The sequence below is a fragment of the Ekhidna sp. genome (assembly GCF_964218185.1).
Classification (GTDB): domain Bacteria; phylum Bacteroidota; class Bacteroidia; order Cytophagales; family Cyclobacteriaceae; genus Ekhidna.
In genome coordinates, this window is record NZ_CAXPLV010000001.1 from 1 (window position 1) to 230,686 (window position 230,686).

Sequence of the window (230,686 nt, forward strand, 5' to 3'; positions counted from 1 at the left end):
CTACTGCTGCTGATCCTGGAACACAAATCGATGATGACAATATCCTTGATGATGATGCGGGTGGAAACACTGGCGTGGAAGATGGAAACTACATCCTAATCGTTACCGACCTGGTAACTGGGTGTACTTCTGCTACAGCTAATATTACGATAGGAATTAACCTTCCATCAATAACACCTAGCATGCAAGTGCTTCAGGATAACTTCACTTGTGATCTTAGCAATCCAATTGGTAGTGCAACTCTAACCATTGCAGAAGGACCAAATACAAATTACTCCTTTGCATGGTATAAAGGAGTTACAACTGCCGGAACTCCTATCGATAATGACGATCAAATCGATAACAGAGTACATGGAACATATACAGTTCTAATAACAGACAATGCAACACTATGTACACAGACTGCTCAGGTTAATATTGGGGAGTTTACTCCTTCGCTTACTGTGAGTTCATCTTCAAGTGTTGATCATTCAGACTGTTATCCATCCAATGGACAGGTATCAGTGACTCCAAGTTTGACCTTCAACCCTGCGGGTCCTCCATTAGGAGTTAGCTCTAATTTCACCTATCAATGGTATTTCGGAACGAGCGCTACCGCAGGAAATGAACTTGTTGAGGGTGTTGATCCAGGTAATCTTTCAACACCAACAAATGTTAACACAAACACAGTCTCAGGACTATCGGCTGGAGATTATACTGTTGTGATAACTGAAACTCAGACTGGCTGTGTATCTGGAATAGAAACAGTAACGGTAGCTGATGAAGTTTCTCCTTATAAGCCAACAATAGCCTTTACCAAAGACATTATTCCAAGTAGTTGTACTGGAGACAATGGTAGAATAACAGCAGAAATTACAGCATTAGGTGCCGGAGCTCCAAGTGCTTCGGGAGGTGGTCTCAACTTCACGTTTGAGTGGTATGAGGGAGCTCAGGATTATGCTACGCTAGAAACAACAGGATCTGCAGCTGCTCTTACTACTGGAGACTTCTTGGTAGCCAACCCTTCACCTGGCAATTCAGTGATTGTTTCTGACAATGGAGATACTAATGTTGGTGGCACTACAACATTAGATCAAATAGTATCAGGTCTTTATACAGTTGTAATGATTGATCAGAATACTGGTTGTAGATATTTTGAGACGATTGATCTAGGTTTCTCAGGACAGCAGGTTACAACCACTCTTACGATTGATAACGTAACCGAATGCCCTGATAATGGAACTGCAAGAGTTGGGCTGTCAGATAATATTATTTTGGATGTAAGTGCTCAATCTGCTCAATTCACTGTAGGTGAAGCATTCACGGCAGCACCAAGTGGCGCATTCGGGGTGATTGGAGCAGATCAATTGACAGGGGAAGTACAGGTAACTCTAGATGATGGTTCTCCAGCACTAGCTGTTTCTGATGTGATCACTGAAACTTCTACAGGAGAAACAGCGACTATTGATGTTATAGATAAAGTTGGATTTGCGACCGGACCTGATGAGTTCGATGATATTTCGCAATACATTGTTTACCTATATTCAGGATCCGGTGTTCCGGCAGATAGGTTTGCTCCTTATACCTATGAGGGAAGAGTGTTCCCTTACACGTACAACCCTGCAACGGGAGTAATTCTTGATGGAAATGGAGATCCATTGGCAAGTAGTCCTGGCCCAGTACTAAATGCTGGTGATGAAGCTGAGTTCCCTGAACTACCCGCAGGTGATTATGTTGCAATTGCACAGGAAATTAATAATCCTGCTTTCAACCCAGGATCGACCTCCAACTGTTGGACAGCTGCTTCCATTGATGAGGAAATTCTTGATCTTGCATACGAGCCTATAATTCAAAGCTCAACCTCTTCTGCGAATACAAATTGTGATAACACCAATGGCAATGGTCAGCTTTCAATTACGATAATTGAAGATCCAAACGAAAATTTGAATCCAGCGCTCGATCAACAGCCTAACGGTTATCGGTTCACATGGGTTAAGGATGCGGATCTTTCAGTTGTTCATTCAGAAGATATTCTAACTGAGACTGCTACTTCCACAACCTTAGCTGACTTAGAGCCTGGCACTTATACAGTTACTATCGGAAGATTAGGAGGGCCTGCAAATACACCAAATAATTGTGAGGTATCTACAACACTAACAGTAGGTGATAATCCTGAGCAGCATGAAATCATAAGTGCTACTGTTAATCCAAATCAGGATTGTAATCCACTTGATGGCTCTATTGTGATCAATGATGGAGATATTACTGATAATGCTGCGGATTATAACTTCACTTGGTACACAACTTATATTGATCCAGGAAATGTGGGTAACGTATTGTTAGCTGATGCCTTTGTGGATGGTGGTCTTAACAATGGTGATTTGGGAGCAAATAGTGTATCAGGTCTGGCTGCCGGAACCTACTATGTTGAAGCTACTCATGCAGTAAAAACATGTGAAACGCCTGCATTCTCAGTCGAAATAGAAGACCAGAGGGTAATCCCTACCTTCAATGTCGCACAAACAGCACAGGATATCGTATGTGATGACGCTACCTTCACTCCCACGGGACAAGCTACGCTCACCATCACCAATGGTTCTGCCGTGCCGGCTGACTATACCATCAGCTGGTTCGAAGATGCCGCTGAAACTCAACCTCTCGATGGTACAGGTGTCGTTGCTGCGCCGCTGTTCTCCGCTAACAACAGCGTCGTGGATCAGCTGCCTGCTGGTACCTACTTCGTGAGAATCGAAGACAACACCACACCGGGTGACGGATGTGTGAGTGTGCAGCGATCTGTAACCATACAGCAGTTCAACACAACCATCTCTGTGGGAGCTACCGCTGGCGTAGACTTCAACATCACGCCTTCCGATGATTGTAGCCCGGATAATGGTGGATTTGAAATACTAGACATTACCGAAACCAGACCTGGTGGTGCTACAACCTCCATCTCAGGTGGCGATTACGCCATCGGTGACTACTCTTTCGACTGGTTCGAAAGTGATGGAGTCACTCCGCTGGCAGATGCTCTGGTCGTGACTCTCAACAACGGTGACCCGGGCGCTAACGAAGTGGCTGGGCTTGCTCCGGGTACTTACTACGTGCAGATTACAAACACTGCTGCCGCTGGTGGTACCGGATGTTCACAGGGAGCTAGTGATTTCGTGGAGTTCATCATCGAAGATGAAACCGTAAATCCAACTATCAACCTTGTTGGAAGTATTACCCAAGACACCTATTGTGACAATACTGGCAATGTTGGGGATGGCGCTTTAACCATATCAATTGAGGACGAAGGAGCTGCCGGAACACCTGCTGACTATACAATTACATGGTATAGAGGAACAATTTCTGCAGCAAATGAAATCTTCCCTGGTGATGGAGGATTAAGAGGATCAGCAAATGCAAATGGAAGCTTGACAGCACTTTCAGATTTGGCAACTGGCAACTATACGGTTGTTATCAATAAAAATCTTGGTGATACACCAGGTACTGGAAATCAAGGCTGTACAGCAACAGCAGTGTATAATGTTGGATCAATGGATAATATTCCAACATTGAATGCTGCAGCGATTCAAGCTAGTACTGAGCCAGACACTTTGTGTACTGGAAATAGTGGCACATTAATCATCGATGATGCCGATGTATCAACCGGTGATCTGACTGATTTCGAAATTCGAATCTATACGGGCGCTGTTGGTGTTGGTGAACTTGCTGGTTCCCCATATACGAACATCGCGGCAACCTCAATTTCTTACACGAATCTTGCAGCTAATAATTACTATATAACAGCAGAAAATACAACCACAGGTTGTTTAGCTGCAACAGCTATCATCAATGTGAAGGACTCTGTTAGAAACCCTCAGATTACGCTGGTAAGTATGACTCCAGACGAAGATTGTAGTGGTGGAGTAAATGCCGGAGCATTAGAAGTAATTATTGATGGTCAATTCGATCATACCGATCATTTTGATGTGCAGTGGTTTAATGGATTTGGAGCTGTGGGTGGAAGTGAAATTGGGGGTGCTACTACAGTATCTTTAACCAATGCTGCTTCTGGACAATATTCTGTAAGTGTCAGAAATCAAAATACTGATTGTTCATTCTTCAGAAACTATACGATTACAAATGTTCCAATATATCCGAGTATATCTGACTTTGCTGTTGGCAACAACAACATTTGTGATGACGATAATGATAATAATCCAGCTGATGTGGGAACATTCGAGCTCCTTGAGACCACTTTTGATGGAAATACATTCGATCAAACGACTATGGCTGGAAACTATCTACTAGAAGTATTTACTCTTCCGGCTCTTACGCCAGTGGTTGATAACAATGGTGCAACTCCTTTCTTATTTGAGGAATTGAGTGCGGGTGATTACCGAGCTATTGTTACAAAAATTGATTCTGATTGCTCATCGAATGGAGTAGACTTTGAGATCATAGATGTAGTTCAAAGACCAGTAGTCAACATCGCACTACAAGTTGCAGATTCAACCTGTTCTGCTGGTGGTACTCCTAATGGTTCTTTGAGGGCAACTGCAAGAGTTGGTGCAGTCAGCGGAATTGATGACACAGACCCTGATTATACATTCCAGTGGTATATTGGAAGTGGAACAGGTACTCCTCTGACTAACGGAGTTGATCCCGGAAATGGATCTACCCCTGCTGGCGTAGCTACGTCCAATGTTTCTGGATTGGCAGCAGACACGTATACGGTTGAGGTGACCAGAATATCAACAGGCTGTGTTACTTTGGAAGAATTTGAACTTCCTAATATTCCAACCAATGTGGAAATAATGTCAGTTGATATCGTTGATGCAACGAATTGTACTCCAGGTAATGGAACTATAACAGTAACCTCGGTAAACAGAAATAATGTTGCAGATTATGACTTTGATTATTATGACACTGATCCTACAGTTGGAAGTCCCGCACCAGTATTTACCGGAGTTGCAGGAGCAGCCTATACTACTGCGGCGGCTGGTACATACTACATTATTGGAACCAATACAGTAGTGAACTGTACTACTCCTGTGTTTGAAATCGAGGTTGGTGAAGATCTTACCTACCCAGACATAGTACTTGATGATTTTGATTTCCAAACCAACTGTGATCCAAACAATCCGAACGGAAGGTTACTTGTCCTGTCTGATGGTCAACCGGAAAATGCAACATATGATTTCGAGTGGTTCTACGGAACTGACGATTCGGATCCACTGACAAGTGATGACTATACAGGAGGTGGAAACTTAACCGGAGAAACTACAAATGAAGTTTCAGGAATTGCAGCTGGCTTCTACACAGTTCGAGTTACTAATACTATTACAGGATGTATCTCATTTGAGACCTATCAGATGGCTGACGATATCCCGAATCCGATAGCAATCTCTACCTCTACCTCGGCTAATACAAACTGTATCAGTCCAAATGGTAAGGCAGCTGTTTCGGTGATATCTCCGGCACCCGGAAGATCAATTAGCGATTACAACTACTACTGGTTTATCGGAGATCTGGCAACTGTAGGAACGAATCCTAATCCTGCTTCTGCTGACTTCACGGGAACTCTAATAGAGAACATACCAGATGGTGATTATGTAGTGCTCGTGATTGATCAAATAGACCCAGTATGTCAATCGCAAGCAAAACAGGTAACTGTTCAAGATGGTACGAAGAGACCTACATACGCGCTGACTACAAGGGACGTCACAGTATGCTTTGATGATAAGGATGGATTCGCACAGGTTTCTGTAACAGATCTATCAACTGTGAATATTGCATGGTATGATGATGCAAGTAACCTGATTGGAACTACATTCTACATTGATTCACTAGATGCCGGTATGTATAGCATTGAATTGACGCATGTTATCACCGGATGTGTTTCATCTGAAGTATTTGAGATTCTTAACAATGCAGTTACGCCGAGTGCGCCTACTGTCATAGTAAACAATGGTAGAACTAACTGTTCATTTGCTAATGGTAGTGCAATCGCTAACGTAGATGGAGTTACCAATAACTTCCTATTCGAGTGGTTTGATCCAACAGACATGAGTACTCCTTATGCAACAGGCTCACAGGTATTCAACCTCGATACAACTACTTATCTGGTGAGAGCTACCAACCTTGCAACAGGCTGTGAATCTCCAATGACATCCGTTGAAATTGGATATGAGGTTGAAGATCCCGTATTTGAAGTTTCATTTAATAACTCAGTTTGTCTGAGAACTGAAGACGGATCAACCAATCAGTTCACAGGGTCCGCTATCATAAGTTTTGCAGAATTTAATCTGGCGACCAATTATGAATGGAGAGACGCTAACGGAACATTGGTGGGTACAAATTCAAGATTGATAGACGCCTACCCTGGTGATTACACCGTGACGTTTACTGCAGAAAATGGATGTACGTATGATGCAGCGTTTACGATAGAGACTTCATTGACCATCTATAACGGAGTATCCGCAAATGCTGACGGTAAGAATGACTTCTTCTTAATTGATTGTATAGATTATTTCCCTAATAACAACGTTAAGATCTATAACCGAGCAGGTCAAAGACTTTACGAAGTAGATGGGTATAACAATACTACGATACGTTTCGAAGGATTCAGCAATGTTGGAGGCGGTGGTCTTCAATTGCCTCCGGGAACCTACTTCTACGTAGTAGATTTGGGCAATGGACAGGATCCAGTACAAGGATATTTAGAATTAGTTAGGTAATTTTAGCCAGAATGAAAAAATCGGTTATCTCTTTTTTTCTAATCGTTGCTGCCTTCTGCGCAGTTGCACAGCAGCGTCCGGTCATGTCTACATACATGTTTAACGGGCTGGCTATTAATCCTGCATATGCTGGTAGTTTAAATATTTTGAGTGCGAGCTTCATCCACAGAAAGCAATGGATAAATGTGGAAGGAGCTCCTACTTCAAATATTCTTTCAGTCCACAGTTCCTTTTATGGCAATCAGATTGGGTTGGGTTTGCAGGCAACTCGTGATGTAATTGGAGTTCATGAAGAGTCTGCTGTTTATGTAAGTGGTGCTTACAAAATCAAGACTGGAGTGGGAATCTTGGCCATGGGCTTGTCCGGAGGATTTGATAATCGTAGATCAGACTTCACCAAGCTCAATGTGTTAAATGAAGACGATGAATTGCTAAGTGGAACCCCAACCCGCTTCACTCCTAACTTTGGAACGGGCATTTATTTTGCCAATCCAAAGATGTACGCAGGAATTTCAGTTCCATACATTCTGGAAAATAGCCTCTATCAGGTTCAGGCTGATGGTACAACCTCCGAGGGACGTGAAAGTAGATACTACTATGCCACCGCAGGCGTTGTTCTGGACATCAATCCTAATGTTAAATTCAGTCCCTCTGCCCTTTTTAGATATCAAGAGCAAAGCAGAGTTGGTTGGGATTTGAATGCAACTGTCATTTTTGACGGGATCGCATATGCAGGCGTTTCTTATCGAAGTGGTGATGCTTTGGTGTTCCTTACCCAGCTAATACTTAATGAGAACTTCCGGTTGGGTTATGCGTATGATGCCACTGTAAATGCGCTAAGCAATCATTCACGAGGGACACACGAAATCTTACTTAACTACCGCATTAAGCTGAGGAATTATAAGAAAGATCCCCAGTGTCCAGTTTACTTCTGACCCTCTCTACTAAGATCTGTTAGCAAAGCATTTATTACTGAAAGCACTAAGCTGAATATAAGTGCCCACCAAAAACTATGAACCTCAAATCCTGGAACAATAGCATCTGCCATAAGGATTATTAGTGCATTTATTACCAATAAGAAAAGGCCCAGTGTGAAGATAGTCAATGGGATAGTCAATAATATCAATAAAGGTTTCACAGAAGAATTAAGAAGGGCTAATAACACGGCCACAATCACAGCGGTGATAAATCCATCAACTGCTACCCCGGGTAATAAGTAAGAAGCTATTATCACAGCAATCGAGGAGAGAAGTATTTTTACTAAAATGTTCATATCATCTTTTATTTAAACCAGCTTGCGTACATTTTATAGTTTCCTGCAATTCTAGCAAGCATTTCTTTATTCTCTTCATCCATACTCTTCAGTTTCTTTCCAGGTACTCCACCATAAACAGAGTTTTCTTCGACAACAGTTCCGGCTAAAACCACCGTCCCCGCACCTATTATGGAGCCTGATTTAATGACCGCATTATCCAACACAATGGCACCAATTCCTATCAACACATTATCCTCAATGGTACATCCATGCACGACTGCATTATGCCCAATAGATACATTATTTCCAATGGTTGTCCCTGCTTTCTCATAAGTCCCGTGTATGGTTACATTATCCTGAATATTCGTATTGTTTCCTATTCGAATATAATTCACATCACCTCTTACCACGGCTCCAAACCAAACCGTACAGCTATCCCCCATTTCTACCTCCCCAACGATCGTGCTATTTGGTGCAAACCAGCATCCTTCACCAAACTTTGGAGTAAATCCTCTCACCTCTTGAATATGCGCCATTTTTTTCTCTTAAATCTATGATAAAATCTATACTAAAAATGCTGACAAAATGTCACTACACTTTCTATCTTTGTGGCATGCAAGGATTGATAGCTGATATAGATTTATTAGAAGAGGAGAAAAATCAACCCGAGTCTTGTGATTACAAGGTTACTGAGGAAGATCATAACAAAACACAGCGAAGACTCTACATTGAAAGTTATGGATGTCAGATGAATTTCTCTGACAGTGAAATTGTAACCTCTATTCTAAAAAAGGAAGGATTTGGGACGACATCTTCACCAGAGCATGCAGATGTAATACTTATCAACACCTGCTCGATTAGAGAAAAAGCAGAGCAAACAGTTCGAAATAGGCTCAACTACTTTAGAGGAATAAAGAAAAAAAATAGAGAGGTGACTGTAGGTGTACTTGGCTGTATGGCTGAGCGCTTGAAGTCAAAACTTCTGGAAGAAGAAAAGATTGTAGACCTGGTTCTCGGACCTGATGCTTATCGGGATTTGCCAAAGTTGGTCAAGCAAGCTGAAGAAGGTACAAAAGGTATAAACACGTTTCTTTCCAGGGAAGAAACTTATGCGGACATCTCCCCTGTTCGTCTCAACTCTAATGGAGTGACGGCTTTTATTTCAATCATGCGAGGATGTGATAATATGTGTTCCTTCTGCGTGGTACCTTTCACTCGAGGACGAGAAAGGAGTCGCGACCCTCATTCAATTGTAAAGGAAGCTCAAGAACTATTCGATAAAGGATACAGGGAAGTTACATTGCTTGGACAAAATGTGGATTCGTACAAGTGGTCTGCTGAAGAAAACAATAAAGCGCGACTCAATAAAAAAGACGATGTTAATGAGATTGTCAACTTTGCCAACCTCATTGAGATGGTGGCCAAAGTTCATCCAGACTTACGGGTTAGGTTCTCTACATCACACCCCAAGGACATCACCGATGAAGTACTTCACACCATGAAGAAGTACGAAAACATTTGCAACTACATCCATCTTCCAGCACAAAGTGGTAACTCGCGGGTATTGGAGATGATGAACAGAACCTATGATCGTGAATGGTACATGAACCGTGTAGATGCAATCAGAGAAATACTGGGTGAAGAGTGTGGTATCAGTTCTGATATGATTGCAGGTTTTTGCACAGAAACTGAGGAAGAACATAAAGATACGCTCTCATTAATGGATTATGTGAAGTATGATTTCTCGTACATGTTTTTTTACTCTGAGCGACCGGGTACACTGGCTGCTAAGAAATACGAAGACGACATTCCTTTAGATGTCAAAAAACGCAGACTTCAGGAAATCATTGATAAACAAAGAGATCTCTCGCTGGAAAGGAACCAATTAGATGTTGGTAAGGTATTTAAGGTACTTGTTGAAGGAAAGAGCAAGCGATCCGAGGAGCAGATTCAGGGAAGAAACTCAGCCAATAAGGTTATAATTTTCAAATCCGATGCACCTAAAGGATCTTATGTGAATGTACGGGTGACTGATTGCAATCCAGCCACCCTATTTGGAGAAATAGTATGAGTTTGAAGATAGATTCAGAAGTTCAGGCGATAAAACAGCGCTTTGAGATTATTGGTAACTCTACCAAACTCAACAATGCAATTCGAGTGGCCATGCAAGTGGCTCCCACAGACATGAGTGTGCTGATCACCGGAGAAAGCGGTGCGGGAAAGGAATCATTTTCAAAGATCATTCATAGCCTCTCACACAGAAAGCATGGTCAATTCATTGCCATAAACTGTGGAGCAATTCCTGAAGGAACCATCGATTCTGAGCTATTTGGACATGAGAAAGGTGCTTTTACGGGTGCTACTGGTGACAGAAAAGGGTACTTTGAAGTCACCAATAGTGGAACCATATTTCTGGACGAAATTGGTGAGATGCCACAGAGCACACAGGCGCGGCTACTTCGGGTTCTTGAAAACGGCGAGTTTATCAAAGTAGGATCTTCTAAGGTTCAAAAAACGGATGTCCGGGTAATAGCTGCCACAAATGTAGATCTGTTGGATGCTGTCGGGAAAGGTAAGTTTAGAGAAGACCTGTACTATAGACTCAGCACAGTTCCGATCTACGTGCCGGCATTGCGCGAGCGTGGAGATGATGTGGTGCTACTTTTCAAAAAGTTTGCTTATGACTTTTCTGAAAACTATAAGACAGAGCCTATTAAGCTGACAAATGATGCCATAGATTACCTAAAATCACACCGATTTCCAGGCAACATTAGACAACTAAAAAACCTGGTAGAACAAATCAGTGTACTCAGCATTGAAAGAGAAGTTACTCTTGAACAACTTCAGACTTATTTGCCAAGAACAGGCAGCAGCCTTCCGGCACTGGTCAACAAAAACAAATCTGATGACAATTTTACTGAAAGAGACATCCTTTACAAGGTACTCTTCGATATGAAATCAGACATGGCAGAGCTGAAAAAGCTGGTCTTCAAAATGCTCGATGGCGATAACAATGACCGGGAAATTCTCGAAGATCATAAATCATTATTTAAGAACATTGACTCCTCCCATGCCCGCCTTGATGAGTATAAAGAAGAAGCTGAAGTTGAGCACGTGGAAAAAGATGAACCTACTCTGGTGATCTCGTCAAATCAGGATGACTATGAATCTGAGGTAGAAGACATCACTCATGAAATGGAGTACGAGGACTCTCTTTCACTTGAAAAAAAGGAGAAAGAGCTCATCATCAAAGCACTAAGAAAAAACAACAACAAGCGTAAGTATGCCGCTGAAGATCTCGGCATTTCGGAACGAACTTTGTATAGAAAGATTAAGCAATATGAACTTGAAGACCTTTAGCCTGATTTTTCTAATTGGAGGACTTGTACTGGCAAGTGGATGTGGTGTTTACAATTTCACTGGAGGCACACTTTCGCCGGATACCAAGACAATAACCATCGCCACTTTTTACAACAATGCTCCACTCGGTCCATCCAATATGAGCGCCATTTTCACTGAAACCATCAAGGATTATTTCCAGCAAAACACCAGCCTGGAGTTGGTGGATACAAATGGAGACCTGCAATTAGACGGGTTCATTTCAAACTATACGATTACCCCTGTAGCCGCAACTTCCGGTAGTCAGGGACAGGGTGATTTTTCTGCATTATCACGGATTACCATCACCGTTTCAGCTACCTATACCAATGTAAATGACCCAACATTTGATTTTGATCGGTCATTTTCCTTCTTCAAAGACTTTGACAACTCGGGGAATTTAGCCGCTAACGAAGAGGCATACGTAGAAGAGATATTCGACCAAATTGTACTAGATATATTCAATGCTTCGGTTGCAAATTGGTGATTTTGCTTAATTTTAGCTTGAACACCGTTTGCTAATCTTGTGAATAAAACCGAGTTAATCACCTTTCTGCGAGACCCGAGTAAGCTTTCTTCGAGCCAATTGGAGGAATTGGAGGAAATCGTGGATGATAATCCATACTTTCTCAGCGCCAGACTTCTTCTTGCAAAAGCCGGAAAGGAACACAAGCACCCGAAAACAAAAAAGTTTGTTGCTTCTGCAGCTATTTATTCAACTGACAGAATCCTGCTGAAGAAGTATTTGAACGGAAATCTATTCTTCCTTAGTGAACCTCCAAAAGCTAAGGCAGAAGAGCAAGTACAACCTAAAACTCAGGAGTTGAGCAAAGTTGATATTAAGGATAAGTCCGTATCTACCGCCCCCATACAGCCTACTCCTGAGCCAAAACCAGCAGAAAAGGAAGATAAACCGGTACAGCAGGAAGAAATAAAACCTGCGCAGAAAAAAGCTGCTCCCGAAGAGGTGGCAGAAGAAAAGCCAGCTCGAAGAGAGGACAAGCGACCAAGTGCGATCAAGGAGAAAGAAACCAAGCCACAGCCGGAAGTTCCAGATCTACCGAGCGGGGATTTAGATTCCATCCTTGAAGAACTTGAGCGTGACATGGAAAACCTCAAAGCTTCGAGGGAGAAGTTTGCAAAAGTTCAGGAAAAAATTGAGGAAGATGATGCTGTATCAGCAGCACTTCAAAAAGCATCTGACAAAACAACAGAGGCCCTTAATGAGACTATAGCGGAAGTGAGACCAACTTCTGAGCCCCCCCCCCTACCTACTATAAAGGAAGAAGAAACGAAGACTGATGGAATAGATGAAGAAGTAAAAAAATCATCTGAGGAGATAACCAGACAAGTACTGGAAGCCGCCAAGAAAGCTAAAGAGGAAGTCGCAAAAGAAGACTCTGAAGCCAAAGCGAAAGCAGAACCTGAAGAGAAGAAGGAAGAAAAACCAGAAAAGTCTCAGGAGAAACCAGACGACAATGAGCGTGCTGAGCGTGTGATCCGAGAACCTCGTTTCTCAAGATTCTCAACTCGTAGCTACATCAAACCTCCCGAAGATATTGATACGTCCAAGTTTTTGGATGATGAGAAAAAAGAAGAAAAGCCATCCAAATCAGAAGCATCTGCCAAAGAAGGTAATGAAGAAGATGATAAAGGAAAAATTAAGCTTCCTGATTTATCTAAGGCCAAGCCGGTAGAAAGGCGATCGAAGAAAAAAACTTCTGCTAAGAAGGAAGAAGATTCTGAAGATAAAACGACAGAAAGAAAAGCCGATTCTACAAAAGCGAAGGAGAAGAGCACAACTAAAAAAAAGGCAACAAAGACAGCCGAAAAGAAGCCGGTAGAGAAAAAAGCCACACCCAAAAAGAAAGCAACCGCAAAAAAGGAGACGGCTAAAAAAACAAGCAAGGAAAAGACAACAGCAAAGTCAAAGACTAAGAAAAGCGAAGAGAAAAAAGACGATGATTCATCCGGTAGGAAATCCCAGCAGGAAATCATTGACAAATTCATAAAGGAAGCTCCATCAATCAAATACCAGCGCAAAGAAGATATGAGTGCTGAGGATCTAGCCGAAAAGAGTGCGGTTTGGGATCCAAACCTGGCTTCAGAATACTTAGCAGAAATCTATCTTCATCAGGGAAATAAAAAGCGTGCTATTGAAATCTATGAGGCGCTAAGCTTGAAATATCCAGAAAAAAAATCTTACTTTGCGGACTTAATTTCAAAAATTGAATAGATGTACGGAATAATTGTAACCCTGATTGTCATTGTAGCAGTGCTGTTGATTCTTGTAGTATTGGCACAGAACCCTAAAGGTGGGGGTCTATCCAGCCAATTTGGTGGATCAGGAACAACTCAGCTTATGGGTGTGAAAAAGACCGGTGACTTACTAGAGAAACTTACCTGGGGATTTGCAATAGCACTTCTTATTCTTTCAGTTTCTACAAATTTCATCCAGCCTGAGGTAAACGAAGATGTAATGTCAAGTCCAAACATTGATAACGCCCAAACTGCTCAGCCAGCTATTCCGCAAGGCATCCAGCCTGCAGACGCTGATAATTCCGGTCTCGAGGATTTAACTCAAGGATCTGATTCAGACAGCACAGCTAACTAATCCTGATAAAAAGATATATAGAAAGGCAACTCGATGAGTTGCCTTTTTTTATGATTAAAAACCTAAAGAGTTATCTTTTATGAAACTGATATCTCCCTTACCAGCATTCTTTTGGCAACAGGAAGTACTGTTTCATTAAGAGGAAATTTAAGCTTGCTCACAGCCAGATAAGTAGCCGGATTGGGTAGCTCAGTAAACTTACGTGTCAATTCTACTTTAATGTTCTCATACGTCTTACTCAGCCCTCTGATCTCATTCATCAAAAACTCAGTAGACATGCTTCGGTATTTTTCCTCTGCATGTTCGAAAAAGGTCATCTGATACCGAAAAATCGAAACATCATTAGAAGTATCCAGATTGATGAACAGGTAGCCCTCATCAGAATAGATGGGCGAAACGCCCACCGGCTGCAGCTCAATATTCTCTTCCACAAACTCAAAGAGCTCCTTCCCTTCTTCCAGCATGCCCTTCATTTTGGGAATAGCAAAAGCGATGATCTCTTCAATCTGCTGCATCACCTCATCGTCATTGATGATTTTATCATACGTGAGCTTAAGCTTATTAAAATCTGCCTTGGTAAGTGTTTCCGGAAAAGAATCATACATCAGCTTTTTGCTCTCCCTCACCTTGATCAGATTGCGATAGTGAAAAATAAGGTCAGTCATAAAAGGATAAAGCTCCGACTGATTAAATCGCTTCCCCACATCTTTTAAGTACGCAAGCAGCACATACTTCTTGTACTCATAATCAATCAATCCCTCGGTTAGCCAATCATGTTTCAAATTATTCATACCGTCATTTTTTATTACAAAATTTAGATATGAAATGCCAGTTTGTCAAGAGCTGAAAGCACATTTAGAAGAAACTGTCAGGGCATCCTGCAAAATTGTCATATCTATCTATCAATATACCTGACATATACGACTTGGCACACAAAATGATAATAGATGATCCAAATTGAATTCAACTAAACATAAACGTTTACACACATGTCTAAAGTAAATTTCAAACCACTTGCTGACAGAGTTCTGGTAGAACCTGCTGCGGCTGAAGAAAAAACAGCTTCAGGAATCATCATTCCTGACACTGCAAAAGAAAAACCTCAGAGAGGACAGATTGTCGCTATCGGTACTGGTAAGAAAGACGAACCTATCAATGTAAAAGTCGGAGACCAGGTGCTTTATGGTAAGTATTCAGGAACTGAGATCACCATAGATGGTAAGGAGTTCTTGATCATGAAAGAAGCTGACATTTACGGCATAGTATAATTAATCTCAAAACTGAAAAATCAATAAAATCATGGCAAAAGATATATTCTTTAATACCGACGCAAGAGACAGCATCAAAAAAGGTGTGGACGTACTTGCTGACGCAGTTAAAGTAACACTAGGACCTAAAGGAAGAAACGTAATCCTAGACAAGAAATTTGGCGCACCTACTGTAACAAAAGATGGTGTTTCTGTAGCGAAAGAAATTGAGCTTAAGGAGCCAATCGAAAACATGGGCGCTCAGCTTGTGAAAGAAGTAGCTTCTAAAACTGCTGATGACGCTGGTGATGGAACTACTACTGCGACTGTTTTGACTCAGGCGATCTTTAGCCACGGTATCAAAAACGTAGCTGCTGGTGCTAACCCAATGGATCTGAAAAGAGGTATCGACAAGGCGGTAGCTGCTGTTGTTGAGAACCTTAGAAAACAATCTAAAGGAATCAAAACTTCTGAGGAAATCGCTCAGGTGGCTTCTGTATCTGCAAACAACGATCAGGAGATCGGTAAAATGATTGCCGATGCGATGGACAAAGTAGGAAAAGATGGTGTGATCACTGTAGAAGAAGCAAAAGGTACTGAGACTGAAGTGAAAACTGTAGAAGGTATGCAGTTTGACAGAGGATACCTTTCCCCTTACTTCGTGACCAACACTGACAAGATGGAAGCTGAGTTGGAAAACCCTTACATCCTGATCTACGACAAGAAGGTATCTAACATGAAGGAGCTTCTTCCTATCCTGGAAGCTGCTGCTCAGACTGGTAAGCCATTGTTGATCATCGCTGAGGATGTGGAAGGTGAAGCACTTGCTACCCTTGTAGTAAACAAAATCAGAGGTTCGCTGAAAATTGCAGCTGTAAAAGCTCCTGGCTTTGGTGACAGAAGAAAAGCAATGCTTGAGGATATCGCTATCCTGACTGGCGGTACTGTGATCTCTGAGGAAAGAGGTTACAAGCTTGAGAATGCTACCCTTGATTACTTAGGTACAGCTGAGAAGATCAACATCGATAAAGACAACACTACGATTGTAAACGGTGCTGGTAAGAAAGCTGACATTCAGGCTAGAGTAAACCAAATCAAGCAGCAAATCGAGAACACTACTTCAGATTACGACAAAGAAAAGCTACAAGAAAGACTTGCTAAGCTTTCCGGCGGAGTTGCTATCCTTTACATAGGTGCAGCTACTGAGGTAGAGATGAAAGAGAAGAAAGACAGAGTGGATGATGCACTTCACGCAACAAGAGCTGCCGTACAGGAAGGTATCGTAGCTGGTGGTGGTGTAGCACTCATCAGAGCGATGAAAGCTTTGGATGGTCTTACTCTTGAAAATGAAGACCAAAACACTGGTGTAACCATCGTGAGAAACGCTATCCAGGCTCCACTGAGAACCATCGTAGAAAACGCTGGTGGCGAAGCTTCAGTAGTGGTGAACGAAGTATTGGCTGGAAAAGCCGATTACGGATTCAACGCTGCAAATGGCGAGTACGTGAACATGTTCAAGGCTGGAATCATCGATCCTACAAAGGTGACAAGACTAGCGCTTGAGAACGCTTCATCTATCGCTTCTCTCCTACTCACTACCGAGTGTGTGGTAGCTGAGGAGCCTGAGAAAGAAGGAGCAGCAATGCCTCCAATGCCAGGCGGTGGCATGGGCGGAATGATGTAATCAGACGTTCAGATTAGATATAGAAAGCCTACTCCATTGGAGTGGGCTTTTTTTTGTTAGCAGTAAATGGTTTTGCTTATATTTAGAATATTGAAAATCATGATAGTTTTCAACTAAGTAGAAAATGAAATTAAGCTGGAATCAATTAAGTGGCTTGCCTTCCAAAAGTTCTAGGAAATGCAGTTAAACACATTCCTGATCCAGATGTAGAAGGGCTTTTTAAAGAAGCAAAATCATGTTTCTCTATAAATGCTTTTACTTCTTCAGTAATGTGCTGTCGAAAACTACTCATGAATATTTCAGTGGCTGAAGGTGCAAAGGAAGGAAAGGGATTTGTTGACTATGTCAACTTCTTAAACGATAACAATTACATTCCTCCCAATGGTAAAAAATGGGTTGATAGTATACGACAACTTGGTAATGAAGCCAATCATAAAATTGATTTTAAATCCAAAGAAGATGCTGAAAGAATTTTAATCTTTACTGAGATGCTTCTTAGGTTTATCTATGAGCTTCCAGGAATTATGGAAGTTCCTCAACAAATGGAATAACCGATCTCATCCTCGTTTGCAACGAGGATGCCTAAACCAAATTTCGAAGATTCCGGCACAGGGGCCGGAATGACGCTCCGAGCTAAAAGAGCACTTTCCAGGTCATTCATAACTCTGTCATGTCATTCCGAGGAACGAGGAGCCTCCACCCATCTCGTCCTCGTTTGCAACGAGGATGACTAAACCAAATTTTCCTCTCTCATCCTCGTTTGCAACGAGGATGCCTAAAACAAATCCCGAAGATTCCGGCACAGGGGCCGGAATGACGCTTCGAGCTAAGAAGGCATTTTCTCTTTCTCGTCCTCGTTTGTAACGAGGATGCTTAAAACAAATCCCCACCTCATCCTCGTTTGTAACCGGGTCGCGTAGACGAGGATGCCTAAACCAAAACCATTAAGATTCCGGCACAAGGCCGGAATGACGCTTCGAGCTAAAGGAGCATCCTCCTTGATCATTCATATCTCCGTCATTTCATTTCGAGTGACGAGGAATCTCCCCGCTCTTTGTACTCCCCAACTAGCGCTAGCGTCCGCTTGTGCTAAACCAACCGAAGATTCCGGCACAGACCTGCCTGCCGTTCAAGGCAGGGAACGAGGAATCTCTTCTCCGCCCCAAATCCCATCACATCCTAGTTTGCAGACAAGAATGCACGCCAGCAGTTTAAAACTTCCGCTTAAACATTCCAACGTTTCAACCCCACCCACAGTCTTAGCAAAAAATAAAACCTTGAAAAGAATTACACTGATTGCATTATTGGCTCTTGGCTTATCATGTCAGGAATCTCTCAATCTTGAGGGAACCGTTTTGGAAGTATCACTCGTGGAAGAGTTCTGTGGACAGGCCATCCTTAAAATTGAAGATCCGGCCTACCATCACCTGGGTGAATCGGCGAATGGTGAGGAGAATGTGTTTTATACCATGCTCATCTGTGATGACATGGGCATCCAAACTGAGGGTTCTTTTCTAGTGAAGCTGGTGGCTGAGTATGAGCCGGGGGATTGCGCCGTGTGCCTGGGATTATTAGCCTACGACGGAGATAATCGGTACAATGTAGTCCGCATATATGAAGAAGAAAAATAGGTTAACCAACCTCAAGATAAAACCCCTCTCTCACCCTCGTTTGCAACCGGGTCGCGTAGACGAGGATGCCTAAATCTTAAGCATCTCCAATGCCTGAAAGTCTTGCTAATAACTAGGAATAGATAGACTTAAAAAGTAACAGGTTATTTCAGGTAAAGTAACAGGTTACTCCAAGCAAAGTATCAGGTTACTTCAGGTAAAGTGACAGGTTACTTTGAGTGAACGAACCAAGCTAGCGTCTTTTACATCTATAATCCTATCACATTCTCAAAAATAGACGCCCATGTCCTTCTCAAACCCATCTCGTCCTCGTTTGCAACGAGGATGACTAAACCAAATTTCGAAGATTCCGGCACAGGGGCCGGAATGACGCTTCGAGCTAAAAGAGCATTTTTCTAAAAGACAAATCTCCGTCATGTCATTCCGAGGAACGAGGAACCTCCCCGCTCTTTGTACTCCCCCTTCATAATCATTCTCAAATCCGCCATCCGTTTTACAATTTTGAGAAAAGGAAGAATTTCAAAAAAGCTGTCCAGTAGATTTTACGCACTTTTTTGTTTATTGGCATGCCTGTTGCACCCTTAGCATCGAATCAAAAACATAAATCAACATGAAAAAGATATTAGCAATACTATTAATCCCAATGACATTATTATGGTCATGTTCTGATGATGACGGGTCGGCACAAGACCCGCAACCAAACATGCCGCCAGAGTCCAGCATGGCTCCCAACTTTGAAAACTTCGAAGACGATGGAGGCCGAATGGCAGCAGTGAACAACTGGGCATATGCTGCTACGAGTGTAGGTGTATATTCAGCCATCCTCTATTCAAATCTGGTTGTGCCGGTAACGGCATTCAGAGTGGGCTTAAATCAGAATGCAACCTATAATACAGAGACAGAGCTTTGGATTTGGGAGTATGATGTCAATGTGGCCGGCAAAGGTTCGTACAATGTAAGACTTACGGCAGATGTTGACGGATCGGATGTAGACTGGACAGGGTACATATCTCTGAGTGGCGTTTTTGAAGATTTTGTGTGGTTTGAAGGTGAATCCAACCTGGAAGCAACCGCCGGATCTTGGACGCTCTATGAAAGTCCTCAAAGCCCATCGGCATGGTTGACCGTAAACTGGACAGACAATGAAAGCACCGAGGTTTCCACCTCTACATTCACTATTCAAAAAGCAGGTGACTTCTTTGGAAGCAGCATTTCATATGAAGCAAATGCCAATGCTGATTACAATCGTGGCGTGACCATCGTGGACACCAATGCATCCAACACTATTGACGTGGATTGGAACCATCCTTCAGGGGAAGGTAGAGTAAAAAGTGAAGCCCACTTTCAAAACACAGCCTACCACTGCTGGGACGACACATTAAATGACACTGACTGCCCTTCATAATAAGATCAGTTAGCTATGGTAGAGAACCCTCCTATTCGGAGGGTTTTTCTATTTTAGTTGAATGAAAAAGAAAGCGCTCACTCAAATTGGTTTTGAGTTTATATCAATCGTTTTCGCCGTATTGCTTGCATTGGGGCTAAACTCCTACAAGCAAAACATCGATCTCGAAAAAGAGGCCAGGACCTTGAAAAAGTCGATCCTGTTGGAATGCAGAAACAACTATGCTCGGATAGACAGCACCAGAAATATGAACAGAGATTTCTATAACTACATTGATTCTCTAGTGCGACTGGACCCTGAAGACATCAACAATGTATCGTTCAACTATGGTTTTGAACTACTCAGCAATTCTGCCTGGAATATCGCACAAAACAATTCAGCGATAAACTCACTGGATCAGCAGTTTCTGTTGGATGCAGCAGACGTCTACCATACGCAGGAATTTTATACCGAATTCACCTCGTCCTTTTATCAAAACATGGCGCAACATATCCAAAAGATGGATGAAATCCCTCCGTTCAATACTGCGCTTTCTTTTTACTACAGTCTCAATGTGATGAATAGTGCTGCCGACGACCTGCAGACCCAATTGCAGAAGCTATTTGACACCCATGATAATGGTGAGGACTAATTCAGGTTCTATAGCTGATAATGACTAAATTGGCGGCTTATTTTAAATAAGCGACATGACCTATTTAGTAGTAACCATTGGGTATATTTTAATCCTCGCAGGAATTATCATCTACAAAAGTCGGGGAGTAAAGAATGAAGAGGATTTTGTAGTAGCGGGAAGGAATGTGCCAGTGTATCTTCTGGTAGGCACATTGGTTACGACATGGATTGGATCAGGTAGTCTCTTCGGCACAGCCGGACTTACCTTTCAGGTAGGATTTTCTGAGCTTTGGTTTTCGCTAGGTGCATGGATAGGCATACTGGCTGTATACTTTATCGCCGCACGGGTTCGAAGGATTTCTCAATACACACTGACCGATATCCTGGAAAAGCGCTACTCCCCCATTGCACGTCTTTTGGGTACAATCACCATTATCGTAGCATACCTGATCATTGCGGGCTATCAGTTTAAAGGAGGGGGAAGGTTCTTATCTATCCTTACTGAAGGTGCGATCTCCGTTGAGCAGGGAACATTTATCACATTCCTAATCATCATTGCCTTCACGGCTCTTGCCGGAATGGTTTCCATTGTCTCGATCGATATCTTTAATGGCATCATCATGATCACGGCTATCATTTTGGCCGTTCCGTTTGCTATCTCTGGTTTTGGTGGTTGGGACAATGTGGTGAACACCATCAATGAAGTAAGCCCAAACCACCTTTCTGTGACAGAAGGACACGAACCGATGTGGTACATTGGAATCATGCTTCCTACACTGATTCTCCTTTTGAGTGAGAGTAGTGTGTACCAAAAATTCTCTTCTGCTAAGGATGCAAAATCTGCAAAGAAAGCTGTGATGGGGATGTTTATTGGAGTGGTGGGAATTGAGTTCCTGATGTGTCTACTGGCTGTGGTAGGTTTTGCTATTTACGCTCACGATCCAAGATTCTTTATGCCTGATGGGACCGTAAACGCACCCATGTCCGAAGAAATCATCTTGCGTATTGGGTTTGAGCAACTACCGGCATTTGTAGGCTCATTGTTGTTTGCCGGAGGTGCCGCGATCATCCTATCCACAGGCAATACATTCCTGATGGTGACATCTACCAACCTCTCCAGGGATATCCTTGAGAAGTATTTCATCAAAGGTGCGACTGATAAAACAAAGCTTTTGATTCAAAGAACCTCGATCGTAATACTTGGTTTCATTGCCTACCTGATCATGACCCAGTTTGAAGAGATTCTCTCCATGGCATTTATCTCGTATACAATGATCGGAGCGGCTTTAGCTCCACCCCTTCTTGCCACTTTCTTCTGGAAGCGTGTAACCAAACAGGGAGGTGTCGCTTCTATTCTTGCCGGAATGCTTTCTGTAATCATCATCGAAGTACTAAACAGATCAGGTGTGGTTTTAGATCTTGGCTTTATTTCGTTTCCATATGATTCCAAGATGGTAGCCATCCCTGCATTGATTGCCTCGATTGTTGCTCTGGTTGTTGTCAGCTTACTCACTAAGCCTACCCCAAAAGAAATAGTCGATCCTTTTTTCGAGAAAGACTGACATCCAGTAACTTCGCGCAAACGTTTGAGTCCCGTGCATTCGGGATTTTATCAATTATCAATACCCCATAAAAAAATGCAAGAATACGGCGTAAAATCCACGAAAAGTGATCTTTCCGATTTAGGTATTAAAGTAAAAGAAGCTCATTGGAACCTGAGTCAATCAGAGCTCATTGAGGAAACACTGAAAAGAGGCGAAGGTGTACTTACCTCTACCGGTGCTTTGATGTGTGACACAGGGAAATTTACCGGAAGGTCTCCAAAAGACCGATTTGTGGTAGAGGACGCAAAAACAAAAGACTCAGTATGGTGGGGAAACATCAACATCCCATTCTCTGAGGAAAACTTTGACAAGCTGTACGCCAAAATGGTAAAGTTTGTAGAAGACAAAAAAGTTTACGTGCGAGAAGCATACGCCGGAGCAGATAAAACTCACCGGTTGCGTGTAAGGGTGATCAACACTATGGCATGGCACAACTTATTCGCGTACAACATGTTTTTGCGACCGGATGCGTACAAGGTCAAAGAATTTGAGCCAAACTTCACCATTCTTTGTGTGCCTGAGTTTGAGGCAGATCCTGCAGTAGATGGAACACGTCAGTCAAATTTTGCTATCATCAACTTCACTAAGCGAATGATCCTTATCGGGGGTACCGCTTATTCAGGTGAAATGAAAAAAGGAATTTTCTCTGTGCTCAACTACATGCTTCCTCACGAGCAAAATGTATTGAGTATGCACTGCTCTGCTAACATGGGCATTGAAGAAAGAGACACAGCAATTTTCTTTGGACTGTCAGGAACAGGAAAAACTACACTTTCCGCCGATCCAAATAGATTACTAATTGGAGACGATGAGCACGGTTGGACAGCTAAGAACGTCTTTAATTTTGAAGGTGGTTGTTACGCCAAGGTGATTGACCTAACTGAGGAGAAAGAGCCGGACATCTATAATGCTATCCAGTATGGTGCAATCCTTGAAAACACGAGATTCAAAGAAGGCACCAGAGAGGTTGACTATGAAAACTCTTCTGTGACTGAGAACACCCGTGCTTCATACCCGCTTCACCATATCAGAAATGCGATGGATCCTTCGATCGGTGGTATTCCTAAAAATATTTTCTTCCTGACATGTGATGCATTCGGGGTTATTCCCCCTATCCAGAGACTAAACAAAGGACAGGCGATGTATCACTTCATTTCAGGCTATACTTCTAAAGTGGCTGGAACTGAAGCTGGTGTAACTGAGCCAGAGCCGGTATTTTCGGCTTGTTTTGGTGCACCATTCCTTCCGCTACACCCTACCAAGTACGCAGAGATGCTTGGAGAGAAGATGGACAAGCATGAAGTAAACGTATGGTTGGTAAACACTGGATGGACCGGAGGTCCTTACGGAGTTGGAAACCGAATTAGCTTGAAGTATACAAGAGCAATGATCACAGCAGCGCTTGACGGCAAGCTGGATAATGTTGGGTATAGAACTCATTCCATCTTTGGCGCTGAGATACCAACTACCTGCCCTGGAGTACCTAGCGAGATTCTAAGTCCACGCGAGACCTGGAAAAACGACAAAGGATTCTACGAAAAGGCAAATGATCTAGCTGCACGTTTCAATAAGAACTTTGAGAAGTTTGAAGAGTTTGCCAATGACGAGATCATGGCAGGAGCTCCAAAACAGAACGAGCGATATAAATAAACCTGGAAAGTCACAGTGACTTAAACCCTGATCCGCAGATAAGCAGATCAGGGTTTTTTTATGTCTAAATATTTAACTTTCATACAACCTTTCTTAAACCACTCCCATCCTACCCATAGAAAACGCCGACAGCCTGTGACCAAAACTCAAATAGTCTGGATAAATCAACTGAAGAAAGGGAACGAACTGGCGGCCTTCAACTTGTATAATAGCTATTCAAAAGCCATGTATAGTACACTTACGCGAATAACGAATGATACAGAAGCAGCCAAGGATTTGCTACAAGAGGCATTTGTTAAGGCTTTTAATCGGATTGGGGATTTGGATGAACCAAAAGCCTTCGCCGGATGGCTAAAACGTATTGTTGTGAACACAGGCCTTGAGTACGCGAGAAAGAAAAAATACTTTTTCGAAAACATTGAAGAGCAGGCAGAATTGGAAAGTGAAGAATTGGATGAAAAGCTGATAGACAACACCACCCTTCACAACGCAATCAAAGACTTACCTGATGGGTGCAGAACAGTGCTTTGCCTTCATTTGATTGAAGGGTATAAACACAAGGAAATAGCAGATCAGCTTGGTATAACTGAGTCTACCTCAAAAACACAGTACAGGCATGCAAAGCAATTGTTAAAAACAAAACTTCAACATCATTATGAATATTGAAGAAATTATAAAAATCAGAAGAGAGCAACTAGATGTTGACTCACCTCCTCCTGAGCTTTGGGATGGCATTAGGAAGGAATGGAAGCAGGAGAAGAGATACGGATGGTGGAAAGTTGCAGCAGTAGTTTTTATCACAACTTCCATTGGCTTACTGATTCACAACATCAAACTACAAAACCAGGTGGAGGAACTTGCTTCTCTTGGCGACATTTCTGAAGAGTATCGCGGGATCGAAAACGACTATATATCACAAATCAATGTGCTTGAAGCAACTATTCCAATAAAAGAAGCAAAGAGCCAAAACGATTTTCAGTGGATTTTTGATGAGCTCGAAACGTTAGATCAAATCAACACGCTTTATCGAAAGGACATTGGTAAAATCAATGAAGCACAGCTGGTAGGTGTGCTGGTAGATTACTACGAAAAGAAAATAAGGCTTCTAAGGAAGCTTGAACTCGAACTAAAAAGGACCAATAAACTCAACAACAATGAAGAAACTAATACTAATAGCACTAACCTGTAGCATTACATTTTTTGTCTTTGGCAATGGTGATGGTGAAACCAGATCTACAACGGTCAAACTAGATATTTCTACATCAGATCGGATAAGCATTCAGGCGAAAAACACTGAATTAATTGTGGAAACGTGGGATAAGAATTCAATGGAAATAGAAGCATCAATCAGATACGATGGAAAAATGACAGATAAGATGATTGAGTTTCTGAATCAGTTTGAACAAAGAGTAAAAGATAAAATAAGCAAAGGAGCAGGTGACGTTAGAGTAGACACGGATCTGGATCTTCCTAATAAGATTCAAATTGGTGGCAAACATGTAGGAATCAATGTTTCGTATGGAGATGAGAACCTTAAAGTGCTTTATAGAATAAAAGCTCCTGGAACCAATTCATACACGATTACTAACTCGTATGAAGACGTTAGACTGATTGGAAATTTTGATAAAGTTGAGTTTACTCAATACTCAGGAGAACTTGAAGCTGGAAACATCAAATCAGCAAAGTTGAATATGAAGTATGGCTCAGCAACAATTGAAAGCATCGGAAATGCATCGATGGAAATATACGAACAGAAGCTTAACTCAAGGAACATCGGAGAGTTGGAAATCAACACGAAGTATTCAGATCTGGAATTAAGAAAAGTTGGTACAATGAAAGCCACGTCCTATGAATCGGACATCCAAATAGGCTCCATCAGGAATCTAAGTGGTGATTTTAAGTATGGTGAAATCAAGGTGAACGAGAAGTTGGAAACTGCAGAACTGACCTTGTACGAAATGGATATTGAGGCTGAGGAGATCGAAGCTATTAAACTTCTTAACAGTAAATACAGTGAGATTGAAGCCGAAAAAGTTGGATCGATTGTATTTGAACAATCATACGAAGATCAAACTTCCATTGGCACATTGGGATCATTTAAAAGCACCAATTCGAAATATGGTAACCACTCGATTGAATTATTGCTAGGAAGTCTAATTCTAAACGCCTATGAAGATGAGGTAGAGATTGACCGTCTGGGTCCTTCAGCAACTGAGATATCCATTGATGGTAAATACATTGATTTCTCAATTGGAACTGGCAGTGTGCCTTTCGTTCTAATCACAAAAGTGAAGTACGGTAAGGTGGACTATAATGAATCACAGGTGGATGTCAAGCGATACATTAAAGACAATGACCAACTTGAGGTTGAGGCTCATTCCAAAGCAAAAGGAACCAGCCCTGTAAAGATTTCAGTGAAGGGTTATGAAGTAGATGTAAAGGTTGAATATTAATCCACTGAAATCAATTCAACCTTATAAATCAAGTTCGTGTTTGGAGGTACAGGTCCTGAACCAGTATTTCCATAACAAAGACCTGATGGAGCATAAAAAATAATCTCCCCATCTTCTTTTATCAATGGTAACATGTTTTTCCATGAAGTAATCAGCTCACTCAACCTGAACCGAGAAAGATTTCCTTCATCAAACACATCACCAGAAAAAAATTCGCCAATATAATTAACCGTTATATTATCGGATATTATGGGACTTTTTCCTGTTCCATCGGTTATTATTTGATACCTAATCCCTGAACTATGTTTAATCGCTACAATATCATTGTCATTTAAGTATTGATCTATTTTTTCCAAATCAATAACGAGCTGATCTTCTGCTGGAAGCACTATAGAAACAAGTTCAACCTCAAATACTAAAATCGTATTTGGTGGAATAAATGTATTACCTCTCTTACCATAACCGTAAATTGAAGGGACATACATCTTTATCTTTCCACCCTCCTTCATTTCAGGAAGCATTATTTTCCATGCCTCGATTAAATCTTTAATTAGAAAGTTTAACCCTAACTGGTTTTGATCAAAAACTCTACCATCTAAAAAGGACCCAATATATTTCACAATAACATTGTCGTCTATTGTGGGAGTCTCTCCAGAACCTTCCTCAAAAATTTGATACCTAATTTCTGATTCATGAGTGAGAGCTACAATCTCATTTTCACTCAAATAGTTATCAATTGCTGCAATATCAACTTCAAGTTGTTGTTGGTCTGTGAGTTCATCTTCCTCTTTACATCCCATAAAAAGAACTAAGGTTGCCAATGTAAAAACTAATATTATTCTTTTCATAATCATCCAAATAATGTTCCTGCTATAGTGGCTGTCATCATGGTGGCCAAGGTGGCTGCTACGAGAGCTCTTAACCCCAGTTTCGAAAGGTCTGCCTGTCTTCCGGGAGCCATTCCACCAATTCCGCCTATTTGTATTGCAATTGAGCTAAAATTAGCGAAACCGCATAGTGCATAGGTAGAAATAATTATAGATTTTTCTGATAGTAAACCGGCTGCTTTCATATCAGCCAAGCTTAGATATGCCACAAACTCATTGATTACCGTTTTCTGCCCTAACAAACTTCCTACCTTGATCGTCTCCGCCCAATCTACTCCCATGATGAATGCAAACACTCTGAATATTTGCCCCAAAATATACTGTAGTGAAAATCCTTCAAAAGCACCGTCGGTAGTTCTAACTACAAACTCATTTAATCCGGTCAATTCACCAATCCCGTCTACAAGAATCCAGTTTAAAGCAAAGATTACTGCGATAAATGCCAGAAGCATTCCTGCAATGTTCAGTGCGAGTTTCACACCATCTGAAGCACCCCGTGCTAAAGCATCTACCAGATTAACTCCTATATTCTCTTTATTGACCTTCAGACTACTATCAATCTTCTCAGGTTCATTTTCGGGTAGAAATATTTTAGCCATCACTATTGCAGCAGGTGCATTCATGATGGAAGCACTCAATAGGTAAGTAGCAAATACCTGCTGTTGAGCAGGATCTCCCCCACCTAAAAACGAAACATAAGCTCCTAGTACACTTCCTGCTATAGTTGCCATCCCGCCTGTCATCAGACAGTTGAGTTCCGAGTTGGTCATCTTACCAATGAAAGGCCTTACCAGCAATGGAGCTTCCGTCTGACCTAAGAAAATGTTACCAGCAGCCGACAAACTCTCCGCACCGGAAAGTCGCATCGTCTTTGCCATCAACCAGGCAAATCCATATACAATTTTTTGAAGTAGACCTAAATAATAAAGTCCTGCTGTAACTGCAGAGAAAAAGATGACTGTAGGAAGAGCTTGAAAAACAAAGAGAAATCCAAGGCTATGATTCGCCTCCGGTACCGCATTACTATTTTTCGCAAGGTCCCCATACAAAAATTCGGCACCTTTCAGACCAAAATTGAGGAACTTAACGAAACCAGCACTCATCCAAGTAAATAGTTGATTGATAAAATCAACATTAGCGATCATCAAGCCGATGATTACCTGAATGGCAATACCTATCCCAACAAGTCTGAAATCCACTTGTTTTCTATTACCGGAAAGTGCCCATGCGATGGCAACAAGGCCTATTAATCCAGCTATTCCTCTTATGTAATCCATGATTTAGTTTCTCTTATTCAGCACATCCCTGATGCGGGCGGCTTTCTCATAGTCCTCTTTATCCAATGCCTCCGTCAGCATTTTTTCTAACTCACTCGAGGATAAATCTTCAAGACTGGTTTTCTCAGGTTTCTTTTCTTCCTGCTGCACTATTTCCTCCTCGTATTCATCCGTAAGCAAAATACCTGCCTCTGTAAGAATACTTTCGTTGGTGTAGAAGTCAACATTAAAGCGTAAACCGATGGCAATAGCATCTGAAGGCCTGGAGTCTATTTCGAAGATTTTTCCTTCATGCTCACAGATGATACGAGCAAAGAAAACACCCTCTTTTAAGTCTGAGATGTAAACTTCCTTTATAGAAATATCAAAATTGTGGGAGAAGGCCTTAAAAAGATCATGAGTCATTGGCCTGTTGGGCACTATTTTCTCAATCTCAATGGCAATAGCCTGAGCCTCAAACATCCCGATGATGATAGGGAGTCTTCTATTCCCTCCTGACTCACCAAGTACCAGAGCAAAAGAGCCTGATTGGGACTGACTAGAAGACAGTCCCAATATCTCTAATTTTATTTTGTCATCGGCCATTAACCCTGTGCCTTCTTAATTGCTTCTGTAAGTTTTGGAACTACGTCAAAGGCATCTCCTACAACGCCATAATCAGCAGCTTTAAAAAATGGAGCTTCTGGATCTTTATTAATTACCAAAATATATTTGGATGAATTCACTCCAGCTAAATGCTGGATAGCTCCAGAAATTCCAATTGCAATATAAAGGGATGGACTCACTTTTATCCCTGTTTGGCCTACGTGCTCATGATGAGGCCTCCAATCCATATCGGATACAGGCTTGCTACAGCCAGTTGCCGCTCCAAGTGTTTTAGCCAACTCCTCAATCATTCCCCAATTTTCAGGGCCTTTCAGTCCTCTACCACCGGAAACGACCAAGTCAGCCTCAGGCAGAAGTATATCTCCTTCTGCTTTTTCAGTTTTAGTTGTTTTTACTGTGAAATCTGAATCGTTTGTGGTAGGTGAGAAAGCAACCACTTCTGGTGCTCCTCCATCTTCCTTAATTGCGATCGCATTTTTCTTGATGATGATGATCTTCTTATCTCCCTCCAGGCTTGTATTTGCGAATGCCTTACCTGTATAAATGCTCTTTTTAACAGAGTAACCGCCAGATGTATCCGGAAGGTCTGCCACGTTAGAAGCGAGTGCTGCATCTACCTTGATAGATACTCTCGCTGAAACAGGATCACCCAATGAGCTTTTGGCCATCACCAACAAATCAGAGCTTTCCTGATTCATAGCCTCTGCAATGGCTGATGCATAAGCCATGATATTGGGTGTGCTTAGCTTGTCATCAGTGACATGCAACACCTTGGTTGCTCCGGCTTTTCCTATCTCTTCAATATCAGATACTTCACCAAAAACAATGGCAGTAACTTCTCCTGAAACAGCATGGGCATAGCTTACAGCTTCCAGGGATGATTTTTTAACTTTTCCTTCGTCAGTTTCTACAAATGCTAATGCTGCCATGTTATATAACTTTTGCTTCGTTCTTTAATAAATTAACTAGTTCGTCCATATTATCCGGATCGATCAACTTTACGGCTCCTTTTGCCGGAGGTAATTCAAACTTACTCACCTTAGTTTTAGGTGCATCTCCAGTTGGCTCTTTTACTTCAAGAGGCTTAGTACGCGCACTCATGATTCCCCTCATGTTAGGGATCTTCCATTCTGCGATTGGCTCCTGACACCCTGCAACGAAAGGAAGTGGCAATTCCATGTATTCTTTACCTCCTTCAATTTCCCTGGAAATCTTAGCTGTGTTACCATCAATATCCAAGGTCATCACCGGCGAAACTGAAGGAATTCCCAAAAGCTCGCCTACCATTCCGTGAACCTGACCGCCATTAAAATCAATGGATTCACGTCCCATAAGTATCAGATCATATCCACCATCTTTTGCTATAGCGGCAATTTGCTTTGCAACAAACAGTCCGTCTTCAGGAAATGCATTAATTCTTATTGCATCATCCGCTCCTATAGCCAGTGCTTTTCTAATGGTGGGTTCGGTTTCAGCCTCACCTACGTTGAGCACCGTAATGCTGCCACCCGTCTGCTCTTTTAGCTCAACAGCTCTGGCAAGGGCATAATCATCGTATGGACCTATGATAAACTGAACACCATTCTTATCAAACTTGGTGTCTCCATCGGTGAATGCAATGCGCGAAGTGGTGTCCGGCACATGCGTAATACAAACTAATATTTTCATTTATCTAATCGAGTGTTTTTATAAGAAACAAGTGAGAAGTCAAACGGTTCAACACCTCATTTTTCGAACCTCGAAGTTAGCAATAATGAGGAATTTGGGAAGCTTAGAATTGCGCTTTTGTCAAAATTGAAAATGACATGTTCGAATTAGCAATAAATTAAGATGTTTGAGATATTTTCTTTTACAATGGTTTTATATTTCAAAACAGTTTCCTATCTTCATCCTCAAGAACCAAATTTTTAATGTATTATGAGAAGATTAAACAAGTTGGGCTTCCTAGCCCTATCACTGGTAATGCTATGGTCTTGCCAGGAAAATGAAACACAAAACCCACAACTTGAAGAAGTTCCGGCAGACGTACTTGCCAAAGTAGCTGCTCTCGGCTTCAATGCTGATGAGGTGAAAATGTATGACGGTCATCTGTTCATTGAAGGTGATATTAAAGTGTCACTAGATCAATTGGACAGAATGTCTCCAAGCGAAGGATTACCAGTTGAAGAACATTATCACACAGATAATTTAGTGACTGGAACTCCACGAACCATTAATGTATATGTGAATATGCCGCAGAAGTACAAAGATGCTACTGACATAGCTATTGCGCGATACAATGCTGAAAATCTAAACCTGACATTCAACAGAGTTTCTAGTTCTGGACAAGCTGATATTACCATTAAAGCTTCACCATGGTATTATTACTGGTTTGGCATTTTGGGCTCAGCCGGTTTCCCTGAAAATGGAAATCCTTACGGAACCATTCTGATGACCAGAGGATACTACGACAATGTATCCAACATCAATGGGTTAGCAACCACGATTGCTCATGAAATGGGGCACTGCATTGGTTTCCGCCATACAGACTATATGGATCGAAGCTATAGTTGCGGAGGCACTCCTGACAATGAGGGAGATGGTGGTGTAGGTGCAAACCACATCCCTGGTACTCCTACAGGACCAAGTGCCAACTCCTGGATGCTGGCTTGCGGAAGCCCTGAAGGAGACAGACCATTTACCAACGACGATAAAACAGCCCTGGGCTATGTGTACTAGTTGTAAATAAGGTTAGTTAATGTAAGGTGTGGGGAAACTCACACCTTTTTTTATTCCCGAATAGGAATTGACATTCTCAAATTGAGAACATTTCCGTTACCCAAACCTTGAAATAAGAGCTAAAAAGGCTGTTGGCACAGAGGTGGCATAATGATCCATAAAAAGATTATGAAATCTCTACTTACAATCCTTTCGCTAATAACTCTACCCCTTTTCACCATGGGGCAATCACAAGTCGTGAATGAAGACATTGAAATTATAGAAGACTTTCATTCGATCAATCTCAACTCCAGATATACCGTGTACCTCAAACAATCCAATGAGACAAAAATCGAGGTGAAAGCATTGAAGGAAATTCTGGATATATCGGAATTTAAGGTTGACAATGGAGTGCTGAACATCAACATTATTAGAGAGGAAAAAAACAAAAGTGTGTGGGAGCAAATCGATGATATCAAGATCGCACCTAAACTAGATGTATATATTTCCATGAAGGAGGTAAAGAGCCTCAATGTATTTGGAAACGGGAAGATCATCACTGAAAATTCGATTTCCTCTAATAACTTAGATATAAATCTTTCAGGATCAGGAACTTTAGCTGCAGATATTAAAGGAGAAAATCTATCAATAAGTAATTCCGGAAGTGGTTTAATAAAACTTCAGGGATATGCCACCAATGCAGATTTGAACCAGTCGGGCTATGGAAAAATTGAAGCGTTCAAGCTTGATCTCAAGGAAATGAATGCTCAGCTAACCGGTTCAGGAGACGCTGAAGTAAACGTTACAAATAATCTGATCGCCTCTGTATATGGAAGTGGTTCTATCAAGTTTAAAGGCAACACGAAAGAAGTTACTAAAAAGGAATATGGATTAGGTAAGGTGGAGCGTACGTATTAAGTGAATCCTCTTCACAATTAATACGTGTCATAGTAGAGACCACCCCGAGGGTTAGCGGGGTGGTTTTCTTGTTTTTATGAGTTGTTATAAAATGACGGGCAAATGACGGGTATATTACAGGATTTATTTTTGGTGATGGCTGTATGTTCGAGATAGAATTGCTGAAAAATCAATCTCAAAATGAAACAACCCGAATTAGGAAAACGACTGGCAGATCTTCGTCAGCAGAAAAACTTGACGCAAGAAGAGCTGGTAGAAGCGTGTAATGTAAGCGTGCGAACTATTCAGCGAATTGAGTCTGGAGAGGTGACACCACGTGTGTCTACAGTAAAAATTCTATTATCAGCTCTGGATGCGGACTTTGACTCATTTAAAGAAACCATCAGTCCTTCGAAATCAGATAAATACCTCCAATCCACAGAATCATGGTTACAAGCCGCATGGATTTCTGGCATTGTTTATTTCGTATTAGGGTTTTTAGATGCTGTTCTCGAATATGAAAGATTTGAAAACCTGTATGAAGTAGATTCAATCGGTTTTTTTGTATCAGTTAAATTGGCCTACTTCCTCTCCTATGCCATTTTCATCGTCGGTCTAATCAAGCTTGGTGATTATTTTTCCAACTATTTGCTTAAAATAACAGGATTTTTAATGATTGGTCTGTTTGCCATCATTACCTTTTTTGACATTTTTAGCATTTTCTATCCTATCAGTGACACGAATCTATTGTCATTGGGAGCAGGTGAATCTATTTGTGTTGGCGCAGCAGGTATTGTATTTGGAGTAGCTCTCATGAGACTTCAGGACGGAATGGGTCAGCTCGCTAAAATTGCCGGAATCACAGAGATTATAGCTGGATTTTTCTTTGTGGTAGTCATCCTGTTTTTGCTGGGATACCTCATGCTTATTCCGGCCACTATCATCGAGATTATCCTCCTTTTCAAAGGATTGGAATTCATCAAATCAGAACGCCTAAAAGCCTAGAACATGAGAAAGTTAAGTTGTTTGCTTGGTCTCTTCGGACTAGGGTGGTTACTCTATTGCCTTTTTCAACCCATTGTAGATTGGCACTTTGGATGGAATAAGCTTCCAGAATCAGTTTTCAATCAACATTTTGAAGGTGCCTACGACAATACCTATGCAGAGCCAATCGCGAAATCAAAAGCAGTTCTATTAGAAGCTCATCACAAAAGCCAGGCCCCTTCCTTATCTATTGCAGTTGCTATAGGCGGAAATACAGTATGGTCTTATTCCTCAGGTTTCGAAAATATTGAAGAATTAGTACCAGCCGATACTAGCACAAGGTATCGAATTGGAAGTGTATCAAAAGCAATTACTTCACTGGGGCTTGCTAGGCTATTGCAAACAAACACCATTAGCCTGGACTCATCAATTCAATATTATACAGGCATGTTTTCTGAAAAGCCCAAAATAACAGTAAAACAACTTGCATCACATCAATCCGGAATTCGAAACTACCGAGCAAGACTTAGCTTCCCTATCTGGGAATACTATCGCAACGAGGAATTTGCAAGTGTTGAAGAAAGCATTTCTGATTTTGAAAATGATGATTTACTCTTTGAACCGGGCGAAGATTTTGCATACAGTACCTATAACTACACGGCATTGAGCTACGCAATGGAGAGCGTTTCCGGAGTTGATTACCTGACAATTATGAATCAGGAAGTTTTCATACCTCTGAAAATGCAAAGCACTCAGGCTGATAAAAAGAACAGTTCTATATCCAATCGCGCAGTTCCCTACTTTTCAAATGAAAAACTCTATAAGCCAGCTCTAGATGTAAACCTCAGTAATAAATGGGCGGGCGGAGGCTTACTATCCACCCCCTCTGATTTGGTAAGAGCAGGCAATGCCTTGCTTGATTCTGCATTTATATCTTCTAAAGTGATTCAAATCATAACAACCCCACAAAGACTGAATAATGGGGATATCAATAATCAAAACTATGCCTTGGGATGGCGACATGATTATTCAGACCGATACCTCGATGGGGCAAAGAAGGTAGAAATCATTCATCATGGAGGTATGGCTGTGGGAGGCTTGGCATTGCTGGCTATCTACCCTGAATACAATATGACAGTAGCCCTCACAGTGAACAAATCAGGACAGGAAGGAAGGTTTGAGCTTTTTGATTATGCTGTACCAATCGCAAACTTATTTATCACAGAGTTGAAAGAAATTAATAGATCAACAATACTTTTACACTAAAGTATCATTATGAAAAACCAGCTTAAATATCTATTGTCAGGGTTTATTATAGCATCTGTTATTTTACTTTCATCATGTGGTGGAGATGACGCTGGACCCGCATACAATTTCATCGATCAAAACCTGCAGGGAACAATCGATGGTCAAAATTTTGTCTATGGAGAAGGAATCGTAGAAGCCTCCTCTTTTAATGAAGGTAAATTTTCACTTGACCTTTATGATGAGCAGGAAGAAATAACAGACATCTGTGACTTCTTTGGATTTGGCGATCATGTAAGTATTTTCTTTGAAATTCCAGACGAAATCGGTCTATATGAACTATTTCTCAATCTGGAATCCTTTGAGGGACAAACCGTAACCCTCTTTAATCCCGATGGTTCACAAAATAATATTGCTACAATGGGAGCCGTAGAGATATTAAGTATTTCAGCCACACAAGTAAAAGGGCGGATGGATGCAAGAATGGATGAGGCAAATTCAGTAAACGGAAACTTTACAGTCCAATTTTGCCCTGAGAATTAATCTGCTTTTACCTTCGCAGCATGCATGAAGAAGTTGATGTATTAATTGTGGGAGCAGGTCCTATAGGACTGGCATGTGGAATTGAATGCGAGAAATCTGAACTCTCCTACGTGATTGTTGACAAAGGATGTCTGGTTAACTCTCTTTACAACTACCCACGAAACATGACCTTCTTTTCCACCTCTGATCGCTTGGAGATTGGAGGTGTACCGTTCATTTCGCATAACCCAAAGCCAACACGTCCCGAAGCGCTGGAATATTATCGTAGGGTGGCCAAATCGTGGGGTTTGAAAACTCGCCTGTATGAGCGAATAGAAAAAGTAAAAAAAGCGGAAGATCAATTTCAAATCACCTCTTCGAAACAATCATATACAGCCAATAAGATTATCATAGCCACAGGCTTCTATGACCTCCCCTACCTCCTTCATGTTCCCGGTGAGAATCTACCCAAGGTGAAACACTACTACGATGAGCCACATCCTTATTATGATATGGATGTAGCGGTTGTTGGGGCGGCCAACTCCTCCGTGGATGTGGCTCTGGAGGTATATCGAAAAGGCGCCAAAAGTGTGACAATGGTGATCCGTGAAGAAGAAATCAATCCCAGAGTGAAGTATTGGGTGAGACCTGATATTGATAATCGGATAAAAGAAGGATCGATTAAGGCTTATTTTCAAAGCAACATCACAAAAATCGAAGAGCGATCGATCGATATAGAAACTCCTAACGGTGACCTTTCTATTCCCAATGACTTTGTACTGGCCATGACCGGCTATCAGCCGGACTTTTCATTTCTGAAGCATATAGGTATAGAGATTGGAACGGATGAATTCAAAACACCAACGTATAGTGAGAAGACGATGGAAACAAATATTTCAGGCGTTTACCTCGCAGGTGTCATCTGTGGTGGACTCAAAACCAATGCATGGTTTATTGAAAATTCACGTGAGCATGCAGAACTTATCATCAATCACATATCCAAACTGAAATAATGGAGCAAACTATAGGTTTCATCGCTGCATTTCTCACCACGGCTTCTTTTGCTCCTCAGGCTATCAAAACAATCCGCACACGAAATACTGAAAGTATATCATTGGTGATGTACGTGATCTTCAACATCGGCATCATTTGCTGGCTTATCTACGGAATCTTCCACGATGATCTCCCAATCATTCTGGCCAATTCAATCACCTTGCTACTTACAAGCACCATATTGGCGATGAAGCTGAAATACGGTTAGGATCAGTCTTTCACCTTGCCCTGAAGCACACTTAAATTCTGATTATACGGATTGTCATTCGTTCTTCGAAAGGAAATGATTTGTCCAACATGGTTGATTGCATCAGCAATTGGACCATTCAGTAGGTTCCAAAACGGATATTGAGTACCATTGGCAAAGATGATATCATACTTCTCCATATCCTCTGCACTTGACGATTTCAGCTTGATACTTGCCTGCTTGATGTTTTCAAGAGTACGATTACGCTTTTCCTCAAATGACAACCCTTCCAGATCCAGCCCACTAAACGTCTCTTCTTTCACAGCCAGATAGAGAATCTCCGTCAGCACCACAATATGGTCTACCGTTTCTTCAATGCTTCTGGCTCCCTCACTTGGGCGGTAGCTTAGGTCGCTTTCTGTCAGTCCTTCCGTACCCCAATAGTATCGAAAACCAAGCCCATCCACTATGCGTGCTGAGGTAGCTCCCGCAGTATAGCGTTCCGGATAGTCGGGAATCTGATAATAATAGTCTTCTGGATTTCCGTTTTGCCCGATTGCTGTTTTTGATGCGGAGAATAGAACGAATGTGGTGAGAATGATGATTTTTAAATTTCGCATGGTATTAAGTTTTTACTGACCTTTCTCAAATGTAGCTTAGCAGAATGAATTCTGAACGCATCTCACTTCTCAAACAATTCATTGCAGACGAACCCTCAAACCCCTTCAATAAGTATGCGCTCGCTATGGAATATTACGAGGAATCGCCTGATGAAGCATTGAATTTGTTACGATCGGTTCTTTCGGATCATCCGGACTACCTCCCATCCTATTTTAAAGCTGCTCATTTGCTTTGGGAAAATGAAGATTGGGATGAAGCTGAAGAAATTTTCAAAAAAGGAATCGAGTTGGCAGAGAGGCAGCAAGATGAAAAAGCGACACTCGAATTGAAGTCTGCTTATCAGAATTTTCAATTTGATCGAGATTAATTTTGAAGTATGAAAATGGCTAAAACCCCTGAAGAATATTTCAAATCAGTACCTGAGCATCTGGATATCCTGAAGAAGCTCCGATCCATTTTACTTTCCACCGAGCTGGAGGAAAAGATGAAATGGGGCATCCCGACTTATTGCCTGAAGAATAAGAATGTAGCCGGTATCGGAGCTTTTAAGTCTTACGCAGGGCTTTGGTTTTTCAACGGTGCTTTTCTGAAAGATGGAAAAAATAAACTGATCAACGCTCAGGAAGGAAAGACTAAGGGAATGCGTCAGTGGCGTTTTGAATCATTAAATGAAGTTGACGAAAAGCTGGTGAAAGCTTACATCGAGGAAGCCATCCAAAATCAAAAAGATGGGAAAGAGATCAAACCAGAGAAGAAGCCGCTGGTTATACCAGATGAGTTAAAAGAGGCATTGGCGTCCAATAGCCAATTATCCGAAGCATTTGGGGCGCTTTCGCTTTCGTGCAAACGTGAATATGCTGAGCACATCGCTGAAGCGAAACGTGAGGAAACCAAGCAAAAGAGACTTAATAAGATCATCCCGATGATTTTGGATAAGATGGGGCTAAACGATAAATACAAATAAGCTACCCACTCGTGCCCAAGTGTATTTCCATTTTATCCCTAATCTTCCCCTCTTCTACCAGTACCATTGAGTTCACAGCCACCTTTTCCCAGCCTGGATCTTTACTAAGCGGCTCTGAAGAAATTACTACGGACTTTTCATGGTAGCCGGGATCCATCATAAAGCATACCCCATTTTCGCAGACATACTTTTTCCCCAGGTTCAAATACAATGAATCCGCATAGTCAGGATCCGTGGTAAACCGCACAGCAACAGCAAGATGACCATCTGTTAGTACCATATTCATATACGAGTGCTCATCACCTCCATGCTCGTGAATCAACGCTATCACCTTTTTTATAGCAGACATCATAGCGGTAGGCAATCGATCCCAATGCTCCAAATGCTGTAGCCTGATAAGCTCATCAATGAGGATCGCAAAGAAATGCTCTGAATCAGTTGATCCTTTAATGTGCTGAAAAGCTTCTTCTGACAATTGATGAATCAGCGGACGCTTGATTTTTCGAAATCCACCAATATCCCCATTATGCATAAAAGCAAATTGTTTCCACTTAAAGGGGTGACAGTTTGATTCGCTCACATTGAAGCCCTGGGTGGCGGCCCTGACGTGTGCCATCACACAAGTAGTTTCAATAACCCGACTAAGCTCATGTAAATTTTGATTGCTCCAGGCGGGAGATACTGACTTGAACAAGGCCGGTTCCTCTTCCAAATCTTTACTATACCATGCCAGCCCAAAACCGTCTCCATTCAGAGGCTCCTCGCGCTCTTTGGCCATCATGCTCTGATGAATGAGCGAGTGCTTTGGTTCTGTAATCAGAGAGCCAATTCTGATTGGCTTTCCCTGATAAAATGTGAAGCGACACATAGGTAAAATTTACACCTTTCCTGTGTCAAATGTGTTATGATGCAATTAAAATGTTACAACGATTTTTCCGAAGGAGTCTGGTTCCTTAAATCGATCAAATGCCTGAAGGTAATCGCCAACATCAAAGACTTTGTCTACCGTTGGTTTTATTTGATGCTTATTCACCCAATCCAGCATTTCACCAAACTCCTCATCGCTTCCCATGGTGGAACCCATGATCTGAACCTGAGACCAAAATAACCTGAACACATCCACTTTTTCCGGGTACCCGGTTGTACTTCCATACATCACAATCCGACCCGCAGGCTTTACAATTTTCAGGTAGTTATTCAGCTGATTGCCACCCGCACTATCGATGATTACATCAAACCCTCCAAGCTGTCCGGCTTCTTTAAACCACTTCTCATCTTTGTAGTTAAAGCCTCCCTTCACTCCAAACTCCTTCACTCGATCGATCTTGTCATTACTGCCACTTGTCACGTAAACATCAGCTCCGGATGAAACAGCAAATGCAATGGCAAATTGGCTTACACCACCTCCAGCACCCGTAACAAGTACCCTTTTTCCAGCTTTTGCATCCCCTTTTTTAATGGTTGCCCTAAAAGCTGTGAGTCCCGCAAGTGGTAAAGCTGCCGCCTCTTCATCACTCAGATGCGCTGGTTTTTCATGCAATCGATGTGCTGGCACATTAATATATTCAGCCAGTGTGCCATTAGTCGGCATACCCAAAACAGAATATTTCGAAGATTGAACTTCTGGATTATCACCCCACTCTACATTAGGGTTGATGATTACTTCTTTTCCTTTCCATTCAGCTGGCCCTTCTCCCACTACACCACAGCCATCTGATCCTAGCACCGTTCCAAACTGAATGCCGGGATACATCCCCTCTCTGATCCATTGGTCACGTCTGTTAAGCGCTGCTGCTGAAATCTTAACCAGGCATTCATCACTTACCACTTCAGGCCTATCAATATCTACCAATTGAATCGGTTCCGATTCTTGTGTGATCGTAATTGCTTTCATCAAATAGTCGATTAATTAAAACGGCGCATCATCTTCCTCTGCATCTCCACCATTCGCCTTACTAGGCAGGGTAATGGTGAAATCATCATTGGATGGGCCTGAAGTTGGGAATGAACCAAAGCCACCGCCTTGATCTCCATCCCAGTCGGTAAACTTGGTGAACTTGCCAATGAACTTGAGGTTGACCGTATCGAGTGATCCGTTTCTGTGCTTAGCAATGATCACCTCACCCAGTCCTTGTAGTGGCATACCAGATTCATCCGTATCCAACCCATAGTATTCCGGACGATAAAGGAACATTACCATATCCGCATCCTGCTCGATCGACCCTGACTCCCTCAAATCTGAGAGTTGAGGACGCTTGTCACCACCCCGGGTTTCCACAGCTCTACTCAACTGAGACAGTGCCAGTACAGGTACATTCAGTTCTTTGGCAATTCCCTTCAATGCTCGTGAAATGGAAGCAATCTCCTGCTCTCGGTTACCTCCGCCCTTACTACTGTCACCACTCATCAACTGTAAGTAGTCAATGATGATCAGCTTCACCCCATGCTGAGCCGCTAATCTTCGACACTTAGCTCTAAGCTCCAGAATACTCAAAGCAGGCGTATCATCAATGAAGATGGGTGCTTCAGAAAGTTTTCTTGTTTTGTGGATCATCTGCTCCCACTCATAGTCGGCCAGATCTCCTTTCTTTATTTTTTCACTTGGTAGCTCGGCCTCTGCAGAAATCAAACGATTAACTAGCTGGACGGATGACATCTCCAGCGAGAAGATTGCTACCGGTGTATTGAAATCGATGGCTGCATTTCGAAGAGCCGAAACTACAAATGCCGTTTTACCCATACCAGGGCGAGCCGCAATGATCACCAAGTCTGATGGCTGCCATCCGGAAGTCACTCTATCCAAAGCAGAGAAACCACTTGGTACGCCAGTCAGTCCATCTTTTCTGTCTTTTCTGATCTGAATCTCGTCGATAGCCTGGTGCATCAGCGAGCTCATCTTGTCATAGTTCTTTCGGATGTGGGACTCTGACACATCGAACAATGACTGTTCCGCACGATCCAGCAATTTAAATACATCAATAGTATCCTCATAGGCATCTTTTTGAATCTCTGATGAAATTCTGATCAACTCGCGCTTGATCGACTGCTCGGCAATGATTCGAGCGTGGTATTCAATGTTGGCTGCCGAGTTTACCTTGGTGGTTAGCTCCGCCACAAAGTGTGCCCCGCCTACAATTTCCAACTTTCCGACTTTTCTCAGCTGATGCGTTACCGTCTTAATATCTATCGGCTGGCTGTCATTAAAAAGGTCTACTATTGCTGCATAGATTTCTTGATGAGCGTCCTTATAGAAGCTTTGCGCATGCAAAATGTCAATGACGTTGGAGAGAGCGTCCCGCTCTAACATCAAGGCACCAAGTACAGCTTCTTCAATTTCTACCGCCTGGGGTGGTAGTTTTCCCAAATGTTCTGAAAGTGTGGAAAGACCAATGCGGCGGCTTTTTGTTGATGCTGTAGATGATTGTTTAGCTCCTTCCATTAAGAGATCTTTAATAAGTTGTAAGTTGGTACTACAAACTTAATTTTTCGCAAATGATAATGGTGGCATTTCGTCCACCACTTTCCCCCCACTTATCCACAACGATTATTCAGTTCCTTTGGTGCATTATACTATCTTTGATCGCTTACCTTTTAAACACACAATTTTGTTCAAACTCAATCTCAAAAACCCTTTGGTAGTCTTCGACCTTGAAACTACCGGCACCAATATTTCGCAGGATCGAATTGTAGAAATGGCCATGGTAAAAGTGATGCCAGATGGTACGGTGGAAGAAAAATGTCGGAAGATTAATCCAACAATTCCTATACCTCACGAAACCAGCCTTATCCATGGTATATATGATGAGGATGTGAAAAACGAGCCTACGTTTTCTCAGATTGCTAAGTCGCTGGCTCAATACCTGGAGGGATGTGACCTTGCTGGATTCAATGTACTCGGTTTTGATGTGCCCATGCTGGTTGAGGAGTTTTTAAGAGCCAATGTGGACTTTGATACTGAACAACGAAAGATTGTTGATGCCCAGAAGATCTTTCACCTGATGGAAAAGCGAAACCTTTCTGCGGCTTTAAAATTCTATTGTGGCAAGGAGTTGGAAAATGCGCATAGTGCATTGGCTGATACAAAAGCTACCTATGAGGTTTTGTTAGGGCAAATTGAAAAATACGAAGGACAGGAAGCGTTTGACACTTTGGGCAAAAAATTAGCCACCATAGAAAATGACATGGGTGTTCTCCATGAGTTGACCACATCATCCAGGGTTGATTTTGCAGGCCGAATGATTTACAAGGAGGGTATTGAGGTTTTCAATTTCGGTAAACATCGTGGCAAACCAGTCACTGAGATCCTTCAGAATGAGCCTAGCTTCTATGATTGGATGATGAAAGGAGATTTTCCTCTGGACACAAAGCGTAAGCTTACAAAAATTAAATTGAGAGGCTTTAATCAATAAACAAGCATATAATTAGCTAACAATATCTGACTATCTTAGGGAGTAAATCATCCCAAAAACTACTGAGTCAGATTACGCCTTTATTATGTTATATTTGATTTTTACCTAGCCTATGTCTACTACCTTTAAAAAGAACGCTAGTCTTCGTCTTTTCTTACTCGTTGCGCTCGTTATTGTAGTATACCTGTTTTTGGTATGGTTGCTGGTATATGTTGAGAAGGATAGCGATCAGACGGCACTAAACAATTATTCAAATGCTTTTTGGTATTCGCTGGTGACACTCACTACCGTAGGGTATGGTGATATTTTCCCAGCGACCATTTGGGGACGATATATTTCACTCGTTTTTATTCTTACCAGTATTGGTATTTTCGGTATTTTAATTGGACAACTTACTACGCTTATGACAACTATTAAGGAAAACAAAAAACTGGGCTACACCGGAACCAATTTCACAAATCATGCAGTAATTATTGGTTGGAATGAATTCGGCTGGCATGTGGTAGACCAACTGGTAGGTGTAGGCAGACAAGTAGCTGTAGTGACTAACAAAAAGGATGATGTAGATCTAATCAAGGAGAAGTACAGCTCAAAAAATGTATTCGTCCTCTTTTCTGATTTCAATAATCATGAGCTCATTAAAAAGTCCAACATCGAAGAAGCAACCATTGTGTTTGTGAATATGGAGGATGACACTGATAAGCTCGTATATGTACTTAATCTGAAGAAAGTATTCCCTGAGACCGAATTTGTAGTAACGCTGGAAAACGGTGACCTGAAGCATACATTTTTATCTGCCGGAGTTAGCAACACCATCTCCACGCAAGAGATATCTTCCAAGCTTTTGGCTTCCTACATGTTTGAGCCGGATGTGGCCACCTATAGTGAGTCGATCCTTTCATACGCTAAATCAGATAGTGATTATGACATCAAGCAGTTGCTTATTACTCCAAATAATCCCTACAACGGGAAAGCGTATCAGGATGTATTTTTTGATTTGAAGAAACGTTATAATTCAGTTCTGATCGGTATTACCAAGCGAGATAAATTCGGACAAAAGAAGCTGATAAAGAATCCTCTTGGGGATTTGAAAATCACTTCTGGAGATTACCTCATAATCATTTTGAATGGTAAGGCGTACAAGCTGCTCAAACGTGTGTTTGGTGTTGAAGAAGGTACGGTAAAGGATAGAAAATGATGAAGAAGATTTTGACATTGGGATTGCTGGCAATGCTGGCTGGGTGCGAAAATCGCGACATCAACGAAGGAGAGGAATTTCGCCCACGAGCGGTAAAAGATAGCTTTGAAGACACTCACTTCACAAAAATTACGGTTGATGGAGTAGAATACATCATGACCGAACGTGACAATAACAACCCTCATGAGGGCTTTGGATTTATGGCTTTTAGAGCCAATAAGCTGATGGAGAAGCAGGATACTATTCTATCCTATTTACGAGCACTCCAGTTTTTCCAAAATAAGATTTATACCCGAATGTATTCGATCCCTCAAGATTCTGGACAAGCTGAATTTATGAGAAAGCTGGATGAGTTTCTGCTACTTGAAGGTGGCGAGCTGCAGCAGCTACAGAAAGAGGATCTAAGAAATACTGATTCTGTAACAGGATCAGGGACAGAAGAAGAGTGATCTCTCCTTCTGCTCCACTCATTTTTTTATCCGAAGAAAGACTTTAATTGTCTGAGTGCATTTGCCAAATCGGCATCCACTCCTGAATTATCAATAAGATCCTTCCCTACTTTTTCCGCATCGATTAGTTCGTCCTTATCTCTAAACACTTCGCTTAGGATATTGCAATCATCAATCAATGAGTAAAGAATTGTGAAAGCCGGAGAAGGCTTGGCGCTTTTGAAAACAATTGCCTTCAGGTTATTTCTGATCTCCTGCTCAAATGCATAGTTTGCATTGTCCATACGATCAGAAAGAGGAATCCAGAGAAGCTTGGTCTCTTCTTTTTTCAGAATACCTCTTTGAACTAACAAGCTGTTTAGGTCTTCCTGAATATCCTTGAACTTACCACTCATTGATTTCACCTGATCAATAAACGAAGGTCCTGTTTGAAGCTTTTTAAGAACGTTATCAAGAATACCATTTCCAGTACCAATGGTATCCACTACAGTAACATTACCGCCATCAAGTTTGATTTTCTTCAGAAGATACAGTTCCAGAATGCAAGCCGCAATAACTCCCGGAACAACATTCTTCTCGGCAGCAGCTAAAATTCTTCCCTCTTCGTCATCTAAAGCAATTAAATAAAATCCTTCAGCGATACTTAGTTTCATAGTTGGTTAATTTTCTAAAATGTAGTTTCTCAAAAAGCGAATTTCATAAATTTTAACTAAAGAACACCCGCACTCCGGCTATTTTTTCAGGAGCTTACCAATCGTTAGGCCTTGAACCAAGATAGAGAACACCACAACACAATATGTAGTGAAAAGGATGATGTCTTTCACAGCATCCGGAAAGCCAAGATCTGTCAATGAAAGTGCCAATGCCACAGAAATCCCTCCTCGCAATCCTCCCCATGTTAGGATAGCTATTGTTTTAGGTTCAAAGCTTCTAAACGGCCTCATAGCAGTAATCGGTATGCTTACACCCAGGAATCTGGCCGACAAAACAATCAAGATTCCAATGCCTCCGATAGCCAGGTTGTTCATCGTAAATGATTCTGCGATAACCAGCATCTCCAGACCAATGAGTATGAACAGGATGGCATTTAGTGCTTCGTCAAGCAAATGCCAGAATTTGAATACGTACTCTCCGGTAGCGTTGGCCAGATGTTCATCCCTGCCCTGATTTCCAATAAACAGTCCCATAACCACCATTGCCAAAGGAGCAGACACGTGGATCATTTCTGAAATACGGCCACCTACCATGACCAGTGTGAGTGTAACAAGCACTTCAAGCTCTACATGGTCATTATCAATGAAATTAAGCAGTTTGAAGCCAGCAAAACCAAAAACGGCTCCCAGTAAAAGACCCCCAAACACCTCTACAGTAAATAGCATGGCCACACTTGCAGCAGTTATCTCACCCGTGTGTCCACCTGGATCATGTATACCAGCCTGTGCTTTTGCAATACCAAGAATGGTAAGGAATATCACCACCCCTACTCCGTCATTAAACAGAGATTCACCAGCAATCTTAATTTCTAATTTTTTTGAAAGACCGAACTGCTTAGTAAGAGCTAACACCGCAATAGGATCTGTAGGTGAAATCAGAGCTCCAAATAGCAAGCAATAGATAAGTTCAATTTCATAGCCAAGTATCATTGGGAAGATCTTATAGACCAGAAATCCGACAATGAAGGTTGACATCAACGTTCCCAAAGTTGCAAGGATAATAACCGGCACCCGTTCCTCAATCAGCTTATTGAGGTTGGTTGATAGAGCTCCTGCAAACAACAGAAAGTTTAGCATTACATTCATGAGCACCTCTTCAAAATCAAACTCAGCGATGATGTGCTCAGCTCCCTCCGTTATAGAGGGGAAAAACTGTCCCAGCACCAGGATGGAAATGGACATGACTAGCGCGATAAACATCAATCCAATGGTGGATGGGAGTTTTAGCACTGTAATGTTGATTAGCGTAAAGGCGGCCGCCATGAAAATCAGAAGGGTGATTAGTTCTAATATACTCATTGGTTAAGTAGTAGAAGTTTTCTTTTGGTTTTAGATTAGTGAAAGCAAAATAAATAAATAAAGGATACCAAAAAAATCCTAGGTCATGGACGGAATATGGCCAAACCACGTAAATCACCTCAAAATAATACATGAATCAGTATTTATACCTACCTACAATCATTAGAAATCCTGACATTAAAATCATTGTTTTCTCATTGATAATTTTATCGATTTCAGCATGTTCTTCAGTTAAGCAAATTGCTGTTGAGAGAGACGCATCAAGACTATTAAATCAGTCTGAAATTTTCTCAAGTCAATTCACCGGATTCAGCCTTTTCGACATTGAATCAAACCAGTTTATCGCAAGTCATAATTCCATCCTACGATTCACCCCAGCATCCAACACAAAGCTCCTAACGATGTATGCAGTGTTGAAAACCTTTGATGGCCAGATGCCTTCACTGATCTATGAGCAAACCGATACCTCGTTGATCGTTTCACCCATGGGTGACCCAACCTTTTTGTATAGGCCATTTAAGGAGCAACTCGCTTTTGAGTACTTGAAAGAGGCCAAGAAGATTGAAATTAATTGGCCCACATATGATCCCAAAGTCTTTGGATCTGGCTGGGCCTGGGATGATTACGTTTATGATTATCAGCCTCAGGTAAGCTGGTGGCCCATTTACGGAAACACCGTAAGCATCAGAAAGGTTAATGACTCATTGACCGTCACACCGTCATTTTTTAGAGATTATGTAGAAGTACTGGAGCAGACACGGTCAGGTGAGTTGGTAGACCGTGATTTGAAGTTCAATTCTTTTACGGCATACTTGGAGAGCGACACTTCCGATTTCGAGCGAATCATCCCTTTTGAGTATTCAAAGGAATTGCTGACACAACTACTATCCGATACACTAAAAGTTCCGGTGACTCTTTCCTCATCTCCAATAAACAATCCAGATACACTAAAAGGATATCATGTTGATTCTCTCTTGGTTAAAATGCTCAAACCAAGCGATAACTTCCTTGCAGAACAGCTGCTCCTGATGGCAGCTAAAAGCAATGGGTACCCTGAGATTAAATCATTTATAAAACAGGTGAAGAACGTCTGGCTGGCTGAGCTAACTGAAATGGTGTGGGTGGATGGATCAGGGCTTTCCAGATACAACCTCATTGCACCTGTAGATCAGGTGCGATTACTGAAGAAATGCCATGACGAATTTGGGTGGGACAGGATAACCAGCCTCTTACCTACCGGTGGAGAGGGTACTCTGGAAGAACTTTACCTTCCCGGAGAAGATGAGAACCCATACATCTTTGCGAAGACAGGTACACTTAGTAACAACCACAATCTAAGTGGTTACCTGATTACCAAATCAGGCAAGCGCATGATTTTTTCATTCATGAATAACCACTACACCCGCCCTTCTGCAGAAGTGAAAAAAGCCATGCAGCAGTTTTTACTGGATATAAGGAATGCTTATTGAGTGTAGCTGATTTCAAGATCTTTCAGTTCATCCAATATCCCGTCCAGTATTGCAATCATTTGTGACCTGTCCCCGCTGTAATTGGAGATCACTTCATGAATATCCGAAAAAACGGCTATTTCATATTCTTTCTTATTGCCTTTAGAAAATCCCAGAGCACTCCTAAGGTGCTCTACAGCAATCTCCAGAGCTTTGATTCCTTCAGTCACCTTGTCCTCCATGATGAACGTCCTAGCCGATTCTATTTCATAGTAAATCAGCGCATTTAAAGCTATTACACTACTTTCATTGAGCTTATCAGAATAAAAGTAATCCTCTGCCATGTAGTCTTCCACTTGCTGTAAGGCCTCAAGGCCTGTAGTCAAATGCTTTAAGCTAGTACCGCTTGAATTATCCCTCAAATACTCCATAGAGCGAACAGCCTCACTGAGATATAAGGCGCTTCTATAATAGTTTCCATCGTCAAGGTATATGCGTGCATTTTGCAATGCATAACGTGGAATGGAAGCGTGTGATCCGATGGCTATTGGGGATCGTTCGGCTTTAATAAAACCTACGATGTGGAATAGAACGATGATTCCAACAAGTACTGAAAGATAGAAGGGTAAAGATCTATGCGACATACCCGACTAACTTAGCAAAAATCAGCCATTAAACACCTCTCAGAGCATAAAATGCGTGTTTTTACGGATTATACTCTCGTACTAAACCCCCAGTCAAACGCATAAGTGTAACCTTCGAGTCTATCAAGTTATAGATAGCCTGAAGCTCTTGGATTGCAGCTGATAGGTAGTTGTTCTGAACATCTCGAAAATCAAATGAGTTAATTGATCCATTCTTGAACTTCTCCTCAGAATTTTGAAGATTGGTTTCAGCAGCTTCTCTTCTTCTCTGATTGATCGCAAGTAGTTGTTTCCTTACCAAATACTGATCGTAAGCTGTCGCCAAATCACGCTCTACGCTCTTTTTGAGTTGATCTACTCTGATATTGCCAATATCTTCCTGAACCATCGCATTACGTATTGCACGGTTAATTCGGTTGCCATCAAACAACGTGAAGCTAAGTGTGAAATTTGCAAAATAAGTACCCGTTTTTGACACAAGTGGCTCTGGTGGATTTTGATAGTTCGTGTTAGGGCCTTCATATTTCGCGTTAGTCAGATCATTCACATTTCGATTCCAGTTATACCCTCCATTTAGAGATAGCGTAGGATACCTGGAAGCTTCCTGTAAGGAAGTATTTGTTTCGAGGATTGTCTGAGAAAGATAAATCTGCTTTAAATCAACATTCTCGTTAAATGCTGCAGCAATCAAATCACCATATTCATACGTGAAGTCTTCAATCATTAAGGAATCTGTAAGAACATATTTGCGATTGATATCTTCTTCAGCAAGTAGTAAATTCAAATTGCGAAAGGCATTATTTAATGCTAATTGCTGATTAAGGACAGAGGCAGAATCTGTCAGATAATTGTTCTCTTCTAAAAGCTTATCTGAAGTCACAGCTCCTCCAAGATCATATTTCGCCTGGATGTAATCAAACTTATCTGAAGAGAGATTCAATTGTTTTTGAAATTCATCCAATCGTTGCTGCTCAAGTACTGCAATGTAGTACCCTAGAATTATTGACTGGATAGTATTCGACACAACAACCTCAGCGTTTTGCTCTGATTCAGCTTGTAATTGCTCCAATCGGCGCTTACTGATGATTGCTCGATTACCCTGAAAGATATTCCACGTGACAGCCACACCTGGAGTCAAGCCAAAATTCTGTTGATTATTCAATTCAAATCCGGGAAACAATTGTCCACCGAAAAACTGGTTATCTGATTGCTGATTCCGAATTGAATTCTGGCTTTGAACATTCAGGTTGACAGTCGGAAGTCTACCCGCTTCTCCCCACGAGTTATTATTTTCTGCCACTTGCACGTTTCTAGTCTCTATCCGAATACCGTAATTCCTGTTCAATCCTATCTGGATGGCATCTGAAAGAGAAAGAGTTTCCTGTGCATTGGACACGAATGCACAAAATATGCTTATTGAAAGTATGAAATACTTCATGAATTTAATTTGGTTAGGATTAAGCTGATTCTTTGTATTCTTCCATTCTGCGCTCATCAATCAGCACACGCTCCACTTCTTCACGACTAGGCTTTTCACCTGTCCAGAGCCATTTAGCATACCTCCTCAGGTCATTGGCAATAAGGATAAATACCGGGAAGAAAAGTAAAATGATGATCGTACCGAAAAGCACCCCGTATGCCACCGAAATGGCCATAGGGATTAGAAACTGAGCCTGAAAGCTGGTTTCCTTTATCAATGGATATAGTCCGAGAACGGTCGTGAGTGAGGTCAGCATGATTGGTCTAAACCTGGCTAACCCAGCATTGTAAGCAGCCTGATAGACGGTCTGTCCTTCATCCTTTACAAGTGAGTTAAACTTGGAGAGGAAAACCACAGCATCATTGATGATCACACCCATCAAGGCGATCATCCCCCAAAGACTGAGCATAGATACAGGCTTGGGTGTCGCGCTGATCCATGTTTCTATTCCATGACCTAATATACCTGAAAACCAACCTAGTGGAACCATCAGAATGATAAGTACCGCCTGGTAAACAGATCGGAAGTTGATCATTAGAATAAACAGGATGACAATGAATGCTCCAAGGAAATAAGTACCCATCTCCCCTGCTGATCTTGCTCGCTCTTCCGCCTGTCCGCCGTAATCCACCTTTACGGTAGGGAATTTTACAAGCATCTTAGGCACGATATCCTTCTCTACTTTTTCCAGGATCACGTTCGCATCACCAAATGGATCAACCATATCAGCCTCCACCGTCACTGATCGGGACGCCTCATAGTGCTTGATTCCTGATACCCCTCTATTGATTTGATAGTCAGCCAACTGTGTGAGTGGATACTCACGATCTCCATCCTTTATTTTTACAGACTCCAACTGATCAATACTCTTGCGATCTTCTTTTGGATAGCGAACCCATACACGTATCTCGTCATTTCCCTTCATGAATCGCTGCACTTCTTCACCAAAGAATCCCTGACGAAGCTGCTGGGTGATATCGCTATTTGTCAATCCTAAAAAGAATGCCTGCGACAAAAGGTCTAATTGTACCTCCCTGTTTCCAATCGGAATGTCATCAGTCACATCTTTCAACGCAGGTAGCTGGTCAAGCTCGGAGATCAAATATTCCTTAGCTTCTGCCAGCTCCTCATAATTTTTCCCTAAGATTCGAACTGAAACAGGCTTACCCCATCTACTTCTACCTCCAATGGCAAACTTTTCAGCCTCGGGCACTGGCCCGATTTCCTCTCTAAGTTTATTGATGATGTCGTACTGATTAAGATCAAACTCGTCCAGTTCTTCGTGGAAAATATTTACAAATCCTGTATGAGAGCCAGACTCAAAAGATGAACTTCCAATACTTGTGAAGGTGTTTTTTACGATTTCTTTATCCGTATCTGCCTGCTCTTTGAGTTGGTCATTCACTCGCCACACTGCCTCATCAAATCGTTTAAGATAGGCCTCTACTTTATCTTCTCGTTCACCGGGTTTGAATGCAATCTCTACGTTCACACTATTGAAAGCAATTGGAGGAAATAAGGTGGATGGGATAATCCCTCCTCTCATCATCCCAACAATGATCATGACAAACCCGATTACTATCGCAACAGAAACTGCCCGGTATTGCATGGTGAATTTCAATGCATTGCCATATACTTTCACACGCAGGTAGTCAATGATTCCGTTGAGGAAAGATCTGATTTTGTAGCTTCTGGTGTCTTCCTTTTTCACAGAAAGCACATGCTTGCTGGAAAGGTGAGCCGGTAGCACAAAAAATGCTTCTATCAGTGAAAATCCTAAACTGAAGATCACCACAATGGCCATATCCTTTAGCATCTCAAACCCACCTGTAAGGAGCAAAAGCGGTGTAAACGCAACCATAGTGGTGAGAATGGAAGTAAATACCGCTGGCACTACTTCCATGGTACCCTGCACAGCAGCCTTGATCGGATTGCCATGTTTCTCAAAGTGTGAGTAGATATTCTCAGCTATCACGATTCCATCGTCCACCAAAATTCCGATGACAAGAATCATCCCGAAAAGCGAAATCATATTAATGGTGAGACCTACGAATGTCCCCAGGATAAACATCCCTAAAAATGATGAAGGAATACCCCAGGCTACCCAAAACGATAGTCGCAGACTTAGAAATAAACCAAGGGAGACCAGAACCAGAATCAACCCAATGACCCCATTTCCTGTGAGCATGTCTAGCCGTTGATTTAACAAGGACATGAAGTCCCAGGTCATGGTCAGTTGTACCGCCTCATTCTTTTCATTAAACTCCTTTACGTAGTTATTTACGATGAGTGATATCTGTTCCAAATCTTCACGCTCCAATCTCCTCACTTCTACAAAAACTGCTCTTTTACCACTTAAGAATGATTTGTTTGGCTGATCAGCAAACTTCTCCTCGATGGTGGCAATATCTCTCAGAAGTAAATTTTGACCATCAGTGCTGCTACGGATCACTATGTCGCCAATCTTGTCAGCATCCGTATCTTTCGCACGTGCTCTAATCAGAATTTCTTCCGTGCTTGTCTTCACAGAACCAGCGGATACATCTCGGTTATTGACCCGAACAGCATTTGCGACCTCTGTGAAGGTAAGGTTGTATCTTCTTAGTACATCTTCCGAAACCTCAATGGAAATTTCAAGTGGTGGGAAACCTGAAATACCAACCTGCGAAATCACACCGGTAGCTAACAACTCATCCTCAACATCTTCGGCAAACTGTTTTAAAGTTGTGAGATCAACATCCCCCGTCAGTGCGAGCCATTGTGCAGTGGTTCGCGATTTTTGCTTAACGATTATTGGTTTCTCTGCTCCGGCTGGAAACGAACTAATTCCATCTACCGAATTTTTGACATCTGTATAAAGCTCGTCAATGTCGTATCCATCTATTTTTTGAATATTGATACTGGCGAAATTTTCTGATGAGGTAGAGGTGATTTGATAAATGCCTACTACACCTTTAAGTGCTTCTTCTATTTTCAGCGTTACCCCTTCCTCCATTTCATCAGGCGAAGCTCCCGGATACGAAACAGAGACTGTGATATTCTTGTCCTCAAGGGTAGGAAAGAATGACTTTTTGGTATTTATCATACTGACTACACCACCCACCAGGGTGAGCGCAATCAGGATATTCGCCAGTATTGGATACTTTACGAAATACTCAATTAGACTTTTGATAGATCCCATGATCAAATGTTTTTAGTTGGTGGAAGCTTGCTTTGCCTCAGTACTTAGCTGAACGTCTTTACTCTCACCTGTTTCCAGGTCAATATCGACTTCCTTGCGCTTAAATGCTTTCATGTTGTTATATGCTCCCAGGAGAGGTTCTACAACCAATTCCTCTCCTTGCTTCAGACCATTGAAAATGGCGTCTTCTTCAGATAGTCGTACAATGTTGATGCTCTTCTTCTTCAATAAACTATCTTCCAAAACGAATACCTCATTGCCATTATAAATGGCATTTCTTGGCATAATCATTCCATCCTTCACCGTCCTTGCTGGAATGGATGCCTGAAAAAACTGTCCATCGTATATTTTCTGTCCGTTAGGATAAATAGATATGAAGACATCCACCGATTGGGTGTTTTGATTGACATAATCACTGATACGTGTTACCTCACCTTTCCAGTATTGCTGAGACTCCTTTGAATAAATCTCTACAGGTGAGCCTACCTGAATCCACGGAATATCTCTGGTTTCCACTGCTGCCTTCATCTCATAAACACCTGACCGAAGGATTTTACCAATTCTGGTTCCACCATTCACATATGATCCTGATTGCATGGCTACTTCCATGATGCTCCCTGAGAATGGAGCGTAATATCGATGCTTTTGCAAACGTACCTCTGCACTTTTGATGGAATAGTAAGCGGAATAAATGCCTTTCGTAGCAAGAAAGGTCTTTTCCTTGGAAGACTTGGTTTCCGGTAACTCTGGAAACGATTTGTTGATGTTTAGTCCATCAAAATAGCTTTGCCAGTTATCATAGTTGTCACTAAAATCGATTTTAAGGTCCGGAAGTATTCCGGCCAGATCTCTAAGGAAGTTACTCTTTTGCGACTTCAGATTTAGTGAAGCTTCTTCGTCATCTACCTTATAAATAAGATCTCCTGCCTTAAAACTCTGACCTTCTTTGAGTCTCACATTACCGCCAGTCATTCTTCCTGATACTTCAGAAATTAGGTCCAGTACCTGAGCATTCTCTACACGCCCATAAGTAATTACGTCCGTTTTTAAGTCCTTGTATTTTACCGGAATTGTGGATACAAACTTTTTGGCCTGTGGTGGTTTTCTAATCTGTGGTTCTTCTTTCAGTGTTGCCAGGTATTCATTCACTCCAAATGATGCTGCTATGATACCAATAGCAATAATGATTATTACTTGTCTCTTCTTCATTGGTTTTTTGTCCTTGTGGAAAGGTTTCAGAACTTTCTAATGCAAAATTGACTTACTTAGTTGCGTTTAATTACAAAAATGTGATGAATGGGATTTTACAGGCATGAGTAGCAGTATTAATCAATAGAAGTGACATGGAAAAAATCAACAAAACCGAAGAGGAATGGAGAAAGGAATTGAGTGATGAGCAGTATCACGTTTTAAGAGAAAAAGGAACGGAAAGACCATGGACTGGAGCGTTACTTGAAAATAAGGAAAAAGGAGTGTACGAGTGTGCTGCATGTGGCAATGAGCTCTATTCATCAGATACCAAATACGACTCGGGATCAGGGTGGCCGAGTTTTTATGATCCGATCTCAGCAAATGCAGTAGATTTTGAAAAAGATAAATCCTTTGGTATGACCCGGACTGAAGTCAAATGCGCTAAATGCGGCGGACATCTTGGTCATATTTTTCCGGACGGCCCAGAGCCCAGTGGTCAGCGATATTGCATGAATTCAGCTGCCTTGAATTTTAAGAAAAAGGATTAAGCGACTGTATTGAGCTTGGTTATCCGCACGAAATTTTCATCAATCATCCAGAGGAAATGAGGAGAAATATTGACAACAGCTCCGTTTAAGGTTGATTTCACAAAAAATCCGGTCTTGTTCTGCTCATTCTCATTTTCAAGATAAGAGTTCACCAACTCGCCCTTCATGTTTCTTACAATGGGTACCTGTCCAATAACTTCCACTCCTAGAAATTCAGAAAGCGCGGCAATAGACATATTAGCTATCAAGTTCTCGATTTCAGACATGAAATCATTTCGCATCATTTTATGGTGAGAAGCTCTGGAATGGGTGATGTCCTCTGGCAAGCACACCTGATTTATCAGATCCATCTCGTGGCTATTGATCACGAAGTAAAACGCCCCATTGATTTCACCTTTGAAAGCCACCTTCATCAGATTCACTTTGAATCTTCCCAAGTCATCAAATTCATGTAGTGGCTTTAAAATCCCTTCCCCAAACTGAATTAGTTTAGGGTTTACCCGAATTCTGAGCATTTGCTCCATGGATTTGGCCGCTTTTGCCAACGACTCAAGGATCATTTCCTCAATGATTTCCAAATGTATGCCAGACAAATTCCCTCTACTCACAATTAAAATACGGCGGTTTTAACACAAAATTATCAAATGCTAAAATTAATACAGACAACTGGGCTTTAATGTTCCATCCAAATGATTAAATGACCTCTAGTGTAGCTTCACCTGACATTTCACCACTTGAATTATTTAACTTGAAATCAAACTAAAACCTAGACGTATGAAGAAGATACTTTTAGCCTGCCTGATGGTTGCACTTGTAGCTATTGATGGCGAGGCACAGCGTAGAAAGGGGAAATCCTCAACCCCCTCACCTACCTACGACAGCAAACTATACGATGGAATGCAATGGCGAAACATTGGGCCATTTAGAGGCGGAAGATCAGCAGCTGTAACCGGAGTACCCGGCAAGCCCACCTTATTCTATATGGGATCTACAGGTGGTGGCGTATGGCGAACCAATGACGGTGGCAGCACCTGGGAAAATATCTCAGACGGATACTTTGGAGGATCAATTGGAGCAGTAGCTGTGAGTGAATGGGACAACAACGTGATGTATGTAGGCGGAGGAGAAAAGACCGTAAGAGGAAATGTATCCTCTGGTTGGGGAATGTGGAAATCTGTGGACGCAGGAACTACCTGGCAGGAAATAGGAATGAAGAGTGCAAGACATATCTCGCGAATCAGAATTCATCCAAAAAATCCTGATCTGGTATATGCCGCCGTAATGGGCGACCTCTATAAGTCCTCCACTGAGCGAGGCGTTTATCGAAGTAAGGATGGTGGCCAGACCTGGCAAAGAGTACTTTTTGCAAATGCTGATGCAGGAGCAGTAGACCTGACTTTTGATCCAAATAATCCACGAATACTCTATGCTTCCACCTGGCGAATCAGAAGAACCCCATACAGCCTGGAAAGTGGCGGTGAGGGTTCAGGGCTTTGGAAAAGTACAGATGGTGGAGATACCTGGACGAATATTTCTAAAAACGATGGATTGCCAAAAGGTATCTGGGGTATCTCGGGAGTGACTGTATCTCCTGTCAATTCAAATCGAGTTTGGGCGATCATTGAAAATAATGACGGAGGAGTGTACCGATCGGATGATGCTGGGAAAACATGGCGCCTTGTGAATAAGGATCGAAACCTGCGGCAAAGAGCCTGGTATTATACGCGAATCTATGCTGACACACAGGATGAAGATGGAGTGTATGTTTTGAACGTGAGATATCACAAATCAACAGATGGTGGTAAAACATACGAAACATACAATGCTCCTCATGGAGACCATCATGATCTTTGGATCGCTCCTGAAGACAATCAGCGTATGATTATAGGTGATGATGGTGGTGCTCAGGTATCTTATGATGCGGGGGAAAACTGGTCTACCTATTATAACCAGCCCACTTCGCAGTTTTATCGGGTTACTACAGACAACTCATTCCCCTATCGAATTTACGGAGCTCAGCAAGACAACTCTACCGTGCGAATAAGACACAGGTCTGGCGGACGATTCATTGATGAGGACGATTGGGAATCCACAGCCGGAGGTGAGAGTGCACACATTGCTCCTGATCCTGATAATAATGAAATCGTCTATGGTGGCAGCTACGATGGCTTCCTGACCCGTGTAGATCATGAAAACGAGCAGGTAAGAGCGGTGAATGTATGGCCGGATAACCCGATGGGTCACGGTGCGGAAGGGTTTAAGTATCGGTTTCAGTGGAACTTCCCAATCTTCTTCTCCCCTCACAATTCTGACCGATTATATACCGCATCTAACCAGCTGCATGTTACTACCAATGAGGGACAGACCTGGGAAGTAATCAGCCCAGATCTGACAAGAAATGATCCAAGCAAATTAGGTCCGTCCGGAGGTCCAATTACTAAGGACAACACAAGTGTAGAGTACTATTGCACCATTTTCGCTGCAACAGAATCGTACCATGAAGAAGGGGTAATATGGACCGGCTCAGACGATGGACTTGTACACGTGACCAGAGATGGAGGCAAAAACTGGACAAATGTTACTCCTGCGGGCATGCCTGAGTGGATGATGATCAACAGCGTTGAAATTGATCCATTCAACAAAGGTGGATTGTATATTGCTGGCACTAAGTACAAATCGGGTGACTATGCGCCGTACCTGTATAAAACAGAAGATTATGGCCAAACATGGAAAAAAATCACCAATGGAATTGCTTCGGAACACTTTACACGAGTATTAAGAGCAGACCCGAACCAAAAAGGTCTCTTGTATGCAGGAACGGAAGCAGGAATGTATGTTTCATTCAATGATGGTGCTAGCTGGCAACCATTTCAAATGAACCTGCCGATTGTTCCTATTACAGATCTGGCAATTAAAAACAACAACCTGATTGCCGCAACTCAAGGGAGAAGCTTCTGGATCATCGATGACCTTACCCCTCTCTACCAGCTAAATGAAGTCAATGGTAAGTCTCACTACTTATACAAACCCATGGATAGCTACAGAATGGGTGGTGGCAATGGCAGAACTTCCAAAACAGCAGGCACCAATCATCCGGGTGGAGTATTGGTCAACTTTTTTGTGAAGGACACTGCCAGTACTGATACGATCTCTGTTACTTTCCATGAAGCTGATGGAGATCTGATCAAAGCTTATTCCACTCACCCTGACATAGGAGCGAAAGAAGGAAAATTGGAGGTTAAGCCCGGATTCAATACCATGAACTGGGACATGGAGTACCCAGGAGCAAAAACATTTGATGGAATGATCCTGTGGTGGGCAAGCACAGATGGGCCTACTGCAACTCCGGGAGATTACAAAGTGAAGATGACGGTGAATGGAAATGAAGTAGAACAAAACTTCAAATTGCTTGCAGACCCGAGAAGCGAGTCAACTCAGGCAGATTATCAGGCGCAGTTTGATTTCCTTATGAAAGTGAGAGATAAGCTCACTGAAACGCATGAAGCTATCATCAATATCAGAAAAGCGAAAGCGCAGATCAACGATGTGATGAAGAAAGCTGAGAACGATGAAATCTCTGAGCTTGGTAAAGCCATCGTAAAGGATATGTCTGAAATAGAAAAAGCCCTGTATCAAACTAAGAATGAGAGTGGTCAGGATCCACTTAACTTCCCTATCCGACTAAACAATAAGCTTGGTCATTTGGGATCATTATCCGGGATGGGCAACTATCGTCCTACCGACTCAGCGCTTGCTTTTTACGATGAGGTAAATGCACAAATTGATGAGCAATTGAAGATGCTTAATGAGATTTTCGAGACGAGAATTGATGAATTCAATAAAGCAGTGAAAGCGGCTGAAGTAGATGCCGTGAAGCTGGAAGAGTAGGGTTTGGTTGTTTTACATTGAATGTCATTCTGAATTTGTTTCAGAATCTACCTTAACCTTAGGAAGATCCTGAAACAAGTTCAGGATGACTATAAAAAAAGGGATGTTTTTCATCCCTTTTTTATTTCATCTCTTCAATCCACTCCCTGATCAACTCCACTCCCTCCCTGTGAGTTAGTTTCCTCCCCAGCTCAGGCATCATTTCGCCTGGCTCCAACGATTCAATTCGATGCACTAAAATTGATTGGTCTGGATTGCCAGGAACAATGCTGTACTTCAAACCTCCCGACCCCTTCCCTGCGGCGATCGGTGGCTTATTTACACCTAGTCGATAAAGATCGGTTTGTGACGCTAGCAAGTAAAGTCCTGAGTTTTTGGCCGGCCCTTCTCTTCGGTGACAGTGCGCACAATTTACCTCCAGCCAGGCTCTGGCTCTCAAGTCAAGTGGCTCATTTACATTTTCATAGTCTGTCAACTTAGGGAGTTGAATGTTTTCTTTTAAATCAATCCATCCTTCTTCATTCCAATTTATTAATTGGTTATCTCGATTCAGCTGCCTGGCAGATGGACCAATTGGGGTCAACTTTCCTCCTAGATCATGGCAACTTTTGCATTGTGGTTGTGATGGAATAGAATAGTTTATCCGCTGAAGGACATCTTCTTTATCCTTCCACTCCACGGGCACTTGCTCACCTAATATCAGACGCTCAGCTTGCGTCTGCTCATCATTCCACCTATAAACGATGGCTTTCCACTCTTCTGCTTCGTGAATAAGCAATCTGGTTTCCAGAATTCTTCTTGCATCATCCGGTTTTTGAAAATCAGATGGATAGTAGAAGTTCTTTATAAGAATAGTACCGATCGGAAAATCAAGCACTTCATTTACTCTGTAGCTGATTTTCTCACCATCAGGGAGCTTGATAAACCGGGCCTTGAATGCATAATCAGAGAAGAGCGCTGCATTAATTGTATAAGGGAACATTCGATCATGGGCAGGCTCCAACTCCCTCATTGGCTGCTGATATAGCTTCCATTCACTCAGGTATTTTGGATAGTCATCCATTTCCTTTGCCCCGAGACTTACTTCTTCCAAAACCATTGGCTGCTTTTTCTCAGGTGCTGAACACCCCATAGCAAGGATGAAGATCAGAAAGCCAACTCTCATTGAAATATGGGAGCTATAGTTCCTGAATTGCACGCATAGGCACTCCAATCTGTGGTTCTTCCTTCAAAATCATTGGCTGCATCAATGTTCGCGAAGTTGAACTCCCCATTATTCTCCAGACACATCACAAACTCCTCGCCTTCAGGCATGATTCCATCCATGGCGAAATCAGGAAGGTTGAAAGGGAAATACCTCATAAACAGCAGACCGAAATCATTCTTGAAAGTAGGAAACCAATGCTTGTTTTTGAATTCATTGTCATGGAAATAGATTTGGTTCGGGTATGGGTCATATTCCTCATTGACCATGTTGTTCGCAGCATCCAGTTGCGATCCTTCTTCTGCACCTAGAGCTTCTACCAGTACATAACTTGCCAATGCTGTTCCGATTGTTTTGTTGTGATGAATACGGTTGTTAAACACCTCGATGTTTCTGGTCGCCATCATCATAATTCCCGTGCCCGGAGGCACCACCGCAACCACATTGCCTTCTGGCGCAAAATTGTTGTGGTTATTGCTTATCACGTCATTGTCATACACACGCGTGGTGTGTCCACTCTGTGTTAACCCCGGCATATCAAAAATCAAAATACCGCCTGTGTTGTCATGCGCATTGTTTCCATAAATCTCCACCCATCGGCTGTTCTCACTTTCGATCCCGGCCACATTGAAATAAACTTCATTATTCCGAATAATTACGCTATCAGACTGACCTACATAGATGCCGGCATCCGATGAACCTATCGCAATACTATTTTCCACGATTACATTTTTACAAAGCACCGGATAAAATGCATACGCCCCATTCTCCTCGCTCGGCTCTCCCGTCCATTGCGATTTCACATTTGTAAACCGGATGCCATTGGTATCGGTCACTTTAATGTTATCACCCGGCGCATCTTGTACGGTGAAATCCCGAAACGTCAGGTTGGTACAATTGGCTGCACGGATGCCCTCTGCCCCGCTTTCCTGGATTTCGAAAGACAGCACGGTCTTGTCCATGCCTGCTCCCTGAAAGATCACATTGGAAAGTCCATCCAGAATCAATGGATTCTTAAACATGAAATTTCCTTCTGGAATAGCGATCGTATCTCCGTCCTGCGCCTGGATCAATAGGGTTTGCAGGTCTCCTTCAATGGATTTCCAGGTGACGGGAGTTTCTTCTTTCTGGCTACATGAAAAAACCAGGATAAGAATAAGAATAGGTATGTATTTCATAGCTGAATTGGTTCTAATCAAATTTAATTCGTTTATAGGTTGGAATGAAATGAATCCAATTTCAAAAACATCCCCCTCCTTCCCTCTTCCCATCACTCCCTCCTTCAAAGGGGGAATTATCCTAACTGAGTTTGGTTTACAAACCCTACACTTCCTTTTCAATAAATTACATTTGCTCTCATGGAAAAAGTTCAGGTAGAGATCATCCCCGGTGTTGGGTTGGGTAAGCTCAAATTCGGCATGCGCCGTGAAGAAGTAAAAGCCATCCTGGGAGAGCCGGATCATCAGGAAGTAACACACTACGGAGATGATGCCAGCGACCAAAGCGATGCATGGGAGTATCATCCCTTGAGGCTCGACCTGAGCTTCGAAGAAGCAGAAGATTGGCGGCTCACCATCCTCTCCGTGTCGTCAGAAGATTACCTGTTTAAAGGAAGCTCACTCATTGGATTGAATCAGGAGGAGCTTATGGAGGAGTTGGATGTGCTGGGCGTGAAAGACCTGGAAATCGAAGATTTATCTTCAGAAGATCATCCTGAGCAATTTTTAGTTTCTTCAGAAGAATTGGGAATGAATTTCTGGCTTCATCAGGATATCCTTGAAGAAATCCAGTGGGGACCATTGTTTGAAGATGAGCACACGATTAAGTGGCCTGAATAATTTTGTCTGTAAAAACAAACCTAGACATCTTTGCATCACTTAGTCATTCAGGTATATGTATAATGTTGTTGTGATTGGTGGTGGTATCGTTGGGCTTGCCTCCGCCCTCAAAATCAAAGAAAAGAATCCTAACTATAAGGTAGCTGTCATTGAAAAAGAGCGCACCATCGCTCAGCACCAGACAGGTCACAACAGTGGCGTAATCCATTCGGGACTCTACTACAAACCCGGTAGCTATAAAGCCAAAAACTGTGTGGATGGCTACAACATGCTCCTTGACTTCTGCAACGAAGAAGAAATACCCTATGAGCTCTGTGGCAAGGTAGTGGTGGCTACCAGAGATTCTCAGCTGGATGCCTTGAAGACTTTGTATGAACGAGGTGTGGCTAACGGCCTTAAAAACATCAGAAAACTGAGAGCTGAGGAACTAAAGGAATACGAACCTCACGTGGCTGGAGTAAGCGGACTATATGTTCCCCAAACCGGAATAATAGATTACAAGGTGGTTGCAGATAAGTATGCAGAAAAATTCAAACACTTTGGTGGTGAGATTTTCTCTTCCAACAAGCTCATGAAATTTAAAGAAGAGCGTGGGTTTATTCACGTTCATACTGAAAACGAGCGACTTACCACGCGCGTAGTTGTGAATTGCTCCGGGCTGTATACTGATAAAATTGCGAAGCTAACCGGAGCAAAAATTGACTTTAAGATCGTTCCATTCCGAGGGGAATATTATAAAATCAAACCCGAGAAAGAACATCTTGTAAAGAACCTGATTTATCCAGTGCCTGATCCTAATTTCCCCTTTCTCGGTGTTCATTTCACCCGCCACATTGATGGTGGCATTGAGGCTGGACCAAATGCGGTGCTGGCCTTTGCGAGAGAAGGATATAAGAAAAGCCAGATTAATATGAAGGAGCTGCTTGGCACCCTTTTTTACCCGGGATTTATGCGTGTGGCTGCCAAGTACTGGAAAACCGGAATGGGTGAAATGTACCGTTCTTACTCAAAAGGAGCTTTTACCAAGGCTCTTCAGGAGCTGATCCCCGAGATTCAGAAAAAAGATTTGGTGAAAGGTGGCGCTGGTGTTCGTGCCCAAGCTTGCGACCGTAAAGGCGGACTGATTGATGACTTCCTGGTAGTGGAGCATGACAAGTTTATCAATGTAGGGAATGCCCCCTCACCTGCTGCTACATCCTCATTGGCTATAGGAGAACGAGTAGCGCAGATGGCAATAGAGCGGCTGAAATAATTCTAATTTGGGCTTACCATTCTATATTTGAAAGGATCAACAAAAACACACTTTAACTCGATTTGCATGGGAAGGTGTGTTTTACATTAAGCTATGCTCAACACCCAATACTTATGAATAAGACTAAGATTATTGAAATTGTAATACTAACTGCAATAGCAGTATTACAATTTTTACCAACCAACAACCCCTCTTTAGCAATTGCTGCAAACTCTGGAACACTAGTATTGTCATTTATTGTAATCGCATTTATTGGTGGTGTTTTCTATGTTTTCATCTTAGGTAAGATTAAGAACCCTAAATCAACAATTGAAAAACCAGAACTAGGAAACAATCCATTTAATTTAAATTCTCCTCTTGAAGGGATCTTTCTACTATCTCTATTTTTCATCTCAAATGGGTTAGCAATGAACTTTGGTTCATTATTCCATCTAACCCAACTTTCTCACATTGGAACTCTAGCAATAGCTTATGGCCTTGGTCTAATTCTGACTATATATCTAGCCCTGCGAAAAAGACAGATGATAGAAAAAAGAGAATAAAACGTGCCCTAAACTCGTCCTCGTTTAAGCGTTAGCGGTAACGAGGCTGAACAAAAAGAGCATTTGCAATGCGATAATGTGCTTAGATAATCGACGTTATGGTTTTATCTTTAATCCATGCAATTCGACCTCCAAAAATCCATCCTTATTCTGGAACGCACTCCTACTGTGCTAAGGGAGTTGCTTGAAGACCTGCCCGAAGACTGGACCACTCCCAATGAAGGGTCGGACACCTGGAGTCCGTATGATGTGATCGGGCATCTGGTACACGGAGAACAAACCGACTGGATAACCAGAACCAAAATCATTCTCGAGCATGGTGAGTCCAGAACTTTTGACCCCTTTGATCGGTTTGCCCAGTTTGAAAAAAGTAAAGGCAAAAGCATCAATGAACTGTTGGATGAGTTTGCCAGACTTAGAAAGTCCAACCTGGAAAAGCTGAAGTCACTAAACATCAAAGAAAGTGACCTGGACAAACCCGGAATGCATCCGGGATTAGGCAAAGTGACGCTCAGAAATCTGCTTTCCAGCTGGGTGGTGCATGATCTGGGACACATTGCTCAGATATCAAGAGTGATGGCCAAGCAATACACTGCTGAGGTAGGTCCATGGTATGAGTACCTGGGCATACTCAAATAGTCTTAATCAAGACCTTTATCGCTGGTAATGAAACTGATCACTAGCTAAAAAGCGTTTGTAGGATATGAAAAATCTAATCGTACTCTTCGCCATACTGCTATCTATTTCTTCCTGTGCTCAGCAAAAAGGAGATAAACCTAAATCAGCGTTTCCTGTAAAAGAGAAGATTGAGAAATCGGAATCGGAATGGAAGAGCCAGCTGACGGAAATGGAATATTATGTTCTCCGGGAAAAAGGAACGGAACGTGCATTTACAAGCGAACTCTTAAATGTAAAAGACGAAGGCACATTTGTTTGTGCAGCCTGCGCCCTCCCCCTATTCTCATCAGAGACCAAGTTTAAATCCGGAACGGGATGGCCCTCCTTTTATGAACCAATCAATGCGGTGAATGTGGCAGAAGAAGAGGATCGAGCATACGGCATGGTTCGAACGGAAGTACTCTGCGCTCGATGCGATGGACATTTAGGTCATGTGTTCCCTGACGGTCCCAAACCAACAGGACTGAGATACTGCATCAATGGAGCTGCTTTGAAGTTTGAGAAGAAATAACTTCACTGATAAACCAGTCAGCAGCCACTTCCATATAGCTCCACTGGCTTCCCGGAATTGTGAATCCCACATGGCCTCCTTTTTCGGGCATTTCCAAAAATATGTTCTCGCTTTGTTCTGCCAGGTCTATTGGATAACAGGGAGGTCCCAGCATGGGGTCATTGAGGGCATTGACGATGAGTAGTGGTATTTTAATGTTAGGTAAAAACTGATCGCTCGTGATCCTCGTGTAAAAATCATTTGCATCCCGATATTCCGGATGAACCTTGAGGGTAAAGGCTTCATCCAGCTCTTTGAAGTTTCTGACCTTCCTGATTTTTTTCAAGTCCACAGGCATCTCCAGCACTTCAGATTTCTCTAATACCTTCTTTTTTAGCTTTGAAATGAACTTGTATTCATAAATCCTGTTCGCTCCAGACTTCAGCATCTCTGCACTATTTTGCACATTGCATGGTACCGAAAAGGATATCGCACCTTTGATTCGCGGATCCGGGTCTCGTTCACCCAGATACTTCTGCTGCATGCCGCCACCCATCGAGTAGCCAATCAGCACCACCTCATTATACCCCTCATTTAGCCCACGATCAATCACAGCTGCAATATCTTCTGTTGCCCCATGATGGTAAAACCTTGGAAGCCTATTCATTTCACCACTACAGCTTCTGTTATTCCACGCCAGAATGTCCCAGCCTTTCTTTGAAAAAAACTGAGCGGGTCGTTTGATGTAATGTCTGTCCGAGCTTCCCTCCAGGCCATGGCTTAGCACAATGAGGCGTTTATTTCCATTCTTCACCCAATCCAAATCCAGGAAATCCCCATCCTCCAATTCAAGCCTTTCTCGCTCATACTCAACCCCTTCCACCTCATAAAGAAGTGAGGGGATGATGGTCTCGAAATGACCGTTAAAAAAATACCATGGCCTTCTATGATATTTTGATTTTACAATAGGCATGAACGGCTCAATTTTTGCTTTGGAAAAGAATTATAAAATACCAATCGAAATTAACAACTGAATGAGACTTAAACTCAAATTCACTGCACTACTTTTTCTAGCCACATTCATTTCCTTCTCACAAAACGCTTTAATTGTAGATGATGCGACAGGCAAACCCATTGCCGATGTTTTCATTTACCATGAAAACAAAAACGATGTAGCATATACCAATGAAAAAGGACTTGCAGATATTTCTATCTTCCCAAAAGGTCTGGTATTTTTCCAGCATCCCTCGTTTCATCAGCAATCAGTAGCTTATCTCGGAAATGATCTTAAACTAGCCTTGAAGGAAAAGATCATGTCTTTCAATGAGGTGATCATCTCTGCCAATAAGTGGGAGCAGGAAGAAGAAAGCGTATCTCAGGAAATCATGACCGTAAACAAACGCACCATTCAATTTCAGAACCCGCAAACTTCTGCAGACTTGCTGGCTGGAACAGGTCAGGTGTTTGTTCAGAAAAGTCAGCTTGGAGGCGGCTCGCCAAAGATCAGGGGCTTTGCTGCCAACTCCGTATTGATGGTGGTAGATGGTGTGCGAATGAACAACGCCATCTTCAGAAGTGGGAATCTGCAAAACATCATCAACATAGATGCCAATGCGCTGGAAAGCTCTGAGGTGATTTTTGGTCCGGGCTCTGTAATCTACGGTAGTGATGCACTAGGCGGAGTGATGGATTTTCATACCATCGAGCCCAAGTGGTCTTCTGACAACATTGTGGATGTTTCTGGGAATGCCCTGGCACGATATAGCACAGCTGCAAACGAACGAACCGGGCATGTCGATGTTTCTGTTGGGCAAAAACGATTCACTTTCTTTCATTCTACAACCTACACCGCTCTGGATGACTTGAGAGCCGGTGCAAAAAGAAGTGGTGGGTATGAAGGAGAGTTTGAGCGCAAGTTTTATGTAGAGCGAATTAACGGAGAAGATCAGTTGGTGAGTAACTCCGATGTAAACATTCAGAAATTCTCCGGATACAATCTTTTCAATACAATCTCAAAAGCAAAGTATCGCCTCACCTCCGACATAGACCTGAGCTATGGCTTTTACTACAGCACCACCTCTGATATCCCTCGCTATGATAACCTTACCGAAACCATCACGCCAGATTCTGACTCGCTTGCTTCAGCTGAGTGGTACTATGGTCCGCAAGATTGGCAGATGCACAATTTGAAATTGAATTTTTACCAACCCAACGCCTTGTTTGATCAGGCAAGACTGACGCTGGCTTATCAGGATTTTGAGGAGAGCAGGAATGATAGAAACTTCGGAGATGACCGATTGAGGGTGAGAACGGAAAAGGTAGGAATGTATTCTGCTGCATTGGATTTGGATAAATCATTTGCAAAATCTAACCTCTATTATGGGCTTGATTTTTATTACAATGACATTGAGTCGGAAGGATACCGAAGAAACATAGAAACCGGAGAAATTACACCTACAAGCAGCAGATATCCTGATGGGGGAAGTGACTTCACATCATTGGCAGCATATGCCAGCTATGTAAATGAATTGACAGAACAAGTCACGTTTAACAGTGGGTTGAGATACAATACCATCAGTCTTAAGGCTACCACCACGGATGAAGCTGCCATAACAAATAATTCATCTGAGCTGGATCTTCGTAATTCCGCTCTGAATGGCTCGCTTGGTCTGGCAATAAACCTCAATGATATCAACAAAATCAGCTACAACATCTCCACCGGATTTCGATCTCCTAATGTGGATGATGTGGGAAAGGTATTTGACGTAGGTAGCAGTTTGGTGGTGCCTAACCCCGATCTTGATCCTGAATATTCCTTGAGCTATGAGGTGGCGTACCAAAGGAAGTCGGATCACTCACTTTTCAAAATTGTAGCGTTTCACAGCAGATTATATGACGCAATTGTAGACGGACCCTTCACTCTGAATGGCAACAGCACGGCTACCATTGACGGTGAGACATTGGATGTGTTTGCGAAGGTGAACACAGGTGACGCGGAGATTTATGGCGGTAGTTTAATTTATACCGCAGAGGTTGCTCCAAACTGGGCGGTATCAAAAACGATTAGCTACACAGGAGGCAAAGACATTACCAATAATGAACCTCTCCGACATACCACACCAATTTTCGGCAAGGCTTCCATCACTTTCCAGGACAAAAAACTACGATCTGAATTCTATGTTGAATACAATGGAGATCGTGACCCTGATGACATACCATCAGCGGAGTTTGATCGAAAGTCCTATCTCTACACAGCTGAAGGAAGTCCCGGATGGTACACCCTGAACATCAAGTCAAGCTACCAATTCACGGAACATATCAATGTGAATGCTGGAGTTGAAAATCTTCTCGACAAGCACTACAGACCTTATTCATCGGGAATCAGCGCTCCAGGAAGGAATTTTATCGTGGCGGTGAGAGCTAATATTTAAGGAGGTTATTTAAGAAATCTCATACCAAGTGTGAGATCAACCCTGGTGAGCGAAAAGTCAGTAGGTATTGTTCTGCCATCCTTTTCAATTTCGGAAAGCCGGGCAATATTAACCTCTGCCCCTACTCCGATTCCAAAGTTTTCAGTAAGCAGGAAATCATAGACAATTCCGAGCACCACACCAAAGGTGTCTCCCGATTCATAAAATTGATCTCCATCGATCAATCCATCTGTTTTGTATTGAATCAGGCCGCCTGAAATAAAATAATGCATGATCTGGTCATCATATAAAAAATCCCGGTACATCAGGGATATTGCGGCATAGCTAAAGCGTATTTCCTCATCCCGAATACTAGATATTCCATAGATATTAGGATCTAAATCAGCATCTGCTTTGGTAAATGTGTAATTGTATTTAGCACCTACGCCTACATTTTCAGACAGAAAAAAATGGAACTCACCTCCTACATTCCATAAGGACTGAAGTTGCTTTCGATATGAACTAGGCCACCCTCTATAGCCTCCAAATTGATACGTATAACCTGTACTGAGTGCCAACCTTACCATTGAAGGTTCAAATTCTTCCAAAACAAATCGATCTTCCTTTTTAATCGTTGGGGTGCTTGGTTGCTGGTTTTCGGTTTGTGACTGGCCATACTCGAAATGTTTGACTCGAGAGGTTTGAATTCGGTCGCTAACCAGTAGAATCCCGCTCTTATCGAAAATAGAAAAATCAATATAACTATTGGTGACTTTGGTGATTTTACAATTGATGGTATCACTCGCATTAGTCACAATTATATCCTGCGAACTAGCAGAATAGAACCCTAGTATAAGCAAAAGGAAAAAGTAGCGCTTCATTAACAACGAATTTCTCCTTGAAATTAGGGAATAAGTAGAATTTTACAGCTATCAGGACTTATTTGGTCGCAAATCAAATACCCGGGTGATATTAAAACCATAGTGTATGTCACCATCCCAAAAATCATCTGTTGTTTCCCCAATAAATCCACGCTCGTTCATCTGTACCGCATTGGTGAAATGAAGCTGGAAGACATGACCACCCGTCTCTATATCTACACCTACGGCAAATGAATTTTGAAACTGATCCGACTTGTCGGAAAGTTGAGGATAATATTCTGAAACTATCGCAATTCTATTTGTGACCTTATACCGAGCTCCTATCCCAATCGCCATCAAAAGATTGTCATCCTGTGCGGTAGCAACCAGGTTTCGTTGAATTAGAGTTGGAGCAACTTGAAGACTGAAATTAGAACTAAACTTCCTGGCAATTAAAAGCTGGGCAGTATAGGCGTTTCTATCGGTACCTTCCAAGCCCAACTCGTCTATGGTTTTGCGAACCATGCTTGTGAAAGCAGTTGCCGTAATAGGGCTACTTTTTGATTGACGTATAAACCTGTATTTTGCGAAAAAATCTACTGATTTATCAAAAGAACTTCTGCCTATTCCAATATTCAAATTGTCAGTCAGACCGTACTCCAGCCCCAATCGGATTGTTGAAAAATCAAGTCCATAAAACTCATCATAACCAGAGTTGATTGTACCAAACCTATGACTGATGATAAACTCCAGTACACCATTTGTTCGGGTTTCGATTGAATGACCATTGATTACCCTTGTCCCTTTAAATGTAGCTGACACGTATCCCTTCTCATCTGCCTGTTCAGATTCCAATATCTCAAGCAGCTCATCCTGTGCTAACAATCCAGTTGTACAAAGCAGAAGAATCAGACTAATTGTTTTTCTCATATGGCTTGTATTCAAATTTAGCAGTCACCTCTACCTCCTCAGCAATATTATAAAATAATGCCTTTGGAATCTTGATGTCGTAATCTTCCAAACGGATCGTAAAAGTGGTTGAAATATTCAATTTATTATTTTGAAAATTGATCTCTCCTGATAGCGAAACATCTTGGCTTACTCCATGTATTTCAAGAGTTCCTTGGGCACTAGCTTCTGACACTCCCTCATTTCCAGACCAGTCTATAATCTTTCCTTTGAAAGTAGCATTAGGGTATTTATCGGACTCCAGATAATTTTCATTGAAATGTTCTTGCATTAACTTCTTCTGAAACTCAAAAGATTTAATAGGCACAACTATTACAATAGCCTTCTTTCCAAGATCAATTAAGCTAGTAGCTGACTCATTTACAGCCTTTATGTCCTCCATGGGCGCGTCTGAATAGAACATAACGGATGATTGAGATGACTTAAATCGCTGAGAAATGGCGATTTGTGAAGTGAGTATCAATATGAAAATTAGTAGATTTCTAATCATAGTTAATTGTCCTTTGCCCCATCATCTACCCAGCATGCAATCATGTCTATTTCAGCTTGGGTTAGGCTTTGTCCTGAGCCAGCTCTAGGCATATTTCCACTTTGAGTTCTTGCTTTAATATTTTGAGCCTTGTTAATAACATTATTTTTTACAGTCCAATTTCGATCAGATCCATTACTTCCATCGTGACACGCAGCTCCAGCTCCACTTGTACAATTTGATGCAAGTAGTGGCATAATATCATTTATTAAACTCACTCCTGAATTTACATAAACACTCTTCGTTGCTGAACACCCTGCACCATCGGTAACCGTAACCTCATGGTCACCACTTGAAACTGAACTAAAAGTGCTTTCAGACTGGGCTGTGCCACCATCAAGCGAATAGGTAAAGGTTTCATCTCCACCCGAAGCTGTCACTTCAATGCTACCTGTAGCACTCAGACAGTCTGATGAAGTAGAGCTGAGCGAAACGACTAACCCACCATCTGTATTCAAAGTGCTATTTAGTTTTGCAGTACATCCATCTGAATCCATTACATGAATCGTTAAAGCACCAGCAACAAGTCCTGTAAACTCTGATGAAGATTGAAAGATTACACCGTCCAGGCTGTAGGTATAAGGTGCGATACCACCTGAACCGGAAACAGTGATGCTTCCAGTAGTTTCACATGTAGGCTCGGTCGTTGCGGTTATGGAAACCGACAAATCCGACTGACTACAATCCACTTCAAGATCTTCCTCACTGTTATTTGAACAGCCTACATAGATCAAGAGAGACGTTAACAAAAGCAATAGACTTAGATTCTTCATACCTCAGGTTCTTGATGTTAAATAAAGTTACATAATTAATGTAACAACATTAAACGTAGCTACCACTAATTATTTAAGGCTCCATCATCTACCCAGCATGCGATCAAATCAATTTCAGTTTGAGAAAGGCTTCCATCTCTTGGCATAGATCCGGATTGCGTTTCAGATTTAACACGTGATGCATTTTGTCTGACCTCCTCTTGCGTCATTAATCGGGGAGATTGACTTCCATTATGACAACCTGAAATTGAACACTCATTTGAGATGATGGGCATGATGTCACTATTCAAACTCACATTGGTCATGACCCGAATAGCCTTTTTAACCTCGCACCCTTCTTCGTCTCTGGCGGTGACTTCATGATTTTCCGGACTAACATTTGAATACATTGTGGTGGATGAAAACTCACCCCCATCAAGCGAGTAAAGTAGTTCTCCGACACCACCATTTGCATTAATAGTTATCGTTCCCGTATTGTTAGAGCAGTCGGAAGAAGTTGTTTCCAGGTTCAGCGTAATACCGGTAGGTTCAGACTCCAAAGTAAAAGATGTAGACGCCACACACCCGACCTCATCACGCACATAGATCTTAAATTTCCCAGCAAACAACCCGGTAAATAGACCCGAATCCTGAAATGCAGTTTCATCAATGGAATAGCTGTATCCTCCTTCTCCACCTTCTGCTGCTACAGTAATTGACCCTGGCTGATCGCAATCAGACTTTACTGATGATACCACCTGAATGGATAGGTCAGACTCACCACAGTCAATACCTGGATCTTCGGAATTGTTACCACAACCTGCAAAGGTTATCGAGATCAATAAAACACAAACTTTAATAGGATACTTCATGACTTAACATCATAGGTTACAAAGAACCAACGTAATAATACTGGCCTCAGATTTATCAATACTGATAATCCTGACTCTCCGTCTTAACAACCTCCCAGGTATGATCAGAAAGTAATCTTACCTCTGCTTCAAACGCTTCGTACGGAAAACTCTTTCCCCATTCATCGGGGCTAATCATTGACAGGAGATCTTCACCATTTTTCTTTTTGTACAAGAAGTATATCTTACCAATGACCGGCTGGAAGGGTACGTGTGCCTGATAGATTCTTTCGGAGACCTCAACCCTGCTCTTTAGATATTTAGCCTGCTCAATCAATGTTTGCATCTGCTCATAAAGCTGACGAAATTGCCTGTCAGTCTGATCATGCATCGCGGCTACTGCAGTGCCTTTTATCCTGCCACGATCCTCAGGTTTGATGATTGCACTCCCTGCATGATGGGCATATTCAATTAGGCCCGGTATATCCGTAATTTTGTCTTTCTCTTTTTCGAGATCGATGAGCGAAATATCTATTTTATTCTTAGTCATTTATCTGCTCATTTTTGTCCTTCTCCCATGGCGCAACCGTTCTGTTGCTTATATCAACAGCAATAATTATTAAGATGATAATGAAAATGATTGCTCCAATCAGGAAATATTTCTTAGACTTTGTCATACTTGCATGTTGAACCATCAAAATTGATCAATAGTTTAGATAAATCACATGATAGTAGAAGGTAAGATCGTAGAGAAGTACGATACGCAAAACATTAAAGACACTTTTAAAAAGAGAGAATTCGTTCTGGAATATGCGGAAAATCCGCAATATCCGGAGTTTGTAAAGTTTGAACTCATTCAGAGCAACTGTGACCAACTTGACTCTATCAATATTGGGGATGATGTGACAGTAAACTTCAACCTAAAAGGGAGAAAATGGACAGATCCGCAGGGAGAGGTAAAATACTTCAACAGCCTTCAAGCCTGGAGAGTAGATAAAAAGTCAGGTGCGAGTGACGATACTCCCCCTCCACCTAGCCAAGAGTGGGCAAAGGAGGATTTCTCCCAGGATGATGATCTACCGTTCTAACGTTTCTTCTTGAAAGTAACAGGGATGTATTCATCGGTTGGTAAGCCGATATGAGCAAGATTCCAATTCTTATCGTATCCGTTTACCAGCTGACGTATGCATTCTACACGATCTTCGGTAGGATACGGACAATCGTCCCATCTGAAAATTTCAACTCGATACTGGTATTGTTTTTTAATGCCATTAACTCGAACTTCAACTTCAATATCCTGCTCCTCGTTAAGCTGGGGTATTTCAATGCCTATAATTCCCATATGATGAATAGTTTTTATATTCAGCTGGCAAATAATATACCTAAATCTGTAACCTACTATTTTTCAGTACGTTATCGTCTATCCAAATGAAATCAGGTTCTCAATATCGGACATATTTTCGTTCAAAATCATGCATCAGAAGCATTGTATTACTGATGCTGTCCAATTATTTGATAAGCGGTTGTACCACCAATCCTGAAAAGAGGCCATCTCCTCTCAGGTCTGATAGTACATCTATCGGCAAGGTGAATGGATATATTGAGTTTAGTAGCCCAGCGGTAAGAGGTAGGCAGATTTTTGGAGAAGGAACTGACTTCTTGGTGCCTTATGGAAAGATGTGGAGAACAGGTGCAAATAACGCAACGTATGTATCGTTTTCAGCCGATGTTAGTATAGACACCTTTGATCTGGACAGTGGCAGCTACTCATTATTTACCATTCCAAACGAAGATGAGTGGACTATTATCTTCAACTCCGAATGGGAGCAGTGGGGATCTTACAATCACAAAGACTCCCTTGACGTGATCAGAATGCAAGTAAAGCCTCGCTATGCTGATCAAACGCAGGAAAGGATGCTGTTTTACTTCGCTGACGATTCGTTAAAATTCAGATGGGATAAGGTGAGATGGGCTATCCCAATTTTCAGCCGTCTTTAAGCGCTTCGTTCACCACGCGTATTTTCAAACGAGACATGCTGGTAATGATATCTTCACACTCCTGAAGCAGAAATCGTTTTTTCATCACCTTCGGATCAAAGAAGCCGATGTAGACATCTTCATTCTCTTCCCAAACCAAAATCTTCATAGGTAGATCTAAAGCTGTGGTTTGTCTGCAAGAAACAAGCTCTATCATCAAATTAGGATCTTCAAACAGAATCATTCTGGTTGGAGGTATTTTCACTCCATACTCCTGAGCAACTTTATCATGCGCTACTGTCTCAAAATATGCGAGCTTCTTCTTCTTGATTATCTCAACCAATCTATCGACTGTCTCATCTACAGATCGTTCGCTTCGATAGATCGTGAGGTTTTGGGATTTGGCGGTAAAAGCAGAAAATACAATTAAGGCGATTATAGTAAACTTCATTGGCGGATTAGTTTATCATGGCGAAGATAATATGTCTTTGGTGAAGAAAGGGCAATATTGACTCATTGACTTATCAATCATATGGCATAGATTAGCAATGGGAAAACATTTATTTTTACCGTGCTAACGGATAAACCCATTCTATGAACATATACGCCAAACTAACCATCCTTTGCCTATTTCTGGTTCTATTCACAGCAGGTGTTTTATCTTTCTTTGCAGACCAAAAAGTCGAACAAACTCTAAAAGAAGAGATTGTCGTGAGTATGACTCAACAATCCAAAGGAATAGGTTCGGACATTGGCAGGTTTATGTTCTCCCGGCTCAATGATATCCGCCTGGCCTCCAGGAATCCCTATTTCAGAAGCTCCAATATTAGCCAGGAGGAGCTAATTCAGAGACTACAAGAATTGGAAAACCTGAATGATTTATACTACTCCTTCTCGGTATTTGATAACGATAGAGTGCGGATAGCGGATAGTAAGCGCTTGTCAATTGGAAAACAGCATCCCTACACCCTTTATTGGACGAAGCTAGACGAAGATCAGGATGCCACCGTGGATGTTTCTAAATCAGAATCAGTTGGCAGGGTGGTGATGCACTTTGCCTCTAAAATCAAAGGATTGGATGATCAAACGGATGTGGGAGTTTTAGTTGGTCGAATTCTGGTAGACGAGCTATTCAAGATTGTTGGAGAGTATGCGCTAAGCAACGATACGTCTAGAAACCTTGATATTCATCTAATTGATTCAGAGGGTACTGTTCTTTACTCCAACATAGATCCGACCTCCATTCTCAGTTCCACTTACAGTCAGTTTGATCTAGTATCTAGCTTGAATGAGCCTGGAGTGAATTTCTTAGAAACGCAGGATGCGTTATACTTTGTGACAAGAGAGACGAACTACTTGTCATTTACCGGGAATGACTGGACACTTATCCTGAGCATTCCAAAGGAGAGAGCCTATGCCCCTCTCAAGCAAATAAGAGAGCAAATCTTATACGCCGTGCTTCCTGTACTAGCATTGGCCATAATACTATCACTTATTGCTGCAAACCTTTTTGTTAAACCAATTGTAAAACTGAGCTTGGCAGCAGAAGAATTGAGTAAGGGTAACCTGGACGTGGAACTGCCCATAGGGTCGAAGGATGAGATTGGAAAGCTAGCTAAGCAAATGACGAGCATGTCTCAAAATTTGATTGGACAGATTGAAGAGCAAAGACAAACTAACAAGCAGCTGATTGATCAAAAAACACAGATTGAAATGCAGAAAAATCAGCTCGTTTCTGTTTCGTCTCAAATCAGAGATAGTATTAGCTATGCGGAAAGAATCCAGCGTTCTACCTTACCTCCGATTAGTACGTTACAAAGTGTGTTTCCTGATTCATTTGTGACCTATAAACCAAAAGATATTATTGGAGGTGATTTCTACTGGTTTGAGCGTGTAAGAAGAGGCAATAATGAGTTCATGATCATTGCTTGCGGTGACTGTACCGGTCACGGTGTGCCGGGTGCTATCATGTCCATTATGGGAAGCAACCAGTTAACAAATATTGTTTACTATCAGAACTACCTCGATCCTAAGAAGATCATTTCAAGACTGGATAAAGTAATAAAATTTGAGCTGCAGCGTGACACTGACGAGGTAAACAGGGATGGGATGGAAATTGGTATTTGTGTGATTGACCTGGATACCTTGAAAATGGAATTTGCCGGAGCTGGAATACCGCTTCGATTGATGAAGCATGGAAGTGATGAACTAACCATCATTAAAAGCCCCAGACAGATGGTTGGTGGGATTGAAGGTGATGAACAAGAAGTGCATGCCCAGCTGACTAAAGAGGAAATTCAACTTGATGTGAAGGATAGAATCTTTTTGTCTTCAGATGGATTTCAAGATCAGTTCGGTGGAGAGTTTGACAAAAAGTTTATGTCCAAAAATTTTAATAAGCTAATAGAGGAATCTTCAAGCAAGCCACTTTTCGAGCAACAAAAAATCATCGAAAAGACATTCAGCGAATGGTCCAAAAACACAAGTCAAACAGATGATGTATGTGTACTGGGTTTTGAAATAAAATAGGAGTTGATTTTATTGAGGAGCTAGAATATCCTCATCAACCGTCATTTCGTAAAGTTCGGAAAGGGCTGAATTTAGCGATTCCATCAATTCATCATCAATGTCTATATCCGGATTCAGATCCTCCATTTCCTTTAGAGTATAGCCCTTTTGTCTAATATCATCCACGCGTTTCAAACATATCCTTGTCCATGACTGAGGACTGATATTATTGGTGCACCATTGCTTAAAACTACTCGCTTTCGCCATCCCAAATATTAGAGTTTAAAACCTATGATCGAAATGTCATCATTCAAACTAGCACCTGCTTTCCAGGTTTGAAGATTACTCATCAAGAACTCTCTCTGCTCACTCATAGGTTTGTCTTGAACAGATTTCAGCATTTCTTCAAACTTCGCATACGAAAACTTTACGCCATCCTCATTCATCTGATTGTAGTATCCATTTGAATACATATAGTAAGATGAATCAGATTGAATACTTATTTTATCTGCAATGGCATCTTCAAAGTGATCTCCCTCATCCCCTTTCAGTAAAGTAGACTTTTGTCCATCAAATACGATCATATCCTGATTGATACCGCTAAATTGTAGGGTTTGAGCATTATGATCAAATACAGCAACAGATACCTTCAAGTCACATTGCAACTCATCAGAACCTGCAGCATCCAGCTCATACTTCAATTCATTGATTATCTCTCCAGAGTGGAATATCTTTCTATCGTGAGTCAGGTAATTGAGCACAGAATCTGCAATAAGAGTCTTCAACGACCCAACAATTCCTTTTCCATCAAACTCAATCAAAGAAACCACGGTATAATCTTCTGATCTGAAGTTCAGCCTTGTGGTCCATACAAACTCTTCGCTGAACAAATACTTGGTTTCAAAAATCACAAAGTGATCTTTAAACTGCCTGCTTAGGTATCGATCATTAGGGAGCATTGACTGCTGGAGCAAACCTGCATATCTGATGCTATCTATTAGTCGTTTGTTGATCTTATTTAACTCCTCAGTGCGCTCACGCACTCTGCTTTCCAACTCCACATTGCTGTCTTCCAGCTCTTTGATGTGCTCTTCGCTTTCAGCGGCTTGCTGATACGTCTCGATTGCTCGCTCGAGCACACCCTTCATTTCATCAAAATTCCAGGGCTTAGTTATATACTTAAAAATCCCGCAGCGGTTAATTCCATCTTTGATGGCCTCAATATCCGTGAAACCAGTAAGAATAATTTTGATTACATCCGGATGATCCGGTAGTATCTTCTCAAGAAATTGTGTGCCCGTCATCTCTGGCATTCGCTGGTCAGTCACAATAACCTGAATATCTTCCTGATTTAGAATATCAATTGCCTCTATGGGGTTGGTAGAGGTGTGCACATTGAAAAACTTCCTGAAGTTAGCTTTGAATACTCTCAGGTTTGTGGCTTCATCATCCACGTATAGAAGCGAAAATTTCTTCTTATTAGTACCTCGCTCTAGCTGCTGCTGGTCATGAATCTCTTCCATCCTTCCCTATTACTTAATGTTGTTTAATTACTTTCTGCAACTTCTTTATCCTCTTTCTTTTTGATTGGGGTGATCTTCTTAGGCAGTGTGATTACAAACTCTGTTCCCTTGCCTACCTCACTTGAAAGATCAATTTTACCACCGTGCTTTTCGATAATACCGTAGGTAATAGACATTCCCAGTCCGGTACCAACACCTACCTCTTTTGTGGTAAAGAATGGCTCCCAAATCCTATTTTTAATTTCGTCAGGTATACCTATTCCATTATCCTTGATTCTCACGTATACTTCGTTATCAGCCTCTTCCGTGTAGATTGTAATCTCAGCATCCTTCTTATCGTCAGGCATGGCCTGCACCGCATTATTCAGGATATTCATGAATACCTGATTTAGCTGACCAGGATAACACTCGATATCATGCATGCTTTCATCGTAGTGTTTGGTAATCTCAATTTTACCTTTCGTCTTATTCCTAAGAAGTGTAAGAGTCGCATCGATGTTTTCATTAACATTAGCGTTTTTAGCCTCCTCTTCATCCAATCTAGAGAATACTCTTAGACCTTTCACAATTTCAATGGTACGAGACACTCCATAGTTGATGTCATTGATCAGATCGTCAAGCTCATCCACAATCTCATCGTACTCGTGTTCCTCTTTCAGTTCTTTTACAGACTCCAACACATCTTTAGGATCATCCCCATCGTCAAGTCTGGTGTATTCCTCTGAGATTTCTCTCATTGCCTCAATTGACATTTTTAGTGACACCATACCACTGGAAATAAAGTTGATCGGGTTGTTGATCTCGTGGGCAATACCCGCTGTAAGCTGACCAAGAGAAGCCATCTTTTCAGAGTGTACCAACTGTGATTGAGCACCCTTCAGTGACTCGAGCGCCTTAGATAACTCCTCTTTTGATTTTTGCTCATTTTCAAGCAATGACTGAAGCTTCTTCTCTGCAAGGAATAACTTTTCGTTATCCTGAAGTTGTTTATCTGCCAGCTCCCTGATCTCAACCTCTGAATCCTGAAGTTTCTTATAAGCCAGGTTCAGTTCATCCTGAGCTGAAATCAATCGCTCGTTAATCTTAATCTGCTCTTCAGAAGATTTCAAGAGCTTAGCCTCAGATTCCTCGAGTTTAAGGTTTTTCTCTTCAAGTTCTTTCCTTGATAAGTAGAGCTTCTTGTTAATAAGCTTTTGTTTCTGGAAGTTAATTTTTAGCTGCTGCTCAGATTTCTGTACTTTAATGAAGGCCTTGTTTGCAGATAAGTAGTTGTCACTGGCCAACTTAACCAGTGGCCTAAAAATGAAAAATCCTTGTACAAGAAAAATCCCCACAAAAATCGAGAATCCAACATATTCAGCAAGACCAATACTAGCCCCTCTGTTTTGAGCATTTTCTACAAAGTAGTTGGTAATATTTTCTGATGCAGTGTTATACCTTCTTATTGTATTAACCATTGCCTCAATTGATCGCCTCAAAGACTGACGATTCAAATCCGTATCATTTGTACTAAATGAAACATCTAGAATATTAATCGCATTCGTATTAATGTCAAAAAACAAAAATTTGATCTCCTCCTGTAGGGCTAGGTATTCGTCCGTTTGAGATGGCTGGGTGATGCCAACATCCGGATCACCGTTTAAAAGAGCCTGATGTCCCTTTTGCCACTGAGGGAAAATACGTCGCAACTCATTTTTAAAGAAGTCGAAGTTCTTTTCGGTTTGAGAGTATCCCATACCTATAGATGCTTTCACAATCTGCTCAGCTAAAGCAGTTTGATTGGCAGAAACCTGAACGACTTTTGGGTCCTGGTTAAATGAGTTTGTTATTTCTTTTTGGAGGACAAAGACATAGTAAGCTACGGCCCCTATCAAAACCAGTGCCGTCAGAATATAGACATTGGCATATAAATCCTTCTTTAACATTGCTCAAACATAGTTGGTTAATACTCTTAACTAGTTAATCTCTATTTGACTAACGAATTAAAAAAATCCTATTCGTAAGTCACTCAAATCTATACTAAAAATACGTTTATTGGAAATATCACATTTTAATACATGTTTTCCATTAGTTAGGCCTAACAATTATGCTTAGGCATTTTTTAGCATTCCTCACCTTTACTAAAGTAGTAAAGAAAAGCATAATTTGCCTTTTCATAATGTTTTAATCTTGTAAGTCTTTTTAAAGAGCATAGCTTTGCATGCTGAAAAATTTGAGGGTTGGAGTGTTGGTGGCTTAATCGATTGATAATCACCTAGAAGTTTTAGATGGTTAAAGATTTGGTTTAGTTAGTCATATGTTCTTACTTTTCCAGCCCAAAGAAAATTACCCCTATTTATGGATTATCTGAGGAGCTACAAAAACATTTATGATCAGAACATTATTCTCATGTTCAAGGGAGAATTGACCTTTGATTTGGTTACTGCCATGATAGGGACACTGGAAGAGAGACTGGAAGAACTGGAAGAAAACAGAAAGGTGAAAAAGAAGTTCTACAATGTAGCAACCGAATGTATTCAAAATCTTTATTATCACCTGGATGAAGTGAATGCTGATGATATGAAGGTCAGTAGTTATGATTCGAATTCGGCACTGATCATGATCGCTGCTAGAAAAAGATTTTACAGCCTGCAAACAGGTAACTACATTCCTGCTGAGAAGACAAAAGAAATACAGAAAAGACTTGACGATATCAATTCGGTAGATGCAGATGAATTGAGAGCTTTGTACAAGAAGGTCTTGGCAGAGCAGGAATTTTCAGATAAAGGAACGGGTGGCTTAGGATTTATTGACATAGCTAGAAAAACAGGAGGACAGAAACTTAGGTATAAGTTTCAGCCAGTGACTGATAAGGTTAGCTATTTCACTTTTCAAATAAGATTGCCAAGAATAGAGGGATAGAACCAAAAAAGAAAATTAGAAACCGTAGAGAAATTTATGGAAAAAGTATTCATCGAACCGACAAGAACAACCCCTCTGATCAATTTTGATCCAGAGGAAGGATTATTGGAAATGAAAGGAAGATCCAGCCCTGAGAACTCCATTCAGTTTTATCAGCGCGTTCTTGATAATTTAGATGAATTCTGTATTTCCGGTGGTCCAGAGTTTACAGCCAATATCGCTTTTGAATACTTCAACACAAGTTCTTCAAAATGCCTCTTTGATGTTTTCAAGCGATTGAGTAAAATTGAAGACAGTGGAAAAAAGATCACGATAAATTGGTACTACGAAGAAGGAGATGACGATATGATGGAGGCTGGCGAAGATTATAGTGATCTATTAGATCTGAATTTTAACTTCTTTGAAATAGAGGAAGATTAGCGATTGATTGATGGAGAAAAATCACGAGCTTTATTATGATGAGATAGAAAGTCTCAGAAGGTTCAGATCAAAGATTGAAACACATGCAATCTACAAGGAAGATCTGGACTCCTTCTCTGACGAATATGAGGAGCTTGTGGCGCAGGCCAAGGTGATTACACGTGTATCCGACCGTCTACAGAAAAAGCTTGATAATGCTAACCTTCAGATTAGAGAGCAAAACGACGAAATCAAAGAGAAAAACATTGAGCTGGGTAAAACCATAGAGCAACTGGCTGTTGCACGCGTGGGTAAAAAAGCCTCCACCATCATGCTTACTGTTGCTGTAGTCCTATTTATCCTAGAGCAAATTTTCATTGAGCCTATCATTGAAGAAAATATTGAGGTTCCCTATTTAGGACTTGGCATTCTGGCTATTCTTTTCTTTGCAGTAAAATTCTCCGAAGGAGCCCTTGAAAAGTATTTCCTAAATCAGGAAAAGCGCAAGATTCTACAAAAGGAGCAAAAAGAAGAAAGCGGATGGAGTTAAATCCTAAGCAAACAAAACTCGCTCAGCAAGTTACTAGTGGGTTAAAGTTTCCACTATTTCTAATGAAAAGTCTGCCGATGGGATGGATAGCGGGCTTAAGGGTTCGAGAGCTAGATGGCGAGAAATGCACTACTTCTGTTCCGTTCAAAAATCTGAATAAAAATCCTTTCAAGTCGATTTATTTCGCTGTGCAAAGCATGGCAGCAGAGCTTTCTACTGCTACTCCTTGCCTTCTTGCGATTACCGGACATCAGCCATCTGTAGCTTTCATCATTGTAGACTTAAAAGCCAACTTTCCTAAAAAGGCTACCGACCGGGTTTTCTTTACCTGCGAAGATGGAGCTAAAGCATTTGAAGCTGTGGAGAAATGCATTGCTACTGGAGAAGCAGCACAGGCTACTTTCAAGACTGTGGGAAAAATGAAAGATGGAACCGTAGTTTCTGAGTTTGAGTTTACCTGGTCATTCAAGCAACGAGAATCATAAGTCCTTTATCAGGATATTCGATTCTGTCTTATTCCATTTCTCTTCAATTCGTTTCAACGCCTTTTCTATACTTTCAAAAGCTCTGGTCTTTCGTGGATCAAAATCCCCCATGCCCTGAGATTCATACTTGGAAAGAACTGTATACAAGTCCATTTTATGAATATCAAAGCTAGGCTGATAGGCGATATCGTCAGAGTCTGTACGAGTGATCAGTCCAGACTTTTCAAGATCGTAGCAAATGTCTACCACATATTTTCGTGGAATGTTCACAGAACTAGCTAAGTCATTGAGTAGCAAAGCTCCCTCTGCTTTTTCAAATTTCTTTACCACCCGATAGAGTAAAAGCAAAGTCAGTTTCCGCCTGTGACTCAAACTAATTTTAAGTTTCTCTGAGTTCATTTCCCACTGATCTACATACTGAACTCCATAGCAAATTTCTGCACCAAATAGGACGATAAGCCAGCTGATCTGAAGCCAGATCAAGAATAAGGGAAGAAATGCGATACTACCATAGATGGCGTCATAACGAGCGAAAGCAAACTGCAATGAAATAAATGCTTGCTGGTTGAGCTGATAGAGTGTGCCGGCCACAATACCTGCAAAGAGGGCTGGCCAAAATTTTACCCTTGTATTTGGGAAGATGAGGTATATCCCAAATAGCAGAAACCAGAGGATGGTATATGGCAGCAGCTTCAAAAGGAAGATAATACCGGACCTCAGCTGGCCCAGAAATTCCATTTGACTAATTACTTCCTGAATAGTGTCTTTAACGAACAGAGTAGCGCTACTAGCTACAATCAATAAAACCGGACCGAGCAGAATAACTGCTACATAATCAGACACCTTCCTCTCCCACCTTCTACTTTTCTTGATCTCCCACATATCGTTGAATGCGGCCTCTATATTGATCAAAAGACGAATCACAGTGAAGATCAGGAAAACGATCGAGATACCTGTGACAATCCCCCCGCTAGCCCCGCTAAGCATTTTTTCAGCGTAAGGAAGTACATTTTCCAACACTGCTTCCTGTCCACTAAAATACTTCGCCAGTTCCTTCTCCATTAGCTCTCTTATTCCAAAAGCTTTGGCAATAGCGACAATCATTGCAATGACAGGCACCAATGAGAGCATTGAAAAATAAGTGAGTGCGGATGCTTTTTCAGCACATTTGTCATTTACAAACTCTTTAATGGCAATTACCCAAACACGGATGAATCCGAACAAAAAACGTTTCCGCTTTGGAAGGGATTTGAGCTTGATGCGCCAGAGGTCAACTTCGATGAACTGTCTGACCTGATTCAGCTTTTTTGTCATTGAATCGTGATTTTAACGAAAAGATAAGAAGAAAACCCACACTGGGTCGGTTCTGTTTTCAAAGAAAAAGGGGCTAGCGCCCCTTTTTCACCTAATCACCTGTAAAATCACCTATCATCCTATGACATGAAGATATGATTATAACACCCGAGTGCTAATCTCCCCTATCCTAAGGATCGTTTTAATTCCAATATTGTAATCTCTGGGAGTATGCCAATTCGACCAGGATAGCCAATGAACCCATAACCTCGATTCACGTACAGCGACTGATTCCCTTCCTGATATAAATCAGCCCATTGCTTATATCTGTATTGAACAGGGCTCCATCTAAAATCTCCAATTTCTACTCCAAACTGCATTCCGTGCGTATGTCCGGCCAGCATTAAGTCAATGTCTTTGTAATCTTGCCTGATCTGTGCATCCCAGTGGCTGGGATCGTGTGAGAGCAACAGTTTGTAAGGCATTTCTTCAGCTCCAGCTATGGTCTTCTCCATATCACCATATTTGGAAAACCTGCCTGCACCCCAGTTTTCACAACCTAGTATAGCAATTTCTTCTCCATCAACTTTAATGGATCGGTTTTCATTGAGCAGCAAATCATACCCCATGTATGCGTGCATCTCATGAAGGTTCTTGATGTCTTTTTTCTTTGCTGCCTCAGATGACCAGCTGGCATAATCGCCATAATCGTGATTGCCCATCACAGAGAATACACCCAGCGGTGCATTGACACGCTTGAATATATCTAAGTATTCCTTCGCCTCGTCGCTTCTGTTATTTACAAGATCACCAGTAAAAAAAGCTATATCTGGTTTTTGTGAGTTGAGAAGGTCAACACCTCCCTCTACCGCCGTTTTATTGAAAAAGCTACCGGTATGAATATCTGAGATTTGTGCTACACGAATTCCATCAAAGGCTTTAGGCAAGTTTGGTGAATATACCACTCGTTTCCTCACCCGATAGTCGTGAGCACCTGATATTACGCCGAAACTCATGGCAGCAACCGGAACCGCCCCTGCAATAACTGCAGATTTCTGCATAAAATCAGAGCGGGATGTGGAGAATTTATCTTCAACAAATGGAAAGAGGTTTACCAGCCACGTCACCCCTCTTCTGATGTCTTCCAAGAGAAGGAAGACAGTTGCGAAAAGCTTGCCTATAAATAGAATGAAAAAGAAGGTAGTTATGTAGAGTCGGAGGTCTGCAAATACTTTGGGGTCGATCTGACGATACAATAATACACCCACCAATGACAGGATGCTTACAACCCAGTAGCCTGTTAGAATCAATCTTCTCCAAATGGGTGTAAGGCCCTCAGAAAGTGACCGCACAACCATGAAAACATATACATCCAGAACCAGGTAAATGGAGACCAGAAAAACAACAAAATATATTCGACTCATAAAACAAAAAATCCCCCCGGGAAACCGAGGGGAATTACTATTAACTTAAACCTAACCGACGATTAATTCTTGCAAAGAATAAATACATAACTGGTACGATAACTAACGTAAGGAAGGTAGCAAAGGTTAACCCAAAAATGATTGTCCAGGACATAGGTCCCCAGAAAGCTACATTGTCTCCACCAAGGAAGAAATCAGCATCATACGTGCTCATAAACTTGATAAAGTCTATGTTGATTCCAACAGCTAAAGGAATCAATCCTAAGATGGTGGTAATCGCAGTGAGGATTACCGGTCTCAGACGCGTTACACCTGCATTTATAATCGCTTCTTTGATTTTATCCATTGAAAGCTTGTCTTCACCAGTCTCTGCCCTCAATCTATTTCTACTCAATTCGATAAAGTCAATTAAAACTATTGCATTGTTTACCACGATACCCGCCAGTGAAATGATACCTATCATGGTCATAATCACCACAAAGTTCATCTTGAAAATAACAAGCCCAAGGAATACCCCGATGGTACTAAACACTACTGACATCATAATGATGAATGGTGTAGTCACTTTATTGAACTGTGAAACAATGATCAGGAAAATGGTAAACACAGCAATCATTAGAGCTGTACTCAAAAATGCAAATTCCTCTGCTTGTTTCTCCTGCTCGCCACCAAACTTAAATTCATAACCGGGAGGCATATCGAAATCAGCCAGCAATGTCTTGATCTCATTGTTAATCTGAGTTGGGTTGTAACCAGACTCCACATTGGAGCTGATGATTACCTGTCTTCTCAAATCATTTCTTTTGATCGAACCATAGGTTGAGGAAAGCTCCGCATTCGCCACCGAAGAAATCGGCACACTCTTCATCTTACCAGATGTCTGATCTCTGAAGACGATGCTTTTGTTCATCAAAGCGTCTACATCATAGCGATATTCGTCTTTCAGTCTCAGCTGGATTTCATAGTCGTCCTCACCCTCCTTGTATTTCGAAATCTCCTTTCCAAAAAGTGCCGTTCTTACCTCACTTGCAATAGATGAAGTTGAAAGACCAAATCTTCTAGCCTTTTCTCGATCAATATTGACAACCAACTCTGGTTTACCTGTCTGAAGGTCTGTCTTCAACTTTTCAATTCCCTGAATTCCAGATTCATTGATCAGTTTTTTCATATCCTCCGTAATACGGATGAGCGTGGCAAACTCTTTTCCAGAAACCTCAATACTAATAGGTTTTCCAACAGGAGGTCCGTCAGCGTTTTGATCTACAGTGACCGCAACACCAGGATAATCACCTACTGCTCCCCGAATTTCACTTAGAATCTTCTTGGTGTCTACACCATTCCTGTTTTTATACTCTTTAAAGTTTACCGTAATCCGTGCCTTATTGGGTGTATCCTGCTCTCCAAATGCCGATGGATCATTAGGATCTGATGTACCAGAGCCCACATTTGCAATGACAGACTCCACGATATCTTCGTATGGTTTCACCAGCTCAATCACCTTACTTTCAATTTGCTGAGTGAAGGTGTTGGTAGTTTCGATATCGGTACCTACGGGATACTCAATGAAAACATTTACATACAAAGGATCTGTTTTCGGAAAATACTCAAGGTTTGGTTTTGATGGAGACATGAGTACTGCCCCAAAAATCCCAATTGACACAACCATCAAAACTGCCGTTCCCCAGAAAAATACATAAGGTCTCCAGCCTCGCAAGGCATAACCCAGTATCCTTCTATACCCTCCTTCCAGTCGAGGTAAGAAGTTTCTGAATCGATTGGAAAGTGGCGTAAGCACATATAGATTGAGAAGAGTAATTACCCCAGCAATAATTATCAGGTTACTTAGTACCGTAATTTTTGCCAGAGCTAGCAACAAACCTAGCCCAATAGCTACCAGAGCGAAAATCAACACTCTTTTCTTTCTAACTTCTCCGGTATCAACCTTCATGAATGATTTAATCAACACAGGGTTGATCACTAACGCCACAAACAAGGATGATCCAAGAGTAATCATCAACGTGATTGGGAGATACTTCATAAACTCACCCATGATCCCCGGCCAGAATGCAAGAGGTAGAAATGCTGCCAGGGTTGTAGCCGTTGAAGCAATAATTGGCAGGGCCACCTCTCCTACTCCATTCTTAGTTGCCATGAATGCCGACATGCCTTCTTCCCTTAATCGATAGACATTTTCAACGACCACAATTCCATTATCCACCAACATACCAAGTGCCATGATCAGTGAGAAGAGTACCATCATATTGATGGTGATACCCAGCATACCCAGAATCATAAACGAGATGAACATGGATAGTGGAATAGCGACTCCCACAAAGAGTGCATTTCTTGGGCCCAAAAAGAATAGCAATACCATCACTACCAGGATCACTCCTGAAATAATATTGTTCTCCAAACTATCAACCATATCCCTTGTCTGCTGAGATTGGTCGTTCGTTTTGGTCACAATCAAGTCTTTGGGAAAAACCTCCTCTTTTGCCTGCTCAAGGATTGCATTGATCTTTTCCGTGGCTATCAAAAGGTTTTCACCACTTCGCTTAATCACGTCTACCATCACCACAGGCTGCTGGTAAAGTCTGGCGTAGCTCTTCTTCTCTACATAATCAAACGACACCTCAGCTATATCTCTCAGGTAGACAATATTTCCGTTCTCCGCTTTTACAACCACGTCAAGGATATCTTCCGGTTTTTCAAACTCACCAACTACACGTATGGTTCTGCGGATATCTCCCTCTTTATATGTACCACCGGATAGAGTGATATTTTCACTTCTTACCGCCTGTTCTATATCTCCAAAATTGATTTCTCTGGCCTCCATTTGATATGGATCCACACTAATCTTCACCTCTCTATCATCAATCCCCCGGATCTCAACCTTTGATATCTCTGATATCTTTTCAATTTCATCTTCAAGGTACTCAGCATACTCATTCAGTTCAGTCATGCTGTAGTCCCCGGACAAGTTAATGTTGAGGATTGGGAACTCAGAGAAGTTCATCTCGAAAACGTTCGGATCTTGCTCAAGATCGGTTGGCAACTCAGGCTTAGCCCTATCCACGGCATCCTTCACCTTAGTCAAGGCATCTTCTATGTCCGTTTCCGGAGTAAACTCGACGATGATAGTCGAATAATCCTGAACTGATGTTGACTTGATCACATCAGCTTCAGAAATGGCATTGAGCTCATTTTCAATAGGCCTGGTGATCAGGTTCTCCATATCAACCGGTGAGTTACCGGGATACGGTGTTCCAACATAAACAACAGGCTGTCTTATTTCAGGAAAACTCTCTTTGGGCAAACTGATATAGGCAGTTAACCCGGCAAAAATTACAATGAAAGTAAGAACATAAACCGTTGTTCGGTTTTTGAGCGAAAGGGTGGTTAAACCAAACTCCTTTTCTGTTTTTATATCTTTTAATTCTTCTGACATAATTCTATTGAATTAAGAAATTACTTAACAATTGAAATTTCCACTCCGTCAGAAAGATCTCTGTGACCTTTTACTACCACCTTGTCACCTTCATTGAGTCCACCAACAATTTCTGTTTTCAAATCGTGGGAAACGCCAAGCTTTATATGTTTTTTACTAGCAACCTGTTCACCATCCTTTTGACTTACCACATATACATAGTTTCCACCATTATCTCCCTGAATCACTTCAGTTGGAACTACCAAGGCCTGTGCGTTGCTATAGTCTACCAGCTTCAACACCACCACCTGATTAGGCTGTGCGGGGAAATTGAGCTTTGGCAGCTCGATCTCCAATTCGAATGTTCTATTCTCAGACTTAATCGTTTGACCTACAGATTTAATCTTGGAGGTAACTCGCTTGTTCTGAGAAGGGAAGTAAATTTCAACTTCCTGATTTCTTGAGAACTTGCCAAGATACGATTCTGAAACATCGGCAGAGATGTAAACATCATTGGGGTTGACTAAGCGAACTAATGGCCATCCTGGCTGAGCTACCTCACCAATTCTGGCTGGGATATTGTCAACCACTCCATCAAAAGGCGCCTTTACGATCATCATACCAAGCTGAGCGTTAAGCATTGCAAGCTGACTTTCCAAGGACTCCTTATTTGCTTTAGCCTCCAGGTATTGCACTTCGGTACCGATATTCTTCTTCCAAAGGCGCTCCTGTCTTTCAAAAACCTGATTAGCTAGATCAAGCTGAGTTTTCACCTGCTTGATGTTGTTTCTAACCACGTCGGCATCTAATGATACAAGCACTTGTCCTCGTGAAACATTCTGCCCCTCACGAACATGAATTGTCTCAATTTTACCCATAGCCTCTGCTGAAAGCATCACGTTCTTTTTAGAGGCTACAGCACCTCTGATTTCCACAGCATGTTTGAATGGCTTTTTCGTAAGCTCATTTACTGAAACAAGAATGGCTGATTTCTTTTCACTGAAATCAGGATCTTCAGCTTTTATCTCCTCTTCAAGCTGAGATATCTGTGTTTTTAGCTCAATCGATTGATCTTGAAGTTCTTTTAGTTTTTTCTTTTTAGCGGCAAGGCCTTGCTCACCAGATGCACTGCCACAGGCCACTGCGATGGCAGAAAGAATTGTTAGAGTGATTATGAATTTGATCTTTTGCATGATCCTAATTTTTATAAAGTGTTCCTAGTGCTTTTTTTAGTTCGATTTGAGAGGTAATGGCCTGATAGAGCGCATTGAGGTAGTTTGTCTGTGCCTCCTTCAGGGAAGCATCAGCGTTTATCACCTCCAGATTTGAGCCTACTCCCTCTTGATATTTTACTTTAGAAATGTCATACACTTCCTGAGCCAATTCCATGTTTTGCTTTTGTACTTCCAGCATTTCAACTTGGCTGGTCAGGCTGATCTGTGATTGCTCAATTTCCAAATCAATGTTCTTTTTCAAGAAAGACATTTGATTTTCAATTTGCTTTACCTGAAGTCTGTTTTGCTGGATTTTATTGCTTTTCAGAAATCCATCAAAAATGGGCACAGATGCGGTTACGCCAATCACTCCGTTATCCAGCCACCTTCTTGATTCGAAAAATTGGCTACCTCTAGCAGCAGCAGTATTCCAGCCATATCCGAAGTGCGCATATAACTTTGGTAAATACTGAACTTTGTTGTTCTTCATGTCCAATAGCGCCAGACTCTGATTTGTTTGAAGCTGAGAAAACTCTATCCGCTGACCATAGTCAAACTCATTTGCTGGTGTCACAGGATTTTCGATTTTCACCTCCTCCAGTTGCTCTGCAAGTTCTATTGGCTGGTTTAGATCCATTCCCATTTGAAACTTCAGGAGCTTTCGGCTGATGTCTTTCAATTGGCTGGTTCTACTTAATTCTACTCTTAAATTATTATAGTTCACTCTGATCCTGTCCACATCCACTTTTTCAGCAAACCCAGCCTCGTACATCTCTCGTGTCTCATTTAGCAGCGTATCCAATCGGCCAATGTTCTTTTCTAAAAGTTCGAGCTGCTCCTCTGCAATCAATGCATTGTAATACGCTTTGCTAACAGCCTCTACTATATCAATTTGTGACTTGATGTGTTCCTTTGTAGAAAGCTCTCTATAAGTTCTTGCCGCCTGAAGTCCTACGAAATAAGATCCATCAAAGAGTAACTGATCAACAGATAAGCCAACATTTCCATCATAGTTTTGAACAAAAGAAACTTCTTGCTCTGTTCCGGCTGGAACACTTGGATCAAAGGTGCTAATATCAATGAGGCTTTTTTGAGGCTCATAATTGTAATTCAAACCTCCATTTACATTTGCCTGGGGCAAACCAAGTGAAATCGTTTTCCTTACTTCCGCATCAGCAATCTCCTTATCAAGTTGCTTAATTTTCAGCTGTTCATTATTCCCCAATGCATAGCTGATACAATCATCCAGTGAAAGACTCACTCTTTCCTGTGCGCGCACTCCCATGGAAGTGCCAATAATCATCAATAGTAGTAATATTAATCTCATAGATAGAGTTAGTGTGTGTGATTTATTGGTTCTTGAATTAAGTATTCTTCGTATTTTTTTCTTCCGGCATCCGTGAACAGTCCATGAATGAAATGATCCAGAATTTGTAAGCCAATCGTTTGCATGTCAAATGTGTCCCTGGGGAAAGCTTTGGTATTAAACATCAATTGCACAACTTCAACCCGAAGGATAGCCATCACCCGCGCGTCTACTTCTTGTCTGAAGTATCCCTCCTTCTTACCACGTTCTATGTTTCGCTCAATGTTTCCACGAATAATCTCGTGCTTAAACTCAAGGTATTCGTCCCACGCTCGCCCATGATATTTTTGCATATCAAAAAGCAACGAAGGGTTCATACGAAACACATGCTGGCGTAAGCACTGGGACACCAACAAAACTTCATGCACGGCATCTTTTGCCTGCTTACTAATCTCTTCAAACTCTGCCGCCTCCTTTTTAAAATGATTTAATGCAACCTCAGTAACCAGCCCGTCCTTATTGTCAAAGTATTGATACAGGGTCTTCTTTGACATGGATGCAGCTCGGGCCACATCATCCATCGTCACACTCCGTATCCCATACTGGATAAACAACTCCTCGGCACTACTCAGTATCTTTTCTTTCGCTTCCAAATTCTCACGTTTCATTAAAACTCAGGAAACTTTAAGGATGTTGAAAGTTTCCGCCGTGCAAAACAACGCATATGGGTAGAAATAGTTCTGTTTTCAGTGAAAAATTTTTGATGGATAGTATTCCGACCTATTTTTCACATCGGAATGACGAAAATAGAATTACCCGATGGACAGTTATATTATTCTAAATATGGTGAGGGAAGCCAAATTTTGATTGCCTTTCATGGATTTGGTCAGGATAGTAAAATTTTTAAAGAATGGACGAAAAATTATGGTTCAGTTTACACAATCTATGCTTTTGATATCTTCTATCATGGTAAGAGTCATAGATCAAAATCCACATTGACTAAGAAACAGTGGGCGTCCTATCTATTAGAGTTTTTACAAAAAGAAGGAGTAGATAATTTCTCTGTGCTCGGCTACAGTTTAGGTGGAAGATTTGCTATTGCTTCAGCAATGATCCTCCCAAAACAAGTTGATGAGGTGATTCTAATAGCTCCGGACGGCATCTATTTAAGTATCTGGTTTAAGCTTGCAACCAGCCCTTGGATTAGGTGGCTATTCAAATACTTTATGCTAAATCCGGAGAAGTTGGAGAGGTTGATTGAGCTTAATGACAAATACAAAATTGCAAGTCCTTACATGGGTGATTTTGTACGCAAAGAACTTGGAGAAGCAGACAACCGAAAGCGGGTATACATTTCGTGGAACCACTTCAAGACCCTAGGATATTCGAAAAGGCAGCTAATCAATGCCTTTAATAAACATTCATTCAAAAAAAGAATCATCCTTGGTGAGAAGGATCATATCATCAAACCGGTAAAGATTTTGCCAATCATCAGAAAGATGGGTGACTTCAGGATTGACACGTTTCCCCTCAAGCACCATCAACTCATAAAACCAGAAGTTGCTAAATTGATTCTTGAAAAGAAATAGCAAATGAAAATTCACTTCTACATACTCCTTATCTACCTACCTGCTATTGCTTTGGTTGGTCAGCCCACCAAGGAGCAAATCAAAGCAGTTGAAACTGCGAAAAAGGAAGTGAAGCGAATGAAGGGTCAACCTTTCCCCGACTTTGCGTTAACCACCTTGGAAGGAACCGTGATTACCAAGGAAGACACAAAGGGAAAAATCCTGCTCGTCAATTTCTGGTTTAGTCGATGTAAACCATGCATTATGGAGATGCCAGAAATGAATGAAATGGTGAAGGAACTTAAAGATGAAGAAATCATATTTCTCGCTCCTACTTTTGATGATGCGGAGTTGGTTGATAAGTTTCTTGATAAACGCGATTTCGACTACCATATCATCCCGAATGTGAAAGATTTTTGTCTTGAAATGAATGTGAGATCATATCCTACTCACTTCATTGTCAATCGAGAAGGCATCATCGAAAAAGTAATTATTGGCTATTCTTCCATGACCGTGGGAGCTCTGAAAAAGACAGCTCGCAAATTGTTGAAATCCGAGTAAAACAAAGCTCATAAAAAGGTTAATTTTGCGGACTTCAAAACGAGGTTCCTCAATGATTCAATTCTTCCAAAACTCTGAAGACGCTGTGATCGCCGTAGGCGTTTCAGAAAAACTCTCGTCCGTTCAGATTGACAAACTTATCTGGCTTTTTTCAGGAGCTAAACCTGTTGAAAAGGATTCAATTGCTGGCAAGTTTATCGGTCCTCGCAAAGAGATGATCTCCCCATGGAGTACCAATGCTTCGGATATTGCTCATAATGCAGGCATCAAATCAATCTATCGAATTGAAACATACATTTCTGAGTCATCGTCTGGTGCTTTCGATCCAATGTTACAGCAAGTGTATGATGGTTTGGATCAAGCAATTTTCACCTTAGACAGGAAACCTCAGCCCATTGAGCATATTCATGACATTGCATCATATAATGAACAGGAAGGTCTGGCATTAAGTCAGGAAGAAATCGAATATCTGGAGGGTGTTTCGAATGAAATTGGAAGACCTCTCACCGACTCTGAAGTGTTCGGGTTCTCGCAAATAAACTCCGAACATTGCCGACATAAAATATTCAATGGCACATTCATTATTGATGGAGTGGAGCAGGAACTCTCATTGTTCCAGTGGATCAAGAAAACCTCTAAAGAAAACCCAAATTACCTTGTCTCGGCATACAAAGACAATGTAGCCTTTATCCAGGGACCAAAAGTTGAGCAATTTGCTCCACTTACCCAGGATAAACCGGATTGGTTTGATACTAAAGAATTTGAATCCGTTATCTCACTGAAAGCGGAGACACACAACTTCCCTACAACCGTAGAGCCATTTAATGGTGCCGCTACAGGTTCAGGTGGAGAAATAAGGGATAGAATGGCAGGTGGACAAGGTAGCATTCCTTTGGCTGGAACTGCCGTTTATATGACCTCATATTCCCGCCTGGAAGATGGAAGAACATGGGAAAAACCAGCCAGAAAATGGCTGTACCAGACGCCACAAGAAATACTCACAAAAGCATCCAACGGAGCAAGTGATTACGGTAACAAATTCGGTCAGCCTCTCATTTGCGGAAGTGTATTGACATTCGAACATGAAGAAGGTGGCAAGAAATACGGCTATGATAAAGTGATCATGCAAGCTGGCGGAATTGGGTATGGTAAGAAAAAGGAAGCCCAAAAGAAACATGTCAAAGCTGGCGAGAAAATCGTAGTGATGGGTGGAGATAACTACCGCATCGGAATGGGCGGTGGTGCCGTTTCTTCTGTGGATACTGGAGCATTCAACCAAGCGCTCGAACTGAACGCTGTTCAGAGATCCAATCCGGAGATGCAGAAACGGGTAGCGAATGCTGTTCGCGCGATGGTAGAGCTTGATGAAAATACAATCACCTCCATCCATGACCATGGAGCTGGAGGCCATTTGAATTGCCTTTCCGAATTGGTAGAAGAAACAGGAGGCGTGATTGACTTAAAGAAATTACCGGTTGGCGATGAGACGCTTTCAGCTAAAGAAATACTTGGAAACGAGTCTCAGGAACGTATGGGGCTCGTCATTAATGAAAAGGACGCAGCTTATCTAAAACGAGTTTCTGAGCGCGAGCGAGCACCCTATTATGAGGTAGGAGAAGCAGGTGATAACAATGAGTTGAAGTTTGAAAATAATGGAGAAGCTTCCCCTTTCGATCTAAAGCTGCATCACTTGTTCGGTTCTTCCCCAAAAACAATTCTTGAAGATAAATCTGGCAAATCCAACTTCTCGGAGGTTAGCTATTCTGAAACTAAAATTGAAGAATATCTGGAAGCTGTGCTTCAGCTTGAGGCAGTGGCTTGTAAGGATTGGCTCACGAATAAAGTGGATCGATGTGTGACCGGACGTGTTGCAACACAACAGACCTGTGGTGAACTTCAATTACCATTGAATAATGTGGCTGTGATGGCCCTTGACTTTAAGTCGAACAAAGGCATTGCAACCTCTATCGGACACTCTCCAGTTCCAGGCCTCATCAATGCAGGAGCCGGATCAAGGCTTTCAATCACTGAAGCATTGGCCAATCTGGTATGGGCACCCCTAACCCATGGATTGAAAGGAGTTTCCTTGAGTGCAAACTGGATGTGGCCGGCAAAGAATGAAGGAGAAAATGCAAGACTTTATGAAGGAGTAAAAGCAATCAGTGATTTTGCCTGTGAACTAGGGATTAATGTGCCGACAGGAAAAGACTCTATGTCAATGACACAGAAATATCCTGATGGTGAGAAAGTCTATGCACCAGGTACTGTAATCATCAGCTCCGTTGCTGAGGTGTCTGATATAAATAAGACGGTAAGCCCGGTCATTGACTACAGCCAAAAGGATTCAAAACTCATTTACATTGACTTTTCGGGTGGTGATTTTGAACTAGGCGGATCTTCATTTGCGCAAACTCAATCCAAATTAGGTGCGAAAACACCAGAAGCTAACTCACAAGTTGTAGCAAAATCATTCAATGCAGTACAGCAACTAATCAACGAGGGACATGTGATAGCCGGGCACGATGTGTCTGCCGGCGGATTGATTACAACGCTACTTGAAATGAATTTCCCTAACACCAAAGGTGGGATGGATATTGACCTTTCGCCTTTAGGTGAAAATGATTCTGTAAGGGTTCTATTCTCAGAGAAACCAGCCCTCGTTCTCCAAATGAATCAAGGTGGCATTAAGGCGCTCGAGAAGTCAGGGGTAAAATGGAATGAGATTGGAAGTATCACAAATGAGCGAAGTATTTCCATAAAGAATGGATCTTTTAACCATTCATTTGATATCGAGAAAATAAGGGATGCCTGGTTTAAAACTTCAGCACTTCTTGACCTCAAACAAACAAAACCGGAAGTTTCAAAGAGCAGAGCTTCGAATAAATTTAAACAGCCACTCTCCTACGCATTTCCGAAGCGTTTTGATGGAAAGGCAAGCACTTACAATTTAGACTTCAATAGAAAAGGAAAGTCAGGGGTAAAAGCGGCTATTATTCGAGAGCAAGGAGTAAACAGTGATCGTGAAATGGCTTATGCGCTTTGGCTGGCAGGTTTTGATGTGAAAGATGTTCACATGACAGACCTGATTACAGGCCGAGAAGATTTAAGTGAGGTCAGCCTAATCGTTTTTGTAGGCGGATTCTCCAACTCTGACGTACTCGGATCGGCTAAAGGATGGGCCGGATCATTCCTATTCAATAAAAAGGCAAAGGCTGCACTGGATTCTTTTTATGCCAGAGAGGATACGTTGAGTCTAGGCGTTTGCAACGGATGTCAGTTAATGATGGAACTTGGACTAATATATCCTGAGATGGGTGATATGCATCCAAAAATGCATCACAACTCTTCCGGTAAGTTCGAATGTGGATTCGTCAGCGTGGATATCGAGGAAACCAATTCTATAATGTTGGAATCCATGGTTGGTTCCAGGCTTGGGATTTGGCTGGCTCATGGCGAAGGTCAGTTCGTTCTTGATAATGAATCGAAATTTAAAATACCTGTTAAATATTCTTATTCAGAATTCCCAGGCAATACCAATGGTAGTTCATTTGATACTGCGGCACTCTGTTCAGAGGATGGTCGACACCTGGCGATCATGCCACATTTGGAGCGGTCACTATTCCAATGGAATTGGCCTTACAAGCGTGGATTGGAAGCTGCGGAAGTCTCTCCGTGGATGGAGCCATTTATGAATGCATTTAATTGGGTGAAATCGAAAGTTTAATCTTTTGATTTAAAAAATAATCGGCTAATTTTGCCGTCCGTTTGAACGGAAGTGAAGGACAAACACTTAAAAAAATCATCCGGTATTGGCCTATGGTGTAACTGGCAACACGTCTGATTTTGGTTCAGAAGAGTCTAGGTTCGAGCCCTAGTAGGCCAACAAATTAATCCCGCTAACACTGGCGGGATTTATTCTAAAAAGATGTCATCAGTAAAGATATTCTCAGGCTCGGCACACCCAGAACTAGCAAGCGCTATTGCTAATAACTACGGTAAGCCTCTGGGACAAAGTGAAAAGCAAACCTTTAGTGATGGCGAAATGGGTGTTTACTTCACTGAATCCGTTCGTGGATCTGATGTCTTCATCATTCAACCTACTGTACCCCCAGCTGACAATATTTGGGAGCTTCTTTTGATGATCGATGCAGCTCGTAGAGCTAGTGCAAAGTATGTGACCGTTGTGGTTCCATATTTTGGATATGCACGCCAGGATAGAAAAGACAAACCAAGGGTTTCCATTGCAGCCAAGCTTGCTGCTAATGTGTTGACCTCAGCTGGAGCTGACAGAATAATGACCTGTGACTTGCATGCCGGACAGATACAGGGATTTTTTGATATCCCTGTAGATCATCTTGATGGTTCAGCGATCTTCTACCCTTACCTCAAGAATCTAAAGCTGGACAACATGATTATTGCATCTCCGGATGTAGGAGGAACAGCCAGAGCTAGAGCATACGCCAAACTTTTCGAGGTGGATATGGTGATCTGCGATAAGCACAGAAAACGCGCGAATGAAATTGCATCCATGCAAGTGATTGGTGATGTAGAAGGAAAAGATGTGGTATTGGTTGATGACATGGTGGATACGGCAGGAACCATCAGTAAAGCATCGACTATCATTAAAGAAAAAGGCGCCAATTCCGTTCGAGCGATTGCAACACATGGTGTTCTTTCGGGAAATGCCTACAAAAACATTGAAGAGTCAGCTTTAGAAGAATTGATCATTACTGACACAATTCCCCAAAAGCAGGAAAGCTCAAAAATCAAAGTACTGACTGTGGCAGAGTTGTTTGCAAAAGCAATTCGCAAGATCCACGATCACGAATCAATTAGTTCATTATTTATTAAATAATCATATTTTAAATCAAATTCAATTATGAAAACTGTTGAGATTATAGGGTATAAAAGAGCAAATCTCGGCAAGACAGAAGCGAAGCGCTTAAGAGAAGAAGGAATGGTTCCGTGCGTAGTATACGGCGGTGATCACCAAATTCACTTCTACGCTCCAATGATCTTGTTTAGAGACCTGGTATACACTGACGAAGCGCACTTTGCTTTATTAACAATTGAAGGAGAACCTGAGCCATTCGAGGCAATCATCCAGGATGTTCAGTTTCACCCAGTGAGTGAAATCATCATGCACGCAGACTTCCTGCAGCTATTCCGTGGAACACCTATTAAAATGAACATCCCTGTTCACCCGGTAGGAACCGCACCTGGAATCCAGCAGGGAGGTAAGTTGATCAGAAAAGTGAAATACTTGCAGATCAAAGCCCTTCCTAAGAACATGCCTGAGTACATCGAGGTAGATGTATCAAAGCTTGGACTTGGTAAGTCTATCAAAGTTGGCGAGCTGGAAGTAGGTGAATACGAGATATTGAATAGCCCGCTTGTAACACTTGCAGGTATCGAAGTACCACGTGCTCTTAAAGGAAAAGAGACTGGTGATGAAGAAGAAATGGAAGGTGAAGAGGCAGAAGCAGCAGAAGGTGGAGATGCACCAGCAGCTGAAGCTCCGGCAGAGTCTTAATTCATTTCAAAATAATTATTTTAGTCCCCCGCCAGTAAGCGGGGGATTTTTTTTGTCTTTACTATGAAATATCTAATCGTCGGATTGGGAAATATCGGCCCGGAATATGAATTGACCAGGCACAACATTGGTTTCCTCACACTGGATAGACTTGCGGATCAGGAAGGAACTTCGTTCGAAATGAATAAGCTTGCTTATACATCTGAGATCAAGCACAAAGGAAGGACCCTTCATCTCATAAAACCTACCACCTACATGAACTTAAGTGGGAAGGCTGTAAATCATTACCTACAGCAACACAAGATTCCAAAAGAAAACATGCTTGTGATCACCGATGATATCGCCCTTCCTTATGGAAAAATACGCCTTAAGCCAAAAGGCTCAGCCGGAGGACATAATGGACTCAAGAACATAGAACAGCTCTGCGGTGGAGCTAATTATCCCCGTTTACGTTTTGGTGTGGGAGATAACTTCCACAAAGGTCAACAAGTTGATTATGTGCTAAGTCCATTTAATAAACAGGAAATGAATGAACTGGTACTAAATATGGACCGAGCCATCGATGCTATTAAATCGTTCTGTACGATTGGAATGGAACGTACAATGAATCAGTTTAATTGACTCACAAATGCAAGCCACACTCCGTTTTCTTATTATTCAGCCACCTTCCCTCTCGCTGATCACCCTTTTCGGTGCAATGTGTACAACCCACTGAACCGTACCCTTGATAGTAGAGTTTGTTCTGAGGTAGTTCGTAAATGGTATGATACAAACTCACTTCTTCAGCTGTCATGTCAATGATCGGATGAAATTTAAGCAGTTCCTCTCGCGGTTCAAAAATCCGTAGGTGCTGACGGTTGGCATTTTGAAAACGTAACAGCCCTGAGATCCACACGTCCTTTCCTTTCTTCAATTGATTCGTAGGATCTACTTTATTGATGAAACAGCACAGATCATTTTGATATTTCCACGTTTGATTGTCCTGAGTGAATCGATGCTTGTTTTCTTGAGCGCCAACTTCAATAATATTCAATCCGAATTTCTGCTTGATCTCCTCTTTGTACTGCAGAGTTTCCTCAAACAAATAACCGGTATTCACCAGGTAGACAGGATGTTGAGGAGCCACCTTGCTGATCATATGTAAGAGAATGGCTGAAGTGGTTCCAAAGGAGGAAGTCATCAAAATACGATCATGATCAAATTCAGAAAACAGGCGCTCCATCCGCTCAAGAGGACTTAAGAGATGGTAGCGCTCATTTAACCGAACCAAATTACTTTTTTCACTAGATTTCATTTCTATCGATCAATGATTTAGTAATGCTATTCAATGCTTTCACTTTGAATGAAAAATCTCCTTTCAGCCGATCACGGATCACTTTTAGGTTCCGTAGCAGCAGTTCTGTTTCATCAGGAAGTGCTTCATTCAAAACTTCCTTTAACCGTCTAGAGAAAGTAGGAGATTTCCCGTTCGTGCTAATCCCAATTTTCAGATCTCCTTTCTTTACTGTCGATCCCAAATAAAAATCACATAGACCCGGTGTGTCGGCTACATTTACAAGCACGTGCTTTTTTTGAGCCAAGGATCTAATCCTTACATGCAGTGCATGATCATCAGTGGCCAGAATGACCAGATCTTTTCCTTTCAGATCGCTTTTCCTGAATGGACGCTCTATCAATTTGATCTGTCCTGATAATCCTTGCCTGTGTCGTATTTCAGCTTTGAACCTCTTAGCTACAATTGTGACGTTTGCCTCATGATCGTTCCTTAACAAGGCATCCAGCTTTTCCAGACCTACATTTCCACCTCCGACAATCAGTGTCTGAATCTGATTCAGCTTTAGAAATACGGGGAATAATGAATTTCCAACAGTCATGCTACTTTGTGTTTTTTGATTATTGATTGTTTGGATTGAGTGGTATATGCAGCCCCCTCTCCAAAAATTAAGAGTGCCGGGGATGCTGGCTTTTGATCTCGGGTTTCATCAAGAATTGAATCCACCGTACCAGCAATCACCTGTGCTTCAGCGAGCGAGCCATTGCTAATGATAGCAACAGGCAAATCTCCCCGACCCTCTTTTAGATAGTGAGCAACCACCTCATCCAACTTTGACAAACCCATAAATATCAAAGCAGTGGACGCATATTTGGCAGCTTTCCTCACCTCGCCACTCAACTTTCCATCTGCCCCGGTAGCCGTCAGAACTGAAAAGCCCTGATTGACACCTCGGCATGTGAGTGGGATATTGTATAACCCAGGCAGCATGATGCTACTGATTCCAACAATCACTTCTGTAGCAATGCCATGTTCCTGAGCGAATTGGATTTCTTCATAGCCCCGACCAAAGACGTATGGGTCTCCACCTTTCAACCGAACCACATGTCCCTTGCTATGCGCCTTCTCCAAAATCAATTGATTGATACTTTGCTGCGGCACACTCGGTTTTCCTGCTCGTTTTCCTACCGGAATGTGCTCAGCACAAGGTGCATACCTTAGCAATTCCGTTGAAACCAGCGAATCGTATAACACCACGTCCGCTTGCTCGAGTGCTTTGACACCCTTAACCGTGATCAAATCCGGATCTCCCGGACCTGCTCCTACTAATGTTAATTTTTGATCGTTCATGACTAAGCTTTGTAATGGTTACTGATTACCAATTTTTCAGCTGTTTGGGCCTCTTGAGATCGAAACAGGAAAACCTGCTTAATGAAAGCGCTGGCTTCTTCCAGATAGCTTTTGGCAAACGCCTGATTCGGTGCATATCGATTGATCTTGAGTACTTCCTGTTCAAAAGATTCAGCTATGGGGAATGCAGATTCATCAGAAAAGTGTAATTGAAAATCATCAATGATGCCTTTATGTGTGTTGCACTGAATGTCTTTACTTAGAAGCAATGCTTTAGCTCCAATTACAAATGCGCTGTAACTATGATAGATCGCATTGGCCCACTTCTGCTTTTCAAAATCTTCATTCGCCCATTCGATACGCTCTTTTGCATCGGCTAAAATGGTATCCACCAGATCTAGCATAACACCCGCACACTCTCCCACTCCAACTTCCGGAACGAACTCCTCTGTGTTCCCCCAATCCTGAAATTCATCATCCTTGATTTCGGACAGATCAGCTAAAGGCTTGAGTAGCTCATAAAAATATTTCTTGCCTTCCCGTCTGAAATACTGATTAAAATATTCGGTTTCTTCGGCGTTAGCTTCATAGTCATCCAGCAGCGTGCGGACCACATCAGGGATTCGCTTCGTTGGGATCTTAATCACTTTTTCAGCGATATAGCCTTGATGGTCTGGTTCTATGCCGCCACCAATGACCACCTGCATGGCAGGCACTACCCTATCTCCATTTTTAATGCTGCTTCCATGAAAGCCAATATTGGCAATCATATGTTGCCCGCAGGAATTCATGCATCCGCTTATCTTGATTTTAATCTGTGACTCATCAATCAAATGAGGATATTCTTCTTTGATGACGCGCTCAAGCTCTGTAGCCAACTGGGTGCTATTTGTCACCCCTAAAGCGCATGTATCTGTACCGGGGCATGAGGTTACATCCGCCAATGTATCAAAGCCGGGATTAGCCAGTCCCAACTCATTCAGAGAAGCATAAAGTGCCGGAAGACTTTCCTTATTTACAAACCTGAACAGCAATCCCTGATTGATCGTAATCCGAATGTCCTTTGATGCATAAGCTTCTGCAATCAATGCTACTTTGCGAGCTACCAGAGAAGAAATATTACCCAGTGGCACTTTTATTTTGACCGCATAAAACCCTTTCTGCTTTTGCTCCACCACATTGATCCTTCTCCATTTTTCAAAAGTCTCCTTATCCTGGATTTTATAATTGGAATGCGGTCGTTTAAGAACCGGGTAGTCTGATTCTTCATGAGCAACCGGATGTACCTGATCCGCCAAGGCTTTGTATTCCTCGTCTACCAGCCGTAGGAAACCATCCAGACCCAACCCTTTCTTTGGATCGACCAAAAACTTCAAACGAGCTTTATGCCTTCTCTCCCGCTCTCCATGTCGATCGAACACTCTTAATCCTGCTTCTATGAATGGAATGAGCTTTTCTTCCGGTAAAAAATCATAAGCGACCTGCCCAAAAAAGGTTTGAGCACCCAGTCCGCCTCCAACCAATACTTTAAATCCCCTAATTCCGCTCTTCACTTTAGGAATGAATCCAAAATCATGGATGTAGGTAAACGCTTCGTCCAGCTCGCTGGAGGAAAAAGCGATCTTGATCTTTCGGCCCATATCCTGGCAAATCGGATTTCGCAGGAAGTATTGAAAAACCTCATGTGCATAAGGAGTCACGTCAAATGGCTCTTCCGGATCTACTCCTGCTAATGGAGAAGCCGTCACATTTCTTACCGTATTACCACATGCCTCTCTCAGAGTTACCCCTACTCGCTCCAGCCGTTCACAAATCTGTGGCGTGTCATCCAGTGGAATATGATGAAGCTGGATGTTTTGACGAGTAGTCAAATGGAGATTTCCATTGGTATACTCATCTGCAATATTTGAAATGACTCGCAACTGATCCGGTGTTACTTTTCCGTAAGGAAGTTTGATACGTAGCATCTGCACCCCTTGCTGACGCTGACCATATACTCCTCGGGTCAGTCTGAAAGCTTTGAAGCGTTCTTCAGGGATTGTTCCCAGATGAAAAGCACCTATTTTTTCGTGAAGCTCTTCTATATCTTCTTTCGCTTCGCTTGATATCGTTGTTGTAGTTGACATATTTTCTGATTTTTTGAAATAAAAAAACCCTGATGACTCAGAGGCCACCAGGGTTGTATTTGTTTTATATTTTATTTTACAAATACCTCTTTTTAGGTGACCTTAGCACGATTCTCCAACACATGTACATACACATGCAACAGATGCCTATCCATGTCAGATGCTTTATTCTCATGACGATACCAGTTTTTCAATCCTTGGATTCACTTGTTTCTCTTTACTGGCCTGAAGTGCCTGTTCAATATCATTCAAGATATCATTGACATTTTCCAGCCCAACAGAAATTCGAACCAGACCCGGAGCAATTCCCACACTTGCTCTTTCCTCTTCGGTCAGTTTACTATGGGTCGTGCTTGCCGGATGTGTCACAGTCGTCCGGGTATCACCCAGATTAGGAGTCAGACTGAGCATGTTCAGGTTATCCAAAAAACGGACGCCTCTTTCCAATCCACCTTTTACGATAAATGTTACAATCGCACCTCCATGCTTCATTTGCTTCTTTGCAAGCTCCCGCTGCGGATGGCTTTCCAAAAACGGATACTTGACCAGCTCCAACTCTTCATGCCCTTCCAGATATGAAGCAATTTTGAAAGCGTTCTCACAGTGCTTCTCCATTCGCACGGCCAACGTTTCTAAGCTTTTGCTTAGCACCCAGGCATTAAAAGGTGAAAGACTCGGACCTGTATGTCGGGCAAAGAAACGCAGCTCTTCAATTAAATCCTTTTTCCCGACAATCGCTCCTCCAAGCGTTCTGCCTTGTCCGTCAATGAACTTGGTAGCAGAATGAGTGACAATATGCGCGCCCCATTCAATTGGATTTTGTAAGTACGGAGTAGCAAAACAATTGTCAACGTTCAGGATCAGATTATGCTTTTCAGCCAGCTGCCCCAGATATTCTAGATCCACAATGTCCAGTCCCGGATTGGAAGGTGTCTCAACAAAGATCATCTTAGTTTTCGGTGTGATAAGGCTTTCCCACTTCTCCGGTCGGTGTAGATTGAAATACGAATGCTCAATCCCCCACTTTGGAAACACTTTGGTGAAAAGCTGATGGGTAGATCCAAAAAGTGCCCTGGATGCCAGGACATGATCACCTTGCTGAAGCAATCCGGCCATACTGGTAAACATGGCCGACATACCTGTAGCGGTTGCTAAGCCATCTTCAGCCCCTTCGAGGTAGCAGAGCTTTTGAATGAACTCATCCGTGTTGGGATTTGAATACCTGGAGTAAATGTTTCCGGGAATTTCATCATTAAATTTTGCCCTGGCCTCTTCTGCATTGTCAAAGGTGAATGAGCTTGTGAGATAGACGGGTGCGGAATGCTCCTTTTGAGAAGCATTCGACAGTTGTGTGCGAATTGCTTGCGTTTCAAAATTCATTTGAACGGGATTTAAAAAAATAGAAAATGGAAAATAGGGACAGACCTGCTTTAGGAGCGGTCAAGAATTAACAGCAGCAACAGCACATTGATCTGGCGTGCGTGTTGAGTAATTGGATGTCCTGAATGTGTTTGTGTGCTTTTTTCATAATTTATATTCACTTTAAAAGTTCAGGAATTAGCACCTTGGTTTGGTTACCAGGTTGCTAGCACATCAACGAGCCTGTCTCTCCGTGCTTCTGTATAAATTATCTGTTCATCTCTGAAAAGATGCGCCAAAGCTGAATCAAAGATTTTGAACTTCCAAAAACTTTTTTGAAAAATTTTTAATCACGATCTGTAACCACTGTCATATCTGGGGGTATTATTTGCAATAATGCAACTTTTTAATCCCTCTATCTATCCTTAATAAACCCAACTACTCAAAATCATGAAATACTACCTCCGAATCACTCTGCGAAATTTTCTGAGACATAAAGTATCATCACTCGTGAACCTCATCGGGCTAACCACAGGTCTCACTTGTGCATTCTTTATTTACCTCTGGGTTCAGGATGAATTAAGTGTTAATAAATTTCATCAAAAGGACGATCGATTGTTTCGGGTGATGGAGTTTCAAACATACTCCAATGAAATGTTTGCCACCAATTCTACTCCCGGCATTCTGGCGGAGAACTTAAAAATTGATTTTCCTGACATTAAATATGCCGCTACCACTACCTGGGTTGGTAAGTCATTGCTGTCCTACAACAATGACAAATATTTCAAAGAAGAAGGGTTTCATGTGGGTGAAGACTACTTCAATATTTTTTCGTATCCCTTATTGGCAGGCAACCCAGATGATGTTCTAAAAGACAAATCCTCTATTTGTATTTCAAGAAATCTGGCGGAGAAATTCTTCGGCGAAGTGGAAGGTGCAATTGGTAAAACACTGAGATATGAAAATGATCGTGATTTTATAGTAACAGGAGTATTTGAAAACATTCCAAAAAACTCGACATACAGATTTGATTTCGTACTGCCGTTTGAAGATTTCAAAGACGACAATGAATGGGTGACCAGCTGGGGAAATAATGGACCTCACACCTATGTGATTCTAGAAGAAGGTGCTGAACAACAGGCGGTTACTGAGAAAATTGCCGGGTATGTGAAAAGTAAAAATGAAGATGGCGACAGCAACGTTGATCTCTTTTTGAAGAAATATTCCGAACAGTATCTCTATGGTAAATACACCAACGGTGTACAAGATGGAGGGCGAATCGAATATGTTAGACTATTTTCTATTATCGCCATTTTCATATTGGTAATCGCGTGCATCAACTTCATGAACCTGTCCACCGCCAGAGCTTCAAAGCGAGCACATGAAGTAGGTGTGAGAAAGGCCATTGGTGCAGATCGAAAAACACTGATTAGGCAGTTTATAGGTGAATCTTTGCTGATCACATTCTTCTCAATGATCCTGGCTTACCTGTTGGTTTTAATTCTCTTACCTCAGTTCAACTTCATCACTGATAAAGAGATATCATTACAACTTACTCCTGAAATACTCTTGTTCTCTATCGCCACAATAATCGTTACAGGATTATTGGCAGGAAGTTACCCAGCACTATACCTCACTCATTTCAACCCTGTAAAGGTGCTGAAAGGCGAGATCAAAAGTTCAGCCGGGGAGCTATGGGCTAGAAAAGGACTGGTCATTTTCCAATTCACAATAACAATCATATTGATCGTTGGGGTGATTGTTATTCACAAACAGACCAATTATGCGCTCACAAAAAACCTGGGATATGACCGGGAAAATGTCGTTTTCTTCAGTCAGGAAGGCACTATTCAAGATAAACGAGATGCCTTTTTCACGGAGCTAAGAAAAATTCCGGGCGTTGCTTCTGCAGCCGGAACCAGCCATACCTTATTGCATCAAATGAACAATACTAGCGGGCTGGACTGGCGAACCAAACAGCCTGAAGAACGGATTCTGTTTGAAAATATTCGGGTAGATCAGGAATTCCAGAAGACCATGGGAATGGAGGTGATAGCGGGTAGATGGTTCGACGATCAGTTTGGTGCGGACAGCACTAAAATTGTAATGAATGAGGCCGCCGTGAAAATCATGGGCTTCACACCTGAAGAAGCCTTGGGCGAAACAATAAAGTTATGGGATGAATATGATCTTCAGATTATTGGTGTGCTAAAAGACTTTCATTATCAATCTATTCACCGTGAAGTTGATCCGGCTTTCTTTTGGCTGGGCAATACATGGAATATCGCTGTTAGATTAGAAAAAGGCAAGGAAGTGCAGGCGATGACAGAAGTTCAGCAACTCTATGAAACCTTCTGTCCCGGATTCATATTTGAATATGAGTTTCTGGACAAAAGCTATCAGGAGCTTTACGAGTCAGAAACGAGAATAGGGACTCTCTCCTCCTACTTTGCAGGATTTGCTATCCTCATTTCATGTCTTGGCCTTTTCGGGCTGGCGACCTTTACAGCCGAGCGAAGACTCAAAGAAATTGGTATCCGTAAAGTGCTGGGTGCTTCTGTGAGTAATATAGTGATGATGCTATCGAAGGACTTTACCCGATTGGTAGGCATCTCAATTCTGATTGCTATCCCCATTTCCTACTATTTTATGGATCAATGGCTCGAAAGCTTCGCCTATAAAATTGATCTGAGCTTTTGGATATTCCTAGGCACAGCAGTCATATCGTTGATGATTGCATGGCTTACAGTTAGTTCGCAGGCACTTAGAGCAGCCAATGTCAATCCTTCGAAGTGCTTAAAAGATGAATAATTATTGATGGAGGTGGTCGATGAAGCGCCGCTTGATCTTCTTTGAGACAGCACCGATTTGACCATCTCCTACTTTTTTCCCATCCACTTCCACGATCGGTAAGACCTCCTTCAAAGTACTGGTGAGGAAAATTTCATCAGCAGACCTGAACTCATCCAGGGTAACATCCCGGACATGAATAGTCCCAATGTCGTTACAAAAAGAAAGGATTTGTTTTCGTGTAATGCCATTCAAAATGTTGTTCTTGGGAGTGATAATTTCTCCGCTCTGAACCATAAACACATTGCTTCTTGAGGCCTCTGTAATCAGTCCGTCTTTATGATAAACCACATCGATGGCATTGACCTTCATGCGCTTTACATGTAACCGATTGCTCGTGAGGTAGTTGATGCTTTTGATTTCAGGATATTCCCTCAAATATTCGTGCAAAATGATGGACGAAGAATCGGGGTTTTGGTGCTTGCTTAGATCCAAATGAAGAATGTAGAAGAAAGGCTTGAGCATCATTTCTGACTCACTTCCATCCCCCAGTAGCATTAGCTTAAATGTGGATTCAGAAAACCCATTCTTTTGCTGGAGGTCTGCCACAGCTTGTCGTATCTCCACTTTACTGATCAGATCACTTAACCCTAAAAACTGCTGCGATCTTTCAAAACGATCCAGATGATCTTCCATGAAAACGGGCTTGCCTTGTCGCCCCCTGAATAGATCAAACACACCAAAACCACGCTGGACACCCAGATGGTGGAGAGGAATAGAGGCCTTTGACTCTTCCACTATCTCACCGTTGAAATAACAATATGCCATTTGAATGAATTAGGCATTTAAATTAACTCCGATTTCTCATAATTATCTTTATTTGGATTGTGAAAATCATTGTCATTGGTGGAGGTGCAGCTGGCTTCTTTGCAGCTATCAATATCGCAGAAAAACACCCTGATTATCAGGTGACCATTCTGGAAAAGTCAAGCAAAATCCTGCAAAAGGTAAAAGTCTCCGGTGGAGGCAGGTGCAACGTGACCAACGAACGGTCTCTTCCATCAGAGCTTGTGAAATTCTATCCTCGGGGGAGTAAAAAGCTTCATTCATTGTTCAAAACATTCTCCACCGAAGACATGGTGAGTTGGCTTGCTGATCATGGCGTGCAAACAAAAGCTGAAGCCGACAAGCGAATGTTCCCTCTGACTGACTCATCCCAAACGATCATTGATTGCTTTGTAAAAGCAGCGGAAAAACACAGGGTGAAGGTGCACCTAAATGAAGGTGTGACTAAACTGGAACCAATTGGGAAACAATGGAAGGTGACCACTTCCAGTCAGGAAATACTGACCGATAAAGTGGTAGTGGCCACCGGCTCCTCTCCTGCCACGTGGAAGGTGCTGGAAGAAACAGGTCTTGAGTTAACCGAGATTGTGCCCTCTCTTTTCACCTTCAACATCAAAGATGAGCGGATCAAAGACCTCATGGGAGTGTCTTTTGAAAACGTCAGTATCAAAGTAGCCGGAACCAAATTGACTGAAGAAGGCCCATTGCTTATTACGCACTGGGGACTTAGCGGCCCAGCCATTCTCAAACTATCTGCCTGGGGGGCTTATGAGCTCAATGAAAAGCAATACGCTTTTGAGATTTTGGTGAATTACCTCAACCTAATGCCGGACGAAGCACGGCAGCAAATTCAACGCTACAGGGAGGCTAACCCAAAGCGGAAAGTGATCAACTATCCGTTGTTTGAATTACCAAAACGCTTCTGGGAACGAATGATTCAGTATTGTGAAATATCTGAACAAACACCGTTCGGAGAGCTGTCTAAAAAACAGGTAAACAAGCTGGTGGAAGAGCTCTGTCAGGGCAAATACAAAGTGAATGGAAAGAGTACCTTCAAAGAAGAGTTTGTAACTGCCGGAGGTATCAAACTTTCTGAGGTAGATCTAAATACTTTCGAGTGCAAGCGCTTTCCCGGACTTTACCTTGCCGGAGAAGTGCTGGATATAGACGCCCTCACCGGGGGCTTCAACTTCCAGGCCTGCTGGAGTGCTGGATGGGTGATTAGTGAGAGTGTTTGAGGTTAAACAGGTATATTTGAAAGAGGAGTATCGTGCAGATGAGTGATACATTATATGTTAGCCACAATTCTCTCCCATGATTTGGTTAGAACTACGAAAAAATAATAATCAATATGTAGATGGCTGGAACTTCACTGAGAGTGCTTTTGCTCCAACAGCTAAAGCGGACGGAGCACAATGGCCGTTTTGGTATTTAATTAGAGATGTTCAAAAAGATGATGTAGTAGTACATCTTAGGCACACCAGAAATACTATTCAATTTACGGGTTATTCATATGCAATACAGGATTCATACATAACAGCGGACTCTCCAACTAATGATGCGCATGATTGGGACTTCTCAAGAACATACCATAAGGTTGACTTAACGAACTATCAAGAATTCGAATCTCCAATACTTCTTAATGATTTCTTCCGAACTTATGACAATCAACTAAGAGAATACTTTAGCTCGAACAGGAGTATTAGAAGAAACAAGAAAAGACTATTTTATGTAGTTCAGGCTGGCAAATTACAATGCTTAAATGGTGCTTACTTCTCAGAATTTGACGGCTTGTTGAGTGAACTACTCTTGGGTCACATTGAACTGGGTGAAATCAACTTTAAAAATGCATCTACTGGAGAAACTTATGGACTTTTGAAGAAGCGAATCGGTCACCGCCAATTCGCTGAAAACGTCAAAAGAAATTTTGAGTACCAATGTTGCTACCCTAATTGTGAAGTTCGAGGACGCGGTTTCTTAGTAAGTGGACACATAGCTAGATGGGCTGACAACCCTGAACTAAGGGGTGACACAAGAAATGGATTGTGTCTATGCTTGCTTCATGATCAAGCATTTGAACAGGGGTTTTTTACTCTGACTGAAGAGTTTAAGATAGAACTAATTCATGATAGCCTAAGAAGCAACAGTTGGCTCGCTAACTTCTTACAAACTGGAAAAGGACTTAAAATCAAAGCATATCATGAAGCTCCACTCATTGATTCTATAAGAGAACATTGGGCAAGAATTGGATTTAATCAGAATTAAAGTGGCTAACAGTCGCTAAAGTTGAATATACCAGCGTGTTTCTAGCAAGTTTTCGTAGCGCGCGTTTTCAACGCGTGCCATCCTCTCTCGTTCTCGGCTCTATCTGTTAAAGATGTGTTAACAGGTTTGCATACCTGAGTTATCCCAACCTTGTTTGCTTTTATTTGGGACATGAACGCAATCAACTTTTCGAGTCTCTGCATTTTGTTGCTATCAGCTGGCTGCATCAAAGCCCAACCTGATCAACTAGGAAGTAATTCAACGAACTTTATTCAAGAACGAATCAATGACAACTTATACGTGCTAAAAGCACCTGATTATAATACGAATGTTGGGGTTTTTATCGGTTCTGACGCGGTACTATTGATAGATCCCATGACTGGCAACAGCCAACAGGAGATCCTTCTCAACGAAATAAAACGTCTTTCTGACAAGTCAATTAAGTACGTGCTAAACACCCATAACCACATCGATCATAGCGGTGCAAACTCATTCTTTTCCAAGCTAGGAGCAACAATCATTACACACGAAAATTCAAAGTATACTTCAGCCGTTAATGACGTCACCTTTTCAGATAGCTATATAATTGAAATGGGAAATGAAACCATAGAAATGTTCCACATTGCCGCTCACACTTTTGACGATGCACTCATCTACCTTAAAGAAAGCAATGCACTGTTTACGGGAGACACTTACATGACCAAAACATTTCCTCATTTTTATTATGGAGGAGGTAGTAAAGGCCATTTAAAAATTCTTGAAAAAGCTCTGTCCCTTGGGGATGCATATACGTCCATTATTCCCGCACATGGGAAACTTGTGTCGGATAAGAAACAGCTTCAGGCATATAGGGATAATTCCATAAAGTGGATCAACAGAATTGAACAACTCTACAAGCAAGGAAAAACTTCAGGTGAGATTGTTGAAGACGAGCAAATAAAGCAATTAGCCAGAATTTTTAGTGGGTCTGAAAAAGTGTGGCAACAGACGATTGATAAAACGATCTCTGTTGATTTGATACCTTCAATAGATGTCTCATACGATTTACTAAAAGGGTATGCAGGCGATTACTCATTTGAAGATCAGCAAGTCTGTAGTATCATCTTTGAGGAAGACATTCTAAGATTAGGAAAGGAAGGAGCCTACCTTTACGAGTTAACCCCTGTTTCTGAAACAAGATTTCATGTAAAGGGACAATTCCCACACAGGTATATCACCTTTACGAACAATGGATTCGAATTTTTTGATGGTAAGAAAACCCTGAAAGCTATAAAAGATTAGCTGATCAACTTTTGACCAATCACCCCAAAATATACCCCACTCCGCTAGGCTGATACAACATCCAGCCGGTAAGGCTGTAGCGGCCTACATTGGTTGGAAGCACTTCGTGAGGGACATCTGCGCTTTTAAACATCACACAGCGTCCGGCAAGCGGATCCACAATGATGTCTCCTGCTTCTTTATAAATCTTCAGCTCTCCACCATCTCCTTTTTGCCAGCCTTCATTCAGGTAAATGATCACTGAGATCATTCGATTGCTACGATCCTGAAACCGATCCACGTGTCGCTTGTAAAAGGTGCCTTCAGGGTAGTACGCCAGATGAAACTCATATCCGGATAAGCTCAGAAAACAATATCGATTGAGTGTCGACTTTATTTCCTCAATCAAATCAAACGCTGCATTCAGTTCCTCATCCCTTCCTTTGTCCAGCCAGTAAGTAAAGTCACCTCTGATCTTCGTATCCAGTACATTATTGAACACCGAGCCAAGCCCGGCTCGCTGAAATTCATCCTCTTCCAATTTTTGCAAAAAAAATGACCTCACCTGACTGTAAAGTTGGGGCGAAAGGAAATCGTCTATGATGACGTAATCGTTTTGCGAAAGCTGATCGACCCAGTCAATCCACTTTTCTTCTGAGTAAAAGTTCAATTATGTTGGAAAAGTAGACGATATTACTCATTCATCAACCATTTCCCCGTCAATATGAAGAACTCCGCCGAATCTATCCGCACTTTTATTGGTGCAAAGGATTTTAATATTTCACGAGAATTCTATCATGCATGGGGATTTGAAGAAGTAGTAGCCACACCAAAACTTTCCTATTTCCACTTTGGAACGGCTGGCTTCTATTTGCAAGATTACTACCTAAAGGCATGGGTGGAAAATACCATGCTCTTTTTGGAAGTAAAATCACTCACTGACTATTGGGAAATTCTGAAGGCAAAAAACCTTACTAAAAAATTTGAGGGGGTAAAACTGGTTGAGCCTACATCTTTCGATTGGGGCAGTGAAGGATTTGTTTACGACCCCTCGGGTGTGCTATGGCACGTGGGAGAATTTAACTGACCTGCACTTCTTCACCCTGAAAGGAGACCTTATCTCCTTTGCGAAGCTTCTTTCTTCGCTGCGTTTCTACCTGGCCGTTTACCTGAACCAACCCCTCATCAATGCATTGCTTGGCCTCCCCTCCTGACCCTACTAACTGCATGATTTTCAATAGTTTATTTAACTCAATAAAGTCGTGTCCTTCAAGCTCAAATGTTTGCATAAGGCAAAGGTACGCTTAGTCATTAAAAAATGTTTTCAGATATTAATTCTTAAAAATAGAAACATATCTATTATTCTTGCCGTATGATTAATTCTTAAAAGTAGAAAGTAATACACCCCTATAATCCCCTCAAGGGGATAATTCCCCCTTTGAAGGGGGAGTGCGCTGGAAAAAGCGAAGACTGGGGGATGTTTTAAAAAAATTATCATGAAAGGATACATTGGAGAATTTGAAGAACTGGTCTTGCTGACCATCGCCAACCTGGCCAAGGATGCCTATGGAGTAGCCATACTCAATGACATCACAGAACGAGCAAGTCGAAAGCTGAGCATTGGGGCTCTGCACTCCACCCTCACCCGTCTGGAAGAAAAGGGATACATCTCTTCTTACCTGGGCGAGCCGACCAACGAACGTGGTGGAAGACGTAAGCGCTACTTTGAGCTGACGGATAGTGCCAAAGTAGAACTGGCCAACATGAAAGCACTAAGAGACCAGCTTTGGGCTGGTGCTAAAGTAAATCTCGCCACCAAATGAGACCTCCTTTTTTTGCACAAAAGCTACTAAAGTGGTTTGCCGGAAAGGCAGACCTGGAAGATATTCAAGGAGACCTTGATGAGGTCTATGGACTAAACCTTGAACAATCAGGAAAACTGAAGGCTGATATCAAATACTGGATACAGGTGATCTCGCTCTTGTTTTCATACGGACTAAAAAAGCGGAAGTCAAAAGCCGCATACTCTCCATTTTATCACAAAAACTCAATTGCCATGCTTAAAAACTACTTCAAAATTGCATTTCGCAATTTCTCAAAACACAAACTCTTTACATCACTAAACATGCTTGGTCTTGCACTGGGCATGTCTATATGTCTTTTGGCGCTATCCATTTCTGTAGCTATCTATCAATCCGATTCATGGCAGGAAAACAAGGAGCGAATCTTCCAGATCAACACGTATGTTTCAGACCAGGAAGATAGCCGAACGTTCGCTTCTACTTTCTACGCGATGGGGGATTATCTGGAAGATCAATATCCATTTGTTGAAAAAGCAATAACCATCCGACCAGGCTTTACTCCTGAAATTAACCACCACGGAAACAAGATGGAGTTTCAGGGTTATTTCACCGAGCAATCATTTCTGGACGTCTTTAGTTTCAAGTTAATAAAGGGTAACCAGCAAACAGCTCTGACCTCCCCTTCCAGCATCATACTCACCCAAGAAGTGGCCGAAACACTTTTCAGAGATGAGGATCCGATCGGCAAAAGTCTTGAAACAGATTATGGTGTGCTTAATGTGACCGGTGTGATGGAAAACCCAAAGCAAACACACTTGTACTTTCAAGTGCTTTGCTCCATCGATAATCATCCTCAAATGGCATCCCGCAATGCCGCGAACGAATGGGTAGATTTCAAGTGGAACTATGTGTATGTATTACTCGATGAGGCTAAATCAGAAGATAATTTAGAGCAGGCATTGGCTCAAACCACTACTCATGCTGCATCATTCAATCCGGAAAAAGAAATCGAGCTTGAATTCATCAACCTCGAAGGAGTAGTACCCCGCTGGAATATCAGTCAGGCGATAGGAATTGGATGGGATGAGCCTTCCATGATCTTCTTTCTCACCGTTGGTCTGCTGGTACTTCTACCTGCGGTATTCAACTATACAAATATGTCCATTGCCAGAGCACTGAAGCGCGCCAAGGAGATAGGGATACGTAAGGTTGCTGGTGCTGAGAAGCATCAAATCAAAGCGCAATTTATTGTCGAGACCATTCTACTTTCAGTTATTGCGCTGGCTGGCTCATTGGTACTACTGTACCCTATGAAGCAGGAGTTTTTAGGTATGATCATTGGTGGTGATATGCTTGATACCACTCCAAATCCGGGGCAGATCATTACTTTTTTGATTTTCTCCATACTTGTTGGATTGCTGGCGGGTCTTTTTCCTGCGCAGTACTTCTCAAGGCTCAACCCAATTCAAACCATGAAAGGGGAAATAAAAAATGGAAAGAGCAACGTTTCAGGATTTAAAAAAGGACTTTTTGTTTTTCAGTTTTTTCTCTCGCTCGTTTTCGTAATTGGTGTGGCGGCTATGGCACGTCAGCATACCTATGTCCTCAACACCAATCACGGCTTTCAGTCTGAAAACATTCTATCCATTCCGTTTGAAAAGATAGAAAAGCAGGTTGCCATCAATGAACTTAGCAATCATCCTGATGTAAAAGCTATTACTACAGCCTCCAGCCTTCCGGGTGTCTCTATAAGTGGATTTGCAGATGTGACCTCCAATGATCAGGATACGATACGGGTTAATGAAGTCTTCATAGGAAACAAATTCATAGAAAACATGGGTATGGAGCTCAAATGGGGTGAGAGTGAATCATTGGCTGAGTCTAATCAAAATGAAGAACGTGTATTGGTCAATGAACAGTTTATTGAGTCGATGAAAGTTTTCAATATCCAAAAAGATACCCTTCGGTTTACGCTGGCTGACGGTACCAATTGCAGAATTGTAGGAATATTGAAAGACTTTAATTACGAGCCACTCAACGAACTCATCAGTCCATTAATGATGAGATATTCAATTGAGAATAGTCAGTATGCGCTTCTGACAGTAAGTTCCTCAAACATTAAGCGAACCATTAATGAACTGGAATCTATATGGAAAGGGATAGATCAGGAAATTAATTTTCATGCATCGTTCTTAGAAGATGATATAGAAGATGCCTACTGGTTTTTGCGGGTGCAAATGAAGTTCTTCGGGGTATTAAGTACCCTGGCAATTACCATCTCTTGCTTGGGACTATTGGGTATGGTCACTTATACTACTGAAAACAGAACCAAGGAGATTGCGGTTCGCAAAATCATGGGAGCGAGCAACTATAGCTTGTACTATCTCCTCACAAAGGATTTCCTGAAATTGATTATGATTTCAGCACTCATTGCTATCCCCGTCTCATACTTGTTTTATGATAAGGTCCTACTATACTTTCTCATCCGATATGGAACCGGACTAGGCTTTCTGGAAATATTCGGTAGCGTACTGTTTTTATTTCTGGTTGGTCTTTCATCCATCTATTGGCAGACTTCCAAGGTGACAAAAGCGAATCCAGCTACGAAGTTGAGGTATGAGTAAAGTCTGACTTTAATCAAATCGTCATTCTGAACAAAGTGAGAAATCTCCTTCGATGTGGATTCCTCACTTTGCTCAAAATGATGAGATTGGATTAGTCCATTGCTACTCGCCAGTAGATACATTAATCCTATACGCCATTACTTTATTCCCAAAGAATGTAGGAACAATCAGCAGGTTTTGCTCAGGGACTATTGTAATATCAGCGGCATTTAACTTTTCTTCTGTGGTGTCCAGAATTTTCACTGGATCATTCCCCTCCTCAACAAAGAAAACCTCACCCTGCCAGGTTGATACAAGGTAGCCCTCATCTATCGCTACTATACCATCTCCACCTTTCATTCCTGTAGCCAGGGTATCAACAGTCATGGTAGCATTATCAATGGAAACCATTGCTCCTGTTCCGTATGAAACAACTAACACTCGCTCTTCTTCAATGAAGATACCATTTGGAGCAAACTTTGGCATATCTAATTTTTCTGTAGCACCACCTTCGCCTAGCAAATGAATTTTCCCTCGACCTGTATCCGTAAATTGTATACTACCATTTCTTGCATCAAGATCATTGAGGAATACAGCACTATCAACTTGAGTCTTGTTTAGAATAGTACCTGAAGCAAGTTCTATTTCAACAACTTCATCAATGTCCGTTACAAATAGGGATCCACCCGAAATTGCCGAACCTTTGGGTCCATTCAGCCCTGTTACCCAATTGAGGTCCAAAACTTCACCCGCCGTACTGATTTTAGAAATACTTCCATCACCATCCTTTTCTGTATTCGCCTTCACACCAATGTTGGATACATAAATCATTCCGTCTTCAGGATTATATCTTACCGCCTCACACGTCATCAAAACGCTATCCGTTTCCCAAACAAGTTCGAGAGAGACGCTTACAGGTTTTGGAGCTTCAGTTGCTGACGATTCTTGATTTTTTGCTGGTTGGCAGGCGTACATGGATAGACCTGCTACCAAAGCGATCAATTTTAGATTAGGTTTCATTTTGATTGTTTTTTGGTTACGTAATTTAACAGCTTCAAAACATGTCTGGTGTCAAATACCACTAAATCAAAATGCCCAATACCTACTTTCAATTCAAGCAGTTCAGGATCGAACAGGCCCAATCCGGTATGAAAGTGACAACAGACGGGTGTCTGTTTGGCGCATGGGTGGCTAATGAACTTGAAAAAAATGAGCCAGAAAAAATACTCGACATAGGAACTGGAACCGGACTACTTTCCTTGATGCTGGCACAAAAAACAATCAATGCTAAAATAGATGCTGTTGAAATCAATGAGCTGGCTTATAGAGAAGCAACATTGAATTTTAAAAACTCCAAATGGCGTGATAGACTCTCATGCTATCATACTTCTGTTCAGGACTTCATGTCAGATACAAAGTATGACATGATCATTTGTAATCCTCCATTTTTTAAAGACAGTCAAAGAGGAGTTGATTCCACTAAAAATCAGGCCGTTCACTCCAACAACCTTAAAATGGAGGAGCTGTTAACCCAAAGTCTTCGGCTGCTTAACCCGAATGGGCATCTATACCTCCTCTACCCAGAGCGGGAGATGAATGCCTTTATGAAAGTCTCAGACGAAAAAATTTTCCCCATTCATCGGGTAATCCTAAGAAATCAAAAAGAGCAACAGGTTTTTCGGATGATGGTACGGTTTAGCTTAATAGAAAAAGAAGAAACAATTGCCGAGCTGATCATCCGTCAGAAGAATCGAAAGTACACACCGGAAAGTTGGGAGTTGCTCAAATGCTACTACCTAGATTATAATGATCCCAAGTTTTAAAGATGAATGATGATCATTAATCACATTTTTAACATTTTTTAAAGAAAGAGCCTAACGTTCACAGTAGGCTAAACCACAAACTCCCCGTCATAAATTCAAACTAGAAGATTATGACTAATAAATTAATGGCACTAATCACCCTGACCTCCCTGCTCCTTGTTTCATGTAGCTCTGAAGCTGAAGAAATGACTCCTGTCTCTCAGGATGCCATTTTAGCAACCTTTGATGGTCGTATTGATCTTGAGAACCTCCCAAACTATGCAAATCAGGAAATTCCCAACTACATAAATGATGACAATACAGCTACAAATTTCATAACCGATGGCGGAGTTGTTTTGGGTAGGGTTCTGTTTTACGATAAAAATCTATCCATTGACAACACGGTCTCCTGCAGCAGTTGTCATCAGCAATCCTTCGCTTTTAGCGATCCAGATGCTGCATCTACAGGTGTTAACGGCACCACAGGACGACATTCCATGCGTCTGATCAATGCACGATTTGCTGATGGGGATAATTTCTTTTGGGATGAGCGTGCCAATACGCTGGAGCTTCAGACAACAATGCCAATTCAGGATCATGTAGAGATGGGATTCAGTGGTGAAGATGGCAATGAAGATATTCAGGGACTTTGTGATAAAATGGAAACCATTGATTACTACAATGAGCTCTTCACCTTCGTCTATGGGGATAGCGAAGTTACTGAGAAGCGCATGCAGTTAGCCTTGGCCCAGTTTATCCGAAGCATTCAGTCCTTCGATTCTAAGTACGATGCTGGACGCTCACAAGTGGCTGATGAAGATCATAATTTTCCAAACTTCACCGATCAGGAGAACAAAGGCAAAGAACTGTTTTCTGACCGTCCCGAGTTCAATAACCCCGCTGGAGAAGCCAATGGCCCATTTATGCATACCGGATTCTCAGTTGATTTCGAGGACGTTTTAGATCATTACAATAATATACCTGATGTGGTGGGGCTGGATCGAAGGTTAAATCCACAAGGAAACCCTCAAAACCTAGCCATGACGCAGGAAGAAAAGGAGGCTGTAATCGCCTTTATAAAAACTCTGGGAGGCACAGATGTCTATACAAATGAAAAATGGAGCGATCCATTTTGAGAAAGGGAACGATTTAATGCTGGTAGAGGTTTATGATCCTGAGTTAATTTAATTTTTCATTAGGAACACAACTATGCTAGGATTATTCAACAAAGGAAAGAAAATTAAACAGTTCATTGAGGAGGGTGCTGTTGTTATTGATGTACGCTCCAAAACGGAATTTGAAGGTGGCCACCTTCGCAATAGCAAAAACATCCCAATGGATAGTATCCCCAGTTACATAGGTCAGCTAGACAAGACAAAACCCATCATCACTTGTTGTGCTTCAGGTATGAGGAGTGGGCAGGTCAAACGGATGCTTAAAGCCAATGGCTTCAAGGTGATGAATGGTGGCGGCTGGGAGAAGCTGGAGAAGTATGGTTTGTGAATCCGTGGCTAATCTGCCCGGTAAAATTTTTCGGAAAAGTTTCGTCTCCAGGGAATCCTAGTTCGATATCCCTCCCATTCTCTGGAATGTAGTTGGTTTTAAAAAGATAATCCCAAATACTGAGGGTGAGACCAAAGTTCACTCCAAATCTTCGCGCTTTAGGCAATGCCTTTGCATGATGCCAGATATGCATTTGAGGATTGTTAAAGATGTATCTTAAAGGTCCTAGATTCAGCTTGAAGTTGGAGTGGTTGAAATGACCAACTGCCAAGGTGAAAATGTGGATGATAAAAAAATCTCTCAGCCCAATCCCTATCAAGGCAAGGGGAATGTATTCGATAGATCTGTACACTACAGTCTCCATCCAATGGTAGCGAAGATGTGCCGCAAAACCCATCTCCTTTACACTGTGATGAACCTTATGAAACTCCCAAAGAAATGGCACTCTATGAAGCAAACGGTGAGTATTCCATTGCACAAAATCCCTCACTATAAAACCTACCAATAAGTGCGCCCATGTAGGCCAGCTCATCACCTCGAAAGCAAGCAGGTTTTTTACTCCAATGGAGGCAAGGAGCTCATTAAAAAAGTGAACAACCAAATCAGATGCCGCATTGAACACAATGAGCGAAAACAGAAAAAAGTTGAAAAACATATAGAAGAAATCCAACCAAAAGTCTTTTCTAAATCTCGACTGATCCTTCCTCCAGGGCTTTACCCACTCCAGTATCAAAAAAAAAGCCGACACACCAATCAACCAATAAAAGTAACTGTGCCAACCTGGCTGGGTCATCTCACGCCACAGGTAGTTGGCATACCCGCTGTATGCATTTCGAATCAGCTCCCAATAATCCATAGAAGGTAAAGCTAGTGCGGCTAGGAAAAGTTCGCAAAGCCAACATCATGAGTTTCTACGTAGATAGAATCAAACTACCCAATTTCAAACAAATAATATGCTATCAGACAAGGGAAGAATAACACTGGAAATTAACGCTCCGGCACCTATTTTTAAGCTCAATGACATCTTTGACCGTGAGATAGATCTAAGTACATATAAAGGCAAAAAAGTTCTAATTGCGTTTTTCAGACATGCAGGATGCCCATTTTGCAATACTCGAGTTCATAGCCTGATAAAACATCAAGAAGAGTTAAAGGCTAAAGGATTAGAAATGATTTTCTTCTTTGAATCAAAGAAAAAAATACTTCTATCCAGTAATTTTCACAGGTCCGTGTCACCAATACCGCTGATTTCCGATCCCGAAAAATTATGGTATGATAAGTATGGGGTTGAAAGCTCAGCATTGAAATCTAGTAAAAGTCACTTTACTTCCTTCTTTCAAAAAGTATTTGAAGCGAAAAAGAAAAACCTCCCAATGCATTGGATGTCTGGCCATGAATCTATAAAGACCATACCTGCCGAGTTTTTGATGGATCAATACGGGATGATCCGAAAAGTACATTACGCCAAGGGTTTAAGGGATAGAATGGCCATGGAGACCATCTGGGAATTTACCTCTACCTAAATCAACGCTCTTAAACTTGCTAAATACACTTTCGTATATTTACTTTGTATTTCAAAGTACTTTTAAATGAAAGAAAAATACATAGAAGACCTGAAGGAGATCAAGGACATCATGAACCGTTCTTCCAGGTTCATTTCATTGAGTGGGCTTTCGGGAATCACAGCTGGAGTAATCGCCCTTACAGGAGTCTATCTCCTCCATAAGTTTGTTTTTGAATATCAGGATTATCTGATCTTTGACAGAGTAGCAATTTCAAGCGATCGATTTGATCAGCTTTGGCAAATAAGTCTTGGCACTCTTTTGCTGGCCATTTTATCCGTGATCTACCTCACTACAAAGGAGACAAAAAAACGCAATCAAAGAATATGGGATCATCATACTAAGCGGATTTTGGTCAATCTGACAATTCCACTTTTTACAGGAGGAATATTGTGCCTGACACTTCTATTTGAAGGTTTCATAGGGATGCTACCCCCTTTGTCATTAATCTTTTATGGCTTGGCGTTGATAAATGTGAGCAAGTACACCTTAAACGAAATAAGAAACTTGGGTCTTTTGGAAGTAGCACTGGGGCTAATTGCTATGCAATACATTGAGCATGGATTGATCTTCTGGTCAATTGGATTTGGTGGGCTGCACATTTTGTATGGAGCTATAGTATATCGGAAATATAAGTTGTGAAAGACCTGCTCAAAGATTTAGATAAAGCATTCGAAAACAGGATTCGATTAGGAATCATGTCGGCTCTGGTTGTTAACGATTCACTTGATTTCAATGCATTAAAAGACTTGCTGGGTGTAACAGATGGGAACCTGGCGAGCCATCTCAAGTCATTGGAAAAGAGTGATTATGTACAATTCAAAAAAGAGTTTTTGGACAGAAAACCAAACACAAGTTACTATGCAACAGAGCGTGGAATAGCCGCTTTCAAGAAGCACATTGGCGCTATCGAACAACTTCTAAACCAATAGAAAATGAATCAAGAGACAAAAATAAAGAACACGTGTAGTTGGAAATTTATGATCCTTTTTTTTGGTCAAGCGGTGAGAGCTTTCGACTAGTAATTACTCAGAACTATTTGTAAATCAATTTCAACTTAATTTTTTAAACCATGTACACAATGAACAAAAACAAAAGACTTATAAAAATCCTTTTAGCAGTGCCAATACTACTGCTGATTCCTTTTTTTGGAATGCAATTTTCATCTGAAGTCAGTTGGTCTGTATTTGACTTTCTGGTGATGGGAATATTGCTTGTTGTTACTGGAGTGGCGCTTGAATTAATCTTAAGAAAAGTGCCAAACAGAGAAAACCGCATTGCCCTGATCGCAATCATTCTTGTTGCATTTCTTCTTATTTGGGCAGAACTAGCAGTTGGAATCTTCGGGACACCATTTGCTGGAAGTTGAGCACTAATAATTTTTCTTAAGCCATGTGAAAGTATGACTTGATAGGCAGGATTCAAGATGAAAATAAAAAGCAGGTTTCGGCGTTTTTTCTGACAAATTTTTAGCGAACTTTCCTGTCTAAATAAAACAATATGTCAAAAGGACAAGACGCAAAAAAAGCTATAAAAAAAGCTCCGGCTAAGACTGCCAAGGAGAAAAAAGCAGAGAAAAGAGAAAAGAAAAAGAAGTATTGATCTTCTAGCTAAGTTTCTCTTTAATCTACCTTGTAGATATCTATGGTGTTTGCCTGGAAGTTTCTCCTTCTCAGGCAAACCTCAAATCCCTCACGCGAGCCTTCATCATTGGTATTCCCTTCTATTGTGTGCATCCAGTCACCCTCCACTCCTATCACAATTCCGGTGTGAACCCAGTCATATTGAGTTTTCATATTTAGGAATACATCGCCCGGCTCTATCAAATTGGGGTTGCTCCTCAGTGTTACATTTCTGTGCAACTTGTTTTCTTTCAGACCGTGGCTTCCTACCACATCGCAGCTGTATGAATGCGGCATGATCTCCGTAAATCGCCTTCCAATCGAAGTAGTGGCCTGATCTAAAACCGTCTGTACAAACCCCATGCACCATGCCCATTCCTTTCCTTCATTTCCATCCATGTAGGCACGTACCCAGGGACCTATGTTGCTATTGTAAAGCTCGCGAGGAATATTCTGCAAGTGCTGGCGTGCGTATCCAACGATCAGTTGGCGTAGATCACTTCCATTCAACCGACTGAAAGCGTTAAACATGGGGCTGGTCAATGCCCTGAACGTATTTGGTCCTACCTCACCATCTACCGTCAGGTTTTTATGTTTTTGAAAATCACGAACCACAGCCTCTGATTGCGGACCATAGTCGCCATCCACCGATACGCGATGAAACCATAGAGGATCTACAAATCTCCACAGGTTTAACCACTCCTGCACTTTTTGCACATCGTACCCTTTCGACCCCACTTTCACCACCTTAGGGATGTTTAGTTCTTTGATGTAATGTTTCTTTATCATGGTTATTTTTTTATTCGGTCTAGAAAGTCAGTGACACTGACACGCATTCGCGTCAGCGGTCTTAGTTTATTTTCTTCAATGATCCGCTGCTGTACGACTTTTTCAACGGTATCTATCTCTGAGATCAAAAGGTTTCTCCACAGCTCATCATCAACCATCTGAGCTCTTTCCTGCCACTTGTTTTGATCAACAGAGTCCTTTAATGGAATAATCTGATAGCGGTACTTCAATAAATTCAAAGTACTGTCGGTGTGGGAAATGGCGGCACTATCAAGTGCAATCAATGATTCATTCCAATCCACTCTGAAATCACCTGAAGTAAACCAGACTTTATTCATTTTTGTGACTCTGGATGTAAGCGTGTGTTCTTTGGTTCTGAGTGTATCTCTCCACTTGATCAATTGTAGTTCATCCTCTTTACTGATATGAAATGTATCTTTCAAAACATTGGCAATACCCAATGAGTAGTAGCTGAAAGGGTGCTGTGGTTCCAGAAACGATAGCTTCTTCAGGCCTGCAACAAAGCGCTGAAAATGCTGAGTTATCTTTTCATTTTTGTCTTGACTCACCGTGTCCACCTCACCAAGGTATCGCTGATAGAGGCTGTCGATAAAAAAGGCTTCATACTTATCCACGAGTGTATCTGCCTTGATCACAGCCAGATGCAAATCATACGGATGGGTATGGAACGACACCTTCAGGTCGGGCTCATCCAACAGTAAGGAAAAGAAATTTCGGAGTGCTTCTTTACCATTCTCTTCCGCTCGCTCCACTATTTCAGCACCTCTAGCCTGTGCCAGCAGCTTTTGCTTGCACTGCCTCTTCACTTCTTTCGCTTCTTCAAAATTCACATCTCCAGAAAATGACACCAGCTCAAATCCTTTTACCTTTCTCTCAGGGATAAACCAGGGATTGATATCCACATCCAGTACAGTGGGCTTGATGCCATAGAAGTGAATCATTTTCCTATCTTCATCATAGAGGAAATTGCTTTCATCCAGCTGACCAAAATCAAAACCGGCTTTCACCCACCCACGACCTATAAATACGATATTTTTTCTCTTCTCCTGATCCAAGTCTCGCTGCACCACATATTGATAAAACGGGAAGAAATCGTATACAAATGCAGGCACTTCAAGCAGGTGATTTCTCATAGCTTCTTCCAGCTCTGGACTCGATTGGCCGGAACGCAATCCCAGTGATTTCTTCAAACGTTTCTCTTCCTTTTCTAAATCCTTCAGCACTCGTTTGTAGATTGTTCGTTCAACACCCTTCACCAGTTGACCGTCTTTGTAAATTCGATCCATCTTGCGAGTCAGGTATTGGCTACCCAGGCTGGCAACAAATTCATTGTATGCGTTTTTGCCAGGTAGCGATCTACAAAAAGGAGAGTTTCTAACACGTTCTTGAAGTTCGTTTTTACGATTGCGATTCTGCCAGATAGTGAATGTGACTTCCTGCCAGGCTTCTTCGGCAAAATCGGTGAGCGTATCAGAAGGAAACTCTGTCAATTTAAACTCTTTCCAGGAAGAAATCACTTCACCATAATATTCAGCCGTGACCAACTGACCGATATCGCGAACTCCAGTGACCAGATTGGCCGTTTGTTTGGTTTTCGCATTGGTAAACATCCCAATAGGATCCCAAAAAGTGAACGCTATCAGTCCTCCCACCACCAAAATGATGTCTAAAAAGAGCTTCCAGTTTTTGAGGAGGAAGTAGATCATACGCCTACCTCCTCTTCTAATATTTCGGGAATAAGCTCCCCTTCATGAAAATCAATATAGATCTCCTGATAGCCGAGTGTCCGAAGGAGGTTTTCCAGCATCAGTCGGGTCTTCTTTTGAGTGGCCTCTACAATGTTCATGTGCTTTAGCGAATTTCGAATATCGATCTCCGCATCCTGAAAAAATTGCTCTTGATCTTCTAAAGAAATTTTATTCAGGAAAGCATCAGTAGAAATAAGCGTATCCCTGGCAAAGAATTCAGAGGGGTACGAAAAATTGATTACCTCCACTGGTGGAAGTTTAAGAGAAATGCTTTTCCCCTGAATATCAACATCTTCCTTTTTCAGTTTTTCCAGATCTACACCTGCCTTTACTATTGCTTTTGAGTGAGCCAAAAACTTAGCTTCATTGAGTTTTACTACCCATAAAAGCCGCTTTCTTTTAACTCCATACACAATTTTGTCAATCGTGAACTCAGTGGTAGCAAGCTTTGACGCTTTCTTGATTTTGCCTACTACCAACCCCCTGTCGTCCTTACAGGAACTCAGTATCGATACAATGCAAATAATGATGAGTAGGCGTTTCATCTTAGCCTTTCATTGGGTCAACAGTGGAAAAATCTTCCTTGGCTGGCTTTTCCTCTTTGGGTTTCTCTACCTCCGCTGCTTGCATGGGATCAGTAGCACCAATTGGAGATGGCTCTTTCATTTCCTTCTTTACTTGCTCCTCGATAGTTGGTGGTGTCGAACCGGCTGATGGGGATGGAGAATCCTTTCCAACAGGAACCGGAGCTCCATTTGGTCGCAGATATTGTAACGACCTGCTACCAAAATAGAAAGCGATCATCATAAGAAATGCCGTTTTGAAAAACTCATACTGATCCCAGAAAAGAGAACTTGAATCTATTTCATTGGTCATCCCGAAGCTTACCACCAGCAGAGCGATTGCACCGAAGAGCAATGAAAAAGCAATCATGCCACGAACTGTCCCATTGGGCATTCCGAAAGTTTCATCCTTGTAAGGATTGTATTTAGGCTCAGCTTCTATGTCGTCTTCATTGTAAAAATTTCCTTGACGCTTATCCTCCTTAGCAGAATAGATTTTGTTCCATTCTTCATCCGTTAAACCAAGATTTACATTGTAGTAATAGATGGCCCAAATGAAATAGGACAGAAAAATGCAGGCCCAGAGTGTGACTATACCCAATCCTACTGCCTTAAAAACTGCCGAGTCAGCAGTGTTGGTCTCAAAAACCATCATCACCCCAAAAGCACCTAGACCGAGAAGGATGAAAATAATTACTCTGATCCCCCAAAAGAAAAACTTGGACATAGAGTCCGGCTTCTTCTTTTTGTTTTCAGTCGATGATTTGTACAGGGCAAAGGCTGCAACAAACAGAGCAAACGATAAAATGACAGCAAAGTGACTTCCTATGCCACCTATCCATGAATTCCCAAAGTATTCATTGAAAAACAAGGTCAGGAAAAGAATGGCCAAAAAAACAACCACTCCCTGAAGGATGACACGATTGAATAGTTCTTTATCTCGTGATTTGAATAGGTTAAGCATGATCCATGGATTTGAAGAAATTGGAAATGGATTTGACGATGGCTTTTGTGAATCCGATAATCGGGCCGATCAAGCCAACCAACCATAACCAAATATCTTCCAGCAAATCCGGACGATAGATGACCAAAATAATGGAGATCGTGATGAGAGCTACTAAAATGAGAATGAGCGCGTGTCTCATGGTTAGTGATTAGGGTTGGTTCATTAAAGAGAATGAATTTTGTCCCTAAATCAAATACCCAAAACAAGGTATTTTCTCAATTACCTCTTTCGATAGCTAAATCGATCAGTTTATCAATCAAATCAGAATAGCTCAAGCCGGCCTCCTCCCACAGCTTAGGATACATGCTGATACTGGTGAATCCCGGTATTGTATTTACTTCATTTACATAAATCTCACCCGTATCAGTCAGAAACATATCCACTCGTGCCATTCCTTCACAATCAAGTGACTTGTAGGCTTTGATGGCTGTTTCTTTCAATATTGGTAAGCATTTAGCATCAATTTTAGCTGGAATGATAATTTCAGCATGTGATGCTGAGGCATATTTCTCCTCGTATGAGTAAAAATCTCCTGACTGCACCTCTCCCACTCCGGTAGCTTCAGGATTTTCATTCCCTAATACAGCGCATTCCAACTCTCTTCCTTTGATTCCACGCTCCACGAGCACTTTTCTATCGTATTTCAGTGCATCGGCTATAGCATGTTTCCATTCATCTCCGTTGGTTACACGGTGGACACCAACGGATGATCCCATATTGGCAGGTTTCACAAATACTGTGGAACCAACTTTAGAAGCAATTTGATCAAAAGAAGGTATAGCTTCTCCTTTTTGTATCAGTACCCAATCTGCCACCTTCATTCCTGAATCCCGAAGCAACCGCTTAGTCACATCTTTATCCATAGATACTGCAGAACCCAACACACCTGGGCCTACAAAAGGCAATTTCAATAATCGAAACAAGCCCTGAATGGTACCATCCTCACCGTTAGGGCCATGCAGAATTGGGAATACTGCATCTATCTCACCCAGAGATTTACCATCACTACTCAGGCAGGATGCTTGTCCCGGCTGGATCGTGACTTCCCTGCCTTGAGTGTTGATTTCATCACCCATCTCTTCCTCACTGATCAATCTCCACGCACCATTCTTTGAGATGCCAACGAGCGTAACATCATACTTGGACCGATCCATTGCTTTCAAAATGTTCTTAGCAGAACGAACCGAAATTTCGTGCTCAGGAGACTGACCGCCACAAAGGACAAGAATGTGTTTCATAGGTTGTTTTAAAATAGACTAGATGTTTTCGCTATAAATTTCTTTCAATTCAAAATCCTCTCCCTGACCATACTGAATCAACTCACTCATAAGATAGTCTTCCATGGAAAACAGATCTTTTAGAAGATAATCGTTCCTTCCTACAACCTCCTTTAGCATAAACTCACTTTTCTCTCCATAATTAATGAGGCGGTATTTTTTACCAACCCTCATGCTTGAAAATGCAATTCCTCCCATATACACAGCAATATTATTGAGCCAATTTTGATTTACTTTTACTTTATGAAAAAATTTCTTTTAATCCTTTCGGCTATTTCCCTGATTTGGACATCAGGATGTAAAGACGATGATAGATCCGGCTCATTTGTAGGAGTATGGATCGGTACGAGTGTGGCAGTGACTGATTGCATGGAGCCTACGGATAATTCTGAGAGAAGCCTTTCTTGCGACGATGCATCTTGCTTCAGACTGGAGCTTAACGGAGACGGCACCTATTCATATCAGGAAGGTTTGTCAATACGGCCCGGAACCTGGAGCACGGCTGGAGGTATTACTCTTTGCTCAGTAGAAGACGGTGAGGATGTATGCGAGACATTTGCCGCAACGGTTAACAGCACCACGCTGACACTATCCACAACCAATGAAGACAGTGGCTGTGTGACATCAACCATTTTTACACGAACAGAAGAAACCATCGATGAAGAACCCGATGGTGGTCAATAAAAATAAAACCGCTACTCATTAAGAATAGCGGTTTTTTGTCTTTTGATTGTTTGGCTCAATTCTCCACAAGTTTCCCCATGTCATATTCGTATTCAATCTTGAGATTTCCCTCCTGATCGTACCATTTAGCCACTCCATGAATCTTACCATTCACATAGTTTGATTCTTCCATGACTGTTCCGTCTACATAAAATTTTTGCTGAACTCCATCCAAAACCCCTCCACTATAGTTTTTCCGTTCGGTGATGCTTCTTCGCTTGTAGACCAGGTACTCTCCATTTAATTGATCATTGTGGTAGGAAGCCTTAGTCGCCACATATCCTGAATTATCAAACAACAATTCAACCCCTTGCTTCTTACCTTCCAGGTAGGTCGTGATTGACAGAACTTTACCATCAGAGTCGTATCTGGTCCAGGTTCCATGATGCAAACCATTTAAAAAGTCACCTTCTCCTACTGTGTTTGCTCCTACTTTCACAATTGCTTTTTGAAGCCCTGGGATTGATTCATAATCCTGAATAATAGCACCACCGGGGATTTGACTTCCTTCCACGGGAGTTGATGTATTTGAACCTCCGCAAGCGCTTAGTACCAATGCTAAAATCCAAAAGTGTTTTCTCATTTTCTCTTAAAAATTTTAGGTAAAACTTCGTGTATGATCTTATCCTTGTTGTTGAAAACAACATACAGTCCGCAAAGAAAAACGATCAACGCATAATAAAACAACTGGCCTTTATCATCCATCACCTCAATCCCAAGTAGTGTCAAATGCATCCCAATAGCTCCAACCATTAAGCCAATCGCAAGTGCGCCTCCTGCCCAGGCTGTTTTAGGGATGATCAGGAGTATGGCCGCCACCAACTCCATAATGCCAACCAGCCACCTACCCCACGGCTCCATACCAACTGTTTTGAAAATGTAAACAGACTCAGCAGAACCTGTAAATTTGAAATAAAGGGTCTGCCCCATTATTATAGCAGCAGCAAGCCTTGCGACGATGTAAGTGATTTTGCGTAACATAGGAGTGATTTAGTAGTGAAAAATTATAAAGATTTTGAGAAAGCTTAAGAAGTTAAATAGAATCTACTGGATTTACGGAGGGGTGATGGGATTATTGATGATACTCCTTGAGGTGATTCACTACAGAACAATGGTCAGAGATATTGAAATTGAAGTTTACGGAGCAATCATAGGTATCTTGTTTTTAGCTTTCGGAATCTGGCTGGGTACAAGCTTGATCAAAAAAAACAGTCAGGAAAAATATGATCCTTTCAAGCTAGGATTGAGCAAACGAGAAGTAGAAGTGTTGGAACTCCTGGCTCAGGGATTTTCAAATCAGGAGGTGGCAGATAAGCTGTTTGTCTCATTAAATACAGCCAAAACGCATATTTCCAATATTTATTCAAAACTCAATGTAAAGCGAAGAACACAGGCCATTCAAAAAGCCAGAGACATGGCTCTCATTCATCCCTCAAAAGAATGATTATTCATAAATCACCCGAAAGAATGAAAGAAATATCAACCCTATCTGCGTGTTTTGAGAAAAAACTAACATCATGAAAAAGAAAATTGCTTTAAAATATGGTCTGATCAGCGGAGGCCTGATTGTCTGTTCCTGGTTTGTCACGATTGGATTTGGTGACACTCCGGATTTTGCCGGGGGTGAAATTGTAGGCTACACCATTATGATTGCGGCACTCACCGCTGTATTCATTGGTATCAAGAAGATTCGCGATGAGAATGGAAGCCTCACATTTAAAGAAGGTTTTGTGAATGGACTTGGGATTTCTCTGGTGGCTTCCATCATATATGTGATTGGGTGGATGATATACATGCCCACCTTTGCGCCGGACTTTGCTGATAAATATGGTGCTGCTCAGGTCGAACTAATTGAACAATCGGACTTGACCGCTGAGGAGAAAGCTGCGCAGATAAATGACATGAACGAGTGGATTGAGTCTTACAAACAGCCCCACGTCATGGCAGCCATGACTTTTACAGAAATCTTCCCGGTTGGTCTAATTGTCACGCTTATTTCAGCACTGATATTGAAGAGGAGATAGATTCTATCTAACTTTCCTCCATGGTAAGAAATCTAAGTATTTGGCTGCTGACAGCTGCACTTTTAGGTTGTACCTCCTCTGAAAATGAAAGCAGTGGCACAGAGGAGGTCAGCAATTCTATCACATTTGAAACAAAAGTGGATGACACATACATCCCCGAAGATGTGATATCGAGCATAATAAGTAAAAGAAGAAGTAAGCTCAGCAACCTCTATTCGGATGGCGCTTCGATGTTCAACTTCAAAATAGAAAAGGAGTTTACAGAGCTGAAAATCATTCTCGTTGGGAAGCAGTCATCTTACACCATGAGATGGAGCGCTCAATCCACTGAAGGAAATAAGAATGTGTTGCCATTTAGCAATGTAAATCAGGGAGATTTTGTGGTGGACGTTCTACTAGCATCTCCCGGACAGATTCAGGTATTTTTCAATGAGGGTCTGGAAAGCTTTGTGTTTAAAACAGAAAATCGTCCTATTGATGCCAGAGTAGAAGTTTATTTAGATGGAGAATTGAATGATATTCCGGGGGTTTTATACGATATCGGCGTTTAACATTTGAATAAAACAAAGGCCGCTGATTAGGATATAATTCCTAAACCGCAAATTTTTTATTTCAAAAAACATTAAACTTGAATAGATAACCAGACAAAACAATAATGAAGTCACTGACCAAAGTCCTAACTCTTATAGCTTGCATTTCATTCTTAGCGAGTTGTACTACGCCCTCATCCACAGGTGAGGAGAAATCAAAAGAACAATTAGCCGAGGAGAAAACCATCCATGACCTGGAGAAGTTAATGGAAGACTTACCACCCCCCTCTCTCGTTCCGTTTACACTGAAATCAGTTGGCGCAGGATTTGACAAGCAGCATATCAACTCTCTCGAAAACATTGACAACTACAGAAGCAACAGAGATAAGATGGCCCTTAATATGGGCGTTTATGCCTCAGATATTAGCTACCTGGCTGCATATGGCCATGAAGAAGATTGCATTGATTATCTGAAGGCTTCCCACGAAATGGCAGAATTCTTAGGAGACTCAGCCATCTACAATGAAGATGATCTAAATGAGTTCAGAGGTCATATTGCAAGTCAAAATGAGGAAGAAATTTCACGAATACTTGGTAAATTATTTTTGGAGACCAGCGTGAAGATGGAGGAAGATCATCACCTTACCATGGCTGGACTGGCACTGACTGGTAGTTTCGTTGAAGGGCTTTATCAGGCAGTAATCACATTAGAAACTTTCCCAGACACCCCTGAAAATCAGAAACTTCTGGAGCCACTAGTGAAAATCGTGCTAGGTGAAGAAGAGGCACTTCTGGACATCATTCAAGTATTGGATGATCTTCCATTTGATGATACCATCGCCGACATGATTACTGAACTTTCCATTTTAGATCGCCTATATAAAGGAGATCTTCAGGAAATTGAAGAAAAGATGCAGAGTGATCCAAACTTTATCTTAACCAGAGATGTGATGCGCGACATCACGCTAGAGGTTAAGCGAATCAGAGAACGTATCACAGGAGAATAGTCACTATTTCTACCTAACTGGAAAGCATTGGCCCAGGTCAATGCTTTTTTTTATGCACAAAAAAACCTCTCGACAATTCGAGAGGTCTGTTTGGCTTGATAATAAAGGATAATTATTTATCCTCTTTTTTCTTAGCAGCTGCCTTTTTTGGAGCAGCCTTTTTAGTTTCCTTTTTCTCAGCCTTAGGCTTAGCTTCCTTCTTTTCAGCAGCTTTAGGCTCTGCCTTTTTCTTAGGAGCAGCTTTCTTAGCTTCTTTCTTCGGTGCTTCTGTTGCTTCAGCTTTAGTAGCAGCCTCAGCCTTAGGAGCAGCCGCTTTTTCAGCTTTAGGCTCTTCTTTCTTCGACTTAGTTTTCTTAGCAAACTCAGCCTTTATTTCATCAATGTCTACATTTTTGATAGTAGGAACAGTGTTCAAACGCTTCATCGTGTTCACTCTGTTCTTAGCGACATTTTTATTTTTTCTACCTTTTCTTTCTAATCTTGTTACGGCCATTTTCTTGGTCTTCTTACGTGAAATGAGCCGCAAATTTAGGGGATTATGTAGTTTTGTCCAAAACGAATATTGAATGTCTAAAAGTAAGCCTTCACTTCCACGAGGCACCCGTGATTTTGGTCCTGAAGTTTCTGCTAAACGCAGCTACATCATAGATAAAATCAAGAAGAACTTTATCAAGTACGGTTTTTCTCAGCTGGAGACTCCTTCCATGGAAAATCTTTCTACACTGACAGGGAAGTACGGAGACGAAGGAGATCAGCTGCTTTTTAAAATTTTAAATTCCGGAGATTACCTCAACAAGACTTCAGAAGATGATTATGAGAGGGGAAGTAAACACCTTACTTCCAAAATTGCTGACAAAGGCTTACGGTATGACCTGACTGTTCCTTTTGCACGCTTCGTGGTGATGAATCAGCATGAAATTTCATTTCCATTTAAGCGATTTCAAATCCAGCCAGTATGGCGTGCCGATCGCCCACAGAAAGGAAGGTACAGAGAGTTTTATCAGTGTGATGCTGATATCATAGGAAGTAATGGCATCTGGAATGAGGTAGAACTTACACTTCTTTTCAATGATGTCTTCAATGATTTGAGTCTCGAGGATTACATCATTAAAGTCAACCACCGGGAAATCCTTTTCATGCTTGCAGAGTATGTGGGTTTAAAAGGAAAAGAGGTTCCCTTTTGCGCAGAGATTGATAAACTGGACAAGATTGGAAGTGAGAAGGTGGTTGAAAACGTGTTAGCTCTTGGTGGAGATGCTGGTAGAATGAGTGAAGTTATGATCCTACTTACCTCATCTGATGTTAACCAACTGATCGATAAAGTGAAATCAATTGCTCCAGAAAATACCGGCGTAAAGGAGATAATGCAGTATTTCGAATCTTTAGATCAGTTTAAAGACAAAAATTTAAAAGTAGATCTGGACTTATCATTGGCCAGAGGCCTCTCCTACTACACAGGCATGATCTATGAGGTGAAACCCACAAGCGTACAAATGGGCAGCATCTGCGGCGGAGGTCGCTATGATAACCTCACCGGTGTTTTTGGTCTTCAGGGGATTTCAGGGATTGGTATCTCCTTCGGACTGGATCGTATTTATGATGTAATGGAAGAACTGAATCTTTTTCCTGAGAAAATCACACAAAGACTGGATGTTTTGATTGTCCACTTTAATATTGAGAATCTTAAGCATGGTCAGAGAATCGTAATGGATTTACGTGAGGCAGGAATCAAAGCTGATCTCTACCCTGAATCTGATAAAATAAAGAAGCAATTCAACTATGCTGATAAAATTCAAGCTCCTTACACGCTCATCATTGGTGACAATGAAATGGAGTCTGGTGAATACATGCTTAAGGACATGCAATCAGGTGAGCAAAAACCATTGAAATTGGATGAAATAATCCAGCTTTTTAAAGGTTAACTTTACGAAGCTTGTTTGTTTATCAATTTGATGCACCGCTGGATACATATTTCGCTTTTATTGGCCATGCCGGCTCTGGCCGATGCACAGGTATTCAGTAGCAAGGGCCGTTTTTCAGTAGAATTCGATCGCGGTTGCACTCCCATGACCGTTAATATTACCGAGCATGATCCATACGGCACTGTAACACGACAATACTACTACTTCGAAGGTGCAAGCATTACCAACAGTCAGACCCATACTTATCAGAATGAAGGAGTTTATCAAATCGTTCAGCTGATTGGTGCTGATGGGATTGGCGACAAGTCAGACACTTTGTATGTTGAATCGGTAGAATCCCAAAAGCCACAGATCGAAATCAAGAAATGCAATGCATTGGAGATATCGGTCACCTCAACAGACACTTTCTATGATAGCCTAAGGGTTTATTTCACTTCGAATGACTCCACCACACTTAGAACAAATGAAACCGGAGAATTCATCTTCTCTACTTCAGGTAATCAGACCATCGGAATCAAAGGTTTTTTTGACAATGCTGATGAAATTTGTAGTTCCTACTTTGAAGAAATCGTGCCATTGCCATCACTTCAGGCACCAAACATTTTAAGCGCATCTATCAAGGAAACCTGTAAAGATCAATTCTCACTGTACATGGAAATAGATCAGGTAGATACACTGACAAACTACCGGATCAATCTGGATCAGGGGTCTCCAATAAATGTGTATGATGGATTCCTGAATACAACTTCGCTAGTATTTGCCGATATATCTTTCCAAAAACAAGCATACTGCCTGAATGTCGAAGTTTATGATCCCTGCAATGCCAGTTCAGACTCCAGTCCTAATTATTGCTCGGAATCCACGGACCTATCGCTCTCCCCTTTTGAAACACTATATTCCACCTATGATTCTTCAGGCATTTATATAAACCTGGATGAGGTCAACATCGGCACATTCCAGATTTATAGAAGAATAGATGGTGAAGAATTTGAACTAGACTCTGAGCAAACAGGGTCATTTACGGACAACATTGGTTCGAATGGACGGAAATATTTCTATAAGATAGATTATGTAGACAGCTGTAATCAGGTTTTATACGTTGCAGAAACCAATCCCCCTCTGGTTGAGGCAAACAGTGAAGGAACAAATACCTATCGAGTCACATTTACTCCAGCGGTAAATTCGATAAATGAGGCATCCACGAACGAAGTTCAATCTGGAAATTCGTTTTCTCAGACAACCTCTCCTATTACAGACAGTGAGTTTTCTATTCAATTGGATGCCAAAGATGGAAGCCCTCGACAGTTCATCACGGCAACTTCCACTTACGAGAGTGGATTGACTTTAAAGTCCAATGCTGTAACCGTTCGCTATGAGTTGGTCATTTACGTGCCCACCGCATTCACGCCAAATGGAGATGGGCTCAATGACACACTCGAGCTTTTCGGTTTGCCTACTGAAATAGCAACCACCAATATATATACTCGTTGGGGTAAACTGATTTATAGTTCTGATCAGCCGATTCCGGGTTGGGATGGGACCTACAACGGAACTTTGGCAGATGAAGGAACTTATCTCTACGAAATAATCTTTGAAACAGCAGATGGAGAAAAGCGAATGCAAAAAGGTACTTTTGCATTGATAAAAAAATAGGAATGATATGTTCGATATGATGAAAATGATGGGCAAGGTGAAGGAGATGCAATCCAAGATGAAAGAAGCCCAGGATCAATTGAAAGACATTAAAGCAGAGGGCGAATCAGGTGGCGGCATGGTGAAGGCCACCGCCAATGGAAACAAAGAACTGATAAGGCTCCAAATTGATGATTCATTGGTCAATGGCACTGATAAGGACATGATGAGGGATTTGATCATTGCCGCTGTGAATAAAGCAGTAAGCGAGGCGGATATAAAAGCAAAAGAGCATATCAAGAAATCTACAGAGGGTTTTATGCCCAATATCCCAGGAATGGACCTCTCAGGAATGATGTAAATGACAAAAACTGCAATTGTCATACTCAACTATAATGGGAAAAATTTCCTTGAGAAGTTTCTACCTTCAGTTATTTCAAACTCCCAGGAAGCTGACGTTGTAGTTGCTGATAATAACTCAAGTGATGATTCAGTAGATTTTCTAAAATCCTCCTTTCCGAGTGTGCGACTTATCCAACTGGATAAAAATTATGGTTTTGCAGGAGGATATAATGAAGCTCTAAAGCAGGTAAAAGCAGATTACTTTCTCCTATTAAATTCAGACGTTGAAGTTTCTAAAGGCTGGTTAGCTCCACTTGTTTCTTTTTTAGATACTAATCCCAACTTTGCAGCCTGCCAGCCAAAGATCAAGGATCAAAAACATAAAGCACTATTCGAATATGCGGGTGCATGCGGAGGGTTCTTAGACACATTGGGTTATCCGTATTGTCGGGGAAGAATTTTCGACAACATTGAAATAGATTCAGGCCAATACAATGAACCTCTTGACATCTTCTGGTCTTCGGGAGCATGTATGTTAGTCCGATCTGAAGTATTTCATCAGGCTGGTGGTTTTGATCAGGATTTCTTCGCACACATGGAAGAAATTGATCTGTGCTGGCGAATTCACAGTCTTGGGCACAAAATCAAGTCGATTCCACAGTCGACCGTTTATCATGTAGGCGGTGGTACGCTTTCAGCTACGAGCCCTTTCAAGACATACCTAAACTTTAGAAACGGCCTTTATCTGTTGGTTAAAAATTTACCTATTACAGAGTTGCTTTTAAAGTTGCCTGTCAGAGTTATTCTAGACTGGGTGGCTGGCATGAAGTTTTTAACAGAGGGGCGTCCAAAACACACATTATCGATCTTTAAAGCTCATTTTTCGACTATAGTAAACCTTCCAAAAATGATTCAAAAAAGAAAGATCGTCTCATCAGCTCCTAAGTCAAAGCTTCTGATTTTTGAATTCTACCTAAAGGGGAATCGAAAGTTTAGCGATCTCTAGTAATACCAGAGTGTATTATTTCTTCTTCTAAGAAGCTTTCTGAAATTCATCACGAATGCCAGTGCCAAATAGACAATAACGGGAGATCCAAACGTCAAAAAAGAGGTATAAATGAAGAACAAACGAATACTGGATGTAGGTATTCGAAGCTTCTCACCCAATCGGGTGCACACTCCAAAGGCATATTTTTCTATATAGTCCTGCATAATTCGTTTATTGATGCAAAGATAAACAATACAAGTTTTAGATAGTTGTGTTAATAGTGCTTGAAAATGATATTTTCGATTAATTTTGTGCGCACTATAAACTAAGAATTATACTATTTATTGTTTGTACAATTAAAAAAACTGAATCAGATGAAAAAATTTAACCTAGCCATGGCATTTGCTGCCGGAGCAATTTTGCTTTCCGGTTGTAAGCTTGACAAAATGATAAAATTGGCTCAGGAGAATGATCTTCAGGTGAACCCTAATCCTCTTGAAGTTCACGGTGGAAACGTACCATTCGAAATGAGTGCTGTCCTTCCTCCAAAAATTCTTCCAGCAAACACAAGCTTTACTCTAAACACTATCTATGTATACGGAGATCAGGAAGTAAGCGTAGGCTCTATCGAGTTTACTGCAGCTGACTTCCCTAACAGTTCTACTACTACTTCAAGAAAAGCTACAAACTTCTCTTTCCCATATCAGGAAGGAATGAACCCTGGTACGCTTTACGTTCAAGGAGTTGCAACAGATACAAGAAACGGAAAGTCTAAGCAGACTGATCGTCTTGCTGTAGCTCAGGGACTTGTGATGACTTCTGCATGGATCAAAGATGTGGCTATGACTTCATATGCTGATCATGGTTACAATGATAAAGAAGAGTTGATCCCAACAAAAGTTGATTTCTACTTCGATCAGGGAAGATCTAATCTTAGAACTTCCTTGAAGTATGATGGTGTTTCAAACGCTTCAAAAAGAGATCAGCTTAGCGCATTTATCGCTGAGAAAAACGTAACAAGAACTGTTACTATCACTGGTACTCACTCTCCTGAAGGTACTGAGACAATCAACAGCAACCTTTCTAAAGACAGAGCTGCTACAATAGAGAAGTACTACAGAAGCAGAATGGATCGATATGATTACAAAGGAGCTGCAGATTCAATTGATTTCATCCAGAAGCCTATCGTTCAGGATTGGAGTGCATTTAAAGCTGCTCTTGCTGCTTATGATGGCATCAGCGCAGATGAAAAAGCTCAGTACAACAATATTATCAACGGTTCTGGATCTTTCGTTGAGAAAGAAAAAGAAATGAAGAAGCTTTCTACTTACAAGAAAGTATTCAATGATGTATACCCTGGTTTAAGATCTGCTAAGACTGAAGTTCTTACTGTTAAGCCTAAGAAATCAAACGCGGAAATCGCTGTTCTTGCTAAAGCGATCGTAAATGGGGAGGCTAGTGCTGATACACTTTCTAACGAAGAGTTGATGTTTAGCGCAACGCTTACTCCTTCTCTTGAGGAGAAAGCTGCTATCTACAAAGCTGCTGCTGATAAGTCTGGCATGTGGCAAGCACACAACAACCTTGCTGCTACTCACATCGAGATGGCTAAAAGAGGTGATGCTTCTAAACTAGATGGAGCTGCTACTCAACTTGAAATCGCAATGAACAAAATGAGCTCAGCTGCTGAAGTTCAGGCTAACATGGCTGCAGTTCAAGTTCTTCAAGGAGATTATGATGCTGCTTACGAAACATTAAACGGAGTTAGCTCTTCTTCTAACGATATCAACGGAAAAGTAAGCGCAATGAAAGGTGCTGTAGAGCTAAGAAACGCTGAGTACGACAAAGCAAAAGCTTCATTCGCTTCAGCTAAAACTAACGACAATGTAATCGTTGACAGAGGTTTAGCTCACTTACTAAGCGGAGACTACAAAATGGCTGACGCTGAATTCAAGCAAGTAGAGAGAGCTGATGCTTACTATCTACTAGCTGTTTCTGCTGCAAGACAAAACAACGCTTCAGGTGTGGGTTCTAACCTTAAGAAAGCAGTAGATGCTGAGCCTTCTTACAAGGACATGGCATTGAACGATCTTGAGTTTACAAACTTCGCTGATGCAGTAAACGAAGCTGTGAAGTAATTCACACTAAAAAGTAAAATGAAGCCCTACCATATGGTAGGGCTTTTTTATTGGATAATAATTTTAGTGCAACCTGATCTACTGCTTAAAAAGCGATTAGAAAGCCTCAATAATCAAGCATTCATCATTAATTTAGCACACCGAAAAATACGACGCACACAATGAGAGAAATTCAATTCAGAGAAGCCCTTGGCGAAGCAATGAGTGAGGAAATGAGAAGAGACGAGAATGTCTTTTTGATGGGTGAAGAAGTGGCTGAATATAATGGAGCTTACAAAGTAAGCCAGGGAATGCTGGATGAATTTGGAGCCAAGCGTGTAATCGATACACCGATTACTGAATTGGGCTTTGCTGGTGTGGGTGTAGGTGCAGCAATGAATGGCCTGCGACCTATCATCGAATTCATGACATTCAACTTTTCTCTCGTTGCAATAGATCAGGTGATCAACAGTGCAGCGAAAATGCTTTCTATGTCTGGAGGACAGTACAATGTGCCGATCGTATTTAGAGGCCCTACGGGTAATGCAGGGCAACTCAGCCAGCAGCACTCACAAAATTTTGAAAACTGGTATGCGAATACGGCTGGTCTTAAGGTGGTAGTTCCTTCCAACCCATATGATGCAAAAGGTTTATTGAAAACAGCTATCAGAGATGATAATCCGGTTATCTTCATGGAGTCTGAATTAATGTATGCAGACAAAGGTGAAGTGCCAGAAGAAGAATATCTACTTGAAATCGGGCAGGCGAATGTTGTGAGAGACGGCTCAGATGTAACCATCGTATCATTTGGTAAAATGATGAAAGTGGCTAATGCAGCTGCTGAAGAACTAGCCAAAGAGGGAACTGAAGCGGAAGTGATAGATCTAAGATCCGTACGCCCTATTGACTATCATGCAATAGTTGAATCGGTTAAGAAAACAAATAGATTGGTGATTGTTGAGGAGGCATGGCCATTGGCTTCTATCTCATCAGAAATAAGCCACCATGTACAGCGAAACGCATTTGACTATCTGGATGCCCCTATTCACAGAATAACCAATAAGGATGTGTCCCTGCCATATGCACCTACTTTGATTGAAGAGGTTTTACCTAATATGGCCAGGACAATCGAAGCTGTTAAGGCAGTTACCTATAAGCTGTAATAAGCACTCGCGAATACCGCTCCAATCTTAACGTAGAAGTCCAGATTTTTAATTGATGGCTTATTAGGTTATTTTAATCTAATGAAAAGAAATGCCATCGCATTTTTCTTCCTAGCCTTTTACAACATTTATGGCCAGAGTGAGATAGATAGTTTACTCACAGTAGCAGAAAGAAGTGAAAATGACTCTGTCCAATTCTCTGCCTACATTCAGCTTGTAGATTTAAATATCTATGATGCTCCGGCTACATCTTATAAGTATGCTATTGAAGCTTATAAAAAAGCCAGACAGTCAGGCGCACAAAAATCTTTAAGTATTGCGTTAAATCGAATTGGCAGTTGTTATTGGTCATTAGGGGTATTAGACAGCTCACTATTCTATTTTAATAAATCACTCGAACTAGCGAGGGTCTTAAACGAGAGGTCTCTAACAGCCAGAAATAATGGGAATATTGCCAATATCTATGCCGCCTCCGGCAACTACTTTGATGCCATCAATTATTCCAAGCAGGCACTCGCTGAATTTAAAGAACTTAAAAATCAAAATAGAATTTTTGCCATGTATAATAACATTGGCAAATACTATCTGGATAATGGTGAGATAGATTCTGCAGCACATTATTTGTCACTGGCAGGAGAGGCGCTTAAACCTGAGTTTGAATTTATGCTTCCAATCTACCTCTTCAACGTGGCTGATTTGAAGTTTAATGAAGGTGACTATCAAACGTTCGATTCATTGCTTAACTCTTGTGAAAGAGAAGCCAAAAAGTATCAAGACAATAGGGCATTAATACGAGTAGAGCAAATGAGAGCTGAGCTATTGCTTCACCAAAACAAAAATTCCCAGGCTCTAACCTTAGCTCAAAGTGCTTACGAAAAGGCTTTGAAGACTCGTGTAAAAGATCTTATTCAAATATCAGCATCTACACTTTCCAGTGCACTTCGAGCGAATGATCGGTTTGAAGAATCCCTGGCGAAGTTGCATTTAAGTCTTGCGTACAAAGACTCATTAGAGAACAGACGTATTAAAAATCAGCTGTCCATCGATAAATTCAATAGAAACCAGCTTGAAATTAATTCGCTTGCGAATCGGAATTCGTTGTTGGAAACAGAATCATCTTACTGGAAACGTATCATTATAATCTTATCGATATCCATTATCACCATCATTATTCTCAGTTATACTATTTACCGAAGAAGACAGCAAATAAACCAGCAGCATAAAGAGCTAAAAGAGCTTAACAATTTCAAAAACAAACTGCTAGCAATCATTATACATGATTTACGATCGCCAATTGGGCAGCTCATAAGTACCGTACAGCTAATGAAAAGTGGAGTTAATGACCCAAAGCTTTTAGATATGGTTAAAACCAAAGTTGAAGGTCTTGATGATCTTATGAATAATTTATTCGGCCTTGCCTATGAGTATATGAACGAGGATACACTTAAAGCCGAATCCTTCGAATTAAAGCTATTGGTAAATGAGGTTGCAGATAGCCTCGCAACAATCAGTGAAGCAAAAAAAATAACTATATCTAACAAGGTATCGGGGCAGATTTATACCTATGCAGATAGAGGGCTAATCGCTATTGTTTTACGCAATTTGATTGTCAACGCTATTAAATTTTCCGACAAGGATACGAAGGTAGTCATCAATGCATCTGTACTTGAAGATCGGGTAGAAGTGACGGTGAAAGATCATGGTATTGGGATGAGTGAAAATCAGATAAACGATCTCTTCACTACTGAAACCACACACTCTGCCGGAACCGACGGAGAGATCGGGAGCGGTTTAGGCCTTATACTTTGCAAGGACTTTGTTGAAAGAAATGGCGGTACTATAAAAGCAAGCAGTGCCCCTAAAAAAGGTTCTACGTTTACATTTACTCTACCCAAAGGTGAATAAACATTACTTCATCCCACCAAGCATATTAGCAAGTGCTCTCTTCCCCCCTGACTTATTCATCATCTTCATCATCTTTCTCATTTGCTCAAATTGCTTGAGAAGCTGATTAACCTCTTGAATAGATGTTCCGCTACCTTTTGCGATACGCTGCTTCCTGGTTCCATTAAGAATCTCAGGCTGAGTTCTTTCCTTTGGAGTCATCGACTTGATGATTGCCTCTATCGGCTTCAATGAATCATCATCTATATCGATATCTTTTATGGCCTTACCCATGCCCGGAATCATCCCAAGCAAGTCTTTCATACTCCCCATTTTCTTCATTTGCTCCATCTGAGCCAGGAAGTCATCAAAACCAAATTGATTCTTGCGAATCTTCTTGTTGATTCTTCTGGCTTCTTCCTCGTCATAGTTTTGCTGGGCACGCTCAACTAAGCTTATGACATCCCCCATTCCAAGAATCCTACTCGCCATTCTATCTGGATGGAACAAGTCGATCGCATCCATTTTCTCACCAGTAGAGATGTATTTGATTGGCTTCTCTACTTCCTTTCTAATGGAAAGAGCAGCACCACCACGAGTGTCACCATCTAGTTTTGTAAGAACTACTCCATCGAAATTAAGACGCTCATTGAACGTAGCAGCGGTGTTCACGGCATCCTGACCAGTCATCGCATCTACTACAAAAAGCGTTTCTGCAGGATTCACAGCCTTCTTGAGTTCAGAGATTTCATTCATCATCTGCTCATCCACTGCCAATCGTCCGGCGGTATCTATGATCAATGTCCGCTTACCATTGTCTTTCGCATGCTTAATTGCATTCTTGGCAATCTTCACTGCGTCCTTATTTTCAGGCTCTGCATAAACCTCTACTCCAACCTGCTCCCCCAACACTTTCAACTGATCAATCGCGGCTGGTCTATAAATATCACAAGCTGCAAGTAGGACTGTTCGCCCTTGCTTCTTCAGCAAAGAAGCAAGCTTTCCGGTAAAAGTTGTCTTACCAGAACCCTGAAGACCTGAGATAAGTATGATATTAGGGTTTCCATCCAAACTGATAGGCACGTTGGTTTCACCCATCAGCTTGGTTAGCTCCTCTGATACAATTTTAGTGAGTAGCTGTCCCGGAGAAACAGAGATCAACACATCACGCCCAAGCGCCTCTTCCTTTATCTTGTCAGTGACATCCTTTGCTACCTTGTAATTCACATCGGCATCCACCAAAGCCCTGCGAATTTCCTTTATAGTCGTAGCAACATTTATCTCTGTGATTTGCCCCTGCCCTTTCAGGTTTTTGAAGGCTCTATCCAGCTTTACACTTAAATTATCAAACATATTCGTTCTACAAGTTTTCCAGTCGCAAAGGTATAAAATAGTGATCACTGAAAATACCTTAATCACCAAATGAAACCTTTCCACTACAAATTGAGTATAACCAGTACCTTGCATAACAAAATACACTAATCAAAATGAAAAGGACAATCACATTATTTACGGTAGCACTTTGCCTTGCTTTTGTAAGTCAGGCGCAAAAAGTGACCGAAAAAGACATCATTGGCACATGGAAGCTGGTAATTGACATTGAAGAAGAGATGGAGGAGGAAGCTGAAGAGGCTGACACCATGCTGGAGGAAGTATTTATCAAAGCGATTTCAGGCTTTGTAGGTGGAATCATGGATGATATTGAAATTTACTTTGAGTTTCAGGCTGATAATGATCTTAAGATCACGGTAAATGCCTTCGATGAGGTAGAAACAGAGCGTGGCTCATGGTACATCAACCGACGAGGGTACTTGGTAATCGAAGATCTCGATGACGATGATGATTTTAATATTAGTACCGATGATGATGAATGGAAGCTGATTGATGGAATTCTTATCAGCGATGAACATGAAAAAAACAGGAGCGTGTACATGACACGTGTCAATTAAAAAGGACTTCAATACTCTAAAAAGGCAGTTAACTATGACTGCCTTTTTTATTCATAACCGCATCAAGACTTAGATATCCGCTACCATTTAGAAGCATAAACAAACTACCAGCAAGCATTGAAATGGCGGGATAGATATTTGGGTATGGGTCTTTGGTATGAACCAAGAGGATGGCAACAATAAAATTGAAGATCATCACTGCGCCTGCCCATCTCACCTTCCACCCAAGTATGAATAGAATACCACAAATAAACTGTGCATATACCGATACTATTGCTGAAATCAATGGAAAGGGAGCTCCGAACAACTCAAGAAAATCCCTGAATTCAAGCATTCGATCCCAGGAAAAAACATTGTCCTGTGTTCCATAGATCAAATGGAATCCAACTGTTAGTCGAATCGGTAAATCCGCATACTGCTTTAGGCTATTCATTAAAAAGTGTTTTTACAATTACTTCTGCTGCCAGTCTGCTTCCCTTTGGAGAAGGATGAAAGCCATCCAATCCGTATAGTGAAAAGTCACCAGTCTTATCAAAATTAGCTTTCCATATCTCCCCAACAGGGCAGAGGATTGCTCCATTTTCTTCCGCAGCTTCTTTGTGATTTTTGATTACTCCATCAAAGGTGTGATAATAAGTGCGAGAAGGCCAAACCATAAAAAAGACCAATCTGGATTGGTTTTGCTCACAGAGTTTTTGAAGGGTTTTTCCCGCATCGAACAACATCTCCCTACCTTCCTCCTGTGAGGATGGGCCTTGTTGAACGATAACATAATCGTACTTACCACTTCTGATTCGCTTCTGCACTTCCCCATCATCGAGGTGATCTACAAGCGCATAGTTTGGAAAAGCCAGCATTGTGGTCTTGACCTTTATTCCCCTTCTTTTTGCTTCTTTTTCTACCATATCAGGTAGGTCATTGGTGTAGGTTAGGCTGTTTCCAACGAATAGAATATTTGTGGATTTACTCTGAGCAACTCCAGAAAAGCATACCATCAAAAGAAGAAAAGCGGTGAGAAAGTGCTTCATAGCCCTAAGACAATTTAGCGTGGCTAACCCCTATAAAGAAGACTTACTTGTCCAGGATATTCTTGAGATTCGCCGGAGAATAATTGATGGATTTCAAGGTTTTGTTGTCTCCCACTCTGTAAACGAGCCACTTCCCATCACGCTCCTCATAGTAAGCGTCTGTATCTTTTTCGTTTTTATAATGATCCACCGTCTGCTGAGCTTCTTGCTCGGTTTCACAGGCTTTGCTCATATTGGATCGTTGCACCTCTTCAAAGAGCTCTCTGAACTTATCTCCCAGTCCAAACTCAAGGATAGCACCGGATAAAACATATTGGATGTCGCAGAGGGCATCAGCAACCTCCACCAGGTCTTTATCATCTATTGCTTCCTGCAGTTCCTTTAACTCTTCTGCAATTAAAGACACCCGAAGTTTACAGCGATCTTCCGATGGAATTTGAGGTGTTTCTAGAATAGGGTGTCTAAAGGTTTTGTGAAATTCTGCTACCTGATTTAATGGGTCGATTTTATCCATTGATGTTTCGTTCTTTTTTGATGGCACGAGTGAGAAAATAAACAAAACCACCTATCACGATTGATAGGATGATGATCATACTTAAAATTGCTCCTGCGCTCATGATTTTACAAATTTCTTATACAAATATCCATTCAATGCTAACCCTACCAAAATTACAACTCCCCATTGTGTGATGGTGGAGGCATTGCTATACACACCAAAAAGATCCCACTGTCCATCCTCATTAAACCACTGTGCGCTGTAATCCTGAGATAGCCACCAATAGATCAAAAAGAAGCCGACGGCAATGTTGGCGAATATCGCATATTTGAAAAAACTCGATGGCAAAATCATGTCCGACCCTACATCAATTGTTTCTTCTTTAAACTGAGCCGGGTTATTCATCGCTACAGCAATGAGAATAAAGAGTCCCGTCACGATAAGTCCAACGCCCCAAACCCAATCCTGATTTGAAAAGAAATCGAGTGACCATGCGGATGGGAAACCAAATGCGATGAAGCATACGATTACGAATACTAGAGTTCTGTTCTTAGAGATATTCAGATCAGCGACATTCTGCATGAACAACTCAATCATTGGTAAAAGCGAGCTGAATGCCGCCACGAAAAGTGCCAGAAAAAACAAGACAGAGAGGTAATCTCCACCCGGTACATTTGCGAAAAGCATAGGGATAATGGTGAAGGTAAGTGCCTGATTTCCTGACTGTAGAAAGGAGATAGCCTCCGTATCGGATGCCGCTAAAGCAAATACGGCTGGCAGGATAGCCATGCCCGATAAAAGTGACGCGGTATTATTTCCAAAAGCCCCAATAAAGGTGTTCAATGTAACATCCTCATTGTCTCTCGAAAATGCTGATAATGTCATCATCAGACCCCAACCTGCACCCGTACTCCATGCCGACTGTGAAAGCGCCTCAATCCAAATCGTAGGGTTACCGAAAAGTGACCAGTCTATCGCGAACATGTATTCCAAGCCACGAACTCCTCCTTCCATATTGAGCGACACAAACACGATAATAACGAGGAGAATAAAAAGACTTGGAATCAAGAGTTTGTTGGCCTTCTCCAATCCATTTTTCACCCCACGGATGAGGATAAAAGCAGCTAGAAAAATAACACCCACATACACGATTACGGTAGTCCAGTCTCCATTGGAAATTCCATTCCAGAAATTGGTCAGGTAGTCTGGGTTGGCCTGAAGTGTTTCGAGTAAAGTAGCTTCTTTAAAAATATTTCCAATTGAGAACGTAAGATACCTGAATGACCAGGCGGTGACGATTGAGTAATAAAAAGCTATCCCCAATGTGCAAACGGTAATGAAGAAGCCCATCCAGGTATACCTCTTACCTGCGAATTTGGCAAAGCTGCCAACTACCCCACTTTTAAATTTTTTGCCGATAGCAAATTCTGAAAGCAGCAGAGGTATGGACCAGATGAAAAGGAAAAGGATCCAAAGCAAAATAAATGATCCACCATACTGTCCCGCCAATCGGGGAAACCTCCAGAGATTACCCGCGCCTATGGCCATACCCAAGGCTGCAAGCACGATACCCCAGCGATTACTAAACTGCTCTTTACTCATAAATGACTTATTGTGAATTTGCCAATCCGTCAAATATATGTAAAGTTTAGCAGGCCAAGAATGCAATTATTATAAAGGGTCACTCCTTCTAAAACCTTTCTCAAAAAGCAAGATTTATTCGTCCTTTAACGTGGTTGCAGGATTGATCAAAGCTGTGCTAATGGTTCTATGGCTTACCGTCAACGCAGCAATAATTAGGGTTGCTAAAAATGCAACAACAAAGAAGCCTACTCCAATATCAATCCTAAATTCATAGTCATTGAGCCATTGGTTAAGTATAAAATAGGCCACAGGTGCTGCAATCACAAAGGCGAGTATTACTAGTGCAAATACCTCTTTAGTAAACTTCCCGATGATACCTAAAATGGAGGCACCTAACACTTTTCGGATGCCCACCTCTTTGGTTCTGTTGGCTGAGATGAAAGCGATGAGTCCATATAAGCCAAGACACCCAATAATGATAGATACTGCAGAGAAGGTGGTCATTAGGGTAGCTATACTTTGCTCCTGCTCATAGTTCTCTGCGAGCTCTTCATCATAAAACTGCCAATCAAGGACAAACTCAGGGTACACCTTTTCCCATACATCTTCAAAATGTGTAATGGCTGTTTTTACATTGGCACCATCACGGGTCTTAAATGCTACTTCATAGTAAATGTCTGGATCCCTGAGGAGCATCACATACTGAAATCCTTCACTCAAGTCACGAGAGTGAAAATCTCTCATTACCCCTATTACTTTAAGGTTGTACCCTCGCCATCCGGAAGTCAATCGTTCACCAATTGCGCCAGCATAATCATCCTTGAAACCCATCAGATCAGCTATTTGCTGATTTATCACTACATAGTTACTACTATCAGATTTTTGGATATTTCTTCCGGCCAATAGCTCCAAGCCATAAAGATTCATATACTCCTCGTCAGCACACTTAAAGCTTGCATTAAAATCTTCTTCAATATCCAGCGGAGGATAGTTGAAATTGGAATGCGAATTGGAATTCCCTGTTGGAGAGCTCAGTGCGAAAGTGATGTTTTGAATCGTAGGATCTTCCAGCATCAACGTTTTAAATCTGGCATTCTTCACCTCATCTCTTTCTGGTAGATAGCTCTTCACAATCGCCTCTTTTTCAAAGCCCAGGTCTTTATTGATAAAATATTTCATCTGAGCAGAAATAATCACCGTTCCGATAATCAGAAACTGGGAAATGGTAAACTGAGTGATCACCAGAGCCTTTCTTAGATTCAACCCTCCGGAGTGATTTTTGGCGGTAATCTTACTCTTCAATGCCATCACTGTATTCATGCTACTAAGCAACACGGATGGATAGAAGCCAGACAAGAAGCTGACCAAAACAAGCAGCACTAAAAGAAATCCAATTGTTCCAAAACCATTAAACAAATCCAGACTCAAACGAGTCCCGATTACATCTTCGAGCTGAACAAAAAGAAACTCTGCTATGGCAAGTGAGCAAAATAATGAAACCAGAGTTATCAAAGTGATTTCGGTGAAGAACTGAATAACCAACTGAGTTGAATACCCACCGATGGCTTTTCTAATTCCAATTTCTTTTGACCTGTTTGCTGCCTGAGCAGTAGCTAAATTCACAAAATTGATACAGGCGGTCAGCACAAGAAAGATAGCGATGATAGCCAATGCTTTGATGAGCTCCGGAGAGGTAGCGTACACATAGTTTCCATACTCATCCTCAAAATGAATCTCTGACAAAGGCTGTGTCACGAACCTTCTTCTTTCCGAGGCGCCTTCCTCATAATGCTTATCTACAAAACCCAAAAGCTTATTGTCAAACTCTTCAGGTTGGAAGCCATCTCCCACTAAGACATAGGTATTCGTGCTGGAGCTGGTGGAGTTCCACTGTGTACCGTCACCAAAGTACGGGTTTTGAACTTTTTGAGAATAGTAATCTAATAGAATGGTGAATTTAAAATTGGTAGATTCTGGCGGATCAGCTATGACGCCCACTATTTTATAGTCTTGTAAATTCCCAACGTTGATTGTCTCGCCTACCGCCTGACCTTCCTCACCCTCACTCAATCCAAAAAACTTTCTACTTTCAGAAGCTGAAATGACCACTGTGTTGGGCTCGGTTAAGGCAGTCTTCTTGTCACCAGCTAAAAATTCAACAGTAAATACTTCGAAGAACTCAGGATCAACATAGGCCACTCCCTCCTCCAGTAGGAACTTCTTAATATTCGTACCCTCTTTGACGTTGATTTGGTTACTCCACACATAATGAGTTCGCACCACTTTTCTGATATCAGGAAAATCCTCTCTCAAAGCAGGGCCAACAGGATGCGGTGTACCCGATCCTTTACTCACCTCCCCCGCTCGTATCCCCTGACCTACTATTCGGTAGATATTATCATAATTCTCCTGATGTTTATCAAAGCTATTTTCAAAGTCAATCACTTTGAATATGACCAATGCACAGCCTATTCCGAGTGCAAGCCCTAGTACATTTAGGATACCATAAACTTTGTTCCTCGAAAGGTTTCTAAGTGCGGTTTTGAGATAATTCTTTAGCATGGATAGTTCGGTTTTCATACGGAGATGAATGAAAATCATGCCAGACTATCTAAGTGCTTGATATACAAAAAAATACACCTGACTTCATTTGTAAATGTGAAGCCAGGTGTACACTAATTTCGTTCGTTATTGAACAGATCTATTCTTCCTCTTTGGAAACTTTAATTACTGTTTTGTAGATATAATAAATGATACCTATAAAGATCAAAAGACCTGGCACACTAGAAGCACTATCAAAGACTCTAAGTGAATTAGGATCTCCTCCTGACTTCATAATACCAACTGTCAACCCGGCACCCAGAATTCCCATCAAAGCCTCTCCTGTAATTAATCCTGAAGCCAATAACAATCCAGAGTTATTTCCACGCTCTACATTTTTATTACCCTTAGTAGCTTTCGTTAAGAAATAAGCCAAAAGACCACCAACAAAAATGGAAGAATCCAATTCGAAAGGTAGATATAGTCCAACTGCAACAGCAAGAACCGGCATTCTGAATTCTGAACCTTTTGATTTTAAATACTGATCAATCAAGATAATTGCGACAGCAATACCAGCCCCTACATAAATTATGTTCCAAGGCAATCCTCCTCCAAAAATTCCTTGCGCAACGCTCATCATCAATGTAGCTTGTGGTGCTGCTAAAGCTTCTGGTTGTTCAGGGGTTGGTGCACCAATTCCATTCCCAATTAGGAGAATATTTAAAACGATTGGAATCACTAATGCTCCTGCTACCACTCCTACAACCTGCATAATCTGCTGTTTGTATGGAGTAGCTCCTAAGACATGTCCAGCTTTTAGATCTTGCATATTATCACCTGCAATAGCTGCTGCACAACATACAACAGCCCCTATCAAAATAGCTCCAGCAGCACCAGCTAGTTCATTTCCTGTTCCCATTAAAGTAAGAAGCAAAATTGAAGCAAATAAAATAGTGGCTATTGTTACACCCGATATAGGGTTATTTGAACTCCCAACTAATCCAGCCATATATCCAGCAACAGCAGCAAACAAGAAACCTGCTACTACCATAATCAACGTCATAGTAAGCGTGATGGTCACATCACCGATAGCAGACAGATATATCATGAAAATTGGAACAACCAACACACCAATGCCTATCATAACCCATGACATAGGTGTATCCATCTCTGTTCTAATCATGTCCTTCATAGATGTTCCACCAGACTTAAAAGCCTGAACACCGGCTTTGAAGGCTGTTCCCAAGGAGCCGGCCAGGCTCATTAGTGCCCAAAGTCCACCTACTACCATAGCTCCCACTCCGAGATATCTCATTTTCGCACTCCAAAGTGCGCCACCAATATTGTCGGCATTTACATCACTCACACTTGTAAATTTTCCTAAAGCCACAAGCTCAGCAGCCACTGCATCAAACCCTTCTGAGCCTATGTAAATAGGCATCCCTATCCACCACGTGATTACGCCTCCCAAAAACACAAGAAAGGCAATATTTAAACCAACAATATATCCAACTGCAACTAATGCTGGTGATAGATTAAGACTGAAATAGCCATAAAACTTTTGTCCAATCATTGTGGCTTTCTCAAACAATCCAGTCCAAAGATTAAGTGTTGAATCCGCCAATTTGAAGAGTGCTCCAATGATTGAACCATATACTAGATATTTAACAGATTTTCCTCCCTCTTCTCCAGTTTTCAAAACCTCCGCTGTTGCAACACCCTCTGGAAACTTCAGATTCTCCTCCACAATTAAGGCTTTTCTTAGTGGTATTGTAAATAATATACCTAAAACACCACCGCACATAGCAATTGCCATCGTTTCGAAATAGTTGAATTCTTCCCAATAGCCCATAATCACAAGGGCTGGAATGGTGAAGATCACACCGGCAGCAAGTGACTCTCCAGCAGAGGCAGCCGTTTGCACCAGGTTGTTTTCTAGAATATTTGAATTTTTAAACACTTTCAATAGTGCCATTGAGATCACGGCAGCCGGAATAGACGCAGATACAGTTAGTCCCGCAAATAATCCAAAGTAGGCATTTGCCGCTGAAAGTACGATGGATAAAATGGCGCCTAAGAGTACAGCTTTGACGGTAATCTCAGGCAAGCTGGTATTTGAATCAATGTATGGTTTTTCCATAAGATAGGTTTTGAGTTAGGTTATCGTTTCGATCATCGACAAAAATGTCTATTTGTGTTGGATTAAACAAAAAAGGGTGACCATTGGCCACCCTTACTCATTTTTTAGGATTTTCCTATTCATATTCCTGATCGCCACTGGATGTGGTGCCAGTCACCTTTATACCTCCTCGATCAATCACTAGTCTCTTTTCACCAGATCGATTTCCAACTTCCAGATCACCTGAAGTAGCTGTCAGGTCAAAACTGAGATCTTCCAGATCGTTTACAAAATCAATCTCAACATTTCCTGAAGTTGCATCAAAGTAAGCGTTAGCGGTAAGTTCGATTCCATAGCCATCTATTTCGCCGGAAGTGGTTCTTGCTTTGATTGCCCCTACTCCTTTTCGAATTTCAATATCACCGGAAGTGGCCTGAACTTCAATCTTTCCCTCAAAGCCGGAGATGGTAATGTCTCCCGAGCTTGCTCTTGTCTCGATGTTTCCCTTCGAGTTAAAAATTTCCTGATCTCCGCTAGTCGATTCTATCTCAGAATCTCCTATCAAGCCATCAATACTAATGTCTCCACTAGAGGTTTCTACATTAAGATTAGCTACAATACTTTTCAGAGTTATATCTCCACTTGTCGCTTCAATTTTGGACTCACTTGCTCGCAAATTGGCCACAAATACGTCCCCAGAAGAGTTGTCAATATCCAGCTTTACACCATCAGTAATGGTGATATCCATTCTGGATTCTGTGATACGATAATTTCTCCAGCTTCTGTTTGTCTTACGATCCACTCGAATAACTAATGTCTTTCCAACGATCTCTGTTTCGAAGCTATAGTCACCTTCCTCTCCACTTCCAGTAATCTCACCCTTGAAATACACTCGATCCCCGGTGTTTACATACACATCTACAAAGGAACCTTCTACCTTAACTTCATCCACATTTTCAGCCGCTAACTCAGCTTTAGCAAGTGTGTTTTGAGCCAGGGAAGGAAACGAGACAATAATGGTGAGAACAACAATTAACTTCTTCATGATTTAAGTTGGTTTTATTTAAAGATGAAGGATTTGCAAAATGGTTGCCTACCCTACTTTAAATTTCTTCATTGCAACCAAAAGCCTGAGTCCCTCTTTGAGATAAGGATCGTTTTTTAGCTTTTCATCGATATCATCTACATCAGTTACTTCACTATCATCTACGGTAGTTGATAATTCATCTTCGTCATTATTTGTAGCTGCTCTGCGCTCTTCGAAGTTGAGAGATACGGATTTTCTGTTTCGGTTCTCCTTAGCCTTCTCTATGTCACGCACTAGTTTTTGAAGGTCCGGGTCTGAGTTTAAATCTGATCGGTAAAGCGCATTCAAATGATCCAGCAACTCCTCTGAAATGCTGTTGGTAGGCTTAAACTTAGCTCCAGCAATTTCATCCCAAGGCAAAGCATTGGGTCTGCTGGCTTCACCAAAATCCGCCTGATCGTAGATGGATGGAAACTGAACATCTGGAGCAATACCAACTCGCTGGTTGCTGCTTCCCGTCACCCGATAAAATTTAGCGAGCGTCATTTTGATCTGACCAAGGTTAAGCTCCGGATTGCGTATATATCTGCTCAGATCAATCACATTTTGGACAGTTCCTTTCCCAAACGTACTCTCTCCGATGATCACACCTCTTCGATAATCCTGAATGGCCCCAGAGAAAATTTCAGATGCTGAAGCACTTCCTCTATTCACCATTACAGCGAGCGGTCCGTCGTAAAAAACTTCTCCTCCATCTTCATCATCCATTTTATCTACAGTCTGATCATAGTTTCTCACCTGAACCACCGGACCATCAGGAATAAAAAGCCCGCTCAATTCGATGGCTTCTTGTAATGAGCCACCCCCATTGAATCGTAGGTCAAGCATCAGTCCATCCATGCCTTGATCCTCTAGCTCCCTGATCAATTTTTTTACGTCTCGTGTGGTGCTTCGGTAATCCTCCTTGCCCGCTCTCAACTCTTCAAAGTTTAAGTAAAAGCTTGGGATCGTAATTACTCCAAGATTATAAGTTGTGCTGCCTTCCGAGATTGGAATCATCTCAGCTTTGGCGGCTTGTTGTTCCAGGTTTATTTTATCTCTAACCAGTCGAAGCGTATCGGGTAGAGCATTTATTCCATCGGATGCTTTCAAAATTTGTAGTCTTACAACTGACCCTTTTGGCCCTCTGATTTTTGAAACCACATCATCCAGTCTCCATCCTATCACATCCAAGAATTCACCGTCATCTCCTTGGGCTACACCAATGATCTTGTCATCTTTTTGAAGAAGCTTGCTCTTGTATGCCGGCCCTCCAGGAATGATTTCGGCAACCTGAGTGTAATCCAGATTTTGCATCAATCTCGCTCCAATTCCCTCCAAAGAAAGCCCCATATCAATCTGAAAATTTTCTGCATCTACTGGTGAGAAATAATCAGTATGAGGATCATATGCGCTAGTGTATGCATTCATATAGCTCTGGAAAACATCCTCGCTATTGTATTGATAAATGGCCTTTTGGATTCGCTGATATCTTTTTGTCAGGCTTTCAGAAATATCATCCCATTCACGTCCTGCTAGTTTGTAGCTGAGCGCCTGATTTTTAATAATCTTCCTCCAAACTTCGTTTTGCTCCGCCTGATCTTTAGGCCAGTTCGCGTCTTCACGATCAAAGGTGTATGTTTCTTCTTTTGAAAAATCGAACTCAGTCTCAAGCAAGGTAAATACATAGTCTATCTGTGTAAGTGCTCGCTTTCTATATACATCGAACACATCGTAAGCAAACTGGAGCTCTCCTTCCGGGATTTGATTGTCCAGCTCATATCTGTACTTTTCAAATGATGCCACATCATCAGCAAAGAAGTATGCTTTATTGGGATCAAGTGATTCAAAATAGTTGTCGAAGATGACTGATGAAATGGAATCCGATAATTGTAATTTTCGATAGTGGATTCTCTTCAAAAGATTCGTGATCACATAGGCCTCACTTGGATGCTCCTCCTTTGGTGTCAGGACTTTGAGGGTATCTCCATCAAAAAATGATTGGAATTCATTTCGATACTCCGTGGAAACCCCAAAAGAAGTGAGCAATACAAACCCGGCGATCAACAGCAACTTATTCATGTGTGTAAATTTTAGACGTATTCTTTCAACGCAATATTCAAAAGATTGATTTTAAAAATAGGTGATTTTTTGTGAGCGGTTCAAAGAGTGCGCCAAAACCAGTATTTTTAATAAAAATTAACTTTTTAAAAGTGAGAGATATTTTGAAATATGCACTGCCATGGATTGTTCTCATAGCTGTCTCCTTTTTATTCAATTTTCTTGGATGGGATTTTGGCAATGGAGGTGTTGGGCTCTTAATTGCAGTAGGCGCAATTTACTATTTCAATTTAGACAATCCTCACCCGGCTTTCAAGAAAGCGACAATCATCACCTTATTTGTGTGGCTCATCTCGCTTCAGCTAAGAAGAGAGCTTGCGGAAATCGGCAATTGGTTACCTGCACTAGCGGCCGCAAGTTTTGTCTTTGTTTACTTTCAAAGATTTAGAGCGCGGGAAGATAAGCATTGGGTAGACTACTTGAAGTTGATTGGTGTAATTGGACTTCTGCCAGCTACCTATTTTGAAGCAGACCTCACTGGACTTATTGCCAGTTTTCTCGCATTTATTTACCTACTAGACAGACTTATAATTCGAAGACAAATGAATAAAACAGCACAAATCATCACCTTTTGCACAATGGGGCTCATATGCATTACTTTTTTAGTTTTCTCCTTCATCAAGGCCAGTGAAGCTGAAAAACAACGTGCGATGGCTGAAATTGCACAACAAGAAGCCATGCAAAGAAAGGATGAAGCCATTAGACTACAACAGATAGCAGAAGAAGCGGCTGCCGAAGCTAGGATGCAAGCCGCAATGGCCAATCAAATCAGAACAGAACTAGAAGCATGCAAACAATCAAAATAAAAAGCAATGAGCAGCCCTTTTAAAATTGATCATTCGAAACTGACAAAACAAGAACAACGATCAATCACCTTTATCTTGGCTGTCTCAGTATTGATTTCGCTCACTTTTATGATTTATGCTTTCATGAAAGTCAATCAGCTGGAAGATACCCAGAATGAATTGAAAGTTGCGAAAACAGAAATTGAGCGTTTGAACGATCAGGCAGTAATATTCAAGGAGCAAGCCATGGCTGCTGCTGCCGAAGCATTGAAAGTTCAAACAGAAGCCGCGAGAGCACTCAAAGAATGTGAATCAAAATGAACCCAACTATGAATAGGAACATTGTAATTGGAATTCTAATTTTTCTCTTTGCCTTTGCAATGGTCTATGCAAAGATCAAAGCCAATGAGGCAGAGAATTGTTATACTCAGCTACAGCTAGCCAGAGAAGAAGCTGAGAAACTGAGAAATGAAGCCCAGATGATGCAAGAAAGAGCACTAGAAGCAGCCGCTGAGGCTGTCTTACAAATGAAACGAGCTGAAGAAGCCCTGGCAGATTGTCAATCAAAATAGGAACATATGAAAAAGAACATTTTAATTATTATCCTGATTTTTATCGTCGCATGTACGATGCTTTTTGCTTTTATTAAAGCCAGTGAGGCTGAGAAAGAGGCCATGGCAGCTCAAGAAGAAAGAAGTCGATCCATAGAACTGCAAAAAGAAGCTGAAAGACAAAGAGAATTGGCACTTGATGCAGCGGCAGAAGCCAAAAGGCAGCAAACATTGGCCGAACAAGCCATGGCCATGTACATGGAATGCAAAAACAAGTAGCTCATCCTTTCAGGTGATTTTTACTTTTATTTTTTGACCCTCTCATTTTCTCCCTTTATTTGATCTCAAACACTACGATTATGAAAAAGCGAGTAACAGGAATAGGTGGCATCTTTTTCAAAACAGAAGATCCGGAAAAAATGAAAGACTGGTATAGAAATCACCTTGGTATTGAGTCAGACCAGTATGGTGGATTGTTTAAATGGAGGGATCACGATGACAAAGAGAAAGTTTGCACTACCGCGTGGAGTCCTTTTAGCAAAAACACAGAATACTTTGGCCCCAGCCAAAAAGAATACATGTTTAATTATCGGGTAGAAAACCTGGTAGAACTTCTTGACACATTGAGAAAAGAAGGTGTGGAGGTAGTCGGTGAAATAGAAGAGTACGAATACGGAAAGTTTGGTTGGATCATGGACCCAGAGGGTAGAAAGATTGAGCTTTGGGAACCAATCGATGCTCCTTTCCTATAGACTATGCGTGAAACATCTTATCCTTAACTAGCCGCTTATCCAGATACTGAATCACTAAGACAAGCAGACCAACCAAAACAGCTATCGGAATCAACTGTGAAGTCCAAGAGGCCATGTTTCCAAAGTTTTGTAATGCTTCAGGTATAAAGTATGCGATCGTGCCATAGCCAAAACCAAAAATTATAAGCGTACCAAAAGTCATCCATAGATACAGCCTTCGTTGATTGGCTTTCTCTTTTTTTCTAATGGTTAGAACCACCTTGTCTTTAAAATCTTTTCTCAACTGAAATGTAGGTTCCATTTTAAGAGCCTCATCAATCAGTTTTTCTATTCGTTCTTTCATAGCAATGCTACCTCCTTTCTTGCTTGTTCTTCTACTATTGTTTTTAGCTTTTGTCTTGCTCTGTGAATGTAGTTTTTCACTGTCCCTTCCGGCATCCCTGTCACCTCCACTATCTCCGGATAGCTAAACCCATCCAGATAAAACAATGTCAATACCGTTTTATAATTAAGTGGCAACATATCCACCAGTTTTAATATGAACTGCTTCATATCCTGATCGCTTGTCACATCTTCTGTAGCGCTCTCCTTAAACTGAACCTCATCCAAATCTACCTGATCCAATTTTTTCTTCTTTGCAAAGTTTACCGCCATTCTGTAGGCTATGGTCGCTATCCATGTAGAAAGCTTAGAATCAAAATGAAATGTACTCAGCTTATCGATCACTTTCACAAACACGTCCTGACAAAGTTCCTCCCTATCCATGTCATCAGCCACAACTCTGGCCACCATATGAACAACGAGCCGCTCATATTTACTTATCAGCAGTCGAATAGCCGAATCACTTCCACTTAATACTTGCCTTACCAGTTGTTTTTCATCCATGGATACTTATATGTCAGGAAGTAAGCCCTAGATGTTGCATTCAAAAAAATATTTTTTTAGAGTGCAACATTCTTGAATCAACTCCTTGTCATACGAGAAAATGTTCAACTAAAAATTATACAATTATGCATGATTTAATACCAATGATTGCCATTATATCCGTATTCGGATCGGTGATACTCTTTGTATCCACACTTACAAACTACTCATTAAAAAAGAAGCTAATTGATAAAGACATGGTAAACCCTGAAACAGCAAATCTTTTCAAGAAACAAGACAACAAACAGAGCGCACTAAAGTGGGGTCTGATCGTTCTCTTCGGTGGTTTAGGTCTTATCATCATTGACTCTATGGGGCTAGACGGTGATGAAGCAATGCCTTATGGAATTGAAGCCGTATGTATTTCAATTGGCTTCCTGATCTACTATGCAATGATGAAAAAAGAAATGGACGACAAGTAATGCAAGGATTATGGCGCAACTCAAAGGTCAAAAAACTCAAAATCAGTGTGTTGCGTCATTTTTTTTCGTCTAAGAAATACCCACATTCGTCCACAAACCGTCATTTTTTAAAACCTTTTTAAACCATTGGCCCCAAAGGTGTGTCCAAGAAGTCATGAAGTGGAAAATCCTAATCAAACTTCTTTACCTGGTCATCCTTTTCGCTGTAGCTGCCTACAAGTGGGATAAGGAATCTCAATTGATTGATTCCGATCCTAAAATTGAACCAACCACAATCCAGCAGGCCTACCACGAAGCATAACCACATCGTTTTCATTCCATCGGCGACAAGTTATATTTGCGGAATAAAATTCTGTCATAACTCTCAAAATTTTAACCGATGAAATTCAGACCTGGTGTACTTACCGGACAGGAGGTTACAGACCTTCTCAACTATGCCAACGAAAATGACTTTGCACTACCTGCAGTCAATGTAACAAGCTCAAGTACTGTTAATGCTGTACTGGAGGCAGCCAGAGATATAAATTCACCTGTGATGATCCAATTTTCCAATGGTGGAGCTGCATTCATGGCTGGCAAAGGTCTTTCTAACGATGGTCAGGCCGCAGCAATTGCCGGAGGTATTGCTGGTGCACACCACGTACATCAGTTGGCTGAAGCTTATGGTGTGACTGTGATCCTTCATACCGATCATGCTGCTAGAAAACTTCTTCCATGGATTGACGGCCTTTTGGATGCAGGTGAAAAGCATTTTGCTCAAACTGGAAAGCCTCTTTACTCCTCTCACATGCTAGATCTTTCCGAAGAGCCAATTGAAGACAACATTGCTACTTGTGTAGAATACTTCAAGCGAATGGATAAGATGGGGATGACCCTTGAGATAGAGCTTGGAGTAACCGGTGGTGAAGAAGACGGTGTAGATAATACAGGCATAGATAACTCGATGCTATACACTCAGCCTGAGGAGGTAGCGTATGCATACGAGAAATTGAAAGAAGTAAGTGACAACTTCACCATAGCAGCAGCATTCGGAAACGTTCATGGTGTATACAAACCTGGGAATGTGAAGCTTACACCTATCATCTTGAAAAACTCTCAAGATCACATTCAGGAAAAACACAACACAGGCAAGAACCCTGTAAACTTCGTATTCCACGGTGGTTCCGGTTCCTCACGTGATGAAATCAGAGAAGCGATCTCATATGGAGCCATTAAAATGAACATCGACACAGACCTTCAATGGGCATACTGGGATGGAGTGAAAAACTACTATCAGGCTAAAGAAGGATATCTGCAGGGGCAAATTGGAAATCCTGAGGGTGATGACAAACCAAACAAAAAGAACTACGATCCCCGTGTTTGGATCAGAGAGGCAGAAAAATCATTCGTAGATCGATTGAAAATTGCTTTTGAAGACTTGAATTGTGTAGGAAAGAACGCTTAATAAATGAAGAATATATCAGTAATTGGAAGCGGTACTATGGGTAATGGTATCGCGCACGTGTTTGCCCAAAGTGGCTATAAAGTAGCTCTAATTGATATCAATGAAGCGGCATTGGAAAAGGCATTAGATACCATCTCCAAGAATCTGGACCGGATGGTTCAGAAAGAGAAAATAACTGAAGCAGATAAAGAAGCGGCTTTAAAAAATATAACCACCTTTACTTCTACTGAAGAAGGTGTGAAACAAGCTGATCTTGTGGTGGAAGCCGCAACTGAGAATTTCGATATCAAAAAGAAGATTTTTGAATCGATGGATGCGCATGCTCCTACGAGTGCTATTCTATCTACTAATACTTCATCCATATCCATCACCAAAATTGCAGCTGCAACCAAGCGGCCTGACAAGGTCATAGGTATGCACTTCATGAATCCTGTACCAGTAATGAAGCTGATTGAGGTTATCAGAGGGTATGCTACTTCTGATGAGACAACAGCTACCATCATGGAGATGAGTAAAAATCTTGGAAAGGTTCCTGTTGAGGTAAATGATTATCCGGGTTTTGTAGCAAACAGAATCCTCATGCCAATGATCAACGAAGCGATCATCACTTTACATGAAGGAGTGGCAGGTGTAGAGGAAATCGACACGGTGATGAAGCTTGGTATGGCTCACCCGATGGGTCCCCTTCATTTAGCTGACTTCATTGGACTGGATGTATGCCTTTCAATCATGAATGTATTGTACGAAGGCTTTGGAAATCCGAAATATGCTCCATGTCCCCTATTGGTCAACATGGTGACTGCTGGATACCTTGGTGCCAAAACTGGTGAAGGATTTTACAAATACACCCCTGGATCGAAAGACCTGGTTGTAAGTGAGATGTTTAAGTAAGAAAAAAGCCCCTTGAACGATTCAAGGGGCTACTACTAGGTTGCTATCAGATGTAGCAATTTGGTGAGTTATTCAATAAGCATCTTTTTAGTACTAACCACCTCCCCATTGGCGATCAGCGCATATGTGAAGATGCCAGTTCCCAGCTCAAGTTTGTTTAAGATCATTTGGTGTGTGCCACCCCTAAGATCTTTGATCTCCTTCACCTTTCTTCCCTGCAGATCAAATACTATAAGTCGGGCTGATCCATTGAAATCATTGGGCAATTCATAGCGAATGGTTGTCTCAGTGCTGGTAGGATTCGGATAATTCTGATTCAGACCAAACCCTTCTGAATGGGTGTCCAGGTCAAGCACATCCGAAGAGATATCTTCCACATCACCTTTCGCTCCAGCTAATTGACTCTTCAAGTTTTCTACTTCCATTGATAGCTCCTTGATCGCCTCGACAAGAATAGGAATGACCGCTGTATAATTCACTGCCAGCACGCCATCTTCATCTGCTCGGATGGCCTCCGGGAAAATCTCTTTCAGATCCTGTGCTATGAAGCCTACTTGTGTGCCAGTAGGAAGTCGGGTAGAGTTACTCTCACCCGATGCTGCTTTACCATCCTGCTTGTATTCATACGATCTTCCCTCCATTTGATTGACCAGCTGCAGAGGCGAATTGATGGACTTGATATTTTTCTTTAGTCTTCTGTCTGAAGGTAAATACGTACCGGTGGTATACACATCGCCATTGACATATAATGTGTAAGCATTTTGTTGCGCGGCGGTGGTGACTGCTCCAATAGCTACATGCTTTTTTTGAAAGTCACCATAAATAAGACTCCAAATGTTTTCAATTCGCAATTTGTAATTTTCTGTCTCATTGAATCCACTTGACGGACCAATGAAGACATTGCGTGAACCGGTGGCATTGAAACCTGCACTTGTTCCAACAATGGTATTGTATTCTCCTGTCTCATTATTGTATGCTGCTCTGGTTCCAATGATCACATTGCCGTCCCCTCTTTGATGTTTATTTGCAGCCTCGGCTCCAATGATTGTTGTATAACTATTATTGGTTAACTGCCCGGAATACTTTCCAACGAATGTATTTAATCCGCCTTGATTGTTTTGCCCAGATAATGATCCGATATAAGTGTTACCTCCACTATTACTGTTTTTACCGGCATTATAACCTACGAATGTATTTGTGCTTGATGTGGCGTCTTTACCTGCAAACGTTCCTACATAGGTATTTTGAAACTCATCAGTATTAGCTGAACCACTTTGAGCACCAACAAACGTATTGCCGCTCCCAGTATCATTCAGTTGCCCTGTGTAGCTTCCAATGAAGGTGTTTTCAGATCCATCAGTATTTGAAGCAGCCACTCCATGTCCTATAAATGTATTTTCACTTCCTGTGGTATTTTCAAATCCGGATCGTGAACCCAGAAATACATTTGCTCCGCCTCTACTATTGTTAATTCCTGAATTATGTCCAATGAATATATTGTGGCTTGCACCATTAATATTGCCTGCTTTGTGTCCTAAAAAAATATTATAATTTCCACCATCGTGACCCCTACCTGCTGACTCTCCTACAAATACGTTATATGACCCATTGGTATTGGTAAAACCGGCATCCTTACCAATAAATGTATTTCTGTTACCACTGGAGTTATTTTCACCTGCATGAGACCCCACCATTGTATTTGCAAAAGAGTTGTTCGATGCGCCAGAAAATGCACCTATGAAGGTGTTCCCGCCGGTACTTCTATTAGCAAAACCTGAATTAAACCCAATAAAGACATTTTCAGCTCCAATGGTATTCATTTCACCTGCTGATTTTCCGAGAAAACTATTCTTGGAGCCCATACTATTGTTTCTGCCTGAAAAACTTCCAACAAACGTATTTTCACTGGCATCTATATTGGACTCACCGGCAGAAGAGCCTAAGAATGTATTATGCCCGCCCACAGTATTACTAGTTCCAGAAAAGTGACCAACGAAAGTATTAAAGCCACTGACTGTACTTGCTTGTCCAGCTTGTAGACCAACATAAACATTACCCAGCCCGCTGGTATTTGACGCTCCTGCTGAAGACCCAATGAATACATTGCCTGATTGGGTATTGTTTTCACCGGTCTTTTCTCCGATGAACACATTATCAAATGCATTCATTGAGACACCACTACGGAAACCAAAAAGAATATTTCTTGACCCGGTAGTTATCTGAACCCCCGCGTCATTGCCAAGTATAACATTTTGACTTCCTGTAGTGATTGACATACCCGCGCATAGTCCGCTGAGGATGTTTCCTTGTGGGTCAAACTCAAAATCATCTATACAATTCTTTTGTGCCAGGACCAAAAAAGGAATCAGACTTAGAAAGATGAGTATCTTGATTTTTTTCATGTGATTAAGGATTTGATTTTCACATGAATCTACTTTGTCATTTCACTCGCTTTGAAAAAAACAAGTGAACTACATCATTCAGCAAGTGAATGCACTTCTTTTTCAAGTAAGTTTTTTCAAGTAAGTGATTTAGATATTCAGAAACTTTAGGAGTGATTCCTTGTAAGCTTTCCCAATTGGGATTTCCTGTTTATCAATCAAAATAGTATCTGTGGTGATTTTGGTGATATGAGATGCCGATACTATAAATGAGCGATGAACCCTGATGAAATCTGCGGGAAGTTTTTGATCAAATTCCTTCAAAAGGAGATTTACTACGTACTCATTATCATTCAGGTAAACTTTACAATAAGTGTCATATGCTCGTATCCATCTAATTTCAGCAAATTTTAACTGGATAAGTCCTGATCCATCTTTTACAAAGATCGAATCATTCTGACTATTTGCCTTCACTGGAACAACGATAGAATTGGTATGATTATGTAAAGCCAGCTCAATGGTGTTACGCAAATCATCATCTTTAAAAGGTTTTGAGACATATCCATATGGATTAATAGTAAGCGCCTTTTTAAAAGTATGAAGATCCGAATGAGCGGTTAGAAAAACTACTGGCACCCGCCAACGTACCATGATCTCTTCGGCTAGCTCAATACCCTCATCGCTACCCTTCAGGTTAATATCCATCAAAACAAGATCAGGACATTTTCCATCAAGCAATTCTATTGCTTTGCTTGGATATGGAGCTATCCCCATCACCTGGTAACCCAAAGTCACCAATCTCATTTCAATATCGAGTGCAATAGCTGCCTCGTCTTCTACTATTAAAATTTCATAATTTTTCATTGAGGTTTAAATGAAATCTGATAACTAGTTCCCTCACTCTTCAATTTACTAATCATCCCATTCATTTGATTCACAAGTGAGTGAACCAGCTTTAAACCAATCGAGGTATTTGTTTCACTATTTTCAAAACCGCATCCATTGTCGCTAATCTTTAATATATAGATATCATCACTAGTTTCTCCGCTTACTTCAATCACTGGATTATCCGTCTTATCAAATGCATATTTCAGACTATTGGTCACAAGTTCGTTTACAATCAGGCCACAAGGTATCAATTGATCCAGATCTAAGTTCACCTCCTCAATTTTCGTTTTGAACGTCACTTCATTAGCTGCATATGATGTTGAGAAATGTGAAATCAAGTCCTTCAGGTATGTATTAAAGTTTATTTCCTTGAGGGTTTCAGATTGATAAAGTTTCTCATGAATAGTTGAAATGGCGTGTATCCTGTCCTGACTAATTTTCAAAAGATCTTCCGGTTTGCGATCTCCTTTTGTCCGATCCTGCAGGCTCAGCAAGCTTTCAATGATCTGAAGATTATTCTTAACCCTGTGATGGATTTCCTTTAATAGGAGTGCTTTTTCTTCGTCACTTTTTTTCTTCAGCTTGTATCGATTATGGAGTGTAAATACCAGTACTAAGAATAGGACTGTCCCTCCTATCAGAAGTATCAAAAAAAAACGTTGTTGCTTAATTCTAGCATCTTTCAGTTCATTAGATGTATTCAGAAGAGCAATATCATCCTCTTTTTGCTGCGTTTCATATGCAACCTTGAGCTCTTCTATTTGCTTCAACTTCTCGTTCTGGAAGATACTATCCTTTAGCAATTGATATTCTTTTAAGGTCGAAAATGCTTTCCGATAGTCTCCTAAAGACTCGTAAACTCTGCTGAGTATTTCCAGGGTGTATTTTTTCTCATTAGATAATGATAGTTCTTCAGCAATCGATATAGAAAGAAGGGCATTTTGCTCAGCTTTCTTAAAGTTTCCAATCATAAGATTAGTTTCAGCGAGGTTGGTATGAATAACGCAAAGTGCTGCCTGATGCCCCAACTTTTCAAATACTACTTTTGCTTTTTCAAATGCCTCAAGACCCTCCTGAAATTTTCTCAAAGAGACATAAGCGGTCCCTATGTTCATGTCAATATTTGCGACACCCTCTTCAAATCCCAAATTAACCATTGCCTTCCTTGCTTCCTGATAATTTTCGATTTCAGAAGTCACATCTCCTAAAATACCTTTAACAAGACCAATATTCTGCAAGGCATTAGCAGCCTCTAATTCATCTCCTTCTTCCAAAGCCACATCATAACATTTCCCAAAATATTCAGCGGCTTTATCCAAGTCATTTAGATAGTAAAAATTGATTGCTTGTCCATTTAAAGCCTTCATGAGGGGACCCTTATCTGACAATTTTTTACCCTCTTCGATAGCTTCAAAGCTGATCACAACTGAAGTATCATAATTACCAAGAAAGTTATGAGCAGTAGCTATTCGGTGAAGTGCAGATGCCCTAAGCTCGTTATATCCATGTTGATTGATTACGTTAAAAGCGCGGGTGGCAGTGTGAAGAGAACTATCGGGATTTACTTGACGCAATTCATCCGACATAGCCATTAGTATTTTGACATAGACTTGTGATGATGGGTCTTCATTACCAAGTTTTTCTTCCAATGAATCTAATGCTAAAGGTGATTGTGCTTTAAGAAAAATAGCCCATAAGAAGAAAGAAAAATAGAGGTAGATTTTCATCAATTCACAATTAGGTTGGTTTAAATGTAGGAACATTTTCCAAAATTGATTTATCTACGAATGGTACCGATCATGTAATGCAATTAGGATAAATTCGCATGTATTTGGAACTTAACCAGCCTAAAACTCACTCAAATGAAAAACATTCAATCATTCATTTTGCTTGCAGTATTCATCCTGCTTGCAGCATGTACCAATCAAACAACTGAAGAAAAACCTATGAGACCTGATGCACCAGTTGCAGCGAAGGCTGATACCATTTTGAAAGAACATGGACAAACCAGAGTAGATCCATACTTCTGGATGCGTTTGACCGATGATCAAAAAAGAGCGGAAACGCCAGACAATCATACCCAGCAAGTACTAGACTACCTGAATGCAGAGAATGATTACACCAAAACGGTAATGTCTCACACAGAAGATCTCCAGCAAAAACTATATGATGAAATCGTAGGCAGAATCAAGCAGACAGATGAATCTGTCCCATACCTGTCGAATGGATACTGGTATTACACCAGATATGAAGAAGGCGGTGAGTACCCAATCTACTGCCGTAAAAAAGGAACCCTGGATGCTAAGGAAGAAATCCTAATCAACGTAAATGAACTGGCAGAGGGATATGATTATTATGCAGCAGGAGGATTAAATGTAAGCCCTGATAATAAAATTCTAGCATTCGCTGAGGACACGCTAAGCCGAAGAATCTACACCATCAGATTTAAGAATCTCGAAACTGGTGAGATGATTGACGATCAAATTGAAAATACTACCGGAGGTGGAGCATGGGCAAACGACAACAAGACCTTTTTTTACACTTCTAAAAACAAGGTATCTCTCCTTTCTGAAAAAATCTATCGTCACGAGTTGGGATCTCAACCGGAGACCGATGTGATGGTTTATCACGAGAAAGACCCTTCTTTTTATATAGGTGTATACAAATCCAAATCTGATGATTATGTAATCATCTGGAACAGCAGCACACTTGTGAGTGACTATCATATTCTTGACGCGAATAATCCTCGCGGAGATTTCCAGCAATTCATCCCTAGAGATGAGAAAGCTCATGAGTATAGCATCGCTCACTTCGAAGACAAATTCTACATCGTGACAAACTGGGATGCCACTAATTTCCGCCTAATGGAAACTCCAGCCAATGCAACGGGCAAGGAGAATTGGAAGGAAGTGATCGCTCATAGAGAAGATGTCCTGCTTGAAGGTATTGAGCTGTTCAACAATTTCATGGTGGTAGATGAGCGCAAAAATGGCTTAAGCAACTTGCGCATAATCAACCAAACCTCAGGAGATGAGCACTATTTGGATTTTGGTGAGCCAGCATACAATGCCTATATCTCAACCAATGCTGAGTTCAACACGAATATTCTTCGCTTCGGATACACGTCTATGACTACTCCTAATTCCACGTTTGACTATAACATGGACACGAAGGAAAAAACACTAATGAAGCAGCAAGAAGTAGTTGGTGGGCACAACCCTGAAGACTATGTGACAGAGCGCCTTTGGGCCACCGCACGTGATGGTGTGAAGATTCCGATATCCATTGTCTACAAGAAAGGATTTAAGAAAAATGGAAAAGGCCCTCTCCTACAGTATGGGTATGGATCATACGGTGCTACGATTGATGCGAGCTTCAGTTCGGTGAGGTTGAGCCTGCTTGATAGAGGCTTTGCTTTTGCAATAGCACACATCCGTGGTGGACAGATGATGGGACGCCAATGGTATGAAGATGGTAAAATGTTCAAAAAGATGAACACATTCAATGACTTCATTGATTGTTCAAAATTCCTGATAGAGGAAAAGTATACTTCTGCTGAGCATCTTTATGCACAGGGAGGCAGTGCAGGAGGCTTGCTTATGGGTGCGGTTGTCAATCTTGCTCCCGAACTTTACAATGGAGTACTTGCAGCGGTTCCTTTTGTGGATGTAGTATCAACCATGTGGGACGAAAGCATTCCACTAACCACTAATGAGTTTGACGAGTGGGGTAATCCTAAAGAACTGGAGTCGTATGAATATATGATGTCCTATTCACCATATGATCAGGTGTCTAACCAAGACTATCCAAATATGCTCGTAACCACTGGCTTATTTGACTCGCAAGTGCAATACTGGGAACCAGCAAAATGGGTAGCCAAGCTTCGGGACATGAAGACAGATCAAAATCTGTTGATTTTGGATACTGATATGGAAGCTGGTCATGGAGGAGCTTCGGGTAGATTTAAGCGCTACAAAACAACAGCACTCCAATACGCATTTTTGCTGGATTTGGAAGGTATTGCAGAGTAATTCAGCCTCAAAGCATTTCGAAAGCCTTGGAATGATTCCAAGGCTTTTTGTTTTTAACTACATCGACTTAATCCCAACTAAAAAGAATTTAAGAATGTCTATAAAAAGGTTGTACTTAATGACACTTCGGCACTTTCTTTGCTGTAAGAAACATCTATCACAACTCATAATACATTAGGTTAAGCTATTAAGAGCTGATAGAAGTGAGCCCTGAAGCAATTCGGGGCTTTTTTCTTTTCAAGGGTTTCTAAATTTCTCCTGACTTTATAAATTACCTGAATAAACCTAACCAAACACTTATGAAATTAGACATCAAGTATCAGGAGCGATACTCTCGAGGAGAGCTTTTGCTTCGATCTATTTTTGGAGCTATCTACATCGCTCTTCCACACATTTTTCTATTGATTTTCGTATCCCTTTGGGGTTCCGTCCTTTCATTCATTTCCTTCTGGATTGTGCTTTTTACAGGCAAGTATCCTCAAAGCTTTTTCGAATTTCAGGAAGGACTTTACAGATGGAACTTGCGCGTAAATGCGAGGCTTAACAATCTATGTGATGGATATCCATCCTTTGGAATTAATGGAACTGATGAATTTACCACATTAGAAATTCCATACCCTGAGAGACTGAGCAGAGGTACTCTGCTTTTGAGATTCTTCTTTGGGTTTATTTACGTAATACTACCACATGGATTCATGCTCATCTTTAGATCAATCGCCTCTATGGTACTTCAATTTCTAGCATGGTGGGCGGTGCTTTTCACTGCAAACTATCCTCAAAGCTGGCATGAATTCAATGTTGGAACTATTCGGTGGAGCACCCGAGTTAATGTTTACATGTCATTTATGACTGATGAATACCCTCCATTTTCAGGAAAACCATGAGCGAAAAATATCATCCAATACCACAGCCAAATGAGCTGAGCGAGAGAGAAAAAGATGACGCTATGGGATCATACCTCATGATGTTTGCATCTGTAGCAGTAGGATTACCCCTACCAATCATCAACCTTCTCGCAGCAATCATTTACTATTTCACAAACAGATCGAAAGGTCTGTTTGTGCATTTTCATTCCCTTCAGTCTCTTATTAGCCAGCTTCCTACAACCATCATCAATGCCATCGGTGTATTCTGGGGCATACGCATATACTTTTTTGATTGGGAGCTGACTGACAACTTCAAAGGATATGTGATCATGGCACTCATCTTTAATCTTGCTTATTTCGTATTTAGCATCATTGGAGCTGTCAAAGCCAAAAAAGGAAGAATGTATTACTTCCTCTTTTTCGGAAGACTCTCTTACGAGACGGTCTTTAAGATCAAAGAAGTGAATGAACAAAAAAATCAAAATCTGCCCCCTCGATGAAAATTTGGCGTGAGCTACTCATCCTCATTTTAATTTTTGGACTTATCTGGCTTGCCTTCACCTGGCGTCCATTGAGTATGCCTGATGCTGACTTTCGCTTGAGTAAAGAGCGCGAGAAAGATCTGGCTGATCTGATCATGGAAGATCTGGAAGATGCTTATGAGTTTTATGATGATTCCATTACCAATAAGCTCATTACACCGATTACAACAAGGCTATTGGATTCGCTGAATCCCAAGAAGTATGAATATAAGTTTCATCTTATTGATAACAGTAGTGAAATCAATGCCTTTGCAACCATAGATGGACACATCTATATGTTCTCTGGTCTTTTAAAATTTGTGGATAATCCGGAGCAATTGGCAGGCATTCTTGCGCATGAAATTGGACATCATGAAAATGGTGATCTGGTGGACAGACTCATGAAAGAACTGGGGCTGAGTGTGTTAGTAGCCGTACTCACAGGTGGTGATGCGGTGATGATTTCGGAGATTTCAAAACTTCTTATATCCAGTGGATTTGATAGAAAACAAGAACGCGAAGCTGATGAGTTTGCTTACAAATTAATGGTGAAGGCTCAACTTAATCCTGCGCGATTAGCCCACTTTTTCACCAAGCTTAAAGCTGAAGAAAAGACCTACCCCGATGATTTGGAGATAATCATGACACACCCAAATTCAAAGAATAGAATCGAGGGTGCCCTTTCCTATGATTTACCTGATGGTTTCGAGGAAAAAAAGTTCGAACTCAACTGGAAAGAACTGGTGGAAGAGAATCTTTAATTACTTAAAAATACACTCGGCGTTTTCCTTCGAAATCTGAACCACAGCGGCTGGTATTTCCTGATCGCTAAATGAGTTTTTCATATCCTTGATCCGAATGAAAACGATCCCTGACTCTGCTATCGCCATCATGTTTTCTTCCGTCATCTGATAGGTGACTTCATAGCGAGTAATCTTTGTTCCAAAATCAGTGATGATCTGAGGCGATGCACTTTCAATTGCACTCATTCTGATTACCTCTCCATTGCCGGCCCGCATGATCAACTCGCTATCCTTTGGAATTGAATTTTCAAGCTCTCCATAGTCTCCGACCTCAACGCCAAACTTATAGTCACTTCCATTTCGGATGTAGAAAAAATAATAATAAGGTGTCGGGCCTGTCAGTCTTGTCTTTACCGTACGAATGATATCATCCGTAAGTGGATCTTTATCATTGATCACATACTTGCAAATTTGAGCATTCGAGGCAAATGCCAGTAGCAGGAAAGCGATGGATGCTAGTGATTTAAATTTCATACTTGAATGCGTAGCGATGATAAAACTACAACAATTCAAAAATGGTTTTCAAGTACTATATCATAAAAACCATAAATTTTAGAGCATTGGTGCGTTATTAGGTAATTTTTGATGAGCCTGAATATCATTAATTTACAAATCAATCTACATTAATACTTTAATGTTAAAAATATTTCTAGATCGAAAAATTTACCTGCTTCTACTCTTTGCTTTTTCGGGAGGTTTTATCACGCACTATTTCAATAGGCAACTACAAGAATATGAATACAAAAAGAGGGAAAATGATCTTGAAAATGCCCATAAGGTTGTTGTTAACACATTCACAGAATCGCTAAATCGATTCGCATACCTCATGACTGGTATGAGATCACATCTCCGTAGCGTCGAACCATTTCCATCACAGGAGGATTTGCGGCTTTTTCTATCTTATCAGACAGACGAATTGAAAATTAGAGATTCACTTATAGTTTCCTTTTTAAATACTGATCATGAATTTGTATACAGCTTCACAAAAAATCGAATTGACCCTGGAAACTTAATTGGTACATCAGTAAGGTCATTTCGAAATGGTGTTGAAATTGGACGACTGAATAACCTACTTCAAAACGATCATATGAAACTTTTTCCACCTTTAAACCTGGTAGAAGGGTGGGTAGGTATACCGCTTAATTTCCCTGTGTTTAAGGAGGGTAAACCAATAGGGTATATAGCATCTATATTAAACTTCAGAAATATTATAGAACCTATTTATAACCTTGAGTATTCAACAGATTTTGTCTTTCGCTTCTCTGATGCAAACGGAGTTTTCTTTGACAGAGAGCAGGTACATGATGGCACAACTGTATATCACGATCGAGTAGATGATAAGTATTTTAAAAACTACGATGTTGATCCAACTACATTTGTTTCTTCTGAAATTACAGTCTTTGATCAGACTTTTAAAATTGGGACCGCATACGTCTCCAACCAATCACCAAATCCATATCTACGATGGATAATTCTTTTCATTTACACTTTAATATTTCTTTTCGCAGGAGTTGCCATTTATCGCTATATGCTATATCAGCAATTGAATGAAAAACTCAAGAATGTAAATCAGGTAATTAAGATGCAGAATGAAGCGTTACAAGAATCAAACGCTACCAAAAATCGACTGATGTCAATTATTGGCCATGATCTTAAAGGGCCAATTTCATCGATAATAAATCTGATAAACCTGGTGGAAGATTCAGCCATTTCCTTAAAAGACTCCAAAACCATACTTAAACAACTGAGCCCTGTAGCTAAGAACATTTTAAACCTATTGGAAAATCTACTGCAATGGGCAATGGTAAATAGCGATAAAACCCTATTCAAGCCTGAGTCTGTGTCCGTTGATCAAATAGTACAGGAGAATTTTGATCTTCTACACTCTGTCGCACAACAAAAAAACATAAAACTCGTCAAGAACATTCCTGACAACCTATCAGTTATCGTAGACATAAATATGTTTTCAACTATCGTAAGGAATTTACTATCAAATGCAATCAAATATAGTCCAAGAGATAGCCAGGTAAATATTACAGGAAGGCAAGAAAACAGCAATTTTATAATTGAAGTAAGTGACCAAGGTATTGGAATGAGTTCAAAAGAAATTCATGCTATAAACACTATGGAGTTGGAAATGTCAAAAAGAGGAACCGCAGGAGAAAAAGGAACGGGACTTGGTCTTACATTAAGTAAGGCTTTTATAGCCAAGCATAACGGGTCGCTCGAGATAAAAAGCGAAGAAGGAAAAGGAAGTACATTCAGAGTAATATTGCCTGCATGAAAAAACTCTGGCTAGCCTATATCAAACCTCTTATTAGAAGGATTATGATGCAAGTCAACACATTCGATGATCCCCATAGTGGGCGTGATCTAGCGCGCCGAACAAGCTCATTTATTGTTACATTCTCAGGTTTGTATATTGCTTGGCCAGAGTTGTGGTAAAGGTACAAAGCTGATTGATCATTTCAGAAAAAGGCATAATATTTCTAGTGGGTTTTCAAGGGTACAAGCCAATTTCCAGATGACCTAAAAAGTCAATCATTTAAAACGTCAAGTCATTTAAAGTAAAACGACAAGTCGTTTTGGAATAGCTAATATGTCATCCTGAGTGAAACGAAGATCTGCATTGATTTTCCCGCCCACATACTTCGACAGACTCAGCATGACAGACGCACTTTAAAGTATAGTATACAACAGGAATGAAAGAAATTCACTACCCCGGCTTCTTGCTAAACCTTACGCCCAATCTGAAAACCCAGGGACGTGTATTTAGGTCATTGTTTTGGTAGTTGAAATCATACATGATCATAGACATCATCTGTACAAATCCAATCTTGAACTCCCGACCTACTCCTAACAGGTAAGCTTTTTGCCACCCTTTGGACTCAAGCTGTTCGCCACCGAAGAGTGACCGATCGATCTGCCATTCCGATTCCCCCCAGGCGAAGAAACCTTTAGGAATATCATATCGGGTGAACAGACTATAGCCATGGCCATCTCCTGTGGTTAGGGACGTACTGTCCTCCGAGGTGAACTGCTCTCTAAGGGTCAAACCTACCCCTCCCAACCATTTCTTATTGATCCAGTAGCCTAGCTGAAGGTTGGTGCTTAAGATCAAAGGGTCTGTACTTTGTAAGCTGATGTTTCCACCAAAATAGATCCGCTTCTTGAAGGGCACATCCTCCAGCGAATTTCGCTTTTTCCCTTCCTCCGGATAGCGGGTGTCTGGTAGTTCGCTGTACTTTTTCTTCAGCTTCTGAATGTTTGCCTGTGCTTCCTGAAACTGCTCCGGGTCCACCTTCTTAAACAGCTCGCGTGCTGCATCCGGCTTAACCAGGTTGGGATTGGGCTTTGATGGCTTCTGCAGTGGGTCTATACCTTCTGCTGGGTTACTCAGTTGAGCGAGTGGATCCTCAGCATTGCCGAGCTCATCCGGCATAAATTTCCTGGCTTCTTCATTCAGGATTGCCGTAGCTTCTGCTAACGCGATGCTGTCCGCTTGATCTGCACTCAGCTCTGGCTCTATCTCAAGCGGGTTCAATATCAGCTCCCTATACTCTGGAGGAAAACCTGCCTCATCCAGCACCACTCCGGAGAGTGCCAAGGAGTCCTCTTTGGTAAAGTCTTGCAAATACATAGAATCACGCTGAACAGAGTCCAACTTTAGCTGCTCAAACCTCTCTTTGTATAGCTTCTGAGCTTCCGCCTGTTCCTTTAGTCTTTCTGCTGATGCTTTGGACTGCTTTGCCCGATTGATGGCTGCCGCATGTTTGCCCGTTGGGGTTGCTTCTACCTTGACCTGGGCTGAAATACCTGAATAGATACTGAGTAGCAGAAAAATGAAAATTAAACGCACACACAAAGATCAATAAAAGGAGGAATTATCCCCATAAAATAAGTAATGAAAGCGCAATATCTTAGTCTTCCATAGTCCACTAACCCGCAGTTCCTAGTATAAAGTGATTGCATAAGCTCAATGAGTCGAAGGATTTATACTAAAACAAAACCCCATTCAATCATTTTGAACAGGGTTACGAATCAAAGCCTAACGCTTTACACCTTTCCATTATGCAGCAATATCTCCTTCAACATCCTCCACCTCTCTACCATTGCTAACCTTTTCAAACTTCAGGTTTCTGGCAACTTTTTTAAGTCGCTTACCTGGACGAAATCGAATAGACGCCTTGCGTATATTGCCAGACTTGAAGTCTTCGGCATTTTCAGTACCCTCGCTCGATAGCTTAAGGTACAGGGTTCCCAGGTCACTTAACCTAACCTGCCGACCATGCACGAGCTGAAGCTCGATCACATCAACGAGGGTGGCAAGCGTGCCCACTACCGAACCGTAGTTCAGGTTAGAAACTCTACTGATCAATTGGGCCAGCTCCTCGAACGTGATATCATCCCCATTGATGATGCTGGCATAATACTTCTTGGGTTGCGTCAAATCCCTTGGATTCAAGCGCTCCACTAGCTTGTAGTTTACAGACATAACTTTAAAATTTAAAATGTGAAAAATTGATTGATAAATCCGGGAGGAGCGCTCTTGAGGATTTACTTAATTCAAAGAACGCGCGCTAGCTAGAGTACAATCCTTTTTGGTTATTAAATTTATACTTCTCAGACATGCATTAAATATAGCCTGACTTGCTAATCTGACAAAAGCACTCGTTGTTGCTTTAATTGCACGCGTTGCAAACGCGCGCTAGCTAGGGTGGGTTTGGGTTGTTGTGGAAGGATTGTTATAGTTACTTTTATGTTATAAATCGTAAAAGCTAAAAAAGCATTCGCATGAGATCATCATTTCTATTGATTTTACTAATAATCTTCACTAATTGTTCTTCTACGAGAGAAGAACAAAGCAACCCAATAATTGATGAGTTTTTCAACTCATTTAATCATCAAAATAGCGATAAAGCTATTGACTATCTATTCTCAACTAATGAATGGATAAAGAAAGATGATCCTCACGTTCTTAAGCTCAAAGAAGATATTGCAAAAACTATCAATGCTTTAGGAGATTATTATGGGTATGAACAAGTAAGCACAGAAACGATGGGGAATAATTTGACTCAATATGAGTTCCTTTTGAAATTTGATGTTCAACCTTTGCGATTCACAATAACACTATACAAGCCATTCACTGAATGGCAAGTACAAAATTTTCATTACGATTATAACTTCATCGAAGAGCTAAAAAAGTAATAACAAATCAAGCTGTGGAGCCAACCTGATTTGTTATTTTATCTATCAAGTATTTTCTCTTGAAAAGTGATTTCAAAAAATCAGTATGATTAGCGAGGAAAAAATAAGAATCATCTTTAAGGGTAATCTTATATACAAGGGGAACTAAGTAAGGTTGAACGCTTAAGAAGTCAGACTTTTCATAAACTTTCTTCTTAAAAATCTTTGCCACAACAATGGTATCTCCCTCTAATCTAACTTGAACAAAATTCCTGTAAATAAGATAAACTGAAAAGAAGAAAAGAGTTCCAATCAAGCAAATTATCAATACATATGTTTGAGGATTTCTCCAATAGAAAAAAATTGTTAATGTCGGCCAAAAAATCATAAGAAAAACACAAATACTTGTTGTGATATGTGTTAACTCACCACCTAGTATTTTTTTACTCATTCTTCCTCCTTCTTATGAGACACCTTATAACCCACCTCAAAATTAAACTCACCCCTTCCAACCAATCCAAATGCACCACTGGCTCCAAAACCTACACTCATAGTGTTAGTTTCAGTTGCTGGAGCTTCATCAGTAGCAGCAACCTTCTCGTTTTCTCCAGTTATCGTCATACCAACTAATAGACCAACACTAATACTGCCTTCTTTTCTTTCTCCTACAACAACTCCATTTGAATCAGTGGACACTTCTTCTTCCGCTCCTGCCGCTACTATATATCCTCCTTCAGCACCAGTTGTTTCAACCAGTGGACCATCATAGTTAGGTTTTGAAAGTGGTCCAACAGCTTCACCATCTAAACCATCTTTGTCATAATTAAAGGACAATTTTAACATCTCTGCACTTTCATAATCAGCTTTTGCCCCATAACCCTTTACTTCATATGCTCCTGTTCCACCTGATGTAGCCTTCACCTCCCCCGTGGCATAAAAACTTCCTTCTAATTGACTAGCATAACTCATCACTGTATTCCTAACTCCTTCAGCCGCATTCAAAACTGTTTCTTTTACTTTATTAGCAACATAACTTCTAGCTCTACTTGCCAAGCCAGAAACAATACCTCCAGTACTTGGCATCATGCCATCAGGATCAATAAACCTGATCGGATTATCAAAGGCATAGTTGTAAGGTGAGTGTCTCCTCATCAAATCAGCAGCAGGGTCTACGTTGATAAACCTTCCAATAGCTGGATCATAATACCTCGCTTGATAATCATACAGATTCAAATTCAAGTCTTTCATATATTCAAAGCTGTTGTACTTAAAGTTATTAGGAGTAGAAGCCACCCTCACACTTTCATTAAACGTCAGCCCAAAGGGATAGTAATCCTGTGTGCTCACCACATTCGTCTTGCCGTGGTAGACGGTGAAGTCATCGAAGAAGACATAGTCAGGTGAGTTACTTTCATTGCTGAGGTAAGCAATCAGAAAGCCTTCCTTCTCTATTATTATATCCGTAAGCTCCAGACGCTCACGGCTCAGGTGCGCCGCAGAGGTGACCTGAGTGAAGCCGGCCACCCCCAGGTAGTTCATCTCTTTATCAAACAGCAGGTAGTTGAGGTACGCACCGGGCACATTATCATCGTTGCTGGCTCCTACCCCCAGCGCAGCAATGGCAGCCCCTACTCCATTGTCTATGGCATCTGCAGCAACTCCCTCCAGCGCACCGGCAGACTTGAACGATGTACCCAGTGCATCGATCAATGCGGCCTCATCCACCGGTGAGGAATAGCCACTTCCACCTTCATAGTAGGCATCTACTCCCAGGTCTACCGTGTCTCCTTTGTTTACCGTAAGCACGGCAAAGGGACCTGATGGTGTCAGATTGTTTAGTCGTGACCCATAGCCTCCCGTAGGGTGCGGGGCTCTGTACGCTTCCACATTTCCAAAGTCATCACTTTCTTCCGCCAGGTTGTCCGTTTCAAAGGTGGCCGCTCGGGTATAGTTCTCTGGGGCTGTACTGAACGTCACACGTACGTTACCCAGGTGGTCTTTGAGGTGGTATTGATAATCATACTTTTCAATCGTAGTTCCATCGAGCGCATACTTGGGTACAATACGTCCTTCCTCATGCTGGATCAGCTGAAGTTTTCTTGGTTCCTCTCCCTCCGTTTCATAAATAAATTGCCCTACATAATCAGTGGTCTTTTCCAGGGTTCCATCCTTGTATACTTTCTGTTGAAGTTTGATGCCCGCTGCATCGTAGAGGTACTCTATTCTATTGTCCTCCCCCGAACCCCCTCCGGAGGGGGACATCACTACTTTTGCTGGTAAGTTGAGGTGGTTGTATTCAATCAGGGAGATTCCTTTGTTCAGATCCTGAGTTAGATTCCCATTGTCATCATAATCGTAATCATCACCCGTTTTATTTCCATCATCAAAACCTGCTGCCCCTCGGCTGTCCGTTACGCCCATCAGTTGGTTTCCTGTAGCTCCATCGTGATAGTCGTAGGTGAGCTCATCAATGATATCTGCATTCATGGACTCATTATACCCCTGACGGGTCAGGCTATCAATGTTTCCGTTCAAATCGTACCCAATGTTTGGTACGGAGAAGTGTCCTTTGCTTTTGACATAGCCACTGGCATTTCTAGCAGCATATTGGGCTTTTTTAAGGCGGTTGAGTCCATCATAGCCATAGGTAAACACTTGCTCTTCCTCATCATTGACTCCCCTCCATCGCATGGCAGAGATATTACCATTGTAAAGGGGCGTATGTACCTGGCTTTCGTCTCCATTAAAGGTCTGCTCTGTCGTACTTGAAACAGCAGAAGTTCCTGCTGACCTTTCTGCACCAAGCATGGCTTGTACCCGATAATAATAGGAGGTGCCTGTAGACAACCCTGTGTCTAAATATTCTGATTCGGTACTACTGGCAACATATACCTCTGTGTAGCTGCCCGAAGGACTGTCAGACCGACTTATGCTAAATCCGGTTTCATTTCCGTTTCCATTCCAGCTAATGAGAATGGATTCATTTGAAATGGCTTCAGTGGTTACGTTCGTTGGCTCTGCGACAGTGATGGTATGAGTAGCAGCCTCACTCCAGCAGCCATTAGAACCTTTGCTTCTTAGGTAGTATGTCCCAGCCTCTGTTGCGACATAAGTTTCCGGGTGTTCCTCACCTATACCCTCACCTGACACTTGCCAGAACCATTCTTCACCTGCCGGTGGTGTTCCCGAGGTGAGAATCGCTCCATCTAAGGTGTATTGTACATCTTCTATGATTGGAAGCTGTGGAAGGTCATTGACCGTTATCATAGCACTAGTAGCTGGCCCCCAGCACCCCGAATCCGTTTTTGATCGCAGATAGTACGTTCCGGTAGATGATACTTCCAAGTTGATCGCAGCATTACTTTCGTCTTCTCCATTTTCTGTAGTTTGCCAAAACCAACTCTCCCCCGCCGGTGGAGTACCCCGGGTCAGCGTTTTAGGACCACAAGTATTCGTAGATGTGGCTGATATTGCCGGCATGGATGGTTCAGCAATGGTCACAGAGACTACATTGGAATAGACCGTCTCCCCACAGGATGAAACCGATCTTCTGAAGTCCGTATTTATGGATATGCTTCCTGGAGTGTAGAAAGCAGAATCCGTATTTGGGATGACTACCCAGCTTCCCATCTCTTCCCGGCTTTCCCAATGATAGGTATATGTACCATCTCCTCCTGCTGCCGCCGTTGAGCTAGTAAGTGTATTAGGCACTCCCGCTTCACACAACACTTGAGATCCGCTGACTGTACCTGCTGTCAAAGATGGGTGGGAATTGATGGTGATCACATTGGAATATACAGTCTCTCCGCATGATTGCACCATCCTTCGATAATCGGTGGTTTGAGCCAGCACCGGAGGATCGTATGTCAACCCCGTCGCACCGGACAGGTTGGACCAGCTTCCCCCTTCTGGTTTTTGCTGCCATTGGTATGTATAGGAATTATCGCCACCGGAGGCTGAGGATGAACTACCTATTACGGATGGATCCTCTCCAGCACAAACCGTTTGCGCATTGGTAATGGTACCTGCATTAAGGCTAGCACGTACCGTCACGGTTACAATATTTGAATGCTTCGTTTCACCGCATGAATAAATCTGCCTTCTGAACTCTGTGGTGGATGCTAAGGGTGGCGGATCATAAGTTGCACCACTAGCACCGGAAATTGATGTCCAGGTACCACCTGGAGAACGCTGATGCCAGGCATACCCTCCATCTTCTGGGAAATTGCCTCCCGATGCAGAGGTAACATTGGTAAGAGCCGAGGGATCTTGATTCGCGCATACTGTCTGCGCATTGCCAATACTACCAGGATCTAATGCTGGTCGAACAGTCACCGTTATCCTATTAGAATACTTGGTTTCACCACATGATTGCACCCTTCTTCGGTACTCCTTTGTGGATGTAAGAGCAGTTGGATTGTATGTACTACTTGTCCCTCCACTAATGTTGCTCCAGCTCCCTCCTGGGGAACGCTGTTGCCATTGGTAGCTATAAGAGCCATTTCCCCCTGATGGGGATGATGAATTGCTAAGTGTTCCCGGATCTTCGTTATAACACACCGTCTGTGTCCCTCCGATTACACCTGCTCCCAATGCAGGTCGAACAGTAACTTGGATAACGTTGGAATATTTAGTTTCACCATTTGACTGCACCATTCGCCTATAGTCAGTTGTGGTAGTAAGAGAGGGAGGATTGTACATCGTTAGGTTTTCTCCTGAGATATTTTGCCACATTGATCCAATTGACTTTTTCTGCCATTGATAGCTATAGGAGCCATTGCCTCCCGTAGCTGAGGATGTATTTGTGATTGCATCAGGATTCCCATTGTAACACACAGTTTGTGCGTTACCAATGGCACCCGGATTTAGAGGTTCATTGATCGTTACAGACTTCCATGCCAGGTACGTCTGGCCGTCTACTATTGCCTGTACACTTACACTTCCAGTTCCTCCCTGCGTCCATCTCACCCGTACACTTGTTTTGGTTTGGCTTACGCTTGTTCCTTTATTAACATTGTAAGTACTACTGGAATGATATCCTCCGCTTACATTTACATAATAGTAATCGTAATCTCCTACGTTTACGGTACTCGGCCCTGTCAAGGAAATTGAAACGTTTCCACCACTACCACCACAATCATCTCCTTCAAAGGCGCACGGCTCTTGCAGTACAGGTCTCTGGGAATAAGCAAGAGATTGAATAAAGAAAAAGGCAAGAAACCCAATTGATACTTTTTTTGAAAAATGCATAATTTAGTTGCTAGGTGAAGTAGGAATTGTGGTATTATAAATCAACTCAAGGCTAAAGAGATCTGCTGGCTCAGAACCAGAAGTATCCCCTGAAAGGGATGACTCATTGATACTCCTCAACCATCCTCTGATATTGTATTCGTAATCCAGGTACTGACTATATTCGGCATCCTCCTCAGAGTAATGCAAATTCTTACCTACCAGCTCGCCCAGCTCGTTGTATTCATTGCTGTACAATAGCAATGGAGGCTCTGCATTCAGTTGATGGGTGCAGCTAAGCAATCGATTGGCATGGTCATAAGCATAATCCAATAGCATAGTGGTGGTATTTGTACCTTCAGTATGTACTGATTTCATGCGACGTACATTTCCCACAAAATCGTATTGGTTGCTGATGATATCCACCCCTCCTAGATGGTTCTCACTTACCACCTGGATCACACGGTACCTATCATCATAGTAGGTAATGGTCTCAAGGTAATCTGGAGTACCTAGTATCTTTGTCTTTGATCCGGTAACCTGGCCTTTTACCTGCTCCTGCAACTCCGGAAGTAAGTGATAAGCATCTACGTTTACTCCTTTGAACTCATCCGGACAGCTATATATGGTATCCGAAAGGTCTGAAGCAGAGACAAAATCGTAGTTATCATAGTAGGTGATCGTATGATACTCCGAAATATCGGCATCCAATGGGTAGCTGGTATCTGTATATTGGGTCTCGGGTAAATAACCGGTTCCCAACATGGTCTCCGCTCGATTATTTCGTGCATCATCCTCAACCTCACTTATCAATTCTACCCGATCATTGACGATTCCCGTCATGACAGGCCGGTTCAATTGATCGTACTTGGTAAATAACCACTGGTTGTCGTTTCGCTGATTTCCATCCTGAGTAAGTACCAGACGATCCCATTTGTCATACACCATCAGCACCTTCTCTGCGCCGGGTACTTTCTTCTCAGTCATCCGTCCACGGTCATCATAGGTGTATTGAAAAGCCCAGCGGTCTAAAAACTGCTGACGATCCGACCCAGGAGCAAAGAACTCAGCCGTTAACCGATCCGTAGCTTCAGGTGGCAATACCACTCGCAACCTACCAAAATCATCGTAGATGTAATACGTCCTGGCCTGCTGTCCGTCCCCTACATCACTTGACTTTAAAATAACCTGACCTGACTTATCTGTGTACTCTATCGTGACATGTTCGTCTTCATCTGTGGTTGTTGTTTTGTAGAGAGGTTCTGAACCATAATGCGCAATTGGTGTGGCCAGCAGTGATTCAAATTTCCAGAGTATGACTTCATCTTGGGCATCTATCTGATAATCATAAATAAGACTTTGCTGCCCGATTTGCCATACTTCACCAGGGCCACCCTGTTCAATAGGTTGACTAATCGGAGAGTTAATAAATTTAGTTTCACTGAACGCAAAGTCACCATCATTGCCATACATGCTTGAGTAAAAATTATGCTGGTTAACGATTGCATATTCATCAAATGTTCCATCTGAAACCTCTCTTATATAGGGTAAGTATTTCTTACTAATTCGGCCAAATCTATCATACCTTGTAGGTTGGGCAATATCCAGAGATAAGAGTGAAGAGGCTTGCCTTATGACATCCAAGTTTTTTCTTCCTAATCCGTCTATATAGCTAATGGATTCAGAGACTTCTGCAGGATCATTTGCTGAAATTACATCTTGGTTAACTTCAATTTTAGGAGTATAGGAATGGATATAATTCATTCCTACATCCTTAACAATTACGTCCAAAGTTGGATATTCAATTGGGCACGAGTTGGTTCGAACCTCTGCGACAATCTGATAGTATCGATAACCTCCGGAATTCTTCTCCAAATCAAAGGAAATCTTTTGTTTGTTTGTTTCTGTTATATCCCAAGTTGACCAAGTAGAATAAAGATCATCTCTATACTTTATTTTCCAGCGTAAAATTGTTCCAGTATTTCCTATAAGTGAGTATGTGGCTATACCAGATTGAAATCGAACAGTATTACCGTATATTGATCCACCAAAATTTGGCAAAACAGTAACCTCAACGGTATTACTATATTCAGTAAGGTGTTTAGAAGTTACTTCCCTCCTATAAGTTCCAGCGGTTTTAGTTAAATAGAACTGTCCTCCTGTAGCTATGTCTTCCCATTCTCCATTTATCTCTTTTTGCCAGGTATAGCTATAAAACCCAGAACCACCTTCAGCTGGTTCTACCCCAAGATTCGCGTAATCACCTTCACAAATTGTGGTATTTCCTCCAATGCTTCCGGGCGTCAACGGATCTATATGGTTCACCTGCAAATTGACCCTAGGTGTGCGTACCATTCCTGAACAAATCAGATTTACTTTAGCACGAACTTCATAGTAACCAACTTCCTCTAAAGTATAAAACTCTGAAAATGGGATCCAATTTTCTTCTCCAGCCTTACTAATTTCAAAGTTCATAAAATTCGCTTCCCCAAAATATGCAGGTACGATGGACTCACCTATAAAAATGGATCCTTTGCCTATTGAAATAACACCAGGATCCTCCTCTATTATTCCAACAGTATGTGTTCGAACTATATCAAGAGGTGAACACGGACCTGTGAATTTTGATGTGACTTGATAAGTAGCACTTACTGCACTTAATCCCTGGCTATCAGTAAACGTTGTACCTGTGCTTAAAATACCACTTGTATTACCATTTACAATCTTTCGCCATTCAATGGAATTGGCATTGCTTGTAATAGATAGTTCAATTGGGGTATTACTACATACTTGTGATGGACCATTAATCTGGCTAACATTAGCAGACTGTGGTCCATAGAAAACCCTCTGCTCCGTAGGTGTATTGTACGTACATTCCCCACTCTTCATGACAGCATAAACCTCTACATCATTATTAGCAACAAATTCTGCTGTATATGGGTCTTCAAAAGCCGGTAACCCAATTACCTTCCAGGAACCTCCTGCATACCTCCACCGAACCTCGAATAAATACAGGTCCGGATGGGCGCCACCCACCGTGACTGTAAGTGTCTCATTATTACCATCGCATAACTCCCCCTGAGAAGCTATACTCACTAAACCAGGGCTATAATCAATAACTTCTACCATAACGGTATTAGAATAGGCTGCAGGACTGGAACAATATGAAGGAGGATTCGCCTTGAATCTAAACTCACTTGTCTCACTAACATAAATATTATTGAATGAGGTGCCATTGTATGTCTGACCGGTTGTCAGGTTTTGCAATTGAAAGCTGCTTCCACTGTATCCTGAAACCGTAAAATTTATTGTGCCTTCAGAGCATAAATTATTACCTTCTTGTGCCACTAGCGTCCCTCCTGAGGCTCCCTGAACATTGACGGTTATTGTCTTGAGAACAGAGTTATCTGACAAATCCTTAGCAACAACCTGATAACTACCTTTCACAGTCCATGTCACTGTTAAATAACTCTTGACACCATCATTGGACACAGATTTATTTTGATAACCTGAGGTTGGTGTTATTGTCCAACTCACAGTTCCTCCTCCAGGAGCTGGCCCGCCGGGTCCGGAAGAAGGTATATCAACTGAGTATGTAAGTCTATCACTAACACAAGTTTGACTAACAACCTTACTTGTAAAACCAATCACAAGTACTATCATCAACAAAAAGCGTAAGTCAACAATGATCTTATTCCTTACAGACTCAACATTACTAATGAATTGGTTTGCATTAATTTTCATTGCATAAGAATTATGTGATTTCATAATACGCTTGTCGCTACTTTGAATTATAATGGTAGGAATAGACATTCAGAATGTTTTCTCCATCCTCCGTCACCTCAATAACCTGCTTAAGCCTTCCCAATTCATCGTATTCATATTTTGTTTGTCTTTGGTTTGGATCTGTGACTTTAATTAGTCCATAAATTGGATCATATTCATAAATGGTAATCAAGCTTTCTGGAGGTAGATTGCTCAAAGCGGCAACTGATGAAGCTGGTAAATTACCAGATGGAGCCAGGTCAATTCCAATTGCCTCCAACTGTGAAGCTGTGGTGTTCTCAAGCTTAGCTACTGGAAATTTCCCATCAAATCCCCAGATAAATGCTGTTGATTTGTCTCCTTCGTTTTTCTTAAACTCTGCCAGATTTCCATATTCATTGTACTGCCAGCGCATGCTCAGCTCATAGAAATTTGGGAGGTAAACATTAGGGTCATGTTCCTCACGAGTAATCAAATCACTATTTCTATACTGATATGTTTTTACTGGTTGGCCTTTATCATTGTAAACCACCACATTACCGGAGACTAATTGACCAGCAACCGTTTTTTCTGTCTTGATAGGAACCCTAAAATTCCCGTCCTTTAATCCACTTATATTATACTCAGTAAGGTTCTCATTATAATCATGTGGATAGTAATGATACTCTGTGGTCTGACTTCCATCACTCCTGGTTAAGATATACCTCGAGAGCTGGCGGTGTTCCGGGTTATCATATTCATAGTCATGGACTATGGTAAGCACATTTGCATGTTCATCAAATACTTCTTCTGTTTTTAGTGTATCATAAAACCAAAAAGACCTCCGATAATATTCTAGAATATTGATGTTATCAAAATATTGATGGTCTACCGCCTGACTCCCTATGCTATCTCCATAGCATGGATGATAACCATATGCTACATCTTGCATATCCCCACCGATGCATTTGGTAGGCCCAAATAAACTGGAAGCCCAGGAATGCTCATGATTCGGATCATAGTTTTTCTTCACACACTGACGAGCGTAGTAAACCTTTTCTACATTCGTCTCATCACAATCATAGACAAACTGTCTTTTAATAGGCGAACTGTGATCCCGCACAACCAGACTTTTTATATTATCAAATCCAGCATCATCACTACCATAACCATGCGTTATCCTTTTCTTTAAAACAAAGCTTCCATCCTGATTTCCAAATATTTCTCGCTTCGTCTCAAGGCCATTCCCCCATCCATTGGAATGAGGCGAACCGGGTATGTCATTACCATGAACGATTCTGCCTGGACTATCACTCATAGTCCGAAAGGTTATTTCCTCCTTACCATTCTCAGCATTTTCACCATGAAGTATAGTAACGTTTCGGTATGTAATGTGGGAACCTGAATTATTAGTAAGTGGAAGAACACTCTTTCCATGTAAACTTTTGAAGTCACACGTAGATTCCACAATTCCACCACCAAATTCATCCCCTGAAAAGCAGGTTCCTATCGTTCGATTCGTAGAGAAATAGTATGGAACGTATGGTATTTCAGCTGAGGATTTTGAATTACTAAAGTTTGTATAATCGTATTTTTTCACAATCGGAGAATCATCAACGCCCGGATCATCAATCATTTTTTTGATACGCATTCCTCCGGCCTCCGCTTTCACATCATCTGAGATAAGAATTTGCTGGACATCAGAAATATAGCTTACAGCAAGCCACATTTCCACATCCTCGCCTGCATCTGAAATAATCTGAACGGTGTATTTCTCACCGGCAACAAGAGTGATTTTACTGCTTTCATAGTAGTTATAATCATAGTCCTGATATAATAAAACAGGTGCCTCACTTTGAAACTTCGGCTGCCCCGTTGATTCATTTATAATCTTAAAAAGGACCTCTTTAATAGTGTGGGCGTTAGGGTTTGGAGGATTCAGTGGCTTTAAGATTGCTGTTACATCTACTAATTGGTCTTTAGCACTATAAATTGTCTTTGTAATATTCTGGTTGAATTCTCCTTGCAAAGCCAGGTTTGTTCGAATCTCTTTATCCTCATTGAATACTGTTCCAATAGGCTCAACATAATTAGGCTCATAAAAAAAAGTAGTGGTACCGCCAGTCGGATAGGTAATGGAGCGTAACGCGCCTTTTACTGCGTAGGAAAAGTTTGGAGATCGATCAGCTGTGGCATTCGGATCGTCAATAAAGAAACTATCATCCGTTTTGGGTAATAGTCCACTATTACTTTTTCCATTGAAATAACCCCAATGATCTTGTGCATAGGATAAGCGAGGGGGTATATTTTCCTTATCTATATAGTTGAATTGATGAGCCGAAACTTTCTCACCATTTGACGGATTTTTCTCATAAAAAGCGGTTAAAAAATAGCGATCTAATGGATCGGAAAAATCTGGATTACTAAACTGTGTGGGTGTTACTGCCTCATACTCAAAGGAAAAATGCTTTTTAGTGGTGTTAAGTTCATCCTTCACGTAAATGTCATTCAAAAGAGCAAGCCTGGAACCAACACTATAACTAATGTTAAATACAACCTCACCAATTCCATCACTGTAAATCCTGGACAATACCTGGCTCTTGTCCATATTTAGCTGCGAAGCGCACAAGACCGGACCCGGTGCTTCACATCCCTCCCCATCGCTACACCCTTGATCCTCACTCATTTGCAGCACCGTCTTACTCTGCTGCACAGCGAGCGGATACGTGTAACTAGTAGGGGTATACTCTAAATGAACAGTGGTGCCCTTAGGGGAAACCACCTTGTATAAATACCATGCGGTTACCCTGCGCCGATCAAAAGTCTTTGAGCAACCCGTTAGCCCGGTGCTCTCCATGTATGATATTTCCTCATAGTCTCCTCCAAAAAAATATTTTATACCATCAGGGGTTGTAAAAACTACTTCACCATTTCCTAATGAGTTGAATGATTTTTCAACCAGTAGATTCGTTTTAGGAATAAATTTTGGGATTCCGTTCCTGTCAAAAACGAATTTACCCGTATATCCATTGAAATTATAGCTATACTCATCTATCTGGGTATCAAAACCATCATCCTCTATTTCTTTTGAGATATATTGCAGCGCTTCGAAATTATCCATACTCATATCCTCTGGGTATGGGTACATTTCGTTTTTCATGGCTGCCTCTTCATCTACTTCGTCGTAGATGGTCCGGGTAACCACCCCTCCCGCATTTAATTCCCATCCTAATCCCGCCCACGATTCAGTCTGATCCACTTTCAATCCTGTAGTTCTGTGACTGAGCGAAATGGGAATAGTGATGTCACCGGCTTTAAATTGATAAATAGGAATATTGACATTTACTGCACCACTTGATAAATCCACCGGGTGGGCCCCATACTCACCCAGAGCCGATGCGTTGGGCGATGGTGGAACAAAATCAAATTTATTTTCCTGTGATTGAGAAAATTTGCTAACAACGGACAATATCGTAAGCAAGGCAACTCTTTTCGCTGATTGCGACCAAATAGTGAGCATTGAATAGGTTAGGTTATAGTGGTTTATACTTATACAGCTAAAACAAGTAGCCGACAAACATATATGTACTTGGTTATAAATTCAATAAGAATAGTAACTTAATGAACAAATGGTATGATTTTGAGGACGAAAGAGTACTTTGATTGAATGAATGGGAAGTAGATTATGCTGGACTAGCGAGAAATTAAGTATAGTTAGGAAAGATGGTACTCCATCTGCTCTGATCAGCTGCTTTGTCTCTTAATTGAGACAGGTTTGTACTAGTAAATAGTGGGGATTTGCTCGCTAAAAGACCAAACTATACCACGCAACTATACCACGCGCATAAAAAAAGGCACTCACAAAACGTAAGTGCCTGATTTTCAGAGAGCCCCCAGTCGGATTCGAACCAACGACCTACTGATTACAAGTCAGTTGCTCTGGCCAGCTGAGCTATGGAGGCTTCAGTTTCTTTAGATAAATCCCTCTCGTTTGAGGGAAGAGTTTCCGTTTTCTTTATATCCTCACGTTTGAGGTGTTCAAAACGGTTTGCAAAAATAGCAGTGTCCCGCTATTTCGCAAATCTATTTTTCAATTTTGTGCAGAAATTGCAGCGAGTTGAGATTTTAATTCCTCCAACTCACTTTCAGCTTTGTCAATCTTATCCTGCATGTCCGCTTTTAGCTTGTCTGCTGTCGCTGAATCAGCAAAAAATTCCATATTGGTATTCCAGGTAGCAATGTCATTTTCAATACTGGAAATCTTACGTTTGATTGAGTGTTCTTTCCTATGAAGTTTTTGCTCTCCACCAGGAGTATTTTTCAACCTGCCCATGGAAATATGATTTCTCAGATCGGTACGATCATCCTCGTGAATGGCCTCATTTGAAAGAATGATTTCCTTCACCTTATCGAATCGATTACGAATCTTCTTGATTGCATTCTTCGGCACAAACCCTATGGATGTATAACTATCGATAAGATCATATAGATCATCCAGATTCACATCATCCCCACTTCCGGCAGCTTCCAGTTGGTCACACACCTTCAGTTTTAGTTGAAGATTGTCCTCATATGCCTTGAATTGCTCCTGATTCTGCTCTCTTCGCTTGTTGAAGAAATGATCACATGCAGCTTTGAATCTCTTATAGGTTTCATTCCTCACTTTTTCCGGCACAGGCCCGATTTCCTTCCACTGAGCTTGCAAGTGCTTAAACTTATCTGCAGTAGAGTTCCACTCCTCACTATCCTTCAATCCCTCAGCCTTTGAGATAAGCTCCTCTTTTTTCTTCAGATTTTCATCCCGCTTAGATTCAAGCTCTTTGAAGAATTGATTTTTATTAGCAAAAAATCCCTTGAAAGAATTCCAGAAAGCCTTGTTGGTTTCCTTGGCTTTATCCCGTGGCACTCCACCAATAGCCTCCCACTGCTTCTGAATTTCCAGCAATTCTTTGGTCTTGCCATTCCATTCGGTGATTCGATCAGAGTTGAATTTAGTGAACTCAGTCACCTTTTGAATCAACTCATTTTTCTTAACGAGGTTGGCTTCAAACTCTACCTTTAGTTCTTCAAAATAATCCTTTCGCTTAGCATAGATCGCGTCAGAGGCAGCTTTAAATCTTTGCCACAGAGGCTCTTGATTTTCTTTAGGTACGGGACCTATGTGCTTGTACTCTTCGTGAAGCTCATTCAATTGAATGATGGCGGTCTTCATATCCTCCATTTCATTCAGCGCCTCAGCCTTCTCACAAAGCTCCTCTTTAAGCTTTAAGTTTTTCTTTCTATCCAGATCCTTCAATTCGAAGTAAATACTTCGATTGTCATAGTATCGATCAAGGAGGGCATTGTAGTTTGCCCACAGTGTTTTGTTTTGTGCTCCAGGTACCGGACCTGTCTTTTTCCATTCTTGCTGTAGCTCGCGTACGGAGTTGATGCTGTTGGATGATTCCTCACCATCTACTATCTCCCGAAGTTGCTCGAGTAAATTTTCCTTTTTCTTTAGGTTGCTCTCTTTCTGACTCTCTAAATCTTTATAGTGCTTATTTCGCTTGGATCTAAGCTGACCATAGAGCGCGAAAAACTCTTTATCAATTTCATCTCCATGATATTCGAAAGCGTCTGCTTCGTTTCCTTCAGAAACAAACTTCTGCAGTGCTTCATTCTTAGAGATTTCATATAGCTCATCAAAACGTGGCTTGATAGCTTTCAAAACCCGATCGAGCGATCGGATATTTTCTTCATTCTTTATTTCCCGAATCTTGGAGATGATCTCCTCTTTCGTGGCATGATCAAAATCTAGTTCCTCATCGTGCTCATCTTCTTCGTGCTCGTCACCAGGATGATCCTCTTCTTCAGCATTTGTATCGCCCGCTGTAGATTTCTTCTCTTCTGCTATTGGTTGATCAGCCGCTTCTTCCTTCTTTTCCTCCTCGGCTTCTTCACTCTTTTCTTCAGCTGCAACCTCTTCAGGTTTAACCTCTGCACTTATTTCTTCAGCCTCCTCAGTTACTTCTTCCTTCTGCTTCTCCTCTGCTTCCGGTTGATCTTGGTTACTTAATTCAGCTTGACTCTGAACTTCATCAGGCGTTTCATTCTTGATTTCGTCTGAAACGTCCTGCAATTTCTCTGCATTATCCATTATGGAACCTATTACTTTTCTCTATGACACAAAACTAACCAAATACCCTAATTCAAACGGGGATCTTTTGGATAGTTAGACATTAGGCGATACTTACCACCCATGGTGTTTAGACACGCTTTCCATAGGTCTTGGTTGTCCCAATCAAAAATCATTTCTGAAGTGGTGTTTTTTAAAACGATCCAGGACTTAGCTTTCATCTCGTCCATCAGCTGCCCTGGTGCCCATCCTGAGTAACCAATAAAGAATCGGACATCCTCGGGTTGAATGACTCGGGTATTCATCATTTCCGTCAATTTATTGAAATCTCCACCCCAATAAGTTCCTTTCACAACTTCTCTGGACGAATCGGCTAGTGCTGGCTCTCTATGAAGAAAGTGAAGCGTATCATGTTCCACAGGTCCTCCAATAAATAATCTCCCAGGATAGCTCCCCACCTCGTCAATTACTTCTTTCAACTCTACGTGAGCTTTTTTATTCAACACAAATCCAAACGTCCCATTGTCATCATGCTCACAAAGGAAGATGACAGTCCGCTCAAAATTTGGGTCGGGTAGATACGGCTCGGAGATGAGAAGATCACCTCGCTCCGGAATGACTAACTTATCTGATGAAAAATAATCCATTTAATGCAATGCTGGTCTAATAGGAAGTTCATTTAAAATCACTCCCTCTTTTTGTTTCATTTCCTCCAATCTATCGTACACTTCCTGCTCATCAAAATAATTAAGTGCCATTTTCACAAAAACCTCACCATGACGAGCTTCGGAAGCCCACAGCCTATGATAAAACTGTTTTAGTTCTCCTTCCCCTAAAGCTTCGTACACCAATCTAAATCGTTCAGCTCCTCGTGTCTCCACCAATGATGCCAACAGAAGTCGATCCATAAAACGCTCCTCTCTCCCATCACGACAGATTTTGAGCAACTTCTGTATGTACATATCCTTGGGGATTTCATGATTGAGCTGAACGCCTCGCTTCTCCATGATTTCATACACATCTCTAAAATGCTCCAGTTCCTCCACCGAGGTATCAATTAGTTCGGGGATGATTTCAGTTCGGTTTGGATACTTGGCCACCAGACTCAGCGCCATCCCGGAGGCCTTTCGTTCACAGTCGGCATGGTCCTGGAGGAAAGTGTCAAAATCTGCCATCACAGCTTCCACCCACTCCTTTTTTGAGTTTACCGTCAAGTCAATTCTAAACTTCATCGCTTTTTGATTTTAACCTTTTTACCTTCGCTTGTCTTGAGTTTTCAAAAGTAAAAGGAAAGGGGAACATGAGAGAAGATATCGCTTCATTGCGCAATGAATATGCGAAAGCTGATCTGGATGAAAAGTCTATTGACATCAATCCTTTCAACCAGTTTGATAAATGGTTTTCAGAGGCTGTAGCTTCCGAGATATTGGAACCCAATGCGATGGTTGTCAGCACAGTTGGTGAACAGGGAGTTCCTTCTCAACGAACCGTCCTTTTAAAAGATGCCAGCAAAGATGGCTTCACCTTTTATACGAACTACGGAAGTAAGAAAGGCCAGCAACTTGATAGCAATTCCAACATCAGCATGTTATTTCCATGGTACGAGCTGGAACGACAGATTATCATCAACGGAAAGGCACAAAAGGTATCTCAAGAGAACTCTGCACAATATTTTCATTCCCGCCCAAGAGCAAGCCAGCTAGGTGCCTGGGCTTCCAATCAAAGCAGTGAGATCGCTGACCGATCCATATTGGAAGAAAAGCTAAAAATGCTGGAGGAGCGATTCTTAAACAAAGAAATTCCACTACCTGAAAACTGGGGAGGCTACCTCGTCATTCCTGAATCGTTTGAATTTTGGCAAGGAAGGAGAAGTCGCCTGCACGATCGTATTTTTTATCAACGACAGGCTGATGATACCTGGAAAATAAGCAGATTATCTCCCTGATGCACTCACTCTATCTGGAGCGGTACGCATGGCCGCACGAACTCTTCCCTGACTATCAGCCTCCTTCCAATCTTTCGCTGATAGTTGTGATTCCGTGTTTCAAAGAACCAGATTTGATTGGAGCGCTGGAAGCTCTGAATGCGTGTGAAAAGCCGCAGGGTGAGGTGCTCATCATCGTCGTAGTGAATGAATCTGAGGATGCCCCCGAAGCGGTTAAAACTGCGAATGATCTCACGCTAAAGCAACTCAAGAACTTTAGAAGTGCCTACCCTCTTCTTGTTTCCCATCAAAAGCTTCCGGCTAAAAAAGCCGGAGTGGGTCTTGCTCGAAAAATTGGAATGGATGAGGCTGTACGCATCTTCCGAAGGGCAGGAAATGATGGCGGAATTGTATGCTATGATGCAGACTGCCGCTGCGATACAAACTACCTTGATGAGATAGAACTCGCCTACTCCGATCCTGGCACACAATCCGGGATTGTCTTTTATGAACATCAGTTGCATCGAGAGAATCATGAGGCAACCGTGGACTATGAGCTATACCTGCGGTACTATATCGATGCGTTACGTTTTGCTAGTTTTCCATACGCACATCAGACGCTAGGCTCATGCATAACCGTGCGCACCTCCATGTATGAAAAGGTGGGTGGCATGAATACCCGAAAGGCTGGCGAGGATTTCTATTTCCTAAACAAAACCATACCGCATGGAGGTTTTGTAGAAATCAACAGCACCACCATCCGTCCCTCAGATCGTGTGTCTGACCGGGTACCATTTGGGACCGGAAAGGCGATGAATGAAATCATTAACTCTGCTGAAGAATACTCCGTCTATCATCCCAATACCTTTGAAGATCTGAAACTATTCTTTAGTAAAGTGGATACGTTCTGGGCTGAGGAAAACAGCAAGATTCCAAGGACGGTAGCTACCTTTCTTGGAGATAACTGGCAGGAGCAGATCAATGAAGTAAAAAGCAAAGTAAGCTCACAAGACCAGTTTAAGAAGCGATTCTTTCACTGGTTTGATGCGTTCAAGATTCTGAAGTTTGTTCACTTCTGCCGGGATGAGTTTTACCAAAACGTGGAACTGGAAGAAGCTCTGGACTGGCTCAGGCAAAAACACTTTTTCTTAAAGGGCTCCAAGCAATCGTATCTCGTGCAGATGAGGTACTTGGATAGGGAGGTTAAAGTCTAATCACACCAAATCAAACAAGCTTTTCACTCCTAAAAAGTGCTTCACCTGAAAACCTTCTGCATACTCCACGCCTATCCTTTGCCCCCACTCTCGTGTGCGTGACTCCAGCATGCTCATAAATCCTTTGGAGCTGATAAAGGTCTCCGGCTCATTGCTGTTGGGATCGTAAAACTGGGATTTAAAGGCATTGATGGCGGCCCTGCGCTCCTCGATCACCTCCGAAACATCCACCAGCACATCCGGCTCATGCGCTGTGCTTTGAATAGAGAAATACAGTTTCTCGGGTCGGTAAGCTTCTTGTTTAGATCCTTCCCACTCGGTTTCCACAGCTTTTAGTCCTGCTATAAAACAGGCAGTCTCCACCAGTTGTGATCCACGAGAATGATCCGGGTGCCGGTCATACATGGCGTTGGTAATCACAATCTTTGGCCGGAAACGCCTGATCTGCTCAGCTACCTTGAGCTGGTTTTCTTTGTTGTTTTCGAAAAATCCATCTGCCAGGCCTAGGTTTTCCCGCACAGATAGTTTCAAAATCCTGGCAGCATCTTCGGCCTCTTTGGCTCGTATCTCAGGCGTACCCCTTGTTCCAAGTTCTCCCTTCGTCAGATCCAACACTCCTGTTTTATACCCCTGCTTTTCATGGACAAGAAGTGTCCCCCCAAAGGCTAGTTCTACATCATCGGGGTGAGCTACTATGGCAAGTATGTCGAGTTTCATAGTGTTTCTATTAGTTCTGTTTGGCCGTATGCTGCAATGTAACACCACTCATATAATATTGGTTTTCTTACCCTCAGAATTTCCTAAATTTCATGTCCATTTATTTAAACCTAAAGTAGATAACCTATGCAAAAACGTGACAGCTTTTTCAGAAGCGTCATCCTGATATTACTGATGGGGCTGGTGCCCTTTATCGGTATGTCACAGGATAGCGATCTGAAGCCTGTAACCAACAAGTATGCAATCAAAAATGCGACGATTGTGCAGGCACCAGGCAAGACCATCCAGAATGGTACCGTGCTGATCGAAAACGGAATTATCAAAGCAGTAGGATCAAGTATTGCTATCCCGGCAGATGCCTGGGTGGTAGATGCTGATTCGATGTTTGTGTATGCCGGGTTCATCAGTGGTATGTCCAATATTGGCGTTGAAAAGCCAAAGGATGAAGAGCAAAATGATGATCGAAGAATGACAGGCACTCCTACCTACAAACGAGCAGGAATTACCCCTGGTAGTTCGGTGAGAGACATGCTAAATCCAGGTGATAAATCAGTTGAAGATTTTAGAGGATTAGGATTTACCACCTCTCACAGCGTGCCTCATAAAGGGATGCTTCCGGGTACCGGAGCTATTGTCCTCTTAGGCGGAACTGATGGAGAAAGTATGGTCGTAAAAGATCAAACCTCCATGTTTGCCCAATTTTCCGGAGCAGACGGAGTATATCCAAATACGGTAATTGGCGTGATGGCGAAGTATCGTGACCTGTACAGAAAAGCTGCCCAAGCCCGAGATTATCAGGCTAGATACAACAGCAACCCGAACGGCATGGAGCGACCTAATCCAGATGCAACGCTTGAGGCATTGTACCCTGTGGTTTCTAAGCAAATGACGGTGGCTTTCAAAACCGAGAGCGTGAAGGATGTGATGCGAGCAATTGCCTTGCAACGAGATCTTGGATTCAATATCATGTTTGGGGAAGTGAAGCAAGGCTGGGATGCAATCTCTGCCATCAAAGGAACAGGAGCTCCTGTATTCCTTTCACTGGATCTTCCTGAGTGGAAAGAAGAGGAGAAAAAAGAAGAAGATACCAAGGAGGATAAGAAAGAAGAAGAAAAAGAACCAACAGCTGCAGAGCTGGAAGAGAAAGCACTTCAGGAAAGACAAAATGAAATGATAAAAAGCCATTACACTCAGGCTGGTAAATTCAGCAGCAATGGTGTGAAGTTTGGTTTTTCCACCATGGAGGTGAAGTCGAAAGACTTCCGAACCAACCTATTGAAAGTGATTGAAAATGGTCTTTCTGAAGATCGTGCGCTTGCTGCACTCACCACAGAGCCTGCTAGCATCCTTGGCGTTTCCAACCTGATGGGAACAATTGAAGTCGGCAAAATGGCTAACCTGATGGTATCTGATACGGCTTACTTCACCAAAGATGCAAACGTGAGATATGTGTTTGTAGACGGTGTGAAGTATGAATATGAAGCTAAAAAGAAGAAAAAGAAAAAGAGCAATGGAGACGAGGCAGTTGATGCTGCTGGTGTTTGGAACTACACGACAGAAACCCCTCAGGGAAATGGAAGCGGTGTAATTACCATCAAAGGAACTCCTGGTGATTATAGTGGAACCATCACCGTAAGCTTCAATGGAAGCACCAATGACCTGGAAAACATCACAGTGGATGGAAACAACGTTTCCTTCTCTTTCAAAATGAATATGGGTGAAGAAATCACAGTGGATATCAGCATGGATATCGATGGTGATTCTTTTGAAGGAACCTTGTCAGTGGCGGCTTTCGGTAGCTTCCCAATGGAAGGATCTAGAGAACCTCAAAAATGAGATTAGACATGAAGAAATTACAAATACTAGCAATACTACTCCTGACTGCCTCATTCGTAATGGCACAGGACAAAGGCAGTGTGCTGATTAAAAACGGGACGGTACTGACCGTAACGAACGGCACACTTGAAAATACAGATGTCCTGATTCGGGATGGGAAGATTTCCAAGATCGGGCAAGGACTGAGCGCTCCGAGTGGAACAAAAACAATTGATGCGAATGGTATGTATGTGATGCCGGGTATCATAGATGCCCACTCGCACCTCGCATTGGATGCGGTGAATGAGGCAACCAGTCCGGTGACTGCTGAAGTTTGGGTTGGCGATGCGCTTGATCCATTGGATGTAGGCATCTACCAGGCACTAGCCGGCGGTGTTACTTCTGCACACTCCATGCACGGGTCTGCCAATGCAATTGGTGGACAATGCGAAACAGTGAAGTTCCGATACGGAGAAATTGATCCTGACAAAATGCGAATGGCTGGTGCTCCGCGTACCATCAAGTTTGCCCTGGGAGAAAACCCAACTCGAGTGCATGGAGGAGGAAACAACATCCTACCAAGAACCAGAATGGGTGTCGAGCATGTGATCAGAAGTTCTTTCCAGCAAGCCAAAGAATACATGGAGGCCTGGAACAAGTACAATGCTGATAAAAACAAAAAAGGATTTAAAGGCAAAGCACCAGCTTATGATCTAAGACTGGAAACGCTAGCTGATATCCTGAAAGGAAATATCATCATCCACTGCCACTCCTATCGTGCAGATGAAATCTATATGTTGATGCAGGTTTGCAAAGATTATGGCATTGATAAGCTGGTATTTCAGCATGTGAACGAAGGCTTTAAGGTAGCACCTGAGTTGGCTGAATTTGGAGCTGGAGCTTCCGTATTTGCAGACTGGTGGGCGTACAAATTTGAGGTGTACTATAGCACAGCTTATAATGCAGCTATTCTTACGAAAAATGGAGTAACTACCTCTATCAACTCTGATTCAGGCGAGCTTATCCGTCACCTGTACCACGAGGCAGCCAAGTCTCAGAAGTACGGAGGTCTTTCTGATGATGAAGCGCTTTCGCTAATCACAATCAACCCTGCCAAGCAGCTGGGAATTGATGCTCGAGTTGGTTCATTGGAGGAAGGAAAAGAAGGCGATGTAGCGATTTTTAAAAATCACCCGCTATCCATCTATGCCATTCCAATGATGACCATCGTAGATGGTATCGTGCGTTTCGATCGTGAAAATGATCCTGCAGACATGCGAATCTACCCTGATGCAGAAGAGAAAATCGATGTGACGCTTTGGGAAGCTGAAGATCATGATCGATGCATGCAGAATACAGAATTTTTGTTCACTGATAAATAAGATATCATGATAAAGAACATAAAAAATATAATGACACTAGCACTTGTGGCAGTAGCCGGACTAGCCTTCGGACAAATCCCAAGTGCAGAGACAGGTACGTTTGCATTGACTAATGCGACCATTGAAACAGTCACGAAAGGAACCATTCAAAATGGAACACTCATCATTTCCGATGGTAAAATTACTGATGTTGGTGCAGGTGTAAGCATCCCTCAAGGAGCCAAAACAATTGACTGCTCAGGGCTGACAATCTATCCTGGAATGATTGATGGTGGAACTCAGGTAGGGCTCGTAGAGGTAAGCTCTGATCCTAGGACAAGAGATAATAATGAGATTGGAGATGTAATCCCCCACATTCAAGCTTTGACTGCTGTTAATCCTAGTTCGGTAATTCTGCCTGTAACGCGGGTGAACGGAGTAACCACTGCATTGACTATGCCTTCAGGTGGATTATTTCCGGGCACTGCAGCTTTGATCAACTTACACGGATACACCCCGGATCAGATGTATGCGGGATTCAAGGGTGTCGTATTGAATTTCCCCACCACAGGCCGAAGAGGTCGATGGGATCGTCGTTCAGATGATGACATCAAAAAAGCAGCTGAGAAATCCTTGAAGCAGCTAAATGATGTGTGGGACAAAGCAGTACAGTACCACAAAATTGATTCAGCTACAGGTGGCAAGGATCAGCCGTACTACCCTGAGATGGAAGCACTACTTCCTGTTGTTCGTGGAGAGATGAAATTACTGGTGAATGTAAATTCCGCCAATGATATCAAATCTGCTTTGAAGTGGATTGAGGAGAAAGGTGCTGATGCGATCATCTGTGGAGCGGCTGAAGGCTGGAGAGTTGCGGATGAAATTGCGAAAGCGGGAATTCCTGTAATCACCGGTCCGGTGCTAAGCAATCCAACGCGTGATTATGATCGATACGATCGTCCATACGCCAACGCTGGAGCCATGCAAAAAGCTGGTGTGAAAGTAGCAGTACGGACCAATGATATGGAAAACACTCGAAACCTCCCCTACCATGCAGGATTTGCTGCGACGTATGGTATGGGGAAAGAAGAGGCGTTAAAAGCTGTTACAATTATTCCGGCAGAAATCTTCGGTGTAGCTGATATGTACGGTTCATTAGAGAAAGGCAAAGTTGCCAATCTGTTTGTAACTGATGGAGATCCATTTGAAACTAAAACACAGGTAAAATATGTGTTTATAGACGGATGGAATATCCCGATGGTAAGCAGACATACACAACTCTATGAGGAATACCTCAACAGAGCTCCGGGCGTTGAAAAATAATTTTACATTAAAAAAATAAATAAAGCCTCTTGAATTTCAAGGGGCTTTTTTATTTAGAGTGAACCTATGCTACTTTAGGTAAATGTTTGAACCAGGGGATAAAAATTACAAAATAGGAATTGCTTTAGGAGGGGGTGGTGCCAGAGGATTTGCCCATTTGGGAGTGTTACAAGCTCTTTATGAAAAAGACATCAAACCTGATGTCATATCGGGCGTTAGTGCGGGGGCTATCGCTGGAGCTTTCATTGCATCAGGTCACTCACCAAAAGAAGCGTTTGACATCATCAAAGAGTATAAGTTCACAGGGATTTCAGAATTGACAATCCCAAAGACTGGCCTGCTTAGCTCAGCGAAAATGAAATCACGACTCTTAAAAAAAATTCCGGTTGAAAAGCTGGAAGATCTGGAAATCCCGTTGGTCATCTGTGTCAGCAATATGCTAGATGGAAAACCCGAATACCTTACAGAGGGTCCGCTGGCTGATATAGTTCAGGCATCAGCCTCAATCCCTGTTTTGTTTAGTCCCGTCGAACTCAATGGAAAGTTGTACTCGGATGGTGGAATCTTTGATAATGTACCCATTAAGCCACTGAAAAAAACCTGTGAAAAAGTGATTGGTGTAAGCATCAGTCCAATCCAACAGATTGAGGAACTAACAAGTCTGATTCAAGTAACGACACGAATGTTTCAGCTTGCTGTTAATCCGGGGACAGGTGAATTGGAGAATCAATGCGACCTATTTATCGAACCACCAGATTTGTGTAACTACGACATTATGGATACCAAGCACGCACAGGAAATTTTTGATATTGGCTATGATTTCACCAAGGAACTTGACATAAAATTTTAGACGATGAGTGCAACGATGATCCTCAGCAATCTGGCTGTCGGACCACTTTTATTGGCTTTCGCAATACTGTTCAAAGTGTTCCCTCCCAAAAAGATCAATGCCTTATACGGCTATCGTACCCCTCGATCCATGAAATCACAAGAATCGTGGAATGCGGCAAACCAGTATGCCAATGACCTGATGATGTGGGTGGCCATCATCACAATTATATTTCAGATAGGCTTGCACTTTCTCTTTCCACGGGCTGTTGCGATTCTTACATCCTGTGGCATTATGACAGCTCTATTAGTAGGTAGTCTATTTGTAGTCGAAAATTTCCTTAAAAGAAATTTTGACGAAAATGGCGTAAGAAAGTCCGGACAATAAAAAAGCCAGACTTATGTCTGGCTTCAATATCAAAATAATTTCTGATTAAGCTTCTGCCATCTCCACTTCTTTCTCTGCCAGCCACTTCTCTGCATCAAGTGCACCCATGCAGCCTGTTCCAGCTGCAGTAACTGCCTGACGATAAACCTTATCCATGGCATCACCAGTTGCAAAAACACCTGGAATATTAGTTTTTGAAGTTCCTGGCACTGCTTTAATGTATCCTTGCTCATCCATATCAATCCATCCTTTGAAGATGTCCGTATTTGGCTTATGACCGATCGCCACAAAGAACCCTTGAGCCTCAATCACTTTCTCCTCACCTGTTTGAGTATTCACTACCCTTACTCCTTCTACTTCTTCGTCACCAAGCACTTCCTTGGTTTCTGTATTCCAAAGGATCTCAATATTTGGTGCATTCTTCACCCGCTGCTGCATGATTTTCGAGGCACGCATTTCATCTCTTCTCACCAGCATGTAAACTTTGTTTACAATCTTAGAAAGGTAGCTTGCCTCTTCTGCTGCTGTATCTCCTGCTCCTACAATCACTACATCCTGACCTCTGAAAAAGAACCCGTCACAAACCGCACATGCCGATACCCCTTTGCCGTTCAGTCGCTGCTCACTTTCCAAACCAAGCCACTTAGCTGATGCACCCGTAGAGATTATCACCGCCTCTGCTTCGATCTCTGTTTTCTCATCAACGGTAACTTTATGTGGCCATCCACTGAAATCCACCGAGGTGATCATTCCACTTCTTACATCTGTACCGAATCGCTCTGCTTGCTTTTGGAAATCTATCATCATTTGTGGTCCCATCACACCGTCCGGGTAGCCTGGGTAGTTCTCTACATCGTTGGTAATTGTGAGCTGACCACCAGGCTGACCACCCTGATACAAAACTGGCTTTAAGCCTGCTCTTGCAGCATATACTGCCGCTGTAAAACCCGCAGGACCTGAACCTATGATCAATACTTTTACTTTTTCTGTTGGCATGTTTCTTTTTCTTCTTTTATAAAAAAATGGTGTCCTGTTCAGAACACCATCTTATTCGTTTTTGTGCCACTAGGGCAAATTAAAATTTCTAAAGTGTCCTGAAGCTTACTCTTCTACTTTTTCAGCAGGTTTTTCTTCTCTAGGAGGTCTAGGCAAAAGCACTTTTCTCGAAAGTTTGAATTTACCAGTTCGCTTATCAATATCGATCAATTTCACTTTGATCTCTTCGCCTTCTTCCATCACGTCAGCAACGTTTTCTACCCGCTCCCACTTGATTTCAGAGATGTGAAGCAATCCATCTTTTCCAGGAAGGAACTCAACAAATGCTCCAAATGGCATGATGGACTTCACTTTACCATCGTACACTTCACCTACTTCCGGTTGCTGAACGATCGCTTTAATTCGGGCCATCGCATTGTTCAACGACTCTCCATCTACTGCGAAGATGCTAACCTTGCCACCTTTCTCGTCTTCCTCGATATTGACAGTAGCACCTGACTCCTTCTGAATCTCCTGGATGATCTTTCCTCCAGGCCCGATCACAGCACCAATCAACTCTCTGTCAATTCTCAACTGCTCCATTCTAGGTGCATGAGATTTAAGTTCTGCTCTTGGCTCAGTAATCGCCTTAGCCATTTCACCAAGGATATGAAGTCTTCCTCTTTTCGCTTGGTCCAATGCTTGCGCAAGCACTTCGTAAGAAAGTCCGTCTACTTTGATATCCATCTGACAAGCGGTGATACCTTCGGTGGTACCGGTCACTTTAAAGTCCATATCACCAAGATGATCTTCATCACCAAGGATGTCAGAAAGGATCGCATATTTTCCAGTCTCGCTATCCGAGATCATACCCATAGCAATACCTGAAACAGGTCGCTTCAATTTGATACCCGCATCCATCAGTGCCATCGTTCCTGCGCACACTGTCGCCATAGATGATGATCCGTTAGACTCAAGGATATCAGAAACCACACGTACCGTGTAAGGATTTCCTTCATCTTCTGTTGGGATCATTGGCTTCAATGCTCTCATAGCCAAATTACCATGACCTACTTCTCTTCTTCCAGGACCTCTGTTTGGCCTTACTTCACCTGTAGAAAACCCGGGGAAGTTGTAGTGCAAGATGAATTTGTTGTATCCGGAGAACATCGCTCCATCAATCATTTGCTCATCCAGCTTAGTACCAAGAGTCACGGATGTTAATGACTGAGTTTCACCTCTGGTGAACACTGCTGATCCGTGAGCAGATGGAAGGTAGTCAACCTCCGACCAGATTGGTCTGATCTCGTCAGGCTTACGCCCATCGATTCTTTCCTGAGAATCAAGAACAAAGTTTCGAACTGCCTCCTTTTCAATGTCATGGAAGTATTTTCCAAGTAAGAAGTCATTCATTTCTTCCAATTGCTCCTCAGAGAACTGACCTATCCACTCCTCATATACCGCCTTGAAGGCTTCTTTTCTTTCAGACTTGTTAGGGTTTTTCTTAGCCGCAACATCATAAAGCTTTTGATACATTGCTTTATGCATGGTAGCTTTCAATTCCTCATCTTTTGGCTCGTGATCGTACTCTCGCTTCTCGGTTGTCCCCGCTTCTTTAGCTAGCTCTTCCTGAATCGCACACTGTACTTTGATTTCTTCGTGTGCTTTCTTGATGCCTTCAAGCATTTCAGATTCGTCTACTTCTTTAGACTCACCCTCCACCATCATAATGTTATCCGCTGTTCCAGCAACAATTAAGTCAAGTGTAGCTGTAGCAATTTCTTCCGGAGAAGGGTTCACCTTGTACTCTCCATCAATTTTGGCAACTCTCACTTCTGAGATTGGTCCTCCGAATGGAATATCCGAAACGGAAATTGCTGCTGATGCTGCAAGTGCTGCGAGTGCATCCGGCATAATATCTTTATCTGCAGAGATCAACTGGATGAATACCTGAGTGTCTGCATGATAGTCTGAAGGAAATAATGGTCGAAGTGCTCTATCTACCAATCGACAGATCAAGACTTCATAGTCTGAAAGCTTTCCTTCTCTTTTCAAAAATCCGCCAGGAATCTTTCCTGCTGATGCGAATTTTTCCTGATAGTCTACTGAAAGTGGCAAGAAATCCACTCCTTCTTTGGCTTCCTTAGAAGAAACCACTGTAGCCAAGAGCTTGGCTTTTCCCATACTAACGACAACAGATCCATCCGCCTGCTTTGCAAGCTTTCCTGTTTCAATGGATACTTCCCTGCCGTCCGATAGTTGGAAGGTTTTTGTAATTACGTTCATAATAAATTGATAAAAAGGGCACGTTTTGCCCCTTGGTGTTTACAATCAAAAAAGGGAATCAGAAATGTGATCCCCTTTAATTTTTATTTTCTGATGTTAAGCTTCGCGATGATGCTACGATATCTCTCGATATCATTCTTGTGTAGATAATCAAGCAATCTTCTTCGCTTACCTACCAGTCTCAAAAGACCTAATCTTGATGCATGGTCTTTCTTCTGTGTTTTCAAGTGGTCAGTCAGGTGATTGATTCGGGTTGTGAACAATGCAATTTGAGACTCAGGAGACCCTGTGTCCTTCACTGACTTACCATGCTCTTTAAAAATTTCTTCCTTTTTTTCTTTTGCTAGATACATTCTAAAATCGTCTACCTCTTTTTATTGAAGCGCAAATTTACGCTTTGTTCTTATTCCGAGCAAATCTTCTCTTAAGCTTTTCAAAGCCTATTCTGTAAGCGTCCAATTCAAAAAGTCTGGCATCTACCCTTGCCTGCTTTAAAAAGAACAAACCAAATGGCAACAGGATCATATCAGACATCCACACAGCAATGTATGGATTCATTGCTCCTTCCTTGGCTTGCTTCTCTCCAATACTGGTGAACACATAGTAGATAATGAAAAAGAAAATAGCAATAATGGTAGGCACTCCTAAGCCTCCTTTTTTGATAATTGCCCCAAGAGGTGCTCCAATCAGAAACATGAGGATGCAAGCCAGCGCTTGTGCGTACTTCTTATACTTTTCAATGGTATAGAGGTTTGCGTCCTTTTGATACTGATAAACTCTTGTCTTGGCTGAATTTAAGTTAACCTTCACATTCCTTGCTTTGTTTAGAGCAGTGGAGTACACTGGCTTCATATTCTTCAACTTGTCATCAAGATATCCATCCAGATGTCCCCAGTTGAGTGTATCAATCTTACCTATGTCGAAGGTGGCACTTCTCTGCTTTATTCTTTTATTGGTAAGCTGTGGTTTTACATCCGGCAATTCTTTTTCTGCCAAAGCAGCCCTTTTTTGAGAAATTTCATCTGTATTCTCTTGCTCATTTTCTTGTAATTGCAAATCCACAAGATTAAAACTAGCGGTATCCTGTTTTGGCCAAAGGCTTTCTACTCCAGGTACATGCTGCTTCTTTTCTTTTGGCAGCTGCTGACGAAATATCCAATCCGGGAAAAATGATGCTGAAACCTGATTAATCACAAAATCCTCAGTAGTATCACTTTTTATGTTTGATTTTTTCAGAATCTGCTCTTTATTCAGCATGTGGTAATCAAAATACCTTCTTGATGTTTCGATGAAATTTGCCTTCTGCCTCACCACCATCATTTTAAAAGAATCGATATCATGAGTTAGCTCATTGATATTTTTCATCTGCCTGTTGTTCTGGAAGAGCTCCTCTTTCCTCCGCTTCAGGTCAAATGAAGCAAGACTAAATACCATGTCCATTTTGTGGTATTCAGTTCTGTAGAATCTATCAATCGCACTTTTGGACACAGACTCCTCTGTGTAATAATGGCCATTATAAAGCTCTAGCTTCAGATATCGATCATCAAGAATGGTATACATTAAACTTGAATCGGCTAGAATTACTGTCTTATTTCCACGCCCGGCAGAATGATCATAAATGATGACATCAATAAGCGTGCGCCCATCCGGAAGTTTATCCTTCGCCTTGATGCTATAATTGGGAATACCATTGTAGAAAGCTCCCGCCTTAATATCTAGTGCTGGCTTGGTATGTTTGATATCGTAAAGAAGGCTGTATGCTTTCAGGTTGGCAGCCGGAATGGTGAAATTATTGAAAAAGTATGCCCCGATAGATAGCACGAATACAAATAAGAATATTGGTCTCAAGGTTCTCAAGAGAGATATTCCGGAGCTCTTGATGGCAGTAAGCTCAAAGTTTTCTCCCAAATTCCCAAAGGTCATCAGAGAAGCCACTAGTACCCCAAGTGGAAGTGCAATCTGAAGCATATTGAGAGAGAAGTAGAAAAGAAGCTCCGCAAAAACAGTGAAGCCAAGATTCTTCCCAACAAAATCATCGAAGTATTTCAGAAGATACTGAACCAGTAGAATGAAGTTGGAAACTGCTGTGGTAAGCAGAAAGGGTCCTATAAAGGACTTGAGCATAAGTATATCCAACTTTTTCATCGTGTATCTAAAATTCTTAGGGAATTTGCATGACAACCCTGCAGTAATCATGCCCACTCACCGAATCGCAAAACTAGAAAATTGGATGGTAGCAAGAAAGGTACCAGAAGGATACGTTTTAGGAATTACCCACCAACGATTTCTTTCAAATCATGAATGAGCGTTTCCCAAAGCTCGCTGGCTTCTTCCTCATCCATATCAGAATAATCAGTAATGCGGACATAGACCGACTGGGTAAGTTCATTCATTTCGATCTTAAACTCGAAGAAATTAGTATCCTCATCATCCTCATCATCTACTACATCAAAGCGTACATGGTGATTGGTTCTGTTAGAGGTTAATTTGGCCTTTGTTTCGTCTCCATCCCAGATAAAAGTGTAGACTTTATCTTCATTATTGATATTCACATCATCGGCAAACCACTGCGCCAAACCCGATGCAGTACTGAAATACGGGTATAGCATCTTCTTAGATGCATTGAATTCGAACTCCCCTACATATTTATGCTTAGCCATACGCTCTGAAATTTTTGATAAGGTAAAAAAAAAATCTATTCCAACAAGCCCATGGCAGAAAAGAAATCTTTTATAGATTTGCGTTCCTTTTTGAGGGACAGGTCAGGAAGTTGATCAAAATTCTTTCTAAAAAAGTGTAAATGGCGTGGTAGCTCAGTTGGTTAGAGCGTCGGATTCATAACCCGGAGGTCGGGAGTTCAAATCTCCCCCACGCTACTTCCTCACAGTTCACATGCGTTATTTCATATACGCTCTGTATTCATCCACCTACAACAAAATTTACATTGGAAGAACTTCCAATATCAAGGCTAGATTGATGAGCCATTATTATACGGGCACAAAAGGCTATACCTTGAGATATCGTCCTTGGAAATTGGTTTACCTAGAAAGATGCGAAGATTTGAAAACATCAATGGTTAGGGAAAAACAATTAAAGTCAGCTCAAGGACGGGCATTTGTTTGGAATATTATCAAAAAAAGTTTTTCCTAGTCGGATTCTTATCCGCCAACTGGCGGACGGGAGTTCAAATCTCCCCCACGCTACTTTTAATATTCTCTTCTAAACGCCTCCTTATCAATCTTTTGTAAATGATAAGGATCTACATCAGATACAGCCCGCTCGTTGATTTTCTCAAACATATGATTGTCTTCTATAATCTCAATTAGTTGAGGATTCTTAGACACAAGAATGATGTAATAGAAATGAACCTGAACCTCCTGCTCAGTAAAATGAGACTTTACAATATTGTAATAGAAGGATGGATCATGACTCTTATTCTTGATGAAAAGTAACAACGCCTTGTAGTTTTCAAGGTAATGCTGGAAGGTGTTTTTATAGCCTTCAAAAACCGCAATGAATGTGTTTTCAAAAGACTGATCTGAAGGGCTAAGACTTCCGGCATCTGCTTTCCTCCTCTTTTTAAGTTTATCAGTTTCCTTTTTAAAGTCTACATACAATTCATCAAAGGCATTCTGTGATTTTGAATTCGAATTTATCTTTGTGTTCCTAATGTGATTGGCCGCATTGATATGGAAGTTCAATAACTGAAAAAAGGTGTTTTCAAATTGCTGAATTGCAATCGTACGGGACTGATCTTCCATAATCTTTCTGCTTTCATGGAGTTCCATGCGCTGCAGAACAAGTTCTCTTTTTTGATAAATCAAGGCTAAGAAAAAGAGGATTACTCCGGCTAAGGCCCAAATGGGACCAACGGTTCCTCCCAAGAATTCACCAGCCATCCCTAGCAAGGTTCTATCCTGCCAGATATCTTCACTGAAGCCCTTCATTTTTATTATGAATATGTAGCATAGCCACAGTCCCAGACCGATAGCTACAAATGCACAGAATGCCAGGAGGTTAGCAAATATGTCGCCCCAATTGGGCTTTATTTTTTTCAACTTCACGATTTGGTGATTTGGGTTAGGTGATTAAAATTACTTTTCAAATTCGATTTTTTTATGACTTCCGTCGCAATAGGGTTTATTTGATGAGGCTCCACATCTGCAAAAGGCAGTAACCCGATGTTTAGAATTCTCGGTCCCATCATGATGTTTTACTTTAATGTTTCCATAAACCATCAGTGGACCTCCCTTCGTGACCTCCACGATTTGTTCATCTTCGATATTATCTGAATCTACTGACTCATTTTTCAACTTGTATGAAAGTGCTCCGGATGGACACCTGTCGATTTGCTCTTTTATGGTTTTATCAGAGGCTCCATCCACATTCACCCACGGACGCAATTTCGGATTAAATACTTGGGGTAGACCTTTAAAACAAACCTCTGAATGAATGCATTTTTCAGGCTTCCAGATCACTGAAAGCTCCTTACTTTCGTACTCTTTTACTTTTTCGGACATACCTACAATTTAGCTTTTTCCGATAACAAATGCCCGTAATCTTCACGATGATCCTGCAGAAAAGACCTCACAAAAGGGCAAAGCGGAATAATCTGACATCCATGATTTTCGATGATTTCCAGCGACTCACGAACAAGCTTATGTCCTACCCCTTGTCCACCTAACTTCTCAGGAACTTCTGTATGAACCATGTATACGTCACCTGATTTACCTATCTTATAATCAAGGAACGCCATTTCATCATCGACCTTTATTTCAAAGCGATGCTTTTCACTATTGTCTCTGGTTTTAAGGCTTGCCAGATCCATCAATCAATCTCTTAATGTAGTCTGGCAACTCCTTTTCCACCGGCAATTGATGGTCAATTACAGGTGTTCCGTATTTCCTTTCTACCGGAATAATGCCACACCATGCCGCATCCTCCTTCATCGTAACGTTCACATCCCCTACTCGAATTTTTGCTGCCGCATTATCAAGCGACAATCGAGCAATTTTGGTAATAGAAACTTGCTCCGGTGTTGGCTCTCCTACATCAGCTATCCTACCTGGGATATATCTATCAGTAAACAAATTGAAAAACTTAAGTTTCTCTTCCGGATCTACGATTTCTGTCACATGTGAAAAGCCAATCACCGACCGGTAATTGAATGAATGATCGAAAGCCGTAGGAGACAGCACCAAAGCATCCAGGTGGGTGATTGAAAAACTCACTTCCTGATCAAGGATACAATCAATGAATCTACTTTTGGCAGAGGCGTGGATATAAAGGTCGTCACCTACACGTGCAAATCCTGTTGGAATCTGGTGAGGTATGCCTTCTCTCACGAAAGCTATGGTACAAAAAAGACCTTCATCAATAATTTGATACAAGGTCTCTTTGTCTTCCGTACCCCTACTTGGATACCGAGATGGTTTTGTATTCGCCATATTTTAGGTCAAGAGAATCAACAAAAGCAAGATGATAATAATCGCTCCAATGGAAATGGAAACCTTGCTATCTAAACCAGCTTGCTTCAGCTCCTTCTTGATTTCTTTCACCTCTACCTTTAAAGCTGCCTTTTCTTCCTTATCCATGTCGGAGAAATCCATCTGCCAGATTTCCTGAACTCTATTTTCCAACTGCTCTACTCTTTCGTTTGCCTCCGTGTTTTTTGGATCAGTATCATTTGCAGATGCTGAAAGAGAAGTAAGGGAAATCAATCCAATAAATGCCAGGTATTTAATTTTTTTCATAGTTAGTTTTTTAAATGATTCAATTGCATATAAAAGTAATGAAGATGAAGATAATCCAAATGTTTGATGAGTTAATATGATGTTTTGTCAGGCTTAAAGTTTTTTTAAGGGAAAAAATTCCAAGGCTATGCTGAATTTTAAAAATTGAATTTCTACATTTGCGTTCCGTTTTCGGAACGGAGCTGTTCGGGGTATAGCGCAGTCCGGTTAGCGTACCTGCTTTGGGAGCAGGGGGTCGTAGGTTCGAATCCTACTACCCCGACAAATTCAAGGGATGATTGTTAGTGCAGTCATCCCTTTTTTATTGACCTAAACTCATGAACCTACGACGGGTCGTAGCACTGGCCGTGCGTCACTAGCCGTGCGCGTGCGAATCCTACTACCCCGACAAATACCAGTCAGTCAATGGTTTCTGAAATGAAACGAAAAAAGGAAGCTAATGCTTCCCTTTTACTCGTATTGACACCATACAAAAAAATATTATGCGGTCATCCTTGACAGTGAGCTTCCATTAAAATTTTCGCTTTGAGAATAACTCAAGCTTTCTTCGATCGTATTAAGCAATTCTTCACTAGACCATGGTTTATGCATCACTTTTCGCAAGTCTGCTTGCTCAAACGCTCTTTCAATATCCTCGTCCTGAGCCATGCCAGTAAGCATTACCTTCACAATGTCGGGGTATTTACTATGCACCTCAGTAAGAAATTGGTCACCCCGCATACCAGGCATGATCTGGTCTGAGATAATTAAATGGGGTCTTACATTTCCTTCATTTCTAAGTTCATCTATTATCTCAAGTCCTTCTTCACCACTCTCTGCCAACTCAATCTGACACTCCCCCTTAAAGTGATTTTGAATTTGAATCTTGAGACACTCAAGGATGATTTTCTCGTCATCCACGCAAAGAATAATTGGTGTTTCTCTCATGCTGATGTTTTTTTTAATTGCATTTTCCATATCTGCTGCTTTAATTTTTGAATTCTAAACCTTTCTTGATTGAATCAATTAGCTCTGATTTTGACCATGGTTTATGAATAACCTTGTATAAACCTGCATTGTCAAATGCATTATCTATGGCAGACTGGTCAGCCTGACCAGTGAGCATGATCTTCACTATTTTAGGGTGTTTTTTATGTACTTCTTCAAGAAATTCATCTCCTTTAATATTGGGCATAAGCCAGTCAGAAACAATCAATAGAAGACTTACTCCACTATCTACCAGCTCATCTATGATTTCATATCCTTCATCTGCGCTTTCAGCAAGCTCTACTTTGAAGGTTGAATCGAACTCTTCATTTATTTGTGACTTTAAACTATCCAGGATGATTTTCTCATCATCTATGCATAATATAGCTTTATCTGATTGGTCTCTCATTTACTAATTTGTTTTGGTAGTTTGATAAAGAATTTGGTTCCAAGCTCGCTCGTTTCAAACCATATTAATCCTTTATGCTTCTTAACGATTTTCTTAACTATGTCCAAGCCAAGTCCACTTCCTTCACCGGCAGGTTTGGTAGTGAAAAAGGTCTTGAAAATCTGAGGTTGAATTTTAGGAGGGATACCTGGCCCAGAGTCTTTGATGGCTATGATAACCTCCTCCTTATCCTCCTCTATGATAATCTCTAATTCTCCTGAATACTCCATTGCCTGCATGGCATTATGGATAAGGTTGGTCCACACTTGAATAAGCCTGTCCGGCTGACAATGAACCATCACCTTCTGGTCAGGGAAAACCTTAGTCACATTGATACCCCTCTTTATCTGGTTGTGATAAAGAACCAATACAGTTTCAATATTTTGGCAAATATCTACTTCCTCTACTTCGTGACTCTCCTCAAATCTTGAGTATGACTTAAGCGCAAAGACTGTTTTACTTGCCTTTTGCACCGCCAACTCAATATTCTTAGCAGCATTTGACTCGTTATTCAAATGGTAAGCCAAATCCAAAATGTGTTCGCTATCGTTGTGTAAGATCAGGTCTTTGAATGCATCCAGTTCATCTCTTACATTCATAACCACCAACCTATCGGCCAACCCTCTGCTATTTTCTACGTCCCATGAATCAAGTGTATTCATCAGCTCCTTTCTTAGCGCACGCTCTTCACGAGTTGATAATCTCTCTTTTTGTTTTGCCCCTTCCTTTAAAAGACTAAATAACATTTTAACTTCCTCCTCACCGAGCACAGATTGTAAGTTTTTTAGAAGCTCCAGTGATTTCCAAAATGAGTCTTGAAGGGAACCAATAGAAGCATTGATTGCTCCGAGCGGCGTATTGATTTCGTGTGCAACACCAGCTGAAATCTGCCCGAGAGAGGCCAGCTTCTCACTTTCTATCAGTTGATTTTGAGTTGTTTGTAAGTGATCAATTGTGTCCTCCAGTTCTTTGGTTCTATCTTTCACTTTTTTCTCCAAACTCTTATTGCTAGCCGATAGCACCATCTCACTTTGCTTAAGTGTATTGATGTCTTGGAACAATCCTTTTAGCGCGACAACTTTATCATCCTCAATAACTGCCTGCCCAATTGCCCGCACCCAAATTTCTTTATTGCTAGAGGTAACTAAGATGCACTCAACATCCCAGCTTTTACCTTTTGTAATCGCCTCTTCCACTACCTTAGAAATTATCTCCCGATAGTCAGGGTGGTAGTAATTGATTGCATCCTCTACGCTGATTTCTGTACCTTTCTCTACTTCATGAACATCGTATACCACATCACTCCATACCACCTCATTTCTCTCAATGTAATATTCCCATGTTCCAATCTGCGCAAGGTGTGATAGCTCAAAAATTGTTTCAGATTGAATGCGAGCTGTCTCTTTCACATTATTCAAATCTTCTTTGAGTTTCTCGGTTTCAGTGAGAATTTCTGTCATCTGAATAACTCCACCTATACTCCCATCTGTATCATACCATGGCAAAAGCTCAGTCCTACAAGTCTCTGTTCTGCCGTTTATAACAATTGTTTCTTTTTCTTTTTTAATTATTTGACCACTCAAAGCATCCTGATAGTATTTTAATCTTTCAGGCATCTTGTGTAATTCTGGAAATAAGTCATAATGAGATTTCCCGATAACTTCGACCCTTTGAGTGTTATAATCCTTATTCCACTTCTCATTGACCATCAAATAATTCAATTTCGAATCAAGCATAGCAATTGATCTTGGACTGGATTTCAGAAATAGGTCAAACAAGTCCTGAAGCTTTTTACGATGTTCGATTTCTTCCTCCATTTCTGCAGGACTCTTATACTTTAAAGCCATGGGTATCACGATTCCTAAAACCACAGCTGTGCCCATGGAAACCACTCCGGTGATCAATTTGACAAAGCCACTAAGCCGATACATTGGATCCCAGAATAGAATCACATCTATCAAATGTGTCAATCCACACAGGAGAATGAAAGAACCAAAAAGGGCAACCAGCCATTTCATCTTTCCAAGACGTTTTTTTCTGATATACCACAATAACATAATTGGTATAGACAGGTATGCCAAGAAAATCGATAGGTCAGAAAAGATATAGAGCCATCCTTCGTTTTCGGCCCAATCACCACACGTCCATCTGGCAGGCCATCTGGAGTTATCCAGAAGATTACCAAAGTACTCGGTAAACCCTATGGATGCAGAGGGCTGGATATGAGTAGTGCAGGTGGTAACTGAAGATGTTAATGGGATTAGTGGTTGTTGTATATTTTGCTCTTCAGGTGAATTTGCATTGCTAAAAAAGAAACTTAGAATTAAAGATAATAATATTAAGACCTTGCGAATATTTAGCAAGCAGGACATGTGCTCCGGAAGCCTAAGGTTTTTACTCCCTAATTTGCTAAATCGATTATTTATAGTTTCGAATGGTGGCATAATCAAACGCTTTATATTAAAAGCCAACACTAAATAAGGTAGATGCCAACAAAGGGGGTGATTATAATCGCTGAGTGGGAGAGAATCCTCGTTAGTCGAAATAATTCGATCGTTCGGGGAGAATTCCACTACTTATAACTAACGGAAGGTGGTTAGACCAATGCCCTAACTGGCTTTAGCCTAGAAAAATAAATACCAGCCAGACTGTGCCAAGGAAATGCCAAAAGAGAAAAATATTGTAGGCGTACTGTTTAGACCTGGAGTGTACACGATACTTTCTGATCTTCCTAAAAACTGAGAGCAACAGAATTAATCCTATAGTAACGTGGATGAAATGAATGAGGGCGAATGGGAAAAGGATATTGCGAAATGATAGATTGGAATCTAAAAGCTCCTGCCACCCTATCACTTGCAGTACGGAAAACAGCAATCCAAAAAACAGCCCCATTCCTGTAAATCGGAATGCCTTTTCTATTTCATCTTCTTTGATCATAAGCTGTCCTAACACAATTAGTGCGCTACTAACCAAAATGAACCAGGTGGCTACCTCGTAGATCGTTGGAATGATCAGAGCCGGAAGGCTCTGTAAAACCCAGACAATAAGTAAGGTGATGAAAATAAGCAAACTTGTAATAATAAATAGCCTGGTCATATGCTTACCCGCACTGATCAGTCGCTGTTTCTCCTTCAGTCGCTCAAGTACTATTTCTTTTTCACTCATACCCCTGTATCATCCTTTAACCCTCAATAACTTTTCTTTGTTTCAAACAATGTGATGATTAAAACACTTTTATTTTGAAAGTGGTATCCTTTAACTTGTAGGCATGAGAAAGAAACTAAAGAAGATCAATCCCATTGATCTAGTAAGGCCCGATAAGCTATTGTTTACGGGATTAAAAACTCTGACTGAACTTACCCTTACACCTATTAATATGTATGCGGATCTTAAAGCCAAGTCCAAAGGCAAAGCTGAGATCACATTCATCGGTGAAAAGAAACTGGAGGAGGTTAAGGTTCAGCATTTTTCTTTCAATGAGTCCGAGGTGATTGAATCTAATGAGAAAGATTTTGGGCAAATGGCAAACCCAAAAGACACTCATATTCACTGGCTCAATATTCATGGCCTTCATGAGGTGGAGTTGATTCAGGAGCTTGCTGAGATCATGAACCTCGATCGACTTTCAGTAAGACAGTTACTCGATACGACACAGCGCCCCAAGGTGGAGGAGTTTGATGACTATCTCTTTTTCAACATCAAATCTATATTGCTGGACGAACAAGACCAGCTTGATGTAGAGCAACTATCATTCGTCCTTGGGAAGAACTATGTGGTATCATTTCAGGAGAAAGAAAGCGATCACTTCGACGACATCCGCTACAAAATACGAGAAGGAATTGGGTTTGTAAGAAAGCGAACCTCAGACTATTTACTTATCCAACTTCTTGATGCCATCCTAGATAACTACTTTGAGACAATTGAAGACATCAATGAAGATATAGCAAAGCTGGAACAGGATGTGTATAAAAATCCTAAGCAGGAAACGCTGTTTGCTTTGGAGAAAAGTAAAAAACGTGCTGACATCATCAAGAAATCGCTTACTCCTTTCATGGAAGCTTTGAACTACATTTTGAACAACCGTACATCATTCTTTCAAAAGCCAAACGTGAAATACATGACCGACCTAAGGATGAGCTGTGCCAATGCACTGGAGGAAGTGGACTCCACAGCACGGTCGCTGGAAAGTCTTACCAATATTTACTATGCTTCGCTAAGCCAAAAGATGAATGAGACGATGAAGGTGCTTACCACGGTGGCCACTATATTCATCCCGCTTACCTTTATCGCCGGTATCTACGGCATGAACTTCGAGTATATGCCTGAGTTGCAGTACAGAAACGGCTATTTTATAGTCTGGGGAGTGATGGGAGCTATCTTCGTCGGTATGGTTATTTACTTCAAACGCAAAAACTGGCTATAGGCTAATCTTCAAAAAGGTGGTAATTGTCTACACTCTTATGAGCTTAGACGAACAAAATTGCAGGTGATTTTTTTTCTGCTTTACTTCATATTCATAACCAATAACTACCACCATGGCTCTACTTCAATTAACCAAAGAACAAAAAGGATTTATCAATAAGAGCTTTTTGATATGTTCTACAGGATTGGCCCTATCACTTATAGCAGTAAGTATTCTAATCGGCTAATTCAAACCTTACTTGTCAAATATTTAAATTCTGCTTTCAAAAGGGTTACTTGTATCGAGTAGCCTTTTTTTATTTCTTCTTTCGTCTCAATTCAATGGGCCCTGAGAGATTAACTTTGTCTCATGCAATCAATTTACGAGACACTCAACGATTTAAATCCCTCTGTACTTTTCAAGTTTGTGCTTACTGCCGTAGTGGCAGTGATTTTTTTCACCTCAAAATGGCTTATCAAAAAGAGTATTAGCCGACTGGGCCGAAAGTATCAGCATGAACTCAACCGCACCGCTGCTACCAAGCGAATACTAATCATATCCTTATATGCCGTCACTTTGGTCACGCTGGTCATTGTGTGGGGTGGTGATCTAAACAATCTATGGGTATCACTTGGTAGCATACTTGGTGTAATTGCCATTGGCTTTTTTGCCATTTGGAGTATCCTTAGCAATATCGTCGCTGGAATTATCATTTATACTATCAACCCGTTTAAGATCACTGACACACTGGTCCTAGTGGAGAAGGAAGTATCAGGAAAGGTGAAGGATATTGGACTGATCTATACTACCCTGGAAGATGAGGACGGCATATTTACCGTCCCCAACAATCTTTTCTTCCAGCAGGTAGTGAAAGTAAAATTCAAAGGCAAATAGGCTACTCTGTTCGCAACGAATTCACCGGATTGACTTTAGCTGCTCTCATTGTATGATAGCTGATCACCAGGAAAGCGATGAGCAATGACGCCAGACTGCTTATTGCAAATATCCAGACTCCAATGTCTGTACGATAGGCAAAATTGTCCAGCCACTTATTCATCATGTAAATAGTAATTGGAATGGAAAGGATGATCGCAATGAGTAGCTGAATTGAAAATCCTCTGGCCAAAAGTCGGAAAATAGATACAGGTGACGCACCCATCACTTTTCTTATGCCGATCTCTTTCACTTTGCTGTTTACTACTAGCATAGAAAGTCCAAGAAGTCCTAAGCTGGCTATTATAATGGATAAAATTGTTGCGATGGTCACCAACTTATTCATTCTGGCCTCACTCTCGTACTGAGCAGCAATTTGTTCATCTATGAAATTAAAATTCCAGCTTTCATTCGGAAAAAGAGCCTCCCATTCCTTCTTAAGAATGTCCGTTCCCTCAGAAAGATTAGAACCATTGTAGGTAAATACCAATTTTGGGATAGGTGAGTCAGCGAAATTAGCATCTGAGATTCCCATAAAAATCGGGACTGGATTCATCACAATGACCAATGGTTCTACTTCAGAGTGTAAAGAAGAGTAGTGAAAATCATCTGTAACACCAATGATCTGATGATCTCCAAATTCATCACCCGGAAGTTTGGCTCCCAAAGGATTTTTTAAGCCAAAATGCTCTACAGCAGATTTGTTCAGAACGACTGACTGTCTCATATCTAGGCCGTTTCCTTCTTCAAAACCACGCCCCTGTAGCATATCAATTCCGAATGTTTTAAAATAATTAGCATCTACACATAGCAACCTAAACCATCTGAAAACTCCTTTATCATCAGAATATGCCAGGTGAGCCCATCCACTTGTGCCAAACACATGCGAACCCATCGCCACATCTGAAATTTCCGGATATTTTTCCAACCGTGATTTTAGCAATTGTCCATTGTCAAATCCTGAAGTAATTCTCTCTGACAGCCTTTGTGCTGACGGACTTGCCCGCATTTGAGTAGAGATCACTGCATCATATTTGATACCCAAATCCTTATTCTGCAAATACTCTATTTGCTTTCTCATAATAAGAGTGGTTGTAATGAGAAAGACGGTAATTAGAAATTGAAATACTACCATACCTTTTCGAGTAGTCATCTTTCCTGGAGATTGATTACCGCCTCGGAGTATATTGATGGTTTTAAATCCTGACAAAACCAGTGCAGGATAAGATCCTGCTATCGTGCCTATTATTAAAGCCAGCAGAGCATAAATACCCACATGCCACATTTCAAATTGTAGAAATATTTCGGTTCCGGTAAGCCTGTTAAATGTTGGGATGAGCAAATAAGAAAAGGTAGCACCAATGAGCATGGCAATGGTCGTCAATAGAATACTCTCACTCAAATACTGATAAACAAGCGTACCCTTGTATGCTCCCAGCACCTTCCTCATGCCCACCTCTTTTGCTCTTCTCAAAGACTGTCCGGCTGATAGAGTAGTATAATTAATACAGGCTATTATCAAAACTAACAGACCGATGGTGCCAAGAATGAAAACATACTGAGGGTTGGCTACCGGGGCATTCCCTAGAGGGATATCAGGATTTAAATGAATATCTGTTAAGGGCTGTAGCCCAATATTGTATTGATCGCGCTGCATGGCCTCATCTCCATAGCTAACATCACCCATCTGACTAAGGACTACATCCTGCATCTTGTCATTCACATTATCAATGCTTGCTCCTTCTTTAAGCAGCACGTAGGTTTCTGCCACTACATTGAACCACGCATTCATCGCTCGTTCACTGAATAATGTTCGGTTATTGTCAGTAGAGATTGCCAAATCAAAGTTGATGCTGGACTCATATCTGATGTCTTTGAAAATGCCTGATACTTTAAAATCTTTGATATCCTGCCCAACCTCTAGCGAAATTGTTTTACCCAGCGCGTCATTGTCACCAAAGTACTTTCGGGCATACTCCTGAGATATGATGATGTCATTGGGTGTAGGCAGTGGCTTATCCTTATCCCCTTCAATCAATTGAAAATCAAACACTTCAAAAAAGTCAGGGCTGATGATCGCCACCGATTCATTGATTCTGTTCTCTCCCCTGCCAACCAGGAAATTTGACAAAATATATTGAACAGATTTCTCAACTTCCGGAAAGTTGTCTTCAAACAACGATTCAAACCGTAAGGGTGTATGAGAGTTGAAAAACACCTGACCCTCACCATAGTCTTCTTTCAGCCAGCTTCTGTAGATACGATCCTTTTTTGAATGAAAATGATCGAAACTTATTTCCTGCTTTACGTAGAAGCCAAGGAGCAGAAAGCATGTAATTCCTATTATTAATCCAAATAGATTTAGCGAGGAATTGAACTTATCCCTCCAAAGCACACGTAGTGCTATTTTAAAATTATTCCTAGTCATAGCAAATATTGAGTTTTTGAGTTTTTGGTTTTTCTTAATCGCTGAAAGCCTGACTGATCTTAGCACCCACCAGAAGTAGGATATGTTTGCTATCAAACCTCCTCGCTTCTCTCTCCTTTTCAGATAGAGTTCATAAAGGTCTCCCTGCAAATCCTCCACGAGGGATTCGTCACAGTACCATTCTAAAAATCGATCGGCCCACTTGGGTGGATAATGAGTCATGACAAAACTGAAAATGTTAGTTTGGGCATTTTTTGATAAAGAGAAAGTCTGAGTTCCATAGTCTCATCCAATACTCTTCTACCTGCTTTAGTAAGAGTGAAGAAGCGCTTGCGCCTTCCGCCTCTGTCAGATGTTGCTCCTCCCATCTCTGAGGTCACGAACCCCTTTTTCTCCAATCTTCTCAAAACAGAATGAACTGCCGTAACATCCATCTTACGATTAGTATTAGTGATAATCTCTTCGAGTATAGCAACTGCGTATGCTTCTTGCATCAGTGACCCGACTGTAAGTAAGACTAGCTCTTCAAGCTCGCCCAAGTGTTCCCCTCTCATATTTGTTTAGTTAGATTTTGGATACATTGCCTCTAGTGAGTCAAATGATTTTTCTGTAGTGTCTATAGTAAATCCAGCAATCCTGTAAGGCGGATTGTCTTCAAAAAAGAATCCCATTTCCATCCATTCGTTGGATTTTGTTCCTTTCACTATGAGTTTATACTCGGTCATATTCTTTCGATCTGCCTGATACATGATCAATGTTCCATCATTATTCCGAATGTTTTCAAAGGCTCCTTTTAACTTATCTGCACCCATTTTTTCAATGAGTTTTGGTGCGAAGTATTTCTCAACGGCTTCCTCAGACATCTTACCAGATTTAACCGCATCTAAAAACCAGATGATCTTTGTCCCTGCAGGGCTTTCTTCCAGTTGAGCCAATGACTGTTTTCCTCTTTGTTGAGATGTGGCTGAAATAGCAAGTCCAATGGCTAAAATGTAGAGTAATGTTTTCATATTTATCGATGATTTGTTGTACAAACGCACAAGTTAATTTTTAAGTTGTGTTTTTGTACAAGTAATATGTTAAAGCATGTTAAGGAACTAATCCTTTAACATTTTTTGTAATTTGAATCAATGAACTCCATCATTCACATTAAGAATATGGTTTGTCCACGCTGTATCGAAGCTGTAAAGGATGCTTTAGATAAGGCAAATATTGGGTTTGACCAGGTTTCACTAGGTGAAGCACAATTGAAGAGGCCTTTGGATGAAGTACAAAGGGGAAATCTTGTACCCATTTTAAAGGAGAAGGGCTTTGAGTTGCTGGAAGATAAAACCTCAGCAATGATCAGCAATATCAAAGGGTTAGTCATTGAGCAAATTCACTATAGCCATGAACCCCTCAAAGTCAATTTTTCAACATACCTCGCAGATAAGCTAGGTAAAGACTATGCCTCGCTTAGCAGACTCTTTTCATCCGTTGAAAGTATCACGATTGAAAAATTCATAACAGCCCAAAAAATTGAGCGGGTAAAAGAACTCTTGATTTATGACCAGCTCACTCTCTCCCAAATTGCTTACCAGATGGACTACAGCTCTGTGGCTCATCTATCCGCTCAGTTTAAAAAAGAAACCGGCCTCACCCCTACTCAATTTAAGAAAGGGAAAACCATCTCCAGAAGGCCTATTGATAACATTTGAGCATATTATCAATAAAAACTGCAATTACGAATAATATTTGTAACTATTTTTACTGCAATTACGAATAATATAAGCGTGCCGCTTAACCTATTCATTGAGAGCGATTGGCTTTCATCTTAAAAATTTGAGGGAAACAGTGAAAATAAATTAGAAAGAGAAATGAAGAAAACTAAACTGGGCGAGTTTGAAGAGATGGTGCTTCTGGCAGTGATTCTGCTTAAGGAAGAAGCATATGGTGTTGAGATTAAAAGAGAACTGGAATCCAGGCTGAAAGAGCGACTAAGCGTGGGATCGATCCAGTCTGCTCTTAAACGAATGGAAGAAAAAGGATTCCTTAATTCTGAGTTTGGTGAAGCCACTAACAAAAGAGGTGGTAAACGCAAGCGAATCTATACTGCAACACCACACGCTCACAAGGTGCTCAGTGAGATCAAGCAAATCAGAGCCGGATTCTGGGAGAACATTGCGCTGGAAAGTAGCTATAAGACCATCTGACCATGTCTAACAAGACTCCACCAAAATGGGCTGGAAAGTTTCTCAGACTCTTCATAAACAAGGACTATATCGAAGAGATTGAGGGTGATCTGGAAGAGGTTTTTTATGATGACATAGAAGCTCTTTCTATCAGAGAGGCCAGATTTCAATATACGCTTGGCGTATTCAAACTTTTCAGACTTAGCCTGATCAAAAACTTAAAATGGATTTACAAAATAGGACTAATCATTACAATCATGAGAACAATCAGACTCGCATTTCGCAACCTTCTTAAGTTCAAAACTCACTCAGCTATCAATTTGGTTGGGCTTTCTTTGGGACTGGCTATTGGGAGTCTCATCCTACTTTACGCTTCGGATGAGTTTTCCTTTGACAATTTTCACGAAAAAGGCGATCGAATATACAAGGTAGTCACAGCTTCATCAGATGGAGCCATGGAAACCAACGCTCACCCAATTGGCTATCAGCTTAGAACCAAATATCCGGAGGTCGAAGCTGTACTTTACACCCGCCACAGTTCTTCCGCTTTTAAACTCAACCACCAGGGCAAACGATATGAGCATGACATTTTTTATGCAAGCGAAGAATTCTTTCAATTATTCTCTTTCCCTTTGAAATCAGGAGATCCGGAAACTGCATTGAAGGATCCATACACGATCGTCATTACCGAGGCGATCGAAAACGTATATTTTGACGGTTCTGCTCTGGGTCAAACATTGACGCTAAGAGATTCGGTTGATTTCAAGGTAACTGGAGTTGTGAAACAACTACCTAAAAACTCACACATCCAGTTTGACATGCTCATGTCCTTTTCCACATTTCCGGATTTTCGCTATTTCAGCTACAGCGAAGGTTGGGGCAATTTTGATGTCAGAAATTACGTCCTTTTAAAAGAGGCTGTTGATCCAGAGGCATTTCAAACCAAAGTAGCCAATATCTATGACGAAAACATTGGTGAATGGCTGGATGAGATGGGCGTTGAGTTTACCACAAAGCTTATTCCCTTAAATGATGTTTACCTAAACAGTCCAGTCTACAATGGGTTTGGTCCTAAGGGCTCGCTAAAGCGTGTGAAAACTGTGACGATCATTGCCATATTCCTTATTTTACTAGCATCCATCAACTACATCAACTTAAGTACCGCCAGATCTGCCTATAGATCTAAAGAAGTTGCAATGAAGAAAATTGTCGGATCCTCGCGAAAAGGAATTTTGGGGCAATTCATGATCGAATCATTTCTTCTAACACTCATTGCTTTTGGTTTTGCTATGCTAATGATTGCTATTGCACTTCCATTCTTTAACGAACTAATGCTCAAAGACTACTCGGTGTATTCATTCCTAAATTCCAATTTTATTATAGGAGTCTCACTACTTATCATTTTGGTATCATTTCTTTCAGGCTATTATCCTGCGCTCATCATTTCAGGACTAAAGCCTTTGAACGCACTCAATGGCAAATTGGATAAAGCCTATCATGGATTGAGTCTTCGCAAACTATTGATCACCTTTCAGTTTTTCATTTCTTCAGCTCTGGTACTAGCTACCATCCTGGTTATTGATCAAATCTCGTACATGAGAAATCAGGAGTTAGGTTTTGACAAAGAGCAAATGCTCATTGTAGATGCTTCTGATCTACCTCGAAATAGTGGAAGAATAGCTCTGAAAAATGAGCTAAAAACTTTACCTGGTGTACAATCCGTTTCTCACACTAATGCCCTTCCTGGCAGACCCGGGTGGCAGGGACAGTGGGCATACCCGGGAAAAATAGAAGGTGATCAGGTGGTAACAGAATACATGGCCATTGATGAAGAATATGTCAAAACCTTAGGTCTCGAAATAATTGCCGGGCATGATTTTGATCTTAGTAAGACAGCTGAACTTGAAGAGGGGTTGATCATCAATGAAACCTGCATGCTGGAAATGGGCTGGCAAGGTGCAAATGATGCTATTGGAAGAAAAATCGTGTCACCTTCAGGAACCCCTGCAGGTACTGTGATCGGAGTGGTGAAAGATTATCATGGATTAGGTCTGCAGGAAAAAATTTGGCCGAAGGCGATGGATTATGCAGGTGATAAATATGGGCGATATTATGCTATTCGCTATGATGCAGCTCAAACCTATGATTTGATCAAAAGCATTGAAAACATTTGGGATCTGACATATGTCAGCTATCCGCTTGAATACTTCTTTCTTGATGAGGACTTTGACCGACAATACAGAGAGGAAAATCAGCTTGCCAGAGTGCTTACCATTTTTGCAGTCATTGTCATCATCGTTTCAGCGATCGGGTTGCTCGGACTGATTTCATTTGTTGCACTAAGCAGAACTAAAGAAGTAGGCATTAGAAAAACGATGGGAGCCAGCATTGGTCAAATCATCTTCATCCTGTCAAAAGAATTTATATACCTTGTGATTTTAGGCAATTTATTAGCCGTTCCTTTGATCTGGTACTATGGCAATGACTGGCTAAATGACTTTGCGTATCACACATCTATCAATCCTTTGAATTTTGTTCTCGCATTGATCATCACTTCCCTCATAGCTTTCATCACGGTGAGTTTTCAGACCTTTAAAACTGCCAAAATGAATCCTGTAAGTGCACTTAGATATGAGTAAACTTAAAAGAGGATGTCCATTGCAGACATCCTCTCTCCTCTTCTACCCTTTCAATCCAAAGAGAGGCCGCAGGAAGCGAACTCTTCGAATGAGAAATTCATAGCAGAGATAGCACATTAAAAATGTAAAGGCGGTTAGCAGAGCTAATGTCCACTCTCCGGATAAGTTGTAATCGAACAGAAGCACCGACCCCATGTAAAGAAAAATCATATGAATGATGTAAATGGGATATGCAGATTCACTCAGGTAACTCAGCGACTTACTTGGTTGATTGAGGTACTTATGGCCAAATCCAAACACGGTAAAAATCCAAAAACTGGACTCAATAGCCATTAAATAACCTTCTGCCTGCAATTCAAAAACCAACCATCGTACTCCAAACATGGAAATCGAAATAATGAACCATAGCCATCTCCATTTTGAAATTGTTTGCCAAAATGTGCGACTCATCATGCAGATAAACCCAAGGAAGAAAGCACACATCCCCAACCAAAAACCATGAGCGGTGAACGCATACATTTCGAAATTTTCAGGCTTGATTAAAACTGCTTCTACAACGAATGGGATTATTAGGCATATCATCCCTAAAGGCGTTTTAAAAATCCTATCGAGTATATTCCTAATCTGATCATTTTTGATTTTTCTGAATAAAATATAAAGAGGCAAAAAGATCAGAACGTAAGAAAAAATATTTCCTAAAAACCACAGATGACCGGGATCAAACTTATAGCTCAACGGCTGATGGTAATACTTCTGCCACATCAAAACATGTATTGGGACAATGACAGCCATCCCAAATATAAATGGCACCAGTATTCGTCTGGTCCGCTCCAGCAAGAGTTCTTTCCAATTTCTGCGTCGCGTGGCGAAGTAGACTCCCATGCCCGACACATAAAACAGTAGCGGAATCCGCCAGACATTGAGCATGGACATAGGAGTCCAGAAGCTCTCTACAGAATCATCATTTTGAATGAACCCGATAAAAACACCCCAGGGTTGGAAAGCAATGGCTATGTGATAGATCAGCAGTAGCCCAATCGCAATCACCCTAAGCCAGTCGATATCATATCTTCTCTCTACCATCCTTTTATCACTTATTGAGCATTGCGGATTAGCTGAGCAATCTGCGGACGCACTTTTTTCAACTGCTCATAATCAAGCTTCAGGCCAAGAGGTCCAAGGTCTCTACTCATCTGATCATATACTTCTTTAACCTCCTCAAAATCAGTTGATACAGACTCTAGAGCCGTATTTCCGTAGTTGTTTGTTAGAGAGGTGTCCGCTCCTTTGGCTAGCAACATCTTCACGATCTCTTCCCTTCCAAAAAAGGAAGCCGTATGCAAAGGAGTGCTTCCATCCGCGCTTCTGATGTTCAATTCTGCACCAGCATTGATCAGTAATCTCGCGATATCAGTCTTACCAAAAAGAGCAGCTATGGTAAGAGGGCTAGATCCATAGGCATCTTTCACATTTAGATCTGACTTATTGGCAATGTGAGCTTTGATCGCATTTACATTACCAAAGAAAGCCGCCTCATGAATGTTAACTTTTGGAGCTTCAGTTCCTTCGCTATTCTGCCCTTTTGACTCACAGGAGATGGTCGTAAGTGAAGTAACCATTAGTATAATCAATACCGAATGACCTGTGATAGATTTTAAATTTTTCATCTTTTGTTATGATTTAAATGTTGAAATAATTTGATGATACAAAGCTCCGATATGACTCAAAGGCACATTTAACAACCATGCTCACAGATTTATTAACTATGGTTTATCTCTAACAACTATGAGGATAGCATATAAACTATGACGCAAAAGGTCTTTTTGCGAGCAAAAAATGACGATTATTGCAACGTCAATCAAACTCCCTGATGTCAGACTTTCTTGAACCAAAAGACACTTTTCTTCAAAAGACAATCCGTGTTATCAATGAGTATCTCACCGATGAGGAATTTGGTGTAATAGAACTTGCAGAACGGCTAAACATGAGCCGGTCCAATTTATTGAGGAAAATCAAAAATCTCACAGGATTATCGGCAAGTGTATTTATCAGGAAGGTGCGTCTTCATCATGCAAAGCGGCTGCTTCAAACAAATGAGCTGACAGCATCAGAAGTTTCGTATAAGGTAGGTTTTGGCAGTACCTCGTACTTCACTAAATGTTACCGTGAAGAATTTGGCACAACCCCAGGGAAGCAACAAAATGAGAATGTAGATTCTGATATAGAAACCAGCGCAAAGACAGGGAAGAACAAATGGCTGATTGCTATTCCCATTCTTATTGTCATCAGCATGCTTGTATGGGTTTTCTATCCAGATGAGCCATCCAAAAAAGAAATAAAGTCCATAGCAGTTTTGCCATTCAAAAATGACAGCAATGACACAACCAACGTGTATATAATCAATGGCGTAATGGATGCCATACTCGGCAATCTTCAGAAAATTGAAGAACTGAAAGTAACCAGCCGAACCACTGCAGAGAAATACCGTGGTAGCCAAAAGTCGATACCCGAGATATCCAAAGAACTGGGAGTAGGGTACTTTGTAGAGGGGAGTGGTCAAAAAATAGGTAACCAGATCGTACTATCTGTTCAGCTGATTGATGCGGAAAAAGATCAGCAGATATGGTCCAGTCGTTTCGAACGTAGAATTGAAGATATTTTCGAACTACAATCTGAAATCTCTAAAACCATAGCCACCGAAATCGAAGTTATTGTCTCCCCTAAGGCAAGACGGCTGATTGAAAAAATCCCAACGGAAAATTTGAAAGCCTATGACCTATTCTTAAAAGGTCTTGACATTACTAAGCGGGCTAATACATCTGAAGAGCTGAATCAGGCCATTGACTATTTTGAAGAGGCGATCTCTGAAGATCCATATTTTGCCAATCCGCATGCATACATAGCTATCTGCTATTACTACATCGACATCTACCAAATTGATCAAAAGCATGGAGACTCCATCAATAGCTTTGCTGACAAAGCAATCCTCCTTGACCCTGAGTTAGGGGAAAGCCTCATTGCTAAGGCATTATACCATACACAAAATGAGCAGTACGATCTAGCCATCGAGTTTCTGGATAAGGTTCTGATGCTCAACCCAAATTCAGGTTGGGTTCATAATTTTCTATCAGAAATCTACCGCACTAACATTCCTAATACGGAGAAATATCTTCGCCATGCCATTCGAGGAATTCAAAATGCAGTCTCAGATCAGGATTCAGTAGAAGCAAGCTTCACCTATCTACATCTAGCAAATGCGCTGGCTCAGTCAGGTTTTATCAACGAATCAGTGAAGTATGTGAAGCAGTCGCTTGCCTACAACCCCCAGAATTACTTCTCAGAATACTTATATGTATATATCAAAATGGCACAGGATTTCGATCTCAATCGTGCTAAAAATGGACTTATTCAGATTTTGGAAAAAGACTCTGCCCGACTCGATGTAATTCAGGAAATAGCCAAAGTGTACTACACCATGGGAGACTATGAAAAAGCTTGGGAGTACTATCAGAGATTCGTAGCTACAAAAGACATGCTACAGTTAGACATCTATGCTGGGGAAGATTTGAAGATCGCATATGTCCTTTATAAATTAAACAAGCCTGACGAGGCGGAAAGATTCATGAAAAGCTTCAAAACTTACATTGATCAAGATAACTCAATATATAAAGAACTGGCTCTGAGTGGGTATTTTGCTGTAAAAGGAGATGTTGATGAAGGGATTAAACATCTGAAGGCATTCACAAATCAGAAAGACTTTTTCTATTGGTTGATCATGTTTCTGGAGCAAGACCCAGTCCTTTTGGAGATGTCAGGACACAAAGAGTTTAAACCAGCAGTAGAACAAATCAAATCCAACTTCTGGAAGCAGCATGAAAGGATGCGCAAAGTATTGGAAGCAGAAGGCGTGATCTAGATGATCAAAATAATATAAATGATTTTCAAAATGGTGTAATGCAGGGGATCAATGAACACTTCAATTTTGTTGTATGAAAACGATGGAAGTACAAACCACACTACACTGTCAAAACTGTGTTGATAAAGTAAGCCCTCTACTGGACAATGAGGCTGGAATCAAACATTGGGAAGCCAATTTTGATAATGGTGTCTCCCTTACAATTGATGGTGAAATATCTAAAGAGCATCTAAATCATCTCTTAAACCAGAAAGGATATCAAATAAAGGATGAAAAGTCATTCTGGAAGGACTGGAGTAAATGGAAACGTGCTTCAACCAATACCTTCAGTTGTCTGGTTGGATGTTCAATAGGTGATTTTGGTATGGTCTTTTACTTGCAGGCATTTCACCCATCTACTCCAATGATGTGGCAGATGATCTTAGCAATAATTGCAGGACTTTGTACCTCGATTATCCTCGAAACAATCCTAATGAAAGCGAGAGAAAATTTTGGATGGATGGATGCTTTTAAAACTGCGCTTGGCATGTCGTTTCTTTCCATGGTTGCTATGGAGATTGCTATGACGAGCACCGACTTTATGATCACCGGAGGTAAGGCTGCCTTTGATGATATTTGGTACTGGTTGGCGTTAATTCCCGCATTGATCGTAGGATTCCTTGTGCCCCTACCTTACAATTATTACAAACTCAAGAAGTTTGACAAGGCTTGTCATTAGAAACATATAGCAACCATTTACGTATCTTTGCAACAGTGCGAATAGCCAAAAACATAGCGAACAGTCTTCTAGCAATGGTGTTGCTGATAGCAACAACGGGCATTACCCTCAATAAACATTATTGTATGGGTAGGCTTAAGTCTGTGGCGGTGAATGCTCATGCTCAGCACTGCTTCGAAGGTGAGGAAGAGCAGATGCCTTGCTGCAAGGATACAAGTCAGGAATTGAAAGTTGAGGAAATAACTACTGTAAGCTTCGATTTTGATGCAAACCCTGATTTGTTTGAGCTAGCAATCATCAATCATATCCTGCTCAGGAATATTGATTTTGCAATCGAACAAGAAAAGTCTTCATTTCAAAACTATGACCCGCCTCTCCCCGACAGGGACATTCCTGTCTTGATACAGTCTTTTCTTATATAATACCCGATTGTGTTTTTGAGACGATGCTGTATCGTCATTCAATTTTCTATTGACTAAAAAATACAATCATGAACAAACATACTTTATTATATATCCTATCAACTTTATCGATGCTTACATCCCAGGCTCAAACAGTGCGCGGGATGGTAGCCGATCAAAATCACGAGCCACTCATTGGTGCAACAGTAATGGAACTAGGGACGCAAAACGGAGTGGTAACCGGAGTAGACGGAGACTTTTCCTTGAAGCTCACCTCTCGAGATAGCAAACTAGTTGTATCCTACAGCGGATTTCTAGCTGACACCCTTGCTGCCGATCTATCAGGAATGATGCATATCATGCTTAAAGAAAATGCATCAGAATTAGAAGAAGTGGTCGTTCAGGCAAGCAGCACCTTTATGGACAATCTGGAATCAAAACATGTGGAGGTGATCACTGAGGCAGAGCTAACAAAAGCAGCATGTTGCAATCTCTCCGAAAGCTTTGAAACCAATGCGTCTGTGGACGTCTCATTCACCGATGCTGTGAGTGGAGCAAAAACAATCCGAATGCTTGGCTTAGATGGGCGTTACGTTCAGATAAATCGGGAAAACATTCCCAATGTTCGGGGTTTATCCGGCAGGTACGGACTCTCCTATGTTCCAGGCACTTGGGTTCAGTCCATTGATGTTGGAAAAGGTGCCGGATCGGTAGTGAATGGTTACGAATCTATGACCGGTCAGATCAATGTTGAGCTCAAAAAACCAGAGAATAGTGAAAAGCTTTACTTAAACGCATACGCTAATTCATTTGGACGATTGGAGGTGAATGCAAACCATGCGCGTGACATCAACGATCGGTGGAGCACTGCCCTCCTGTTTCATTCCAACTACTTCAACAGCGAAGTAGATCAGAATGACGATGGGTTTATGGACATTCCCAAAGGTCGACAGATCAACGTGATGAACAGATACAAATACCGGGGACAAAACATGGAATCGCAAATTGGGATTACCCTGATGCGAGATGAAAAAGCAGGTGGCCAGCTGGGATTTGATTTTGGAGATGACTTCAGAACCTCGGCTCAATATGGTTTTCAGAACAATACTACCAGGGTAGAGGTATTTGGTAAAACCGGACTCCTTTTCCCTCATAAACCCTATAAGGGATGGGGCATCATTTATTCCGCATCTTACCTTGATATTGATGGTGGGTTTGGACGGGATAATTATGAAGGAACAGAAAAAACCCTTTACGGCAATGTGATATTCCAGAACATCATCGGAAACTCGTTTCACTCCTACAGAACCGGAGTAAGTATGCTGTACGATGAGTTTGACGAAGTGTATGCTGATTCTGCATTTACTAGACAAGAGGTGGTGCCCGGGCTTTACTACGAATACACCTTCTCTCCTGGAGATAAGTTTACTTTGCTTGCGGGAGCACGCACTGACTTCCATAATCTTTATGGGACATATTTCACTCCCAGGTTGCATACTCGCTACCAGTTTTCTGAAAACACAACGCTTCGTGCTGCAATCGGAAGAGGATATCGCACTCCAAACACCATTGTAGAAAATAGTAACATCCTTGTTTCCTCACGACAGTTAATTATCGAAGAGAATCCAGAACCGGAGGTATCCTGGAATATGGGTGGCAGTCTTGTTACAGCCGTGAGCATAGGGGATAAAAAATTAAATCTGATTGCGGATTATTTCTATACCACCTTCGAAAATCAATTGATCTATGACATGGATCAGAATGCCAGTCAGCTTAGGGTTTATAACCTAAGAGGCAAATCCTATGCGCATAGTTTCCAATTGGAAGGTAACTACCAATTCTCCGATCGATTCAGTGCCAAGGCCGCATATAAGTTTTACGATGTACGAGCCACGATCAATGGGGAACTGCAAAAAGTTCCATTCAATGCACAAGACAGGTTTTTTGTAAATGGATCTTATGCAACACGATTTGATAAATGGGAAGCAGATGCCACCCTGCAGTGGTTCGGCTCAAAGCGATTGCCCGACACTTCCGACAAGCCCGCTGAGTTTCAGAGAGGCTCGTCCAC

General features: G+C 41.5%; 217 protein-coding genes, 4 tRNA genes and 1 riboswitch (1 of these 222 cut by a window edge). Of the genes, 114 read left to right on the plus strand and 107 right to left on the minus strand.

What is annotated here, in order from left to right; all coding sequences use genetic code 11:
* Window positions 1-74: 74 nt before the first annotated feature.
* Window positions 75-6,707 (plus strand): gliding motility-associated C-terminal domain-containing protein, encoded by a 6,633-nt coding sequence (locus ACEQZT_RS00005; protein WP_372530114.1) that lies wholly within the window; start codon window positions 75-77, stop codon window positions 6,705-6,707.
* An 11-nt stretch (window positions 6,708-6,718) separates the two neighbouring features.
* Window positions 6,719-7,642 (plus strand): type IX secretion system membrane protein PorP/SprF, encoded by a 924-nt coding sequence (locus ACEQZT_RS00010; protein ID WP_370086111.1) that lies wholly within the window; start codon window positions 6,719-6,721, stop codon window positions 7,640-7,642.
* On the opposite strand, the gene ACEQZT_RS00015 is transcribed toward ACEQZT_RS00010, so the two are convergent.
* Both ACEQZT_RS00015 and ACEQZT_RS00020 read right to left on the minus strand, forming a co-directional pair.
* Entirely contained in the window at window positions 7,633-7,980 is a 348-nt protein-coding gene (locus ACEQZT_RS00015; RefSeq protein WP_370086112.1) for a phage holin family protein, read from the minus strand. The two genes, ACEQZT_RS00010 and ACEQZT_RS00015, sit on opposite strands and share 10 nt — an antisense overlap.
* Window positions 7,981-7,988: 8 nt before the next feature.
* Window positions 7,989-8,498 (minus strand): gamma carbonic anhydrase family protein, encoded by a 510-nt coding sequence (locus ACEQZT_RS00020; RefSeq protein WP_370086113.1) that lies wholly within the window; start codon window positions 8,496-8,498, stop codon window positions 7,989-7,991.
* 77 nt (window positions 8,499-8,575) lie between these two features.
* Between ACEQZT_RS00020 and miaB the strand changes: the two genes are divergently transcribed.
* The 5 genes from miaB to secG are packed head-to-tail and all read left to right on the plus strand — an operon-like array spanning window position 8,576 to window position 13,954.
* The gene (miaB, locus tag ACEQZT_RS00025) at window positions 8,576-10,033 is read left to right on the plus strand and encodes a tRNA (N6-isopentenyl adenosine(37)-C2)-methylthiotransferase MiaB (RefSeq protein ID WP_370086114.1); all 1,458 of its coding nucleotides are present in this window, start codon (window positions 8,576-8,578) and stop codon (window positions 10,031-10,033) included.
* Window positions 10,030-11,322, plus strand: a complete 1,293-nt coding sequence (locus tag ACEQZT_RS00030; RefSeq protein WP_370086115.1) for a sigma-54 interaction domain-containing protein — start codon at window positions 10,030-10,032, stop codon at window positions 11,320-11,322. The genes miaB and ACEQZT_RS00030 overlap by 4 nt, the downstream gene beginning before the upstream one ends.
* Window positions 11,303-11,827, plus strand: a complete 525-nt coding sequence (locus ACEQZT_RS00035; RefSeq protein WP_370086116.1) for an LptE family protein — start codon at window positions 11,303-11,305, stop codon at window positions 11,825-11,827. The genes ACEQZT_RS00030 and ACEQZT_RS00035 overlap by 20 nt, the downstream gene beginning before the upstream one ends.
* A gap of 39 nt (window positions 11,828-11,866) precedes the next feature.
* On the plus strand, window positions 11,867-13,576 hold the full coding sequence (locus ACEQZT_RS00040) for a hypothetical protein (protein WP_370086117.1): 1,710 nt from the start codon (window positions 11,867-11,869) through the stop codon (window positions 13,574-13,576).
* Window positions 13,577-13,954 carry a preprotein translocase subunit SecG gene (gene secG / locus ACEQZT_RS00045; protein ID WP_370086118.1) on the plus strand — a complete coding sequence of 126 codons (378 nt, stop codon included), beginning with the start codon at window positions 13,577-13,579 and terminating at the stop codon, window positions 13,952-13,954. It begins immediately after the preceding gene.
* 77 nt (window positions 13,955-14,031) lie between these two features.
* Here secG and ACEQZT_RS00050 read toward each other — a convergent pair whose 3' ends face one another.
* Window positions 14,032-14,745, minus strand: a complete 714-nt coding sequence (locus ACEQZT_RS00050) for a hypothetical protein (RefSeq protein ID WP_370086119.1) — start codon at window positions 14,743-14,745, stop codon at window positions 14,032-14,034.
* A gap of 198 nt (window positions 14,746-14,943) precedes the next feature.
* On the opposite strand from ACEQZT_RS00050, the gene groES reads away from it, so the two are divergent.
* The 11 genes from groES to ACEQZT_RS00105 all read left to right on the plus strand — a co-directional run bounded on the left by groES (window position 14,944) and on the right by ACEQZT_RS00105 (window position 26,240).
* Window positions 14,944-15,222, plus strand: coding sequence for a co-chaperone GroES (gene groES, locus ACEQZT_RS00055; protein ID WP_348281320.1), 279 nt, complete (start codon window positions 14,944-14,946; stop codon window positions 15,220-15,222).
* 31 nt (window positions 15,223-15,253) lie between these two features.
* Window positions 15,254-16,885, plus strand: a complete 1,632-nt coding sequence (groL, locus tag ACEQZT_RS00060) for a chaperonin GroEL (RefSeq protein WP_370086120.1) — start codon at window positions 15,254-15,256, stop codon at window positions 16,883-16,885.
* Between the two features lie 149 nt (window positions 16,886-17,034).
* On the plus strand, window positions 17,035-17,436 hold the full coding sequence (locus ACEQZT_RS00065; protein ID WP_370086121.1) for a DUF4145 domain-containing protein: 402 nt from the start codon (window positions 17,035-17,037) through the stop codon (window positions 17,434-17,436).
* A 375-nt stretch (window positions 17,437-17,811) separates the two neighbouring features.
* On the plus strand, window positions 17,812-18,516 hold the full coding sequence (locus ACEQZT_RS00070) for a hypothetical protein (protein WP_370086122.1): 705 nt from the start codon (window positions 17,812-17,814) through the stop codon (window positions 18,514-18,516).
* A gap of 610 nt (window positions 18,517-19,126) precedes the next feature.
* Window positions 19,127-19,921 carry a hypothetical protein gene (locus ACEQZT_RS00075; RefSeq protein WP_370086123.1) on the plus strand — a complete coding sequence of 265 codons (795 nt, stop codon included), beginning with the start codon at window positions 19,127-19,129 and terminating at the stop codon, window positions 19,919-19,921.
* 61 nt (window positions 19,922-19,982) lie between these two features.
* A complete protein-coding gene (locus tag ACEQZT_RS00080; RefSeq protein ID WP_370086124.1) occupies window positions 19,983-20,552 on the plus strand; it encodes a hypothetical protein in 570 nt (189 codons plus the stop codon).
* A 55-nt stretch (window positions 20,553-20,607) separates the two neighbouring features.
* On the plus strand, window positions 20,608-22,095 hold the full coding sequence (locus ACEQZT_RS00085) for a sodium:solute symporter (protein ID WP_370086125.1): 1,488 nt from the start codon (window positions 20,608-20,610) through the stop codon (window positions 22,093-22,095).
* 75 nt (window positions 22,096-22,170) lie between these two features.
* Window positions 22,171-23,787: a phosphoenolpyruvate carboxykinase (ATP) gene (pckA, locus tag ACEQZT_RS00090; RefSeq protein WP_370086126.1), complete on the plus strand. Its 1,617-nt coding sequence runs from the start codon at window positions 22,171-22,173 to the stop codon at window positions 23,785-23,787.
* A gap of 135 nt (window positions 23,788-23,922) precedes the next feature.
* On the plus strand, window positions 23,923-24,453 hold the full coding sequence (locus tag ACEQZT_RS00095; RefSeq protein ID WP_370086127.1) for an RNA polymerase sigma factor: 531 nt from the start codon (window positions 23,923-23,925) through the stop codon (window positions 24,451-24,453).
* The gene (locus ACEQZT_RS00100; RefSeq protein ID WP_370086128.1) at window positions 24,443-24,976 is read left to right on the plus strand and encodes a hypothetical protein; all 534 of its coding nucleotides are present in this window, start codon (window positions 24,443-24,445) and stop codon (window positions 24,974-24,976) included. The genes ACEQZT_RS00095 and ACEQZT_RS00100 overlap by 11 nt, the downstream gene beginning before the upstream one ends.
* A complete protein-coding gene (locus tag ACEQZT_RS00105; RefSeq protein WP_370086129.1) occupies window positions 24,942-26,240 on the plus strand; it encodes a hypothetical protein in 1,299 nt (432 codons plus the stop codon). The genes ACEQZT_RS00100 and ACEQZT_RS00105 overlap by 35 nt, the downstream gene beginning before the upstream one ends.
* On the opposite strand, the gene ACEQZT_RS00110 is transcribed toward ACEQZT_RS00105, so the two are convergent.
* The 5 genes from ACEQZT_RS00110 to ACEQZT_RS00130 are packed head-to-tail and all read right to left on the minus strand — an operon-like array spanning window position 26,237 to window position 30,678.
* Entirely contained in the window at window positions 26,237-27,088 is an 852-nt protein-coding gene (locus tag ACEQZT_RS00110) for an FKBP-type peptidyl-prolyl cis-trans isomerase (RefSeq protein WP_370086130.1), read from the minus strand. The two genes, ACEQZT_RS00105 and ACEQZT_RS00110, sit on opposite strands and share 4 nt — an antisense overlap.
* 2 nt (window positions 27,089-27,090) lie before the next feature.
* Window positions 27,091-28,404: a NupC/NupG family nucleoside CNT transporter gene (locus ACEQZT_RS00115; RefSeq protein WP_370086131.1), complete on the minus strand. Its 1,314-nt coding sequence runs from the start codon at window positions 28,402-28,404 to the stop codon at window positions 27,091-27,093.
* A gap of 3 nt (window positions 28,405-28,407) precedes the next feature.
* Entirely contained in the window at window positions 28,408-28,989 is a 582-nt protein-coding gene (locus ACEQZT_RS00120) for a bifunctional nuclease domain-containing protein (protein ID WP_370086132.1), read from the minus strand.
* Window positions 28,989-29,939, minus strand: a complete 951-nt coding sequence (locus ACEQZT_RS00125; RefSeq protein WP_370086133.1) for an electron transfer flavoprotein subunit alpha/FixB family protein — start codon at window positions 29,937-29,939, stop codon at window positions 28,989-28,991. The genes ACEQZT_RS00120 and ACEQZT_RS00125 overlap by 1 nt, the downstream gene beginning before the upstream one ends.
* A gap of 1 nt (window position 29,940) precedes the next feature.
* Entirely contained in the window at window positions 29,941-30,678 is a 738-nt protein-coding gene (locus ACEQZT_RS00130; protein ID WP_370086134.1) for an electron transfer flavoprotein beta subunit/FixA family protein, read from the minus strand.
* 249 nt (window positions 30,679-30,927) lie between these two features.
* Here ACEQZT_RS00130 and ACEQZT_RS00135 point away from each other — a divergent pair, with 249 nt between their 5' ends.
* The 7 genes from ACEQZT_RS00135 (at window position 30,928) to ACEQZT_RS00165 (ending at window position 36,616) form a co-directional block, all read left to right on the plus strand.
* The gene (locus ACEQZT_RS00135) at window positions 30,928-31,728 is read left to right on the plus strand and encodes a M57 family metalloprotease (RefSeq protein WP_370086135.1); all 801 of its coding nucleotides are present in this window, start codon (window positions 30,928-30,930) and stop codon (window positions 31,726-31,728) included.
* 168 nt (window positions 31,729-31,896) lie between these two features.
* Window positions 31,897-32,625 carry a head GIN domain-containing protein gene (locus ACEQZT_RS00140; protein WP_370086136.1) on the plus strand — a complete coding sequence of 243 codons (729 nt, stop codon included), beginning with the start codon at window positions 31,897-31,899 and terminating at the stop codon, window positions 32,623-32,625.
* 180 nt (window positions 32,626-32,805) lie between these two features.
* Complete coding sequence (locus tag ACEQZT_RS00145; RefSeq protein ID WP_370086137.1) at window positions 32,806-33,609, plus strand: helix-turn-helix domain-containing protein; 804 nt, start codon at window positions 32,806-32,808, stop codon at window positions 33,607-33,609.
* A gap of 3 nt (window positions 33,610-33,612) precedes the next feature.
* Window positions 33,613-34,854 carry a serine hydrolase domain-containing protein gene (locus tag ACEQZT_RS00150; RefSeq protein ID WP_370086138.1) on the plus strand — a complete coding sequence of 414 codons (1,242 nt, stop codon included), beginning with the start codon at window positions 33,613-33,615 and terminating at the stop codon, window positions 34,852-34,854.
* A 9-nt stretch (window positions 34,855-34,863) separates the two neighbouring features.
* A complete protein-coding gene (locus ACEQZT_RS00155; protein ID WP_370086139.1) occupies window positions 34,864-35,376 on the plus strand; it encodes a hypothetical protein in 513 nt (170 codons plus the stop codon).
* 20 nt (window positions 35,377-35,396) lie between these two features.
* Complete coding sequence (locus ACEQZT_RS00160) at window positions 35,397-36,368, plus strand: YpdA family putative bacillithiol disulfide reductase (protein ID WP_370086140.1); 972 nt, start codon at window positions 35,397-35,399, stop codon at window positions 36,366-36,368.
* Entirely contained in the window at window positions 36,368-36,616 is a 249-nt protein-coding gene (locus ACEQZT_RS00165) for a SemiSWEET transporter (RefSeq protein WP_370086141.1), read from the plus strand. The genes ACEQZT_RS00160 and ACEQZT_RS00165 overlap by 1 nt, the downstream gene beginning before the upstream one ends.
* Before the next feature lie 2 nt (window positions 36,617-36,618).
* Here ACEQZT_RS00165 and ACEQZT_RS00170 read toward each other — a convergent pair whose 3' ends face one another.
* Window positions 36,619-37,215, minus strand: a complete 597-nt coding sequence (locus ACEQZT_RS00170; RefSeq protein ID WP_370086142.1) for a DinB family protein — start codon at window positions 37,213-37,215, stop codon at window positions 36,619-36,621.
* 44 nt (window positions 37,216-37,259) lie between these two features.
* Between ACEQZT_RS00170 and ACEQZT_RS00175 the strand changes: the two genes are divergently transcribed.
* The gene (locus ACEQZT_RS00175) at window positions 37,260-37,583 is read left to right on the plus strand and encodes a tetratricopeptide repeat protein (RefSeq protein ID WP_370086143.1); all 324 of its coding nucleotides are present in this window, start codon (window positions 37,260-37,262) and stop codon (window positions 37,581-37,583) included.
* A gap of 9 nt (window positions 37,584-37,592) precedes the next feature.
* Window positions 37,593-38,180 (plus strand): YdeI family protein, encoded by a 588-nt coding sequence (locus ACEQZT_RS00180; RefSeq protein ID WP_370086144.1) that lies wholly within the window; start codon window positions 37,593-37,595, stop codon window positions 38,178-38,180.
* Between the two features lies 1 nt (window position 38,181).
* Here ACEQZT_RS00180 and ACEQZT_RS00185 read toward each other — a convergent pair whose 3' ends face one another.
* The 3 genes from ACEQZT_RS00185 to dnaB are packed head-to-tail and all read right to left on the minus strand — an operon-like array spanning window position 38,182 to window position 41,619.
* Entirely contained in the window at window positions 38,182-39,048 is an 867-nt protein-coding gene (locus ACEQZT_RS00185) for a class II glutamine amidotransferase (RefSeq protein WP_370086145.1), read from the minus strand.
* Window positions 39,049-39,093: 45 nt separating this feature from the next.
* On the minus strand, window positions 39,094-40,074 hold the full coding sequence (locus tag ACEQZT_RS00190) for a zinc-binding alcohol dehydrogenase family protein (RefSeq protein ID WP_370086146.1): 981 nt from the start codon (window positions 40,072-40,074) through the stop codon (window positions 39,094-39,096).
* A gap of 15 nt (window positions 40,075-40,089) precedes the next feature.
* The gene (gene dnaB / locus ACEQZT_RS00195; RefSeq protein ID WP_370086147.1) at window positions 40,090-41,619 is read right to left on the minus strand and encodes a replicative DNA helicase; all 1,530 of its coding nucleotides are present in this window, start codon (window positions 41,617-41,619) and stop codon (window positions 40,090-40,092) included.
* Between the two features lie 166 nt (window positions 41,620-41,785).
* On the opposite strand from dnaB, the gene ACEQZT_RS00200 reads away from it, so the two are divergent.
* The 3 genes from ACEQZT_RS00200 (at window position 41,786) to ACEQZT_RS00210 (ending at window position 44,236) form a co-directional block, all read left to right on the plus strand.
* A complete protein-coding gene (locus ACEQZT_RS00200; RefSeq protein WP_370086148.1) occupies window positions 41,786-42,589 on the plus strand; it encodes an exonuclease domain-containing protein in 804 nt (267 codons plus the stop codon).
* Window positions 42,590-42,701: 112 nt separating this feature from the next.
* Window positions 42,702-43,787, plus strand: coding sequence for a TrkA family potassium uptake protein (locus ACEQZT_RS00205; protein ID WP_370086149.1), 1,086 nt, complete (start codon window positions 42,702-42,704; stop codon window positions 43,785-43,787).
* Window positions 43,784-44,236 (plus strand): hypothetical protein, encoded by a 453-nt coding sequence (locus ACEQZT_RS00210; protein WP_370086150.1) that lies wholly within the window; start codon window positions 43,784-43,786, stop codon window positions 44,234-44,236. Before ACEQZT_RS00205 ends, ACEQZT_RS00210 begins: the two co-directional genes overlap by 4 nt.
* Window positions 44,237-44,262: 26 nt before the next feature.
* On the opposite strand, the gene ACEQZT_RS00215 is transcribed toward ACEQZT_RS00210, so the two are convergent.
* A complete protein-coding gene (locus tag ACEQZT_RS00215) occupies window positions 44,263-44,889 on the minus strand; it encodes a GPP34 family phosphoprotein (protein ID WP_370086151.1) in 627 nt (208 codons plus the stop codon).
* Window positions 44,890-44,967: 78 nt separating this feature from the next.
* The gene (locus tag ACEQZT_RS00220; protein ID WP_370086152.1) at window positions 44,968-46,248 is read right to left on the minus strand and encodes a cation:proton antiporter; all 1,281 of its coding nucleotides are present in this window, start codon (window positions 46,246-46,248) and stop codon (window positions 44,968-44,970) included.
* Between the two features lie 131 nt (window positions 46,249-46,379).
* Between ACEQZT_RS00220 and ACEQZT_RS00225 the strand changes: the two genes are divergently transcribed.
* Entirely contained in the window at window positions 46,380-47,717 is a 1,338-nt protein-coding gene (locus tag ACEQZT_RS00225) for a D-alanyl-D-alanine carboxypeptidase (RefSeq protein WP_370086153.1), read from the plus strand.
* On the opposite strand, the gene ACEQZT_RS00230 is transcribed toward ACEQZT_RS00225, so the two are convergent.
* From ACEQZT_RS00230 to ACEQZT_RS00245, 4 genes are all read right to left on the minus strand, one after another.
* Window positions 47,711-48,340 carry a hypothetical protein gene (locus ACEQZT_RS00230; protein WP_370086154.1) on the minus strand — a complete coding sequence of 210 codons (630 nt, stop codon included), beginning with the start codon at window positions 48,338-48,340 and terminating at the stop codon, window positions 47,711-47,713. The two genes, ACEQZT_RS00225 and ACEQZT_RS00230, sit on opposite strands and share 7 nt — an antisense overlap.
* Before the next feature lie 61 nt (window positions 48,341-48,401).
* Entirely contained in the window at window positions 48,402-49,778 is a 1,377-nt protein-coding gene (locus ACEQZT_RS00235; RefSeq protein ID WP_370086155.1) for a TolC family protein, read from the minus strand.
* Between the two features lie 19 nt (window positions 49,779-49,797).
* On the minus strand, window positions 49,798-53,001 hold the full coding sequence (locus ACEQZT_RS00240) for an efflux RND transporter permease subunit (RefSeq protein WP_370086156.1): 3,204 nt from the start codon (window positions 52,999-53,001) through the stop codon (window positions 49,798-49,800).
* Window positions 53,002-53,013: 12 nt separating this feature from the next.
* Window positions 53,014-54,210 (minus strand): efflux RND transporter periplasmic adaptor subunit, encoded by a 1,197-nt coding sequence (locus ACEQZT_RS00245; protein ID WP_370086157.1) that lies wholly within the window; start codon window positions 54,208-54,210, stop codon window positions 53,014-53,016.
* 134 nt (window positions 54,211-54,344) lie between these two features.
* Here ACEQZT_RS00245 and msrB (ACEQZT_RS00250) point away from each other — a divergent pair, with 134 nt between their 5' ends.
* Complete coding sequence (gene msrB, locus ACEQZT_RS00250) at window positions 54,345-54,740, plus strand: peptide-methionine (R)-S-oxide reductase MsrB (protein ID WP_370086158.1); 396 nt, start codon at window positions 54,345-54,347, stop codon at window positions 54,738-54,740.
* Here msrB (ACEQZT_RS00250) and ACEQZT_RS00255 read toward each other — a convergent pair.
* Window positions 54,737-55,348, minus strand: a complete 612-nt coding sequence (locus tag ACEQZT_RS00255) for a hypothetical protein (RefSeq protein ID WP_370086159.1) — start codon at window positions 55,346-55,348, stop codon at window positions 54,737-54,739. The genes msrB (ACEQZT_RS00250) and ACEQZT_RS00255 overlap by 4 nt on opposite strands.
* Window positions 55,349-55,514: 166 nt before the next feature.
* Between ACEQZT_RS00255 and ACEQZT_RS00260 the strand changes: the two genes are divergently transcribed.
* Entirely contained in the window at window positions 55,515-58,628 is a 3,114-nt protein-coding gene (locus ACEQZT_RS00260; RefSeq protein ID WP_370086160.1) for a WD40/YVTN/BNR-like repeat-containing protein, read from the plus strand.
* A gap of 121 nt (window positions 58,629-58,749) precedes the next feature.
* Here the strand turns inward: ACEQZT_RS00260 and ACEQZT_RS00265 are convergent, their stop codons facing one another.
* Window positions 58,750-59,793, minus strand: coding sequence for an SO2930 family diheme c-type cytochrome (locus ACEQZT_RS00265; protein ID WP_370086161.1), 1,044 nt, complete (start codon window positions 59,791-59,793; stop codon window positions 58,750-58,752).
* Window positions 59,790-61,010: a parallel beta-helix domain-containing protein gene (locus tag ACEQZT_RS00270; RefSeq protein WP_370086162.1), complete on the minus strand. Its 1,221-nt coding sequence runs from the start codon at window positions 61,008-61,010 to the stop codon at window positions 59,790-59,792. Before ACEQZT_RS00270 ends, ACEQZT_RS00265 begins: the two co-directional genes overlap by 4 nt.
* Before the next feature lie 180 nt (window positions 61,011-61,190).
* Here ACEQZT_RS00270 and ACEQZT_RS00275 point away from each other — a divergent pair, with 180 nt between their 5' ends.
* The 5 genes from ACEQZT_RS00275 (at window position 61,191) to msrB (ACEQZT_RS00295) (ending at window position 64,653) form a co-directional block, all read left to right on the plus strand.
* Window positions 61,191-61,670, plus strand: a complete 480-nt coding sequence (locus tag ACEQZT_RS00275; protein WP_370086163.1) for a hypothetical protein — start codon at window positions 61,191-61,193, stop codon at window positions 61,668-61,670.
* A gap of 55 nt (window positions 61,671-61,725) precedes the next feature.
* Complete coding sequence (gene lhgO, locus ACEQZT_RS00280) at window positions 61,726-62,922, plus strand: L-2-hydroxyglutarate oxidase (protein ID WP_370086164.1); 1,197 nt, start codon at window positions 61,726-61,728, stop codon at window positions 62,920-62,922.
* 113 nt (window positions 62,923-63,035) lie between these two features.
* Window positions 63,036-63,464, plus strand: a complete 429-nt coding sequence (locus ACEQZT_RS00285) for a hypothetical protein (RefSeq protein ID WP_370086165.1) — start codon at window positions 63,036-63,038, stop codon at window positions 63,462-63,464.
* 117 nt (window positions 63,465-63,581) lie between these two features.
* Window positions 63,582-64,103, plus strand: coding sequence for a DinB family protein (locus ACEQZT_RS00290; RefSeq protein ID WP_370086166.1), 522 nt, complete (start codon window positions 63,582-63,584; stop codon window positions 64,101-64,103).
* A gap of 64 nt (window positions 64,104-64,167) precedes the next feature.
* Window positions 64,168-64,653: a peptide-methionine (R)-S-oxide reductase MsrB gene (gene msrB / locus ACEQZT_RS00295; RefSeq protein WP_370086167.1), complete on the plus strand. Its 486-nt coding sequence runs from the start codon at window positions 64,168-64,170 to the stop codon at window positions 64,651-64,653.
* Here the strand turns inward: msrB (ACEQZT_RS00295) and ACEQZT_RS00300 are convergent.
* A complete protein-coding gene (locus tag ACEQZT_RS00300; RefSeq protein WP_370086168.1) occupies window positions 64,619-65,605 on the minus strand; it encodes a YheT family hydrolase in 987 nt (328 codons plus the stop codon). The two genes, msrB (ACEQZT_RS00295) and ACEQZT_RS00300, sit on opposite strands and share 35 nt — an antisense overlap.
* A gap of 61 nt (window positions 65,606-65,666) precedes the next feature.
* On the opposite strand from ACEQZT_RS00300, the gene ACEQZT_RS00305 reads away from it, so the two are divergent.
* Window positions 65,667-68,063, plus strand: a complete 2,397-nt coding sequence (locus ACEQZT_RS00305; protein WP_370086169.1) for a TonB-dependent receptor — start codon at window positions 65,667-65,669, stop codon at window positions 68,061-68,063.
* A 5-nt stretch (window positions 68,064-68,068) separates the two neighbouring features.
* Here the strand turns inward: ACEQZT_RS00305 and ACEQZT_RS00310 are convergent, their stop codons facing one another.
* From ACEQZT_RS00310 to ACEQZT_RS00340, 7 genes are all read right to left on the minus strand, one after another.
* On the minus strand, window positions 68,069-68,923 hold the full coding sequence (locus tag ACEQZT_RS00310; protein ID WP_370086170.1) for a hypothetical protein: 855 nt from the start codon (window positions 68,921-68,923) through the stop codon (window positions 68,069-68,071).
* A 51-nt stretch (window positions 68,924-68,974) separates the two neighbouring features.
* The gene (locus ACEQZT_RS00315) at window positions 68,975-69,832 is read right to left on the minus strand and encodes a DUF5777 family beta-barrel protein (RefSeq protein WP_370086171.1); all 858 of its coding nucleotides are present in this window, start codon (window positions 69,830-69,832) and stop codon (window positions 68,975-68,977) included.
* Window positions 69,816-70,361: a YceI family protein gene (locus tag ACEQZT_RS00320; RefSeq protein ID WP_370086172.1), complete on the minus strand. Its 546-nt coding sequence runs from the start codon at window positions 70,359-70,361 to the stop codon at window positions 69,816-69,818. Before ACEQZT_RS00320 ends, ACEQZT_RS00315 begins: the two co-directional genes overlap by 17 nt.
* Before the next feature lie 2 nt (window positions 70,362-70,363).
* Window positions 70,364-71,173 (minus strand): SprB repeat-containing protein, encoded by an 810-nt coding sequence (locus ACEQZT_RS00325; RefSeq protein ID WP_370086173.1) that lies wholly within the window; start codon window positions 71,171-71,173, stop codon window positions 70,364-70,366.
* 65 nt (window positions 71,174-71,238) lie between these two features.
* Window positions 71,239-72,024: a hypothetical protein gene (locus ACEQZT_RS00330; RefSeq protein WP_370086174.1), complete on the minus strand. Its 786-nt coding sequence runs from the start codon at window positions 72,022-72,024 to the stop codon at window positions 71,239-71,241.
* Between the two features lie 55 nt (window positions 72,025-72,079).
* Entirely contained in the window at window positions 72,080-72,553 is a 474-nt protein-coding gene (locus tag ACEQZT_RS00335) for a DUF2452 domain-containing protein (RefSeq protein ID WP_370086175.1), read from the minus strand.
* Window positions 72,546-72,680 carry a hypothetical protein gene (locus ACEQZT_RS00340; RefSeq protein ID WP_370086176.1) on the minus strand — a complete coding sequence of 45 codons (135 nt, stop codon included), beginning with the start codon at window positions 72,678-72,680 and terminating at the stop codon, window positions 72,546-72,548. Before ACEQZT_RS00340 ends, ACEQZT_RS00335 begins: the two co-directional genes overlap by 8 nt.
* Before the next feature lie 48 nt (window positions 72,681-72,728).
* Between ACEQZT_RS00340 and ACEQZT_RS00345 the strand changes: the two genes are divergently transcribed.
* Window positions 72,729-73,091, plus strand: coding sequence for a DUF3127 domain-containing protein (locus ACEQZT_RS00345; RefSeq protein ID WP_370086177.1), 363 nt, complete (start codon window positions 72,729-72,731; stop codon window positions 73,089-73,091).
* Here the strand turns inward: ACEQZT_RS00345 and ACEQZT_RS00350 are convergent.
* Entirely contained in the window at window positions 73,088-73,345 is a 258-nt protein-coding gene (locus ACEQZT_RS00350; protein ID WP_370086178.1) for a hypothetical protein, read from the minus strand. The genes ACEQZT_RS00345 and ACEQZT_RS00350 overlap by 4 nt on opposite strands.
* A gap of 155 nt (window positions 73,346-73,500) precedes the next feature.
* On the opposite strand from ACEQZT_RS00350, the gene ACEQZT_RS00355 reads away from it, so the two are divergent.
* The gene (locus tag ACEQZT_RS00355) at window positions 73,501-74,001 is read left to right on the plus strand and encodes a DUF2911 domain-containing protein (RefSeq protein WP_372530115.1); all 501 of its coding nucleotides are present in this window, start codon (window positions 73,501-73,503) and stop codon (window positions 73,999-74,001) included.
* Here the strand turns inward: ACEQZT_RS00355 and ACEQZT_RS00360 are convergent.
* Window positions 73,988-74,431, minus strand: coding sequence for a DUF302 domain-containing protein (locus ACEQZT_RS00360; RefSeq protein ID WP_370086180.1), 444 nt, complete (start codon window positions 74,429-74,431; stop codon window positions 73,988-73,990). The two genes, ACEQZT_RS00355 and ACEQZT_RS00360, sit on opposite strands and share 14 nt — an antisense overlap.
* Before the next feature lie 143 nt (window positions 74,432-74,574).
* Here ACEQZT_RS00360 and ACEQZT_RS00365 point away from each other — a divergent pair, with 143 nt between their 5' ends.
* Window positions 74,575-76,509 (plus strand): SpoIIE family protein phosphatase, encoded by a 1,935-nt coding sequence (locus tag ACEQZT_RS00365; protein WP_370086181.1) that lies wholly within the window; start codon window positions 74,575-74,577, stop codon window positions 76,507-76,509.
* 9 nt (window positions 76,510-76,518) lie between these two features.
* On the opposite strand, the gene ACEQZT_RS00370 is transcribed toward ACEQZT_RS00365, so the two are convergent.
* Genes ACEQZT_RS00370 through ACEQZT_RS00380 form a run of 3 tightly spaced genes read right to left on the minus strand, consistent with a single transcriptional unit; the run spans window position 76,519 to window position 79,936 of the window.
* Window positions 76,519-76,755 carry a hypothetical protein gene (locus ACEQZT_RS00370; protein WP_370086182.1) on the minus strand — a complete coding sequence of 79 codons (237 nt, stop codon included), beginning with the start codon at window positions 76,753-76,755 and terminating at the stop codon, window positions 76,519-76,521.
* A gap of 8 nt (window positions 76,756-76,763) precedes the next feature.
* On the minus strand, window positions 76,764-78,011 hold the full coding sequence (locus ACEQZT_RS00375; RefSeq protein ID WP_370086183.1) for a response regulator: 1,248 nt from the start codon (window positions 78,009-78,011) through the stop codon (window positions 76,764-76,766).
* Window positions 78,012-78,034: 23 nt separating this feature from the next.
* Window positions 78,035-79,936 (minus strand): ATP-binding protein, encoded by a 1,902-nt coding sequence (locus ACEQZT_RS00380; RefSeq protein ID WP_370086184.1) that lies wholly within the window; start codon window positions 79,934-79,936, stop codon window positions 78,035-78,037.
* 412 nt (window positions 79,937-80,348) lie between these two features.
* Here ACEQZT_RS00380 and ACEQZT_RS00385 point away from each other — a divergent pair, with 412 nt between their 5' ends.
* The 4 genes from ACEQZT_RS00385 to ACEQZT_RS00400 are packed head-to-tail and all read left to right on the plus strand — an operon-like array spanning window position 80,349 to window position 82,346.
* A complete protein-coding gene (locus ACEQZT_RS00385; RefSeq protein ID WP_370086185.1) occupies window positions 80,349-80,912 on the plus strand; it encodes a SiaB family protein kinase in 564 nt (187 codons plus the stop codon).
* Window positions 80,913-80,948: 36 nt separating this feature from the next.
* A complete protein-coding gene (locus ACEQZT_RS00390; protein WP_370086186.1) occupies window positions 80,949-81,332 on the plus strand; it encodes a DUF1987 domain-containing protein in 384 nt (127 codons plus the stop codon).
* 10 nt (window positions 81,333-81,342) lie between these two features.
* Window positions 81,343-81,861, plus strand: a complete 519-nt coding sequence (locus ACEQZT_RS00395; RefSeq protein ID WP_370086187.1) for a hypothetical protein — start codon at window positions 81,343-81,345, stop codon at window positions 81,859-81,861.
* Window positions 81,852-82,346 (plus strand): thioesterase, encoded by a 495-nt coding sequence (locus ACEQZT_RS00400; protein WP_370086188.1) that lies wholly within the window; start codon window positions 81,852-81,854, stop codon window positions 82,344-82,346. The genes ACEQZT_RS00395 and ACEQZT_RS00400 overlap by 10 nt, the downstream gene beginning before the upstream one ends.
* Here ACEQZT_RS00400 and ACEQZT_RS00405 read toward each other — a convergent pair.
* The 6 genes from ACEQZT_RS00405 to ACEQZT_RS00430 all read right to left on the minus strand — a co-directional run bounded on the left by ACEQZT_RS00405 (window position 82,341) and on the right by ACEQZT_RS00430 (window position 91,678).
* Window positions 82,341-83,660 (minus strand): YihY/virulence factor BrkB family protein, encoded by a 1,320-nt coding sequence (locus ACEQZT_RS00405; protein WP_370086189.1) that lies wholly within the window; start codon window positions 83,658-83,660, stop codon window positions 82,341-82,343. The genes ACEQZT_RS00400 and ACEQZT_RS00405 overlap by 6 nt on opposite strands.
* A 164-nt stretch (window positions 83,661-83,824) precedes the next feature.
* Window positions 83,825-85,063, minus strand: coding sequence for a metallophosphoesterase (locus tag ACEQZT_RS00410; protein WP_370086190.1), 1,239 nt, complete (start codon window positions 85,061-85,063; stop codon window positions 83,825-83,827).
* 40 nt (window positions 85,064-85,103) lie between these two features.
* Window positions 85,104-88,511 carry an efflux RND transporter permease subunit gene (locus ACEQZT_RS00415; RefSeq protein ID WP_370086191.1) on the minus strand — a complete coding sequence of 1,136 codons (3,408 nt, stop codon included), beginning with the start codon at window positions 88,509-88,511 and terminating at the stop codon, window positions 85,104-85,106.
* 20 nt (window positions 88,512-88,531) lie between these two features.
* Entirely contained in the window at window positions 88,532-89,683 is a 1,152-nt protein-coding gene (locus ACEQZT_RS00420) for an efflux RND transporter periplasmic adaptor subunit (RefSeq protein ID WP_370086192.1), read from the minus strand.
* A 4-nt stretch (window positions 89,684-89,687) separates the two neighbouring features.
* Window positions 89,688-91,031, minus strand: coding sequence for a TolC family protein (locus ACEQZT_RS00425; RefSeq protein WP_370086193.1), 1,344 nt, complete (start codon window positions 91,029-91,031; stop codon window positions 89,688-89,690).
* A gap of 8 nt (window positions 91,032-91,039) precedes the next feature.
* Window positions 91,040-91,678, minus strand: coding sequence for a TetR/AcrR family transcriptional regulator (locus ACEQZT_RS00430; protein WP_370086194.1), 639 nt, complete (start codon window positions 91,676-91,678; stop codon window positions 91,040-91,042).
* Window positions 91,679-91,807: 129 nt separating this feature from the next.
* Here ACEQZT_RS00430 and ACEQZT_RS00435 point away from each other — a divergent pair, with 129 nt between their 5' ends.
* The 7 genes from ACEQZT_RS00435 (at window position 91,808) to pth (ending at window position 99,293) form a co-directional block, all read left to right on the plus strand.
* Entirely contained in the window at window positions 91,808-92,599 is a 792-nt protein-coding gene (locus ACEQZT_RS00435; protein ID WP_370086195.1) for an alpha/beta hydrolase, read from the plus strand.
* 3 nt (window positions 92,600-92,602) lie between these two features.
* Window positions 92,603-93,139 (plus strand): TlpA family protein disulfide reductase, encoded by a 537-nt coding sequence (locus ACEQZT_RS00440; RefSeq protein ID WP_370086196.1) that lies wholly within the window; start codon window positions 92,603-92,605, stop codon window positions 93,137-93,139.
* 52 nt (window positions 93,140-93,191) lie between these two features.
* Entirely contained in the window at window positions 93,192-96,863 is a 3,672-nt protein-coding gene (gene purL / locus ACEQZT_RS00445; RefSeq protein WP_370086197.1) for a phosphoribosylformylglycinamidine synthase, read from the plus strand.
* Between the two features lie 86 nt (window positions 96,864-96,949).
* A tRNA-Gln gene (locus ACEQZT_RS00450) sits at window positions 96,950-97,022 on the plus strand.
* Window positions 97,023-97,064: 42 nt separating this feature from the next.
* The gene (locus ACEQZT_RS00455) at window positions 97,065-97,994 is read left to right on the plus strand and encodes a ribose-phosphate pyrophosphokinase (RefSeq protein WP_370086198.1); all 930 of its coding nucleotides are present in this window, start codon (window positions 97,065-97,067) and stop codon (window positions 97,992-97,994) included.
* A gap of 24 nt (window positions 97,995-98,018) precedes the next feature.
* The gene (locus tag ACEQZT_RS00460) at window positions 98,019-98,672 is read left to right on the plus strand and encodes a 50S ribosomal protein L25/general stress protein Ctc (protein ID WP_370086199.1); all 654 of its coding nucleotides are present in this window, start codon (window positions 98,019-98,021) and stop codon (window positions 98,670-98,672) included.
* Between the two features lie 63 nt (window positions 98,673-98,735).
* Window positions 98,736-99,293 (plus strand): aminoacyl-tRNA hydrolase, encoded by a 558-nt coding sequence (gene pth, locus ACEQZT_RS00465; RefSeq protein ID WP_370086200.1) that lies wholly within the window; start codon window positions 98,736-98,738, stop codon window positions 99,291-99,293.
* 1 nt (window position 99,294) lies between these two features.
* Here pth and ACEQZT_RS00470 read toward each other — a convergent pair whose 3' ends face one another.
* The 5 genes from ACEQZT_RS00470 to ACEQZT_RS00490 form a co-directional block, all read right to left on the minus strand.
* Window positions 99,295-99,966, minus strand: coding sequence for a phosphoadenylyl-sulfate reductase (locus ACEQZT_RS00470; protein WP_370086201.1), 672 nt, complete (start codon window positions 99,964-99,966; stop codon window positions 99,295-99,297).
* Entirely contained in the window at window positions 99,956-100,546 is a 591-nt protein-coding gene (locus ACEQZT_RS00475) for a bifunctional precorrin-2 dehydrogenase/sirohydrochlorin ferrochelatase (protein WP_370086202.1), read from the minus strand. Before ACEQZT_RS00475 ends, ACEQZT_RS00470 begins: the two co-directional genes overlap by 11 nt.
* Window positions 100,543-101,295 carry a uroporphyrinogen-III C-methyltransferase gene (gene cobA, locus ACEQZT_RS00480; RefSeq protein WP_370086203.1) on the minus strand — a complete coding sequence of 251 codons (753 nt, stop codon included), beginning with the start codon at window positions 101,293-101,295 and terminating at the stop codon, window positions 100,543-100,545. Before cobA ends, ACEQZT_RS00475 begins: the two co-directional genes overlap by 4 nt.
* A gap of 2 nt (window positions 101,296-101,297) precedes the next feature.
* Entirely contained in the window at window positions 101,298-103,421 is a 2,124-nt protein-coding gene (locus ACEQZT_RS00485; protein WP_370086204.1) for a nitrite reductase, read from the minus strand.
* Between the two features lie 171 nt (window positions 103,422-103,592).
* Window positions 103,593-104,801, minus strand: a complete 1,209-nt coding sequence (locus tag ACEQZT_RS00490) for a PLP-dependent aspartate aminotransferase family protein (RefSeq protein ID WP_370086205.1) — start codon at window positions 104,799-104,801, stop codon at window positions 103,593-103,595.
* Between the two features lie 148 nt (window positions 104,802-104,949).
* Window positions 104,950-105,050: riboswitch (SAM riboswitch) on the minus strand.
* A 180-nt stretch (window positions 105,051-105,230) separates the two neighbouring features.
* Between ACEQZT_RS00490 and ACEQZT_RS00495 the strand changes: the two genes are divergently transcribed.
* Window positions 105,231-107,591: an ABC transporter permease gene (locus ACEQZT_RS00495; RefSeq protein ID WP_370086206.1), complete on the plus strand. Its 2,361-nt coding sequence runs from the start codon at window positions 105,231-105,233 to the stop codon at window positions 107,589-107,591.
* Here ACEQZT_RS00495 and ACEQZT_RS00500 read toward each other — a convergent pair whose 3' ends face one another.
* Window positions 107,592-108,398, minus strand: a complete 807-nt coding sequence (locus ACEQZT_RS00500; protein ID WP_370086207.1) for an aminotransferase class IV — start codon at window positions 108,396-108,398, stop codon at window positions 107,592-107,594. It abuts the gene before it with no gap.
* Window positions 108,399-108,457: 59 nt separating this feature from the next.
* Between ACEQZT_RS00500 and ACEQZT_RS00505 the strand changes: the two genes are divergently transcribed.
* The 3 genes from ACEQZT_RS00505 to ACEQZT_RS00515 all read left to right on the plus strand — a co-directional run bounded on the left by ACEQZT_RS00505 (window position 108,458) and on the right by ACEQZT_RS00515 (window position 111,962).
* Complete coding sequence (locus ACEQZT_RS00505; RefSeq protein WP_370086208.1) at window positions 108,458-109,654, plus strand: NAD(P)/FAD-dependent oxidoreductase; 1,197 nt, start codon at window positions 108,458-108,460, stop codon at window positions 109,652-109,654.
* A gap of 76 nt (window positions 109,655-109,730) precedes the next feature.
* Complete coding sequence (locus tag ACEQZT_RS00510) at window positions 109,731-110,681, plus strand: HNH endonuclease (RefSeq protein WP_370086209.1); 951 nt, start codon at window positions 109,731-109,733, stop codon at window positions 110,679-110,681.
* Window positions 110,682-110,852: 171 nt separating this feature from the next.
* Window positions 110,853-111,962: an MBL fold metallo-hydrolase gene (locus ACEQZT_RS00515; RefSeq protein WP_370086210.1), complete on the plus strand. Its 1,110-nt coding sequence runs from the start codon at window positions 110,853-110,855 to the stop codon at window positions 111,960-111,962.
* Between the two features lie 19 nt (window positions 111,963-111,981).
* Here the strand turns inward: ACEQZT_RS00515 and ACEQZT_RS00520 are convergent, their stop codons facing one another.
* A complete protein-coding gene (locus ACEQZT_RS00520) occupies window positions 111,982-112,611 on the minus strand; it encodes a 2OG-Fe(II) oxygenase (RefSeq protein WP_370086211.1) in 630 nt (209 codons plus the stop codon).
* A gap of 54 nt (window positions 112,612-112,665) precedes the next feature.
* On the opposite strand from ACEQZT_RS00520, the gene ACEQZT_RS00525 reads away from it, so the two are divergent.
* Window positions 112,666-113,028 (plus strand): glyoxalase, encoded by a 363-nt coding sequence (locus ACEQZT_RS00525; protein WP_370086212.1) that lies wholly within the window; start codon window positions 112,666-112,668, stop codon window positions 113,026-113,028.
* Here ACEQZT_RS00525 and ACEQZT_RS00530 read toward each other — a convergent pair.
* Window positions 113,021-113,230: an RNA-binding S4 domain-containing protein gene (locus ACEQZT_RS00530; RefSeq protein ID WP_370086213.1), complete on the minus strand. Its 210-nt coding sequence runs from the start codon at window positions 113,228-113,230 to the stop codon at window positions 113,021-113,023. The genes ACEQZT_RS00525 and ACEQZT_RS00530 overlap by 8 nt on opposite strands.
* A 207-nt stretch (window positions 113,231-113,437) precedes the next feature.
* Here ACEQZT_RS00530 and ACEQZT_RS00535 point away from each other — a divergent pair, with 207 nt between their 5' ends.
* Window positions 113,438-113,764, plus strand: coding sequence for a PadR family transcriptional regulator (locus ACEQZT_RS00535; protein WP_370086214.1), 327 nt, complete (start codon window positions 113,438-113,440; stop codon window positions 113,762-113,764).
* Window positions 113,761-116,367 (plus strand): ABC transporter permease, encoded by a 2,607-nt coding sequence (locus tag ACEQZT_RS00540; RefSeq protein WP_370086215.1) that lies wholly within the window; start codon window positions 113,761-113,763, stop codon window positions 116,365-116,367. The genes ACEQZT_RS00535 and ACEQZT_RS00540 overlap by 4 nt, the downstream gene beginning before the upstream one ends.
* 102 nt (window positions 116,368-116,469) lie before the next feature.
* On the opposite strand, the gene ACEQZT_RS00545 is transcribed toward ACEQZT_RS00540, so the two are convergent.
* Window positions 116,470-117,366: an ATP-binding protein gene (locus ACEQZT_RS00545; protein ID WP_370086216.1), complete on the minus strand. Its 897-nt coding sequence runs from the start codon at window positions 117,364-117,366 to the stop codon at window positions 116,470-116,472.
* Window positions 117,367-117,437: 71 nt separating this feature from the next.
* Between ACEQZT_RS00545 and ACEQZT_RS00550 the strand changes: the two genes are divergently transcribed.
* The 3 genes from ACEQZT_RS00550 (at window position 117,438) to ACEQZT_RS00560 (ending at window position 119,651) form a co-directional block, all read left to right on the plus strand.
* A complete protein-coding gene (locus tag ACEQZT_RS00550; protein ID WP_370086217.1) occupies window positions 117,438-118,169 on the plus strand; it encodes a tRNA1(Val) (adenine(37)-N6)-methyltransferase in 732 nt (243 codons plus the stop codon).
* A gap of 110 nt (window positions 118,170-118,279) precedes the next feature.
* Window positions 118,280-119,284: a cytochrome-c peroxidase gene (locus tag ACEQZT_RS00555; protein WP_370086218.1), complete on the plus strand. Its 1,005-nt coding sequence runs from the start codon at window positions 118,280-118,282 to the stop codon at window positions 119,282-119,284.
* Window positions 119,285-119,357: 73 nt separating this feature from the next.
* On the plus strand, window positions 119,358-119,651 hold the full coding sequence (locus ACEQZT_RS00560; RefSeq protein WP_370086219.1) for a rhodanese-like domain-containing protein: 294 nt from the start codon (window positions 119,358-119,360) through the stop codon (window positions 119,649-119,651).
* Here ACEQZT_RS00560 and ACEQZT_RS00565 read toward each other — a convergent pair.
* Window positions 119,599-120,507: a sterol desaturase family protein gene (locus ACEQZT_RS00565; protein WP_370086220.1), complete on the minus strand. Its 909-nt coding sequence runs from the start codon at window positions 120,505-120,507 to the stop codon at window positions 119,599-119,601. The two genes, ACEQZT_RS00560 and ACEQZT_RS00565, sit on opposite strands and share 53 nt — an antisense overlap.
* Window positions 120,508-120,604: 97 nt before the next feature.
* Here ACEQZT_RS00565 and ACEQZT_RS00570 point away from each other — a divergent pair, with 97 nt between their 5' ends.
* From ACEQZT_RS00570 to ACEQZT_RS00585, 4 genes are all read left to right on the plus strand, one after another.
* The gene (locus ACEQZT_RS00570) at window positions 120,605-121,174 is read left to right on the plus strand and encodes a redoxin domain-containing protein (protein ID WP_370086221.1); all 570 of its coding nucleotides are present in this window, start codon (window positions 120,605-120,607) and stop codon (window positions 121,172-121,174) included.
* Between the two features lie 66 nt (window positions 121,175-121,240).
* Window positions 121,241-121,855 carry a hypothetical protein gene (locus ACEQZT_RS00575; RefSeq protein WP_370086222.1) on the plus strand — a complete coding sequence of 205 codons (615 nt, stop codon included), beginning with the start codon at window positions 121,241-121,243 and terminating at the stop codon, window positions 121,853-121,855.
* Window positions 121,852-122,145, plus strand: coding sequence for a winged helix-turn-helix domain-containing protein (locus ACEQZT_RS00580; protein ID WP_370086223.1), 294 nt, complete (start codon window positions 121,852-121,854; stop codon window positions 122,143-122,145). The genes ACEQZT_RS00575 and ACEQZT_RS00580 overlap by 4 nt, the downstream gene beginning before the upstream one ends.
* Window positions 122,146-122,294: 149 nt before the next feature.
* Window positions 122,295-122,582 (plus strand): hypothetical protein, encoded by a 288-nt coding sequence (locus tag ACEQZT_RS00585; protein ID WP_370086224.1) that lies wholly within the window; start codon window positions 122,295-122,297, stop codon window positions 122,580-122,582.
* 253 nt (window positions 122,583-122,835) lie between these two features.
* On the opposite strand, the gene ACEQZT_RS00590 is transcribed toward ACEQZT_RS00585, so the two are convergent.
* The 7 genes from ACEQZT_RS00590 to ACEQZT_RS00620 all read right to left on the minus strand — a co-directional run bounded on the left by ACEQZT_RS00590 (window position 122,836) and on the right by ACEQZT_RS00620 (window position 128,437).
* Window positions 122,836-123,624 carry a peptidoglycan-binding protein gene (locus tag ACEQZT_RS00590; RefSeq protein WP_370086225.1) on the minus strand — a complete coding sequence of 263 codons (789 nt, stop codon included), beginning with the start codon at window positions 123,622-123,624 and terminating at the stop codon, window positions 122,836-122,838.
* 2 nt (window positions 123,625-123,626) lie between these two features.
* A complete protein-coding gene (locus tag ACEQZT_RS00595; protein WP_370086227.1) occupies window positions 123,627-125,351 on the minus strand; it encodes a DUF4230 domain-containing protein in 1,725 nt (574 codons plus the stop codon).
* The gene (locus tag ACEQZT_RS00600; protein ID WP_370086228.1) at window positions 125,348-125,938 is read right to left on the minus strand and encodes a DUF4230 domain-containing protein; all 591 of its coding nucleotides are present in this window, start codon (window positions 125,936-125,938) and stop codon (window positions 125,348-125,350) included. The genes ACEQZT_RS00595 and ACEQZT_RS00600 overlap by 4 nt, the downstream gene beginning before the upstream one ends.
* A 1-nt stretch (window position 125,939) precedes the next feature.
* Window positions 125,940-126,920, minus strand: a complete 981-nt coding sequence (locus tag ACEQZT_RS00605) for a hypothetical protein (protein WP_370086229.1) — start codon at window positions 126,918-126,920, stop codon at window positions 125,940-125,942.
* Window positions 126,913-127,101, minus strand: coding sequence for a hypothetical protein (locus ACEQZT_RS00610; RefSeq protein ID WP_370086230.1), 189 nt, complete (start codon window positions 127,099-127,101; stop codon window positions 126,913-126,915). Before ACEQZT_RS00610 ends, ACEQZT_RS00605 begins: the two co-directional genes overlap by 8 nt.
* A gap of 76 nt (window positions 127,102-127,177) precedes the next feature.
* Entirely contained in the window at window positions 127,178-128,200 is a 1,023-nt protein-coding gene (locus ACEQZT_RS00615) for a D-alanine--D-alanine ligase family protein (protein ID WP_370086232.1), read from the minus strand.
* A gap of 18 nt (window positions 128,201-128,218) precedes the next feature.
* On the minus strand, window positions 128,219-128,437 hold the full coding sequence (locus ACEQZT_RS00620; RefSeq protein WP_370086234.1) for a hypothetical protein: 219 nt from the start codon (window positions 128,435-128,437) through the stop codon (window positions 128,219-128,221).
* A gap of 45 nt (window positions 128,438-128,482) precedes the next feature.
* On the opposite strand from ACEQZT_RS00620, the gene ACEQZT_RS00625 reads away from it, so the two are divergent.
* A complete protein-coding gene (locus ACEQZT_RS00625) occupies window positions 128,483-128,923 on the plus strand; it encodes a hypothetical protein (protein ID WP_370086235.1) in 441 nt (146 codons plus the stop codon).
* A 55-nt stretch (window positions 128,924-128,978) separates the two neighbouring features.
* Here the strand turns inward: ACEQZT_RS00625 and ACEQZT_RS00630 are convergent, their stop codons facing one another.
* Complete coding sequence (locus ACEQZT_RS00630) at window positions 128,979-129,545, minus strand: toxin-antitoxin system YwqK family antitoxin (protein WP_370086237.1); 567 nt, start codon at window positions 129,543-129,545, stop codon at window positions 128,979-128,981.
* Window positions 129,542-129,943 (minus strand): DoxX family protein, encoded by a 402-nt coding sequence (locus tag ACEQZT_RS00635; RefSeq protein WP_370086239.1) that lies wholly within the window; start codon window positions 129,941-129,943, stop codon window positions 129,542-129,544. The genes ACEQZT_RS00630 and ACEQZT_RS00635 overlap by 4 nt, the downstream gene beginning before the upstream one ends.
* 34 nt (window positions 129,944-129,977) lie before the next feature.
* Here ACEQZT_RS00635 and ACEQZT_RS00640 point away from each other — a divergent pair, with 34 nt between their 5' ends.
* The 4 genes from ACEQZT_RS00640 (at window position 129,978) to ACEQZT_RS00655 (ending at window position 132,523) form a co-directional block, all read left to right on the plus strand.
* Window positions 129,978-130,406: a response regulator transcription factor gene (locus ACEQZT_RS00640; RefSeq protein WP_370086240.1), complete on the plus strand. Its 429-nt coding sequence runs from the start codon at window positions 129,978-129,980 to the stop codon at window positions 130,404-130,406.
* Between the two features lie 73 nt (window positions 130,407-130,479).
* On the plus strand, window positions 130,480-130,986 hold the full coding sequence (locus tag ACEQZT_RS00645; RefSeq protein ID WP_370086241.1) for a DUF4199 domain-containing protein: 507 nt from the start codon (window positions 130,480-130,482) through the stop codon (window positions 130,984-130,986).
* Between the two features lie 20 nt (window positions 130,987-131,006).
* The gene (locus tag ACEQZT_RS00650) at window positions 131,007-131,537 is read left to right on the plus strand and encodes a hypothetical protein (protein WP_370086242.1); all 531 of its coding nucleotides are present in this window, start codon (window positions 131,007-131,009) and stop codon (window positions 131,535-131,537) included.
* Window positions 131,538-131,641: 104 nt separating this feature from the next.
* Window positions 131,642-132,523, plus strand: coding sequence for a hypothetical protein (locus tag ACEQZT_RS00655; RefSeq protein ID WP_370086243.1), 882 nt, complete (start codon window positions 131,642-131,644; stop codon window positions 132,521-132,523).
* Window positions 132,524-132,635: 112 nt separating this feature from the next.
* On the opposite strand, the gene ACEQZT_RS00660 is transcribed toward ACEQZT_RS00655, so the two are convergent.
* Window positions 132,636-132,947 (minus strand): hypothetical protein, encoded by a 312-nt coding sequence (locus tag ACEQZT_RS00660; protein ID WP_370086244.1) that lies wholly within the window; start codon window positions 132,945-132,947, stop codon window positions 132,636-132,638.
* A gap of 142 nt (window positions 132,948-133,089) precedes the next feature.
* Here ACEQZT_RS00660 and hisS point away from each other — a divergent pair, with 142 nt between their 5' ends.
* Genes hisS through ACEQZT_RS00680 form a run of 4 tightly spaced genes read left to right on the plus strand, consistent with a single transcriptional unit; the run spans window position 133,090 to window position 137,425 of the window.
* The gene (hisS, locus tag ACEQZT_RS00665) at window positions 133,090-134,445 is read left to right on the plus strand and encodes a histidine--tRNA ligase (protein ID WP_370086245.1); all 1,356 of its coding nucleotides are present in this window, start codon (window positions 133,090-133,092) and stop codon (window positions 134,443-134,445) included.
* A 30-nt stretch (window positions 134,446-134,475) separates the two neighbouring features.
* Entirely contained in the window at window positions 134,476-136,098 is a 1,623-nt protein-coding gene (locus ACEQZT_RS00670; protein ID WP_370086246.1) for a T9SS type B sorting domain-containing protein, read from the plus strand.
* A gap of 7 nt (window positions 136,099-136,105) precedes the next feature.
* The gene (locus ACEQZT_RS00675; RefSeq protein ID WP_370086247.1) at window positions 136,106-136,438 is read left to right on the plus strand and encodes a YbaB/EbfC family nucleoid-associated protein; all 333 of its coding nucleotides are present in this window, start codon (window positions 136,106-136,108) and stop codon (window positions 136,436-136,438) included.
* Window positions 136,439-137,425: a glycosyltransferase family 2 protein gene (locus ACEQZT_RS00680; RefSeq protein WP_370086248.1), complete on the plus strand. Its 987-nt coding sequence runs from the start codon at window positions 136,439-136,441 to the stop codon at window positions 137,423-137,425. It begins immediately after the preceding gene.
* Here ACEQZT_RS00680 and ACEQZT_RS00685 read toward each other — a convergent pair.
* Entirely contained in the window at window positions 137,422-137,631 is a 210-nt protein-coding gene (locus ACEQZT_RS00685; protein WP_370086249.1) for a PspC domain-containing protein, read from the minus strand. The genes ACEQZT_RS00680 and ACEQZT_RS00685 overlap by 4 nt on opposite strands.
* Before the next feature lie 150 nt (window positions 137,632-137,781).
* Between ACEQZT_RS00685 and ACEQZT_RS00690 the strand changes: the two genes are divergently transcribed.
* The 3 genes from ACEQZT_RS00690 to ACEQZT_RS00700 all read left to right on the plus strand — a co-directional run bounded on the left by ACEQZT_RS00690 (window position 137,782) and on the right by ACEQZT_RS00700 (window position 142,592).
* Window positions 137,782-139,545, plus strand: a complete 1,764-nt coding sequence (locus ACEQZT_RS00690) for a tetratricopeptide repeat protein (RefSeq protein WP_370086250.1) — start codon at window positions 137,782-137,784, stop codon at window positions 139,543-139,545.
* 161 nt (window positions 139,546-139,706) lie between these two features.
* Window positions 139,707-140,687: a pyruvate dehydrogenase complex E1 component subunit beta gene (locus ACEQZT_RS00695; RefSeq protein ID WP_370086252.1), complete on the plus strand. Its 981-nt coding sequence runs from the start codon at window positions 139,707-139,709 to the stop codon at window positions 140,685-140,687.
* 81 nt (window positions 140,688-140,768) lie between these two features.
* Window positions 140,769-142,592, plus strand: a complete 1,824-nt coding sequence (locus ACEQZT_RS00700; protein WP_370086253.1) for an ATP-binding protein — start codon at window positions 140,769-140,771, stop codon at window positions 142,590-142,592.
* Between the two features lie 3 nt (window positions 142,593-142,595).
* On the opposite strand, the gene ffh is transcribed toward ACEQZT_RS00700, so the two are convergent.
* The gene (ffh, locus tag ACEQZT_RS00705) at window positions 142,596-143,924 is read right to left on the minus strand and encodes a signal recognition particle protein (protein WP_370086255.1); all 1,329 of its coding nucleotides are present in this window, start codon (window positions 143,922-143,924) and stop codon (window positions 142,596-142,598) included.
* Window positions 143,925-144,058: 134 nt separating this feature from the next.
* Between ffh and ACEQZT_RS00710 the strand changes: the two genes are divergently transcribed.
* Complete coding sequence (locus ACEQZT_RS00710; protein WP_370086256.1) at window positions 144,059-144,520, plus strand: hypothetical protein; 462 nt, start codon at window positions 144,059-144,061, stop codon at window positions 144,518-144,520.
* Between the two features lie 28 nt (window positions 144,521-144,548).
* On the opposite strand, the gene ACEQZT_RS00715 is transcribed toward ACEQZT_RS00710, so the two are convergent.
* The 9 genes from ACEQZT_RS00715 to ACEQZT_RS00755 form a co-directional block, all read right to left on the minus strand.
* Complete coding sequence (locus ACEQZT_RS00715; protein WP_370086258.1) at window positions 144,549-144,953, minus strand: DoxX family protein; 405 nt, start codon at window positions 144,951-144,953, stop codon at window positions 144,549-144,551.
* Window positions 144,946-145,548, minus strand: coding sequence for an SGNH/GDSL hydrolase family protein (locus ACEQZT_RS00720; protein WP_370086260.1), 603 nt, complete (start codon window positions 145,546-145,548; stop codon window positions 144,946-144,948). Before ACEQZT_RS00720 ends, ACEQZT_RS00715 begins: the two co-directional genes overlap by 8 nt.
* Before the next feature lie 43 nt (window positions 145,549-145,591).
* Window positions 145,592-146,062 carry a hypothetical protein gene (locus tag ACEQZT_RS00725; protein ID WP_370086262.1) on the minus strand — a complete coding sequence of 157 codons (471 nt, stop codon included), beginning with the start codon at window positions 146,060-146,062 and terminating at the stop codon, window positions 145,592-145,594.
* Entirely contained in the window at window positions 146,055-146,165 is a 111-nt protein-coding gene (locus ACEQZT_RS00730; protein ID WP_370086263.1) for a MetS family NSS transporter small subunit, read from the minus strand. The genes ACEQZT_RS00725 and ACEQZT_RS00730 overlap by 8 nt, the downstream gene beginning before the upstream one ends.
* Window positions 146,162-147,646 (minus strand): sodium-dependent transporter, encoded by a 1,485-nt coding sequence (locus ACEQZT_RS00735; RefSeq protein ID WP_370086265.1) that lies wholly within the window; start codon window positions 147,644-147,646, stop codon window positions 146,162-146,164. The genes ACEQZT_RS00730 and ACEQZT_RS00735 overlap by 4 nt, the downstream gene beginning before the upstream one ends.
* A 114-nt stretch (window positions 147,647-147,760) precedes the next feature.
* The gene (locus tag ACEQZT_RS00740) at window positions 147,761-150,208 is read right to left on the minus strand and encodes an ABC transporter permease (protein WP_370086267.1); all 2,448 of its coding nucleotides are present in this window, start codon (window positions 150,206-150,208) and stop codon (window positions 147,761-147,763) included.
* Window positions 150,209-150,329: 121 nt separating this feature from the next.
* The gene (locus ACEQZT_RS00745) at window positions 150,330-152,309 is read right to left on the minus strand and encodes an OPT family oligopeptide transporter (RefSeq protein WP_370086268.1); all 1,980 of its coding nucleotides are present in this window, start codon (window positions 152,307-152,309) and stop codon (window positions 150,330-150,332) included.
* A gap of 115 nt (window positions 152,310-152,424) precedes the next feature.
* Window positions 152,425-153,333, minus strand: coding sequence for a DUF4097 domain-containing protein (locus ACEQZT_RS00750; RefSeq protein WP_370086269.1), 909 nt, complete (start codon window positions 153,331-153,333; stop codon window positions 152,425-152,427).
* Window positions 153,334-153,381: 48 nt separating this feature from the next.
* Entirely contained in the window at window positions 153,382-155,436 is a 2,055-nt protein-coding gene (locus tag ACEQZT_RS00755; protein WP_370086270.1) for a carboxy terminal-processing peptidase, read from the minus strand.
* A 131-nt stretch (window positions 155,437-155,567) separates the two neighbouring features.
* Between ACEQZT_RS00755 and ACEQZT_RS00760 the strand changes: the two genes are divergently transcribed.
* The 5 genes from ACEQZT_RS00760 (at window position 155,568) to ACEQZT_RS00780 (ending at window position 157,563) form a co-directional block, all read left to right on the plus strand.
* Window positions 155,568-156,281 (plus strand): hypothetical protein, encoded by a 714-nt coding sequence (locus tag ACEQZT_RS00760; protein WP_370086271.1) that lies wholly within the window; start codon window positions 155,568-155,570, stop codon window positions 156,279-156,281.
* A gap of 6 nt (window positions 156,282-156,287) precedes the next feature.
* On the plus strand, window positions 156,288-156,581 hold the full coding sequence (locus ACEQZT_RS00765; protein ID WP_370086272.1) for a hypothetical protein: 294 nt from the start codon (window positions 156,288-156,290) through the stop codon (window positions 156,579-156,581).
* Between the two features lie 8 nt (window positions 156,582-156,589).
* On the plus strand, window positions 156,590-156,832 hold the full coding sequence (locus ACEQZT_RS00770) for a hypothetical protein (RefSeq protein WP_370086273.1): 243 nt from the start codon (window positions 156,590-156,592) through the stop codon (window positions 156,830-156,832).
* A gap of 6 nt (window positions 156,833-156,838) precedes the next feature.
* Window positions 156,839-157,090, plus strand: coding sequence for a hypothetical protein (locus ACEQZT_RS00775; protein ID WP_370086274.1), 252 nt, complete (start codon window positions 156,839-156,841; stop codon window positions 157,088-157,090).
* A gap of 80 nt (window positions 157,091-157,170) precedes the next feature.
* Window positions 157,171-157,563 carry a VOC family protein gene (locus ACEQZT_RS00780; RefSeq protein ID WP_370086275.1) on the plus strand — a complete coding sequence of 131 codons (393 nt, stop codon included), beginning with the start codon at window positions 157,171-157,173 and terminating at the stop codon, window positions 157,561-157,563.
* 1 nt (window position 157,564) lies between these two features.
* On the opposite strand, the gene ACEQZT_RS00785 is transcribed toward ACEQZT_RS00780, so the two are convergent.
* The gene (locus ACEQZT_RS00785) at window positions 157,565-157,906 is read right to left on the minus strand and encodes a hypothetical protein (RefSeq protein WP_370086276.1); all 342 of its coding nucleotides are present in this window, start codon (window positions 157,904-157,906) and stop codon (window positions 157,565-157,567) included.
* Window positions 157,903-158,448 (minus strand): RNA polymerase sigma factor, encoded by a 546-nt coding sequence (locus ACEQZT_RS00790; RefSeq protein ID WP_370086277.1) that lies wholly within the window; start codon window positions 158,446-158,448, stop codon window positions 157,903-157,905. Before ACEQZT_RS00790 ends, ACEQZT_RS00785 begins: the two co-directional genes overlap by 4 nt.
* Before the next feature lie 125 nt (window positions 158,449-158,573).
* Between ACEQZT_RS00790 and ACEQZT_RS00795 the strand changes: the two genes are divergently transcribed.
* The 4 genes from ACEQZT_RS00795 (at window position 158,574) to ACEQZT_RS00810 (ending at window position 161,244) form a co-directional block, all read left to right on the plus strand.
* The gene (locus ACEQZT_RS00795; RefSeq protein ID WP_370086278.1) at window positions 158,574-158,909 is read left to right on the plus strand and encodes a DUF6249 domain-containing protein; all 336 of its coding nucleotides are present in this window, start codon (window positions 158,574-158,576) and stop codon (window positions 158,907-158,909) included.
* Between the two features lie 154 nt (window positions 158,910-159,063).
* Window positions 159,064-159,210 (plus strand): hypothetical protein, encoded by a 147-nt coding sequence (locus ACEQZT_RS00800; RefSeq protein ID WP_370086279.1) that lies wholly within the window; start codon window positions 159,064-159,066, stop codon window positions 159,208-159,210.
* 78 nt (window positions 159,211-159,288) lie between these two features.
* Window positions 159,289-160,353: a class II fructose-bisphosphate aldolase gene (fbaA, locus tag ACEQZT_RS00805; protein ID WP_370086280.1), complete on the plus strand. Its 1,065-nt coding sequence runs from the start codon at window positions 159,289-159,291 to the stop codon at window positions 160,351-160,353.
* A gap of 3 nt (window positions 160,354-160,356) precedes the next feature.
* On the plus strand, window positions 160,357-161,244 hold the full coding sequence (locus ACEQZT_RS00810) for a 3-hydroxybutyryl-CoA dehydrogenase (protein WP_370086281.1): 888 nt from the start codon (window positions 160,357-160,359) through the stop codon (window positions 161,242-161,244).
* Window positions 161,245-161,312: 68 nt separating this feature from the next.
* Here the strand turns inward: ACEQZT_RS00810 and ACEQZT_RS00815 are convergent, their stop codons facing one another.
* The 3 genes from ACEQZT_RS00815 to ACEQZT_RS00825 all read right to left on the minus strand — a co-directional run bounded on the left by ACEQZT_RS00815 (window position 161,313) and on the right by ACEQZT_RS00825 (window position 166,240).
* Window positions 161,313-163,646 (minus strand): tail fiber domain-containing protein, encoded by a 2,334-nt coding sequence (locus ACEQZT_RS00815; RefSeq protein WP_370086282.1) that lies wholly within the window; start codon window positions 163,644-163,646, stop codon window positions 161,313-161,315.
* Window positions 163,647-163,775: 129 nt separating this feature from the next.
* Window positions 163,776-164,489, minus strand: a complete 714-nt coding sequence (locus ACEQZT_RS00820) for a LytR/AlgR family response regulator transcription factor (RefSeq protein ID WP_370086283.1) — start codon at window positions 164,487-164,489, stop codon at window positions 163,776-163,778.
* Window positions 164,486-166,240, minus strand: coding sequence for a histidine kinase dimerization/phosphoacceptor domain -containing protein (locus ACEQZT_RS00825; protein ID WP_370086284.1), 1,755 nt, complete (start codon window positions 166,238-166,240; stop codon window positions 164,486-164,488). The genes ACEQZT_RS00820 and ACEQZT_RS00825 overlap by 4 nt, the downstream gene beginning before the upstream one ends.
* A gap of 135 nt (window positions 166,241-166,375) precedes the next feature.
* Here ACEQZT_RS00825 and ACEQZT_RS00830 point away from each other — a divergent pair, with 135 nt between their 5' ends.
* From ACEQZT_RS00830 to ACEQZT_RS00845, 4 genes are all read left to right on the plus strand, one after another.
* Window positions 166,376-168,544 (plus strand): S9 family peptidase, encoded by a 2,169-nt coding sequence (locus ACEQZT_RS00830; RefSeq protein WP_370086286.1) that lies wholly within the window; start codon window positions 166,376-166,378, stop codon window positions 168,542-168,544.
* A gap of 299 nt (window positions 168,545-168,843) precedes the next feature.
* On the plus strand, window positions 168,844-169,428 hold the full coding sequence (locus ACEQZT_RS00835) for a DUF4389 domain-containing protein (RefSeq protein WP_370086287.1): 585 nt from the start codon (window positions 168,844-168,846) through the stop codon (window positions 169,426-169,428).
* Window positions 169,425-169,910, plus strand: coding sequence for a DUF4870 domain-containing protein (locus ACEQZT_RS00840; protein WP_370086289.1), 486 nt, complete (start codon window positions 169,425-169,427; stop codon window positions 169,908-169,910). The genes ACEQZT_RS00835 and ACEQZT_RS00840 overlap by 4 nt, the downstream gene beginning before the upstream one ends.
* A complete protein-coding gene (locus tag ACEQZT_RS00845; RefSeq protein WP_370086291.1) occupies window positions 169,907-170,692 on the plus strand; it encodes a M48 family metallopeptidase in 786 nt (261 codons plus the stop codon). Before ACEQZT_RS00840 ends, ACEQZT_RS00845 begins: the two co-directional genes overlap by 4 nt.
* Here the strand turns inward: ACEQZT_RS00845 and ACEQZT_RS00850 are convergent, their stop codons facing one another.
* Window positions 170,693-171,208: a hypothetical protein gene (locus ACEQZT_RS00850; RefSeq protein WP_370086292.1), complete on the minus strand. Its 516-nt coding sequence runs from the start codon at window positions 171,206-171,208 to the stop codon at window positions 170,693-170,695.
* A 160-nt stretch (window positions 171,209-171,368) separates the two neighbouring features.
* Between ACEQZT_RS00850 and ACEQZT_RS00855 the strand changes: the two genes are divergently transcribed.
* Window positions 171,369-173,018 (plus strand): ATP-binding protein, encoded by a 1,650-nt coding sequence (locus ACEQZT_RS00855; protein ID WP_370086294.1) that lies wholly within the window; start codon window positions 171,369-171,371, stop codon window positions 173,016-173,018.
* A 432-nt stretch (window positions 173,019-173,450) separates the two neighbouring features.
* Here ACEQZT_RS00855 and ACEQZT_RS00860 read toward each other — a convergent pair whose 3' ends face one another.
* Complete coding sequence (locus ACEQZT_RS00860) at window positions 173,451-174,593, minus strand: hypothetical protein (RefSeq protein WP_370086296.1); 1,143 nt, start codon at window positions 174,591-174,593, stop codon at window positions 173,451-173,453.
* 210 nt (window positions 174,594-174,803) lie between these two features.
* Window positions 174,804-175,229, minus strand: a complete 426-nt coding sequence (locus tag ACEQZT_RS00865; protein ID WP_370086298.1) for an HU family DNA-binding protein — start codon at window positions 175,227-175,229, stop codon at window positions 174,804-174,806.
* 299 nt (window positions 175,230-175,528) lie between these two features.
* Here ACEQZT_RS00865 and ACEQZT_RS00870 point away from each other — a divergent pair, with 299 nt between their 5' ends.
* Window positions 175,529-175,942, plus strand: a complete 414-nt coding sequence (locus tag ACEQZT_RS00870) for a hypothetical protein (RefSeq protein WP_370086300.1) — start codon at window positions 175,529-175,531, stop codon at window positions 175,940-175,942.
* 7 nt (window positions 175,943-175,949) lie between these two features.
* Here the strand turns inward: ACEQZT_RS00870 and ACEQZT_RS00875 are convergent, their stop codons facing one another.
* The 8 genes from ACEQZT_RS00875 to ACEQZT_RS00910 form a co-directional block, all read right to left on the minus strand.
* Window positions 175,950-176,372: a hypothetical protein gene (locus tag ACEQZT_RS00875; RefSeq protein ID WP_370086302.1), complete on the minus strand. Its 423-nt coding sequence runs from the start codon at window positions 176,370-176,372 to the stop codon at window positions 175,950-175,952.
* A complete protein-coding gene (locus ACEQZT_RS00880) occupies window positions 176,369-181,171 on the minus strand; it encodes an RHS repeat-associated core domain-containing protein (protein ID WP_370086304.1) in 4,803 nt (1,600 codons plus the stop codon). The genes ACEQZT_RS00875 and ACEQZT_RS00880 overlap by 4 nt, the downstream gene beginning before the upstream one ends.
* Before the next feature lie 3 nt (window positions 181,172-181,174).
* The gene (locus ACEQZT_RS00885; protein WP_370086305.1) at window positions 181,175-184,894 is read right to left on the minus strand and encodes a DUF6443 domain-containing protein; all 3,720 of its coding nucleotides are present in this window, start codon (window positions 184,892-184,894) and stop codon (window positions 181,175-181,177) included.
* A gap of 37 nt (window positions 184,895-184,931) precedes the next feature.
* Window positions 184,932-188,414 carry a hypothetical protein gene (locus ACEQZT_RS00890; protein WP_370086307.1) on the minus strand — a complete coding sequence of 1,161 codons (3,483 nt, stop codon included), beginning with the start codon at window positions 188,412-188,414 and terminating at the stop codon, window positions 184,932-184,934.
* Between the two features lie 368 nt (window positions 188,415-188,782).
* Window positions 188,783-188,856: transfer RNA gene (locus ACEQZT_RS00895), tRNA-Thr, on the minus strand.
* A gap of 128 nt (window positions 188,857-188,984) precedes the next feature.
* A complete protein-coding gene (locus tag ACEQZT_RS00900; RefSeq protein ID WP_370086309.1) occupies window positions 188,985-191,030 on the minus strand; it encodes a DUF349 domain-containing protein in 2,046 nt (681 codons plus the stop codon).
* A 47-nt stretch (window positions 191,031-191,077) separates the two neighbouring features.
* Window positions 191,078-191,656: a YqgE/AlgH family protein gene (locus ACEQZT_RS00905; RefSeq protein WP_370086311.1), complete on the minus strand. Its 579-nt coding sequence runs from the start codon at window positions 191,654-191,656 to the stop codon at window positions 191,078-191,080.
* Complete coding sequence (locus tag ACEQZT_RS00910) at window positions 191,657-192,241, minus strand: tRNA-(ms[2]io[6]A)-hydroxylase (protein WP_370086313.1); 585 nt, start codon at window positions 192,239-192,241, stop codon at window positions 191,657-191,659.
* A gap of 68 nt (window positions 192,242-192,309) precedes the next feature.
* Between ACEQZT_RS00910 and pdxH the strand changes: the two genes are divergently transcribed.
* On the plus strand, window positions 192,310-192,954 hold the full coding sequence (gene pdxH / locus ACEQZT_RS00915) for a pyridoxamine 5'-phosphate oxidase (RefSeq protein ID WP_370086314.1): 645 nt from the start codon (window positions 192,310-192,312) through the stop codon (window positions 192,952-192,954).
* Entirely contained in the window at window positions 192,954-194,147 is a 1,194-nt protein-coding gene (locus ACEQZT_RS00920; protein WP_370086316.1) for a glycosyltransferase family 2 protein, read from the plus strand. Before pdxH ends, ACEQZT_RS00920 begins: the two co-directional genes overlap by 1 nt.
* Here ACEQZT_RS00920 and bshB1 read toward each other — a convergent pair whose 3' ends face one another.
* The gene (bshB1, locus tag ACEQZT_RS00925; protein WP_370086318.1) at window positions 194,148-194,864 is read right to left on the minus strand and encodes a bacillithiol biosynthesis deacetylase BshB1; all 717 of its coding nucleotides are present in this window, start codon (window positions 194,862-194,864) and stop codon (window positions 194,148-194,150) included.
* Between the two features lie 126 nt (window positions 194,865-194,990).
* Here bshB1 and ACEQZT_RS00930 point away from each other — a divergent pair, with 126 nt between their 5' ends.
* The 5 genes from ACEQZT_RS00930 (at window position 194,991) to ACEQZT_RS00950 (ending at window position 200,579) form a co-directional block, all read left to right on the plus strand.
* Window positions 194,991-196,700, plus strand: a complete 1,710-nt coding sequence (locus ACEQZT_RS00930) for an amidohydrolase family protein (RefSeq protein WP_370086320.1) — start codon at window positions 194,991-194,993, stop codon at window positions 196,698-196,700.
* A gap of 8 nt (window positions 196,701-196,708) precedes the next feature.
* Complete coding sequence (locus tag ACEQZT_RS00935; RefSeq protein WP_370086322.1) at window positions 196,709-198,061, plus strand: amidohydrolase; 1,353 nt, start codon at window positions 196,709-196,711, stop codon at window positions 198,059-198,061.
* A gap of 6 nt (window positions 198,062-198,067) precedes the next feature.
* Window positions 198,068-199,363 carry an amidohydrolase family protein gene (locus ACEQZT_RS00940; RefSeq protein ID WP_370086324.1) on the plus strand — a complete coding sequence of 432 codons (1,296 nt, stop codon included), beginning with the start codon at window positions 198,068-198,070 and terminating at the stop codon, window positions 199,361-199,363.
* Between the two features lie 82 nt (window positions 199,364-199,445).
* A complete protein-coding gene (locus ACEQZT_RS00945; RefSeq protein WP_370086325.1) occupies window positions 199,446-200,213 on the plus strand; it encodes a patatin-like phospholipase family protein in 768 nt (255 codons plus the stop codon).
* 3 nt (window positions 200,214-200,216) lie between these two features.
* Window positions 200,217-200,579, plus strand: a complete 363-nt coding sequence (locus tag ACEQZT_RS00950) for an SdpI family protein (RefSeq protein WP_370086327.1) — start codon at window positions 200,217-200,219, stop codon at window positions 200,577-200,579.
* A 45-nt stretch (window positions 200,580-200,624) separates the two neighbouring features.
* Here the strand turns inward: ACEQZT_RS00950 and trxB are convergent, their stop codons facing one another.
* From trxB to ACEQZT_RS00975, 5 genes are all read right to left on the minus strand, one after another.
* Entirely contained in the window at window positions 200,625-201,575 is a 951-nt protein-coding gene (trxB, locus tag ACEQZT_RS00955; protein ID WP_370086329.1) for a thioredoxin-disulfide reductase, read from the minus strand.
* A gap of 105 nt (window positions 201,576-201,680) precedes the next feature.
* Window positions 201,681-203,840, minus strand: a complete 2,160-nt coding sequence (gene pnp / locus ACEQZT_RS00960) for a polyribonucleotide nucleotidyltransferase (RefSeq protein ID WP_370086331.1) — start codon at window positions 203,838-203,840, stop codon at window positions 201,681-201,683.
* An 83-nt stretch (window positions 203,841-203,923) separates the two neighbouring features.
* A complete protein-coding gene (gene rpsO, locus ACEQZT_RS00965) occupies window positions 203,924-204,193 on the minus strand; it encodes a 30S ribosomal protein S15 (RefSeq protein WP_370086333.1) in 270 nt (89 codons plus the stop codon).
* A 37-nt stretch (window positions 204,194-204,230) separates the two neighbouring features.
* Window positions 204,231-205,985 (minus strand): LptF/LptG family permease, encoded by a 1,755-nt coding sequence (locus tag ACEQZT_RS00970; protein ID WP_370086335.1) that lies wholly within the window; start codon window positions 205,983-205,985, stop codon window positions 204,231-204,233.
* 125 nt (window positions 205,986-206,110) lie between these two features.
* Window positions 206,111-206,500 carry an START-like domain-containing protein gene (locus ACEQZT_RS00975; protein WP_370086337.1) on the minus strand — a complete coding sequence of 130 codons (390 nt, stop codon included), beginning with the start codon at window positions 206,498-206,500 and terminating at the stop codon, window positions 206,111-206,113.
* Window positions 206,501-206,642: 142 nt separating this feature from the next.
* On the opposite strand from ACEQZT_RS00975, the gene ACEQZT_RS00980 reads away from it, so the two are divergent.
* Window positions 206,643-206,716: transfer RNA gene (locus ACEQZT_RS00980), tRNA-Met, on the plus strand.
* A gap of 16 nt (window positions 206,717-206,732) precedes the next feature.
* Complete coding sequence (locus ACEQZT_RS00985; protein WP_370086339.1) at window positions 206,733-206,990, plus strand: GIY-YIG nuclease family protein; 258 nt, start codon at window positions 206,733-206,735, stop codon at window positions 206,988-206,990.
* Window positions 206,991-207,046: 56 nt separating this feature from the next.
* Here the strand turns inward: ACEQZT_RS00985 and ACEQZT_RS00990 are convergent, their stop codons facing one another.
* From ACEQZT_RS00990 to ACEQZT_RS01010, 5 genes are read right to left on the minus strand one after another with little or no spacing between them, the layout of a single operon-like run.
* The gene (locus tag ACEQZT_RS00990) at window positions 207,047-207,898 is read right to left on the minus strand and encodes a putative phage abortive infection protein (protein WP_372530116.1); all 852 of its coding nucleotides are present in this window, start codon (window positions 207,896-207,898) and stop codon (window positions 207,047-207,049) included.
* A gap of 36 nt (window positions 207,899-207,934) precedes the next feature.
* Window positions 207,935-208,360, minus strand: coding sequence for a (4Fe-4S)-binding protein (locus ACEQZT_RS00995; protein WP_370086343.1), 426 nt, complete (start codon window positions 208,358-208,360; stop codon window positions 207,935-207,937).
* 2 nt (window positions 208,361-208,362) lie between these two features.
* Window positions 208,363-208,668, minus strand: coding sequence for a GNAT family N-acetyltransferase (locus ACEQZT_RS01000; RefSeq protein ID WP_370086345.1), 306 nt, complete (start codon window positions 208,666-208,668; stop codon window positions 208,363-208,365).
* Entirely contained in the window at window positions 208,649-209,287 is a 639-nt protein-coding gene (locus ACEQZT_RS01005) for a pyridoxamine 5'-phosphate oxidase family protein (RefSeq protein WP_370086347.1), read from the minus strand. The genes ACEQZT_RS01000 and ACEQZT_RS01005 overlap by 20 nt, the downstream gene beginning before the upstream one ends.
* A gap of 3 nt (window positions 209,288-209,290) precedes the next feature.
* Window positions 209,291-209,593 carry a hypothetical protein gene (locus tag ACEQZT_RS01010; protein WP_370086349.1) on the minus strand — a complete coding sequence of 101 codons (303 nt, stop codon included), beginning with the start codon at window positions 209,591-209,593 and terminating at the stop codon, window positions 209,291-209,293.
* Window positions 209,594-209,780: 187 nt separating this feature from the next.
* Between ACEQZT_RS01010 and ACEQZT_RS01015 the strand changes: the two genes are divergently transcribed.
* Window positions 209,781-209,855, plus strand: a tRNA-Pro gene (locus tag ACEQZT_RS01015).
* Between the two features lie 218 nt (window positions 209,856-210,073).
* Here the strand turns inward: ACEQZT_RS01015 and ACEQZT_RS01020 are convergent.
* The 4 genes from ACEQZT_RS01020 to ACEQZT_RS01035 all read right to left on the minus strand — a co-directional run bounded on the left by ACEQZT_RS01020 (window position 210,074) and on the right by ACEQZT_RS01035 (window position 214,172).
* Window positions 210,074-210,520: a response regulator gene (locus ACEQZT_RS01020; protein ID WP_370086351.1), complete on the minus strand. Its 447-nt coding sequence runs from the start codon at window positions 210,518-210,520 to the stop codon at window positions 210,074-210,076.
* A 40-nt stretch (window positions 210,521-210,560) separates the two neighbouring features.
* Window positions 210,561-210,968: a response regulator gene (locus tag ACEQZT_RS01025; protein ID WP_370086353.1), complete on the minus strand. Its 408-nt coding sequence runs from the start codon at window positions 210,966-210,968 to the stop codon at window positions 210,561-210,563.
* Window positions 210,965-213,379, minus strand: a complete 2,415-nt coding sequence (locus ACEQZT_RS01030) for an ATP-binding protein (protein ID WP_372530117.1) — start codon at window positions 213,377-213,379, stop codon at window positions 210,965-210,967. The genes ACEQZT_RS01025 and ACEQZT_RS01030 overlap by 4 nt, the downstream gene beginning before the upstream one ends.
* A 247-nt stretch (window positions 213,380-213,626) precedes the next feature.
* Window positions 213,627-214,172 (minus strand): hypothetical protein, encoded by a 546-nt coding sequence (locus tag ACEQZT_RS01035; RefSeq protein WP_370086356.1) that lies wholly within the window; start codon window positions 214,170-214,172, stop codon window positions 213,627-213,629.
* 103 nt (window positions 214,173-214,275) lie between these two features.
* Here ACEQZT_RS01035 and corA point away from each other — a divergent pair, with 103 nt between their 5' ends.
* A complete protein-coding gene (gene corA, locus ACEQZT_RS01040; protein ID WP_370086357.1) occupies window positions 214,276-215,430 on the plus strand; it encodes a magnesium/cobalt transporter CorA in 1,155 nt (384 codons plus the stop codon).
* A gap of 348 nt (window positions 215,431-215,778) precedes the next feature.
* The gene (locus tag ACEQZT_RS01045; RefSeq protein ID WP_370086359.1) at window positions 215,779-216,303 is read left to right on the plus strand and encodes a mechanosensitive ion channel family protein; all 525 of its coding nucleotides are present in this window, start codon (window positions 215,779-215,781) and stop codon (window positions 216,301-216,303) included.
* 1 nt (window position 216,304) lies between these two features.
* Here ACEQZT_RS01045 and ACEQZT_RS01050 read toward each other — a convergent pair whose 3' ends face one another.
* From ACEQZT_RS01050 to ACEQZT_RS01060, 3 genes are read right to left on the minus strand one after another with little or no spacing between them, the layout of a single operon-like run.
* Window positions 216,305-218,992 (minus strand): ABC transporter permease, encoded by a 2,688-nt coding sequence (locus tag ACEQZT_RS01050; protein WP_370086361.1) that lies wholly within the window; start codon window positions 218,990-218,992, stop codon window positions 216,305-216,307.
* Entirely contained in the window at window positions 218,989-219,324 is a 336-nt protein-coding gene (locus tag ACEQZT_RS01055) for a PadR family transcriptional regulator (protein WP_370086362.1), read from the minus strand. The genes ACEQZT_RS01050 and ACEQZT_RS01055 overlap by 4 nt, the downstream gene beginning before the upstream one ends.
* Before the next feature lie 6 nt (window positions 219,325-219,330).
* Window positions 219,331-219,780, minus strand: a complete 450-nt coding sequence (locus ACEQZT_RS01060; RefSeq protein ID WP_370086364.1) for a hypothetical protein — start codon at window positions 219,778-219,780, stop codon at window positions 219,331-219,333.
* A gap of 120 nt (window positions 219,781-219,900) precedes the next feature.
* Between ACEQZT_RS01060 and ACEQZT_RS01065 the strand changes: the two genes are divergently transcribed.
* The 3 genes from ACEQZT_RS01065 to ACEQZT_RS01075 all read left to right on the plus strand — a co-directional run bounded on the left by ACEQZT_RS01065 (window position 219,901) and on the right by ACEQZT_RS01075 (window position 223,580).
* Complete coding sequence (locus ACEQZT_RS01065) at window positions 219,901-220,467, plus strand: helix-turn-helix domain-containing protein (protein ID WP_370086366.1); 567 nt, start codon at window positions 219,901-219,903, stop codon at window positions 220,465-220,467.
* Between the two features lie 159 nt (window positions 220,468-220,626).
* Window positions 220,627-220,962 (plus strand): PadR family transcriptional regulator, encoded by a 336-nt coding sequence (locus ACEQZT_RS01070; RefSeq protein ID WP_370086368.1) that lies wholly within the window; start codon window positions 220,627-220,629, stop codon window positions 220,960-220,962.
* A 2-nt stretch (window positions 220,963-220,964) separates the two neighbouring features.
* A complete protein-coding gene (locus tag ACEQZT_RS01075; RefSeq protein ID WP_370086370.1) occupies window positions 220,965-223,580 on the plus strand; it encodes an ABC transporter permease in 2,616 nt (871 codons plus the stop codon).
* A 42-nt stretch (window positions 223,581-223,622) separates the two neighbouring features.
* On the opposite strand, the gene ACEQZT_RS01080 is transcribed toward ACEQZT_RS01075, so the two are convergent.
* Both ACEQZT_RS01080 and ACEQZT_RS01085 read right to left on the minus strand, forming a co-directional pair.
* The gene (locus ACEQZT_RS01080) at window positions 223,623-224,663 is read right to left on the minus strand and encodes an acyltransferase family protein (protein WP_370086372.1); all 1,041 of its coding nucleotides are present in this window, start codon (window positions 224,661-224,663) and stop codon (window positions 223,623-223,625) included.
* 11 nt (window positions 224,664-224,674) lie between these two features.
* On the minus strand, window positions 224,675-225,247 hold the full coding sequence (locus ACEQZT_RS01085; protein WP_370086374.1) for an ankyrin repeat domain-containing protein: 573 nt from the start codon (window positions 225,245-225,247) through the stop codon (window positions 224,675-224,677).
* Between the two features lie 203 nt (window positions 225,248-225,450).
* On the opposite strand from ACEQZT_RS01085, the gene ACEQZT_RS01090 reads away from it, so the two are divergent.
* The 4 genes from ACEQZT_RS01090 to ACEQZT_RS01105 all read left to right on the plus strand — a co-directional run.
* Window positions 225,451-227,496: a helix-turn-helix domain-containing protein gene (locus ACEQZT_RS01090; RefSeq protein ID WP_370086376.1), complete on the plus strand. Its 2,046-nt coding sequence runs from the start codon at window positions 225,451-225,453 to the stop codon at window positions 227,494-227,496.
* Between the two features lie 73 nt (window positions 227,497-227,569).
* Window positions 227,570-228,214 (plus strand): DUF4396 domain-containing protein, encoded by a 645-nt coding sequence (locus ACEQZT_RS01095; protein WP_370086378.1) that lies wholly within the window; start codon window positions 227,570-227,572, stop codon window positions 228,212-228,214.
* Between the two features lie 125 nt (window positions 228,215-228,339).
* Complete coding sequence (locus ACEQZT_RS01100) at window positions 228,340-228,636, plus strand: hypothetical protein (protein WP_370086380.1); 297 nt, start codon at window positions 228,340-228,342, stop codon at window positions 228,634-228,636.
* Between the two features lie 110 nt (window positions 228,637-228,746).
* Window positions 228,747-230,686, plus strand: the 5' portion of a protein-coding gene (locus ACEQZT_RS01105; protein WP_370086382.1) for a TonB-dependent receptor domain-containing protein. 214 nt of this gene lie beyond the right edge of the window; 1,940 of the gene's 2,154 nt are visible here — the first part of the coding sequence; the start codon lies at window positions 228,747-228,749; the stop codon falls past the right edge of the window.

Coding starts and splice junctions, on each gene's coding strand:
- ACEQZT_RS00010 (WP_370086111.1), top strand. CDS start 6,719: ATGAAAAAATCGGTTATCTCTTTTTTTCTAATCGTTGCTGCCTTCTGC.
- ACEQZT_RS00015 (WP_370086112.1), bottom strand. CDS start 7,980: ATGAACATTTTAGTAAAAATACTTCTCTCCTCGATTGCTGTGATAATA.
- ACEQZT_RS00020 (WP_370086113.1), bottom strand. CDS start 8,498: ATGGCGCATATTCAAGAGGTGAGAGGATTTACTCCAAAGTTTGGTGAA.
- miaB (WP_370086114.1), top strand. CDS start 8,576: ATGCAAGGATTGATAGCTGATATAGATTTATTAGAAGAGGAGAAAAAT.
- ACEQZT_RS00030 (WP_370086115.1), top strand. CDS start 10,030: ATGAGTTTGAAGATAGATTCAGAAGTTCAGGCGATAAAACAGCGCTTT.
- ACEQZT_RS00035 (WP_370086116.1), top strand. CDS start 11,303: ATGAACTTGAAGACCTTTAGCCTGATTTTTCTAATTGGAGGACTTGTA.
- secG (WP_370086118.1), top strand. CDS start 13,577: ATGTACGGAATAATTGTAACCCTGATTGTCATTGTAGCAGTGCTGTTG.
- ACEQZT_RS00050 (WP_370086119.1), bottom strand. CDS start 14,745: ATGAATAATTTGAAACATGATTGGCTAACCGAGGGATTGATTGATTAT.
- groES (WP_348281320.1), top strand. CDS start 14,944: ATGTCTAAAGTAAATTTCAAACCACTTGCTGACAGAGTTCTGGTAGAA.
- groL (WP_370086120.1), top strand. CDS start 15,254: ATGGCAAAAGATATATTCTTTAATACCGACGCAAGAGACAGCATCAAA.
- ACEQZT_RS00070 (WP_370086122.1), top strand. CDS start 17,812: ATGCCTAAACCAAAACCATTAAGATTCCGGCACAAGGCCGGAATGACG.
- ACEQZT_RS00075 (WP_370086123.1), top strand. CDS start 19,127: ATGAAAAAGATATTAGCAATACTATTAATCCCAATGACATTATTATGG.
- ACEQZT_RS00080 (WP_370086124.1), top strand. CDS start 19,983: ATGAAAAAGAAAGCGCTCACTCAAATTGGTTTTGAGTTTATATCAATC.
- ACEQZT_RS00085 (WP_370086125.1), top strand. CDS start 20,608: ATGACCTATTTAGTAGTAACCATTGGGTATATTTTAATCCTCGCAGGA.
- pckA (WP_370086126.1), top strand. CDS start 22,171: ATGCAAGAATACGGCGTAAAATCCACGAAAAGTGATCTTTCCGATTTA.
- ACEQZT_RS00100 (WP_370086128.1), top strand. CDS start 24,443: ATGAATATTGAAGAAATTATAAAAATCAGAAGAGAGCAACTAGATGTT.
- ACEQZT_RS00105 (WP_370086129.1), top strand. CDS start 24,942: ATGAAGAAACTAATACTAATAGCACTAACCTGTAGCATTACATTTTTT.
- ACEQZT_RS00110 (WP_370086130.1), bottom strand. CDS start 27,088: ATGAAAAGAATAATATTAGTTTTTACATTGGCAACCTTAGTTCTTTTT.
- ACEQZT_RS00115 (WP_370086131.1), bottom strand. CDS start 28,404: ATGGATTACATAAGAGGAATAGCTGGATTAATAGGCCTTGTTGCCATC.
- ACEQZT_RS00120 (WP_370086132.1), bottom strand. CDS start 28,989: ATGGCCGATGACAAAATAAAATTAGAGATATTGGGACTGTCTTCTAGT.
- ACEQZT_RS00125 (WP_370086133.1), bottom strand. CDS start 29,939: ATGGCAGCATTAGCATTTGTAGAAACTGACGAAGGAAAAGTTAAAAAA.
- ACEQZT_RS00130 (WP_370086134.1), bottom strand. CDS start 30,678: ATGAAAATATTAGTTTGTATTACGCATGTGCCGGACACCACTTCGCGC.
- ACEQZT_RS00135 (WP_370086135.1), top strand. CDS start 30,928: ATGAGAAGATTAAACAAGTTGGGCTTCCTAGCCCTATCACTGGTAATG.
- ACEQZT_RS00140 (WP_370086136.1), top strand. CDS start 31,897: ATGAAATCTCTACTTACAATCCTTTCGCTAATAACTCTACCCCTTTTC.
- ACEQZT_RS00145 (WP_370086137.1), top strand. CDS start 32,806: ATGAAACAACCCGAATTAGGAAAACGACTGGCAGATCTTCGTCAGCAG.
- ACEQZT_RS00150 (WP_370086138.1), top strand. CDS start 33,613: ATGAGAAAGTTAAGTTGTTTGCTTGGTCTCTTCGGACTAGGGTGGTTA.
- ACEQZT_RS00155 (WP_370086139.1), top strand. CDS start 34,864: ATGAAAAACCAGCTTAAATATCTATTGTCAGGGTTTATTATAGCATCT.
- ACEQZT_RS00160 (WP_370086140.1), top strand. CDS start 35,397: ATGCATGAAGAAGTTGATGTATTAATTGTGGGAGCAGGTCCTATAGGA.
- ACEQZT_RS00165 (WP_370086141.1), top strand. CDS start 36,368: ATGGAGCAAACTATAGGTTTCATCGCTGCATTTCTCACCACGGCTTCT.
- ACEQZT_RS00170 (WP_370086142.1), bottom strand. CDS start 37,215: ATGCGAAATTTAAAAATCATCATTCTCACCACATTCGTTCTATTCTCC.
- ACEQZT_RS00175 (WP_370086143.1), top strand. CDS start 37,260: ATGAATTCTGAACGCATCTCACTTCTCAAACAATTCATTGCAGACGAA.
- ACEQZT_RS00180 (WP_370086144.1), top strand. CDS start 37,593: ATGAAAATGGCTAAAACCCCTGAAGAATATTTCAAATCAGTACCTGAG.
- ACEQZT_RS00185 (WP_370086145.1), bottom strand. CDS start 39,048: ATGTGTCGCTTCACATTTTATCAGGGAAAGCCAATCAGAATTGGCTCT.
- ACEQZT_RS00190 (WP_370086146.1), bottom strand. CDS start 40,074: ATGAAAGCAATTACGATCACACAAGAATCGGAACCGATTCAATTGGTA.
- dnaB (WP_370086147.1), bottom strand. CDS start 41,619: ATGGAAGGAGCTAAACAATCATCTACAGCATCAACAAAAAGCCGCCGC.
- ACEQZT_RS00205 (WP_370086149.1), top strand. CDS start 42,702: ATGTCTACTACCTTTAAAAAGAACGCTAGTCTTCGTCTTTTCTTACTC.
- ACEQZT_RS00210 (WP_370086150.1), top strand. CDS start 43,784: ATGATGAAGAAGATTTTGACATTGGGATTGCTGGCAATGCTGGCTGGG.
- ACEQZT_RS00215 (WP_370086151.1), bottom strand. CDS start 44,889: ATGAAACTAAGTATCGCTGAAGGATTTTATTTAATTGCTTTAGATGAC.
- ACEQZT_RS00220 (WP_370086152.1), bottom strand. CDS start 46,248: ATGAGTATATTAGAACTAATCACCCTTCTGATTTTCATGGCGGCCGCC.
- ACEQZT_RS00225 (WP_370086153.1), top strand. CDS start 46,380: ATGAATCAGTATTTATACCTACCTACAATCATTAGAAATCCTGACATT.
- ACEQZT_RS00230 (WP_370086154.1), bottom strand. CDS start 48,340: ATGTCGCATAGATCTTTACCCTTCTATCTTTCAGTACTTGTTGGAATC.
- ACEQZT_RS00235 (WP_370086155.1), bottom strand. CDS start 49,778: ATGAAGTATTTCATACTTTCAATAAGCATATTTTGTGCATTCGTGTCC.
- ACEQZT_RS00240 (WP_370086156.1), bottom strand. CDS start 53,001: ATGGGATCTATCAAAAGTCTAATTGAGTATTTCGTAAAGTATCCAATA.
- ACEQZT_RS00245 (WP_370086157.1), bottom strand. CDS start 54,210: ATGAAGAAGAGACAAGTAATAATCATTATTGCTATTGGTATCATAGCA.
- msrB (WP_370086158.1), top strand. CDS start 54,345: ATGGAAAAAATCAACAAAACCGAAGAGGAATGGAGAAAGGAATTGAGT.
- ACEQZT_RS00260 (WP_370086160.1), top strand. CDS start 55,515: ATGAAGAAGATACTTTTAGCCTGCCTGATGGTTGCACTTGTAGCTATT.
- ACEQZT_RS00265 (WP_370086161.1), bottom strand. CDS start 59,793: ATGAGAGTTGGCTTTCTGATCTTCATCCTTGCTATGGGGTGTTCAGCA.
- ACEQZT_RS00270 (WP_370086162.1), bottom strand. CDS start 61,010: ATGAAATACATACCTATTCTTATTCTTATCCTGGTTTTTTCATGTAGC.
- ACEQZT_RS00275 (WP_370086163.1), top strand. CDS start 61,191: ATGGAAAAAGTTCAGGTAGAGATCATCCCCGGTGTTGGGTTGGGTAAG.
- lhgO (WP_370086164.1), top strand. CDS start 61,726: ATGTATAATGTTGTTGTGATTGGTGGTGGTATCGTTGGGCTTGCCTCC.
- ACEQZT_RS00285 (WP_370086165.1), top strand. CDS start 63,036: ATGAATAAGACTAAGATTATTGAAATTGTAATACTAACTGCAATAGCA.
- ACEQZT_RS00290 (WP_370086166.1), top strand. CDS start 63,582: ATGCAATTCGACCTCCAAAAATCCATCCTTATTCTGGAACGCACTCCT.
- msrB (WP_370086167.1), top strand. CDS start 64,168: ATGAAAAATCTAATCGTACTCTTCGCCATACTGCTATCTATTTCTTCC.
- ACEQZT_RS00300 (WP_370086168.1), bottom strand. CDS start 65,605: ATGCCTATTGTAAAATCAAAATATCATAGAAGGCCATGGTATTTTTTT.
- ACEQZT_RS00305 (WP_370086169.1), top strand. CDS start 65,667: ATGAGACTTAAACTCAAATTCACTGCACTACTTTTTCTAGCCACATTC.
- ACEQZT_RS00310 (WP_370086170.1), bottom strand. CDS start 68,923: ATGAAGCGCTACTTTTTCCTTTTGCTTATACTAGGGTTCTATTCTGCT.
- ACEQZT_RS00315 (WP_370086171.1), bottom strand. CDS start 69,832: ATGAGAAAAACAATTAGTCTGATTCTTCTGCTTTGTACAACTGGATTG.
- ACEQZT_RS00320 (WP_370086172.1), bottom strand. CDS start 70,361: ATGATTAGAAATCTACTAATTTTCATATTGATACTCACTTCACAAATC.
- ACEQZT_RS00325 (WP_370086173.1), bottom strand. CDS start 71,173: ATGAAGAATCTAAGTCTATTGCTTTTGTTAACGTCTCTCTTGATCTAT.
- ACEQZT_RS00330 (WP_370086174.1), bottom strand. CDS start 72,024: ATGAAGTATCCTATTAAAGTTTGTGTTTTATTGATCTCGATAACCTTT.
- ACEQZT_RS00335 (WP_370086175.1), bottom strand. CDS start 72,553: ATGACTAAGAATAAAATAGATATTTCGCTCATCGATCTCGAAAAAGAG.
- ACEQZT_RS00340 (WP_370086176.1), bottom strand. CDS start 72,680: ATGACAAAGTCTAAGAAATATTTCCTGATTGGAGCAATCATTTTCATT.
- ACEQZT_RS00345 (WP_370086177.1), top strand. CDS start 72,729: ATGATAGTAGAAGGTAAGATCGTAGAGAAGTACGATACGCAAAACATT.
- ACEQZT_RS00350 (WP_370086178.1), bottom strand. CDS start 73,345: ATGGGAATTATAGGCATTGAAATACCCCAGCTTAACGAGGAGCAGGAT.
- ACEQZT_RS00355 (WP_372530115.1), top strand. CDS start 73,501: ATGCTGTCCAATTATTTGATAAGCGGTTGTACCACCAATCCTGAAAAG.
- ACEQZT_RS00360 (WP_370086180.1), bottom strand. CDS start 74,431: ATGAAGTTTACTATAATCGCCTTAATTGTATTTTCTGCTTTTACCGCC.
- ACEQZT_RS00365 (WP_370086181.1), top strand. CDS start 74,575: ATGAACATATACGCCAAACTAACCATCCTTTGCCTATTTCTGGTTCTA.
- ACEQZT_RS00370 (WP_370086182.1), bottom strand. CDS start 76,755: ATGGCGAAAGCGAGTAGTTTTAAGCAATGGTGCACCAATAATATCAGT.
- ACEQZT_RS00375 (WP_370086183.1), bottom strand. CDS start 78,011: ATGGAAGAGATTCATGACCAGCAGCAGCTAGAGCGAGGTACTAATAAG.
- ACEQZT_RS00380 (WP_370086184.1), bottom strand. CDS start 79,936: ATGTTAAAGAAGGATTTATATGCCAATGTCTATATTCTGACGGCACTG.
- ACEQZT_RS00385 (WP_370086185.1), top strand. CDS start 80,349: ATGGATTATCTGAGGAGCTACAAAAACATTTATGATCAGAACATTATT.
- ACEQZT_RS00390 (WP_370086186.1), top strand. CDS start 80,949: ATGGAAAAAGTATTCATCGAACCGACAAGAACAACCCCTCTGATCAAT.
- ACEQZT_RS00395 (WP_370086187.1), top strand. CDS start 81,343: ATGGAGAAAAATCACGAGCTTTATTATGATGAGATAGAAAGTCTCAGA.
- ACEQZT_RS00400 (WP_370086188.1), top strand. CDS start 81,852: ATGGAGTTAAATCCTAAGCAAACAAAACTCGCTCAGCAAGTTACTAGT.
- ACEQZT_RS00405 (WP_370086189.1), bottom strand. CDS start 83,660: ATGACAAAAAAGCTGAATCAGGTCAGACAGTTCATCGAAGTTGACCTC.
- ACEQZT_RS00410 (WP_370086190.1), bottom strand. CDS start 85,063: ATGAGTCGAATATATTTTGTTGTTTTTCTGGTCTCCATTTACCTGGTT.
- ACEQZT_RS00415 (WP_370086191.1), bottom strand. CDS start 88,511: ATGTCAGAAGAATTAAAAGATATAAAAACAGAAAAGGAGTTTGGTTTA.
- ACEQZT_RS00420 (WP_370086192.1), bottom strand. CDS start 89,683: ATGCAAAAGATCAAATTCATAATCACTCTAACAATTCTTTCTGCCATC.
- ACEQZT_RS00425 (WP_370086193.1), bottom strand. CDS start 91,031: ATGAGATTAATATTACTACTATTGATGATTATTGGCACTTCCATGGGA.
- ACEQZT_RS00430 (WP_370086194.1), bottom strand. CDS start 91,678: ATGAAACGTGAGAATTTGGAAGCGAAAGAAAAGATACTGAGTAGTGCC.
- ACEQZT_RS00435 (WP_370086195.1), top strand. CDS start 91,808: ATGACGAAAATAGAATTACCCGATGGACAGTTATATTATTCTAAATAT.
- ACEQZT_RS00440 (WP_370086196.1), top strand. CDS start 92,603: ATGAAAATTCACTTCTACATACTCCTTATCTACCTACCTGCTATTGCT.
- purL (WP_370086197.1), top strand. CDS start 93,192: ATGATTCAATTCTTCCAAAACTCTGAAGACGCTGTGATCGCCGTAGGC.
- ACEQZT_RS00455 (WP_370086198.1), top strand. CDS start 97,065: ATGTCATCAGTAAAGATATTCTCAGGCTCGGCACACCCAGAACTAGCA.
- ACEQZT_RS00460 (WP_370086199.1), top strand. CDS start 98,019: ATGAAAACTGTTGAGATTATAGGGTATAAAAGAGCAAATCTCGGCAAG.
- pth (WP_370086200.1), top strand. CDS start 98,736: ATGAAATATCTAATCGTCGGATTGGGAAATATCGGCCCGGAATATGAA.
- ACEQZT_RS00470 (WP_370086201.1), bottom strand. CDS start 99,966: ATGAAATCTAGTGAAAAAAGTAATTTGGTTCGGTTAAATGAGCGCTAC.
- ACEQZT_RS00475 (WP_370086202.1), bottom strand. CDS start 100,546: ATGACTGTTGGAAATTCATTATTCCCCGTATTTCTAAAGCTGAATCAG.
- cobA (WP_370086203.1), bottom strand. CDS start 101,295: ATGAACGATCAAAAATTAACATTAGTAGGAGCAGGTCCGGGAGATCCG.
- ACEQZT_RS00485 (WP_370086204.1), bottom strand. CDS start 103,421: ATGTCAACTACAACAACGATATCAAGCGAAGCGAAAGAAGATATAGAA.
- ACEQZT_RS00490 (WP_370086205.1), bottom strand. CDS start 104,801: ATGAATTTTGAAACGCAAGCAATTCGCACACAACTGTCGAATGCTTCT.
- ACEQZT_RS00495 (WP_370086206.1), top strand. CDS start 105,231: ATGAAATACTACCTCCGAATCACTCTGCGAAATTTTCTGAGACATAAA.
- ACEQZT_RS00500 (WP_370086207.1), bottom strand. CDS start 108,398: ATGGCATATTGTTATTTCAACGGTGAGATAGTGGAAGAGTCAAAGGCC.
- ACEQZT_RS00510 (WP_370086209.1), top strand. CDS start 109,731: ATGATTTGGTTAGAACTACGAAAAAATAATAATCAATATGTAGATGGC.
- ACEQZT_RS00515 (WP_370086210.1), top strand. CDS start 110,853: ATGAACGCAATCAACTTTTCGAGTCTCTGCATTTTGTTGCTATCAGCT.
- ACEQZT_RS00525 (WP_370086212.1), top strand. CDS start 112,666: ATGAAGAACTCCGCCGAATCTATCCGCACTTTTATTGGTGCAAAGGAT.
- ACEQZT_RS00530 (WP_370086213.1), bottom strand. CDS start 113,230: ATGCAAACATTTGAGCTTGAAGGACACGACTTTATTGAGTTAAATAAA.
- ACEQZT_RS00535 (WP_370086214.1), top strand. CDS start 113,438: ATGAAAGGATACATTGGAGAATTTGAAGAACTGGTCTTGCTGACCATC.
- ACEQZT_RS00540 (WP_370086215.1), top strand. CDS start 113,761: ATGAGACCTCCTTTTTTTGCACAAAAGCTACTAAAGTGGTTTGCCGGA.
- ACEQZT_RS00545 (WP_370086216.1), bottom strand. CDS start 117,366: ATGAAACCTAATCTAAAATTGATCGCTTTGGTAGCAGGTCTATCCATG.
- ACEQZT_RS00550 (WP_370086217.1), top strand. CDS start 117,438: ATGCCCAATACCTACTTTCAATTCAAGCAGTTCAGGATCGAACAGGCC.
- ACEQZT_RS00555 (WP_370086218.1), top strand. CDS start 118,280: ATGACTAATAAATTAATGGCACTAATCACCCTGACCTCCCTGCTCCTT.
- ACEQZT_RS00560 (WP_370086219.1), top strand. CDS start 119,358: ATGCTAGGATTATTCAACAAAGGAAAGAAAATTAAACAGTTCATTGAG.
- ACEQZT_RS00565 (WP_370086220.1), bottom strand. CDS start 120,507: ATGGATTATTGGGAGCTGATTCGAAATGCATACAGCGGGTATGCCAAC.
- ACEQZT_RS00570 (WP_370086221.1), top strand. CDS start 120,605: ATGCTATCAGACAAGGGAAGAATAACACTGGAAATTAACGCTCCGGCA.
- ACEQZT_RS00575 (WP_370086222.1), top strand. CDS start 121,241: ATGAAAGAAAAATACATAGAAGACCTGAAGGAGATCAAGGACATCATG.
- ACEQZT_RS00585 (WP_370086224.1), top strand. CDS start 122,295: ATGAACAAAAACAAAAGACTTATAAAAATCCTTTTAGCAGTGCCAATA.
- ACEQZT_RS00590 (WP_370086225.1), bottom strand. CDS start 123,624: ATGATAAAGAAACATTACATCAAAGAACTAAACATCCCTAAGGTGGTG.
- ACEQZT_RS00595 (WP_370086227.1), bottom strand. CDS start 125,351: ATGATCTACTTCCTCCTCAAAAACTGGAAGCTCTTTTTAGACATCATT.
- ACEQZT_RS00600 (WP_370086228.1), bottom strand. CDS start 125,938: ATGAAACGCCTACTCATCATTATTTGCATTGTATCGATACTGAGTTCC.
- ACEQZT_RS00605 (WP_370086229.1), bottom strand. CDS start 126,920: ATGCTTAACCTATTCAAATCACGAGATAAAGAACTATTCAATCGTGTC.
- ACEQZT_RS00610 (WP_370086230.1), bottom strand. CDS start 127,101: ATGAGACACGCGCTCATTCTCATTTTAGTAGCTCTCATCACGATCTCC.
- ACEQZT_RS00615 (WP_370086232.1), bottom strand. CDS start 128,200: ATGAAACACATTCTTGTCCTTTGTGGCGGTCAGTCTCCTGAGCACGAA.
- ACEQZT_RS00620 (WP_370086234.1), bottom strand. CDS start 128,437: ATGGGAGGAATTGCATTTTCAAGCATGAGGGTTGGTAAAAAATACCGC.
- ACEQZT_RS00625 (WP_370086235.1), top strand. CDS start 128,483: ATGAAAAAATTTCTTTTAATCCTTTCGGCTATTTCCCTGATTTGGACA.
- ACEQZT_RS00630 (WP_370086237.1), bottom strand. CDS start 129,545: ATGAGAAAACACTTTTGGATTTTAGCATTGGTACTAAGCGCTTGCGGA.
- ACEQZT_RS00635 (WP_370086239.1), bottom strand. CDS start 129,943: ATGTTACGCAAAATCACTTACATCGTCGCAAGGCTTGCTGCTGCTATA.
- ACEQZT_RS00645 (WP_370086241.1), top strand. CDS start 130,480: ATGAAAAAGAAAATTGCTTTAAAATATGGTCTGATCAGCGGAGGCCTG.
- ACEQZT_RS00650 (WP_370086242.1), top strand. CDS start 131,007: ATGGTAAGAAATCTAAGTATTTGGCTGCTGACAGCTGCACTTTTAGGT.
- ACEQZT_RS00655 (WP_370086243.1), top strand. CDS start 131,642: ATGAAGTCACTGACCAAAGTCCTAACTCTTATAGCTTGCATTTCATTC.
- ACEQZT_RS00660 (WP_370086244.1), bottom strand. CDS start 132,947: ATGAAGCGTTTGAACACTGTTCCTACTATCAAAAATGTAGACATTGAT.
- hisS (WP_370086245.1), top strand. CDS start 133,090: ATGTCTAAAAGTAAGCCTTCACTTCCACGAGGCACCCGTGATTTTGGT.
- ACEQZT_RS00670 (WP_370086246.1), top strand. CDS start 134,476: ATGCACCGCTGGATACATATTTCGCTTTTATTGGCCATGCCGGCTCTG.
- ACEQZT_RS00675 (WP_370086247.1), top strand. CDS start 136,106: ATGTTCGATATGATGAAAATGATGGGCAAGGTGAAGGAGATGCAATCC.
- ACEQZT_RS00680 (WP_370086248.1), top strand. CDS start 136,439: ATGACAAAAACTGCAATTGTCATACTCAACTATAATGGGAAAAATTTC.
- ACEQZT_RS00685 (WP_370086249.1), bottom strand. CDS start 137,631: ATGCAGGACTATATAGAAAAATATGCCTTTGGAGTGTGCACCCGATTG.
- ACEQZT_RS00690 (WP_370086250.1), top strand. CDS start 137,782: ATGAAAAAATTTAACCTAGCCATGGCATTTGCTGCCGGAGCAATTTTG.
- ACEQZT_RS00695 (WP_370086252.1), top strand. CDS start 139,707: ATGAGAGAAATTCAATTCAGAGAAGCCCTTGGCGAAGCAATGAGTGAG.
- ACEQZT_RS00700 (WP_370086253.1), top strand. CDS start 140,769: ATGAAAAGAAATGCCATCGCATTTTTCTTCCTAGCCTTTTACAACATT.
- ffh (WP_370086255.1), bottom strand. CDS start 143,924: ATGTTTGATAATTTAAGTGTAAAGCTGGATAGAGCCTTCAAAAACCTG.
- ACEQZT_RS00710 (WP_370086256.1), top strand. CDS start 144,059: ATGAAAAGGACAATCACATTATTTACGGTAGCACTTTGCCTTGCTTTT.
- ACEQZT_RS00715 (WP_370086258.1), bottom strand. CDS start 144,953: ATGAATAGCCTAAAGCAGTATGCGGATTTACCGATTCGACTAACAGTT.
- ACEQZT_RS00720 (WP_370086260.1), bottom strand. CDS start 145,548: ATGAAGCACTTTCTCACCGCTTTTCTTCTTTTGATGGTATGCTTTTCT.
- ACEQZT_RS00725 (WP_370086262.1), bottom strand. CDS start 146,062: ATGGATAAAATCGACCCATTAAATCAGGTAGCAGAATTTCACAAAACC.
- ACEQZT_RS00730 (WP_370086263.1), bottom strand. CDS start 146,165: ATGAGCGCAGGAGCAATTTTAAGTATGATCATCATCCTATCAATCGTG.
- ACEQZT_RS00735 (WP_370086265.1), bottom strand. CDS start 147,646: ATGAGTAAAGAGCAGTTTAGTAATCGCTGGGGTATCGTGCTTGCAGCC.
- ACEQZT_RS00740 (WP_370086267.1), bottom strand. CDS start 150,208: ATGAAAACCGAACTATCCATGCTAAAGAATTATCTCAAAACCGCACTT.
- ACEQZT_RS00745 (WP_370086268.1), bottom strand. CDS start 152,309: ATGGAAAAACCATACATTGATTCAAATACCAGCTTGCCTGAGATTACC.
- ACEQZT_RS00750 (WP_370086269.1), bottom strand. CDS start 153,333: ATGAAGAAGTTAATTGTTGTTCTCACCATTATTGTCTCGTTTCCTTCC.
- ACEQZT_RS00755 (WP_370086270.1), bottom strand. CDS start 155,436: ATGAATAAGTTGCTGTTGATCGCCGGGTTTGTATTGCTCACTTCTTTT.
- ACEQZT_RS00765 (WP_370086272.1), top strand. CDS start 156,288: ATGAGCAGCCCTTTTAAAATTGATCATTCGAAACTGACAAAACAAGAA.
- ACEQZT_RS00770 (WP_370086273.1), top strand. CDS start 156,590: ATGAATAGGAACATTGTAATTGGAATTCTAATTTTTCTCTTTGCCTTT.
- ACEQZT_RS00775 (WP_370086274.1), top strand. CDS start 156,839: ATGAAAAAGAACATTTTAATTATTATCCTGATTTTTATCGTCGCATGT.
- ACEQZT_RS00780 (WP_370086275.1), top strand. CDS start 157,171: ATGAAAAAGCGAGTAACAGGAATAGGTGGCATCTTTTTCAAAACAGAA.
- ACEQZT_RS00785 (WP_370086276.1), bottom strand. CDS start 157,906: ATGAAAGAACGAATAGAAAAACTGATTGATGAGGCTCTTAAAATGGAA.
- ACEQZT_RS00790 (WP_370086277.1), bottom strand. CDS start 158,448: ATGGATGAAAAACAACTGGTAAGGCAAGTATTAAGTGGAAGTGATTCG.
- ACEQZT_RS00795 (WP_370086278.1), top strand. CDS start 158,574: ATGCATGATTTAATACCAATGATTGCCATTATATCCGTATTCGGATCG.
- ACEQZT_RS00800 (WP_370086279.1), top strand. CDS start 159,064: ATGAAGTGGAAAATCCTAATCAAACTTCTTTACCTGGTCATCCTTTTC.
- fbaA (WP_370086280.1), top strand. CDS start 159,289: ATGAAATTCAGACCTGGTGTACTTACCGGACAGGAGGTTACAGACCTT.
- ACEQZT_RS00810 (WP_370086281.1), top strand. CDS start 160,357: ATGAAGAATATATCAGTAATTGGAAGCGGTACTATGGGTAATGGTATC.
- ACEQZT_RS00815 (WP_370086282.1), bottom strand. CDS start 163,646: ATGAAAAAAATCAAGATACTCATCTTTCTAAGTCTGATTCCTTTTTTG.
- ACEQZT_RS00820 (WP_370086283.1), bottom strand. CDS start 164,489: ATGAAAAATTATGAAATTTTAATAGTAGAAGACGAGGCAGCTATTGCA.
- ACEQZT_RS00825 (WP_370086284.1), bottom strand. CDS start 166,240: ATGAAAATCTACCTCTATTTTTCTTTCTTCTTATGGGCTATTTTTCTT.
- ACEQZT_RS00830 (WP_370086286.1), top strand. CDS start 166,376: ATGAAAAACATTCAATCATTCATTTTGCTTGCAGTATTCATCCTGCTT.
- ACEQZT_RS00835 (WP_370086287.1), top strand. CDS start 168,844: ATGAAATTAGACATCAAGTATCAGGAGCGATACTCTCGAGGAGAGCTT.
- ACEQZT_RS00840 (WP_370086289.1), top strand. CDS start 169,425: ATGAGCGAAAAATATCATCCAATACCACAGCCAAATGAGCTGAGCGAG.
- ACEQZT_RS00845 (WP_370086291.1), top strand. CDS start 169,907: ATGAAAATTTGGCGTGAGCTACTCATCCTCATTTTAATTTTTGGACTT.
- ACEQZT_RS00850 (WP_370086292.1), bottom strand. CDS start 171,208: ATGAAATTTAAATCACTAGCATCCATCGCTTTCCTGCTACTGGCATTT.
- ACEQZT_RS00855 (WP_370086294.1), top strand. CDS start 171,369: ATGTTAAAAATATTTCTAGATCGAAAAATTTACCTGCTTCTACTCTTT.
- ACEQZT_RS00865 (WP_370086298.1), bottom strand. CDS start 175,229: ATGTCTGTAAACTACAAGCTAGTGGAGCGCTTGAATCCAAGGGATTTG.
- ACEQZT_RS00870 (WP_370086300.1), top strand. CDS start 175,529: ATGAGATCATCATTTCTATTGATTTTACTAATAATCTTCACTAATTGT.
- ACEQZT_RS00875 (WP_370086302.1), bottom strand. CDS start 176,372: ATGAGTAAAAAAATACTAGGTGGTGAGTTAACACATATCACAACAAGT.
- ACEQZT_RS00880 (WP_370086304.1), bottom strand. CDS start 181,171: ATGCATTTTTCAAAAAAAGTATCAATTGGGTTTCTTGCCTTTTTCTTT.
- ACEQZT_RS00885 (WP_370086305.1), bottom strand. CDS start 184,894: ATGAAAATTAATGCAAACCAATTCATTAGTAATGTTGAGTCTGTAAGG.
- ACEQZT_RS00890 (WP_370086307.1), bottom strand. CDS start 188,414: ATGCTCACTATTTGGTCGCAATCAGCGAAAAGAGTTGCCTTGCTTACG.
- ACEQZT_RS00900 (WP_370086309.1), bottom strand. CDS start 191,030: ATGGATAATGCAGAGAAATTGCAGGACGTTTCAGACGAAATCAAGAAT.
- ACEQZT_RS00905 (WP_370086311.1), bottom strand. CDS start 191,656: ATGGATTATTTTTCATCAGATAAGTTAGTCATTCCGGAGCGAGGTGAT.
- ACEQZT_RS00910 (WP_370086313.1), bottom strand. CDS start 192,241: ATGAAGTTTAGAATTGACTTGACGGTAAACTCAAAAAAGGAGTGGGTG.
- pdxH (WP_370086314.1), top strand. CDS start 192,310: ATGAGAGAAGATATCGCTTCATTGCGCAATGAATATGCGAAAGCTGAT.
- ACEQZT_RS00920 (WP_370086316.1), top strand. CDS start 192,954: ATGCACTCACTCTATCTGGAGCGGTACGCATGGCCGCACGAACTCTTC.
- bshB1 (WP_370086318.1), bottom strand. CDS start 194,864: ATGAAACTCGACATACTTGCCATAGTAGCTCACCCCGATGATGTAGAA.
- ACEQZT_RS00930 (WP_370086320.1), top strand. CDS start 194,991: ATGCAAAAACGTGACAGCTTTTTCAGAAGCGTCATCCTGATATTACTG.
- ACEQZT_RS00935 (WP_370086322.1), top strand. CDS start 196,709: ATGAAGAAATTACAAATACTAGCAATACTACTCCTGACTGCCTCATTC.
- ACEQZT_RS00940 (WP_370086324.1), top strand. CDS start 198,068: ATGATAAAGAACATAAAAAATATAATGACACTAGCACTTGTGGCAGTA.
- ACEQZT_RS00945 (WP_370086325.1), top strand. CDS start 199,446: ATGTTTGAACCAGGGGATAAAAATTACAAAATAGGAATTGCTTTAGGA.
- ACEQZT_RS00950 (WP_370086327.1), top strand. CDS start 200,217: ATGAGTGCAACGATGATCCTCAGCAATCTGGCTGTCGGACCACTTTTA.
- trxB (WP_370086329.1), bottom strand. CDS start 201,575: ATGCCAACAGAAAAAGTAAAAGTATTGATCATAGGTTCAGGTCCTGCG.
- pnp (WP_370086331.1), bottom strand. CDS start 203,840: ATGAACGTAATTACAAAAACCTTCCAACTATCGGACGGCAGGGAAGTA.
- rpsO (WP_370086333.1), bottom strand. CDS start 204,193: ATGTATCTAGCAAAAGAAAAAAAGGAAGAAATTTTTAAAGAGCATGGT.
- ACEQZT_RS00970 (WP_370086335.1), bottom strand. CDS start 205,985: ATGAAAAAGTTGGATATACTTATGCTCAAGTCCTTTATAGGACCCTTT.
- ACEQZT_RS00975 (WP_370086337.1), bottom strand. CDS start 206,500: ATGGCTAAGCATAAATATGTAGGGGAGTTCGAATTCAATGCATCTAAG.
- ACEQZT_RS00985 (WP_370086339.1), top strand. CDS start 206,733: ATGCGTTATTTCATATACGCTCTGTATTCATCCACCTACAACAAAATT.
- ACEQZT_RS00995 (WP_370086343.1), bottom strand. CDS start 208,360: ATGTCCGAAAAAGTAAAAGAGTACGAAAGTAAGGAGCTTTCAGTGATC.
- ACEQZT_RS01000 (WP_370086345.1), bottom strand. CDS start 208,668: ATGGATCTGGCAAGCCTTAAAACCAGAGACAATAGTGAAAAGCATCGC.
- ACEQZT_RS01005 (WP_370086347.1), bottom strand. CDS start 209,287: ATGGCGAATACAAAACCATCTCGGTATCCAAGTAGGGGTACGGAAGAC.
- ACEQZT_RS01010 (WP_370086349.1), bottom strand. CDS start 209,593: ATGAAAAAAATTAAATACCTGGCATTTATTGGATTGATTTCCCTTACT.
- ACEQZT_RS01020 (WP_370086351.1), bottom strand. CDS start 210,520: ATGAGAGAAACACCAATTATTCTTTGCGTGGATGACGAGAAAATCATC.
- ACEQZT_RS01025 (WP_370086353.1), bottom strand. CDS start 210,968: ATGAGAGACCAATCAGATAAAGCTATATTATGCATAGATGATGAGAAA.
- ACEQZT_RS01030 (WP_372530117.1), bottom strand. CDS start 213,379: ATGTCCTGCTTGCTAAATATTCGCAAGGTCTTAATATTATTATCTTTA.
- ACEQZT_RS01035 (WP_370086356.1), bottom strand. CDS start 214,172: ATGAGTGAAAAAGAAATAGTACTTGAGCGACTGAAGGAGAAACAGCGA.
- corA (WP_370086357.1), top strand. CDS start 214,276: ATGAGAAAGAAACTAAAGAAGATCAATCCCATTGATCTAGTAAGGCCC.
- ACEQZT_RS01045 (WP_370086359.1), top strand. CDS start 215,779: ATGCAATCAATTTACGAGACACTCAACGATTTAAATCCCTCTGTACTT.
- ACEQZT_RS01050 (WP_370086361.1), bottom strand. CDS start 218,992: ATGACTCATTATCCACCCAAGTGGGCCGATCGATTTTTAGAATGGTAC.
- ACEQZT_RS01055 (WP_370086362.1), bottom strand. CDS start 219,324: ATGAGAGGGGAACACTTGGGCGAGCTTGAAGAGCTAGTCTTACTTACA.
- ACEQZT_RS01060 (WP_370086364.1), bottom strand. CDS start 219,780: ATGAAAACATTACTCTACATTTTAGCCATTGGACTTGCTATTTCAGCC.
- ACEQZT_RS01065 (WP_370086366.1), top strand. CDS start 219,901: ATGAACTCCATCATTCACATTAAGAATATGGTTTGTCCACGCTGTATC.
- ACEQZT_RS01070 (WP_370086368.1), top strand. CDS start 220,627: ATGAAGAAAACTAAACTGGGCGAGTTTGAAGAGATGGTGCTTCTGGCA.
- ACEQZT_RS01075 (WP_370086370.1), top strand. CDS start 220,965: ATGTCTAACAAGACTCCACCAAAATGGGCTGGAAAGTTTCTCAGACTC.
- ACEQZT_RS01080 (WP_370086372.1), bottom strand. CDS start 224,663: ATGGTAGAGAGAAGATATGATATCGACTGGCTTAGGGTGATTGCGATT.
- ACEQZT_RS01085 (WP_370086374.1), bottom strand. CDS start 225,247: ATGAAAAATTTAAAATCTATCACAGGTCATTCGGTATTGATTATACTA.
- ACEQZT_RS01090 (WP_370086376.1), top strand. CDS start 225,451: ATGTCAGACTTTCTTGAACCAAAAGACACTTTTCTTCAAAAGACAATC.
- ACEQZT_RS01095 (WP_370086378.1), top strand. CDS start 227,570: ATGAAAACGATGGAAGTACAAACCACACTACACTGTCAAAACTGTGTT.
- ACEQZT_RS01100 (WP_370086380.1), top strand. CDS start 228,340: ATGGGTAGGCTTAAGTCTGTGGCGGTGAATGCTCATGCTCAGCACTGC.